This is a genomic window from Sorangium sp. So ce590 (genome assembly GCF_051521365.1).
Lineage (GTDB): Bacteria > Myxococcota_A > Polyangia > Polyangiales > Polyangiaceae > Sorangium.
Window position 1 is genome coordinate 7,097,099 of sequence record NZ_CP150346.1, and the last position, 230,686, is coordinate 7,327,784.

A 230,686-nucleotide genomic window follows, 5' to 3' on the forward strand; every position below is an offset into this window, starting at 1 on the left:
GGCCCAGCCGTGTGCCCGAGAGATTGGCGTCTTGCAGATCGGCGCCGTCGAGAGAGGCGCCTTCGAGGTCGGCGCCCGAGAGATCGGCGCCACGGAGGTTCGCCCCGGGCAGCGAGGCGCCGCGCAGGCTCGCGCCCCGCAGATCGGCCGCCTCGAGCGTGGAGCGCGCGAGCGCGAGGCCTTCGAGCTTGGCCCCCGCGAGGCGCGCATGGGTGAGATCGACCAGGATCCCCTTCGCGTCCTGGAGACAGGCACCTTCCAGCCGGGCGCCGTGGAGGACGACGCCCATGAGCTGCGCGCCGCGCAGGTCCGCCCGCTCCAGGCTCGCGCCGCGGAGCGTGGCGCGCACGAGCCTCGCGCCGGCGAGGCGCGCCGCGGGGAGATCGCGGCCCGCGAGATCCACGTTCGCGACGAGCGCCCCCTCCAGGGAGCGCCCCGCCCGGACCGCGGCCTCGATCTCGTCGGCGCGTGTCATGCGTGCTCGAACCTCGCGCGCTCCAGGTTGGCGCCGCTCCAGTCACACCCGCGGACGGTGGCGCCGAGGAGCTTGGCGTCGTAGAGGTTGGCGCCCGGCAGGCGCGCGCCGTCGAGCCGGGCCTTGTTGAGCTCCGCGCCGAAGAGGTTGGCGCGCGCGAACCCGGCGCGGAGGAGGCTCGTCCGGTAGAAGCGCGCCTCGGCCAGGTCGGCGCCGTAGAAGCGCGCCTCGTCGGCGATGGCCTCGGTGAAATGAGCGGCCCGGAGGTGGGCGAGGCGGAAATCGGCGCGGCGCAGGAGGGCGCCGGTCCAGATCGAGCCCTCGGCCCGTATGCCGATGAGGTTAGCGTCCTCCAGCGACGAGCCCATGAAGCTCGAGCCGCCGAGGCGCGCGCGGGCCCAGATCGAGCGCGCGGCGCGGCAATCGCGGAAGGCCGACCGGGTGATCTCGGCCTCGGTGAGGTCCGCGGCCTCGAGGACGGCGCCCTCGAAGTCGGCCCGGGCGATGCGCGCGCCGCCGAGCCTGGCCCTCGTGAGATCGGCGTCTGGGAGAGAGACGAACTGCCCGTGTGCGCGCCGCAGGTCCGCTTCCCGCAGGATGGCCCCCTTGAAGCACGCCTGCTCGAGCGACGCGCCCTTGAGAATGGCACCTTCGAGCAGGGCATGGGTCCCGTTGCAGAGCTCGAGATTGCACTGCGCGAGATCCGCGCCGAGCAGGTTGGCCTCGAAGAGCACGGCTCCCTTGAGGCTCGCGCCGCTCAGCCGGGCGCCTTGCAGGCTCGCGCCGGTGAGGATGGCGCCGTCGAGCTTCGCGCCGCGGAGGTCGCGGTCGCGGAGGTCGCGGCCCGTCAGATCCTGCCCGGAGAGGTCGCGACCCGGGCCGGGCTCCTCCGGCGACGGCTCCCGGAGGGTGGGATCGAGCTCTCGAAGGCGCGCGTCGCCCCACAGGGCCTCGGCCTGGGCGAGGAGGCTCAGATCTTCGGGCGTGGCCTGGTTCTGCTGGGCGCGCGCCCGGGCCTTGGTCACCGCTTCGAGCGCGCTCTTCAGCACCTCGCGCAGCGAGACGCGCGGCTTTGCGCCCGGGATGGTCGGCGACACCGGGGGCGGCGTCGTGGCAGCGGGCGCGCCGGACAGGAGCTCGAGGATCCTGGCGCGCATGTCGGTGCCCGGGGGCGCGTTCGCGATCGCGTCGTCGATTCGCTTGCGGACCTGCGCCCGGACGTCGGGCGCGAGAGGGGCGAGCTTCTGCGCGAGGAGGGCGTCCAGCGGGTCGGCTCCGGGCTCGGCCGCCCTCTTCTGCGCGGCCTCGATGTCGCGGCCGCGCGCGACGGCCTCGGCGAGCTGGGGAGACATGTCCTTGAATCCCAGCGGGTCGGCCTCGAAGGCCTCGAGCTGGGCGCGGTAATGGTCCTCGGGGAGGGGGCGCTCGGCCAGAGGCTCCGCGGCGACGAGCGCGAAGGTGATGTCGCTCAGATCGTCCTCGCGCACCTCGGTGAGTCCGCGCCACGAGAGGACGACGCGCTCCGCCTCCAGGTCGGCAAAGAGGGTGTCGAGCACCATCCTCACCTCGCGGAGAGCTCCGTCCCTGTCCTTGACGAAGGCGCGCACGCGCAGCCCTGGCAAGCGAGACGTGTACACGGCGTGGACCGGGTGCAGGCCCTGGAACGAGACCTCCTCGTCGCCGCGCAGGTACGGGAGCTGCTGGTCCGCGGGGGCGGCATTGAAGAAGGACCAGTCGAAGTCCTCGGCGAAGTACGGGGCGCGGGTCCTGCGGTAGGAGGCGCCGTATTCCTTCCCCATCTTGCCGGCGCGCTGAGGCCAGGCGGGGTTGATGGGGCCGAAGCCCGCGGGCTCCGGCCGGTCGTCTCTCGACCGAACGAGAAAGCGCGGGTCCTCGACCGTGGGCAGCTCCCCGGGTCCGAGCCCTTTCCCGGCCGGATTCTTCACGTATCCAGGACCGCCGAAGGCGCCTGTCCAGTCGATCGGCATCTCGCCGAAGGGCGCGGGCTCGCCCATGGCGGGGCCGAGGACATGCTCGGTCCAGACGCGCCTGCCGGTGATGCGGAGCGTCTTCGACCACGAGCCCACGGAGAAGCGCACGTCCATCTCGCGGACCGGCCTGCCCCCGGGAGCGTGGCACTTCCCGGCGAGGAGCACGTCGGCACGCAGCTTGAAATCGGCGAAGTCGCCCGGATACAGGCAGTCACCGAGACGCTCGTCGTCTCCGTCGCGGAAGGTCTCGGCCTGGAGAGGGCCCTGGACGATCTGCGGAATGCCCTCGAGCGGCGCCGCCACGGCGCCGTGCCGGAGCGCGAACGTGCCGCGCACGACGAGCGTCATCTCCGGCCGGGGCGGCCTGCGCGAGGTGACCTTCGCCCCGAAGAGCAGGTCCGTCGTGTTCTTCGTGCGCATCGCCGGGGCCCGCGATCAGCCGAGGAAAATGGCCATGGCGAGGCGCTTCATGACGAGGCTCGCGGACATGTCCTGGCCGATGACGGCCGAGTCCGAGTCCCCCATGGTGACCTCGAACTTGTAGCCGATGCGGATGTCGTTGATGGCCTTGGCGACGTTGAGGTCGAGGATGAGCGGCGCGATGCGCATGCCGGTGATGCCGATCGCCGAGATGTCGATCCCGAGCTTCTTGAGGCCGAGGAACAGGTCGAGCGCGGCGCCGATCTGGATGCTCTCGCTGGGGCCGAGGAGGAAGCTGAAGTCGTTTCCGATCAGCATGGACGACGACGTGCCGATCTGCTGGCTGACCGTGTTGCCGATGGTGCTCTCGTTGATGATACCCGCGATGGTCTCGCTGGAGATCGCGCCCGCGACCGTCGATTCGTGGATCGTGGAGACGGGCTTTCCGGTCGAGCCCGTCTGCGAGTCGATGCTGTCCGCCCATGTCTTCTCGGTGATCGTGGGGATGGGTACCTGCTCGGAGCCGGTCTGCGAGTCGATGCTCTGGGCCCACGTCTTCTCGATCAACACCGGGTTTTCACGGGTGACCGTGAAGTCGTTGAGCGGGTTGGGGTTCGTCTCCGGGACGAGGCTGCCCGGGCTCTCGGTGCCGGTGATGCTCTCCTTGAGAGGACCGTAGAACTCCTCCTTGACCTCCCCGTTGTAGATCGCGTGCACATCCCCCTTCTCGGTCTTCTCGTGGACCTTCCACGTGCCGCGGCTCTCGACCCAGGTGATCTCGGTCACGGCGCCGGGGGTGACGCGCCAGTCCTGGACGTGACCGCCCCCCGACTCGTACGAGGTCGTGCCGCCCGTGGCGCCGTCGACGGTGGTCGGATCACCGGTCACCGGGTATCGACCGAGCACGACCATCTTGTAGTTGCCGCGGATCACCTCGATCTTGTCGCCGCGGGTGGTGGAGATGCGGTTGCCGTCCGAGTGGTCGAGCCATCCGCCGCGGGTGTGCAGCTTGGCGCTCTCGGCCTGGCGGTCCGCGACGGGGTGGGCGGAAGGGTCGCGCGGGCGCGTGTCGTCGACGAAACCGTGGACGAGCTTGGCGAGATCGTCGCCGGGCTCGTCGACGATCTGCGGCGGGTCGGAGCCCGGAGCGGTGGGCACGGCCCCGAGGCGGATGTAGCTCGACATCTGGCGGGACGCGATGGTGTCCCCGAGCAGGCTGTCGGTGCCGAAATTCGGAACCACGACGCGAAAGTACTTGCCATTCGACTGGATGTCGTCTCCGCTCATCTCTGGCTCCGTTCGCGTGCCGGTGGACCGGGTGGAAGGCCCGATGATGCGGGTGCGGCGCACGCAACGTCAAGGGTACATTCGCTCGCGCGCCGAGTATGGAAGGGGACGGCGCGGCAAAGGCCTCCGTCGCGATCTTCCCCGTCGGGCCCACCGCCGCGGCGACGGTGTGATTGCGGAGATCCCGCCGGGCTTCGATTTCCGCTGCTTTCACGCGGCGCCGCCCGATGCGCTCGGGTTACTGGTTCTTGGTCAGGTAGATCAGGGCGGCGATGCACATCTCGTCGAGCGTGCTCTCGCCGAGGCGCACGTCGACCGGGGCCGGGAGGTGCTGCTCCTTGAGCGCCTTCGCGAGGAACGGGTTGCCTGTCGAGTTGTCGTAGGTGCAGCGCATCGTGAGCAGATCCCCGCCGCGGAGGCGCGGGAGCTCCGCGATGGGGACGTCGTAGTAGAACGCGCGCTGCCACGAGAAATCCCACCGCGGCGTCTGCACCAGGCACTGCTCCCCTGCCCCGCTGGCAGCCCCCTGCTCGTGCTCCAGGCTGACCTTCATGTCCGTGCCGACATAATGCATGTGCGTGCCAGCGCCGTAGAGGTACGTCTCCGAGGCAGACACCGACTCGGGTAGCCTCAATTGCATTGTCTCGACATGATCCTTCGCGCCGGCAGGGATCAGGAACTCGACGCCGTTCGCGTCGTTCGGCCCGGGCAAGAGGCCGCCCCCCTCGGCCAGCGGCGACCCGAAGTTGCCGATCAGCGCGACCCCCATGGCGTACTCCGGCGCGCCCTGCGTGAAGCGCATCTGGAGGCGCGCCGTGTCCGGGTCGGCGGTCGCCCCCGCCGGGTGATAATGCACCTGCATCACCAGCCGCGCGCCGACCGGGAGCTCGGCGCCGATGTTCGGCGCGAACTCCAGAGGAACAGCCCCCGGCGCCCACGCGGCCACGAGCTCGCCCGAGAAGCCAGGGCCGCCGAAGCAGTCGTAGCCCCCCTCCTCGTCCGCGAGCTCGTCGGCCACGCCCTCCTTGTCGAGATACACGAGCGCGTGGTGCACCACCTTGCTGTTGCCAGGAAGGACGTGCACGCCGTTGATGTAACGCGTCTCCGCGAGCCCAGGATCCATCACGAAACACCGGAACTGGTCGGCATCGCCGCTCGCGACGAACGGCGCCTCCGGCGAGACCTCCAGCTCGACACCGGCAAGCCCGCCGGCGCCGGCGACGAACGGGGGCGGCGCGGCGGCCGGATCCCCCTCGGGGCCGCCCGCAGCAGCCCACGCCTCGAAGACGGCTATCTCTTCCTCGGTCAGCCGGAGATCATCCCTCCAGCCGTGAGGAGGCTGGCACTCGTCGGTCTCCTCCGCTCCCCACGGCGGCATCGTGCGATCCCGCGTCGAGGCCGCGAGCAGGTTGGCCACCGTGCGCGCGGCATCGTACGTCGTCAGGCTGAATGGGGCGATGTTCCCGGGGGAATGACAGCTCATGCAGTGCTCCTGCAACAGCGGCTCGACGTCGCGATGGAATGTCGGCGACGTCGCCGTGGAGCCCGGCCCCTCCTCACCAGAACAACCGAGGAGCAACGCCGGCAGGAACACGAGCGACGTGAGCACACCCGATGTCGACTTTCGCATGGAACTCCCTTTCAACAGCCTCCGCCGCGCAGACGTGTCGACGGGATCATGAAGGCCTCATCGCGAGGCAGCCCGGCTTGCATCAGCTCGGATGTCGTGGCGTCGCGACAAGGGGGTCCGTCAGGGGAACCAGAGCAGCTTCTCGGAGGAGGGTTTGTAACAGCTCTCCCTCGCTGCCTCCTCGTCGTCCGTGCAGCTGGACGACGAGAGGCAGTCCGCGATGGCGTGCAGCGCGCCTGCGTTGTACGTGGTCGTGAGCAGCACCCGCTGGGCCGTCTCCAGCTTGTCGACGGCCGTCTTGCAGTCGGCCGCCGACACCTCCTCCTCGCAGCGCGCCGCCCGCTGGCACCGCGCCGCGATCACCTCCTCGCTGCCCGGCCCGTCCGCGCCCATCTCGACCGTGACCCCGTCGTTGCACTCGGTGATGAGCTGGCTGTTGTCCGGGGCATCCGCGCCAGCCGCCTCGTGCCGCGCCGTGAAGCACTTGGTCATCCCGCGCAGGTAGGCCGCCGACGCCGTCGGGTATGCGCCTTTGCACGCCCCGAGGTGCTCCCATGCATCACCCGAGCCGTTCAGCTTGGCGAGCCCCTGGCACCACGCTGCCTGGGCGCTTGTGACATCCGAGCTATCGGGGTAGCTGGCCCCGCCGCCACCGCAGGCGACGACCAGCAGCGCAGCGATCCCGAGGGCAGGGATCGCGGCAAGGGTCGGAGGTCGGAAGGCGCTCATGCCCGAATGTTTGCCAGGAATGCGCGCGGACCGTCAAGGTTTGTGATGCGCCTGGAGCTCCGCCATCCCTCGACCATCAGCACCGTGTGGGCTCACCGAGCGCGGTGAGGAGGCGGGCGATGCGGCTCGGCTCAGTGAGCAGGGCGACGAGCTTCATCCTGCCCTTGCAGGCCGGGCACTCAAGCACATCGATCCTGCGAACGTCCGGCGCAGCAGCTCGGCCCACGGCCGATAGCCGCCTCGCTTGCGTTCGGGAGCGGGCTCGTCGTCCGCCTTCGCGGGCTGTTGCGGCTTCGCAGGGCGCGGTCCGATGCGCCGGCGCGCCAACGTGGGCGGCTCGCAGGCGCGAGCCCCCCGCGCACTTCACGGTGTGGAAGCGCGAGGGACGCGGGCAGGGGCGGCGCCGTCGGCACGGGCGGGACGCCCGGTGGCAGCGGGGGCGCGGCGGGGGGGGCCCCAAAGCCGCGCTCGAACACGGGCCGACCGCGATGCGTCTCACCGCGCTCGTCGACCTCGATGTCCAACTCGCCATACATGGCGATGTCCGCGGCGAGGCGACTCAATATCTGGCGGTCCCGCTCGACCGTTCCCTGATGAACGCCCTGACCTTCAGGTGGCCATCGGGTACTGATGAAACGTGCCTCCCGCAGGGCGATGAAGTGAAAGGCGGCCCCTCGATGCGTGGATGGGCGATTCTTGTCGTGTCGCATCTTTCCGGGGGCCCTCGACGGGATCGTGCGGCGCTGATGAATGCGGTGCCCACGCCGAGCAACGAAGCGGTCATGACCAGAGACGCCGAGCGAATCGATTCAGCATCCAGGACCAGCATGGACGCATCGGCCGCCTTGACCATCGCAGCGGTCCTCGCCGCGACGGCGTGTGAGCCGGCAGCGCGCGGGGGCGAAGCAGGCGATGGCCGCAGCGACAACGCTACAGCCGACAGCGGCCATACCGCCAGCGCGCGTGGCGCGCTCGGCGCCGGCGGCGCGGACGGCTGCGAGGCGGCGAGCGGCAGCGGCGGCGAGGGCGGCAGCAGCTCGACCGGCGCCGGCGGCGAGGGCGGCAGCAGCTCGACCGGCGCCGGCGGCGAGGGCGGCAGCAGCTCGACCGGCAGCAGCATGCCAGGCACGTGCACGCCGGGCTCGGTCGTCGCCTGCTACACCGGCCCCGCCGGGACCGCGGGCGTCGGGCGCTGCGCTCCCGGGACGCAGGCCTGTCGCGCGGACGGTCTTGGCCACGGCCCCTGTACGGGTGAGGTGACGCCCGCCGCAGAGCTCTGCGCCACGCCGGTGGACGAGAGCTGCGACGGCGTCCCCAGCTGCCCTCAGCAGCTACCGTGGGCGCGCGGGTACGGCAGCACTGGCTGGGACAGTGGCATGTCCATCGTGAGCGACGCCTGGGGCAACTACTACGTCTCGGGTGAGTTCGAGGGGACGGTCGACTTCGGCGCCGGCCCCCTCACCAGCGCAGGGCAGTCCGACGTCTTCTTTCTCAAGCTCGATCCTTCGGGCTCGGTGATCTGGAGCAGGCGCTACGGGACCGAGTTCGACGACTGGGGCGGCGTCATGACCGTCGACGGGAATGGCAACATCTTCCTCGCCGGTAGTTACGGCGGCGGCGCGATGGGGCAATTCCCGGGCCCGGATTTCGGCGGGGGCCCGATCTCGGCCGCCGAGGACAGGGGAGCCTTCGTGGCCAAGTTTGACCCCGGCGGCGATCATGTCTGGAGCGCCGGATACACGGTCGTGATCCCCACGTCCATGCAGAGAGTAGCGGAGATCGCCGTCGATGCCCTCGGCGACGTGTACATGATCTACGACATCAGCGACTGGGCGCACCTCACGAAGCTGGGCGCCGGAGGCAGCGGCGTTCTCTGGACACAGCTCGTGCCGGCGTCCGCCGTCAGCAACGGCGCGGTAAGCCTCGCGGTCGACAGCGCCGGCAACGTGATCGTGGCGAACGAGGACCCAGCAGCTTTCTTCCATCTATATCCGCTCTATTTCATTGTCTCCAAGTTCGACCCGACGGGCGCGCTGCTCTGGCAGCGCCTGTTCGAGTCCGACGGATCGGCGATGGCGTCTTCGGTGGCGGTCAATGCGGCGGACGAGGTCCTCGTGGCGGGCTTCACGGACGGTCTCATCGACTTCGGCGGCGGCGTGCTCCCCGCCGGGCCCGTGCTCGTCAAGCTGGATGCTGCAGGCCAGCATCTCTTCAGCCGCTCGGTGCGCTTTGGCGACAAGATCGCCCTCGATTCCGCCGGGGGAATGGTCGTCGCCGGGGGCGGGCTCGCCGGGCTCGACGCGAGCGGGAACGAGCTCTGGTGGGCGGGCTTCGATCCTCTCGTGGACGATATCGCGTTCTCTCCGAATGGCACCGTTGCCATCACCGGAAGCATGACCGATCCGGTGGACTTCGGGACCGGCCCGATCCCCTATGCAGATAGTCGCGATATCTTCGTGGCCACGTTCAATCCCTGAGAGCCGCCGTGCCGGTGCACCGCCGGGGCCCCGGCTTCCGACGCCACGCCGCCTGTTCATCCTCGAGCGCGTGCTCAGCCGCCTCGTCGACCTGAGCAGCCACAGGCGAGCGGCGCGGCGGCCCGGGCGAGCCGCCGCGCGCGGATCTCCGTCACGGGTCGATCCGGGTCAGTCGACCTCCTCGTGGCACGTGACGCTGCAACCGTCGCCGCTCGCGGTGTTGTCGTCGTCGGGTCAGCCGCAACCTGGGTCGGATCGGTGCAACCTCGGATCGGTCCAACCTGGGTCGGGTCGGTGGGTCGGGTCGGTGCAACCTCGGATCGGTCCAACCTGGGTTGGGTCGGCGCAACCTGGGTCGGGTCGGGGCGCCACTCAGCTGATCGTGCCCGTGTTGACGTTGATGTTCCAAGGCGAGGCAGGGATGCCTGCCAGAACGGGCCCAGCCGCAGCCGCGACCGCGCCTCCCATGGGATAGCCGACGCGTGTGGATGCCAAGCGGAGCGGCCCGTAGATGTAGACGTGCCCGTCGCAGCTCAGAACGATGCCTTGCAGGTTGCGCACATAGGCATTTTGTATGTCAGCCTGGCTCGGCGTAGCGTTCCCATGCGTCAATGGGTGGGAGTGAAAATTTGCGATCATCGCATATCCATCGGGGGCGACCTCACCGGAGTAGCTCCCTGGATCCGCGAGATCGATCGCTGCGCCGGTGGCTCGGTCATTGTCTTTCAATGCATTGGAGCGCTTCGTCGAGGCGAGCACGACCTTGTATTCATGGCTGGCCCCGCCCACCTTGAAGAAGATCCAGCCACCGCGCTCTTGGACGGTCTTCCCTTTCAGGTTGATGCTGAGCATCCAGGCTTCCTTCAAGGCATCGCGCACCTTGGAGTCACCGAGGGCATCATTCGCCGTCTTGGCCGCCGCGCCGCCGTACGCGGCGGCGAGTACCGCGTTGTTGAAGCCATGCTGGAGCACCAGCGCTGCGGCCCTCTGAGCCACACGGACAGCTTCTGGAATCCGGGCCTGGGCGGCAGACCGGGCGAGACGCTGCTGCACGACGATCGCCGGATGCGTCAGCCGCTGCACGCCCCCCTTGGACGGGGACTGCGGCTGAATCACCGTCGCCCGGTGCGGCGGCAGGCCCTTCCCTTGCACGACTGTCGCCGGATGCGGCGCCTTCGGCTGCACCGCCGTCGACGGATGAGGAGGCCGCGTGGTGGCACCGCTCGGCGCCGGCTTCGGCTGCGCCACCGTGGCCGGATGCGGCGGCCGCTCGCGCGGCCCGATGGGACGGGAAGGCTCCGATGACATCCTGACCTCTTCATCCGATCGTCGCGGAGCCGGTTCTCGTCGGCCAACTTCTCGGGCACTTCATCAAGCCCGGGCGCGCATCAAGGCAGTCGCAGATAGGACAAGCAAACGCGTTCTGCAAAATCAAGATTCTCGGAGCCGTTCCTGACTCGTGCAGTCCGACTGTACGAGCTCATTGACAGAACGGGCGGCACGGGCGGGGGTTACGGGCTCGGGACGATCGTCATCGGGCGCGAGGTCATGGGTGTTCCCGCCCTCGGGCACGACGGCGCCATTCCCGGCTACGCCACGGAGATGCTGTATTACCCCGAGCAGCAGGCCGCCGTGGTCGCCATCGTGAACTGCGACACAGCGGATCCCGCCCTCATCGCGCTCTCGGCGAGCGGGCTCCTTCTCGACTCCGAGTGAGCCAGGAGGCGCCCCGCCAGGATTCCGAGAGATTCCGCGAGAACGACGGGCGCTGCGACGCTCGCCGTCCGCGCGCGGCGATCGCGCGTGATCCGATGGGCCCGTGCGCACGTTGCTGCCCCTCGCGCTCCTCACCGCGGCGACCCTCGCGGCCTGCGCTCCTGGAACGCCGCCCCGGGGGAAGCCATGGAGAGCGCGATCGGGGGCCCGGGGGAGCAGGGCGGCGCCGATCGCTACCGGAAGAGGTAGCAGTAGCTCGCGTCGAGCGTCGCGTTGGCGCTGGCGCAGCCTGGGGGCACGCAGTGGCCCTTTTCATAACCGGCGCTGAAGTCGCACTTATACCAGTCCGGGAAGCCCTTGCCCGAGCAGTCCGCGTCCTCGATGCACTCGCTCACGCACTGATCTTCCGCGTCGCAGTACCCGCCGGCCTCCTCGCAGACACCTGGCAGGTTGACGCCTTCCACCTCACACGAGCCGAGGAAGTTGACGCACGTCCCGTGGGAGAAGCTGAACCCGCCCAGCTGGTTGTAGACGCAGGCGGTCAGCCCATTCGCATACGTATCGATGGCGTCGCAGTTGTCGACGCAGAACCACGGCATCTCGCTCACCGCCTCACGACCCGCCGAGTTACCCGGGTCGGGCAGGCACTTGCCACCGACCGACGGGCCCCACCCGCTCTGCTCGCTGCCCCAGCAGGAGAGGCTCTCCCCGAGGCCCACGCAGTCGCTGTCGAGCTGACAGGGGCAGCCCAGGTTGGTGTCCTCGCCGCACTCCTGGCAGACAGGGTAGTCCTTGCCCTGCCGGGTGACCTTGCCGCATACCACCTGGTTGCCCGGTGTGGCGGCGGTGCCGTCATCGCAGTACTGACCCAGGCCGTACAGGCCGTTCTTGACGTGGCTGCCGGCTCCGTCGGCGTAGCCGCCGTCGAACGCGGCGTCCTCGGCCTGGACGACGTCGACGTCGGCGCAGGGGCAGCCCACGGTGCCAAAGTACGCAGGGTTCTCCGGGTCGGGGCAGCCGCCGTACTCATAGGGGTTCGGGATCAGCGCCTCCTGGGGGCGATGGCGGCAGGCGTACTCGTCGCGGACGCCGGCCGCGACGTTCTCGGCGTGCTGGAGGTCGACGAACGCAAACCCGTCGGTCGTGCTCAGCCGGCCGTTCGTGAGCTCGAGCCCGATGTACGGGAGCGCGATGTAGGTCTCGATCGGCTTCAGCTTCTCCTCGCACGCCGGCAGATCGGTCGCGACGTCCTGGAGCCACAGCACGACGCGGAGGTCGTCGTCGACGTTCGGGGTGCGGGGTACGACACACTTGGAGAAGATCTCCTCCTGCGTGATGAAGGCGAGCAACGCCGCCTTGACCTGGCAAGCCTCCGAGCTCGGATCGACGCCCTCGTCACAGGCGAGGAGGATCGACGGGTCGTCGACGATCGGCGGTGGAACCGTGAGCGCCGCGAAATCGAGATCGGCGTCGCACTGGCTCATCATGGCGCAGAGCATCGGCATCACCTCGTCGAGCTGAGCCATGGGGATCTTCTGATCGGGGTCGAGCGCGCCGAGCGCCTGGCTCAGGTCGAGCGGGGCGGACCAGTCGATCTCGGACAGCTGAAGCCCGGCGGCCGTCTTCACCGCGTCGATGACATCGATGCTCGGCGCGCTCAGGGGCTGGCCGAAGCTCAGGCGGGCGAGCAGCGCGGCGGGCGCGCTCCGGAAGGGGGCGGCGCCAAGGTCGAAGCCGCCGGGGGCGATCACGCGGTGCCCCAGGCACTCGGCGCCCTCGTCGCATGCCGCCGTGCCCGCCAGGTTGATCGCCACCGCGCCATCGGGGGCGACGTCGACCAGCGCGTCCCCGGCCGGGCAGGCGTCCAGATCCTGGGTGAGCTGCTGGCCTGAGATCGCCTTGTTGATGTCGTGCGCGAGCCGCGACTTGAAGAGCTCCTCGACGCTGCAATCCTTCCCCACGAAGCTGCAGCCGAAGGCGTACACCCAGTCGACGACGTTCAACAGGCCACCCTCGATGCCGACGTCGACCGACGTCGGCGAGACGACGATGGCGTACTTCTCCTTGCCGTTCTTCTTGCCGACCTCCTCGCAGGCGAAGGCCAGCTCGATCTGGAGGCTGAAGTCGCCGAGCGAGGTGTAGAGGGTGCCGCAGTGGTCCGGGCCGTTGCCGAGACCTACGCCGTCGCAGTCGCCGGGGTCGAAGGTCCCGTTGGCGACCTGAAGATCGGCGTCGATGAGGAGCCGCTTGCGATCGCTGCTGCCCTTGATCTCGAGCCAGGGGGAGGGGCTTCGCTCGCTGAGCGGGGCACAGCCGCCGAAGTCGCAGTCGACCTGCCCGCCGTTGCCATGGGTGTCGGCCCAGAAGCCTTGGAGTCCGCGATCGTTGTCGCAGTAAAGGCCGTTCGCACAGCCCTTGGCCTGCGCCGCCAGGACCCGGCCGAACATCCCCTCGATCAGGTGGCTCAGATCCCGGGCGCTGAACTCGAGCACCTCGGGGTTGAAGGCGAGGCGCTTGTTCTCGTCGATGACGACGTGCTTGAAGAGGGCGCTGAGCTCGTTGAAGCTCAAGCCCCAGAGCGGGTTCTTGCGCAGCTCGTCGCCGCCGAAGCCGACGATCCCCGTGTCGCCGGCGCCGCCAGTGGCGCGCAGGAGCGTCGGCTGGGACGTCGCCTTCTTCGCCTCGAAGAGCGGGATGCCGTGCGCCGAGAGGCGGACCTCGTCGATCCACCACTCCCGGGTGTACGACGCGTCGGCGCACGGCACGCCGTGCGGGTTGTCCTTGCAGCGCGTGGCCGGCAGATCGAGCCCGAACTCGAGCTTGTCGATGTCAGCGAGGGTGCGCACGCCCGGCGCATAGACGTTGTAGGTGTCGCTCGTGAACGAGCGGTGATCGCGGAGCCCACGATCGAGGTAGTTGCAGATCGGGGTGGTGTCGTAGTACGGCGGGATGCAGTCGTTGTCGAGCTTGCAGTCCCGGATGCACGTCTTGCACTCGGTGCTCCCCGGGGAGGCGGCGCACGCGCGGCAGGAGCGCTCGCACGTGGCGTTGGCGCAGCGATCGAGGCAGGCCTTGCACGTGGAGCTCTCCGGAGCGGCGACGCAGACGGAGCAGGAGATCTGGCACACGTCGCAGCTCTCCGTCGCCCGCGTGCTCGCGGAGCCCGTCGCGCTCGCCAGATCCGGGGGAGCCTGGGCGCGGAGCGCATCAGCGGCCTGGGGCGAGTCGATCTCTCGCGAGCTCGCGTCGGCGCAGCCGACCAGGAGGGCGGCGAGCGAGATGCTCGCGAGAGCACCTGAATGAAGGGGAGGGGGTCTCGAGGGGGACATGGTATCTAACTCCTTTGCGCCCTGGAGCGCACGCAAGCGGGGCCGCTGGCCGGCGAGGACATCGACCCCTGTCGTGGTCTACGGAAGCAAGTCGCTCACGCATCGGGCTCGATCCTCATCGGGTAGCAGGGGAGATACCCAGAGGCGCTGCGCGTGGTTCGAGGCGATGGTGTTCAGCCGTCGAAGATCGAATCGTCGCAGCCGCCATCCTCGCCCGAGCATCCGCGACGTCGCGCTGCGCTCGCCACCATGCACCATGTGCTCGCAAGCCGCGTACCAGCGTGCTCCGGCTCGGCCGCCTTGCCGGGGAACAGCGTGTCCCGATCTGTGCTCTGCCCGGATCCCTTCGCGTCGAGCGCCCCGCGATGGTACGCGCGAGTGACGTGCCAGGTGACACGCGCGCATTACATGTCATCCGCGCATGACACCCGATCCTGGCGCTCGCAGCACGCGAACGTCCGCCGTGCTGTGGCGCGTATCGCCGAGCGCGGACAACCCGCATCGGTACCATGGCCACCGGCTCCCGGCGGACCCGCCCGCGAGACGGTCGCCGCCGCACGTGGCCGCTTCCCGCGCCGGTCCCCGGCGTGCGACCATTGCGCGCCATGGGCAAGGTCACCGCGCTCCACATGGACACCATTACCGACAAATCCGGTCACCAGATGACCGGAATGGCCGTGAGCGTGTGTCTCACCCCTGCCGCGCCGAGCCCCCTGCCTATCCCCTATCCCACGATGGGCACCGTGGCCGAGGGGATCATCGATCCGTGCATGCGCACGAAGATCGAGGGCGCGAAGATCCTCACGGTGGGCGGCTGCATGAAGGCGTGCCACGGCAACGAGCCCGGCACGCTCAAGGAGCTCGTCAGCCTCAACACCGGCGGCCCCTGCTTCCCCTGGCTCGGCGCGCCCAACGTGCTCATCGAGCTCGGCATGGCCGGCATCACCGGCAGCATGGGGCAGATGAACAAGTCAATCACCGTCGGCGCCGGCGCGAGCGCGAGCGGCGCCGGCGGCGGGGGCGGGGGCGGGGGCGGAGGAGGAGGCGGCGCCGGCGGGCCGGGCGGGGGCGGGCCGCAGGGCGGGAGCAACGCCGGCGGGGGCGGGGGCGGGAGCAACCAGGGCGCAGGGCCGCCCGGCCCGCCCGCGGCGCCAGGGGCCGACGGTCAAGCCGATGCGGGGCACCCCGTCGACATCGTCACCGGCACGATGTTCACGCCGCCGGAAACGGATTTCCTCCTCCCGGGGCCCCTGCCGGTCGCCTGGATCCGCACGTACCGCACCTCCTCGGTCCTGCGGGAGTGCGGCGTCGGCCGCGGCTGGTCCCACGCCCTGTGCTGGCAGGCCGAGATCCGCGGGGATCGGCTCACCCTGATCGACGAGACCTTCCGCGAGACGACCCTCGCCGTTCCAGCCGGCGACGTCGAGGTGCTGCTCCCCTTCGCGCGGCGCGTGTACTGGGAGGAAGACGCGCTCGTCGTCGACCTCGACGACGGCATCCTCCGCGTCCTCCGGCGCGGGCACGCGCCCGGCACCTTCCGGCTCGCGCAGCTGCGCGATCGGGCCGGCAATCTCGCGGAGATCACCTGGGATGAGCGCGAGGTCGTCCAGGTCGTGGATTCGGTCGGGCGCCGCGCATGGCTCGTCCAGGAGGGCCAGTACAGGAGCTGGTGGGTCGCCGCGGCCGGCGCGGACGGCGTGGAGCACACGACGCGCCTCGTGACGTACGAGCTCGACACGAAGGGAGACCTCGTCCGCGTCATCAACGCCGGCGGCGCGGAGACGCGGTACGCGTACGACGACGAGCACTACCTCGTCCAGGAGCAGCAGCCTGGCGGCCTGCGGTATCATTTCGTGTACGCCGACGTCTCGGGGGAGCGGCGCTGCGTGGAGACCTGGGGCGACCTCGAGGGCGCCGACGTCCTCCAGGAGGTCGGCGCGCCGGAAGCCTCGATGGCGACGCGGCCCAGGGGCCTCTTCCACATGCGCTTCCAGTACGGCCCTGGGCCTCACGAGACCACGGTCATCGACGGCCTCGGCCACAGGTTCCGCTACAAGGGGAACGCGCTCGGCCTCGTGGAGCGATACCAGGATCCGGCGGGCCAGCAGAAGAACCTGTCGTACAACGTCGTCGGCCAGGTCGTCTGCTCCACCACGTCGGACGGGACCGAGCGGCGCACCTACGACGCGAGGGGCCGACTCGCCTCCTTCACGGACGCGATGGGCCGCTCGTTCAGCCTGAAGCGCCGCGAGGACGGCGCCATCGTCGTTCAGCCTGAAGCGCCGCGAGGACGGCGCCATCGTCGAGGTGCGCGATCCCGCGGGCGCGCTGTATGCCTTCGCCGTCGGCGCTCACGGGCAGATGCTCGAGCGCACCGACCCGCTCGGGGCGAAGACGCGGTACGACCACGACAAGTACGGGCGGGAGATCGCCATCGTCGCGCCCGACGGCTCCGTCGAGTCCTTCGACTACGACGCTCATGGAAACCTCGCCGCGCGGACGCTGCCGGGCGGGGGGACGACGCGGTACACCCACGATCTCTTCGGCCAGCTCGTTCGCGTCGAGATGCCGGAAGGCGCGGTGTACGAGCTCGAGCACGACAGCCGAGGCCTCCCCGTGCGGGTCCGGGCGCCCGGGGGCGTCGTCGTCGAGAAGGCGTACAACGACGCGCGTCGCCCCGTGTCGGCGCGCCATCCGGGCGGCGGCGTCTCGTTCGCGCGCTACGTCGGGCACCTCGTCGTAGAGGAGGTGCAATCGGACGGCGCCCGGTACAGGTTCGGTTACGACGCCCGAGGGCGGCTGTCCTGGGTCAAGAACCCGGCCGGCGAGTCGCTCACCATCGAGCGGGACGGGTGCGGCCGCGTGATCCGGACGAGGACGTTCTCGGGCGTGGAGACGGCCTACGAGCACGACGTGCGCGGCCGTGTCGTGCGCGCCGAGGTGGCCGGAGCGACCGTCCGGAAGATCGCCTACAACGCCAGCGGCGACATGATCCGGCGGGAGGACGGCGATGTCGTGACCACCCTCGATCACGATGACCGCGGCTTCGTCCGCCGCGGCACGCGCGGCGCGACGGAGGTGCTCCTCGAGCGCGACGCCGCGGGGCGCATCGTGAGCGAGGAGCAGCGGGTCGGGGGCTGGCGGTACCGGGTGGATCGGGCGTTCGACGAGAAGGGCTGGGCCACCGCGAAGCGCTACTCGACGGGCTGGCAGGTCCAGATGGCGCGCGGGCCGAGCAGCGCCGTCGAGTCCATCACGCTCGAGTCTGCCGCCGGCGTCGAGCGGATCCTGCGCGAGGTCGACGCCCGCGGGCAGGAGACGACGCGCGTCCGCGAGGGCGGGTATGCCATCCGCACGGAGCGCGACTCCATGGGGCGGCCGATCGTCGTGTCGCTGGAGGACGCCGAGGGGAAGCCCGTCCGCGCGCGCCGCTATGTCTGGAGCAAGCTCGGCCCGCTCGAGCAGATCATCGACAGCGCCGCGGGCAGGCGCACGTACGAGCTCGACGCCTTCGGACGGCCGCTCGCGGTGAGCGGGCTCGGGGCCCGGGAGCAATTTCGTTACGATCCGAGCGGGACGCCGCTGCGCTCCGGCGAGGATCGCGTGGGGCCGGGCGGGCGCGTGCTCCGCAACGCGGCCGCGGCGTACACGTGGGATGCGCAGGGGCGGCTCGCGTCGCGAGCGCCCGAGGGCGGCTCCCCGGGCTGGACCTACGATTACGACGGGCTCGACGCGCTCGTGCGCGCGACGCGGAGCGACGGGCTCGTCGTCCAGTACCACGTCGACGCGTTCAACCGGCGGCTCGGCGAGGTGAGGAGCGACGGGGCGAGCACCTGGTTCGGCTGGGACGATCAGACCCAGGTCGAGGAGGTGAGCAGCGCGGGCGCCTCGGCGCGGCGGGTGTTCGCCGACGACGAGCTCACCCCGCGGCTCGAGGGCAGCGCCGCGGGCGCGTGGCGGAGCATCGTCACCGACGCGACAGCGACGCCCTGGCTGATGGTCGACCCGACAGGCGCCGCGACGGGCCAGGATCTGGGCGCGCTCGGCGCCGTCACCCGGCGGGAGGGGCCGTTCACCGCGCTGCGGTTCGCGGGGCAGCGCCACGATGAGCTCACCGGGCTCACCTACCACCGCGCCAGGTACTACTCCCCGGAGCTCGGGACCTTCACCACGCCCGACCCGCTCTGGATCGACGCCTCGATGTTCGAGCTGGCGTTCGTTCCCAACGTCACGCTCTGGGTGGATCCGCTCGGCCTCGCCATCCTGCTCATGAGCGACGACCCGACCTGCGTGAACGGCGCGAACGCGCGGTCGCGGGCCACGGGGCAGCAGATCGTGCACTATAGCCAGCTCGGGAATCCGAGGGCGCTCGCCGGCGAGAGCGATCTTTACGTCTACGGGCACGGGTCGCCCGGCACGCTCCACTACGCCACGATCCCGGGCGTCACGATCGCCGGCCCCGCCGGCTCGATGCAGCCCTTCACCCGCCGACCCTGACTTCGAGGTCCCATGCCGTCCGTCTGCGCGAGCCTGTCCACGCCGCTCCCGTCGCCCCGGGAAGATCTCGTCTTCTGCGCCGCGTTCGCGCTCGCCTGGGAGCAGCTTCGGGCGCGGTTCGGCCCGATCCGCATGGAGCCTCAGCCGGCCCTGGCCGACGCGCTCAACGCGATGCGGCTCGGCGCCGACGTGGTGGACCCGGCGTGGAGCGTGTCGGGGGCCGGGTTCGGCGGCGAGGGCATCGTGGAGTCGCTGCGCGCCGAGCTCTCCTCGAAGTTCCCCGACGCGAGGCCGGAGTACCTGCCGCAGGCCGTGCCGGCCGATGCCCTGCTGGCGTACGGCTACCTGAGCAAGGTCCTGAAGTTCGGGACGACGTTCGCCGTGCGGGAAGGAACATTCAAGACCTCGCGGGTCCGCGCCTTCGGCCTGGACAACAGTCCGTTTGGCGCGGACCCGGCGCGCAGGACGCAGGTCGTCGTGCACGACAGGGCCACGCCGGAGGACTTCGTGCTCGAGCTCGTCGCCGACGATCCGGACAGCCGCGTCCTCGTCGCGCAGGTCGCGCCGGCGGAGACGCTGGCGGCGACGGTGTCCAGCGCGGCCGCCCGGCTCGATCGGCTCCAGGGAGCGGCGCGGCGGCTCGCGCCGGACGAGGCGCTCGCGATCCCGCGGCTGAGGCTCGATCTGGAGGCGATCTTCGGTGACCTCATCGGCCGGCCCCTGCTCGGCGAGGCGCTGCGAGGGAAGCGCTTCGACGAGGCGAAGCAGCGGGTGCAGTTCCACCTGAACGAGGGCGGCGCCGGCGCGACGGCGGAGGCGGTCGTGGGCTCGTACGGGCCGCCGCCTCCGAGGTCGTTCCTGGTGACACGGCCGTTCCTGGTGCTGCTCCAGCGGCGCGGGGCGAGCGTGCCCTACCTGGCGGCGTGGGTGGAGAGCACGGCCTGGATGGAGGTGCTCGGCCAGGCGGCGCCGCCTGCCGCGCCGCCGCCCGGGTGGGGGGCGCCGCCTGGGTGGGGGCCGCCGTCCTCCGGCAGCGCGACCTAGCGCTGGCCGGCCGCGACGTCATCGAGATCGGGTGCGGCACCGGGCGCAACACGCCGTGGCTCGCCGAGCGCGCCGCGAGCGTGCTCGAGCCGTCGCGCGTGTCGGGCCGGTGCGCGGCGAGGACCGAGCTGCTCCACAGCTCGATCGCGCCCAGATAGGGCGCCGCTCCCTTCCAACGGCTGTACCAGGATGGTACGCGGCATGACCGTCGAGCCCACCACGTTCACCACCATCGAGGACAATGCCCCCGCGGGATGCCGCCCCGAGACGACTTTGCAGCCGTACCTGTTCGTCGTGCTGCACTGCGATCAGCCGCTCGCCGGTGGCGCTCGGCATGGCCTCTCCGACGTCGACCTGGTCACGATCGGCCGCGGGGCAGCGCACGCGGCTGCCCGCACGCGCGATGTTCGGCCATGTCAAGGGCTCCTTCACGGGCGCCGCCCGCGACGAGCCCGGCACCATCCGCCTGCAAATTGGCGCCGATCGAGCCGAACCGGCTAAAGCTCGCCTGCACGCTCTAGCGGGGGACCGGCCGTGTCGCCGGCACGCTGGTTGGCGTCGCGCAGGTCGGGTGGCAGGAGCGAAGCCGTGTCAGCGGCGGAACACGGGGGAGAAGCGCCCTGCGGACGTGACGATGACGTGATCGTGGCCACCGTCGGCCTTGGGAGCGGGAGCGCTGCGGGGAGCTCCGGAGCGAGTGGAGCTCCGGGCCCCCCGCCCTCGTACAGCCGCTCATTCAGGCGCTTGTCTTCTGGCCTCCGCTTGCTCCGAATAGGACAGGGACGGGTTATGGGCTGCCTGCTCGGAGGGCGGCCGGAACTGAAGGCTGTCGATGTACTCGGGGTTTCTATTCCCGACGATGGCGTCGTATATGAATTTGTTGGCCCCGATCTTCCGCTCCACGCACCCAAGCCCGCGTGGTGCTCGTCATGAGCGTCTGTTGGACACCTAAGACGTGGCATCGCAGGTCACAAGCCGGGCGACGATCGAGCGACTTGCCGACGACAACGTGGAGCGCGCGCCCTCCCTGTCCCCTGGCGGAAGATGCCGAACTGACGGCACCCTGACGGATTCCCTCACTTGTGCGGCGTTCTCTTGACGGTTCGGCGCGGCCAATTCGTCCCTGGGCGACGCGGTGCTGGATCGGTCCGGCCCGGCGAGGCGGCCCGCTCAGACGCACACTGGACAAGGACCCTTCGGGGCCCGCCGGGCCCGGCCAGGGCTCAGCGGCCGATGCAGGAAGCGGCGTAAACTACTGGAACCAGACGATTTTCAGCATGCTCGGCGGTCTGGGAGCCGAGCGGCGCGGCGGCCCGGGCGAGCCGCCGCGCGCGGATCTCCGTCACGGGTCGATCCGGGTCAGTCGACCTCCTGGTGGCACGTGGCGCTGCACCCGTCGCCGCTCGCGGTGTTGTCGTCGTCGCACTGCTCGTACGGCAGCTGCCGCACGCCGTCGCCGCAGTGCGGGCCGAACACGCAACCAGGAGCGCACTCGCCGTAACCGCCGTCGTTCTCCACGTCGTCGCACTGCTCCTGCGGCGCCTGGGTCACGCCGTCGCCGCAGCGCGGACCGTAGACGCAACCGGGAGCGCACTCGCCGTAACCGCCGTCGTTCACGCCGTCGTCGCACTCCTCGCCGAGCTCCGTCTGGGGGAACCCGTCGCCGCAGACGGCCCCGAGCCGGCAGCCGAGGCAGCCCATGCTGCCGTCGTTCACGCCGTCGTCGCACTCCTCGCCCCACTCCTCCTGGGGGATCCCGTCGCCGCACTTCGCCGCGTCGCCGCACTCCGGCGTGCACCCGCCATAGCGGCCGTCGTTCACGCCGTCGTCGCACGTCTCGTCCGGCCTGTGGACCATCGCATCGCCGCACCGCGGCCCGACGAGGCACTCCGGCGTGCACCCGCCATAGCGGCCGTCGTTCACGCCGTCGTCGCACGTCTCGCCGAACTGGCTGTTGATCTCCTCGTCGCCGCACCGGGGCGCCGCCACGCAACCCGGGGCGCAGGCCCCCGAGCCGTAGCCGCCCAGGTTGGTGCCGTCGTCGCAGATCTCGTAGGGCGTCGTCCGGACCCCGTCGCCGCAGTAGAGCCCGAGCGTGCAGGTCGTCGAGCATTTCCCGTAACCAGGGCCGTTCGCCGCCCCGTCGTCGCACTGCTCGTCCGGCGTGACGATCCCGTCGCCGCACACGGGCTCGCAGCGCGAGGGGGCCGCGTTGAAGCCGCCGAGCGTCAGCTTGTAGCTGGACCCGGTGGTGTGCCGCTCCGCCTGGAACACGGCCACCTCGTAGACCCTCCCCTCCGTCAGGCCGAGGTCATCCATGAGCACCGTCCCGCGATCGTCCTCCACGCCGTCGATCTCGCCGGTCCCCATGGGGGCGTGGATGCCGCCGAGGTCGACGCGGAGCCGGTTGTTGACGAACACCCAGACGTCGTCGTCCCCGTAGAAATCGAGCCGCTCCCCGCCGTGGTACTCGAACCAGTAGCGGACCTCGCTCGTGAAGTAGAAGTTGTGGCTGCCCGCAGGAGCCCAGCCGTCGAACGGATCGTTCGCCGGGCGGCTCGCCTCGCGCTGCGCCACCGGCACGGACGTGTGCTGCCAGCCCCTGCCGTCGAGCGGGAAGAACGTGTGATCCTCGTAGACGAACAAGTCCGACGTCCCGACGCGCCCGAGGACGAGCCAGTCCACGACCGGCTTCGAGAGGGTCGAGTCGCTGTACCAGCGGTTGAAATCCGTGGCGTTCGTGAGGAAGCCGTTCGGCCGCGCCGCGGCGAACTGGGGCTTGTTGTTGGCGCCGAGGACGTTCTGCACGATGCCCGTCACGATCGCGTTCGGCCGATTGTCGTTGTCAGGCTCGAAGTTCGGCGCGTCCTCCTTGAAGTCGCGGTACACGATCGGCACGCGGAGCTCGTCGCCCAGGACCACGTCGTTCGTGCAGCTGTACCCCGGCTCGATGGTGCACGTGGACGAGCAGCCGTCGCCGTCCGTCGTGTTGCCGTCGTCGCACGCCTCACCGCCCAGGCGCAGCCCGTCGCCGCACGCCGAGGTGCAGCCGCTGTCGCCGCAGTCCGGCTCGACCTGGCAGAACGGCGTGCAGCCGTCGCCCATCGTGGTGTTGCCGTCGTCGCACGGCTCGGAGCCCTCCTTCTCCCCGTCGTTGCAGACGGTGGCGCGGCAGATGTAACCGCCGGGCGCGGGCTCGCACACGAGGCCCGGCTCCCACTTGCACGTGGCGTCGCACCCGTCGCCGTCCTCCGCGCCGCCGTCGTCGCACTCCTCCCGGGCGACGACCCTCCCGTCGCCGCAGACCGCCGTGCAGCGGCTCCCGGCGCGCGCGCATTCGAACCCAGGCTCGATCTGGCACGTGGCCGAGCACCCGTCGCCCGCGACCCTGTTGCGGTCGTCGCACCCCTCGCCCACGCCGATCTGACCGTCGCCGCAGACGACCGTGAAGACGCAGTTCACGCCGTCGGGGCACACCCAGCCGGCCTCGACCTGGCAGCTCGGCGAGCAGCCGTCCTCCGGCTCCAGGTTGCCGTCGTCGCACCCCTCGCTCGGCCGCAGCAGGCCGTCGCCGCACCGCTCGACCGGCTTGCAAGGCCGCCCCGGGATCGGGCAGGTGATGTTGCCAGGGTCCTCCAGGGCGCAGACCTCGGAGCACCCGTCTCCGGCCACCGCGTTGCCGTCGTCGCAGGTCTCGCCGCCCGAGACCCGCTCGTCGCCGCACGAGTGCAGCCGGTAGCACGGCTGCCCGGCCCCCGGGCACACCCAGTCGCCCGGCTCCCGCTGGCAGCGATCGTCACAGCCGTCGCCCGAGGCGGTGTTCCCGTCCTCGCAGCTCTCGCCGGGCTCGATCGCGCCGTTGCCGCACGCGATCGTCGTGCGGCAGGGCTCCCCCGGCTCGCACGCGCAGTACGGCTCTATCTTGCAGGCGCCCGAGCAACAGTCCCCGGGCAGGCTGTTGCCGTCGTCGCACGCCTCGGTCTCCTGGTTGATCTCGCCGTCGCCGCACGCCGGCACCACCGCGTCGCACTCCGGCGGAGGATCCGGCGACTTGCACGGATCGCCGCCGCTGCCGGTGGCCCCCCCGGATCCGATGGTGATGAACCCGCCGCCGAGGGCCCCGGAGCTGTCGTCGGTTCCGCCGGTGCCCGTGGCGCCGCCGCCCGCCCCGCCCGCGCCGCTCCCGGCGCCGCCGCTGCCGCCGCCGCCGCCGCCGTCATCCCCGCAGGCGGCGAGCGGACCGGCAAACAGGACGAGGAGCACGGAAGTAAGTCTTTTTCCCAAGCCCATTGATACCACCATCCCAACTCGATGAAGTTCGTCGTGTTGTCCAGGCCGCGCCGCGAGGCGCCCCGGTCGACGAGGTGCGCCGCTGGAGGCGGCGTGGGCTCGCGCGCGCATGCGCGCGGTTCGTCGCCCTCGTCAACGGCCCATCGCAACGCAACACCCCCCGTGGAGCAAGCAGATTTGACGCCGTGGCGGCGTTGCGACGACGCCGTGGCGGCGTTGCGACGCGCCGCCCGCCGGGACGCGGGGGAATCCGCGGGCGGCGCGCCGGCCGACAGGGGGCCAGCCCGGGCTTGACATCCCGGCGCGCCTGGCGGCCGGCGCGCGCCGCGGCCCCCTCGCGGCCCGCGCGCGCCGTGACCCCCCTCACGGCCCACGCGCGCAGCGGCCTGTCTCGCGCCGCCGCGCGGCGCGGTCGCCATCTCGCCCCCCGGACGCGGCGAACGGCTGTAACCTGGCCGCGGACAGGCCGAGGCCCGCGCGGATTCGACGCGGGGGCGGGCATCGAGCCTGACCACACGGAGCATGCATGGTGGCGACAGGGGCCTTGGACGGCGCGGCCCGGACGGCGGGGGCGCCCCCCCCGCAGGCGGCGGAGACGCTGGATGGGGGCAATTACGAGGTCATCCGCCGGCGGCTCGTCGAGCGCGCCGAGGAGCTCGGCCGCCGCGCCGAGGCGCTCAACGCGCGGCGAAAGCAGGTGTTCGGCGGCACCGACCTCGCGCTCCTCGAGAACGCGCGCGTCAGGACCGAAAACAACTGCCTGCCGCGCGACATCGTGAGCATCCGGGGCAAGCTGCTCGTCGGCTACCTCGTGTTCATGGGGCTGAAGGAGGTGAACGTCGACGACGTCTTCAGCCTCCACCGCTTCGCGAGCGAGGGCGGCGCCTTCGACCTGTCGCACGCGCCGCTCGAGGAGAGCGACGCGTTCCTCGGCGACGCCACCTTCGTCAAGGAGTTCAAGGACCTCCACCGCTACGTCAAGGAGCCCCGGCTGCTCCAGCTCCGGCGCAGCGACACGCGGATGCTCGCCGTCTTCCAGGTCGGCGCGACCGAGCGCGACGTCAAGGTGTTCCGCTGGAGCATCGACGCGACAGGGCGCGTCCGCTACCTCGACGCGCGCGGCGACGAGGACAACGTCCGCCCGCGGGCGCACGACTTCGCCTGGACGCAGACCACGCGCGACGACCACGTGCAGGGCAAGCACCCGCACGTCACCATCCTCGGCGAGATCTTCGTCGAGACGGTCGGCGGCGATCTCACCATCAAGGTCGAGAACAACACGGCCACGGGGCTCGGCATCTACCGCGAGCCGGTCGACGACGCGGGCCAGGCGCTCGACGACGCCGACATCCAGTACGCCCGGCTCGGGCCGCTCATCCTGCTCAAGATCAAGCCGTTCCGGGAGCCGTCGTACCGCTACCTCGTCTACAACGGCCGCACCCGGAAGGTCGTGCGCATCGACGCGATCGGCCTCGCCTGCCTGAGCCTCCCGGAGGACCAGGGCATCGTCTTCCCGAACGGCTACTACCTCATCACCGGGGAGACGAAGCGCTTCGAGGGCAGCACCGACAGCCTCGTCTTCGAGCGGGTCATCCGCTCGCCGAACGGGGAAGACGTGCTCTACGTGTTCCACCAGGTCGTGGACGGGCGCTACGTGCTCTTCCCGTACAACCTGATCCGCAAGGAGATCGCGACCCCGATCCAGTGCCACGGGTACAGCCTCTTCGACGACGGCAAGATGGTGATCTTCCGGGCGCTGGGCGAGGAGCCGACCCGCGTCCACCCGATGCAGATCTGGCAGACGCCGTTCATGACCGCGGAGTTCGCGGCGTCGGCGCCGACCGACGGCTCGTACCTCGCGAAGGTGGGCAACGCCGACCTCGTGCGGGGGATCTCGGACGCGCTCGGCATGCGGCGCGCGGCGATGGACGGGTCGCCGACCCGCCAGACGTTCGAGGACCTCATCCGGACCGCCGAGCGGATGACCGACGCCTACTACTGGCTCGGCCACGCCGAGGCGGGCGACCTCCTGTCGACCGTGAACGAGCTCCGGACCGTCTCGGAGAGCATCGTCGACGAGTTCGAGAAGGTCGAGGCCATCAAGGCGCGCGCGGCGAGCGCGCTCGCCGAGACCGAGGCGGCGCAGCGACAGCTGCTCGGCGGGGTGCGGCCCGAGGACGCGGCGAGCGTCGACGGGTTCCTGAAGGCCCTGACCGCGCTGCGGCGGCAGCGGGGGCACCTCATCACGCTCCGCGAGCTCAAGTACATGGACCTCGGCCGCATCGACGCGCTCGAGGCCGAGATCCTGGCGCGCACCGACGAGGTGAGCGGCGCGTGCGTGACGTTCCTCCTCGGCGACCAGGCGTTCCGGCCGCTGGCCGACCGGCTCGCGGGCCTCATCGCGAAGATCGAGGCGGTCGCGAGGTCGTCCGAGCTCGCCCCGTTCGCCGCGGACCTCGACGGCGTGAACGAGGGGCTCTCGGTGCTCGCCGAGATCGTGGCGGGCCTGAAGGTCGACGACCCCACGGCGCGGACCCGGATCCTGGAGGGGATCAGCGAGGTCTACGCGCAGCTCAACCGCGCGCGCGCGACGCTGAGCGCCCGCGGCAAGGACCTCCGGGGCGCCGAGGGGCGCGCCGAGTTCGGCGCGCAGTTCAAGGTGTTCGGCCAGAGCGTCTCGAGCGCGCTGGCCGTCTGCGACTCGCCCGAGCGCTGCGACGCCGAGCTCTCGAAGCTCCTCGTCCAGCTCGAGGACCTCGAGGGGAAGTTCGGCGAGTTCGACGAGTTCCTCGGCGAGCTCGCCGCGAAGCGCGAGGAGGTGAACGACGCGATCGCCGCGCGGCGGCAGACGCTGCTCGACGAGCGGCAGCGGCGCGTCTCGAACCTCGTCGCCGCGGCGGACCGGATCGTCCAGGGGGTGACGCGCCGGGCGCGCTCGTTCGCGACCGTGGACGAGCTCAACACGTACTTCGCGTCCGACGCCATGGTCGCGAAGATCCGCGATCTCGCGGCGAGCCTGCACGCGCTCGGCGACAGCGTGAAGGGGGACGAGGTCGAGGCGCGGCTCAAGTCGGCGCGGCAGGACGCGCTCCGGGCGCTGCGCGACCGGGAGGACCTGTTCGAGGGCGGCGGCGGCGACGTCATCAAGCTCGGCCGCCACCGCTTCAACGTGAGCACCCAGGCCCTGGAGCTCACGCTGGTCCCGCACGGCGAGGGGCTCGCGCTGCACCTCACCGGGACGGACTTCTTCGAGCCGATCGAGGACCCGGCGCTCGAGAGCGCGCGCGACCTCTGGGGCCAGGAGCTCGTGAGCGAGACCCCGGAGGTCTACCGGGGCGAGCTCCTCGCGGGCTCGATGCTCGCGGACGCGGAGGCGGGGCGCGGCGGGCTCTCGATCGATCGGCTGCGCGAGGCGTCGCTCGGCCCCGGCGGGCTGCTCGCCGCGGTGCGCGCGTACGCGGCGGACCGGCACGACGAGGGCTACGAGCGCGGCGTCCACGACGCGGACGCGGCGCACCTCCTGGAGAAGCTGCTCGCGCTGCGGGCCACGGCGGGGCTGCTCCGCTTCGGCAGCGCGCCGCGGGCGCTCGCCTGCCTGACCTGGGCGGGGCTCGACCCGCGCGCCCGGGATCTCGCGCACCGGCGGGCGCGGAGCCTCGGCCGGCTCGCGGCGCAGCTCGGCGCGGGCGAGGCGCGGGCGGCGCTCGCGGCCGAGCTCGCGGCGGGCGTGGCGGCGGCGGCGGCGGCGCACCGGCTCGCGGCGGACGTGAGCAGCGCGGCGGACGTGCGCGTCGCGGCGCGGTACCTCGTCGAGGAGCTCGCGGCGGAGCACCCGAGGTTCGTGACCAGCGACGCGGCGCTCGATCTGCGCGCCGCGCTGCTCGCGCGCCTCGACCTTGAGGGCGGCCGCGGGGCGCTCGAGGAGGACCTCCGGCAGCTCGAGAAGCACCCGGCCGAGCGGCTGGAGCTCGCGCTGGCGTGGCTGCGGGGGCTCGCCGCGAGAGACGCGGTCAACGATGGGGGCTCGCCCGGCAAGCCGGGCTCTGCCCCCAAACCCCCGTCGGCCCCGCTCGGCCACCTCGCGCTCGAGGCGGCGGTCGTCATGGTGACGGAGCGGCACATCGAGCGCGAGCCGAGCGGGGCCGTGACCGAGGCGCGCGTGGAGGGGCTGCTCGGCCAGCACCCGCGCATCAAGGAGCGCGCGCTCGCGCTGCGGCTCGACGAATTCCTGAGCAGGATCGAGGACTTCCTGCACGAGAGGGCGCCGCGCTACCGCGCCTACAGGAAGGTGCGGAGCGAGATCGCGGAGCGGGAGCGGAGGCGGCTGCGCCTCCAGGAGTTCGCGCCGCGGGTGCTCACGTCGTTCGTGCGCAACCGGCTCATCGACGAGGTGTACCTGCCGCTCGTCGGCGCGAACCTGGCGAAGCAGCTCGGGGCCGCGGGCGACGCGAAGCGCACCGACCTGATGGGCATGCTGCTGCTCATCTCGCCGCCGGGCTACGGCAAGACGACGCTGATGGAGTACGTCGCGAGCAAGCTCGGCCTCGTGTTCATGAAGGTGAACGGGCCGTCGCTCGGCCACGAGGTGACGTCGCTCGACCCGACCGAGGCCCCGAACGCGACCGCGCGCCAGGAGGTCGAGAAGATCAACCTGGCGTTCGAGATGGGCAACAACGTGATGCTCTACCTCGACGACATCCAGCACACGAACACGGAGCTGCTCCAGAAGTTCATCTCGCTCTGCGACGGGCAGCGCCGGATCGAGGGCGTGTGGCGGGGCCGGACGAGGACGTACGACCTGCGCGGCAAGAAGTTCTGCGTGGTGATGGCGGGCAACCCGTACACGGAGTCGGGCGCGCGGTTCCAGATCCCGGACATGCTGTCGAACCGGGCCGACACCTACAACCTGGGCGACATCCTCGACGGCAAGGAGCAGCTGTTCGCGCTGAGCTACCTGGAGAACGCGCTCACGTCGAACCCGACGCTCGCGCCGCTCTCGGGGCGGCCGCCGGGGGACACGCACAAGCTGATCCGGATGGCGCAGGGCGAGCCCGTCGCCACGACGGAGCTCGAGCACGCCTACTCCGCGGCGGAGGTCTCGGAGATCGTCGCCGTGTTCGAGCGGCTCTTCCAGGTGCAGAAGGTGCTCCTGTCGGTGAACCTAGAGTACATCCGGAGCGCGTCGCAGGACGACGCCTTCCGGACCGAGCCGCCGTTCAAGCTGCAGGGCAGCTACCGCAACATGAACAAGCTGGCCGAGAAGGTCGTCGCGGCGCACACGCCCGAGGAGATCGACCGGCTCATCGACGATCACTACGTGAGCGAGTCGCAGACGCTGACGACGGGCGCCGAGCAGAACCTGCTCAAGCTCGGCGAGCTGCGCGGCCGGATGACGCCCGAGCAGAAGGCGCGGTGGGAGGAGATCAGGAAGGGGTACCAGCGCATCAAGCGGATGGGCGGCAAGGAGGACGATCCGGTCGTGCGCGTGACCGGCACGCTCTCGATGCTGGGCGAGCAGCTCGAGGGCATCCGCGGGGCGATCGGCAAGGCGGCCGTGGCGGCGCAGGCGGGGGACGCGCGGGCGCGGGAGATGAAGCAGTGGCTCGCGCCGGAGATCGAGCGGCTCTCCGCGGCGCTCAAGGGGGTCGCGCAGCCGAAGGTCGAGGTGAAGGTCGAGACGGATCGCTCGGTGTCCGAGTTCGTGGGCCACCACCTGTCGCTCGTGGAGCGGATCGTCTCGCCGCTCTCGAAGGCGACGACGCAGAGCGCGTTCGGCATCCGGGCGATCGAGGCGCAGATCGCGGAGCTCGGCCAGGCGCTCCGGTCGCTCGACGAGCGGGTCCGCGCCGCGGCGCGCCCGCAGACCCAGCCGCCGCCGCCGGAGCGGCCTGGTGAAGCAGACCCCACGCGCGGGCGCGGAGGTGCGTGAGCGGATCACAGCACCCGCGCTCCGCAGGCGAGCGGCCGCGGGGCGCTCACCAGGCGGGCGACCGCACGGAGCAGAAGCCTACAAGAGGGGTAGAGAGGGGTCCGTCGTGCGTGTTATCACCATGCCGCGACGCGTATGGTCAGCGGATGGCCTGGACTCGAAGCCTCGCGCTCCGGCGCCGGGCACGTAGGAGCTTCGGCGCATGAAGATGATGACCCTCGGCCCCTTTGATGGGAACGCGTGGCTGCTCGGCCGGAAGGTCGAGCGAACGGTCGCGGAGTGGAAGGAGCCCGCGCGGCTCGCGATCCTGGCCTTGCCGAGCGGGGGGAAGCACGAGGAGTACCTCGCCGCGGTCGAGGACGCGACGGGCGTCCCGGTGATCGGGGCCACCACGGGCGGGGCGTCGTTCACGGAGCGGGGCTTCACCAGGAGCGGTGTGTCGTGCGCGTTCCTCGGGGGCGCGCACGTCGAGGTGACGTGCGCTGCGGCGCGCGAGCTGCGGGCGGATCACGGCAAGAGCATCCGGGCGGCGCTGAGCGACATGGACGAGGCGGTCTCGAGCAACGGCCCGCGCAGCGGCGCGCCGAGCTCGATCCTGGTGCTGGCGGACGCGTTCGCGTGCGACGGGGACGAGCTCGTGGCGGCGCTCCGGCAGGGGGTGCCGCCGCACACGCGGGTCTTCGGTGGGACGGCGGGCGACGGGTGGACGTTCGAGGGGGCGCGGGTGTTCCTGGGCCGCAAGGCGCTGACGGACGCGGCGGTGCTCGTGCGGCTGACGCACCGGCACCGGGTGAACATCGACGTCGTGCACGGGTTCCGGGCGGCCGAGGGGGGGCGGGATTTCACGATCACGGACATCGAGCGGAACGTGCTCAGGACGCTGGACGGGCAGCCGGCGGCGCGGGTGATCGAGGAGGAGCTGTCGCGGCTCGGGCTGCGCTCGAGCGGCGAGGGGCTGCTCCAGACGATGGCGAAGCACGCGCTCGGGGCGAAGACGCCGTTCGGGGAGGCGCTGAAGATCCGGGGGCCGATCGCGATCCGGGGGGACGGGGCGGTCGTGCTGACCGGCGGGCTGGCCCGGGGGCAGGTGGTGCGGGTGGTGAACGCGACCGCCGACGGGCTGCTCCAGGCGGCGAAGGGGCTATCGACGAAGGTGCTCGGGTCGCTGCCCGCGGTGTCGGGGGCGTTTGTGTTCGACTGTGCGTCGCGGTTCCGGGTGCTGGGGGAGCGGTACCGGGACGAGGTGCGGGCGTTCCTGTCGCCGAGCGGGGCGGCTCATCCGATGTTCGGGATGGCGTGTTACGGGCAGATCGCGAAGTTCGGGGGGAGCGTCGAGGGGTTCCACAACACGAGCGCGGTCATGGTGGCGTGGGGGGAGTCGGACCAGGGGACGGGGCCGGCCAGCGGCTGAGGGGGGCCTTGCCGAGCGGCTCGTGCCCCATCAACGAGCGACGGGATCCTTCATCCGTCGGCTGGGTGTGAGGGGCATGCCGGCGCGCTCGTTCGTGGCCATCTCTCCGGGCGCATACGAGAAACGCGCGACGACGGAGGCTCGAGATGCACGACGAACCCGGACGCGGTGTGGCCATGACGAAGCATGCGGTGGTGATCGCGGGAGGAGGCCCGACGGGGCTCATGCTGGCGGCCGAGCTCGCGCTCGCACGGGTCGACGTCGCGATCGTCGAGCGGCGCAAGAACCAGGACCTCGTGGGATCGCGGGCAGGCGGTCTGCATTCCCGCACGATCGAGGTGCTCGATCAGCGCGGAGTCGCGGAGCGCTTCCTCTCGCAAGGGAACGTCATGCAGGTGACGGGCTTCGCGATGAACCGCCTCGATCTCAGCGACTTTCCGACTCGCCACAACTACGGGCTCGCGCTGACACAGAATCACATCGAGCGCATCCTCGCCGGCTGGGTCGAGGAGCTGGCGGTACCGACCTATCGCGGCCGCGAGGTGACGGGCTTCGTGCAAGACGACGCCGGCGTCGATGTCGAGCTGAGCGACGGCGGCCGGTTGCGAGCGCAGTACCTCGTCGGATGCGACGGCGGTCGCAGCGTGATCCGCAAGAAATCCGGCATCGATTTTCCGGGATGGGACCCGTCGATCAGTTACCTGATTGCCGAGGTCGACATGACCGAAGAGCCGGCGTGGGGCATGCGCCCCAACGAGAGGGGCATCAATGCCATCGGCAAGCTGGAGGACGGCAAGCGCGCGCGCGTGGTCTTGAACGAGCCGCACGTCAAAAAGGGCGGCGAGGCGACGCTGGACGACCTCCGGCAAGCGCTCGTCGCCGTCTATGGGACCGACTTCGGTGTTCACGGCGTCACCTACGTCTCGAGGTTCACCGACATGGCCCGGCAGGCGGCGTCGTACCGGGAGCGACGCGTGCTCCTGGCCGGCGATTCCGCGCACGTGCATGCGCCGACCGGCGGACAAGGACTCAACATCGGTGTCCAGGACGCGGTGAACCTGGGGTGGAAGCTGGCCCAGGTGCTACGCGGCAGCTCGCCGGAGGCGCTGCTCGACACCTACCAGGCCGAGCGGCATCCGATCGGTGCGCGCGTGCTGGAAAACAGCCTGGCGCAAGTCGCGCTCATGCGGGGCGACGAACGGACGAAGGTCTTGCAGACGAGGATGTCCGAGCTCTTGAAGATGGCCGAGCCTCGCAAGCACTACGCCGGCATGATGTCCGGCCTGGACATCCACTACGATCTCGGTCCGGGCCACCCGTTGCTCGGGCGTCGCATGCCCGATCTCGATCTGGTGACCGAGCGCGGCTCGACGCGGGTGTTCACGCTTCTGCACGAAGCGCGACCGGTACTGCTCGACCTCGGCGCGCCCGGCGCATTCGACATCGGGCCGTGGGCGGATCGGGTTCGACGGCTCGAAGCTCGAACCACCGGGCCGTGGGAGCTGCCCGTGATCGGCCCGGTCGCCGCGCCCACCGCGCTGTTGATCCGACCCGACGGCCATGTCGCCTGGGTCGGAGCCGGCACGGATCAGGGCCTTCGGGAGGCCTTGACCTGTTGGTTCGGCGCTGGCATCGAGCAAGCCCGCTAGAGATCGGCCTCGGCGTCGCGACCGATCCGGATCGCGATCTTCAGAATCCGAGCGACCGGATCGCCTTGCGGATCGTGTCCGCGCTGGCACGGAGGCCGGCGTCCTCCTCGGGGCTCATCGGTATGGGCAGCTGCGACTCGAGGCCAGACCGGTTCACGATGCACGGCACGCTCAGGCACACGTCGTCGATCCCGCGGTAGCCGCTCAGCAGGCTGCTGACGGGCAGCACGCGGTTCTCGTCGCGGAGCAGGGCCTCCAGGATCTTGGCTGTCGCCAGGCCGATCGCGTAGTTCGTCGCGCCCTTGCCGGAGATCACCTGGGCAGCGGCGTTCTTCACGCCGTGGAAGATCGCCGTCCGGTCGCTCGCGCCGATCTTGCCGTGGCCCGGCACCGACCACGCGTCGAGCGGGATGTTCGCGACGCTCGCGCTGCTCCACAGCGGCACCTCGCTGTCGCCGTGCTCGCCGGCGATGTACGCGTGGACGTTCTGCACGGCCACGTTCAGCTGCCGGGCGATCAGGAAGCGGAACCGGCTGCTGTCGAGCACCGTGCCGCTGCCGATCACGCGGGCAGGCGGGAGGCCCGTCAGCTTGAGCGTGACATACGTGATCACGTCGACCGGGTTGGTCACCAGCAGATAGAGCGCGTCCGGCGCGACGGCCAGGAGCTTCGGCAGGAGCTCGCGGCATATCGCGACGTTCGCGGTGGCGAGGTCCATCCGGCTCTGTCCGGGCTTCTGCTTCGCGCCGGCGGTGATGACGACCACGTGCGCCCCGCGGCAGACCTCGACGTCATCGCTGCCCTCGAGCGTCGCCACCGGGACGAACTGCAGGCCGTGGTTCAGGTCGAGCACCTCGGCATCGACCTTGATCCGGTTCACGTCGAAGAGGGCGACCTCCTTCGCCGCGCCGCGGAGCAGGCAGGCGTAAGCGATCGTCGCGCCGACGCTGCCAGCGCCCACGATCGCGACCTTGCTGGGGGAGACAGACGGGTGGTCGGGCATACCGATCGGCTACCGCGGCGGCAGGGCCGGACCAAGCCAAATCAGGGGCCCGACAGGCCGCGACAGGCCGCGTTCGCCCGGGCGGCCGGAGCGAGCGATCTCCGGCGCCCGCGGTGTCCGGTCGCGGGGCTCAGCGCTCCGGGAGCGGCTCGGCGGAGCGCCCCTGGCGCGGCGCTCCCGCGTCGGCCTTGCCGCTCGCGGCGGCGGGCGCCGGGGCGGCCGGCACCGCGACGATCGCCGGCAGGACCAGCGGGGCCATCCTCGGATCGACGGCGGCGCGCGGGTCGATGACGCGCGGATCGAGGGCGAGGCCGGGCTGCGCCGCGGCGGGGCCGAGCGCGACGCCCTCCTCGCGACACGCGCGAAAGAACGCCTTCATCACCTCGGACTCCAGCAGATCGTGGCGCTCGAAGTCGGCGATCCAGAACTTGATGACGTACCGCTGGAAGAGGGGTGTGACGGCGGCGAGCCAGAGCCTGGGCGCCGGCTCGCGGAGGATGTCCGCCACCTGCGCGCAGGCGCGCTGCGCCGCGCGCTCGACGGCCTCCGGGGCGGCGTCGAGCGAGACGAGCATCTCGATGTTGCGCGCGCACGTCCGGTCCGGGGCGCAGAAGTTCTGCACGCGCGCCTTGGCGATGATCGAGTTCGGCAGGATCACGATGTCTCCGGAGAACGTCCTGAGGCGGGTCGAGCGCCAGCCCTCGTAGACGACCTGCCCCTCGATCCCGTCGACGAGGATCCAGTCGCCCGCACCGAACGAGCGCTCGGAGTGCAAGGCGAGCCCGGCGAAGAGGTTGCCCAGGGTGTCCTGGAGCGCGAAGCCGAGGACCACCGTGATCACGGTCGAGGTCGCGAGCAGCGGCACGAGGTCGACCCCGGTGGCCGCGCCGACGATCGAGAGGCCGGCGACCAGGTAGAGGATCGCGAGCAGGAGGTGCCGTACGAGCGCCGGAATCTGCACCTTCTGGCGCTCGGCGAGCCAGTAGTCGATGACCAGGGTCTCGGCGAACTCGATGACCAGGTACGACGCGAGCGCGAGCTCCAGGAGGAGCACGCCCTTGTGGATCCTGGGCAGCTCGCCCCCGCGCAGGGCAATGTACGTGTGGAGCGCGAGCAGCGCGACGAGCCCGCGCGCCGGCAGCCGCATGCGCCGGAGCAGGAGCTCGTCGAGCGACGTCTGCGTGGCGCGCGCGACGCGCGAGAGCAAGCCGAAGAGCAGGCGGTAGGCGACGAACCCGAGCGCGAGGACGGCGAGCGACAGGCCGAGCGCGACGGGCAGCGAGGCGGGGGAGCGGAAGAGGTCGGCCCAGAGCGCCGGGAGCCGGTCGAGGTTCACGGGGCGGAGTCTGCCACAAGCGGCGGGCGGGGGGCTTGCGCTGCGCCAGGTCCGTCGCGACGGTCGCGATGCAGCCGCCGGCCCCGACCCAGAAGGACCGGACCGTCGGGGAGGTCCTCGCCGAGGAGGAGGCGAGCGCGGCGGACCTCTTGATTCGCATCCTCAGCAAGAGGCACGAGAGCCGCTCCGTCGTGATCACGACAGATCTCTCCTTCAAGCGGTGGGGCACGGTGTTTGGAGATGCGCCGTGCCTCGGGGCGCTGGTCGACCGCTTCGCCCAGCAGAGCTGGGGACTCCGAGAGGCTCGCAAATTTCGCGACGCAGCGCGGTTGCCTCGTGATGGCTCCCCTGCGTTGCCCGCGCGACGCGTCCGTTTCAAATTTCCGCGGTCCCGGACCGAGAAACCGCTTCGCTTCGAGAGGATCGGTCGACGATCGAGGCGCAGCGAGGAGCGAACGCCGCCGACAATGGAAGAATTCAGCATCAACGGTCTTCTCCCTGTGCTGTCCTGAAGCCGAATCCTGGATGCCAAGCTCCCAAGATGGGATAGGCTAGGTCCCGGCGCTGAGCTCTTTGCGGGCGAGGTTCGCCGCACCGGCGTCGCGACGCCGGCCTACCAATTCCGCCATTCTCTTCAGATCGCGCCCCGGCGCGACGAGGTAACGACCATGACCGAGATGAGCCGCACAGGCCGAGGCACACGCAGACTCCTGCTCCTCCCATTTCTCTTCATCATCGCGGCGTCCGGTTGTGGCGAGTCCGGCGCGACCGGTGAGAACGACAACACCGGAGGGGCCAGTCCGGGGACCGGAGGCGCCTCGACGAGCGGCACGAGCGCGGGGACCGGAGGCGCCGCGGCGGGCAGCACGAGCGCGGGGACCGGAGGCGACGCGGCGGGCAGCACGAGCGCTGGAACTGGAGGTGGCGCCACGGGAGGGACCGCATCGGCTAGCAGCGGGGCAGGCACCGGCGGCGCACCGAGCTCAAGTCCGACGTTTCACGTCTTCATGCTCATGGGCCAGTCGAACATGGCCGGTGTCGCAGACAAACAGGCCAGTGACCAGAATTCTGACGCGCGGCTCAAGGTCCTCGGCGGATGCAATCAGCCGGCCGGACAGTGGAACGTGGCCAATCCGCCGCTCAACGATTGCCCTGGTGAAAAAGGATGGAACCTGTCGACCGCCGTCGACCCGGGCATCTGGTTCGGCAAGACCCTGCTCGGAAAGCTGGCTGAGGGGGATACGATCGGGCTGGTCGGCACCGCTGAGAGCGGTGAGTCGATCAACACGTTCATCTCTGGTGGCTCACATCACCAGATGATCTTGAACAAGATCGCCAAAGCGAAGACGGCTGAGAATGCGCGCTTCGCGGGCATCATCTTCCACCAGGGTGAGTCCGACAGCGGCCAGAGCTCATGGCCCGGCAAGGTCGTCCAGCTCTATAACGAGGTGAAAGCAGCCTGGGGGGCCGACTACGACGTTCCCTTCATTCTTGGAGAGCTCCCCGGGGGCGGATGCTGCAGCGGTCATAACAACCTCGTGCACCAGGCGGCCGACATGTTGCCTCAGGGATACTGGATCACTCAGCAGGGGACCAAGGTCATGGATGAGTACCACTTCGATCATGCGTCCGTTGTTCTCATGGGCACGCGTTATGGCGAGAAGATGATCGAAGCTTTGGGGTGGTAACAAAGCGGCTCGCGGCGGGTGCCCGCGCGACCGAGGCCGCTCGAATCCACTGGATTGGAGCGGCCTTTGATGATGTCGGCCGTGGGGATCGCGGGCTGAGAACGCCTCATTCGTTCGCGTCGTCAGCGCACAGGGACGCCCACGAGCGGGTGGCGATGCCTGCAGTTCTCGATGTCGCAGCCGATCTGCTACCAGTACCACGACACGAGCGGCTTGGCTCTCCTGGCCCCCCTCGTTGATTCTCCGCAAGCTCAACCTCTGAAAGCTGGCCGCCGGGCTCCCTCGCGCGGTGCACGCGAGTTGCCAGGCGGGCGCTGGATCTGACATGCTGAGCCGCATGGTGAGGCAGGTGTTGGGGTGCGCGCTGGGCGTGTTCGTCGTTCAAGGCTGCAGCAGCGTCCCTGACGGACGGCGCTCCGAGAAGACGGTTGACACCGGCACGCAGAAGGTTCGAGCCATCTCGGCCGACGACGCCGCGACGTGTGCGCTGCTGACGAGCGGCGAGGTGACGTGCTGGGGCGGGGGCAACCGCGACGGTCAGCTCGAGCCACCAGCGGGACCGTTCACGCAGATCGCCTTCAGGGGCGACCATGGCTGCGGGCTCCGTCCCGACGGCAGCCTCGGTTGTTGGGGTGACAACTACGGCGGAAAGCTTGACCCACCCGCCAGCCGATTCGCGCAGATCTGCGCCGGCACGTATCACAAGTGCGGGCTCACCAGCGCGGGCGCTATCGAGTGTTGGGGCCAGCTCAGCCGCGGGCTCGACGACTACCCGGCGGCGAGCGGCTTCACGCAAATCGTATGCGGGCAAACCTTGAGCTGTGTGCTCGACGCGGCGGGCTCCGCCACCTGCTGGGGCGACGCCCGGCTCGATCCGCTCATGGTCCCAGCTGGGGAAACGTTCTCTCAGCTCGCGGCCGGCAACTACCATGCGTGCGGGCTACGCGTCTCCGACGGCACGGCGGTGTGCTGGGGCAATGACGAGCACCAGCAGCTCACTGCGCCGACGGGCCCCTTCTCCGCGCTTACCGCCGGCTACGGCTTCTCTTGCGGGCTCGAAGCCGGCGGCGCGGCAACCTGCTGGGGAGAGCGGCCGACGGTCGTCGATGGCGAGCAGGTGTTCATCCCCATGGAGTCGCGACCCAACGACCGCTTTACCAGCATCGAGGGCGGCGCCTTTCACGCCTGCGGCATCAAGGCGGATCAGACGATCACTTGCTGGGGTGACAATTTTTACGGTCAGCTCGAGGCGCCGTAGCGCGCCGCTGCGGCGCCTCGAGCGATTCAATCGCGGCGCGCGCTCACTGGATGCAAGCCACCCCCGGAGCGAGCCCTCTCGGACGACTTCTCGCAAGTTTTCCGAGGGGGCTTGGTCTTCTGTTCCTCAGCAAACCTGATCGGAGCCGCTCAACTATCCATCCATCTTGAAGCTGAGCACCGCGATGAGCGAACCTGTCAGCTTGCTCGCTCCGACGTCCACGCCGCCACCCGACACTTCAGACGGCGATGGCTTCACCCATGTATGCCAACACCCCACCCGAGCGCTCGATCGTGCTCAGGTTGATCTGGGGGCGCAAGGACCTCCGTGGCCAGTACCGATGCTCTGCGGGATCCGCCGGACTGGATGGCTCGAGAGCGGACGTTAGGTTTCGCTCATGAAGAGCCTGTCCGCTGTCATCCTCGCTCTGTTTTCCTCGCTCTTCGGCATCTCGTGCATACTGGATGCCGAGCCAACGAACGCAGGCGATCCGACTGGCGAAGCTCAGCAGCAGTTCCCCATCGTCTCCTTCTCACGGAAGGATTTCCCCTTCGGCACCATTGTCAAAGATGACGGCAAGGACGAGGGCGGTGGATGGCAGGAGGCCAAGGCCAACCTGCCATTCTCGAAATTGCATAACCTGCGCCCGGTGCGCCGCTGGACGTGCTCTTTCAGGGTAGGGATGCCGCTACGGACTCAGCGTATGGGGCGAATCCGGCCAAACCGTGCGGCCATGCTCAGCATAGGGATCGCAGAGGACGTCGCACGCCGCATGAACTATAACCTCCCGGAAGGGATCTTCTGCAGTAGGTTCATCGACGAGATGCGGGCGACGTTCAAATCCAAGTACCCGCGGCTCGGCGCCACGGTGATGAGGCCATGATGATAACTCGCTCCGAGCTGCTCGACGTCGTCTACCGCTTCTACCCGCGGGGCGTGCGTAACTTCGAGCGCGTCCACGTGCCTCCCAGCGAGCCCTGCTACGACGACACGGAGGAGCGCCGCCGCCTGGTGGAAGCCGCAAACCGCGGGCGAGCGGAGTACTTGACGTGGAAAGCGATGATCCGCCGCGTGGGGGATCGATACAGCCTTCAGAACGAGTCGCTCAGCCTGTTGGCGGGGGGGGTCGAGCCGGCCTACTCGGCCCGCATCTATCGCCCCGAGGACTCGGGGCCCGTTCCATCGCTCAGCGACAGGGCTTCGCTCAGCTTCCACGTGAGCCTTCTCGGGCCCTATTACGGGATCCACGACAGGGGCGAGCCCGACGAGATCTCGGCGGCGGTCGCAGAAGAGATCGAGGCCACGTACCCCGGCTACCGACCGATCCCACCGGAGCTCGGGAACGAGGTGGTGCCGGATGTGGAGATGGACGGGGCGTTGATGGGCAACGCGACGATCTACGTGTGCCTGTTCTCGGACAAGTGGACTTGGGTGGATCCGGTGTAGCCTCGGCTGGCGCGCGAGCTGCCCGACGCCGAGCGCGCCGGAGGCGTTGGCGCTCGAGCTGCCGGCGGACGCGTGCTGGAGCGTGTGCGCGCTCGCGCCCCACGCGCCTGCCGACCTCGTGCCCGCGCTGGTCCAGGCGTGCGCGGCTGCGCCCTGCTTCCGGCGGCCGATGGTGACGGCGGTCGCGGCGCGCCTGGGCGATCTCGGCCGCGCGGACGACGCGCTCGCGCTCGTGGCGGCGCGGCCCGAGGCATCCGACCGGGTCAAGGCACAGGCTGCCGTGCCGGCGCATCTCCCCGCCGCGGCTCGCGACGCCGTCTGGAGACGGCTGGGACGAGGCGCTCTTCGCGCTGGTCCCGCTGGCCGCCTCGATGACCGAGCGGCACGCGCGCCACCTCTGCCAGCGCCTCCTGCAGCACCTCGACTGGAAGCGGCGCCCCGATCTCCTCGACGACTGGACGAAGGACGACCTCGGGCACCTGGCGCCCTTGTTCGCTCGCGTCGCTGGACCGCAGGGCGTCGCCGCGGTGGCCCGGGAGATTGTCGACGTCGTGGCTTCCCTGAGCGCCTGCGGGGCGCCCCTGCCCGGCCTCTGGGCGCTCCCGCTCCGCCCCCGTGGACGCGTCCTCGGGCCTCGCGTCGTCGTCCTGCAAGGGAGGTCCTCATGGCCCGGCCGACGCACCGGCGGAAGGCGGAGCGGGGGCTCCAGTGGCTGATGGGTCTGCGCAGGAACAAGGCTGATGCGGCGATGGAGCGCCATCGTCCAGCTGGCCATCGAGGACCGCAAGATCCTCCGCGAGCTCGGCTTCAGCCGCTGCAGCGGAGGCAAGGCGTCCGCCATGGGTGCCACGCCGGCTCGGCGGACGTACACTCCCTGCATGAACGACATTCGCGACATCAGCCAGGACGAGGCCCGGGTCGCCGAGCTGGTCCGCTCAGCGAGGCGCGTCGCCGTGCTCGGCATCAAGATCGAGGCGCAGGCGGATCAGCCCGCCTTCTACGTCCCGAGCTACCTGCAGAGCGCGGGCGTGGAGGTGATCCCGGTCCCCGTCTACTACCCCGACGTGAAGACCATCCTCGGCCAGCCGGTCTATCGCCGCGTGGCGGACGTCCCGGGACCGATCGACATCGTCGTCGTCTTCCGGCGCGGCCAGGACGTCACAGCGCACCTCGCCGACCTGCTCGCCGCCCGGCCGCGCGCCGTCTGGCTCCAGCTCGGCATCCGGAACGACAGGGTGGCCGAGCGGCTCGTCGAGGCCGGCATCCTCGTCGTGCAAAGCCGCTGCCTCATGGTCGACCACCGCCGCGTCGTCGGGCAGGGCTGAGGCTCGTTAGGGACATCAGGCACCGAGGGCACGGCGGACGACGAGCGTGAGCCGGTGTCGCCGCCGCGCAGCTACAGCGGCCGGTGCTGCGTCCCCTTGCCGTACGTGATCGACAGGAGGTCCCCCGGCTCGCGCACGATGAACCGGTGCCACGCGCCTTGCGGGACCTTGCACGTCGTCCCGGCGACCAGCGCGACGACCCGCTCGCTGCCCTGCTCCTCCAGCACGACGTCGCTCGCGCCCGACAGGAGACACAGGATCTCGTCCCCGGCTGGGTGCATCTCCCACTGCGGCGTGTCCTCGGTCAGGTGAAACCGCATCACCAGCCAGCCTCCATCGTCCGTGATCCGCCGGATGTCCGCGGCCTTCGAGTCGCCGGACATCAGCTCTTGCCAGAACGTCGGCCTCACCTCGATGGGCAGCGCGTCGCCCCCGTCGGCGAGGTGCAGGTACGTGCTGCGAAGATCGAACCCGGGCTGTCTCTGATTGGCCATGTCCCTCACGTCGCTCCTGAGCGCCCTCATGCCAGCAGGCCGCCCCTGCCCTGTCAATCCGCTCTCCCCGGCGCCGCCGCGCGCCTCCCCGGCGCGCCCGCCGCCGCTCAGCCCGCCGCGATGTGGAGCCCGCCGGTCTCCACTGAACAAATGCTCCCATCCCGGCCAGGACGCGCTACACTGCGCGCGCAGCGACCGCCTCCTCGCCCGGCGCTGACCACACCATGCCGCGCCCCGTGAACAACCCTCCGAACCCGTGGTCTTCGACGCAGGTCGAGTACCTCGAAGAGGCGCCCCCGGCGACGCTGCAGGTCTTCGAGGAGCAGGCCCGATCCATCGTGACCGCGAACGACAGCCCCGATCTTCCATTCCGGTACAGCGTCAACCCGTACCGGGGCTGCATCCACGCCTGCGCCTACTGCTATGCCCGGCCCTCGCACCAGTACCTCGGCTGGGGCGCCGGGACAGACTTCGACCGCAAGATCGTGGTCAAGGCGAACGCGCCCGAGCTGCTCGAGAAGGAGCTCAACAAGCCGGGCTGGCAGGGCGATACGATCGTGTTCTCCGGCAACGTCGATTGCTACCAGCCGCTCGAGGCGAGCTACGAGCTCACCCGCCGCTGCCTCGAGGTCTGCCTCGCGTTCCGGAACCCCGTCGGGCTCATCACCAAGGGCGCGCTCGTGCGGCGCGACGCCGCCCTGCTCGGCGAGCTCGCGCGGCGCGCGCGCGCCCGCGTCCACTTCAGCATCCCCTTCGCCGACGACGCGGTGGCGCGCAAGATGGAGCCGTACGCGAGCCGCTCATCGCTGCGCTTCGAAGCCATGCGCGCGCTCTCGGACGCGGGCGTGCCGACCGGGATCTCCCTGTCGCCCATGATCCCCGGCCTGAACGACAGCGACGTGCCGGAGCTCCTCGAGCGCGCCCGGGACGCCGGGGCGCAGAGCGCCTTCATGATGCCGCTGCGCCTGCCGCGCGAGGTGCTCCCAGTCTTCGACGAGCGCCTCGAGGAGGCCTTCCCGGACCGCGCCGGCAAGGTCCGCCGCGGCATCCAGGAGATGCGCGGCGGCAAGATGAACGAGGCCGCCTTCGGGGCGCGATTCCAGGGCGCAGGCGCGCGCTGGGCGGCGATCCAGCGGCTGTTCGAGGTGCACTGCCAGCGCCTCGAGCTGAACGCCGCGCGCGTTGGCGACGAGGCGGACGAGGCAAAAGAGCGCTCGACCTTCCGGCGGCCGAGCCGGCAGGGGACGCTGTTCGACCTCTGAATGACCCTTGCGACCGGCGCAAGGAATGGGGTACCAGTGAGAAGGCAGTGCATTTTCGGGGGGGTCGCACCGGCGCGACCCCGCTCGCGCCCTGTCCTGGGCAGGCGGTGATGCCGTCCGCCCGCTGACGAGACCTCATGACCTCTCCCGCCCAGGATCACGCCACAGCCCGCCCGGCCCCACGCCGCAAGCTGCTCCTGAATCCGCGATTCCAGCTCAAGTACACGGGGCTCCTGGTCTCGGTGGTGCTCGCGGTCATGGCGGTGCTCGGACTCGTCATCTGGCAGACCGCGAGCGTCGCGAACGAGCAGGCGCAGTACGCGGCGACCCAGGCGGAGCTCGCGCTCAAAGAGGCGGCCAACAGCGCCAAGATCCTGAAGATGAGCACCGCCGCGCTGGGCGGCGACAACGCCGAGCTCGACAGCACCCTCGACGAGGAGCTCGAGAAGACGAACCGCGAGCACGAGCGCAACCTGGCGGAGGTCGCGAAGCGGCGCGCCGAGGTCGAGGGGCTGCGACAGCGCCTCCTCAACATCCTCGTCGGCGGCGGCGTGTTCCTCCTCGTCGTCCTCGGCGTGCTCGGGATCTTCATCACCCAGCGCATCGTGGGGCCGGTCCACCAGCTGAAGCGCCTCTGCCGCCAGGTGGGCACGACGCGGCTCACCATCGGAGGGGGGCTGCGCAAGGGCGATGAGCTCGGGGACCTCTTCGACACGTTCGTGCAGATGACCTACTCGCTCAAGGCGCTCCAGACAGGCCGGCTCGCGACGCTCGACGCGGCCATCGAGCGGGCCGAGTCGGAGAAGGTCTCGGCCGAGGTGCTCGAGGGGCTGCGCGCGCTCCGGGCGCAGCTCTGCCTCGGGCTCAGCGAGGCCGAGACGGTGCGGCGCCGCGCTCCGAGAGGTGGTGAGTCATGAGCCGGATCGCCGGAGCGGAGACGACATGAAACCTCCCGCATTGATCCAGCAGGCAGCCGGCTTGCTCCGCGCCCGCTTCGATCTGAACGAGTACAACCCGACCCCGATCGTCGACCTCGGCGCGCTCGTGGCGAACGCCGACGGCAACGTGGACGCCGAGGAGATCGACGCCCTGCGGCAGCTGATCGAGCCGATGCTCGGCACCCAGCTCAACGCCGAGCTCGTCCGCTACCTCATCGAGGCGAGCCTGAAGGTGATCGCGGCGGCGGGCGTCGAGCCGCGGGTGCGATTGCTCGCGGAGATCCTCATGGACTGCGACGCGGTGGAGGAGGGCATCCTCGTCGCGCTGGCGGTGGCCCACGCGAGCGAGGGGATCTCCGACGCGGAGCGCGCGGTGATCGAGTCGCTCGCCCGCGCGGCGGAGCTGCCGGCGCGCCGGCTCGATCAGCTGAACGAGCAGGTCCGGGGGGCGTTCGCGGCCTGAGCCGGATCAGGGCGGCCGTCAGGCCTCTTCCTTTGTCGCGAGCAGCCGCGACAGGCGCTCTGCCTCGATGCGGACGGCGATGACCTTCTCCCGGTCGAAGACCACCGCGCCCGGAGCCGCGCCGCGCGGCTTGCGCACGTAGCGGCGCGGGAGATAGCTCACCTCGCACACCGCCTCGCCGCGCGCGTCGCTGAAGTGCGCCGCCAGGGTCGCGGCGTCCACGAGCACGTCGGCGGGGCAGCTCGCCCCTTTCTGGAGCGGCACGACGACGTGCGAGCCGACGACGCCCTTCGCGTGCAGCCAGAGGTCGTGCGGCCGCGCATGCTTCGTCGTGAGCGCGTCGTTGTCCTCGGCGCCCCGGCCGACGAGGATCGCCGCGCCGGACGCGCTCCGGTAAGCATGGAACGGCCGCCGCGGGGCGGCCCGGGCGGCCCGCCGGCCGCGGGCTCCGGGCATCCCCGGCTCACCCGCCCCCGCGGCGCCCACCCCGGCGAGCTCCGCGCGCGCGATGCCGAGGGAGCGCGCGCGCTGCGCGAGCGGCTCGAGCGCCTCCGGCCGCGCCTCCGCCGCCGCGACGTCCGCGGCGAGCGCGGCGAGCGCCTCGAGGGCGCGCTCGGTCTCGGCGAGGCGCGCGCGCATCACCGCCTCGCCGCGCTGGTAGCGCCGCGCCTTGGCGAAGAAGGCCTCGGCCTGCGCCTTCGCGGGGCGCGCCGGGTCGAGGGCGACCTCGAGCTTGCCGCCGGTCTCCCAGTCGTCGAGGAGCGCTCGCGCCGCCCCCCGCGGGACCCGCGCGCCCTGCGCGAGCAGGAGCTGCCCCGTCTTCTGGAGGCGCGCCACGCTCCCCAGCCGCCCGAGATCGCCGCGCACCGCCTCGGCCCTGCGCTCGATCGCCGCGCGCCGCGCCTTGACGGCGCGCGCGAGCGCCGCCTTCTCCTGCCCGGCGGCGGCGTCGTCGCTCGCCTCGACCAGCGCCGCGCCGGCGGCCAGGGGATCCGCCGGGTAGGCGCTCTCGGCCGGCGGGGCGCTCCCCTGCGGCGGCCAGCGAAGGATGAGGTTGCCGGCGCCGTCCAGCAGGCGCACCTCGCCGCGGCGGCCCGGCGCGAGCTCCAGCCGCGCCGCGGGGCTCAACCTGGGTGAGGCCGCCGCCGCCCCTGGGCTCAACCCGGGTGAGGCCGCCGCCCCCGCCGCCCCAGGGCACAACCCGGGTGAGGCCGCCGCCGCCCCAAGGCTCAACCCGGGTGAGGCCGCGGGCCCCGGGCTCAACCCGGGTGAGGCCACCACCGCCCCCGGGCTCAACCTGGGTGAGGCCACCACCGCCCCCGGGCTCAACCTGGGTGAGGCCACCGCCGCCCCCGGGCTCAACCTGGGTGAGGCCACCGCCGCCCCCGCTTCGCTCAACAGTTCGCTCTCCTGGTCTTTTTCCACCAGAAGCACATCGCCGGCGATGACGGCGATCCCGTCGCCCCGCACCTCGATGGCCAGCACGCGGCGGCCGACCAGGTGGGCCCGCATGGCCGCGAGCAGCGGGTGCGACGCGTCGGCGCGGAGCCGCGGCAGCCGCGGCAGGACCCCCGACCCCGCGACGCGCGGCCCGATGCCGACGCCAAGCACGCGCCGCGCTCCGGCGTACACGGCCAGCGCGACGAGCCCCGTCGCGGGGTTCGCGTGCGCCGCGTCGATCCGCGCCCCCACCCAGCTCGCCATCGCCTCGGCGAGCGCCCCGCCTCGCGCCGCGCTCCCTTGATCGTCCTCCATGGCGAACGCCGCTCGTACCCCTCAGCGGAACCGCTCGAAGATCGGCCCGCAGCAGCCAAGGGCGAGATCGCACGCCGCGCCGTTGTCCTGACAGAAGTCCACCTCCACGCCGTTGACGAGGCAAGAGCAGCGGATGCTGCCGGGCCCGTTCGGCCGGCACTCGGCGGCCAGGTCCACGCCCGGGCACGAGCCCTTGCAGGTGCAGGCCCTGCCGCCGCCGTCGAAGCACGCGATCGCCCCGCAGGCGGGGTCGGACGCACACGCATTGTACTCATCCAGGAGCGGCTGGCACCTGGGCGGGATGACGTTGCAATTGAACACCTCGTCCATCGCGCAATCGAAGAACGGTACGAGCTGGCCGTTGCACTCTGGCGCCGCGGACACCTGCTCATTACAGAAGTCGCCGCAGTCGCCCGGTCCCTGCCCGCACGTCGCCAGGAAGAGCTCGCAGTAGTCCACACACCTCGACCTCGCGTCGCCGCCGCCCACCCCGGTCGAGGTCCCCACCGTCGAGCTCGTCGTCGAGCTCGCGCTGGTGCTTGTCACGCCGACGCCGACCGCACTGGTGCTTGTCACGCCGACGCCGACCGCGCTGGCGCTTGTCGCGCCGGCGCCTCCTGACCCGCCGGGCATCCCGTCGACGACGACGTTTCCACCGCAGGCGCTCCCCCAGGCCAGGACTGCGAGCGCAGCGATACGCGTCCTAAGCAGCGTCATTCCCATGGCGCGAGACTAACCCGACGCGGGCGGGGGCGCGAGCGCCGCGCGAGCGCCGATGACGAGCCGCCGTGCGGCCTCTCGTGCGGCGCGCGCGGCTTTGCGATAGAGAGCCGCCCCGTGCTCCTCGACCTCCTGCTCGCCCCGCTGCTCGCCCAGGCCGACGCGCTGCCCCGACCCGGGCCAGCGGCGTCCTGCCCGCCCGACATGGTGCTCGTGGAGGGCACCCACACGGAGAACGTGCAGCGGATCTGCACGAGCTACCGCGGCGGCCACTGCTTCAGCTTCTTCCCCGGGCTGTTCGCCGCCGAGCCGCGCTTCACGCCGGTGCGCACGTGCATGGACCGCCACGAGTGGCCGAACCGGGCGGGCGCGCTGCCGGTCGTGATGCTCCGCTTCGTCGAGGCCGAGCGGGAGTGCGCCGCCGCCGGCAAGCGCCTCTGCACCGAGTTCGAGTGGGAGCTCGCGTGCGAGGGGCCGTCCGCGCTCCCCTTCCCTTACGGCCACGCGCAGGATCCGGCCGCCTGCAACGTGAGCAAGCCCTACCGGGGCATCAGCGAGCGGCGGCTCGCGTCGAATGACCCGGCGGTGCGGGCCGCCGAGACGCAGCGGCTCTGGCAGGGCGAGCCGTCCGGCTCGTATCCGGCGTGCGTGAGCCCGTACGGCGCGGTCGATCTCGTCGGCAACGTGGAAGAGTGGGTGTCGACGTCGCGACCCGAGTGGCCGCACCGCTCGTCGCTGAAGGGCGGCTACTGGTCCAAGCCGTGGGCGGGGTGCCGCGGGACCAACGACTCGCATGGACCGATGTTCCGGTTCTACGAGATCGGGTTTCGCTGCTGCAAGGCTCCAGGAGCGGGGACGTAGCGCCGCGACGTCAGGCCTGCTCGTCGCGCAGCACCTTCTGCACGGCCGGATCGGCGTTCATCCGCGCGAAGACACGCGCGAGATGGGGAAACTCGGCGAGGCCGCCCGCCAGCTTCTCGGCCCAGCCCAGGTAGACGAACAGGTAGGCATCCACGACCGTCCGGCGCGAGCCCACCGGAAAGTCGCGACCGGCGAGCTGGCGGTCGAGGTGCGCCAGCAACGCGCGGATCTTCTTCACGGCGTGCGCCTTGAGGTCGTCCCACTGGCCGCGATCGGAGATGAACCTCTCCGGCGCGAACAGCGGCACGAACGCCTTGTGCACGTCCGACGTCAGGTGCGCGAGCCAGCGCGTGACCTCGGCGCGGCCGCGCGGCGACCCGTCGCCGCCGAGCTTCGCCTCCGGATACGAATCGGCGATGTAGCTCAGGACCGCCGCGCCCTCGGTGAGGACCCAGCCGTCCTCCTCGACGATCGCCGGCACCGCGCCGAGCGGGTTCACGGCGAGATACTCGGCTTCCTTTGTCTGCGGCGCCGTGAGCTTGACGGTCTCATACGGCTTGCCGGTCCACTCCAGCGCGATGTGCGGCCCCAGCGAGCAGGCGCCGGGCATGAAATACAGTTTCATCTTCGGTCTCCTCAGGAATATCGTCTGTTGACTTGCTGTTGAGTTGCGCTGATTGACCCGCGCTCGGCTTGCGCGACCTGCGCAAGCTGCAGCATCTGTGCCATCGAGAGCAGTTCAAGGAAGCAGAGACGCCTGGCCGCGGGCCGCCTTCGAGAGCCCCGCGCCGTAACCGGCGTGCACGGCGCATTGGCCCGCGCTGCACAGCGCCTCGATCTCATCACGCCGCCTGTCTGTCCATCGCGGCGGCCCCTCGCGCCGCGTCCCCCGGAGCGCCTCCCTGGCTCCGGCCGTTCCGCGGGGAACCAGGGAGACGCTCCGGGGACAATCTACGAGCGTCCTGCCTTCAGGACCACCAGCGCCAGGACGCCAGCGACGAGCCCCCAGAACGCCGAGCCGATACCGAACGAGCTCACGCCGGAGGCCGTGACAAGAAACGTGATGAGCGCGGGCTCGCGCTCGCGCTCGTGGCCGAGCGCCGACACGAGCCCGTTCCCGATCGTCCCCAGGAGCGCGAACCCGGCGATCGCCAGCACGAGCTCGCGGGGGAGCGCCGCGAATACGGCGCCGATCGTCGCGCCGAACAGCCCGGTCATGATGTAGAACACCCCGGCCGCCACGGCGGCCACGTAGCGCCTGGCCGGGTCCTCGTGCGCTTCCCGGCCGACACAGATGGCGGCCGTGATCGTGGACAGGTTCAGGGCAAAGGCACCGAACGGCGCCAGCAGCAGGGTCGTCGCCCCGGTCCAGCCGACGAGCGGCGAGCTCGACACCTTGTAGCCCGACGTGCGGAGCGCGGCGACCCCAGGCACGTTCTGCGACGCCATCGTGACCACGAACAGCGGCAACGCGACGCCGATCACCGCGTGCAGGGAGAACCGGGGCACGACGAGCACCGGCTCGGCCAGCTCCAGGCGTATGCCGCCCGTGTGCAGCAGGCCCTGGGCGCCCGCGATGGCCACGCCCACGAGCAACGCCGAGATCACCGCGTAACGCGGCAGGAGGCGGCGCCCGAGCAGGTAGGTGCACAGCATGGCCATCGTCATCGCGAACTGGATCTTCATCGCCGCGAAGGCATCCAGGCCGAAGCGCAGCAACACGCCCGAGAGCATGCCAGAGGCGATCGACATCGGAATGCGGCTCAGCGCCCGCTCGAACCAGCCGGTGAACCCGCACAGCGTGATGAGGCCCCCCGAGACGACGAACGCGCCCACCGCCTCGCGCATCGAGACGCCGGCCGTCCCGGTGATCAGCATCGCCGCGCCCGAGGTCGACCACGCGGTCGCGATCGGCATCCGGTAGCGCAGCGACAGCCCGATGCAGGTCAGCCCCATGCCGAGGCCGAGCGCCCACATCCAGGAGCCGATCTCCCTCTCCGTCGCGCCGAGCGCAGCCGCCGCCTGGAAGATGATCGCCGCCGAGCTGGTGAAGCCCACCAGCACCGTCACGAGCCCCGCGTTCACCGCGGACACAGAGAAGTCTTTTACCAGGGCCATGTCGCTTCCGATCGTGGTTCCGGGGGATCAAACGCCTATCCGTCGCTGCTCTCGATCCTGGAAGAACGGGCTGTCCACGATCCGGTCGCCGTCGTTCTGGCAGACATCGAGGTGGAACCTCGTCGGGCCGGGGTACCTGAAATAGTTGCGCGGGATCTCGATCATGTGGGCCCGCGCGCGGTCGTACCTCGACGTCTCGCAGATGAACCGCAAGGAGAACGCGTCCCTCGACTCGAGAGGACCATCGCCCAGCAGGACGCTCCTGTGGATCACGTACTTGTCCATCAGCAAGATGTCCCCGAGCTCGTAATCGTCCTCGACGGCGAAGAACTCGAGCAGGCTGTTCATGCCGGAGGAGTTCAGGGGGCCGTCGCGCAGAGCGACGTAGTCCTCGAACGCGACCCCGCCGGCGTCGATCCGCTCCTGCATGCACCTGAAGACGGCGGGATCGACGTGAGAGTACATGTATTCACCGGAGATGATGTCCTTCGGGACGTACCTCATGCCGCCGCGCTGACCCTTCGTGTCGATGGGGTGGAGGGGCGCCCAGATGGTGCAGGCGTAATCCTCGGTCCTGTGGAAACCGAAGCTCTGCGACTCGATGTGCCACTCGAAGCCCTTGCTGAGATTCCTCTTCAGCTCGAAGCCAACGCCCTGCGTGAAGAACAGACGGTGCCCGGTGAGCGCCGACATCGCCGCGCGGAACCTCCGGTCGCGCAGCAGCTCGTAGATCACCGCGTCGCCGGAGCACAGGTCGTACCCCAGCCTGCTGAAGCCCTTCTGGTAGCTGTCCGTGGGCGTGGAGAGCTCCGCCCTCACCTTGTCCCTCAGGTAGAGGACCATGTCCTCGGAGAAGAATCTCTTCAGAAGAACGAAGCCGGTTTGCCGGTAACTCTCGATGTCTCTCTCCGTGATGCTGAACCTGTCGCTGATCGTTTCCATGAATCGCCCTGTCGTTGACTCGATCGATGTTCGCCCTGACGGCGGTGGTTGGCCCGTGGAGCTCCCGCCTCGTGACGTCGACGCGGCGCATGGACGAGCCGATGCGCCGCGCCGCGAGGCTATGAAGCCCGTTTCATGCTCCGCACGCGAATGCCCCTCATGACGGCCGGGCCGGTCCTCCGGCTCGGCGTGACGGCGCCGAAGACGCCCTCCCGAGCGAGCGACCTGGTGAACTTCGAGAGCCACTCCTCGCCGAGCTCGGAGAACGAGCATCCGAGCCGCCAGAGCAGCTGGTGCGTTCTATCGTGGTTGTAGCGGACGTTGCGCGGCTTCCTCGACGCCCAGAAATACCCCAGCGCGAGGTCCGAGTCCTCCTGCTCCCGGACGGCGCCGAAGACGCTCGAGAACGAGGCGTGCTCCGACCGCTCGAGCGCGATGCCGTTCCTCCGCAGCGCGTCGAAGACCTGCTCGAGGGCGACCTCGTAGGGGCTGTCGACGTGGAACACGCCGCCCCGCGTGTGGGGATCGAGCGAGATCGCGACGATGCCGGCGGCGACCTGGTCGATGGGGCTCAGCGCGATCGTGTCCTCGATCTGCCGCGGCACCTTCCCCACCTTGGCGCAGGCGGCCAGGAGCTGGACGAGGCGGTTCTCCCGAGCGTTGCGCTGGAAGCGCCCGGTCCGCGAGTGCCCCGAGACGTTCCCGGAGCGGTAGATGAAGCCGCGCCCGCCCGCCGCCTCGAAGCCCTTGATCAGGCGCTCCGCCATGTACTTGGTCGACTCGTAGTGGTTCTGGAACTCCTGCCCCACGTCCAGCGAGTCCTCCGAGAAGCTGACGGGCTCCGGGGCGGGATTGACGCCGCTGACCGCCAGCGTGGACATGTAGTGCAGGTCCTTGGGCCGCCGATGCATCGCCAGCTCGATGCAGGTTTGCACCGGAGTCAGGTTGGTCCTGCGAAACTCCTCGTCCGACCCGAACAGCCGGGTATCGGCGGCGAAGTGGTAGATCGCGTCGGTCTCCGCCGCGAGGTGCGCGTACAGCCCCGGAGACAGCCCGAAGCGCTCCAGCGCGACGTCGCCCTCGATCACGGTGCAGCGCCCGACGAGGCGGTCGAGCGACGCGCCGGGGAAATACCAGTCGAACGCCGCGCGCAGCCGCTGCGCCGCCGAGGAGCCCTCCTTCCCGCGGACCAGGCAGTAGACATGCGCCCTCGACCGCGACAGCAGCTCGTGCAGCACATGCACGCCGAGGTAGCCTGTAGCGCCGGTCAGGAGAACCGCGCCGTACGGCGGCCGGAGCCGCGCGGCGGTCTGCGCGACGAGGTCCGGCGGAACGTACGTGATGAGGCCGGTGCGCGTCCCCGGCTCCGCGACGATCCGGGGGGCCGGCGCGCTCCATCCGAGCAGCGCGGCGAGCTCACGCTTCATGTCCTGCATCACCGCTGTCATCTCCGCTCCGCCCCATGTCCCCGGAAAAGACAGGTCCAGCGCGAGCTGGCCGCCGACGATCCGGGCGGTGAGCTTCAGCTCGTGGCCGCGGTGGTTCCTCTTGGCTCGCGCGCGCCCGATGTCGTACCGGGCCGGGGTGACGGGGAAGCGGGGGTCGTGACCGAAATCGATGTCGCCAAGATAATTGTAGCAGACCGCCGCCGACGGCGTGGCCGGCAGCTCTTCCCGGGCGCCGTCCCTGCGCAGCACGCCGTAAGCGACGCCCAGATCACGGACCTCGCGCACCGCCGACGCCGCGGAGGCCACCGTGTGCCGGACGCTCACCTCGCTCACGTCGATGAGCACCGGGAACGTGGAGGTGTGCCACCCGACGACGCGGCTGACGTCGACCGAGTCGTCGAACGCGACCCGACCGTGGCTCTCGACGTCGACGCCGAGCTCCCTCAGGCCTCGGCGACGCGCCAGGCAGAACGCGAACGTGCCCAGCAAGACCACGTGAATGGGCGTCCCCAGGTCGGTGGTCACGTCCCGCAGCAAGAGTCGAGTCTCCTCCTCGGAGAAGCCGATCCACAGTGTGTGGGCCGCGCCATCGGTGTTCGACGCGTCGTACCTGGGCGCGGTGAGTCGAGCCGCCGCGGCCGTCGCGTCCAGCCATGCGCCGCCGTTGCTGTAGAGCGTGCTCTTGTGCTCCTCGATGTGGGCGACCCAGCCCCAGAAGGTCGTCCGGCTGGGCGCGACGGGCGAGCGCGTACCGGCGCGGTGGTCGCTGTACAGCCTCGCCAGCTCGGACACCAGGACCCGCCAGGAGATCATGTCGACCGCGACGTGGTGCGCGACCAGCAAGAGGTGGTCTGGCCCCGACGCGCGCTTGAACAGGTGGCACCGGAGCAGCCGCCCGTCTGCCAGAGAGAGCGACTGCTGCACTCGCTGCGAGACCTCCTCGATGTGATCCTCGAACGAGGCCTCGCTCGTGTTCGCCGCGATGAACGAGACATCCATCGCTCCCTCCGCGTCCTCTGCGGCCACGACGCGACCCAGGTCGCCGAGGGCGTCGCGGCCGTAGGCCGTACGCAGCGAAGCGTGGTTCGAGATGAGCTGCCCGAGGGCCCTGCGCATCACGTCGGCGTCGACCTCCACGCCGCACTCGAGGAGGACCGCCTGGTTGTAGTGGTCGGGAGCGGCCAGCTGTTGACGGAAGAAGAAGTCCTGGGCGGCCGAGAACGAGCGGCTCTCTCCGGCAGCCTGCTTGCCGCTCCGGGGCAGCAGCGCCCGGGCGCCGTCGCGGATGGCCTGGAGCAGGCCCGACACGGTCGGGCTCTTCAGGAACGAGTGCGCGGTCACCGCGTGGCCCTTGACCTGCAGCTCGGCGATGATCTGGATCGCGTCCAGCGAGTCGCCGCCCAGATCGAAGAAGTCGTCGTCGTCGCCGAAGGAATCCACCTGGAGAGCGCGCTGCCACAGCGCGCGCACCTCCTGCCCGAGCGGGGATCCGGCGGGAGGAGCGTCGGCCGGGCGCTCGGCGCCGCGCGGCGGCGCCTCGGCCAGCCGCGACAGCACCTGCTCTTTCAGCGCCTTCAGATCGGTCTTGCCATTCTCGTTGCGCGGGAGCTGCTCCATCGGCAGAAAGACGCTCGGGATCATGTGCTCTGGCACGAGGCGCTCGAGCCGCGTCTTCAGCCAGTCGAGAGGGTCGTCGGACTTCGGGCCCGTGAGCGCGGCGACGATCCGGTTCTTGCCCCTGACCTCCGGAAAGAAGACGGCCGCCTCGCTGACGCCCTCGACCGTGCGCAGCACGCTCTCGATGTGCTCGAGCTCCACCCGGTAGCCGTTGACCTTGACCTGGCGATCGACGCGCCCGAGGAACAGGGCCACGCCGTCGTCGTCGATCGACACGTAATCTCCGGTCTTGTAGAACCGCCCGGGCGCCTCCTCGCCTGAGCCGATCAGGACGAAGCTCCTCTCGGTGGCGGCGGGATCCCCGACGTAGCCGGCGGCGACGGAGGGGCCTCCGATGTACAGCTCTCCTCTCGCGCCGCTCTCGCGGAACACGCCGTCCTCGCAGCGGACCTTCAACACCGTGCTGCCGAGCGCGCGGCCGATCGGCACCGAGTCCGATCTCAGCTCGGCTATCTGCTGGACTCCCGCGATCGGATAGGCGGTGACGCCCACGGTCGTCTCCGTCGGGCCGTAGTGGTTCGCGAGCGTGCGGACGAGGCCGGAGTCCAGGATCCTCCGGGCGAGGCTGACAGGCAGCGCTTCCCCGCCGAGCACGAGGTAGAGCAGCCGCAGCGCCTCGTCGCGCCGCTCTGTCGCGAGGGAGAAGATCGCGTTCCAGTGGGAAGGCGTGATCTTCAAGAACTGGATCTGGTTGTCGCTCAGGTAGCCGCGCAGCGCGGCCGGGTCCTTTCTCGTCCGTGCGTCGATCAGGTGGAGGCAGCCGCCCGTGTACAGCGAGAGGAACAGCGATGTGTTGCCCAGGTCAGCCGCGAGGGTGCTGGCGTGGGCGTACCGGAGGCCCGGCTCGACGCTCAGGCGGGCGGCGATCGCCGAGGTGTAGTGCGCGATATTGCCGTGGGTGACGGCGACGCCCTTCGGCTTTCCGGTCGAACCGGAGGTGTACAGCACGTAGGCGACCTGCTCCGCGGTCACCGGCGGCAACGCGACCTCGGCGGAGGGGCGGCGCGCGTCGTCGACGCAGATCGCGGGCAAGCCGAGCGCCCGCAGCGAAGCGAGGCGCTCTCGCTCGCAGAGGATGACGCGCGCGTTGATCGACGCGAGGCGGTTCATGTTCTCTGCGGGGTTCCCGTCGTCCTCCACGACCGTGTACGCGGCGCCGGCCTTCATCACGCCGACCAGGGCCACCAGCGCGTCCGCCGTCCGCTGCATGTAGAGCGCGACCAGCGCGCCGTCCGAGTTGCCAGCCTCCGCCAGGAACGCGGCCAGCTCATTCGCCCGCCGCACCAGCTCGCCAAAGCTCAGGCGGCGCTCGCCGGCGACAACGGCGAGGCGGCCTGGCGTGCTGCTGGCGATTGAATCTATCTGATGAATCAACATACTGCGTGTCTTCCTCGAAGATCCCTGCGATGGGTCTCATGGTGTGTTTTGTTCGTGCGCGACAGCTGTAAGTCGAAGCCAGCCGTGTCGACCGCCGGCCGGAGCGCCTCGTCGGCTCGCTCGAGGGTCGGCGCGGTCGGGGGGGTGATCGCGGCCCGTGTCAGGCCGCGCGGATCGTCGACGTCAGCGCGGCGCTCGCGTCGTGGGCGAGGAACGCGGCCCTCGTGGCCGGGAAGTCCATGATTCCGACGCGTTGCAGCAGCTTGACCAGGTTGGCCTTGGTCTTCGTGATGGTTCCGTTCATGCTCGCGAGATAGGTCTCGTTGGTCTCGTCGATCACGCGGCTCACCTGGCTCTCGGCGAGGCCGTACGCGGACAGGACCTTCCGGTCGAAGCCCCGCGCGGGGTCGCCGGCGAGGTAGTCGTCGAGGTAGCTCGGCAGCAGCGTCGCGATGACGGTCTTCGTCGCGTCGGGGAGCCGCGCCCAGTGGGCCTTCGTCAGCCTCGCGAAGTAGTTCGCGTGCCGGCCCTCGTCCGAGACGTGGTCGGTCATGACCTGCGTGAACGTGCGCGTCGCGTCCTTCTCTCGACCGATGCTCAAGAGGTCCTTCGTCAAGGTGTGCTCCGCGAGGCACACGGAGACGAGCTGGAAGTCATGGTGCATGTGCTGCGGCAGGGCCTCGAAGGCGCGCCGTACGGCGTCCAGGTTGCCGTTGGTGTCGGGCACCTCGATGGGCTGGACGCCGCTCAGCGCCTTCATCTGGATGATGAAATCCAGCGCGACGTAGGCGTGGTAGCCCTCGTCGATCACGATGGCCAGCGCCTCTCGCTTCTCGACGTCGCTCGCGCCCTTGATCTCGTTGTTGACGATGTTGAGAGCGCAATCGATGACGTACCGCGTCTCGAGGAGGCCGATCTCGTACATGTACCTGTAGGCCGACTGGGTGAGGACGAACGAGATCGCGTCCTCGCCCAGGCCCGTTACGATGGGGTGCTCGCTCAACGGCTGGCGTGAGCGTGGAAAGATGTACTCGCCGTGGGCGGTGTCCGGCACGACGATCCGCGGGCTGTTGCGGACCGTGGCCGAGGCATACCACCTCTCGACCGATTCCGGATCTGCCGATGCGCTCCGCGCTGCGATGGGGCTCATGAGTGGATCTCCCTTGCGTTCGGGTGAAATGATGGCCTGTGACATGAAGTGCTCTTCGTGATGCGGGCGGCGCGCTCGGAGCGCGTCAGACGGCCGACGTCGGCTGGCCGTCCGCGGCCGCCCGCTCGGCCCTGGACAGCTGGATCGACTCGGCGAGCGCCTCGGCCAGCGAGGTGAGGTCGTCGAGGCTGTGGGCGGCCGATATGAAGATCGGCTCCTCGAGCGAAGGTGGCATCAGGAAGCCGCGCTCCAGCAGACGAGCGTGAACCTTCTTGAAGACGTCGTAGTCCTGGGTCTTGACGTCCCTGTACGACCTCATCGGCTCCCGGCTGTCGCGGAAGGCGACGCCGGCGAGCGCTCCATGGCGGGAGAAGTGAAACGGGATGTGCCGCGCCGCGAGCTGGCGCCGGATCGCGGCCTCGAGCCAGGAGCCTCTGGCGTCCAGCGCCTCGTAGAAGCCGGGGCGCGCCAGCACGTCGAGCGCGGCGTTGCCGGCCGCCATCGTGAGCGGGTTGGCCGCGAACGTCCCGGACTGGAACACCCTGTTGCCGACGGCGACGTGCCGCATGTAGCGCGCCTTTCCTGCGTAGGCGCCGATCGGCGCGCCGCCGCCAATGATCTTCCCGAAGGTCACGAGGTCGGGGTCGATGCCGAGCGAGTTGCAGACACCACCGAAGTTGAACCTGAAGCCGGTGACGACCTCGTCGAAGATGAGCAGCGCGCCGTGACGGTCGCACAGCGCCCTGATCCGCGCGTGAAACCCAGGCCGCGGCTCGACGAAGCCCATGTTGGTGGCGAAGGGCTCGACCAGGACGGCCGCGATCTGGGGGCCGTGCGCGGAGAACAGCGCTTCGAGCTGGTCCTCGTCGTTGTACTCGCACAGCAGCACCTCGCGGTTCAGCTGCTCGGCGACGCCCTGGGTCGCGCCCTTCATCTTCACCGCTGCCGGGCCGAGGTTCAGCGGCGTCGCCAGCAGAGCATCGGAGTGCCCGTGGTACGCGCCGCCGAACTTGACCAGGAGGCTCCTGCCGGTGTGGGCTCTCGCGATGCGCGCGGCGGTCATGACCGCCTCGGTCCCGCTGCACACGAAGCGGATCTTGTCGATCGACGGTGTGCTCGCGACGATCTTCTCCGCGAGCTCATACTCGAGCGCGGTGGAGAGGCCGTAGACGGTGCCCAGAGAGGCCTGTCTGGAGACGGCCTCGACCACCTCGTCTCGCGCATGACCGAGGAGGAGCGCGCCGAACGCGTTCAGGAAGTCGATGTAGACGTTGCCGTCCACATCCATGATCTTTGACCCTCTGGCCCAGGCGGCGCAGATCGGGTTGCCCCCGACCTGCGCGAACGCGCGCATCGGGGAGCTGACCCCATCCGGCATGACCGAGCGGCCGTGCATGAACAGATTGGCTGATTTGGTGGTGAATCTCATGGTAGATAGATGTCCACTGCGATGGTTGTTCGACGACTCTGCTCAGCGGGCCCCGGGGCGAGGAACCAGGGAGGAGCTCCGGGGAGAGCCGACTGGCAGGGCCAGTCCGGCACACCCGAGCAAGCTCATGCGCTGACGCGAACGCGTCGGCGATCTCCTGGTCGCTGAGGATCAGGGGCCCGGCTGGGCTGATGACGACGTTGCCTTCGGCGACGCTGCCTTGGCGACGCTGCCTGGCGACGTGGCGTTGCACCGCGCATGCCAGCGGCGATGTGGCCGGAAGTCTCGCCGATCGCCGCGACGGCCGGCGCCGCGCCGTCGCGGTTCGATCACGGCATTGCCCGATCGAGCAAGCGCGTTCCCGCGCTGACGTGCCCGCGATCTCGGGGTCGAGCCTACAGGGAGCCGACGAGCGGCGTCGTGTGGACGCGCGACCGCGTGAAGGGTCGCGGGCGACCCGTGGGGGTCACGTCATCCGCGCAGCCGGCGCAGGAGGGTCTCGACCTGAGCATTCAAGCTTGTGACGACCTCGCCGGCCGGGCGGCTCGAGCTCATGCCGGCCGCCTGTCCGGCCCACAGCGACATGAGCTCCGCGCGTCCTGCTGCCGCGGCAGCCCGCCGGATGTCCGTGGTGAGCTCGTGCTGGATCGGATAGGGCGGGATGGCGTCGTCGTGACGGCTCATCTCGGCGATGAATCGGTTCGCGATGCCGCGCGCTGGCTTGCCCGAGAAGACCCGGGTGAGCACCGTGCTCTCGTCCGTCGCAGAGAGGACCGCGTCCTTGTGCTTCGGGTGAGCGCCGCTCTCCGGGCACGGCAGGAACGCCGTCCCGAGCTGGACCCCTGCCGCCCCGAGCGCCAGGGCGGCCACGATACCCCGGCCATCCATGATCCCCCCGGCGGCGACGACCGGTACGCGGACCTGATCGACGATCTGCGGGAGCAGCGCCACGAGCCCGATCATCGAGCGGTCGACCGGCGCGAGGAACGTCCCTCGATGTCCGCCGGCCTCGGCGCCCTGGGCCACGACGAGATCGACGCCGGCGTCGGCCAGCGCGGCGGCTTCTCGAACGGTTGTCGCGGTCCCCATCACCGAGCAGCCCGCGCTGTGAAGCCGCTGCAACCACGCCGCGGAGAGCACCCCGAACGTGAAGCTGAGGATGGGCACGCGCTCTTCCAGGACGACGTGCAGCTGCTCATCGAGGAGCGGGACGCCCTTGAGCTGGGTCGGCGCTTCGAGCCCGAGCTCTCTCCGATAGACGTGCATCGCCTCGTTGACCTTGTCGACCCCGCTCGCCGCCTCGGCCCGAGGCTCGCCGACGAAGACGTTGACGGCGAAGGGGCGTCCGGTCAGCGCGCGAATCTCCCTGATGGCGCTCCGGATCGCTTCGGCATCCATGTACCCGGCGCCGAGCGAGCCCAGTCCTCCGGCGTTCGCGACCGCGGCGACCAGCTGAGGTGTCGTCACGCCGCCGGCCATCGGCCCCTGGACAATGGGCAACGCGACGCCGAGCGCCCTCGTCAATTGCGTGTCGGGCCACATCTTCAGGACCTCGCGGTGGGTGGCAGATAACAGCGCTTTCTGCGTGGAACCCTAGCGTGGATCTCGGCGCGGGCAACGGAGGATAACGCGCGACGTCGACGCTGAATCCGCCCGCCGGCACACGCCGCTGCCTTGAGCTCTCCCTCTCCCGCGACGAGAAATATTTCAACCAAGCGGCACAGCGAACGCCCCCGCCCCTCCGGCTTCTCTACGGGAACCGTCGCGTCGACGCGCGTCGAGGGCGACGATCTGCCCGGGGACATCGCGGTCGGCGAGCGCATCTACTGGATCGTCGGCGGCAACATCCACGCCGCGAACAAGGACGGCTCCGGCGCAGGGGTGCTCGCGTCGGCGGACTACCCCGCGCGCCTCCTGGTGGACTCCACCTTCGTCTACTGGTACAGCGGCGGCGATAACCAGCTCCAGCGGGTGCGCTCCTCCGGCGGCGCGCCGGAGCCGCTCGCCGACAGCGCCGCTTACGTCCGCAGCCTCGCGCAGGACTGCCGCGCCCTCTACTGGACGACATGGGCTACCGACGAGGCGCCTGCCTCGGTGATCAAGCTGGCCAAGTGAGCCTGCTGACCGGCCGGCGCGCGGCGACCGATAGAAATGGCGGGGGCCGCGAGGCGGAAAGCAACGCCCGGGCAGACCCGACAGCGCTCAGGTATGTGTAGAATGGATCGAACACCGGCCGCGCCGGCGCCCGAATCCCTTCTTGAGCAGAACGGAGGAACGGATCGATGCCCATGGACCTCGAAAAGCCCACCTGTGACGACTCTCTGATACGGCAGCTCTCGTTATCGATCTTTCAGCTGCCCATCCTCAGCGTTGCGGACGAGCTCGGCGTGTTCTCGCAGCTCGATCGGGAGCCCACGGGCATCGCGGAGCTGGCCAGACAGCTCTCTCTCAGCTTCCGCGCGACCGAGGCGCTCCTGGCCTCCCTGGCCGGAATGGGGCTCCTGGCCCGGTTTCAGGGCAAGTTCCACCTCACCGAGACGTCCCGCAACTTCTTGCTCCCGGGCAGGCCGTTCTACTGGGGCCACATGTTGCGGTTGATCGGTCAGGTCCCGGTCTCGCACAGCACCCTGCTGGAGACCCTGCGGCGGGACGGGGCCGTCGCGTGGGACGCCGGCAAGACCATCACGGAGGCGTGGGACCATGTCGACCTGTCGGAGGAGCGGGCGTTCGTCTTCACCCGGGCGATGCACAGCCACTCCTTCGCGACGGCGGTCGGGCTCGCGCAGCGGGTCGAGCTGACGGGCGTGGAGCGCCTGCTCGACGTCGCCGGCGGCTCTGGCTGCTTCAGCATCGCCCTGGCGCGGCAGAATCCGCGCGTGCGGTTCACGGTCGCCGAGCTGCCGCCCGTGTGCAAGACGACGAGGCAGTACGTCGCGGAGCACGGCCTCGAGGAGCGCATCGACGTGGCGGCGCTCGACATGTTCCGCGACGCGTGGCCTCCGGGTCACGACGTGATCTTCTTCGCCAACGTCCTCCACGACTGGGACAGCGCGCGCCGGCAGCGCTTGATCCAGCGCAGCTTCGATGTGTTGCCCCCGGGCGGCCGCGTCCTCATCTACGAGCTCCTGCTCGCGGACGGGCAGGACGGCCCGCTCACGGCGGCGCTGAGCTCCATGAACATGGTGTATCTGACCCCCGGCAAGCAGCTCACGGCCGGCGAGCTCGACGAGCTCGTCCGCGGGTGCGGGTTCACGGACGTGTCCGTCATGCCGGCGTACGCCGGATACTCGCTCATCAGCGCCAGAAAGCCCCTCGATCGCTGAGACCGGCCTTGTGCCGGCTCACGGACGCGTGACTCCGGCGAAACCCTACGGCGCGTTCAGCGGTTGCGCGTGGACGGCGCGCGGGGCGCGTTGCTACCCTCCCCGGCACCATGAACTACCGCAATCTCGGACGCACCGGCCTGAAGGTCAGCCCCCTCTGCCTCGGCACGATGAACTTCGGCCCGGAGACCAGCGAGCCCGACAGCTTCGCCATCATGGACCGGGCCCTGGAGCACGGGATCAATTTCTTCGACACGGCCAACGTGTACGGCCGGAAGCGCGGAGAGGGGATCACCGAGCAGATCGTCGGGCGCTGGCTCGCCCAGGGCGGCGAGCGGCGCGACCGCACCGTCCTCGCCACGAAGGTCTACGGCGCCATGGGCGAAGGGCCGAACGACAGGAGGCTCTCGGCCTATCACATCCGCCGCGCCTGCGAGGAGAGCCTGCGCCGCCTGCAGACCGACCATATCGACCTCTACCAGATGCACCACATCGATCGCGAGACGCCCTGGGACGAGATCTGGCAGGCGATGGAGCAGCTCGTCCGCGAGGGCAAGGTCCTCTACGTCGGCAGCAGCAACTTCGCCGGCTGGCACATCGCGCAGGCGAACGGCCTCGCCGCGCAGCGGCACTTCCTCGGCCTCGTCTCGGAGCAGTGCGTGTACAACCTGAGCGCGCGCACCGTCGAGCTGGAGGTCCTGCCCGCCTGCCGCGCGTTCGGCCTCGGCGTCCTGCCCTGGAGCCCGCTCGCCGGGGGGCTGCTCGGCGGCGCCCTCCAGAAGGCGCGCGAGGGCCGGCGCGCCTCGGCCGACGCGCAGGCGCGCATCGAGAAGAGCCGCGCCAAGCTGGAGGCCTACGAGGCGTTCTGCGCCGAGCTCGGCGAGAAGCCCGCCGACGTGGCCCTGGCCTGGCTGCTCCAGAACCCGGTCGTGACCTCGCCCATCATCGGCCCGCGCACCGCCGAGCAGCTCGACGGGAGCCTTCGCGCCCTCGAGATCCAGCTGACCCCGCAGCACCTGAAGCGCCTCGACGAGGTGTTCCCCGGCCCCGGCGGCGAGGCGCCGGAGGCCTTCGCCTGGTAGCGCCGCGCCGGGAAACGCTCGTGCACAAGGAGATGAACATGAGTCGATGGCGGTATGATCAAGGGCTGCAGGACGTCGGCAACGGCTGCTTTGCGTATCTCCAGCCGGCCGGCACCTGGGGGCTCAGCAACGCGGGGCTCGTCACCTCGGACGGCGAGGCCCTGCTCGTCGACACGCTCTTCGACCTGAAGCGCACGCGCGAGATGCTCGACGCCATGCGCGCGGCGACCCCCGCCGCGGCGCGGATAGGCACGGTCGTGAACACCCACGCGAACGGCGACCATTGCTACGGCAACGCGCTCGTCGAGGGCGCGACGATCATCGCCACGCGCGCCGGCGCCGCCGAGATGGATGAGATCCCCGCGCCGATGCTCGCCATGCTGATGCGACAGGCGCGCAGCGGCGCCGCCGGCGCGCTGGGCGAGTACCTCGTCCATTGCTTCGGCGCCTTCGATTTCGACGGGATCGTCCCCACGGCGCCGACCCGGGTCTTCGAGGGGGAGCTGACCGTCGCGGTCGGGGGCAAGGAGGTCCGCCTCATCGAGGTGGGCCCCTCCCACACGAAGGGCGATCTGCTCGTGCACGTGCCCGCGGACCGCGCGATCTACACGGGAGACATCCTCTTCATCGACGTGACGCCGATCCTGTGGGCAGGGCCCGTCGGCAACTGGATCAAGGCGTGCGACACCATCCTCGCGCTGGACGCCGACGTCATCGTCCCGGGGCACGGGCCCATCACGGATCGCGCCGGCGTGCGCGCGGTCCGCGATTACCTCGTGTACATCCGCGACGAGGCGCGGCGCCGCTACGACGCCGGCATGCCCCCGGCCGACGCCGCCCGCGACATCGCGCTCGCCGACTACGCGAGCTGGAGCGACGCGGAGCGCATCGCGGTGAACGTGCACACGCTCTACCGCGAGTTCAGCGGAGGGAAGCTCACCCCGCCCGGCCCGGTCGAGCTCTTCGGCCTCATGGGCGAGCTCGCGCGACGGCCGCGCTGAAGCAGCCAGAAAGGGTCATTCAATCACCATGGCAAGCGTGAAGGCGTGAAGAAAAGATAAGCCAAGCACACACCAGCCGTCGTCCCTGGCAGCCGGCACATCGCGGCGGCTCGGCCGCGCGCAAAAGGGGCGCCGCCAGCCGCCGAGGACAGAGAGCTTCCCCCGAGCGCGACTCCGGGTCAAGCAGAGGCGATGACGCGCGGACAGCCAATGTCCTTGCCGTCGCGCCGCCGTGGCGCGCCGCGGATCACCCCTTCAGGCCGGTGCGGGCGACGCCCTCGATCACGTACCGCTGCGCGGCGATGAAGACCGCGAGGACCGGGACGCTCGCCACCACCGCGCCCGCCGTGACGAGCGCGTAATCGGTGGCGTGGGCCGCCTGGAGCAGCGCGAGGCCAGGCGACAGCGTGAGCTTCTCCGGGTTGAACAGCACGTAGATGGGCCAGAGAAAGTCGTTCCAGTTGCTCAGCAGGCTGAGCACGGCCAGCGTGGCCAGGGCCGGCTTCGACAGAGGCAGTACAATTTTCCAGAAGACCTGGAGACGGCTGGCGCCGTCGAGCGCGGCGGCCTCCTCGAGCTCCCTCGGGAGCCCGAGGAAGAACTGGCGCAGGAAGAAGACGCCGAACGCCGAGGCGGCCGGCGGCACGACGAGGGCCGGGAGGCTGTCGAGCCAGCCGAGGGCCCGGACGATCAGGTAGTTCGCGGGCAGGAACAGGATCGGCGGGATGAACAGCGTCGCGAGGGCCGCGGCGAGCACGAGCCGCTTGCCGCGGAACTCCATGCGCGCGAGCGCATACGCCGCCGGGGCCGCCGTGGCCAGCACGAGCAGCGCATGGGCCACGGCGGCCAGGACGCTGTTCAGGAGCCAGCGGAGCACCGGCGCCCCGGAGCTCGAGCCCGCGAGCGCCTCGTAGCTCTCGAGCGTCGCCCGCGCGGGCAAGAGCGTGGGCGGCACCGCCGTCGCCTCCGGCGGCGACTTGAGCGAGGTGAGCGCCATCCAGATCACCGGAGCGAGGTAGACAACGGCGAGGAGGAGCAGCGCGGCATACGACAGGACACTCCCGATCTGCCGGCGGCGGACAGGATAGCTGTCGTCGGCCCGCCGGCGCCTCATCGAGCGTCCCCGCCGCCGCGCCGGCCGAAGAACAGGAGCAACATGCCGAGGTTCACGAGCGCGAGCAAGAACGCCTGGACGTAGCTCATGGCCGCCGCGGCGCCGAGGCGGAAGTTACGGAACCCCTCCTCGGCGATGTACATGATCGTCGTGCGCGTCTCGCTGCCAGGACCGCCCCCGGTCATCAGATAGGCCTGCCCAAACATGTTGGCCGACCCGAGGACGGTCATCGTCACGACGAACACGAACACCGGCCTGAGCCCCGGCACCGTGACGTGGCGGAGCTGCTGCCAGCGGGTCGCGCCGTCGATGCGGGCAGCGTCGTAGAGCTCCCGGTGGATGTTCTGCAGCCCGGCCAGGTAGATCACGGCGTTGTAGCCGAGCGTCCACCACACCGTCATGCCCACAAGCGAGACCCACACCCACGGCACCGCCGTGGTCCAGCCCGTGTCGGCGGGCAAACCCAGCTTCCCCAGCAGGTGGTTGATCACGCCGATGTGCGGGTCGAGCAGGAGCCGCCACATCAGGGCCACGACCGCCACGCCGAGCACGTAGGGGGCGAAGAACATCGCCCGGAAGAACGATCGGCCGGGAAATCGCCGGTTGAGCGCGAGGGCGAGCAGCAGCGGGAGCGTCACGAGGACAGGCACGCTCAGCGCCGTGAACAGCGCGGTGGCCCGCAGCGCGCGCCAGAAATTGCCGCGGGTCGGCGAGCCGGACCGGAACAGATCCGCGTAGTTGTCGAGGCCGACCCACGGCCGCGACGGCAGGTAGGGGTCCCAGTCGTGGAGGCTTATCCACGCGCCGAGGACGATCGGCGCCGCGACGAAGAGGCCGAACAGCGCGAGGTACGGCGCGAGGAACAGGTAGGGAGCCCACCGGCGCGGCCGCGCGAGGCCGCGCTCCCGGAGCCGACCGACGCCGGGGGCGCTCTGCGGGACGCCGTCCGCCTCGGCCCGGCCGGGCTCCACGAGGGGGACGTCGACCGCGGTCACAGGGCCCTCGCGAACTTCTTCAGGTTGGTCGCGAGCAGCGCGTCGGCCTCGCGGGCGGCGCGGTTCAGGGCCTCGCGCGGCGCGGCCCGCAGCAGCACGGCCTCGTTCACCGCGAGATCGAGGGTGGACGCGCGCACCGAGTCGACCCCGGGGAACGCCGGCGGGAAGCGGACCACCGGGAGCTGCTCGGCGAAGATCGCCTGCTCCGTCATCCGCCCGAACGCGGCGCTCTCGCGCGCCGCCCGCCGGGCCGGCACCATGCCGGCCCCCGCCCACTCGAGGGAGTGCTCGCTCAGCCAGGCGAGGAACACAACCGACGCCCTCAGGCGGCCGGCGCCGGTCGATGGCTGCCGCGGAAGCACGAGGTGGTGCGCGTTGCCCCAGACCGCCGGCTGCGCGCCGATGACAGGCACCGGGAGGACACCCCACCGGAGCCCGGGGATCGCCCGGTAGATGTTGATCATCCAGATGCCGTTCCAGAGAAAGGCGTTCCGGTTGTTGGTGAAGGCGATGCTGTCGGCGTCCTGGCCGACGTCGCGCGGGCTGTAGCCTCGCCGGACCAGCTCGAGCATGAAGCCGAGCGCCTCGACGCCGGCCTCGGAGTTGAACATCGCCCGGGCGCCGTCCTCCGAGAACAGCTCGCCGCCCGCCTGCCACAGGATCGACTGGAACATCAGCCCGCCGGTGAACAGGACAGGCGACACCCACGATCCCTGGATCCCCCTCTGCCGGAGGTGCTCGAGGACCGCCATGTAGTCGCGCCGGGAGCGAGGCAGCGCGGCGTCGTCGAGGCCGGCGTCGGCCAGCACGGCGCGGTTGTAGTAGAGGCCGAGCGGGTGGATATCGAGGGGGACGCCGTAACGACGGCCCCGGAAGACGCCGGCGTTCCAGAGCGTCTCGGAGAAGTCGGCGGCGCCGAGGCCGAGCGCCTCGGTCACCTCGTCGAGCGGGAGGAGGGTGCGGTGGACCGCGGCCGTGGCCAGCTGGTCGGCGTGCATGACGGCCACGTCGGGGCCGCTCTCGCTGTCGACCGCGGCCGGCAGCTTCTGGTAGAAGTCGCCCCAGCGGTTCACGCTCATCCGCACCGTGATGTTGTCGTGCTCGCGGTTGAACCGCTCGACGAGCCGCTGCATCGGCGGCCGGTCGCCCCCGGTGAAGCCCGTCCAGAACGAGAGCTCGACGGCCGGGCCCGCGTAACCCCGGCTGCCGCCGGCGGCGATGGCGGCCTGCTCCCGCACGTCGACCGGCTCACCGCGACAGCCGAGCAGCAGCAGACCCGCAGTCGCCCCGACGCCGGCGAGGAGCTCGCGACGGCCCGGCAGCCGCCCGGCGTCCCCTCGCGCAATCGGTGCTCGCCCCCTCTGCATCTGCCGTCTGCTCACGCAATCCCACCGCGGAGGGCTCGCTTCCGGCGTGTTGCCCGCGATCGAGCCGAGTCGCAGCTCACCCGGGTCCCCCGGCTGGCACGGCCATTTACACCTGTGTCACCCACCGTCCACAGGAATATTCCCGGAGCGCAGCGGGGACCACGCGACTGTCGGATGTTGCCGTGTTGTTCGTTCTTCGATCTTGAGATTTTCTCCGCCGAAGTCGTCGCTCACCAGGTCAATACCGACCGGGCGAGCTCATCGACGGCTGCGCGGCCGGCGGCGCGCGCTCGCGCCGGCCGCAGGGCGCGCCCACCTCTGCCAGCAGATGAGCCGCGGGGCCGCGGAGGGCCTCCGCGCCCCGCTCACATCGAGAAGCCGTCGCCCTGCCCGTCCGCAGGACCGTCGCCCTGCCCCTTCGCAGGCGGGGTCTTCCCCTCCGCGGAAGGGGTCTCCCCCTCGAGGAGCTCCTCCACCGCCTTCGCGTGCTCGGAGAGCTCGGGCAGCGTGGAACGGTCGTAGTCGGGCGCGACCCAGAAGACCTCGGGCGCGGGCCTGTACTCGCTCGTATAGCGGCGCTCGGCGGCCCTGCCGTCCTTGTAACGGAGCGTGACGTGGGATCGCACGTCGTATCCGCACGAGCCCTTCTGGTGGCGTTTCACCTTGCCCTCGGAGAGCTCGGACTTCACGTAGATGCGGCGGATGAAGTCGTCGGTGTGCTCGGCCGAGATGCGGTGATCGACCTCCGCCACCGGGTCGCCGCCCAGGATCTCGACGCGGAGCACCGTCGGTTCCGGCAGATAGGCGTGGATCATGACCGGGAACGGGAGCGTGTTCCTGATCTTCAGGTCCGACTCGGGGTAGGTCACCATGGCGTCGAGCCCCATCGGGATGTAGGCGCTCGGGCGGGAGTGGCTCTGTCGGTCCGGCGTGTCGAGCGCGCCGAAGAGCGACGCGGCGTAGAGCGTGCTGGAGACCTGGCAGGTCCCCCCGCCGTAACCGGGGACGGTCTCGTCGCCCAGGATCTCCGGCGCGATGGTGAAGCCGTTCTTGTGCGTCCGCGGGCCGACATGGGCGTTGAACGAGAAGGTCTCGCCGGGTGCCAGGATGGTGCCGTCGATCTTGGACGCCGCGTTCTTGATGTTGACGGCGCGCCCGGCCTCCTTCCCGTGCCGCTTGAACTTCGTCTCGTACGCCGCGACGACCCGGCTGACGTCGACGCTCACCAGATCGTCGACGCCGACCGCGGGCGCGATGTACCGGACCGGCAGCTCGATGAGCTCCTCGTCGTCGTGGTCGCCGGCCCGGAGCGCCGCGAGGGAGGCGTCGATGTCGAGCTCGCGGCCGGCCTGCTCCGGGATCTTGCGCCGGTTCGCGAGGTCGACCCGCGCGTCCACGGGCATCCGGTAGACCTGCGGGGCGAGCCGCTCGAGGAGCGCGCGGGCCCTCGCCTCGTCGACGGCCCACACGAGCGGCACGTCGATCCCGCCGCGCCGCGCCCGCCGGGCCTCCCGGAGCCGCCGCGCCCAGGGGCCCTCGTGGCCGACGCGCTGCGCCGCCGCGAGCGTCTCGCCGACGTCGATCGCGACGCCCACCTCACCGAGCGTCGAGGTCAGCTCCACGTCGTCGTGGCGGAGCCGGACGACGCGCGCGCGCAGGGCGTCGCGCCTCGCCTCGAGCCAGACCGCCGGCGAGGCGCCGTCCGGAAGGAAGCGCTCGCCGATCGAGAGGCCGCGGACCACCGGCGAGACCGGCAGCGCGTCGCGCACCGTCAGGGCGGCGCCCACGCCCGCCGAACCGCCGAGCGCCAAGACAAAGACGAGGGCCCTCGTATCCACGGCAGCTCGCCATGGTAGCCGGATCGCGGACGAACTGGAAGATCGCTAGGCCGTCGAGGGCCCTGCCGAGCTCTGGAGCTGCCAGCCGGGCAGCCTCAGCCGCCGCCGACGAAGTGCACGATCTCGATCACGTCGCCCTCGGCGACCTCGGCGGCCGTGTGCTCGGCCCGCGGCACCACCTCGCCATTGCGCTCCACCGCCACGGGCCCCTCGGTCAGCCCGAGCAGCTCGACGAGCCTCCGCACCGTGACCGCCGCCGGCACCTCGCGCGCTTCTCCGTTCACCGTGATCTTCATGGCCTCTTCACCTCGTCCATCGCGCCACCATCGCGCCTCGCCGCCGCCGCCCCCGGCGCGCCGGCCGCGGTCGCCGCGGCGAGCGCCGCCCGGAAGCGCCTCGCGTTCTCCACGTAGCTCGCGGCGCCCAGCCTGCCGAGCTCGGCCTGGTCCGGCCGCACCTCGCCCATCACCTGGGCCGGGTTGCCGCGCACAAGCGACCGCGGCGGGATCACCTTCCCCGGCGGCACCACCGCGCCCGCGGCGATCACCGAGCCCTCGCCGATCACGACGTTGTCGAGCAGGATGCTCCCCATCCCGATCAGGCACCCGTCGCCGACGCGGCAGCCGTGCAGGATCGCGCCGTGCCCGATGGTGACGTCGGCGCCGACGATCGTCTCCGAGACGCCGCTCGTCAGGTGCAGGCACGCGAGGTCCTGCACGTTGGTCCGCGGGCCGATGCGGATCGCGCCGATGTCCCCGCGCAGCACCGCGCCGAACCACACGCTCGCCTCGTCGCCGAGCGTCACGTCGCCGATCACCGTCGCGTTCGGCGCGAGGAACACGTCGCGCCCGAGCCGCGGCGACGCCCCGCCAAGGTCGAGGACGAGCGCCACGTCAGCCCCCCTCGGCGGCGACCACCGGCAGCGAGCGCCGCGTCGGCTCCGCGCCGCCCCGCTGCCGCGGCCGGGCCGCGGCGCGCGCCGCCTCCGTGAGCTCGGCCTGCAGCGAGTGCTTGTTCGCCCGCGCGATCGAGACCTCGACGACCTCGCCGAGCAGATCGAGCTCCCCCGCGCCCTCGATGTGCGCGATCTCGTGGCGCCCCGTCCGGCCCGACCAGAGCGCGCCGCCCTGGCCGCGCGCGCCGCCCGCGCCGCGCTCCTTGTCGCGCCCCTCGACGAGCACCGCCTGCGTCGTCCCCACGAGGCCCGACAGGTGGGCGGCGAGCAGCGCCTCGCTCGCCTCGAACAGGCGCGAAAGCCGCTCGCCCTTCACGCCCTCGGGCACGTCGTCCGGCAGCTTCAGCGCGGGCGTGTGCGGGCGGCGCGAGTACTTGAAGCCGAACAGCCCCTTGAACCCGACCTCGCGCACGAGCGACAGCGTCGCCGCGAAGTCGTCCTCCGTCTCGCCCGAGAAGCCGACGATGATGTCGGTCGAGAGCGTCAGCCCCGGGACCGCCTCCACGAGCGCCCGCGTCCTCGCGACGTACTCGGCGCGCGTGTAGCGGCGGATCATCCGCCGGAGGACCCGATCGCTGCCCGACTGCACCGGCATGTGCACGTGGCGCGGCAGCACGGCGAGCTCGGCGTGGGCGAGGACGAGCGAGGGCGTCAGGTGCCGCGGGTGCGGGCTCGTGTAGCGCAGGCGCGCGAGGCCGGGGACGTCGGCCGCGACGCGCCGGAGCAGCGCCGCGAACTCGCTCTCGTCCGGGTCGTCCGCGCTCGCGCCGGGGGCCCGCGGCAGCGCGCCGAGCGGATCGCGGTAGCTGTTCACCGTCTGGCCGAGGAGGGTGACCTCGCGCGTCCCCGCGGCCACGAGCGCCGCGATCTCGGCGACGATCTCGTCGCTCGACCTGTAGCGCTCCGGCCCGCGGGTGTGCGGGACGATGCAGAACGAGCAGCGCTCGTCGCAGCCCTTCATGATGGTCACGAACGCCGTCGGCGCGGCGCGCGACGAGGGCGACGGCGACGCAAGGAGGAACCGGGGCGCGTCGAGGTCGAACACCGTGCGCGCGACAGGCAGCCCGCCGAGCGCGAGGTCGCCGAGCAGGCCCGGCAGCTCCGGGATGTTGTCGGGCCCCACCACGACGTCGATCGTCCGCATCTGCTTGAGCAGGCGCTCCCCCTCCTGCTGCGCGACGCATCCGGCCACGACGACCACCCGGTCGGTGCGCTCCCGCTTCCAGCGCGCGAGCCGGCCCACCTCGCTCCGCAGCTTCTGCTCGGCCTTCTCGCGCACGCTGCACGTGTTGAGCACGAGCACGTCCGCCTCCTCGGGGCCGCCGGCCTCGGTGTAGCCGGCGCGGCGGAGCACGTCGTGCATCCGCTCGGAGTCGTGCACGTTCATCTGACAGCCGAACGTCGTGATCGAATACCGGGGCATTGAAGCGATGCACCCTCTAACAGAAGGGGCCCGAGGCCGCCACCTCGCGCGGGAGGCGCCCGCAGCCGGCGCGCGGCGCGCCGCCTCCCGCGCGGCGCGCCGCGCCCGGGCGGGACAGATGCGGCGCCGGCCCGGTGACCCCAAGCGTCGCGCGCCGCCGAAAGGACGCAGAGCCGGCGCGTTACCATGGTAAAAATCGGGCCGGGAGGAGACCCGATGGCGAAACTGGAAAACCTGGTAGAACTGCTGGATCGCTCGCTGAAGCTTCATGGCCCCCAGCCGATCTTCGGTACGAAGACCGAGGGCCGCTGGGACTGGATCACCTATGCCGAGTTCGGGCAGCTCGTCGCCAGGTTTCGCGGCGGCCTGGCGTCGCTCGGCGTCCAGCGGGGCGATCGGGTGGCCCTCATCTCCAACAACCGTGTGGAGTGGGCGGTCTCGGCCTATGCCTGCTTCAGCATGGGCGTCGCCGTCGTGCCGATGTACGAGGCGCAGCTCCCGGGAGAGTGGGCGTTCATCATCAACGACTGCGAGGCCGTGGCCGCGATCGTCGCCACGCCGCAGATCCACGGCAAGTGCAAGGATCTCCCCGAGAAGGCGCCCTCGCTGAAGCACCTCGTCTGTCTGTTCGAGCCCGGCGGGGCGGGCGACGGCGTCCCCGGCGCGCGGACCACCTCGTACAAGGAGCTCCTCGCCGCGGGCGAGGAGAGCCCGGCGCCGGCCATCCAGCCGACGTCGAAGGACACGGCGTGCCTCATCTACACGTCGGGCACGACCGGCAATCCCAAGGGGGTGATCCTCTCGCACGGCAACATCGCCTCCAACGTCTGCGCCGTGCTGGATCTCATCCCGTTCGGCAACGGCGACCGGAGCCTGTCGTTCCTCCCGTGGGCCCACTCGTTCGGCCACACCGGCGAGCTCCACGTGATGATCACGGTCGGCGCGTCGATGGCGCTGAGCGAGTCCGTCGACAAGATCGTCGCGAACCTCGCCGAGGTGCACCCCTCCGTGCTGATGAGCGTCCCGCGGATCTTCAACCGCATCTACGAGGGCGTGCAGAAGCAGATGACGGAGAAGCCCGCGCTCATCCAGGGCCTGTTCCGCGCCGGGCTGCGCGCCGCGACGAGGCAGAACAAGGGCGAGGCCCTCGGCCTCGTCGAGCGGCTCACCCTGGCCGCGGCCGACCGGGTCATCTTCTCGAAGATCCGCGCGAAGTTCGGCGGCAAGCTGAAGTACGCGATCAGCGGCGGGGCGGCGCTCTCCTACCAGGTGGCCGAGTTCGTCGACGCGCTCGGCATCACCGTCTACGAGGGCTACGGCCTCACCGAGACGTCGCCCGTCGCCACGGTGAACTACCCGGGGGCCCGCCGCCTCGGCAGCGTCGGCAAGGCGATCCCGGGGGTGCGGGTCGTCATCGACAAGTCGGAGACGCACGATCCGAAGCAGGGGGAGATCGTCATCTACGGCCCGAACGTCATGGTGGGCTATTACAAGCGCGACGAGGAGAACAAGGCCGTCTTCACCGAGGACGGCGGCTTCCGCACAGGCGATCTGGGCTACCTCGACGACGACGGCTATCTCTACATCACGGGCCGCATCAAGGAGCAGTACAAGCTGGAGAACGGCAAGTACGTCGCGCCGGCCCCGCTCGAGGAGAAGATCAAGCTGTCTCCGCTGATCAACGGCGCGATGATCTACGGCGACAACCGCCCCTTCAACGTGGCGCTGATCGTGCCCGAGATGACGGCGCTCGCCGAGTGGACGCGGGCCCAGGGGCTCTCGTTCGAGTCGCCCGACGCGATGCTGAAGCACCCGCGGGTGGTCGCGCACCTCCAGGCGGAGGTCGACCAGTACGCCACGGATTTCAAGTCCTTCGAGAAGATCAAGAAGATCGCCCTCTCGGCCGAGGACTTCACCGCGGACAACGGGATGCTCACGCCGACCCTGAAGCTGAAGCGGCGCGTGGCGCTCCAGAAGTACGCGCCCGCGCTCGACGCGCTGTACAGCGGCGCGGCGAGGCCCGAGGCGCGCGAGGCCGCGCCGGCCGGCTGATCCGCGGGCGCCCCCCGGCCGGCGCCTCCCGGCCGGTGGCCACCGCCGCCCCCCGCGGTTCCCCTCCCTTTCCCCTCCACGCCCTCTCCCCTCCCGGCGCGCCTTGGCGTAGGCTGGCGCGCGCTGACGCGGGCTTCACGCCGGGTCGACGGACGGGAGCGGCATGACGACGACAGGCACCCAGAGGCGAACGCTGTATCCCGAGATCGAGCCGTACCGCGCCGGGAGGCTCCGCGTCTCCGATCTTCACGAGATCTATTTCGAGGAGTCGGGCAATCCGCGCGGCAAGCCGGTGGTCTTCGTGCATGGCGGCCCCGGGGGCGGCACCGAGCCGAAGCAGCGGCGCTTCTTCGACCCGGCCGTCTACCGGATCGTGCTCTTCGACCAGCGGGGCAGCGGAAGGAGCACGCCGTACGCGAGCCTGGAGGAGAACACCACCTGGCACCTCGTCGCGGACATGGAGGCGCTCCGCGAGCACCTCGGGATCGAGCGCTGGCAGGTGTTCGGCGGCTCGTGGGGGAGCACGCTCTCGCTGGCCTATGCCGAGAAGCACCCGGAGCGGGTGACGGAGCTCGTGCTGCGCGGCATCTTCCTCCTGCGGAAGCAGGAGCTCGACTGGTTCTACCAGCGAGGCGCGAGCGCCATCTTCCCCGACGCATGGGAGGAGTACCTCGGGTTCATCCCCGAGGCCGAGCGGGGCAATCTGCTCACGGCCTACCACCGGCGGCTCACGAGCCCCGATCCCAAGGTGCAGCAGCAGGCGGCGCGGGCGTGGAGCGTCTGGGAGGGGCGGACGAGCTGCCTGTTCACGAACCAGGAGCTGGTCGCGAAGACGTCAGGACAGCAGTTCGCCCTCGCGTTCGCCCGGATCGAGTGCCACTATTTCATGAACAAGGGGTTCTTCACGTCGGAGACGCAGCTGCTCGACGACGCGCACCGGATCCGCCATCTCCCGACGGTCATCGTGCAGGGCCGCTACGATGTCGTCTGTCCGGCGGAGAGCGCGTGGGCGCTCCACCGCGCGCTCCCCCAGTCCGATCTGCGCATCGTGGCGGACGCGGGGCACTCGGCGATGGAGCCCGGCATCCTGCACGAGCTCGTCGAGGCGACCGACCGGTTCCGCTGAGGCGCGCGCGGGCGGAGGGGCGCCGGCCCGAGCGCGCGCCGAGCAGAGCGCGCGCAGGCGACCGAGGGCGACGCCGAGGAGCGGCCCCCTCTCGTACACCGACGACCGTATTTGTCCCTCAACAACTTCCTGAGGGGCTCTCGCCGTCTCCCGCTCTCCTCGAATTCGCGCTGCACGAGGTGGATGAGCCTGCTCGATCCGGTGTCGCGGCGTGCAATCCGGTCGAATCCCGCCGGTCTGGGCTCTCCGGCCGCTTGCGATGTGCGGGGTCGGTCTTTAACGTAGACAAAGCGAAGGGTTGATTCCCTGTGGAGGCTTATGGCAAACAAGGCAGCACGGAAGACGTGGATCCTGGTCTCCGACGCAAGCCGTGCCCAGCTCTACCGTGAAGAGCCTGCGGGCAAGGGCTTTACCCTGCTCGAGTCCTACAATCATGACGAGAGCCGGGCGCGCGTGCGGGATCTGATGGCCGATGCGCACGGCCGGAAGCCGAACGGCACCCCCGGCGGGAACGGCAACCTCGGCGGCGGCGCGGGCGGCCAGTACCTCGGCCGGTCCGGCGCGGCGCCCGAGACCGATCCCAAGGAGGTCGAGAAGCAGAAGTTCGCCCAGGAGCTCGCGGAGGTGCTGGAGAAGGGTCTCAACGAGCACGCCTACGATTCGCTGGTGCTCATCGCGCCGCCGCACTTCCTCGGCCTGCTCCGCAGCACGGTGAGCAAGCAAGTCAGCCATCACATCGAGACGAGCGTCGACAAGGACCTGAGCTGGCTCGACGGCCCCCGGCTCACGGAGCGGCTGCGCGAGCTGCGGGCGGTGTAGCGCCGCTCGCGCGCTCGTCGAAGGTGTAGGCGACGCCGAGCCCCACGACGTTCGCGCGGGCGCCGTACGCGCCGCCGTTGATGGTGTTCGGGTTCTCGGGCGGATTGCCCTGCACCGGGCTCACCTGCGGGAGGCGCGCTTCCCTCGGGTCGACCCTCACGTCCGCGGCGAAGACGTGCGCATAGCTCGCGTCGAGGCGCCACCTCCCGAGGTGCACGCCGAGGCCGGCCGCCGTCGTCAGCTTCGTCGCGTCGATCGTGAGGACCGAGAGGTACTCGGGCGGGACGGCGCTCTGCTCGAGGCTCACGCCGGCGCGCAGCGCCCACCGCTTGCCCGCGAGTTCGAAGGAATACTCGCCGCCGAGCCGCGCGGAGAGCGAGCTCTCGAACCGCCGGGGGACCACGACCGGGGGCACGCGGAACGCCTCGGGGAAGCCGGCGACGTTCCGGAGCACCACCCCGTCGGGCTCGACGCGGATGTCGTCGTGCATGCCCCAGCCCTCGACGCCGAGCCCGAGCTCCACGCGCAGGTCGTCCACGAGCCGCGCCTCCACGCCGGCGCGGAGGATCCAGGGCAGATCGAAGGAGATGTCGGCGTCCTCGCCCTCCTGGACCGCGCGCTCGAAGACGGGCGCCGCGGGGAGCCGCGCCCTGAAGGTGGCCGGCGCGCGCACCCAGACGGGCAGCTGGAAGGCCAGGCCGATGCGCCATCGCGGGGTCGGGATGAAGAGCGCCCCGAGCTGGCCCGTCGGCGCCACGATGGGCCCGACGGTGAGCTCGGAGTGGATGTCCCAGTCCGGATCCTCGGGCGCGCAGAACATCCGCTCCGGGACGCACCCGGAGACCACCATCCGGCTGTTGAGCGTGCCGACCAGCGCGCCGAGCGCGGCGCCGAGGCGCCACTCGGGCGACGGCGCGTACGCCGCGCCGGCCCCGAGGAACGCGAGCGCCGAGCCCTCGAGGGTGAACAGCGCATACCGCTGCGGCGCCGGCATGCCCTTCACCTGCTCCGGGTAGCTGGAGAGGGCCGCGTACGGCGCCCACATCCCGCCCCAGACGACCCATCGCGGGTCGACCCGGAACGACGCCGCGAGCGTGGGGATCGGCAGCACCGGCGCGCTGCCTGTCACGGGATCCATCGTCTGCACGAAGCTCGCGCCCGTCGGCTCGCCGGTGTTCGGATCGACCTGCCGCACGATCGCCTGGCGCGTGTGCTCGCTGCGCCACTCGAACAGCCCGACGTCGAGCAGGACCTGGGTGCCCGCCTCGTAGACGCCCGCGGGGTTGTAGGCGATCGCCCCGAGATCGTCGCCGCCGGCGATGTACGCCCCGCCGCGCGACGACGGCCGGACGCCGCGCTCGGTGAAGTACAGCCCGGCCGCGCCGGCGTCGCCCGCGAGCAGCGCGAGCGCGCCGGCGGCGGAGGCCGCGAGGAGCGTGGCGCGGAGCGTGGATGGACGCGCGCGGGTCACTCGCGAGGCCGCTTCCTGATGATGGTGTAGAGCTGCTCGAGCCCGCGGGTCTCGTCGGTCAGGAAGTCCCTTGCCGTGAGAAACACCTGCCGGTAGTCCTCCGCCATCAGCGGCTCGCCGCTCGCGGCCTCGACGCGGTGCACGTCCGCGAACGCGTCGAGGAACACCTCGAGCGGCGCGCGGCCGTCGTCCATCGGCGTCACGAGCGCCGGGAGGACGTGATCCATCGCGTGATACCGGTCGTACCGATCGTCGTTGAGCGCCCTGAGCGCCTCGAGCCCCGCGTCGGCCGCGCCCGGGCCGCCGGGGTCGCCCGCCGGGGTCAGCGCGGTCGACGCGGCCTTCAGGGCCGGGAGCAGGGTGTCCTCGTCGCCGAGCAGCTGGAGCGCGTCGGCCAGCGTCGCCAGCAGCGCGCGGAGCGGGGCGCCGCCGGCGCCTTCGTCGAGCAGGTAGGTGAGGAACCGCTCGAGCTCCCGCCGCGCCGGCTCGTGGGCGCGGATCGCCTCCGAGACGTCGGCCGCGGCCGCGAACAGCGGGTGGCTCACCATGTCGCTCACCTTCCTGCCGAGCTCCTCCTGCGCCCAGACGCACCGCCCGGTCGTCTCGCGATCGGGGCAGCGCGCGTTCAGCTGCTCGCGGAGGACGCGCAGCACGAGGGCGCCCATCCTCGGCAGCGCGCGGTTCTTGAACCGGGTCTCCGGCCCTGATCCCTCGACCGCGAGGAGCGCGTCGACGAGCTCGTCCGTGGCGCGCTTCCACTGGCCCTTTCGCGCCATCGCGTCGGGCGCTGCGCTCTGCTCGAAGCGCGCGTCGATCCCGTTCAGCGCGTCGGCGAGGAGGGTGAACGCGGTGAGCTGGTCCTGGGTCCGGCCGTCGGCCCACGTCGCGCTTTTCTTTCCCCAGCGGTCGACCATGCCCACGCTGGCCGCGTGACGGGTGCTGAAGAAGATCCGCGCGAGCTTCTCGATCGCCTGCGCCTTCGTCCAGGTCTGCTCGGCCCTGGGGCCGCGCTGCACCGTCACCGGGGCCGACGGGTCGATCAGCATCCCGGCGAACGCCACCGAGGACGCCATGACGTCCTCGGCCTGGAGCGCGTCGGCCAGGAGCGGCTCGTAGCTGTTCACCCCCGCCTCCGAGCAGTACGCGGTGTTCGTCGCCGGCGAGCCGGCCTTGATGCACTCCGGCCCGTGCTCCTTGCCGGGCCAGTGCCGGTACGCCGTGCTGAAGAGATCGATCAGGATCTCCTCGCCGGTGGTGTCCGGGGCGACGTCGGCGAACGCCTTCACGATGGGGCTCAGGTACGCGCCGAGCCCGAGCCGCTCGATGAGGAAGGTCGTCCCCGGGTGGCGGATCCGGATCAGGTTCTCCGGGGAGCTGCACGCGTTCACGCCCAGCGCGTTCTTCGGGCAGTGGATCGTGCCGGCCGGCTCGAGCGTCCCCGAGATGAACAGGTTCGTCGTCGAGTTCGTCAGGTCCCGCAGCGGGTCGAGATCGACGAGCCCCGGGAACCTGCCCGAGTCGGCCCCGAAGTAGATGAGCCGGCTGAGCGCGGCCGGCGTGGGGTGGCCCGTCAGGCCGTCGATGCCGCTCGAGGACTCGAGCACCGAATCGGTCACCGCGAGCGCGAGGGCGGTGGGCTTGACCTTGAGCTCTGCCTTCTTGCCGTCCCCTTCCGGGAGCAGGGAGTCGAGGTAGAAGGCCGCCAGGTTGTCGATCTGGAACAGCTCGCACTCCTCGAACTCGAGGAAGGGCACCGTGACCTCGAAGGCGCTCACCGTCGCGCCCTCCTTGTTGCACTGCCGGACGCCGGCGGTGTCGTGCATGAGGTGCATCAGCCGCTCCATGGCCGAGCGGTTGTCGCCGATCCTGGGCTTCGTCGGGTCCACAGGCGTCCGCGGGTCGGCCGTCGACGGCGCCCCGACCGTGAGGTTGATCGCCGGGCCGTTCAGGACCGCCGGGTCGTAGGCGTACATGTCGCGGCTCCTGAGCATCGTCGCGATCGCGTCGCCCGCGTGCTGCGCGCTGCCGTGCGGGGCGAGGAGCGCGTCGCTCGCGAGCGCCTCCATCAGGCGCGCCACGAGCCCCGGCTGCTCGACGGCCCGGTCGAGCACCACCGCCAGCTCGTCCCAGAGCGGCGCCTCGCCGTCGATCTGCGCGGCCGCCTCCGCGCCCTCGGCGGCCAGCCGGTCGTGCTTGCGGGCGAGATCGCGGATGCGCAGCGCCGCGCCGGTCATGCGGGCGAGCTCCGCCTCGTGGTCCTCGAGCAGCTCGATCAGCGTGAGGAGGAGGACGTCCGAGTCCTTGTCGGCGAGCACCTGGCCGAGCGCGTGCGCGAGGTCGGCCAGCGGCGAGTCCTCGCCGCGGAAGCGGCGGTAGACGAGGCAGCCGTCGCACGCCTCGCCCGCCGGCACGATGCGGTCGCTGCGGGGGTCGTGGCGGGCCTCCTCGCGGTCGCCGTAGAGCAGGTACGCGCCGGCGAGGGCGTACATGAGGCCTTCGTGCTCGGTCTTCCACGGCTCGGGGTCGGCCTTGCCCGCGTACCGGGTCCCGTCGACGAGCGGCACGATCGCCCGCAGCGCCGCGCCGAGGAGCGTCTCGGAGGTGTCGACGTAGGCGTAGAGCTCCGGCGACAGGCGCCCGAAGTCGTCCCGCGGCGGCGAGGTGACCCCGGGGATGGCGAACGGCGGGTCGATCGCGAGCGGCGCGCGGCGCTCGTCCACGAACCTGCCGGACGCGTCGACGTCGGCGAGCCCATCGCGGTCGGCGTCGGCGAACGGCGCGGGGACCCCGTCGCCCCGGGGGAGGACCCACCCGCGCCCGTCGCGGCGGGCGATGAAGCTCGACGGCGGCGAGGCGAACGCGTCGTGCTCGGCGAGCAGCGCCGCCTGCGCGAGCTCCAGGAGCGTGCGCGGGCGGTTCGGCTGCGCGGTGGGCGCGTCGACCGAGAGCGGCGCCCGCTCCTCCGGCGAGAGCGCGGCCAGCTCCTGCTTGCCGGCCGCGAAGAGCGCCTGGAGCGCGGGCGCCCCCGGCCCGCCGGGGCCGATCGTGTCGAGCGCCGCCACGGTCATCGGGCGCAGGCCGGGGTACGCGAGCGCCGCGCGCACCGCGCCGAGCCCCACCTCCACCGACCGGTAGCCCTGGCGCCCCCAGATCCTGGCGAGGGCGCAGACGAGCTCCGCCCCCTCCTCGGCCCGGTCGCAGTCGATCGGCGCCCGCTCTCGCCGTGTCTTCTTCTCCCCCTCGTCCCGGGCCGCGTTCTCCGCGCTGCCGTGGATGAACGCGTCAAGGAGCCGCCCGAGCCCCCGCGTCGATGCCGGCAGGACCGCCTCGGCCCCGGGGCTCGGGTCGAACGGGTTCGTCTCGTAGAGCGGCGCGATCGTGTGCGACAGGCTCAGGAAGGCGTCGTGCAGCCGGATCTCGCCGCCCCCTTCGCCGGGCGCGACGTTGTCGATCTCGACGTCCGGCACCGCGGCGTTGACGGCGCGCACGAGGTCGCCGCGCCACCGCGCCATGGCCTCCACCTTGGCCACGCCGCGCCTGCGCGCCCGCTCCGCCCGCTCGCCGGAGACGGGCGGCAGCAGGGAGACGTCGACCTCGTCCTCGTACCGGCCCTCGCGGTCATAGTGACAGACACGCTGGTACGAGGCGCCCGTGGGGTCCTCGACGAGGCTCGACGCGCCCACGCGGTCGCAGAGCATGCCGAAGACGTCGTCGCCCAGCCCGTGGCCCACCGCCGCCGTGGGCGGCGCCCTCCGCGTCGTGTCGAGCGGCTCATGACATGAAGCGGCCGCAGCGCCGGACGCGACGAGCGCAGCCAGCCGAAGCACACAAGCGGCCGAGGAACGCAGCGTTCGTCTGCGCATGGACGACAACCTCCCCGAGACACCGCCAGGGTAGACTATTCCGCTCCAGCTGCGTAGGACTTCGTGCCTGTAGGTGAGGGCGGCGATGACGCGGCGCGCATTCTCCAGGCTCACTGCGCGGCGACAGGGACGGCGGCGGGGCGGAGGGTGATAGGCTGCGGGGCGATGGCGACCGCCCAACCCACCCCGCTCACCGCTGTCGTTCTCGCTGCCGGACAAGGGACTCGGATGAAGAGCGCCCGACCGAAGGTGCTCCACGAGCTCTGCGGCCGGCCGATGATCCACCACGTCGTCGACGCGGCCCTGGCCGCCGGCGCCTCGGACGTCGTGGTCGTCGTCGGCCACGGCCGCGACGAGGTCTCCGGCTACCTCGACAGGGCGTTCGGCGCCCAGGGCAAGAACGTCCGCACCGCGCTCCAGGCCGAGCAGCGCGGCACGGGCGACGCGGTGCGCTGCGCCATGCCGCACCTCGAGGCGACCGCCGAGGCGGTGCTGATCCTGTGCGGCGACACGCCGCTGCTCGATCCGGAGCAGCTCACGCAGCTCCGCGGGGCGCTCGACGGCGCGCGCGACGCGCCCATGGCGATGCTCACCGCGCGGGTCGCCGATCCGACGGGCTACGGCCGGATCCTGCGCGACGGCGCGGGCCGCGTGATCGGCATCCGCGAGCACAAGGACGCGAGCCCCGAGGAGCGCGCGATCACCGAGATCAACCCCGGCGTGTACCTCGCCCGCGGCGCCTTCCTGGAGCGCGCGCTGGCCGGGCTGACGACGGACAACGCGCAGGGCGAGCTCTACCTGACCGACATCGTCGCGCAGGCCGCGAAGGCCGGCGGCGCCGCGGTGGTCGTGGCGCGGGACGCCGGCTCGCTCGTGGGCATCAACGACCGCGCGCAGCTCGCCGCCGCCGAGGAGGCGCTCTACGGCCGCATCGCCGACCGGCTGCGCCGGAGCGGCGTCACGATCCGGACGAGCGCCCGCGTCGACGCCGGCGTGGCGGTCGAGCCGGACGCGGTGATCGAGCACGCGGCGGTGCTGCGGGGGCAGACGCGGATCGGCGCGGGGGCGCGCATCGACGTGGGCTCGGTCCTCACGGACGTGGTCGTCGAGGCGGGCGCCACGGTGAAGCCGTACACCGTGGCCTCGCAGTCGTCGATCGGCGCCGGCGCGCAGATCGGGCCGTTCTCGCACCTCCGCCCGGACAGCCAGATCGAGGCCGACGCGCACATCGGCAACTTCGTCGAGACGAAGAAGACGGTGGTCCGCAAGGGCGCGAAGGCGAACCACCTCGCCTACCTCGGCGACGGCGACATCGGCGAGGGCGCGAACGTCGGCGCCGGGACGATCTTCTGCAACTACGACGGCTTCCGGAAGCACCGGACCGAGATCGGCCCCGGCGCCTTCATCGGCAGCGACTCGCAGATCGTGGCGCCGGTGAAGATCGGCGCGGGCGCCTACGTGGCGACGGGCACGACCGTGACCCGCGACGTGCCGGAGGACGCGCTGGCGATCGGCCGGGTGAAGCAGGAGAACAAGGAAGGCTACGCCGCGAAGCTCAAGGCGAGGCTGAAGGGCGCGGCGAAGACGTAGCGGGCGTGGGTGCTCGACCTCCGGCCCCCGGCCGACGAGGTCGCACGGCATGTCGAGAACCGCGGGATATCCTGTTCGAGCTCACGGCGTCTTCCGCTTGAGAGCTTTTGTCGCCGGTGTCGCGAGCGCTGCGACCCCTCCCACCTTTTGGCTGAAACCGGTGCGGCCAGCAAGTACACTCGCGCGCCATGCCTGTGGCGGCCCTGCTCCTCTTGCCATTTCTCGGAAGCGTACTCACCGCGGTCCTGCCGACGCGGGCACGGTCCGAGCTCGCGGCTTGCGCAGGGCTCGTGTCGGCCGGCGCGGCGATCTGGGTCATCAGCCTGTTCCCGCAGGTGCGTGACGGGGGCGTGATCCGCGAGACGATCTCGTGGGTGCCTTCGCTCGGTCTCGATCTGGTCCTTCGGATCGACGGGTTCGCGTGGATGTTCGCGGTGCTCATCACCGTCATCGGCGCCCTCGTCTGTCTGTACGCGCGCTACTACATGTCCCCCGAGGATCCGGTGGCGCGCCTGTACGCGTTCCTCCTCGCGTTCATGGGCGCAATGCTCGGCGTCGTGCTCTCGGGCAACCTCATTCAGCTCGTCGTCTTCTGGGAGCTCACGAGCCTCGTTTCGTTCCTGCTCATCGGCTACTGGCATCACCGGGTGGACGCGCAGCGGGGGGCGCGGATGGCGCTCACCGTGACCGGCGCGGGCGGGCTCGCGCTCCTCGGAGGCGTGATCCTCCTCGGCCACATCGTCGGCAGCTACGATCTCGATGTGGCCCTCGCCTCGGGCGACCACGTGCGGGCACACCCGCTCTACCCAGCCGCGCTCGTCCTCATCTTACTTGGCGCGCTCACCAAGAGCGCTCAATTCCCGTTTCACTTCTGGCTGCCGCGGGCGATGGCCGCGCCGACGCCGGTGTCCGCCTACCTGCACTCGGCGACCATGGTGAAGGCGGGCGTATTCCTGCTCGCGCGGCTCTGGCCGGTGCTGTCGGGGACCGAGCTGTGGTTCTGGATCGTCAGCGGCGCGGGCATGACGACGCTCCTGCTCGGCGCGTACATCGCGATGTTCCAGAACGATCTGAAGCGCGTGCTCGCCTACTCGACCATCAGCCACCTCGGCCTCATCACGCTCCTCTTCGGGCTCAACAGCTCGCTCGCCGCCGTCGCCGGCGTGTTCCACATCATGAACCATGCGACGTTCAAGGCCTCGCTGTTCATGGCCGCGGGCGTCGTCGACCACGAGACCGGGACGCGCGACATCCGTCGCTTGAATGGCCTGATTCGTTCCATGCCTCGCACCGGCGCGCTGGCGCTCGTGGCGAGCGGCGCGATGGCCGGCGTGCCGCTGCTCAACGGCTTCCTGTCGAAGGAGATGTTCTTCGCCGAGACGATGTTCTTGTCCGCGCACCCCTCGGTGGAGGTGGTGCTCCCGGTGGCGGCGACGATCGCGGCGATCTTCGCGGTCGTGTACTCGCTGCGCTTTGGCTACGACATCTTCTTCGGCCCGCCGTCGACCGATCTCCCTCGCCAGCCGGAGGAGGCCCCGCGGTGGATGCGGACACCGATGGAGCTCCTGGTGCTCAGTTGCCTCATCGTCGGCATCGCGCCGACGATCTCCATCGGGCCATCGCTCGCAGCGGCAGCCCGCCCCGTGGTCGGTGGGACGCTCCCCGAGTACAGCCTCGCCGTATGGCACGGCTTCAACCTGCCTTTCGTCATGAGCCTCGTCGCCATCTCGGGCGGCGTCGTTGGGTACCTCTGGTTGCGCAAGCATCAGGAGCAGGGGCGGCTCCAGGACGCGCCCTTCGTCGGACGGCTCAACGCAAGGCGGCTGTTCGAGAGCGCGCTGATCGGGCTCACGCGCCTCTCGCGAAGGGTGCTTCGGCTCGTCGGGACTCGACGACTTCAGACGCAGATGTTCGTGATCATCGCGGTTGCGCTCCTCCTCGCGCTCCTCGCGGCGCGTGGCGTCCCGCTGGAGTGGGGCGACCGGGACCGGCTCCCCGCGTCGCCCGCGTTCGTGCTCTTGTGGGTCATCGGCGCGGTCTGCGCGGTCGGCGCTGCCGTGATGGCAAAGTTCCACAGGCTGATCGCGATCACCTTGATGGGCGGCGCGGGCCTCGTCACCTGCCTGACGTTCATGTGGTTCTCGGCGCCCGACCTTGCCCTCACACAGATCGTCGTGGAGGTCATCACCACCATCCTGCTCCTGCTCGGGCTGCGCTGGTTGCCGATGCGCATCGAAGGAATTTCGAGGCCTGTCACGGCCCGCGACAGGATGCGGCGCGGGCGCGATCTGCTGCTCGCGATCGGCGCCGGCAGCGGTCTCGCCGCGCTCTCCTATGCCATGCTGACCCGGCCGGCGCCGCACAGCATCTCACCGTTCTTCCTCAGCCGCGCGCTGCCGGAGGGAGGAGGCGCCAACGTCGTCAACGTCATGCTCGTCGACTTTCGTGCCTTCGACACGCTCGGCGAGATCACGGTCCTCGGCGCGGTCGCGCTCACGGTCTACGCCCTCCTGCGCCGCTTTCGACCGCCCCCGGAGAGCATCGAGCAGCCCCAGCAACAGAGAACTCTTCCGGCCGACGTCGTCACCGACCTCGTGAAGCCGCGCACGGCCGAGGACGCCACGCGCGGATACATGATGGTGCCGGCGGTCATCGCGCGCCTGCTCCTGCCGGTCTCCTTCCTCGTCGCAGCGCACTTCCTTCTTCGTGGGCACAACGAGCCAGGCGGCGGCTTCGTGGCCGGCCTCGTCGTCGCGATCGCGATGCTCATGCAGTACATGGTCTCGGGGGCGCTCTGGCTGGAGGCGCGCGCGCGCCTCCGTCCGGTGCGGTGGATCGCCGTTGGACTGCTGCTCGGGACGACCACGGGCCTTGGGGCGCTCGCCGTCGGCTATCCCTTCCTCACGACGCACACCGCGCATGTCAGGCTGCCGCTGGTCGGCGAAGTACACCTGCCGAGCGCCACCTTCTTCGACCTCGGCGTGTTCGCGGTCGTCGTGGGAGCGACGCTCCTCACCCTCACGGCGCTCGCTCACCAGTCGCTGCGTGCACACCGGCGACCAGCACAGAGCCCGGCGTCGTCGACGAGCAAGGGCACGAGCTAGATGGAAGCCCTGCTCGCGCTCGTCATCGGTGTGCTCGGCGGATCCGGGATCTGGCTCGTGCTGCGTCCGCGGACCTTCCAGGTGATCATGGGGCTCACGTTGCTCTCTTACGCGGTGAACCTCTTCATCTTCAGCATGGGGAGCATCTTCATCGACAAGCCACCGCTCGTGCGACCTGGCGTGCCCGCCGATCTTCAGCACTACACGGATCCGATGCCGCAGTCCCTCGTGCTCACGGCCATCGTGATCGGCTTCGCGACCACGGCGCTCTTCCTCGTCGTGCTCCTCGCTTCGCGCGGCTTCAGCGGCACCGACCACGTGGATGGAACGAGGGAGGAGCCATGACCGAGCGCTTCCCGCACATCATCGTCGCGCCCGTCGTGCTGCCGCTGATGACGGCGGCCCTGTTGCTCCTGCTGGGTCAGAAGCGCAAGCGCGCCAAGTCGATCGCCAACATCGGCGCGGCCTTGGCGGGCCTGCTCGTGGCGCTGGAGATCCTGCGCGGCGCCGACGCTGGCGGCTCGTCCGGCGCCGCTGGCGTGTATCTCATGTCGAACTGGGAGGCGCCTTTCGGGATCGTGCTCGTCGCGGACCGGCTCTCTGCGCTCATGCTGGTGCTGGTCGGCGTGGTGAGCCTCTGCGCTGCCCTCTACGCGGAAGCCGCGTGGGGTCGCGCGGGCGCGTACTTCCATGCGCTCTTCCAGATTCAATTGATGGGGCTCAACGGCGCCTTTCTCACGGGGGACCTCTTCAACCTCTTCGTGTTCTTCGAGGTGATGCTCGCGGCGTCGTATGGCCTGCATCTTCATGGATCCGGGTGGCCGCGGGTGCGCTCGGGGCTCCACTACATCGCGGTGAACCTGCTCGCGTCGTCGCTCTTCCTCGTTGGCCTCGCGGTGCTCTACGGCGTCATGGGCACGCTCTCCATGGCCGACATCGCCGAGAAGCTCGCGCTCGTCCCGGCGCGCGATCGCGGGCTCTTGCATGCAGGCGCGGCGGTCCTCGCCGTGGCGTTCCTCATCAAGGCGGCGATCTGGCCCCTCAACGCCTGGCTGGTGCCGGCCTACTCGGCCACGAGCGCGCCTGTCGCGGCGCTCTTCGCGCTGATGACCAAGGTGGGCATCTACGTGCTCTTGCGCTTGTGGACGCTGTTCTTCTCCGCGGGCGCTTCGGCGCAGTTCGGGGGGACAGTCCTGCTCTACGCGGGGCTCGCGACCATCGCCTTCGGCGCGATCGGCCTCATGGCCTCCATGTCCCTCGGGCGCATCGCGGGCTTCTCGGTGATCGTGTCGTCGGGGACGCTCCTCGCGTCGCTCGGGACGGGGACCCCCGCGGTGACGTCGGCGGCGCTGTTCTACATGCTGAGCGCCACGCTGGCGGTGAGCGCTCTCTTCCTCCTCGTCGAGCTGGTGGAGCGCATCGGCTCCGATGGACAGCGGCGGGTGCCGGACCTCGACGTGGAGCCGGGCGAGGACACGAACCTCGACGACGAGGAGGCGCCGCTCGTCGCCCGCGCGTTTCCGGTGTCCATTGCGTTGCTCGGCCTGGCGTTCATGGTCTGCGCCATGCTCGTCGCAGGGCTGCCGCCGCTCTCGGGTTTCGTCGCGAAGGCCTCGTTGCTGACCGCCCTCCTGTCGCCCCGAGGGGGCGGCCACGCGAGCGCCGGCGCCCCCATCCCGCCCGCTGCGTGGATGCTCTTCGGGCTGCTGCTCCTCTCGGGGCTCGCGGCCACCATCTCCCTCGCGAGGGCGGGCATTCGATACTTCTGGTCGTCGGGTGGGCGGCTTCCGCCCCGCTTGAAGGCCGTCGAGGCCGCCTCCGTCCTCGGCCTCATCCTCTGCTGCATCTTGCTCACGCTGTGCGCTGAGCCGGTCCTGCGCACCACGAGCGCGACAGCCGCGGGGCTGCACTCGCCGAAGGCGTACATCGAGGCCGTCTTGTCGATGAGGCCTCGTCCGGGACCGACGCGTTCCGTGATCGAAGAGGAGGAGGCGCCGTGATCTTCGTCGAGAAGCTCGTGCCCGCGCCGCTGTTGTCCGCCGCTCTGTTCGCGCTGTGGCTCGCGCTCGCGCGCTCCACGAGCGCGGGCCAGATCGTCCTGGGGCTGGGGCTCGCGCTGGCGGTGCCGCTCCTTACCTCGGCCCTGCGACTGACGAATGTCCGGGTGCGGCGACCGCTGGTCGTCGTGCGCTTCATCCTGAGGGTCGGCTACGACGTTTTGCTTTCGAATTTCGAGATCGCCTGGGACGTGGTCACATGGCGATGGCGGCGACCGCAGTCGAGGTTCGTGATCGTTCCCCTCGATCTGCGTGACCCCCTCGGGCTGGCCGCGTTATCCATGGTGACGACCGTGGTTCCGGGCACCGTGTGGTCGGAGCTCGCGCTCGATCGCAGCGCGCTCTTGCTGCACGTGTGGGATGTCGGTGATGAAGGCGCCTTCGTCGCCCGCTTCAAGGCTCGCTACGAGGAGCCGCTCAGGGAGATCTTCGAATGAGCGCACTTCTGTCTGGCGCAATCGCCTTCGCGCTCGGCTGCTACGCCGTCGCGTCGGTCCTGGTGGTCATCAGGTTGATCCGGGGGCCGCGGGCACAGGATCGCGTGTTCGCGCTCGACTTGCTCTACTTCCACGCGATGCTGGTCATGCTGGTGCTCGGTATTCGTCACCGGAGCGACACGTACTTCGAAGCCGCGTTGTTGATCGCGCTCTTCAGCTTCGTGAGCTCATCCGCGATGGCGAAGTTCATCCTGCGCGGGGAGGTGATTGAATGAACGAGCTCCCCCTCTGGGTCGAGGCGGCGGTCGCTGCGTTGCTCGTGTTGAGCGGCCTGTTCGTGGTCATCTCCGCGCTCGGGTTCCTGCGCCTGCAAGACTTCTTCCTGCGCATGCATCCCCCTGCGCTGGCGTACACCTTCGGCAGCTGGTGCGTGACGCTGGCGAGCATCCTCTACTTCTCGATGATCGAGTCCCGGCTCGTGCTGCACACGTGGCTCATCATCATCATGCTCTCCATCACGGTCCCTGTGACCACGCTGCTCCTGGCACGTGTGGCGCTGTTCCGCCGCCGCGCTGCGCGAGCAGCCGACACTCCGCCTCCGCTCACTCTACCCCGCGACTCCTGAGGGCGGTTCGAGGCTGGGGAGCGGCTCGCGCGCAGCGTCAGCGTCGCGGCGGCGCGCCGCCCCGCGGAGCTCAACCGGAGCATCAGGGCGAGCACCTCCGTGGATCCTTGCTCGAGATCGAGGGCGACCGCGGGCCGGCTGTACGTCGCGCGAGGAGCCAGCCGGACCGCCAGAACCGGGAGCTGCCCGCGGCGGATGACGCGCTCCGCGGTCGAGCCGAGGAAGGTGTCCCGGAGCGCGCGGCTGCCGCCACGACCCCGTGAAGCAGCGTGACGCGAGCTCCATCGGCCAGAGGCAGAAGTGCGACCCGGCCGAGGACGCGGTCCGAAATGGGCGTCAGATCGACGGGGACGAGCAACGAATGGAAGCGCTCGGCCTCGCCCGTCTCGGGCTGCCCATCGCCTGCCCCGGGCTTCCTCAGACTCTCGGTCATCGCGTGGTCTCCTCTCCAGCTGTCTCCGTCAAGAACGCCTTCCGGCCTCGAACGTGACGGTCCCGACGCCCCTCGGGGCGGCGGGGCGCGTCGTGGGTGCGCAGGCGACGATGAGCAAGAGCGGCGATCGGATGCGGCAAGATCTGGCGCTGGCGGGCTAGGCGCCCGGCACGCAGGAGCACGACCTCGCCGGCGGCCAGGGCTCAGCGCACGTCACGACGGATCGCGCCCACCCCGGGCTACTCGGCGTCGCCGGCCGCGGCGCTCTCCGCGACCGCGCCGTCGCGCAACGACGGGATGGCGTGGCCCATCCGGAGGCGCTTCGCCTCGAGGTAGGGCGCGGAGAACGGGTTGGCCGGGACGATGGCCGGGGCGCGCGAGGAGATCCGCACGCCGAGCGCGCGGAGCGCCTCCACCTTGTCCGGGTTGTTCGTGAGCAGCCGGATCGACTCGATGCCGAGGTGGTCGATCATCGCCGCGGCGGGCTCGTAGCCGCGGGCGTCGTCGGGCAGGCCGAGGATGCGGTTGGCGTCGACCGTGTCGTGGCCGAACGCCTGGAGCTGGTACGCGCGGATCTTGTTGGCGAGCCCGATGCCGCGCCCCTCCTGCCGCAGGTAGAGGACGACGCCGAGCCCGCGGCGGCCGATCTCCGCCTGGGACGACTCGAGCTGCTCGCGGCAGTCGCACTTCAGCGAGCCGAACACCTCGCTCGTGAGGCACTCGGAGTGGACGCGGAGGGTGACGTCCGACTTGCCGCGCACGTCGCCCATGATCAGGGCGACGTGATCGGGGGAGAGCCCCTGGTCGGAGCTCGCGGCCCCACCCCAGTGGAACACCAACATCTGGAAGACGCCGTGCTTCGTCGGCACGGGCGCCTGGGCGCGAATATCGAGCTGAGGCCGGATCGCCGTCGTCGGGACGTACATCTCGCTCTCCTGGTGGAGGAATCCTGGGTCTCGTGTCAAGCAAGGAACGGCGCATCGTGTATGCCCGCTTACCCTGCCGATGTCCGGCCACCCCTGAAGGTGACGTCAATCAAGTAGCGTAAGCCCTGAACAGGGACAAGGTAAGCTCTCCAAGTTGTTGCTCTGGGGGCATACGGGACGCACCTCAGCGGGCTCAGCGCGGCGCGGGCGCCGGTCTGGCCGAGGTCCCGCGCGAGCTGCGCGGCGAGCGGGCGCGCCACCTCCGGGAGGTCGAAGGGCCAGGCGCAGCGGAGGGTGGCCGACGGGTGCTCGGCGCGGAGCCGCGCGATGGCCTCGGGGCCGAGGCGCCTCGGCGCCCGCGCCGCGCGCTCCTCAGAACCACTCCGGTCGCATCCTGGCGTACGAGTCGTCGCCCGAGCGGCAGAGCGCCGCGAGCGCCTCGACCCGCGGCAGCTCCGTCGAGAACCAGTACTGCGCCGCGCACAGCTTGCCCTCGTAGAAGCCGGCCGGCGAGGCGCCCCGGGCCAGCCCCTCCCGGGCCGCCGCGGCCATCGCGAGCCACTGCCAGGCGACCACGAGGACCGAGGCGAGCTCCAGGTAATCTGCGCTGTGCCGCAGCATCCGCTCGACGTCGCCGCGGACCCCCGCCTCCGCGAGGTGGGCCGTCAGCTCGCCGAGCAGCGACATCGACGCGCCGAGCCGCTCGCCCCACGCGGGCTCGACCCCGGCCTGCTGCGCGCGGCCGATCGCCTGCTCGACCTCGCCGCCGAGCGCCAGGAGCGCCGCGCCGCCCCCGGCCACGACCTTGCGGCCGAGGAGGTCGAGGCCCTGGATCCCCGTCGTCCCCTCGTGGATCGAGTTGAGCTTCTGGTCCCGGAGCCACGCCTCCGGGAGGTACTCGCTCGAGTAGCCGTAGCCGCCGTGGACCTGGAGCGCGAGGGCGTTCGACTCGAAGCCCTTCTCGGCGGGGAAGGTCTTGGCGATGGGCGTGAGCAGGTCGAGGAGCCGCTGCGCGCGCTCCCGCTCCGCCGCGTCGGCGGCGTGCGCCGCGAGATCGGCGTACCGCGCCGTCGTGGCGAGCAGCGCGAGGCTGCCCTCCACGATGGCCTTCTGCCGGAGCAGCATCCGGCGCACGTCGGCGTGCTCGAGGATCGGCACCTGCGGCGCCGCCGGGTCCTTCGAGCCGAGCCGCCGGCCCTGCGGCCGGACGAGCGCATAGCCGAGCGCCTCGTGGTAGGCCGCCGAGGCGGTCGCCGCGCCGTTCACGCCCACCATGATCCGGGCCTCGTTCATCATCTGGAACATGTAGGCGATGCCCTGGTGGGGGCTGCCCACGAGGTAGCCGTGGCAGTCGTCCCGCTCGCCGAAGCTCATCGCCAGGCTCGGGAGCCCGCGCCAGCCGATCTTGTGGATCACGCCGGCGACCTCCACGTCGTTCGGGACGAGCTGTCCGCCCTCGGTCCCTCGCTCGGGCCGCCGCTTGGGCACGGCGAACAGGCTCACCCCCTTGATGCCCTGCGGCGCGCCCTCGATGCGCGCCAGCACGAGGTGGACGATGTTCTCGGTGAGGTCGTGATCGCCGCCCGAGATGAAGATCTTCGACCCGCGGACGAGGTAGTGCCCGGCCTGGGTCGGCGCCGCGCGCGTCTGCACGTCGGCCAGGCTCGATCCGGCCTGGGGCTCGGTGAGCGCCATCGTCCCGGTCCACTCGCCGGCGTACATCCGGGTCATGAAGGCGGACCTCAGGGCGTCGTCGCCGAACGCCTCGATCAGGTGCGCCGCCCCGGTCGTCAGCCCGAGGTAGCCGCACGCGCTCAGGTTGGCCGCCTGCAGGTAGGCGCCGGCGAGCGTGGCGACGACGAGCGGCAGCTGCTGGCCTCCCACCGCGGCCGGCCGCGTCGCGGTGAGCATCCCGAGCTCGACCATCGGCCGGAAGACCTGCTTGAGGGCGGGGTGCACCGTGACGGCGCCGCCCTCGAAGCGCGGCGGAGACGCGTCCACCGGCCGATAGGTCGGGAACAGCACCTCCCGCGCGAACCGCCGGCAGCTCTGGAGGTAGAGGTCGAACGTCTCCCGCGCGTGATCGGCGAAATAGGGGAGCTCGCAGAGGCGCGGCGCGTCGAGCACCTCGTAGAGGAGGAACTCGACGTCGCGGTCGTTGAGCAGCGGGTTCTGAGGGGCGGTCATGAGGTCTCTCGCCGGATCCCGTCCGGTCTTCTCGGGTGAGGCGCTCGCCCGAGGATAGCGCGGTCCACGCGAGGTGGATCCCTCAAGCTCCAGCGCTCCTGGACGCCGCCCCCCGTTTCCTGGACGCCGCCCCCCGCTTCCTGGACGCCGCCCCCCGTTTCCTGGACGCCGCCCCCCGTTTCCTGGACGCCGCCCCCCGTTTCCTGGACGCCGCCCCCCATTTCCTGGACGCCGCCCCACGCTTCCTGGACGCCGCCCCCCGTTTCCTGGACGCCGCTCCGTACCCTTCATCGACAGCATCCCAAGGACCGCGACCCCGAGCGAGAGCGGCAATGGGTGCGTTCAGGAGGAGGAGGAGGAGGAGCAGGCGTATTCCGATCAGAGCCCAGCCGGGCTCGAGGTCAACACGCCGCCGAGCGAGGTCCAGCTCGACCAGCCGCCATCGTAGTACCTGTGCCAGATGGCGTTGTCGGCGCCGCGCGCGAACACCGTCAGTCGCCCTTCGGGCGTGACCGCGGAGCCGGGCTGGTCGACCATCGCGCCGCCGAGCGAGAACCAGCCGGACCAGCCGCCGTCATAGTACCGGTGCCAGATCGCGTCGTCGGGGCGGCGCGCGAACACCGTCAGTCGCCCCTCGGCCGTGACGACCGCGGAGGGGCCCGACGCGACGGCGCCGCCGAGCGAGATCCAGCTGGACCAGCCGCCGTCGTAGTACCGGTGGACGAGCTCGCCGCTCGTGCTCCTCGCGAAGACGACAAGGCGCCCATCGGCCGTGACGACCGCCGCCGGATCATGCGTGGTCGCGCCGCCGAGCGAGATCCAGCTGGACCAGCCGCCGTCATAGTACTTGTGCCAGATGGCGTTGTCGGTGCCGCGCGCGAACACCGTCAGTCGCCCCTCGCGCGTCACGGTCGCGGCGGGGGCCGAGGCGAGGGTGCCGCCGAGCGAGATCCAGCCGGACCAGCCGCCGTCATAGTACTTGTGCCAGATGGCTTTGTCGGTGCCCTTCGCGAACACCGTCAGGCGGCCCTCCCGCGTGAGCGTGGCGGACGGCGCCGAGGCGAGGGTGCCGCCGAGCGAGGTCCAGCCGGACCAGCCGCCGTCGTAGAACTTGTGCCAGATGGCGCCGTCCGAGCCCTTCGAGAACACGACGAGCCGCTGCGTCACGTCGCGGAGGATCGGGGACTCCTCGATGATCGACGTGATCCTGACGCCGGCGTTGGCGCCTCCGACCGAGGTGCACCCGCCGTTCGTGTGGACGCCGACGAGCTTGCCAGACGGGCCACGCAGCACGCCTGAGCCGGAGTTGCCGCCGAGCGTGTCGAGGGAGCCATACTGGAGATAATCGCCGCTGAAGCTGCTGGCGGGGCCCGCGTCGATCTGCTTGGGCTCGCCGCTCGGGTGGCCGATGACGGCGAGCATGTCGTTGACCGCGGCGTCCGTCGTGGAGACCACCGTGAAGCCGTAGCTCGCGGCGGCGCTCTGCGCGAGCTGCACGACGGCGTAATCCAGGCCGCCTCGCCGGTGCTCGCGCAGGGACACGATGTCGAACGACACCGCGGTCCTGAGGCCGCCGCTCGGGTCCTCCTGGTAACCGAAGTTGACGCGCATCTCGGCGGCCCCCTGGCTCGCCGAGATCGGCGTGTTCGCGGCGGTCCGGGGCCAGGTCCAGCCACCGCCGTCAGGATCGAAGCAATGGCCGGCGGTCAAGAAGAGGTTGTGCGCGATCAGCGTCCCGGAGCAGGTGCGGGTGCCGCTCACGTTGCCCGGGTTCGCGTAGCGGGACGCGAGATCGCTCTTCCATTGGATCTGCCCGACCGGCGCCTGGTGCGCTCCGACGAACCCCGCCGTCACGCCGAGCGTGCCGTCGTACTGCTCGACGTGCTGGAAATCGCTCGTGCTGCCGCAGATGCTGGGCTGGGATACCTCGCCCACGAGCTGCTCGTCGAGATCAGGCGCCGCAACGCAGCCCATCATCATCGCCGATGCCGCCGTCAACGCGCTCGAGACCATTGCGGAATATCGCATGTCGATTCACCTCGGGTGGTGTTCTGCAGGTCGACGGGGAGCCCTCCCGGCGATCGCCGGAGACGGCGGCGGAAGGGGGACGTCCCTGCGTGTCCGGATGAATAGCAACCTTGATGCCACCGGCGCGCGCGCGCCTATCGGGGCGATTCGCTCGCGAAAACGACCGTTGCGCGGGCCTCGAGGCGCCCGGTCAGCGGCTGGAGTCTTCAGGGGTGGCGGCTCGGGCCATCACCTGGAGCAGCGGTCTGCTCCACCCGCATGCCGGGGCCGCGCGACGGCGGCAGCGCGTCGAGCGCCGGCGACGCGGCCAAGTACGACGGCAGGCGGCGGGAGGCAGCGCCCTCGAAGGGCGCCGCCGTTCGGTGGGACGGGTGAAGGGGGGGCGCTGCGCCTACTGCGCTGTGGATCGAGGATCGCGCTCGCAATCGAACGTCAGGTTGGCCTGGTAGGCCGCCGCCCGGTCCTCGGGCTCCGGCAGCAGGATGGTGCGCGTGCAGGGCATGTCGTAGCGCGCATGCACGAGCTCCTGGTACGACGTCACGGCCTGGTCGTACGAGGACCACCGCACGGTGGCGAGGCACGATTTGCTCCGGCAATCCACGTCCGCCACCTGGAAGCTCCCCTGCGCGGCGAGCGCGGAGAGGCTGGCGTTCAACCTGGCGCTCGCCTGGCCGTTCCACGCAGGGTCAGTCGCGTCGGCGGCGTGCATGGCCAGCCAGTCGTGCTCCCGCTGCCGGAGGATGGCGCGTTCCTCCTCGGGATCCATGTCGATAGCACCCGGCTCGACCGCAGGCTCGACCACGACCGCCTGACCGTCCGCCGACGATTCCGGAGACGCCGCGCGGCCGTCACGCGCCGCGGGCGCTCGATCCTGCGAGGAGCTCTCCGCCGGAGGCGATGGAGCCGCCGCGCCCGCGACGCGCTCCGGCTGCACGAGGCTCGAAGCGCCGACGGATGAAATGACGCCCGCGAGCCCCCCGGCGACGATCGGCAGAATGCGCGTCCACGAGGACAATCTTCCCTGATGCTTGGACATGGTTTATCCCTCGGCCTTGAGGCGATCCGTAGATCTCAGTCTGCGTGGGTCGGAGCTCCGCGTCCGCGGGTTCCTAGCCGCGTGGCTCGGAGCTCCGCGTTCGCTTGTCCCTCACAGGTCGTCGACGTGGTAGCCCATGAGCTTGGCGTACCGGCCGCCGTCGGTGCCCGGCAAGATCACCCTGACCTCGGGGAAATAGCCGACGGCTGCGCTCGTCCATGCAGTGGTGGGGGGAGAGAGGGTCACGAAATCCACCTGGGAGATGCCGGAGCTGACCCACGCCCCGCAGGTGGCGCCCACGCTGTTGTGGAAGGTGGCGCAGGCCGTCGCGTCGACGCTATCGACCGTGCTGTTGTCATAGGCGTAGACCCTCAAGTGGGTGACCTGCCCCTTGCTGAACGTGCTGTCGTCGATGATGGGGCACCCGAGGAAGGTCGAGTCCGCTTCGCCGTTGTTGAGCCGCCCCCCGGAGAAAATCGCGTCACCGTAGCAGAACGTCGAGGAGTAGTGCCGGTAAGCCGCGTCGGCGTCGTTGGCGAGGGTCGCGCCGAAGCCGACGAGCGCGGAGAGCACGAAGGGGGCGATCGTCTTGCTTGTCGTGTTCATGTTGTGGGATTCCTTTTGCTGATGGGTGGCTCCTCGGAGCCAGCGGATCTCGAGCACTGCATCCGCATCCCGGGCGCTGCGTCCCGCGATGCTCGCCCGAGGGAATGAGCAGAAAGCGAGCCACGCACGATCGGGCTCTATTTCGAGGGAATGGCGGGGGCGGGTGCGACGCGCCGGGGGCAGTCGACGGAGCCGCAGGCGCGGGGAGCGCCACGCGCCTGTCGCAGCGGCTGGAACAAGGGGCCAGTCAAGCCATGTCGACGGAGGTGACGCGCCATGCGCCGGAGGGCGATCTCCAGGACCTCGCCGACCTCGCGCGCCAGCAGAGGACCGAGCCTACCCGTCCGCGCCCCCGTCTCCACGCAGGCCGTAACGCTTCATCGCGCGCTGGATGAACTTCCGGTTCACCCGCGCGAGCTCCGCCGCGCGCGACACGTTGCCGCCCGTCTGCCGGAGCGCGGCGTCCAGGTAGGCCCTCTCGTACGCCTCGGCCACGCGCTCCCGGCCGGCGAGCAGCGGCTCGGTCAGGTCCACCGCGGGCGGGCCCTGCGCGCCCTCGCTGGGCACGGCCGGCGCCGGGGGGCCGCCCGCGCCGCCGGCCATGCCCAGCGCGAGCGCGCGGGCCAGCGCGTTGCGCAGCTCGCGGACGTTGCCGGGCCACGAGCGCGCCGCGAGCGCCGCCACCTCGTCCACGGAGAGCGACGGCCGCGACCCGGATCGGGGCTTGTGCCCCTCCTCGAAGTGACGGACGAGCAGCGGGATGTCGCCGTGCCGCTCGCGCAGCGGCGGCACGGCGACCTGGAGGACAGCGAGCCGGTAGTAGAGATCCTCGCGAAACCTGCCGCGCTCCACCTCGCGGGCGAGGTTTCTGTTCGTGGCGGCGACGATGCGCACGTCCACCCGCCGCGTCACGTTGGAGCCCACCCGCCGCACCTCGCGCCGCTCGAGAGCCCGCAGGAGCTTGGGCTGCAGATCGAGCGGCAGCTCGCCGACCTCGTCGAGGAACAGGGTGCCGCCGTCCGCCGCCTCGAACGCCCCCGGGCGCTCGGACACGGCGCTGGTGAAGGCGCCCTTCACATGGCCGAACAGCTCGCTCTCGATGAGCGCGGCGCTCACCGCCGAGCAGTCGAAGACCACGAAGGGCCCGCCGTGGCGTGGGCTCTCCTCGTGCACCGCCTCGGCCACGAGCTCCTTGCCGGTGCCGGTCTCGCCCTCGACGAGCACGGTGGCGTCGGTGAGCACGATCCGCTCCAGCACGGCGAAGAGCCGGCGCATGGCCACGCTGCGCCCGAGCATGCCGCCGAAGCGCTCGCGGTGGGAGAGCGGCAGCTCGATGACGTCGCTGAGCATCCGCAGGCGCAGCGTGGTGCCGCCGACGACGATGGCCGCGTCGGGGCGGGCATAGGCGTCCCGCACCTCCACGCCGTCGACCGATGTGCCGTTGCTGCTGCAGTCGTCGATCACGCGGATGCGCTCGCCCTCGACGCGGACGACGAGGTGGCGGCGGCTGACCGTGGGATCCTTGAGGACGAGGTCGCACTCGCGGCCGAGCCCGACGCGCGCCTCCGGCCCGGGCAGATCGGCGACGAGCCCTCGATCCGGGCCGTCCACGACCTCGACGCGGATCTTGCGTGAGGCGAGCCTGTAGGCGCCGTCGCGCTCGATCGGCTTCGTCAGCTCCTCTGCCACGCATCGAAGTATACGCGGGCGGCGCCTCGCCGGGGGAGCCGGCGGCGTGCGCGCCCGGTGCCATGCCGGGGAGCTGCGCTCGCGGCTCCTCGGCGCGCGCTCGGCACGGTGGGCGCAACGATGGCTCGCAGGAGGAAGGGCGATGCGCGGTAGGATGCGGGCCGCAGGCAGCGGCCGTGGAGGCGCGGGACACATGACCCGAGGGAGTGGATGGATCGGAGGCCTGACGTCGCTCCTCGTGGCCTGGCTCGCGCTGGCGGCGAGCGCCCACGCCGCCGAGCCGCGCGGCGCCGTGCTCGGGCCGGGAGATACGACGGCCGCGCTCTGGTACATGAGCGAGGACTACACGGCCGAGGCACGCTGGGCAGAGTCCCGCATCGCGTCCCTCGAGAAGCGGCCATCGAACCGCGGTGGCCTCCCGGGGGATGCGGTCCAACGTGACGCGACGATCTTCCCTGATCTGATGGTTCTCGGGGCCGCGCGGATGGGGGCCGGAGATCACTCCAGCGCCGTGCCGCTGCTCGCCCGCGCCCTCGCCGTGGCGGCGCGCGATCACGCAGCGCAGCCGGAGGACGACGATCGGCGCGGTCGGCTCGCGATGGCCCTCGCGCTGCTCGGCGAGCTGCGCATGAAGCAAGGCGATTACGCCGCTGCGGAGCCGCTCCTCACGCGCGCGACGTCGCTGTGGGGAGAGGCTCATGGCCGGTGGGCTTACCAGGGATTCGTTGGAGCCCTGGACAGCCTCGCTCGCCTGCTCCTGGCAAAGGCGGAGTACGGCCGGGCCGACGCGCTCCTGAGCGCGCTCCCGAAGGGCACGGCCCGCCAGAATCACTTCGTCCTGACCCTGGCGGAGCTCGAGATTGCACGCGCGCAGCACGGGCGCGCCGAGGACCGCCTCCGGAGACAATCGAGCGGGAGATGCGAAGAGGGCGACCGCCCCAGCGCCGCGCGCTGCCTCCAGGACCTCGCCGACATCCACACCGAAGCGGGCGATCCGGCGCTGGCCCGGCCGCTCCTCGAGCGCGCGATCGGCCTCCTCGAGAGGGTGCTCGGCCCGGAGCACCCGAGCCTCGCCGCCGCGCTGGACCGGCTCGCGGCGGTCCAGCTGCTGCAGGGGGCCGAGCCCTCGGAGGTCGAGCCGCTCGTCGAGCGGGCGCTCTCGCTGCGCGACAGGACGCTCGGCAAGGGTCACGTGGGACGGAGCACCTCCCTGATGCTCCGCGGCGATCTCGCGCTGAGGCGCGGCGATCCTGCGGCCGCGGAGCGCGCCTACCGCGACGCGCTCGCGCTCCGCGAGCAGCGCCTCGGCGACAGGCACCCGGGCGTCGCGGAGGCGCTCGCCGCGCTCGGCCAGCTCCGGGAAGAGTGCGGGGAGCCTCGGGCCGCCGAGCCGCTCCATCGGCGCGCGCTCGCCATCGAGGAGGCCGCCTTCGGCCCGGACCATCCGCGCGTCGTCCGCGCCCTGCTGCGGCTCGGCCGGCACCGGCTCGACCAGGGGGCGATCGGCGAGGCCATGGGCCTGCTCGCGCGCGGCGCGGACATCCAGGACCGGCGCGCGCTCGCGCTGCTCCCCGCGGCGAGCGAGGAGCAGAGGACCGCCCTCGCCGGCGCGCTCCGCGACGAGACAGATCTCCTCCTCTCGCTGCACGCGGACAGCGCTCCTTCCGACGCGGAGGCGGCGCGCCTCGCCTTCACCGCGGTGCTCCGGCGCAAGGGCGTGGTCCTCGACGCCGCCGCGGACCGGATCGCCGCGCTCAGGGACCGGAGCCGCCCCGACGACGCGATGCTCCTCCGGCAGCTCGTCTCCGTCGAGGCGCGGCTCGCCGATCTCATCATCCGCCTCCCCTCCTCGGGGCAGCCTGGCGAGCTCCGCGCGTCGATCGACGAGCTCGAGCGAAAGAAGGAGGCGCTTGAAGAAGAGATCGGCCGGCGCGGCGCCCCGCTGCGGATCGACGACGCGCCGGTCACCCTGGACCGCGTGGTCGCCGCCCTGCCGCAGGGAGCGGCGCTCGTCGAGCTCGTCGTGCGCCGCCCGCGCGTGCGCGAGCGCGGCGGCGCCGCGCCGCTCGCCTGGGGCGCGCCGCGGTATGCGGCGTACGTGCTCCACGCGGACGGCCGCGTCGCCTGGGTCGACCTCCGCGACGCGGCGCCGATCGACGCGGCCGCCGGCGACCTGCGGCGCGCCTTCGCCCAGCTGCTCCGTGACCCGCAGCGCGCCGCGCGCGCCGTCGACGAGCGCGTCATGCAGCCGGTGCGGGCGCTGCTCGGCGGCGTCCGCTGGATCTTCCTCAGCCCCGACGGCGAGCTCAACCTGGTCCCCTTCGGCGCGCTCGTCGACGAGCAGGGCAGCTACCTGCTGGAGCACAGCTCGTTCACCTACCTGACGAGCGGCCGCGATCTGCTCCGCGCCCGGCATCACGACCCGCGGCGCGCCGAACCCGGGTTGTCTGCGCTGGTCATCGGGGCGCCGGAGTTCGGCGACGCGACCCGGCACGCGCGCTTCCGCCGCGAGGCCCCGGCCGGCGCGGCGCCGGCGAGGCGGTCGATCGACATGCGCGCGCTGTCCTTCCCGGCCCTCCCCGGCACGCTGCCCGAGGCGACGGCGATCGCGCGGCGGTTCCCGGGGGCGAAGGTGCTCACCGGGCTCGGCGCGACCGAGGAAGCGCTCAAGAGCGCGGCGCACCCGCGGATCCTCCACCTCGCGACGCACGGGTTCTTCCTCCCCGACAGCGAGCACGCGGGCGGGGCCGCCGGCGAGAACCCGCTGCTGCGCGCCGGCGTGGCGCTCGCCTCGGCCAACCGGCCCTACGACGGCCCCGAGGACGGTGTCCTGACCGCGCTGGAGGCCTCGGGCCTGGACCTGTACGGCACGCAGCTTGTCGTGCTGTCCGCCTGCGAGACGGGCCTCGGCGAGGTGAAGCGGGCGGACGGGGTCCACGGCCTGCGGCGAGCGCTGGTGCTCGCCGGGGCGGAGACCCAGGTGATGAGCCTCTGGAAGGTCCAGGACCGCGAGACCCGCAACCTGATGGAGGCCTACTACGAGAAGCTCGCCGCCGGGGGGGGCCGGGTCGAGGCCATGCGGCAGGCGCAGATCGAGATGCGGTCCCGACCCGGAACGGCACACCCCTTCTACTGGGCTGCGTTCATCGTCTCCGGCGACGGCGCGGCCCTCGACGGCCGCGAGGTGGCGCCGCGGCCGGCCGCGCCGCGCGCCGTGCCCTCCGTGCCGCCCGGGCCCCGCGGCTGCGCGTGCGACGCGGCGGGTACGGGCGCTTTCTCCGGGAGCGCCGGGAGCGGCGCGCTCCTCGCGGCGGGCGTCCTCGTCGGGAGCCTCCGGCGACGGGGCGCCGCCCTGCGGCCACGGGCCGCTCGATCCGCCGTCCGGGAGGCCTGTCCGGGCGGATCACGCCCGCTTCGTCGTGGCGACCCACGCCCGCGCCTCGTCCATCAGCCCGAGCGTGAGCGGGCGCAACGTCACGCCCGACCCGGCGGCCTCGGCGACCGCCTCCTCCAGGGCCGCGACCACGAGCTCGCCGCGCCGCGCGAGGTGCAGGAGCTCCCACAGCCGCGCGCCCAGCGCGAGATCGCGGTCGGCCCGGGCCTCCGCGACGCTCCTGGCCGCGCGCGCGTCGGCGAGCGCGTCGTCGTAGCGGCCGGCCAGGGCCAGGATCTCCGCGCGCCGCAGGAGGGTGAGCGCCTGGCGGCGGTCGCGGTGGGCGCGCTGCAGCGCCTCGGCCTCGTCGGCCGCGGCGAGCGCGCCAGGGAGATCTCCGACGCGCCGGAGCGCGTCCGCGCGCAGCGACAGCGCGCTCGCGCGCAGCCCCGGATCGCCGGCCTCCGCCGCGAGCTCGGCGGTGCGCCTGGCCGTCTCCGCGGCCTCGATCGCGCGGCCGTCGCGTAGCAGGAACGCGGCCAGGTTGGTCAGCACGAGGCGAAGCTGGCCGCGCATGCCGTCCGCCTCGGCCTGACCGGCGATCCTCTCGAGCCGCCCGATCGCCTCGCCGAGCCGGCCGCGCTCGGCGTCGAGCACCGCGAGATCCGCCTCGATGTGCAGCCTGTGCCAGCGCGATCCGAGCGCCGAGGCGATCGCGAGCGCGCGCGTGAGGTCCTCCTCGGCCACCGCGAGCTCGCGGCGGTTCGAGGCGTAGTTCAGCTCGAAGCGCAGCACGCGCGCCCCGAACTCCAGCGCCGGCCCGGCGCGCGCCCCGAGCGCCACCGCCTCCCCCGCGAGCTCCATGGCCCGCTCGGGGACGGCGACGCCGGCGAGCGCCATGCGCGCCTCGCAGCGGAGGGCCTCGTCGGGCTGGGCGTCGGCGGCCGCGAGCAGGCCGGGATCGTCGTAGCCCTCCTCGCGCAGGCCCCGCGCCACCTCCAGCCGGCAGAGCCGGCGCCGCAGCGCCACCTCGGCGCGGCGCGCGGGGAACACCGCCGCGCGCGCGTCGAGCGCGTCGAGCCGCCGCCGCGCCTCCTCGGGCTTCCTGCCGCGCAGCAGGGCGCGCACCACGTCGATCTCGGCGGCGGCGCGCTCGTCCGGATCCTCGATGAGCGCGGCGAGGCGCTCGCCGAGCTCCACCGCCTCGGTGAACAGGCCGGCCGACATCGCCGCGGCCATCGCCGGGCCCAGCCAGCGCCGCGCCTCCGGGGCCGCGCCCAGGCGCTCGTAGCCGGAGGCCAGGAACGCGGCGTCGGCGGCCGCCGTGGGGCGGCGGGCGATGGCGTCGAGCAGCGCGCGGTGCAGGCGGCGCAGCCAGGGGCGCGGCCGGACCAGGTTGAGCACGGAGAGGCGCACCATCTCCTGGACGAAGCTGTACTCCGGCCCGTGCTGGCCGGCCCCGGAGGCGGTGAGCAGGCCGGCATCCACGAGGGGGAGCAGCGCGGCCTCCAGCGCCTCGTCGTCGCGGCCCGCGGCCTCGGTGAGCACGTCCACGCCGAGGCCGCCGCCGTGGAGCGCCACGGCGGCCAGCGCGCGCAGGGCGAGGCGGCCTTCGTCGCTCGCGGGGTCGAGGTAGCTGGCGAGGCGCGCGACCACGAGGTCGGCGACGCCCGGGACGCCGCGGCTCGCGAGGTCGGGCTCGGCGGCATCCCAGGCGCCCGCGCGATAGACGAGCGCGCCGGTCTCGCGCCACGCGACGAGCGCGTGCACGATGAAGAACGGCACGCCGCCCGAGTCGCGCACGACCGCGCGCTCGAGCGCGGGCGCGACGGGGAGCGTGGCCTGGGCGAGGCGCGCGGCGTCCTCGTCGCCGAGCGGGCTGAGGGCGAGGTGCCGTGCGCCGGGGCGGGCGCGCCCGCGCGCCTCGGCGAGCAGCGCGCGCAGGGGTGGCGAAGGGCTCGGCTCGTCGCGCGCGGCCGCGAGGACCAGGAGGCGCGCCGGAGCGCCCCTGCGCGCCACCGTCGCGCCCACGCGCTCGACCAGGAGCCGCAGCAGCGCGAGAGTGTGCGCGTCGGCCCACTGGAGGTCGTCGAGGGCGAGGACCAGCGGCGCCTCGGTGCTCGCCGAGAGCAGCGCGTCCTCCACGCCCTCCAGCGCCGCGGTCGCGTCCGGCGCGCCGGGGAGCACGCTCGGCGAGAGGGCCCGCTCGATCGCGTCCACCACCAGGCCGAGCGCGCTCGCGGCCTCCGGCGGGAGCGCCTCCAGGGCGCGGAGCAGCGGCCGGAGGGGGCCCTTCCGCTCCGGGGAGCAGGCGGCACGCAGGACGCGGTCCGCGCCGAAGCTCTCGCGCTCGAGCGCCGCGGCGAGCAGGTGGGTGCGGCCGACGCCGAGCGGCCCGGTGATCAACGCGGCGCGGACCCCGCCTCCGCGCACCTCCGCGGCGAGGCGCGCGAGCGCCGCGAGGGCGTCGTCGCAGCCGAAGAGCGGGGTGTGCAGGCAGGGCGCGGGCGGCGCGAGGGTCTCGGTCGGCGCCCTCGAGCCCTCGACCTGCGAGGCCGGACGCGAGACCGGCGCGATCGGGCTCCCGACGTGCGCGGCCGGACGCGCCACAAGCACGGTCGGGCCCTCGACCTGCGGGGCCCGCCCCGCGATCCCGCGCGGGGCGGTGGGCATCGCAGGCTGGGAGTCGAACGCGTCCAGGTCGTGCGGGGCGGCTCTCTCGCCCGGAGGACCGTGCTCCGCGCGCCGGAGGTGCGGCAGAACCTCGCCGGTCGAGAGCGCGAGCACGCGCTCGAGCTCGCGCGCGACCCACTCGGCGTGGCGCGGGCGCGCGCGGGGATCGGGATCCAGGAGGAGCGCGGTGAGATCCGCGAGCGGCGCGAGCGCGGGCGTGTCCAGCGGCAGGATCGCGTCGAGCCGGGGCGCACGCCGCCGGGGATGGACGGCCACGGGCCCGCCCGCGGGGTCGAGCGGGACCTGGCCGGTGCACAGGCGCAAGACGGTGGCGCCGAGGGCGTAGAGGTCGGCGGCAGGGGTGGCCGCGCCGCCGAGCAGGATCTCCGGCGCGATGAAGCCGGGGGTGCCGACGAGGAGCGGCGCGGCGGCGCCTCGCGGCCGGAGCGCGGGGTCATCGACGACGATGCCGAAGTCGATCAGCTTGTGGACCGGATGGGCGGCGAGGCCCTGGCCCTCGCCGCGCGCCCCTCTCGGTGCGGCGCGCTCGATGATGTTGGCCGGCTTGACGTCGCGGTGCACGAGGCCGGCGCCGTGCACGGCCGCCAGCGCCCAGGCGACGCCGAGGGCGGCCCTCGCGACCCCATCGGGGCTCAGCGGGCCGGCCTCCGCGAGACGGACATCGAGGCTCACGCCCGCGATGTGCTCCATGGCGAGGCCCACCACGCCCCAGGCGTCGTCGCGGTGCAGGGCATAGAAGCGGACGACGTTCGGGTGCTCGACGCGGCAGAGGGCGCGCGCCTCGTCGAGGATCGCATCGCGCCAGCGCGTGGCGTCCGCCGAGCCCGGGGAGAGGCCCATCGGGAGGAAAAAGAGCTTGATCGCAGCGTCGCGGAGCTTGCGTCCCTCGTAGACCTCGTCTGCCAGCCAGACGGGGGCGAAGCCGCCGCGGCCGATCTGACGGATCAGCCGGAACGGACCGAGCCAGCGATCCGCAGCGGGGCGCTGCAGGAAAGCGGGCGCTACGGAGGAGGTGGGAGACGGCATCCAGCCGGCGACGATGCTACCGCGGCCGGGCCTGCGCCGGATCACGGTTCGTGGGGGACATGTAGGGTCACCCGGCGGGTCTCGAAGGCGGCCGGGGCATGACCGGACCCGGAGTCCGAGCGCGGGTGCGACACGGCAGGGGCGGCGGCGGCGCGGGACGCGCGGCGCCGGGGACGGCGTGGATTGCTGGTTGCCAGGAGGGTGCTCCTTGAGACCCAATCGCCGCACCGCGCGCGCCGGATCGCCGGACGCAAGCGGATGCTGCCCACGTGCAAGCACGGAGAGTTGTCATGTCCCGAAGCCTGATCCTGATGCTTCTCGCGTCGCTCGCCCTCGCGACGACCGCCTGCCAGAGCAGCCTGCCGCAGCCTGCCGACACCCCTGCCGCCGCCACGCCCGCCGGGGCGCGCGAAGGCGCGACCCCGGACACCGCACCTGCAAGCCGCGCGCAGACGACGGCCGCCGGTGAAGCCGAAGAGGACGTCTGCGCGGACCAGCAGCCGACCGGCGATCCGCCGGTATGCCCTTCAGGCTGCGTCTGGGACGAGGGCAAACAGCGGTGTGCGCAGCTCCGCGGCGTGATCGTCGACCAGCGCCCCGAAACGCTGCGGCCCCCGCTCATCCCGGACGTCCGCCCCGTGAAGATCCCGACGCCGTGATCCTTGCGCGCGTTCGGCCGGCACGCTCGTGCTGGCCGCCCGTCGTTGGGCCGAGGTGGGACTCGGTGGCGGCGCCATGGCGGAGGGCGGGGACCCGACCTCCCCACCCAACGACCGGCCCTAGCTCTCCGGCGCGGCGGGGTGCGCCGGACCGGCGGGCGCCCGGCGCCCTGCGCGCCGCGCCCGGAGCCGCGCGACGCGCCCCTGCACGTCGTCGGCGACCACGTAGAACGCCGGCACCACGAGCAGGCTCAGCGCCGTCGAGACGAGGAGGCCGCCGATGACCGCGGCGGCCATCGGGGCCCGTATCTCGGCGCCGGGGCCGAGCGCCAGCGCCGACGGGACCGCGGCCATCAGCGTCGCCGTCGAGGTCATCAGGATCGGGCGCAGCCGCACCGGGCCGGCGCGGAGCATCGCCGTGCGGGCGTCCATGGCCTCCCCTGCCTCGCGCTCGCGCCCCGGTTCATCGTGGGCCGCGCGCCCGCCCTCGCGCCTCACCTCGATCGCGTGATCCACGAGGAGGATCGAGTTCTTCTTCACGATCCCCATGAGCAGGAGGATGCCGATCATGCTGAAGATGTTGAGCGTGTGCCCCGAGAGGTGCAGCGCGAAGGCGGCGCCCGCGATCGACAGCGGCAGGATCGTCAGCACCGTGACCGGGTGCAGGAACGAGTTGAACTGGGACGCCAGCACCATGTAGGCGACAAGGATCCCGAGCCCGAGCGCGAAGAGGAGGCCGCCCATCGACTCGCGGAACGTCACGCTCGCGCCGCCCAGCACGAGGCGGTAGCCGGCCGGCAGGTCCCGGCCGAGCTCCTCGACCCGGGCGACCGCCTCGCCCTGGGAGTGCCCGGGCGCGATGTTGCCGAAGATCGAGATCGCGCGCTCCCGGTCGCGGCGCGTGATCGCCTGCAGCGCCGGGAGCTCCTCGTAGGTGACGACCGACGTCAGCGGGACCAGCGCGCCCGACGCGCTCCTCACCTGGATGCGCGCGAGGTCCTCCGGCCGGCTCCGCTGCTCTGCGAGCAGGCGCGCGCGGACGTCGATGCGGCGCCCGTTGTCGTTGAACTTGGCGACGCGCCCGCCGCCGACCAGCGTGTTCAGCGTCGTCGCGATCGCCTCGACGCTCACGCCGAGATCCGCGGCGCGCGCCCGATCCGGCAGGATGCGGAGCTCGGGCATGCCGAGCTGGTAGTCGGTGTCGAGATCCACGACGAGGCCGCTCTGCGCGAGCTCGCCCCGCATGCGCTCGCTGTGCTTCGTGAGCTCTTCAAACGAGGGGCCGCGGATCGAGAACTCGACAGGGAAGCCGCGCTGGGCCGTGAACCCCGACTGCGAGAGGTCCTGGACCACGGCGCGCAGGCCGGGGTAGCCGTTCAGCTCCTTGCGGAGGACGCCCTGGAGGTCGGCCTGCGAGGACGACCGCTCGTCGGCCGGCTTCATCGTGACGAACAGGATGCCCGTGTTCACGGCGCCCCCGCCGAAGCCGCCGACCACGGCGAAGACGCGCGACACCGCCGGGTGCTCGCCCACGAACGCCTCGGCGCGCTGGAAGAGCCGGTCGGTCTCCTCGATGTCCGAGCCGACCGCGGTCTGCAGGCGGACCATGAGCCGCCCCTGGTCCTGCGACGGGACGAACTCCGTCGGGAGCCGCTGCATCGTGACGATCGCGCCGGCGAAGAGGAGCCCGCCGAGGAGGACCACCACGAGCGGGAACCGGAGCGCCCGGGCGAGCAGCCAGCCGTAGCCGCGGGCGAGGGAGTCGAAGCCGCGGTCGACGAGCCGCCCGAAGCGGCTCCGGCCCTCGCGCGAGACGTCGAGGATCTGCGCGCAGCGGGCCGGCGCGAGGGTGATCGCCTCCAGGTACGAGAGGAGCACGGCGATGCAGAGGGTCACGCCGAACTGGAGGAAGAAGCGGCCGACCACCCCCTCCATGAAGATGATCGGGATGAAGATCGCGACGACCGCGAGCGTCGCGGCGAGCGCCGCGAAGGTGATCTCGGCCGTGCCCTCGCGGGCGGCGCGGACGCGGTCCTTCCCCGCCTCGGCGTGCCGGTGGATGTTCTCGAGCACCATGATCGCGTCGTCGACGACGATGCCGACCGCGAGCGAGAGCCCGAGCAGCGTGAAGGTGTTCAGCGTGAAGCCGAGGAAGTAGATCGCGGCGACCGTGCCGAGCAGCGACATCGGGATCGCGAGGACGACGTTGAGCGTGCTGGAGAGCGAGCCGAGGAACATCCAGCAGACGAGGGCCGTGAGCGCGATGGCCATGCCGAGCTCGAGCTCGATCTCGTGGACCGACTCCTCGATGAACTTGGTCGAGTCGAAGTTCACCCCGACCTCCATCCCCTCGGGCAAGGTCTTCTCGACCTCGGCGAGCGCGGCCCGGACCCCCTGCGCGACCTCGACCGCGTTCGAGCCCCGCTGCTTCCTCACGCCGAGGCCCTGCGCGGGCTGGCCGTTCACCCGGGCGAGCCGGCGGACGTCCTCGAAGCCGTCCTCGACGAGCGCGACGTCCTCCAGGTACACCGTGCCGCGCGCCGACGACGGCGGGCCCGCCGGCTGGACGGCCGCGTCCGCCGGCCGGGCGGCGGGGCCGAGATCGCCCTGGCGGAGGACGATCTTCCTGAAGGTCGCGAGGTCGAGCGCCTCCCCCATCACCCGCACGTTCACCTCCCGGCCCTCGGTCTCGATGCGGCCGGCGGGGAGCTCGATGTGCTGGCGGCGCAGGGCCTCGGTGACCTCGGCGACGGTGAGCCCCCTGGCGGCGAGGCGCTCGGCGTCGAGCCAGATGCGGACGTTGCGCTCGAGGTAGCCGCCCAGGGTCAGCTCGCCGACGCCGGGCACCGTCTGGAGCTTCTCCTTCAGCCGGTAGCGCGCGATGTCGGCGACGAGCTGGGGGGAGAAGGGGCCGGAGAGCCCGACCCACATGATCGGCTGGTCCTCCGGGTTGCTCTTGGAGACGACGGGCGGGTCGAGGTCGAGCGGCAGCCGCCGCTGCGCCTGCGAGATCTTCGTCTGCACGTCCTGGAGCGCGACGTCGACGTCGCGCGACAGGTCGAGCTCGATGGTGACCGAGGCGCTGCCCTGACGCGACGTCGACGTGATCGACCGGATCCCCTCGACCTGGACGGCCGCCTCCTCGAGCGGCTCGACAACGTCGTGCTCCATGATCTCGGGGGCGGCGCCCTCCAGCGTGGCGGAGATGGTGATGGTGGGGAAGTCGACGTCGGGGAACTGGCTGATGCCGATGCGCGACACGGCCACGAGGCCGAAGACGATGGTCGCCGCCATCAGCATCCAGGCGAAGACCGGCTTCCGGAGGCACGCTTCGGTGAGGCTCACGGCGCGCTCCGCGTCGAGCTGGCGGGAGAGATCGCCGGCGCCGAGCCGGCCGGCGCCGGCGATGAGCTCGCGGGGAAGGTCGGCGGCGGTGAGCCGGCCGTTGACCCAGGTGGCGCCGCGCCGGCGCCTTCGCCTTGCCTGGCGTGCCCCGCGGCCTGGCCTTCGGGCATGCTGCCGGGCTGCGCGGCGCGGACCTGGGAGCCGTCGCGCAGCGCCTCTGCGCCGCGCACCACAAGGCGCTCCCCCACGGAGAGCCCCGACTTGACCTCGACGCGGCCGTCCGCCGTGCGCAGCCCCAGCGAGAGCACGCGCTCGCGCGCGGTGGTGCCGTCGACCACGTAGGCGAGGAACCCGCGCTCGCTCGGGCGCACGGCGGTCTGCGGGATCACCGGCGCCTCGCCGCTCGCGCCCACGGGCACGGTCACCTCGGCGAAGGTGCCGGGGCGGAGCAGGTCCTTGCCCTCGCCCTGCACCTCGCCGGTCAAGGCGACCATGCGCGTCGCGGGATCCGCCGCGTCGGCGACGTGCGTGAGCTTCGCGGTGTAGGCCCGCGCGTCGCCCTTCACCGTGAAGCGCGCCTCCATGCCGGGCCGGACGCGCGCGGCGTCGGCGCCCGGGATCTGGAAGCGGAGCAGGAGCGGGTCGCGGCGGAGGAGCGTCGCGAGCACCGTGCCGACGGCGACGTGCTGGCCGGTCTGCACGGTGCGCGTCTGGATCTTCCCCTGGATGGGCGCGCGCACGTACGCGTCGCGCAGGTTGAGGAGCGCCTGGTCGACGGCGACCTTCGCCTCGGCGACCTGCGCGGCGGTCGTCGCCGACCTGGAGCGCCACGACGCGACGTCTTCCTTGCTGAAGACGCCCTCGGCGCCCTCGGCCTCGCGCCGCTCGAGGCCCGAGGCGGCCTCGGCCTGCGTGGCGGTCATGCGGTCGAGCGTCGCGCGCGCGGCGCGGACGGCGAGGTTGTACCGGGCCGGATCGATCTCGACGAGCACCTGCCCCGCCTTGACCTCGTCGCCCTCCATGAACCGCACCGCCTCGACGACGCCGGCGACGCGCGCGGTGAGCTGCACCTGCTCGAACGCATCGACCGAGCCGACGGCGGGCACGGCGTACTCGACCCGCTCCGCCGCGACCTGCGCGATCTCGACCGGGAAGCTCATCCCCTGCTTCCCTGGCCTGCGCCCCTGCTCGGGCGAGGCCTCCTCTCCCTTCTTGCAGGCCGGAGAGCCGATGAAGACAAGGCCCGCCACGAGGGCGAGCGCAGCGACGCGAAAAGGTTGGAGCGCCATCGAGCTGGAGGAGTAGCGCAACTCGCGGCCGTGCGCGCGTGCTTAGGCGGGGCGCGTCACGCCGCCCACGAGGCGCCTCGGAGGGGCGCGGCGCTCCCTACAACTTGCTCTCCGGCTTTCCCGCGCTCGGCGGTGGAACCCCGCGCTTCGCGCTCCCGCCTCGCGGCGCCGGGAGAGCGTTTCCGGCGGAGGTCGCCACCGGGATCGAGCTCACGGCAGCCGGTGGCGCCGCCGGCGGCCAGCGCGTGCACCGGTAGTCCCCGAGGACGATGTGCTCGCGCCGGCACCGGACCGAGATGTCCTTGCCCCGCACGATGAGCTGGAAGCTCCGGCCGAGCGAGCTGCGCACGTAGCCAATCAAGAGCTCATCACACGGAGCCTGCACGCCCTCGCACGCCTGGGCCCGCGCCATCGCGTCCACCTCCGGCTCTTCCGCCGCGTAATTGTTGACCAGCGCCAGCATCAGCCCGAGGCCAACGAGCCAGAGAAGAAAGCCGAACGATTGTCCCAGCACACGTCCCATGGAGACGACGTTAAACCTCCTCTCCCATAGAGAAAATCGATTTCATCTCCATGCTCTCGCGAAATGCACCGCGCCGGGCGACCCTGCCGCAGAGCATTTGCAATGATCCACGAATTTTCATTAACGATTTTTTACCGCTGCTCGTAAGCAGTCACGCCGCGACGCCTCGCGTCGCATCCACAGCGCCACCCATGTCGAATTTTTGATGGATCTGATGTGCTGCTCGTAAGTGTGTGAAGGGCGGTCGGTGCACGCCGAGCCACTCTGGTCGATTTGCTGACGGATCTGACGGGCTGCGCGTAAGGGTGTGAACGGTGTGTCGGCCCGCGACGCACATCGCGCTCAGCAGCGCCTGGGCCGGGGTTCCGTCGGGCGCGCGGGGGCGCCGCAGCGCACGGCGCGACGCGGGCGCCTCGCTCGCGCGATCGGGTTCCGCGCCGATGAGGCCGCCCGGGGACCGCTCGCCGCGCCTCCGCGCTCGCGCTCGCGTCGCGACGCATCTACCCTGGGGAGATGCGCCCCACCGTCCTCCTCTGGGACATCGACGGCACCCTGCTCTCCATCGGCGGCGCGGGCCGGCGCGCCATGGAGCGTGCGTTCGCGCGGTATGCCGGCCGGCCCGACGCGTGCGCGTCGTTCTCGTTCGCCGGCATGACCGACAGGGCCATCCTCCGGGCAGGGCTCGAGGCGCTCGGGCGCGAGGTCACCGAGCGCGCGATCGACGCGCTCCTCGCGATCTACGTCGAGATCCTCGCGGAGGAGATGTCGCTCGCCGAGGAGACCCGGATCCACCACGGCGTCGTCGAGGCGCTCGACGCCGCCGCCCGGCGGGCGAGGTGCGCCGTCGGCCTCGGCACGGGGAACGTCCGCGCGGGGGCGCAGGCGAAGCTCACGCGCGTCGGCATCTACGAGCGGTTCGCGTTCGGCGGCTTCGGCTGCGATCACGAGCGCCGCGACGAGCTCCTGCGCATCGGCGCGACGCGCGGAGCGGCGAGGCTCGCGGCGCCGCTCGAGGCGTGCCGCGTCGTGGTCATCGGCGACACGCCGAAGGACATCGCCGCGGCCCGGGCGATCGGCGCCGAGTCGATCGCCGTGGCCACCGGGACCTACGCCCTCGCGGAGCTCGCCGCCTGCGCCCCGACCCACAGCTTCGGCGACCTCGGGGAAAAGGGCGTGTTCGAGGCGCTGCTCGGCTAGCACCCAGCGCGTCGGTGCCCCTCTGAGCGTTCGCGGTCGACTTCCGCCCCGATAGACCGGGCTACCGCAGAGATCCGCTGCATCGCGGACCTGCACACCGCCGCGCCGGTGGGGCGCTCGCGCGCCGGGATAAGGACGATGGCCATCCAGAGCATCAGCGCACAGCAGAGCGAGCGGCCATCATCGAGCGCGAGCTATGGATTCACGGGCTACCAATAGCTTCAAGACATACCGGAGATGCGCTCTGATTGGGTGAGGCGCCGCCGACGCGTCGGGTGCCAGCTCGACAACCTGGCCACCTATCGAAGGGGCCGCGTTCACTCCACAGCTCAATGCACAGCGCTGCGAGGCGTCCCGATCTTGACCAGTCGTCCGGGACGGAACGATTCGCGCGAGGGCGGCGCCGACACGCGCGTCGGTATCCTGCGAATTCGACGCCGCGCAGCTTTCCCATTGCGCGAAATCGTTCTGAAATGCGACATTTCATGGGCGTCGAGGCGGCGGAGCGTCAGGACTGAAGCACGCGCGGGGAGCTCGAAGGCTCACCACCGAAATGGCTTGACATGCGCGAACGCTCTACGGTCTCCTAACCACTTCGAGGATGCACCTGTACGCTTCGGCAAGGTGCAACCCGGCACGACAACCTTTCGTGGGACGGCGACTCGCCTGTTCTACATTGAAGGGCGACGCGATCGGCTGCGGGGGCAGGGCGAGCACGGGGGGCGGCGCTGGAACCACTGAGTCCTGTTGCGATTGACACGGAGGCCCTCCCGCACGCGCCAAGAGCGCTGTGACGTCAGAGCGACGTTCAATTGAACCACCCAATTCACAACTGCCTGAGACGGAGAAGCGAGCACGAGTATGATGGAGCCCAGCTCGACACCCAACTGGCGCAAATTCGGGTCCAACCTGCCGGCTGGTAGCGATCTCGTACCGCCGGGGGAAGGCTTTCCCGTCGCGAAGATCTTGGCGCTCAACCTCGGCAAGTGGAAGGACACGGCCGGGCTGCAAATCGCGCAGGCGCTTCACCTGTTCGCGTACGGGTACAAGCGCTACCGCGAGGGGAAATTCGTCATCAAGGCCACGTCCGATCTCGGGCTGGGCGCCATCTTCGAGTCCGTCGATGACTGGGAGACCTTCGACCAGTTCGACGAGTTCTTCAAGCCCTGGACCTTCATGCGCAGGCCCCTGGTAGCGACGCGCTGGATGGAGGACGCCGAGTTCGGGCGGCAGCGCCTGGTGGGGATCAATCCGGCGCACATCCGCCGCGCGACGCCGCGCGATCTCTGCGAGTTCCTGAGCGGCGCCGAGCCCCAGCCGGTCACCCTCGCCGACGGTCGCACGCTGGAGATGCTGTGCGAGAGCGGGAAGCTCTACTCCATCGACTATCGCATCTTCAAGGGCATCGTCGACACCGACGTGCAGCAGGAGCTGGGGAAGTATCCGCTGGCTCCGACGTGCATGCTGCACCAGAACGCGGCCGGCGAGCTCCTGCCCGTGGCCATAAGACTGGCGCACTCGCACGGCGGGGACGGGACGCCGCCCGACAAGATCTTCACCCCTCTGGGCCCGGCGGATGACTGGCTCACGGCCAAGATCGCCGTCGCGAGCACCGACGCCATCTACCAGGGCGAAGTGACCCATTTACTCTTCTCGCACCTGATCATGGAGCCGTTCGCGGTGAGCACCTACCGCAACCTGCCCGCGACGCATCCGCTCCATCAGCTGCTCAGGCCGCATTTCTTCAACACCCTGGCCATCAACGAGCTGGCGCGCCGGCGGTTCCTCGGGCGAGGGCGCTTCTTCGGCGTCACCAGCGCCGTGGCCAGCGAGGGCTCTTTCGAGCTCCTGAGGCGCGCCTATGCCGGCTCGGGCGTCGGAGGATACCGTGGCAAGCCCTGGCGGTTCTTCGAGAGCGCGCTCCCCTACGATCTGTCAGCGCGCGACGTGGGCGACTTGAAGAACTATCACTACCGCGACGATGCGCTGCTGCACTGGACCGCGATCCAGGAGTACGTCGAACAGGTCTTGAAGATCGCCTTTCCGACGCCGCGATGTCTGGCGAGCGACGCCAGCCTGCAGAGGTGGGTTCAAGAGCTGGCGTCTCCTGACCTCGGCGACGTGAACGGCCTGCTCCCGCCGGAGAGCTCCGATCAGCTCAAGACGCTCACGAACCTCGACGACCTGGTCGCCATCGTCACCAACATCATCTTCACGGCGACCGCGTACCACGCCGCCGTCAACTTCGGCCAGGCCGATTATTATACCTGGATCCCCAATGCTCAGTTCTCCACCTATCGCCCCTACAGCGATATCCTGAACGGAGACGACAAGCGACAGTTCAAGCCGCTGGAGCGTCTCCCGGGGCGGACACAGAGCATTCGCCAGATGGTGCTCAGCCGCTCGCTCAGCATCGGCCCCCCGCTGACCAGCGCGAGCCTCACGACGATGAAGTGCATGCTGCAAGATCCGGCGGCAAAGCAGGCGTTCGCTCGCTACCGCGAGCGCCTGGCCCACATCGAGCGGGAGATCACCGAGCGCAATCGCACCCGCGAGCAACCGTATCTGTACCTGCTCCCTTCGATGGTCCCCCAGAGCGTCGCGATCTGATCGACCTGCGAGAAAGGAATTCGCCCCATGAGCATCTGCAACGAAGAAGATGAACAAGACGAGAAGGCGGACTCTTCCAAGGCGCCTTTTGACTACCTCGAGGCCCTCCACAGCGCGCTCTTGCACGAAAATGATCCGGTCAAACGGCAGCAGATCGAGGCCGGCATGGTCTTCAAGTGGCTGAAAGAGGAGCCGCTCCCGTTCCTCCGCCAGCTGCGACGCGAGAGGCCCATCTTCGCCAACCCGGCCCTCACGCTCGTGACTCGATACAACGATGTCATCGAGGTGCTCAACACCAACGACGTCTTCACGGTCGACAACATCGCGCCCAAGCTGATCGAGGACGTGGGCCAGAACATCCTGGCGATGAACGACTCGCCCAAGTACGAGAAGGAGAAGTCGCTGCTCCGCCTGGCGTTCCCTCGCGCCGATCTGCCCCGCTACCGTCAATTCGTCATAGAGGAGGCGAACCGGCTGCTGACCCACGTCGGCATCGACAGGCCGTTCGACCTCGCCGGGGAATATGCGCTCAAGGTGCCAGCCGCCGCGATGGCGCGATATCTCGGCGTCGGCGAGATACCGACCGAGAAGGTGGTGGCGTGGACCCACGCGCTGTTCCACGACATCTTCCTCAATCCGACCAACGACCCGGCAGCCGTGGGGGCGGCGAAGGCCGCTCGTCAAGAGGCGCTGCCCATGATCGACGCGATGATCGCCGCGCGCAAGAAGCAGCTCGCGCAATCGCCTCCGCCAGAGCAGCCCTCGGTGATGGACCGCTACCTGCTCATGCAGGCGGTCCCCGAAACCTACGAGAGCGACGAGGGGATCCGCGACGTGATCCTGGGGCTGCTCATGGGCTGCGTGGATCTCAGCGGCGGCGCGATCGTCAACGTCCTGGTCGAGCTGATGAAGCGCCCGCGCGTGCTGCGCGAGGCGCTCAACGTGGCGAACGTCGCGGACGACGCCGCCATCACCGGCTATGTGCTGGAGGCGCTACGCTTCCGGCCCCCGTCGGTCGGCGTCACCAGCCGCTGCGTGCGCGAATACACGGTCGGGCTTGGCACGCATCACCAGGCGAAGATCCCCGCCGGCGCGCTGGTGATGGCGTGCAGCGCCTCGGCGATGCACGACCCAGAGCACATCGCGGCCCCGGACGAGTTCAAGCCCGGGCGCCTCGCGAGCAAGAACTACCTGTTCTGGGAGTCAGGGATCCATACGTGCCACGGCAAGTACGTAGCCATTCTGCATATCTCGATCGCCGTCAAACAGCTGCTGCGGGCCGGCGTTCCCTACCGGATCGATCCCGCGCCGCGCCACCACGGGTACCCTTCGGCGTTCCGCGTGCGCCTGGCCCCGGTCGAGGGCTGACCACGCGTTCCCGAGGCGGATCTCGTCCACGGGTGCGCTTGCCCTGGCGGGGGGGCGTACCCTCCCACCATCGTGAACCTGTATGGCAATTGGTTCAATTGACCTCTGTCGAAAATTCAGCCGCTCCCGAGGGCGGCAAGGGAGGAGTCGAAATGGCAACACCGCGAGCGCTTTCGGTCGTGGAGTCGTACTATGACGCTTTTCGCGCCGGCGAATCGGCCGCCGTGGCCCTGGCGCTGGCCGCGGTCTTCCATGAGGAGTTCGTCGTCGAGAGCCCCATGGTGCATGCCAAATATGGGGGCCCGCTGCGCGGTCAGGACGCGGTGAAGGCCGCGACCGCCTTTGCGCCCTACCTGAAGCACCTGACGGTCGAGGCCACTTACCTGAGCCCCGACGGTCACTGCGTGGCGACGCTGATCCGCTTCCCGTCGCCCGTCGGCGAGGTCGTTCAGTCGGAGCACTTCGAGATCGATCCGGACACGCCGAAGATCAAGCGCCTGCGCTCCTACTACGACCCGCGCAAGCTCCTGGCGCCCGGCCCGTAGAAGAAATTGCTCGGAATGAGGCCCCGCTCCGGGGTCCCTCCGCTCCCCGCTTCTCCGCTCCCCGCCCCTCTTCTCCCCTCCCGGATCGAAAGATCCGCCAATCCGGCAACAAACGGGGCCCTGCAGCGGTGGTGCCGCTCGCGCTACGACTCGAGCATGGCGAACGAGGCGAAGGACAGTGGACCGATGACAGACGTGGTTGGCGACATGACGAACCGCCTGCTGGCCGATGCAGGCATCGGCGCCGGCATGCGCGTCCTCGACGTGGGCTGCGGTCCCGGGGATGTCTCGTTCCGGATCGCGCAGCTCGTCGGGGAGCAAGGGCAGGTCGTGGGCATCGACCGCGACGCGCGTCCGCTCGCGGCGGCTCGAGACCGGGCGCGCTCGCTCGGCCTCTCGAACATGACCTTCGCCGAGGGCGACCTGGGCGCGCTGGCGCCCGAGCACGGCCTCTTCGACGCGATCGTGGGCAGACGCGTCCTGATGTACCAGCCCGACGCGGTGGCGGCGGTGAAGAGCCTCTCCCGTGCCCTGCGCCCCGGCGGCCTGGTCGTCTTTCAGGAGCACGACACAACGATGGTGCCGGCATCCGTGAAGCCCCTGCCGCTCCACGAGCGCACGCATCGATGGACGTGGGGAACGGTGGAGCGAGAGGGCGCCGACATCCGCATGGGCTTTCATCTCGCGTCCGTGCTCGAGCAGGCGGGCCTCACCGTCGTGAGCGTGCGCGCGGAGGCGGTCGTGCAAACGCCGCAGACGCGCTACCGCACCGCGGCCATCGTCCGCGCGATGCTGCCTCGCATCGTGCAGCAGGGGGTCGCGACCGAAGCCGAGATCGACATCGACACGCTCGAGGAGCGCCTCGTGGAAGAGCGAGCCAAGGCGAACGCCACGTACATCAGCGACATGGTCTTCGGCGCCTGGGCCCGAAAGCCCGCCTGAGAAGGGCCCGCGCTCTCCCGCTCAGCGCGAGCACATCTCGATCAGCATCGTCTCCAGCACCGCCTGCGCCGGGCGGCGGCTGCTCTTCAGCGCGAGATCGGTCTCGGCGAGCATGCGCATCCAGCCGGCGAGCGCGCCCTTCGGGAGCTGGCGGATCGACTGCGCCACGTCGTTCGCCTTGAAGGGGGCCACGCCCGCGCGCTGCGCGGCCTCGGCCTGGCTCGCGCCCGTGGCGAGCGCCGACTCGAACTTCACCATCTGGCGGACCGACCACGAGACCGCCCCGAGCAGGCGCAGCCCTCCGTCGCGCGGATCGTACGCGTCGGCGAGCGCCGCGAGCGCGCGGTCGAGCCGCCGCCGCCCGAGCGCGTCGATGAGCTCCCAGACCGTGCTCTGCCGGACCCGGATGACCACCTGCGCGATCGCGTCCTCGGTGATCGGCTGCTTCGGCCCGACGTACAGCGAGAGCCGCTCGATCGCGTCGACCACGTAGCCGAGCTCGGGCCCGGCGAGCTCGGCGAGCTGGTCGGCCACGTCGCTCGAGATCGGGTTGCCCTTCTCGCGGGCCATCGACGTGATGAAGCCGGGCAGGGCGCGGCGGTTCAGGGGCTCGCACGCGACGAGGAAGTCGCCCTTCTTGGCGGACGTGACGAGGCGGCGCTGGCCATGGAGCTTCGCCGCGACGAGGACGACGACCGCGCTCGGCGAGGGCGCCTTGGCGTACTCGGCCAGCGCGTCGAGCGGGCTCACCTGCTTCGACGCGCCCCGCTTGCCGCCCGCGCCGCCGCGCTCGTCGTCCCCGTCGTCCCCGTCGTCCTTCTTTTCCCAGCGCTCGACGCTGCGGACGAGCACGAAGCGGCGCGGGCCCATCATCGGGAGCATCCGCGCGGCGCCGAGGACCGACTCGATCGGCGCGTCGCCCGCGGTGAACTTGTCCTCGTTGAAGCCGGCGATGCCCCCCTTGGCCGCCGCTTCCCGGATCGCGCTCACCACGCGATCGACAAGCCAGCGCTCCTCCCCCATCACGAGGTAGACCGGGCGAAGGGCGCCGGTCGTCGCTTCCTTCAAGGCTTGGTCGGGCGTCACCGCTCCGGCATCGGGCGTTCAGGCAGGTGCGTCAAGGGCGACGCGCGGGGTCACGGCCCCGGCGGGCCCGGCGCCCGTCACGGCAGCGAGAACGGGACGTCCACGCGCACGCTCGCTCCGGGCGGCGCGACGGCGACCGGCGGGAGCGCGGTGACCAGGCAGGCCGTGATCTCGGGGCGCGAGGTCTCGCGATCCTCGAGGATGCCGCGCGCGATCTGCCGGCCCTGCGCGTCGAACGTCAGGTCGAAGACGTACTTCACCCCGCGCGGCGCCGGTTGCGCCGCGATCGCCGGCCTGTAGCAGCGCTCGACCAGGGCCGGGCGGTGCGCGTCGAGCGCCCGCGCGGCCTGCCTCGCCACCTCCTCGCGCGGCACGCTCGGCGCGCGCCGAGGCGCCGGCGCGCCCTCTCCGGACGCGCCGGCGCGCTCCGCCGGCCCGGCGGAGGACCCCGACCCGGCGCGGTCCGCGGCCGTGCCCCCGGCGGAGCGCGCGTCCGGGGCGACGGCGGCCGGGCCGTGGCGCAGGCCGAGGTAGACCGCGGCGGCGATCAGGGCGCTGCCGAGGAGGATCGCGGTGGGGGTCGAGAGCTGCCTGCCCATGCCTTGGCGTCCCCGCTGAGCCCGGTCGAGCGCCCTCGCTGAGCCCGGGAGAGCGCCCCGCCCGCGCCTGTGCGAGGCCGTCGCTGCTTACCCGGAATGCGCGCCGGCGGCGAGACCGCCGCGTCGCCTTCGTTTGACAGCCGCGTGCCCGGCCACTCAGATGCCGCGCCGTGTGGTCCGTCCTGCTCGTATTCGCCGCCACGTACGTCCTCATCGCGGCGCGCCGCCTGTCGATCCTGCCCATCGGGCGCCCGGCCGGCGCGCTCGCGGGCGCGTGCGCCATGGTCCTCCTGAGCGCGATCGAGCCCGGCGCCGGCCTGACGCCGCACGAAGCGTTCGCGGCGATCGAGCCGAACACCATCGGCCTCCTGCTCGGCATGATGCTGCTCTCGGCGTCGCTCGACGGGGCCGGGGTGTTCGAGCGCGCCGCCGCGTGGGTCGCGCGGCGGGATCTCTCGCCGGTCCGCCTGCTCTACCTCGTCACGGTGGGCGCCGGGCTCGCCTCCGCGGTGCTGCTGAACGACTCGGTCTGCGTGATGCTGGCGCCGCTCGTCGACCGGACCGCCCGGCGGGCAGGGCTCGATCGGGTGCCGTACCTCCTCGCGCTCGCGATGGGCGCCAACGCCGGCAGCGCGCTCACGCTCGCCGGCAACCCGCAGAACATGCTCGTGGGCCACCTCTCCGGCATCTCGTACCGCACGTACCTGCTGGAGGCCGGCCCCGCCGCGCTTGTCGGGCTCGCCGTCACGGCCGTGATGCTGCACCTCTTGCTCCGGCGCCGCATCGCGGTCCAGGCGTCCGTGCCCCTGCCCGAGCCCGCGCCGGCGCCGGCGCCGGCGCCGGATGTTCGGCCGAGCGCCCTCGTGCCGCTCGCGTGCATCGCGGTCGTGTCGGTGCTGTTCGTGCTCGGCGCGAACCTGGCTTGGACGGCGCTCGGCGGGGCGACCGCGGCGATCCTGCTGCACCGGCGCGACGCGAACGGGCTGTTCGACAGGGTCTCGTGGACCGTGCTCGTGTTCTTCGGCGCCCTCTTCATCGTCGTGGCGGCCCTCCAGAAGACCGGCATGCCCGAGCAGGCGCTGCGCGCGGCGAGCCCCTACCTCCCCGCGGGGCCGACGCTCGGCCTCCTCGGGCTCGGCATCGCGATGCTCGTCGGGTGCCAGATCGTGTCGAACGTCCCCTTCATCCTGCTCGCGGAGTCCTACATCCAGAGCCAGCCCGATCCGCACATCGCCTGGATCGCGACCGCCCTGGTGTCGACCCTCGCGGGCAACTTCACGCTCCTCGGCTCGGTGGCGAACATCATCGTCGTGGAGACCGTGGGCGCCGAGCGCGAGATCGGCTTTCGCGCCTACGCCAGGGTCGGTGTCCCGGTGACGCTGGCCTCGACCGCCGCGGCGCTCCTCTGGCTCCTCTTCGTGCGCTGAGCCGTACCGCCACAACGCCCTGGAAGCACCGTGTCAATCACAGCCGAGCCTGCTCGCGGGGCCGCTGGAGCCGATGCCGCACTGCAGCGCGGGCGAGGCCGCGCCGCTCCGGCGGCCTTCGCCGCACGTCGAGCCACGCGTGGATCAGCGAGATCCCCACGGCCGCACAGAACACGGGTCCCATGGCGAGCATCACGAGAGGGCGCAGGGCCTGTCGCAACGTGCGTGTATTCATGTGGCCCAGCATACGACGCCCAGGGGTCGATCAGTAGCGCGTTGCGTTGAAAACCTTCAATTCTGCTGGTGAAAAGTCGGAGCATCGGCGCAGCAGCACGGCATAACGACGTAAAAATCCCGTATTGCTGGATCCAGATCGATACCGCAACCGTTGACCGACCTCGGCCCTGTGCGCGCGCGGCGAGCGGCTCCGTGCGCGGCAGGGAGGCTCCCGGAGGCGCGCTTGCGCGGCCGATCTCCTTTACAGTGCCGGGCGAACCGCGATCCCCCATCTCCTGGAGAGGCCTGAATGGCGCACGATCTGTCGAAACGAGTTGTCCTTGTCACCGGCGCCTCGCGCGGCCTTGGAGCCGCCATTGCCCGCAGGCTCGGGGCCTCCGGCGCGCGGGTGGCGGTGAACTACTTCGCCGGCCGCGAGGATGCGGGGCGCGTGGTCGAGGAGATCCGCCGGGGCGGCGGCGAGGCCGAGGCGTTCCAGGCCGACGTGCGCGACGAGCAGGAGGTCGTTCGCCTCGTGGACGGGGTGCGGGCGCGCCTCGGTCCGATCGAGGTGCTCGTGATCAACGCGACGGGCCCGCAGCCGCACGTCAAGCTGGAGGATCTGACGTGGCGTCACTGCCTCGACCAGCTCGAGTTCTTCGTGAAGAGCCCGCTCCTCCTCGCGAAGGCGGTGCTCCCCGGGATGAAGGAGCGCCGCGCGGGCCGGATCATCCAGATCGGGTCCGAGGTCTTCGAGCAGGGTGTCCCCGAGTTCTCCAGCTACGTCTCGGCCAAGGGCGCCCAGCTCGGCCTCACGCGCTCCTGGGCGATGGAGCTCGGCCCGCACGGGATCACCGTCAACCTTGTGGCGCCCGGCTGGGTCCCGGTCGAGCGCCACCTCGGCGAGGGCGCGAACCCTGCGGCCATGCAGTCGTATGCCGCGAGCAACCCGCTCCGGCGCATGGGCACGCCGGACGAGATCGGCGATGCCGTCGCCTTCCTCGCGTCCGACGCCGCCAGGTTCATCACGGGCCAGAAGCTGTCCGTGAACGGCGGCAGGACCCTGGCCTGACCCGGCCCCCGGAAGGACCCGCGGCCGAGGATTTCCGGGCGGCGGGCCCGCTCCGCTCCGGGCCGACGGCGTCGCTCTGCGACCACAGGCCGCCGCAGGGCCGGGGGGCCTGTGTCCGCGCAAGGTGGCCTGCCCATTGCTACGCCTGCGCAGCCATCCCCGGCGGCTTCGCCGGAGAGAGGACGACCCCATGAATCGATCTCCTTCTTCCCTCGTTCGCCTCGACTCCTGCCCGCGCAAGACCGCCGCGCTCTTCGCCGGGCTCACCCTGATCGCCGCGTCCGGCTGCGTCACAAAGCAATGCACCGAGATGGGCTGCACCGACGGCCTCTCGATCACCGCCGCGACGGCGAACAAGAGCTGGGCAGCGGGAGAGTACACGCTGGATCTCGTGGTGGATGGCAGCGAGGTGTCGTGCGCCTACAGCTGGACGAACACGCCGCAGCCCGGCGGCGGCGTGTTCGTCCAGTGCAGCCCGACCGTGTCCGTCTCGATCCAGCCCGTGACACGATGCACCGAGAGGTCGGACCGCGACTCCGTATCGCAGTCCTGCGTCCCGATCCCCGGGCAGTTCACGCAGCTGCTCGCGATCCAGGGCACGCCGGCGCGCGTCGACGTCGTGGCGCGGCGGGACGGCGCCGCCCTCGGAGAGCGGAGCTTCACACCCGGGTACCAGACCTCGCACCCGAACGGCGAAGACTGCGGGCCTGCGTGCCGACAGGCCACGCAGGACTGGGTGCTCCCGTAGCCGTCTCCTCCGCCGAGCCGCCGCGCCGGCCCTTCCGCGAGGGCCGCGGCGCTCGGCGGCGCCCGAGATGCCGAACCGCGCCCGCGGAGCGCGCCTCAGCGGCGGCAGCCGATGCGCTCGGTCGCGATGACGACATCGTCGTACAGGATCGTGTGCGCGTCGGAGACGGTGAGGCCGCGCTCCTCCATCTCCGCCCGCCGGCGCGCGTCGGAGTCACGCTCGTAATACGCGTCGAGCATGAAGCTCTTGAAGCGCACGTCCTCGCTCGATCGGAAGTCGAAGCCCTCGAACGGTTCGGGCGGCGTGCACGCGCTGAACTCGCATCCTGCCGTGTGGAACTGGGCGCGGAGCCAGGTGCCGTCGGGGTAGCCGGGGCGGTAATCGCCGATCGGCGCGCCGTCGATCCAGAACGCGAGCGCGCCGTCGCGCTCGCCCACCGTGTTCGCGCGCGCATGCATCTCGATGCAGAACCAGCGGTCGCGCGGGAACGGCGCTTGTCCCGGCGGCTCGAAGACGTTCCCGTAGTAATACGTGGTCCCCTGATCGCCGGCGCATCCGGGCGTGGCGGTCCCGTCGTTACAGCGGCCGGAGCGCATCTTGTACCAGTAGGCGTAGAAGTTGAAGACGTCGTCGGTGTTCGTGTCGAAGTCGAACCAGAAGCCTTCGTCTCCGGCCGGCACCGTGTTCGCGAGGCCGCTCCAGTCCCATTCCTCGGTGCCCGCCGCCATGCGCACCCAGTGGTGCGGGTTCGGCGCGAGCTCGGGGAAGCGCGCGTGAAAGCGCCAGTAGATCGCGTCGACGCGCTCGTGGGTGACCCACGTGGACGACGAGATGTACATGTCCTCCGCGAGGTCGGCCGTTGTCACGGTCGAGCGGAGGTAGCCCTGTCCCCCGTGGGCGGCGGCCGGATCGGCCTCGATGTGCAGGGTGCGCGTGTCGGCGGTGGGCCCGTCCCAGCGCCCCCACCCTGCCTCGAAGTCGTCGTGGAAGAGCACGGCCGGGTCGTCGCGGATCCCCTCGTCGCCCGGGTAGCGCGCGCTCAGCGTGCCCGGCGGCGGCACCGAAGCGTCCTCGTCGCCCCCGCCGCCGTCGCCCGCCCCGCCGCCGTCCGGGGGCGGCGACACACCGCCGTCCATGGACGACGAGGACCCGCCCGCCGGTGCGCCCCCGTCGCCGGTGGCGCTCGACGGGTCGCCGCAGCCCGCGACGATCACCGCGAGCGCCGCCAGGGTCGATTGAAAATGGTTGCTCATCGTTCCACGCACAAGACGGTTCTTCATCCTTCCACGCTACCTGCTCCAGCACATGAGCGCCCGAGCGAGCGCCCCTGTCCGTGACGCGCGCCTTGCCCGGCCGGCGAGCGCCTCCTGAGAGCGCCAGTCCTCCCCCTCCCGTCCCGCGATCCCCTCAGCGCCGCGCCGGCACCACCGCCTCGGCGTCGCACCCGGCCTGCCGCAGCAGGTCGGCTGCGCGCCGCGCGTGCTCCTCGGTCACGTCCACGAGGATCTCCCGCGGCAGCCCCTCGAGGGCGGCCTTCACCTCGTCGAGGTCGCAGCCGACGGCCTGTCGCACCGCCTTCATTGCCGCGATCCGGTCCGGGCCGATCTGCCAGAGGATCACGTGGAACGGGCCCCAGGGGTTCGGCCGTGCCCGCAGCCGGGCGAACGGATCGGCCACGCCGTGCGGGCACTCCGTCACGCGCACGGTGAGGCGCATTCCGTGCTCGCGCGCCAGACGCCGCACGCCCTGCACGCCCTCGACGAGGTCGGAGAAGACGGCGGACAGGTGCCGCGAGCGCCATTCGCCGCTGTGCCACGCGGGCGCGATGGGGGGCCGGCTGTCGTGCTCGCTCCGGGCCGTCCAGGCGGGGAGCTCGGCGGTGACGCGCTGCTCGAACGCGTCGAGCCGCTCGGCCGCCCCGGGGTCGTCCCAGCGCACGTCCTCGGGCCAGTAGCTGAACTCGACGGCCAGCTCCTCGTGGGCATGCTCGAGCTCCGCCTCGACGCGGCCGCCCTTCGCGTAGAACAGCGCTCCGAAGACGGGCGGCATCGTCACCGTGTACGGCGCGTGGACGATGACCTGATGGCCCGCCGCGATCGCCGCGGGCGAGGGCCCGTACTGGGGCCAGTCGTCGCCGTCGCCTCCGTGGTCGTCCGCGCGCAGGCCCTCGCGCTGCGCAAAGGCCTCGAGCGGCGACTCTCCCTCGGGCGCAGCGGCCTCCGGCGCCGCGTCGCGCGCGCCGAGCCAGGCAGAGTGAGCGTCACAGACCTCCTGCACGAGCCGCGCGACCTCCTCGGCCGTGGCGGCGTCACGGAAGGAGCCGACGATCGTGTAGCTGCCGCTGTTGTTGCTGGCGAAGGCGTTGAAGAGGCGGATTCTCATGGTTCAACCTGCGAGAGGAAGGCTCCGCGGCCCGGCATCGAGGCCGAACCCGGCGGCCCGGGCGCAGCCGGGGTCGCGCGCCGGGGCGGCGAGGGAGGCGCGCTCCTGCTCCCAGACGCGGAGCACCTCGGCGGCCGTCGCGACGGGGAACGAGGCGTGATGAAAGCTGCACGGCGCGAGCCGCCCGTCGCTCGTCAGGACGATGAACTCGCGTCCTGCCGGGCACGGGCCCGGCGCGAAGAGGCGCGGGACGGCCTCCATCCGCTCGCCCCAGCAGACATCGAGCTTGAGCGTCATGCGCCCTTCCAGCGCGCGGCCGAGCGCCCGGACGCGCCGCGCGAGGTCCGCGGCCTGGGCGGGAGAGAGGTGGAGCGCGCGATCGCGGCCGTTGTACGAGAGGAGCAGCGCGTCGCGGCAGCCGCGCTCGAGCAGATCGAAGACGACCTCTTCCATCCGCGCGAGGCGCGCCGGCGTCACGAGCCAGTTGACGCCGAAGCGGGCGCGGCGCGCGGCGAGGCGGGCGATGACCGGGCGGTTGTCGACGTCGTCGTACACGGAGAGGCGGATCTGCCCGACGTGCGGGACGAGCGCGGCGAGGAGCCGATCGGTGAGCCCGGTGCCGTTCGTGGTGAGGCTGACGGCGAGCGCGGTCTCCTCGTCGAGGCGCCGGACCAGATCGGCGAAGCCCTTGAAGACGAGCGGCTCGCCGCCCCCGAAGGCCACCTCGAGCGCGCCCGCGCGGCAGAGGTCGCGGAGCATGGCGAAGGCGCCGCCCGCGGTCCAGACGCTGTCGGCCCCGGCGTCGCGCGAGCAGAAGGAACAGGCAAGATTGCAGGCGTTCGTGATCGCGAACTGGACGACCCGCGGAGCGCGCATGCGCAGGTGAGCCGTCTCGGGGCCATCGCATAGCGCCGTGAGGCCGGAGCGCCGCTCGAACAGCAGGAGAGCGCCGTCGAGCGGGAACCGGCGGAGGTGGGCGAGCGCCGGCGGGACGGCGATGGCGTCTTCGGGACGCTGGTCCATGCGAAGCAGCATACCGAATGAGGGTCTACAGGAGGGGAGCTCCCGCCCGTGCAGCTCGGCCGGCTCGGGCAACGCGGGGTCGATGCCGCCGAGAGCTATCCACTGGGAGCGGACTTTGCTCTGATGAGCGTCTTCATGTTCCGCCTCCGCACCGTTCGCGCGAAGCTCATCGTCCTCGTCGCGCTCTCGTCGCTCGCGACGCTCGCGGCCCTCCCCGTGCTGTCGTGGGTGATGCACCGGCAGCTCATCGCGCAGATCAGCGAGCGCGTCCCGCAGGCGATCCGCAACTTCCGGCTGGAGCTCAGGCAGCAGCAGCGCGCCGTCTCGACGAGCTCGCGCCAGGCGTCTCGTACGCGCGAGCTCGTCGAGGGGCTCCGGCTGTGGAACGAGGCGGCCGTGGGAACGGCGCTCGAGGCCGTCATCGACGCTCATCCGAACGTCGCCATCGCCGCCTTCGACGAGCTCGGCGATCTCGTCGCGGCGAGGGGGTTCGACGCGCCACCGCCGAGCACGGACGAGGTCCCCGGGCTCGCGGAGGGCCTCTCGGGCATCGACGAGATGGAAGACCTGCGGGACGTGCTCGTCCACGGGTGCGATGGACAGCCCGGCTCGCCGCCTGCATACCTGGTCGCCCAGCGCGCGAGGAGCGACGCCGGATCGCTGCTCGCCTGCATCCCCATCGATCCCACGTACTTCAGCGAGGTGGCGACGAAGCTCGGCGTGGAGATCGCGCTCGTCGAGCCGTCCGGTAAGAGGATCACGGGCACGGCACGTTTCCCGACCGAGCTGCTCCAGGGCGCCGTCATCGGCGACGAGGCCCACCCCACGATCGTCGAGGACGCGAGCTCGCTGTGGGCCCTCTCCCGCTTCGCCCCCCGATCGCTGCGCGGCAAGGTCGGTGATTTCTCGATCGTCATGGCGCTCGACGTGAGCGATGTCCGGAAGATCGTGCGCCAGAACCTGACCTTCGCGGCCGGCGTGCTCACCTTCACGGCGATCGTCGCGCTGCTCCTCGGCGCGCGCCTCGCGACAACGATGTCGCGCGCGCTCTCCCGCGTGAACGTGGCGCTCAAGCAGCTCGAGCACCAGCAGTACGTCCACGTGGAGGCGTTGAAGACCGGAGACGAGCTGGAGGATCTCGCGACCGGCTTCAACTCGATGGTCGACGGCCTCAAGGAGCGCGACAAGCTCCGCAGCACCTTCGGCAAGTACATGACCGAAGCCGTGCTCGATCACCTGCTCGCCGGCAAAGTGCAGCTCGGCGGCGAGACGCTCACCGTCTCGATCCTCTTCTGCGATATCCGGAGCTTCACGACGATCAGCGAGAAGATGAACGCCCAGGAGCTCGTGGGGCTCCTGAACGAGTACTTCACCGAGATGGTGGCCATCATCCTCGACGAGGGCGGGGTCGTCGACAAGTACATCGGCGACGCGATCATGGCGGTCTTCGGCGCGCCCGTCCCCAAGCCGAACGACGCCGTGCGCGCCGTGCGCGCGGCCATCCGCATGCGCGCGGCGCTCGAGCGCTTCAACGGGCGCCTCGCCGCGCGGGGCATCCCGGATCTCAAGACCGGTGTCGGGATCCACACCGGCGAGGTCGTCGCGGGCAACATCGGGTCTGAAGCGCGCATGGAGTACACCGTCATCGGCGACGCCGTGAACCTCGCCTCGCGCCTGGAGACCGCGACAAAGGAGCTCGGCGTGAGCGTGCTCCTCAGCGAGGAGACTCACCTCCTCGTGAAGGAGGTCTTCAACACGCGTCCCGTCAGCGAGATCACGGTCAAAGGCCGCGTGCAGCCGGTGATGACCTACGCGGTGGTGGACCTCTGAAGGCCATCGTGCTCCCTCAGCGGCGCCGGCGGCCACGGGGCGTCGCTATAGACGCCCCTGGTGCCACAGGGAGAGGAGGTCCATCGATGTCGCGACGGCGATATGGATCGCGCAGCCGCCCCAGATCGAGCCGCTCTTCAGGCTCACGGTGCCGAGGATGAACCCGGCGATCACCGAGCCGAGCGCCTCGGGCAACGGCTTGCCGAAGTGGATCATCGCGTAAGGCACCATCATGGCGAAGATCGAGGCGTAGCCGAGCGCACGGCGGATGCCGTGGATGAAGAAGCCGCGGTAGAAGAACTCGAGCGCGACGAACTGCGCGGCGTAGAGGGCCTCCCATGCCCAGAACCACGGCCACAGGTCCTCGCCCCGCCCGAGCTTGTAATAGGGGTACTTCGCCTGGAAGGCCGGCGAGAGCGACGCGGCGTAGAGGATCGGCGCCATGACGGCGAAGAAGAAGGCATAGACGTAGATGTGCCGGGCCGTCCCGCGGACGCGCAGGCCGAGGCTCGTTATCGGCACCCGCAGCACGAAGCGCGCGACGAGGAGGGTCGGGACCAGGTAGCCGATGATGCGGCCCACCGCCCAGACGGTCCGCTGGTGAAAGCGACGGTCCGGGGAGGTGTTCAGCGCGTCGTGGAGCCCCGCCGCGGCGTCATCGAGGCCCACGGCGCGCAGGCCCTGGACCATCCAGCGCGTGTCGTTCTCGTTGCAGGCGAACCGGACGAAGAGGAGCACGCCGATCACGGTGAGAAAGACGCTCACCATGCGGCGGGTGACCTCTCCCGCCGGCGTGGTGGCCCGGTGGAGCGCCGCCTCGGCGTCGAGCCGGTCGCGCAGGTCGATTACGTACTCCTGCCAGATCCCGCGGAAAAAGCCTGCGATCACGCGCCGTGCTTATCACCGCCGGTACCCCTGGCACAATCCGGCGCGGGGACGATCGCGCCGGGCTTGGGCATCACGCACGGGACATCCAGGCCCCCGGGAAACAGCGCCGTGGCGCCGAAGGGGGCGGGCGGAGGCGGCGGATCCGGGATCCGCGGCGCTCTCCCCTCGGCGGCTTCACTGCACGGAGGTGGGATTGACGATGATCTCGACGCGCCGGTTGTTGGCGCGGCCCTCGGCGCTCGAGTTGTCCGCCACGGCGCGATCCGGCCCGTGGCCGACGGTCGAGATCTTGTCCGCGGGCAGACCCACGCTGACCAGGTGGGCCTTCACGGAGTCGGCGCGATCGAGCGAGAGCTTGCGGTTCGCCTGGGCGGAGCCGGTCGAGTCGGTGTGCCCCTCGATCCGCAGGGGCGGCGACCCCTGATCCTTCAGGGTGGTCGCGACCTGGTTGAGCTTCTCCTTGGCGATCGGCAGGAGCTCGGACTTGCCCGAGGCGAAGAGCACAGCGCCGGAGAGCGTGATGACCACGCCGCGCTTCTCCTCCTTCACCGCGGCGATCTCCTTGAGGCTCGCGAGCGCCGCGTTCGCGACGCGCTCGGCCTCGCGCCGCGCCGCCTCGGCCTCCTGGCGCCCCTTCTCGGCCACGGTGCGCGCGCTCTCCGCCTGGACCCGCGCGCTCTCCGCCTGGAGCCGCGCGCTCTCCGCCTGGGCGCGCGCCTGGCGCTCCCGCTCGATCTGCTGCTGGCCGCTCTGCAGCGCGTCCTTCGCGCTGGCGAGCTGCTGCTGCGAGAGCTCCTTGTAGGCGTCCTCGGCCGCGGCCTTGTCGCGCTGCGCCTGCTGCAACGCCGCCGCCGCCTCGGCCTCCCGCGCCTTGCGATCGGCGATGTAGGCGAGGTCGCGCGCCTGCTGGGACTCGGCGTCCTCGTTGAACGCCCCCTCGGCGCGGGAGAGCGCCTGCTTCGCCGTGTCGAGCTGGGCGGGCGCGAGGGTCGCCGCGGAGCCCTGGGCCGCGCGCGTGTAGCTGGCGCGGGCGTCGACGAGCTCCTTCGGCGGGATCGCCGCGCTGCACCCCGAGGCCGCAACGAGCGCGGCGCAGAGCGCGAACGACCGGCCCCGCAACGGTAGGTTCTTCACTCCAGAAGCCATCACCTTCACCTCGCGCTTCACTGGACCCCCGCCTGCTTCAGCTTCTCGACCTGCTTCAGCGCCTCCTGCGCCTGGGCCTGCGTGGAGCGCGCCTTGGCGATCGCGAGCGCGAGCTCGGCGTCGGCCTCGGCGCGCTCGAGGAGCCGCAGGGCGGACTCGTTGTCCTCGGCCGCCATCTGCTGCCTGGCCTTGTCGAGCTGCTCGCGGGCGAGCTTGAGGTGGAGGGTGGCCTGGGGATCGGTCTCGGCGCCCACCTCGTCGGCCGCGCGGATGGCGGCCTGGGACGCGGCGAGCTGGTCGTTCGGCGGAGGCACGGAACCGCCGCAACCGACGAGGGCGAGGCCGAGCAATGCAGCGAGCACCGCGGCCGGGCTCGCGAGACGGCGTATGGCTGGCTTGATGTTCGGGCTTCGGTTCACCCGGCGTTTGTACAACACCTGAGGTCCCCGATAAATCAGGAAACCCATGCACTTGCTGGCGATCGTCGTCGTCGCGCGAGCTCGCTCGGTCGCCGCCGCCGCGCGCGTCACGGCGCGCCGCGCCGGATCCACGCTCGATCTGCGCTGGATCCGCGCGGGATCGAGCCACGTGCGTCCGTGTGCGCTCCGGCGCCGGCGCGCGCGGCCGAGCTCGCCTAGTCGACGTGCATCGAGCTCGCGCGGACGATCCGGATCCGCGCGTCACGCGCGTCGGGCTGGTTGACCGCGCGCGCGAAATCGGGCGCGGCGGGGGAGGCCACCTCGACGACGGACGCGGTGGAGCCGATCCGGATCGCGCCGATCTGACGGCTCGATACGCCGCCACGGCGGCAAACGAGGGCGAGCAGGCGCCGGGGATCCGCGCCGTGGCGCTCCCCCCAGTTGACCTGGAAGGGCACGAAGGGCAGCCGCGGGGATTGCTCGCCGTCGGCGCGATGCGCGGCGGGGCGGCCGCGCGGCGGGGCCTCGGACCACGGCGGCCCGGCGGGGCGACCGCGCGGCGGGGCCCCGGACCACGGCGGCCCGGCGGGGCGGCCGCGCGGCGGGGCCCCGGACCACGGCGGCCCGGCGGGGCGGCCGCGCGGCGCAAGCCCCTCGGAGCGCGGCGCGACGGCGGTGACGGGCTGCGGAGCGCAGGGGCCGGTGTGCTTCGCCCGCGCGAGGAGGGCCGCAACGAGCTCGGTCGCGTCCATGTCCGCGAGCAGCCGCGCGGCGAGCTGCTTGAGCCGCGCGTCGGGCACGGGGCCCGACGGCGCGCGGGGCTCGCGCGCCTCGCGTCCGCCCGACGCGTCCGCGTTGCTCACGCCCTCCGCGCCCGCGTCGCCCGCGTCGCCCGCGACAGCGTTGCTCACGACCGCGTCGTCCGCGCCCGCGTTGCTCACGCCCTCCGCTGCCGCGGCGTCCGCGCCGCCCCAGCGCGCGGCGGCGAGCTCGGCGACGAGCCGCTCGTCGGCGGCGCGCAGCACGTCCTCCGGCGACGGGGCGGGCCGGAACGTGGCCTCGACGCGCGCGCGACGGAACAGCCTCAGCGCGTGCTCGCGCGCGAACGGCGCGACCAGCAGCACGCTCATCCCCTTGCGGCCCGCCCGCCCGGTGCGGCCGCTCCGGTGCGTGAAGATCTCGGGGTCGCCCGGGGGATCGGCGTGGATGACGCGCCCGACCTCGGGCACGTCGATGCCGCGCGCGGCCACGTCGGTGGCGACGAGGGTGGTGACCGCGCCCGAGCGGAACGCGTCGAGGGTGCGCGTGCGCTCGCGCTGCTCGAGGTCGCCGCTCAGGGCGCGCGCGGGCAGGCCGAGCCCGGTGAGCTTGTCGGCGAGCTCGGCGGCGCCCTCGCGCGTGCGCACGAAGACGAGGGTGCGCTCGCCGGGCGCGAGGAGCAGCAGGTTCACGAGGGCCGCGTCGCGCTCCGACGGCAAGACGAGGTGGGCGACGTGCGCGATGTCGACGTTGGCCGCGCCGGGGCGCGTGCCCTGCACGCTCGCCGGGTCCCGCTGGAAGCGGTCGGCGAGCGCGCGGACCTCGCGCGAGAAGGTGGCCGAGACGAGGTGGGTCTGGCGGTCCTCGGGCATCTTGCCGGCGATCGCCTCGAGCTCGTCGCGGAAGCCGAGGTCGAGCATCTGGTCCGCCTCGTCGAGCACGAGGGTGAGGACGCCGCGCGGATCGATGGTCCCGCGCTCCAGGTGGTCGACCATGCGGCCGGGCGTGCCGGCGATGACGAGCGGGTCGCGGCGCAGCGAGCGCGCCTCGGCGCCGAAGCTCGTGCCGCCGGTGACGCACGCGACGCGCACGCCGATGGCCGCGAGGAGCCAGCTGAGCTCGCCGGCGATCTGCGCGGCCAGCTCGCGCGTCGGCGCGATGATCACCGCGGCCGGGGCCGCGGCGGTCCGGGGCGCGGCGTCGGGCGCCGCCGCGGCGGCGCGCTCGGCGAGGACGCGCTCGAGGCGGGGGGCGAGCGCGAGGCCGATGGCCACGGTCTTTCCTGAGCCGGTCTGCGACGAGACGCGGAGGTCGCGTCCGGCGAGCTCAGGGGCGAGGACGGCCTGTTGAACGGGGGTGAGGGAGGTGAAACCGCGGCGGGCGAGCGCGCCCGCGAGCGGCGCGGGCAAGGCGTCGAGCATTGAGTCTGGATTCATGAAAGCCGCGCAATCTAGCAGAAGCTGGACGGTTGTCGCGGCCAATCGCTCGGCGAGCGCGGAAGGGGCCGCGTGTGCGACGGGCGCGTCGTCCGTGCGTCGTCCGTGCGTCGTCCGTGCCACGTTTCCGTGCGTCGTCCGCGCGCGGCTTGCGGGGCGGGAATGCGTGTGCTGGCGGTGCGGCGGGGATGCGCCGCGCGGTCACGCGACCGCACGGCGCCTCCAGATCACTCGGCGCTCGCCTTGGCCTTCTCGTCGAGCCAGGCCACCGTCCACGCGAACGGGCTGTTCCAGTTGATGGTGATCTCGTTGACCGACCACGCCTCGATGTCGTCGATGTAGCACTTCTGCGGGACGCACTTCGCGCGCTCCTCCGTCTCGCCGAGCGCCGCTCTCGCCACGTCATCCTCCAGCCCGGAGTTCGGCCCGCCGGACACCGCGCCGGGCGGAGGGGACGGGTACTCGGGGTCGATCTGGGCAGCCCAGAAGCGATGATGCGGGTTCTCGAGCGGGCTCTCGCCGTAGCCGGAGACATAGGACTTGTCCATCGGGTTGCGCCCGAGGAGGTAATCCGCGCCCGACGCCACGCCGTCGAAGTACCTCTGCTCGCCGGTGAAGTCGTGCGCCAGGGCGAGGACCAGCATGTTGTTGAGCACGAACGAGTTCGAGCCCCAGGGATACCCCCTCTGGTCCGCCTTGAAGGGCACCCGGTACCCCTCCGACCCGATGTTCTCGAGGTACTTGTCGGCGAGGGCGACAAGCTTGGTCCGGACCGCCTCGCGCTCCGCCGCGGCGTGCTGGGCCTCGACCACGGCGAGCGAGATGGCGCCCAGCCCGTCGACCTGGCCCCACGTCATGGCGCTGAACGTGCCGTCCACGCCGATGAGCTCCTCGGTGTACGGCGACGCCGCGAGCTCGGTCTTGTACGCGGCGTCGCCCGTGGTGAGGAAGAGCTCGGCGGCCGCCCAGTAGAACTCGTCGCTCAGCTCGCCATCGCCGTAGGCGCCGCCGCCCACGACCATGCCCTCGTTCGGGATGACCGCCGGGTTCGCCTTCGCCGCGGTCCACGCCCGCTTCGCGGCCTCCAGGCACTTCGCCGAGTACGCGGCGTCGAGCTCGCTCCAGATGCGCGCGGCCTGGGCCGCGGTGGCGGCCAGGTTGAGCGTCGCCGCGGTGCTGACCGGCCGCAGGCGCCGCGGCTGCTGATCCTCGTGCGGCGCCAGCGGCAGGCCGGTCCACTCCACGTCGTGGATCTTGTGGTGCACCATGCCCGCGTTGGCCTCGCCTGCGGGCACCTGCATCTTGAGCATGAAGTCGAGCTCCCACCGGGCCTCGTCGAGGATGTCGGGGATCTGGTTCGCGCTCTCGGGGATCTTCAGCTTGCCGTCGCCGAAGTCGCCGGCCGTGGACCCGAGCGCGACGAACCGCTCGTACTGGTTCAGCAGCGTCCAGGCCGAGATACCGCCGTTGACCACGTACTTGCCGTGATCGCCGGCGTCGTACCACCCGCCGGTGACGTCGAGCGAGTACGCGCAGCCGATGCCGTCGGCGCACGGCGCCTCGTCCGGCAGGTGCCCCGCCGGGCGGGCATGGCTCGGGCCGACGTACTGCCCCAGGATCTCGATGCCAGAGCGGTTGTGATAAAAGTACGCGAGCGCGTCGTACTTCATCTGAGAATAGAGGGTCGGGCTCACGTCGAACGGATGGCTCGACACCTCCCCGACCCGGAGCTCGTAGCCCTCGCCGGCGGTCGTGAAATCGCTGAAGTCGATGGTGTGCACGTGCTCGCCGGAGGCGGCGTCGTCGCCCACGACCCGGGTCGCCCCGCTGTCGACCACCGCGCCGCCGGCGTCGACGAGCTCCCACGCATGGGGCTTGTCCGCCGCGGCGACGACCGTGGCCACCTTGGCGGCGTTCGGCAGGTATCCGACCTGATTGACGCGGATCAGCTCGGTGCCAGAAGGCGGCACCGTCTCGACCGGCGCCTCGCCACCGGCGCCGCCCGCGCCGCCCGAGGCCCCCGCACCCCCCGCGCCGCCCGAGGCCCCCGCGCCGCCCGCGCCCCCCGCGCCCCCCGCGCCCCCCGCGCCGCCCGCGCCCCCCGAACCGTTCGAGGCGTTGTCGTCGCCGCAGCCAACTGCGGTGAGGCCGCCCACGAGCGCCAGAAGGAGCGACCCTCCCAAGGACAGCCATGAGCGCCTCCAACCAGCCGACCTAGAAGCAAAAAGCATAATGAGCATCTCCGGATGAAGTTGACAGCCGTGCAGCAGAGGACGATGCGCACGGAACGTTACGACGGCGCAACCTTCAATGGAGCCGGTGTGATTGTCAAGCGCAGACATGCACTCCGGGCGCGGTACGATCACCCGACTTCGTCAACTCGAGATCACGCATCGCGGCGTCATCGAGATCGCGCGTTGCGGCGTCGCTGGACGCGCCGCAACCGTGGACAGGTCGCGCTCGCACACCAAAGACACAAATTTACAGAAAAATTCAAACGCTCGGGTCGCAGGATCCGCGCCCCGCGCCCGCGGATCCACCCCCATTTACTGTCTGTTTTCGAAGCTTTATGCGCGTTCGCCGACCCGTCCTGGGGGGTCGGCCGCGACCCCACGGAGCGGCGCTGTCAGTAGTGCCAGGGAAAGCGCTTGAAATCCGGACGGCGCTTGTCTAGAAAAGCATCCCTGCCTTCCTGAGCCTCGTCCGTACCGTAAGCGAGCCGCGTCGCCTCGCCGGCGAAGAGCTGCTGTCCGACGAGCCCCTCGTCAGGCAGGTTGAAACCATATTTCAACATCCGCATCGCGGTCGGGCTCTTCGAGTTGATGAGCGCCCCCCAGCGCAGCGCCTCGTCCTCGAGCTCGGCGTGAGGGACGACGGCGTTGACCATCCCCATCGCCGCCGCCTGCTCCGCCGTGTAATCGAGCCCCAGGAAGAAGATCTCCCGCGCCTTCTTCTGCCCGACCTGCCGCGCGAGCAGCGCCGAGCCATAACCGCTGTCGAAGCTCGCCACGTCCGGGTCCGTCTGCTTGAACATCGCGTGCTCGCGGCTCGCCAGCGTCATGTCGCAGACCACGTGGAGGCTGTGGCCGCCGCCGGCCGCCCAGCCGGGCACGACGGCGATGACGACCTTCGGCGTGAACCGGATGAGCCGCTGCACCTCCAGGATGTGGAGTCGACCGAGCCGCGCCGGATCCGCCTGCCCCGCGCTCTCGCCCTCGTACTTGTAACCGTCTTTCCCGCGGATGCGCTGATCGCCGCCGGAGCAGAACGCCCAGCCGCCGTCCTTCGGAGAGGGCCCGTTGCCGGTGATCAGCACACAGCCCACGTCGGCGGTCGTGCGCGCGTGCTCGAGCGCGGTGTACAGCTCATCGACCGTGCGGGGACGAAAGGCATTGCGCACCTCGGGCCGGTTGAACGCAATGCGCACGGTGCCCTGATCCACGGCGCGGTGATAGGTGAGATCCTCGAACGAGAACCCGTCGACCTCGCGCCAGCGCGCCGGGTTGAAAATCGCAGAGACGGTCATGGTCCACTCCTTTGGGCGCGGACCGTACCCGCCTCACCAGGGCCTGGCAACCGCGGCGACACCGACAGTGGGCGCGAGCCAGCGGCGCACACGCACCCCCGACCCCGGCCGCCCCTCGTGGCTCTCTGGGCGCCTGCGACGACGCCCTTGACATGGAAATCGATCTCGTGGACAAGCAAGCTTCGACGTACTGGTGGGATCGACTCTGCCTGGACGCGGGCGCCTGCGCGCTCCGACCAGACGGCGTGGGCAACGTTCACGAGCATCTGGGCAGGGACATCGCAGGAAGCGGGCGAGCGCGACGAGGAGCGCGCGCCGCCCACGCAGGGGAGGACACGGGCTTGAGCCACGAAAAGATGTTCCAGGTGTCGGCTGGGCTCCTGGCTACCGCGGACGCGCGCGGCCACTTCCACGATCTGAGCCCTGCTTGGGAGCGGGCCCTCGGCTGGTCGCTCGACGAGCTCAGGGCCAGGCCGTTCATCGAGTTCGTCCACCCAGGCGACCGGGAGGCCACGCTCGCGGAGACCGCCGCCCTGTTCGAGGGTCGCACGACATCCCGGTTCGACAATCGCTATGTGTGCAAGGACGGGTCGTACCGGTGGCTCGGCTGGGCCGCCCGTGTCGACATGGATGCTCCCCCCGCCGAGCGCCTCATCCATGCCATGGCGCTCGACCTGACGAGCGACCGCGAGCGGACAGAGCAGCTCGCGCAGGTGGCGGAGCTCGCAAGAGTGTACGAGCGGCTGTTCCGGGTCTCGGTGGGCCTGCTCGTGACCCTGGACTCGAACGGGTACTTCCGCCACGCAAACCCGGCCTGGGAGCGCACCCTCGGCTGGTCCCCCGAGGAGATGACCGCAAAGCCGTTCATCGACTTCGTCCATGTCGACGATCGCGAGTCCACGGTCGCCGAGGCCGCCGCCCTCTTCGAGGGCCGCACGACCATCCGCTTCGACAACCGCTACGCGTGCAAGGACGGCTCCTACAAGTGGCTCGCGTGGACCGCGCACCTGGACGGGGCCGAGGATCCGGCGAGCCGCCTCGTCTATGCCACCGCCCACGACGTCACGCCCTACCGGGAGCTGCTCGGAGAGTTCGAACGGACGCTCGCGCGGCTCCGCGACTCGATGCAGGCGATGTCGACGCCGCTCATCCCGATCACCGATCGCATCGTGGTCATGCCGCTCATCGGTCAGATGGACTCGGAGCGGGTCGGCCAGGTGATGTCGGTCGCGCTCGACGGAGTCCAGTCGACCCAGACGCAGATCGTCATCCTCGATGTGACAGGGCTCAAGGAGATCGACACGCGGGTCGCCTCCGCGCTCGTCGACACCGCGAGGGCGCTGCAGCTGCTCGGCGCAAGGACCATCCTGACCGGCATCCGGCCGGCGGTGGCGCAGACGCTCGTCGGGCTCGGGCTCGACCTGGCCGGCGTCATCACGAAAAGCACCCTCCAGAGCGCCATCTCCTTCGCGCTGCAAAGCGGCCAGGCCCCGGCCCTCGCCCTGTAACGGTCGCGCGCCGGCGCCGCGGCCGTGCCGCGCCGGCTCCGCCCCCCTGCCCCGCCGCGATCCGCGCGCGGCCGATGCGCGCGGCGCGGCGGCTGGTGTATAAGGCCGCGTGGTGTGCGCGCGTGTTCCCGGAGGTCGCATGGTGCTCGGCAGAGGTCCGGTCGCAGGGGCCTGCTGCGCAGCCATCGTGTTGTTCGCCGCCGCACCGGCCTGCTCGACGAAGGTGCGGAGGTTCGAGGCGGAGGGCGCCGGAGGCGACGGGGGCGGCGCCTCGGCGAGCGGCGGCGGCAGCGCCTCGGCGAGCGGCGGCGGGGGCGGCTCGACGGCGAGCGGGGGCGGCGGGCGGCCGTGCGAGCCCGGGAGCCAAAATGGCTGTTACGGCGGGCCGCCCGACACGCTGAACCGCGGCGCCTGCCGCGGCGGCGTGAGGACCTGCGGCGAGGAGGGAGACGGATTCGGCCCGTGCGCCGGAGAGGTGTTGCCGGCGCCCGAGCGCTGCAACACCGCCGAGGACGAGGACTGCGACGGCGTGGTCAACCAGGGGTGCGTCTACCCGAGCTGCGCCGACGTTCCCCCCGGCCTGCCGAGCGGCGTTGTTCTCCTCGATCTGGACGGGCCCGGCCCAGAGCCGGAGTTCCCCGCCTACTGCGATCTGGCGACGGACGGCGGCGGCTGGGCGCTCGTCTACAACAGCGTCGGCTCCGAGGCGGGAGCGACGCTTCCGTTCTGGAACATCCCTTACGCCGAGCGGCTCGGGACCCGGGGAGCGCCGGACATCTCGCAGAACTTCTACCGCGGCTCGCTCTATTTCATCGGTCGAGAGTACCGCGACGAGATCGAGGACATCGAGGGAACCGTCAAGGAGGCCATGCGCGCGACCGCCGAAGGCATCGACTCGGCGACCATGAAGCTCCTCCGCCCCGCGCACGTCTCGGGGAACGCCGACATCTACGTCGCGCATTTCCTCTCGGGGTGGTCGTCTCACGACCACGACGGCGACCCTGACCCGGGGAACTGTGCGCTCGAGTTCCTGAACGTCACCCAGCACTACGCGCAGTGCTGGGAATACAACCTCGGCGCGGACGCGGACGAGCCGCTCGACGACGGCGGCTGGGGTCCTCACCTCGGGGCGCACATCGCGGAGCGGCTCGGGCTCGCCGGCGACGACACACGCTTCACGCGGGTGCGGCGAATCTCTCGCTGGACGCGGTGGTGAGCTGGGCAGCAGGCGCACATCCGCGGATTTGGTGACAATTTTCGGGCGGCTCGGTATGCTGGCCCGGCCATGCGCTTCTATGCACTATGTTTGCTCATGCTCTTCGCGGGCCTCTGCCTGGCGAGCTGCTGGAACAGCGGCGCCTGCGTGGAGGGAGACGCGTGCGAGTGCTCCAACGGAGACGAGTGTTACCTCGGCTGCGACGGTGATTTTTGCGACCAGCGCTGCTTCCAGATGGATCGCTGCGGCGCGGTCTGCGAGCACGGGTGCTCGTTCGAGTGCTTCGACGTCAACGAGTGCTCGTCCTCCTGCGGCGACGACTGCGATCTCGACTGCCACAACACCGCGTCGTGCGGGGCCATCTGCGACCGCGGCTGCCGGTACGAGTGCCACGACACGAGCCGGTGCGGCGTCAGCGTCGGGTCGAGCAGCGTCGTGACCTGCCGGAACGTGGGGACCTGCGAGATCGAGTGCCGGGGCTCGTGCCGTGTGTTCTGCGAGAACGTGAGCGGCGAGTGCCGCGTCACCTGCCCCGACGGCGAGGCTCCGGTCCTGTGCACGGACCGCTCGCTCGCGTGCGGCGGATGCTGAGGAGACCGAGACCATGCAGACAGCGATGACATCGCAGCTCCGCGCGCCGCGCCTGCTGGCCGCCGCGCTCTCGTTCGTGGCGCTGACCGTCGGATGGGCCGAGGTCGGGGAAGCGCAGATGACGATCAAGCGCCCGGGCGACCGCCCCGACTACAAGGTCGAGCTCGAGCCGCACCTGCTCATCGCGCCGTTCGAGCCGCTCGGCCCCGGCGTCGGGACGGGCGTCGGCGCCGGCTTCCGCGCCACCATCGAGCTCGCGCCCGACGGCTTCATCAAGCGCATCAACGACTCGGTCGGGATCGGCTTCGGCATCGACGGCATCCATTACGGGGGCAACGGGAACTACCGCGGCGACTGCAGGCGCTTCGAGAACGGGCCCGCGGGCACGCGCGTCTGCACCGAGGTCGACACGTACGGGGACGCGTCGAACTACGTGTTCGGCTCGGTCGTGATGCAGTGGAACTTCTGGCTCCACCGGCGATGGTCGGTGTTCGGCGAGCCGGGGCTGTCGTTCTATCTCGGCGATCTGGGGCGCGATCCGTATCCCGGGGTCTCTCCGGTGGTGTTCGTCGGAGGTCGCTTTCACTTCACGGAGAACCTCACGCTCACGATGCGGCTCGGGTATCCCGCGTTCTCGCTCGGCGTGTCGTTCCTCCTGTGAGGTGCGCCGCCGGAGGGCGCGCGCTCCCGTCCACCCCCCGGCCGGAGCGCCGCGCCCGTTCCCCGCAGCGCCGGCCGACCTGATATCCTGCGCCGCATGCCGGAGACGCCGCGATCCGAAGAGCCGCTCGGCTCGGCCTACATCGAGGACCTCACGGTGCCGAGGGTCGGAGCGCCGGCCACAGGGCCCGTGGAGGAGCTCTCGAGCTCGGCCCTCGCCGAGGACGTCGAGGCGGCGGTCCTCGCCGAGGGCGTCGAGGCGGCGGTCCTCGCCGAGGGCGTCGAGGCGGCGGACGCCGCCGGCGGCGCGGGCGGCGACGCGCTGATCGGGAGCCTGATCTCGGGGCGCTACCGCGTGGAAGCGCTCATCGGGGAGGGCGGGATGGGCGCCGTCTACCGCGGCGAGCAGGTGCACCTCCGCAAGCACGTCGCGATCAAGCTGCTCAGGCCGCTCGCCCGGCGGATGCCGGAGCTCGTGGCGCGGTTCGAGCGCGAGGCCGTGGCGGGCGCCCACATCCGGCACCCGAACGTCGTCGCGGCCATCGACTTCGGCCAGCTGGACGACGCGTCGTTCTTCCTCATCCTCGAGTACGTCGAGGGCACGCCGCTCAAGGACGTGATCGCGGCGGGGCGGCTCCAGCCCGCGCGGGCGCTCCGCATCGCGCGCCAGCTCGCGTCTGCGCTCTCGGCGACGCACGAGAAGGGCATCGTCCACCGCGACGTGAAGCCGCTGAACATCCTGCTCGACGCGCACGACCAGGTCAGGCTCATCGATTTCGGGCTCGCGAAGGTGGATGTCGATCTCCTGTCCAGCCAGCGCCGCGAGACGACGAGCCCGAGGCCCGCGCTCACGAGCGCCGGCGAGGTGTTCGGCACGCTCGCGTACCTGGCGCCGGAGGCGCTGCGCGGGATGGATGCGGTCGATGCGCGCGCGGACCTGTATGCGCTCGGGCTCGTGCTCTACGAGATGCTCACCGGACGGCACCCCTTCGACACGAAGAACATCGTGGAGCGGCTCAAGCAGCAGGGCCCGGATGGCCCGCCGCCCCTCCGCCTGCGCGCTCCGGATCTTGTGGTGCCCTACGAGGTCGAGCAGGTCGTGGCGCGGCTCATGGAACACGACGCGTCGTTCCGCTACCAGACGGCGGCCGACGCGATCGCGGCGCTCGACGATGGGCTCGCGGCGCTCGCGCGGGCGACGGCGCCGGCGGCGGTCGGGAGCGGGGCGCACGCGGGGGCGGCGGCGGGGGCGCACGCAGCCCAGGGGGCGCAGGCGGCGGCGGGGGCGCAGGCCCTCCAGGGGACGCAGGCAGCGCAAGGGACGCACGCAGCCCAAGGGACGCAGGCCGCGCAAAGGGCGCACGCAGCCCAGGGGGCGCACGCAGCCCAGGAGGCCCCCAGGGCGGCCCAGGGGGCTCCCAGGGCCCTGGCGCCGCCTGCCTGGTCAGGGCCCCGGAAGACCCTGCTCGCGCACGCGCACCGCCGCTCCGCGCCCTCGGCGGGCTGGGTGCCCCTCGCGGCGGCGCTGACGGCCGTGACGGTGCTCGCGATCGGCGGCGCGATCTGGCTCGTCCTCCGGCAGCCCAGCGCGACCACGGCGGCGCCGGCCCCCGCCTCCGTGGTGGAGCCCCCGCCCGCGCCGGCAGCGCCGCCTCCGGCAACGACGGCGAGCGCGCCGCCCGAGGAGGACGACGACCGAGGCGCCGCGGGGCTGCGCGCTCAGCTCAGCCGGGCGGTGGCGATCAGGAACTGGGTGCTCGGGGCGCAGTCGATGCTGGCCCTGGCGGAGGCCGACCCGGAGCTGATCCTGAGCCGGGGCCTGCGCGAAGAGGTCCTGTCCACGGTGGCGGGCATCGCGTTCGAGGAGGGCAATCCGGCGGCGGACGAGGTCTTCGACCTGCTCACGAACCGGCTCGGCAGCGGCGGCCTGGACGTGCTGCTCGACATCACGCGCGCGCGCGGGGGTACGAAGTCGGCCCGGCGCGCCAGCGAGATCCTGACGCGTCCCGCGGTGATGGCGCGCGCGACCCCCGCGCTCCGCGTCACGTTCGCGTTCCGCAAGGCCACGTGCAACGGCAAGCGAGCGCTGTTCGGCCGCGCCGCGGCCGAGGGCGACGAGCGCACGCTCTTCGAGCTCCAGGTGCTGCACGGCGCGCGGTGCAGGCGCACCGACCCGTGCTGCTTCCGCGAGGACAAGGCGATCGCCGAGGCCATCCAGCAGCTGAAGGCGCGCCTCGGGACGTAGCGAGCGCGCGCGGCGAGCCGCGCCACCAGCGACCCGGCGCGGCGAGGGCCCCGCGCAGCTCGCCGGAGCTCTCGCCGCACCGCGGGGAAGCACCCCTCTTCATGCCGGCTTCGGGCCGTTGCGGACCGCTGACTCGAAGCGAGCAAAGCTCGGGCTGCGCCGCAGCTCTTGCACCGAGAGCCGCTGCGCGATCTCCTCGGAGACACGGGCCGTGTAGATCTCTCCCGGCCCCTCCTTGAGCAGGTGGATCAGGTGTCTCTTCGGGTTCACGATCTCGTCAGGCTGGCTGGTGTCGACGTTCCCGAGGTCCCGCCCTAGGTAGTCACGGAGCGATGCCGCACAGGCGAAGAACCAGGCTTCGAGGTGCCACTTCGCCGCAACGGTAAGGATGGGGACCGGAACGCGATGCCCTACCGCGCTCGCCTTCAAGTCCTCCTCGAACCGAGCCACGACATCCTGCGGGTCCTTCGCGTCGGCGTCGAGCAGGATGACGAACTTGTCAGGTCGGTCCGTCGGCGGCTTCTCGTACCACGCGCTGAGGAGGAGCCTGCATGCATTCTCGCCGGTGATGGCCCGGTTGCGCGAGGGCGTTCGGATCGGCTCGTCGACGAGCGTGCCGTGCTCGCCGAGGTGTCGCAGAAGGTGAGGCAAGGCGAGCCGCTCGGTCTCTCCTGAAGCGATGACGACGACCCGCTTGGCCATGGCTCAGGCCCCGAACCCCTTGGTCTCGTAAAACTCCCCCAGTCCGAAGCCGGACGCATCCAGCGCTGCGTCCACCGCCTCCGGGTGCTGCTCGCGCTCGATGGTGGTGCCGTCCGGCGTACGCCGGACGACGGCGACCTCCTCGGGCTTGGGCAAGCAGTCGAGCAACAGCGGAGAGTGGGTGGTGACCAGGATCTGCGCGCGCTCGCTCGCGTCTCGGAGGTACTCGGCGAAGGCCCTGAGCGCCGAGGGATGGACATGGTTCTCCGGCTCCTCGACCCCCACGAGGCTCGCGTCCGCCTCGCCAAAGAGCTTGAACGAGCCGCCGGCCTCCCCTGTAAACTGTCCCTTCGGGGGAGGGGGAAGGGAAAAGAGGACACATGGCCAGATACGGGTATAGCTTCGTCCCCGACCGGGGATTCAGCGCCTTCTCGCGCGATCTGGACGAGGGCGCGTGGAAAGACGTCTCCATCAAGAAGTACGACACGCTCGATCGCATGCCGCCGCAGCTCGTGGAGGCGCCGCGGCCCGTCGCGTGGAAGCTCCGCGCCACCTGGTGCATCGCCGTGGTCGACGAGGCGCTCGGCATCGGCTCGGCCAGCGAGCTCGCCGCGCTCGACGCCGAGTGGGACGCGGCGCAGCGCGCGCTGCACCACTTCGTCGCCTCGGCGGAAGAGGGCGAGGACCCGGCGGTCCGCGAGGCAGCGACCCGGATCCGCTCGGTCATGCTCAAGGGCAACGGCACCGAGCAGACCCGCCTCGGGTACGACGCCGAGGTCGACTTCGGGCGCTTCCAGGCGGCGGCCGCGAGAAAATCGATGGAGGCCGACATCAAGAAGATCGGCGCCGGTGCGCACCTGAAGCGCATCGAGAAGGCCACCGAAGCGCTCGCCAAAGGCATCGGCCGAGGCGGCGGGGAGAAGCGGCCGGGGACGCGGGCGAAGCGCCTGCGCGCGGCCACCAGCGGGTGTGTGACGGCGTTCAATGCCATCCATGACGAGATCACGTGGCTCCTCGCTCACTCCGCGCCCGGCAAGCAGCGGCAGCAGCTCGAAGCGCTCCATGCTCCCTTTCTCGCGCTGCTCGAGCGCTACCCGCCCTCCGCGCGCTCGGCCGCGATGGACGACGGCGAGGGCGAAGAGGAAGTCGTCACGGAGGAGCCAGCGGACGACGAGGAGGAGCCGGCGAGCGCCCCGCCCTGAGCGCAGCCTCGATCTGAAGGGACATCCTCACGGCGTGCACCGCCGCCCGGCATCCGCTCTCCGGCCCGATCAGGACGCCTCACGGCCGCCGCCCGGCCCAGCTTGGAGCTCGCTGACTGCTCCCGTTCCCAGCCCGGACGCGACCCGTCCGCTGCCCTTCCCAGCCCGGACGTGACCCGTCCGCTGCCCTTCCCAGCCCGGACGTGACCCGTCCGCCGCCCTTCCCAGCCCGGACGTGACCCGTCCGCCGCCCTTCCCAGCCCGGACGTGACCCGTCCGCCGTCGTTCCCAGCCCCGACGCGATCCGTCCGCTGTCGTTCCCAGCCCGGACGTGATCTGTCCGCAATCGTTCCTAGCCCGGACGCGACCCGTCCGCTGTCGTTCCTAGCCCGGACGCGACCTGTCCGCTGTCGTTCCTAGAGCACCGATCAGCTTGGAATGCCCGGGAATGAAGAGATTTGAACCACAGAGGCACAGAGGCACAGAGGGACAACAAAAAAAACTCTGTGCCCTCTGTGCCTCTGTGGTTCATTTTCTCGGGGTTTCAACCTGTTCGGTGTCCTAGTACTACAGCCGCACGTCATGGAATCCCCGCGGATTTCGATGAGCAGGCGGACGATCGTGACGTCTTGCTTGCTCGCGCGGGTGCAGCCCAGCTCGTTGGGTGCTCGCAGACGTGCGGCTGTAGTACTAGAGCGCCGAATAGGTTGAAATTCAGCTAAATTCAACAGATTGTGGCACCCGTCGGAGCCGCCGAGGAGCACGCTGGAAGGGCACGGCACCCAGTCGGACGAGAGACCGCAAGGGCGCGAGAGGCGCAAGGGAACAGAGATAGAATTATATTCTTCTCCCCCCTTGCGCCCCTTGCGCCCCTTGCGGTCCTCTTCCCATGAGTCGATTTTAGCGGAATTTCAATGTGATCGGCGTTCTAGTACTACAGCCGCACGTCACGGAATCCCCGCGGATTTCGATGAGCAGGCGGACGATCGTGACGTCTTGCTTGCTCGCGCGGGTGCAGCCCAGCTCGTTGGGTGCTCGCAGACGTGCGGCTGTAGTACTAGCCCGGACGCGATGTTTCCCTCGCGGTGCCCAGCGGGGCTCGTCGCGCCCGACCACACCCTCCACATCAACACGCCATTGTCGCCCCTCGGTGGCATGCGGAGCAGAGGAGCAGACGCCGCGGCTCCGCACGCACGGCGGCATGGCCCCCCGCGTCAGGCCCCCCGCGCGCCGGCGTCCGTCAGCGCCGGTCAGAGCAGGCCGCAACCTGGGTAGAGCGGGAGGAGATCGACGTCGCGTAGTTCGGTCCGGATCGTCTCCGAGAAGCTCGGCCCGAGCAGCGGCCCGAGCAGCGGCCCGAGCAGCGGGAGCGTGTGGCACGTCTGGTCGCCGGCAGCGTTCTCCGTGCACGCCAGGTCGCAGAGCCCGAGGAAGGCGATCCCGCACGTCGGCACATGGCCGCAGAGCCTCTCCAGCGCGAGGAGGCTGAGATCGAGCGGGCAGCTCAGCGAGACCCTCGAGAGCTCCCCCGCCAGATCGGGATCGATGCAGGCAAACCCGGCAATGGGCCCAGGAACAAAGGCGTTGCCGTACATCGTGGCGTCCCGCACGATGAAATCCACGAAGGGCTCCTCGTCCAGGGGACACTCGAGGACCGGGTGGCCGCCCTTCAGCAAGATATCGACGTGCTCGCCGGAACCGTTCAGGTGCTGGAAGATGCACGCCGAGACCCAGCGCTGCTCCGAGGTGTTGAGAGCACGACCGGTCCACCCCGGCGCGAAGCCAAAGGCACCGGAGAACACATCGCCGTCCGGCCCATAGACGACCTGATCCGAGGACAGCGCGCAGCGCACCGTGTAGTCGAGCACGCTCTTCCCGCCGTCGGTGCCGAGCAGCGGCGTCGCGACCAGGACGGCGCCGGCGCCGACGAGCGCAGCGCCGCCGAGCGCCCGGAACGCCGCACGGTTCGGCGTCGCCCAGAAGTGGGCGGGATCCAGGCCGTTCGCGCCGATGGGCACCACCGTGCGAGGGAGGAGCGGCATCTCCGCCGTCTCGACCGGCTCGACGTCCGATGGCCCGACACATCCAGCCGTGAGCACACAGGCACCAAGAAGACACACTGCGACGAAGCGAACCGAGGACATTCCGCGCTCCTTCGAGATGATTACAGCGGTAGATACACGCCGACAATCTCGCTTTTCCCAAACGCGCAGTATTTCATTTTCCAGGAAGACGCGCAATGCTGAAAAGCGTTACACACTGTTTGCCCGGATATCGGGTCTCGGGTCTCAGATCTCGGGTCTCAGGTTTCGGGTCTCGGGTCTCACAGGTTTCGGGTCCCGCCTATCGCGTATCGGGTCTCGCCCGAACGCGGCGCGGGAACAACCGTTGTCGAGTCAGGCCGGCAGGGTTGGACGAACGTCCGGAGCCCGGGACCCCTCCTCCAGCCTGCGCTCCAGCTCGCCGAAGCGAGACAGCCACATGGGGCTCTCGCCGCGGCGCTCCCGCGCGCTCGCGAGCGCTTCCTCGGCCTCCGCGGTGTGTCCCCGACGAAGCGCCATTCGAGCACGCCAGTAGAGGAGCAGCAGCGTGTTCTCGACAAAGGGCTGGTCCTTCGCGAGCTGGATCGCCTCGCTCCACGAGACAGAGGATGAGTTGGCCGGCCGGAGCCCGACCTCGGAGAGCACGAGCTTGAGCAACGTGTAGTCCGGGACGTCGCCCGGCCCGAGGACGCAGGAGCGCTCGATCCACAGGACGAGCTGGCTCGCCTGCTCGTACTCGTCGAGGACGAGGTGGATCTGCCCGAGCAGGATCGCCGTGTGAGGCATCGGGCGCTCCGAGGCCTGCTCCTCCAGCCACCGGGCGCGCCGCGCGAGCGCGAGCGCCTCGCGCTGCCTGTCGCTCCAGTGAAGCAGCACCGCGACGTTGTACGAGGCCATCTTCTCGAGCCACGGATTGCCGATCTCGCGCGCGAGATCGACGGCCCGGCGGAGATCGTCGACCGCGCCCGGCAGAGACCACCTCCAGGCCCACAGCGCGATGCGGTTGATGTACGCCGCGCAGAGGTGAAATCGATCGCCGGCCGCCGAGAGCAGGGTGATGAGATCCCCGAACGCCCGCTCGGCCTCCTCGCGGCGGCCCGCCGACGCGAGCAGGAACGACAGCATGAGCAGGGCGAGGACGCGCGCGTCGTAGTGCCCCGACGCCGCGGCGCGCCCGGCGCAGCCGGTGAGCTCCGCGATCGACGCGTCGAGCCGCCCCCGCCGCCACAAGGTCCGGCCCTCGGCGACCCGGAGGAGCAACGCGAGCTCGGGCGAGCGCTCCGCGTCGACGAGCGGCCGCGCCTCCTCCACCCGGCGCGCCGACTCGTCGAAGTCGAAGGCCCAGTCGAGCGCGATCGCGTCCTCGAGCAGGAGGGTCGCCGTGAGGTGCGCGTCGCCGAGCGCCTCGGCCAGCGCGAGCGCCTCGCCGAAATCGCCGCGCGCCTCCTGGACGCGGCACATGCGGTACCGGCTCCTGCCGCGCCCGGCGAGGCCGCGCGCGCGCCGGCGCGCGTCGCCCCGCTCGGCGACGTGGAGCGCGGCGTCGTAGCGCTGGTCCGCCTCGACGGCGTCGTGGCGCGCGGACGCGAGATCGCCGAGCGCGAGGTAGGCGTCGGCGGCCTCGGCGCGCTCGCCGCAGACGGCCGCGTGGCGCGCGAGCGCGCGGAGCCCGTCGGTCGAGCCGGCCGCCACCTGCGCCCGCCAGTACTCGAGGGCGCTCCGGTGGATCTCGGCGCGGTGCGCCGGGTCGAACATCTCGTAGACAGCCTCCTGGAAGACCGCGTTATGGAACGCGTGCCGGTCGCCGCCCGCGCCGCCGCCGCCCTGGCCGTCGCGCTGCAGGATCCGCCGCTCGACGAGCGCCCCCAGGCCGAAGCCCGCGTCGACCATCGAGCCGGCGCCGCCCGCGCGCTCGAGGCCGTCCAGCACCGCCTCGAGCTCGGCGCGATCGAACGACATGCCGAGCGCCGAGCAGACCCGGGCGCACGCCGCGAGCTCCGCCGGCAGCTCGTCGAGCTGCCGCGCCGCGAGCCACTGCCACGCCGGCGCGGGCGGCAGCGCCGCGACCTCCGCGGTCGCGACGTAAAAGCCGCCGCCGGCGCGCCGGCGCACGATCCCCGCGTACTTGAGCGAGCGGACGATCCGGCGCAGGCAGTCCGGGTTGCCGCCCGCCCAGTCGGCCAGCCGGCGGAGCGTCTCCGCGGGCGGGTACTCGGCCGGCAGGAGCAGGCGCGAGGCGAGATCCATCGCCGCCTCCTCCGCGAGCGGCGCGAGCGTCACGCGGGTGTGGCGCTGGTTGCGCTGGCCCCAGCTGGGGCGGGCCTGCTCGAAGCGAGGGCGCGCGGTCACGACCACCCAGAGCGGGGTGCCCTCGCCGTCGAGCGTGGCGTACTCGAGGGCGTCGAGGAGCACGTCGTCCGCCTGGTCGGCGTCGTCGAGGATCACGGCGAGCGGGCCGCGGCGCGCCCGCTGGCGGAGCGCGTCGGCGAGCGCCAGCATCAGGCCGTGGCGGGCCGCCCCGGACAGCAGCCCGCCCCCCGGGCCGGCCCAGCCGAGCGCCGCCGCGACCGCCTCCCAGGTGGCGCCCCCGTTCGTCTCGCCGAGCCGCTCCACGCAGAACCCCCGCGGATCGTCGGGGATCTCGTCCGGCGCATCGAGCGCGACGCGCAGGAGCGCGCGCACCGCCTGCGCGGCGCCGCCATGGATGGGGTGGAGCGCGCGCACCACAACCACGCGCACGTCCGGGACCGGCACGCCGGCGATGCAGGCGGCCTCGGCCGTGAGGCGCGTCTTGCCCAGGCCGGCGTCGCCGATCAGCGTGAACAGGCCGGGACACGTCCCGTCGAAGGCGTCTGTCGCGCTGCCGGCGAGCGCCGAGAGCACGTCGTCTCGGCCGAGCAGCGGCGGCTCGCTCAGGCTCTCCGGGGCGTCCGGCGGCGTGGGGGCGAGCTCGTCTTCGGGCAGCGCGCGCTGGAACTCCTCGGTCATGACGAGGCCGCGCCAGGGCTCGGCGGGGAGCCACGTCTCGGGGCGCTCGACCGGGGCGCCATAGGCGGCGTGCAGGCCGCCGGCGACCCGGCGCAGGCGCACGCTGGCGAGGTGCAGCGCCACGCGCGCGCCGTCGCCCTCCGTGAGCTCGCGCGCCGCGGCGAGGGCGGCGCGGGCCGGGTCGTCGACGTCCCTCGCGGAGAACACGGCGAGGCAGCGCCGCCCCCGCTGCCGCGCGATGAACCCCCGGCGGCTGCCGACCGCCGCGATCACCGGCCCCGCGCCGGCCTCGACGAAGAGCAGCGCGACCGGCTGCCGCCCCTCGGCGGCGGCCGTCGCGACGTCATCGCCCGGCATCGACGACCGCGGCGAGGAGCGCGGCGCCGACGGCGGCGGGAGGGTGTCGCCGGACCGGCGCGCGCGCAGGGCGTGCAAGGTGCGGCGAAGCGCGGCGGCGCTGTCCGGGCGGCGGCTCGGGTCCTTGGCGAGGCAGGCGAGCGTGAGCTCCTCGAGCCCCTCGGGGACGTCCGCGAGGTCGCTCGGGCGCGGCGGGCGCAGCGCCAGGTGGCCGTGCTCGACGGCGTTCTCGTCCCCGACGAACGGCGGGCGCAGGGTGAGCAGCTCGAACAGGATGACGCCGAACGCATAGATGTCCGCGCGCGCGTCGATCCTCGCTGCGTCGCCCCGGAGCTGCTCCGGGGCCATGTACTCCGGCGTCCCCACGATGGCGCCGGCGCGCGTCGCGTGGACCGACGAGGCGGGCTGGCCGTCGGCAAGGGCGAGCTTCGCCAGGCCGAGATCGAGCAGCACGGCGCGGCCGCTCGAGCCGAGCAGGAAGACGTTCTCCGGCTTGAGATCGCGGTGGACGACCCCGGCCGCGTGCGCCGCCTCGAGCACCGCGAGGATCGCGTCCGCGCGCCCGGCGGCGCGGTCCGGGTCGAGCGGGGCGCGCAGCGCCGCGAGCTCCTCGGCCAGGGTCCGGCCGAAGAGCCGCTCCATCGCGAGGTAAGACCGGCCGTCGGCGAGCTCGCCGTGGGCGTACAGCTGCGCGACGTGCGGCCCCCCAACGCGCTCGAGGAGCCAGGCCTCGCACCGGAACCGCTCGCGGAAGCTCGACGCCGACTGCCGCGCCACCTTGATGGCGGCCGGCGCGCCGTCGTGGTCCCGCTCCGCGGCCCAGACGTCCGAGAAGCCGCCGCGACCGAGCGGGCCGAGCACCGCGAAGCCCTCGAGCACGGGCGCCGCGGCCTCCACGGCCTCGCGCTCGCCGGGCGGCGGCGTGAAGCCGTCTCTGGCGCAGGGCGCGCCATCGGCGAGCCGCCCGTGACATACGGCGCATCGATGCATGATTCGGCTCGATCTCGGGGCAGCCGACGGTCACGTTGGACGCCGGCTTACGGCTACAGTAACGCGCGAAGTCAACCGCTGTCATGTATGAAGACCTCCCGCCAAGACAATGAGTCGCCGCCCGCCGCGCCGGCGGCGGACGCGCCCGCCACGGGCGAGGCGCCGGCCGGCACGGTGCCGACATGGAACCTCGACACGCACGATCTGGCGGGCGAGGGTCCGGGCATCCCTATCGCCGTGGCGCCGCGGGCGGGCGAGTACCTCCTCGACGGGGTCATCGCCGAAGGCGGGTTCGGCGTCGTCTACCGCGCGGCGCACCGGACGAGCGGGGCGCCGGCGGCGGTCAAGATCATGCACGCCGAGCTGATCTCGCGCATCGACGTGGTGCTCCGCTTCCAGCGCGAGGTGGACGCGATCAAGCAGATCCGGCACCCGAACGTCGTCGAGATCCTCGACGTCGGGCGGCTCGACGACGGGCGGCCCTACTACGCGATGGAGCTGCTGCAGGGCAGGAGCCTCGAGCAGCACCTGCTCTCGCGCGGCCGGGTCCCGGCGGACGAGGCGCTCGCGATCCTCGACCCGCTCTGCAGCGCGCTCGCCGCGGTCCACGCGCTCGGGATCATCCACCGGGACGTGAAGCCCTCGAACGTGATCCTGTGCGAGGAGGGCGGGGGGCTCAGGGTCGTGCTGCTCGACTTCGGCATCGCGAAGCTGCTCGGCGCGACGGATCTCTCGCTCACCTCGTCGCGGCACGTCGTGGGGACCCCGGCGTTCATGTCGCCCGAGCAGCTGCTCAACCGGCCGGTCGACATGCGGACCGACGTCTACGCGCTCGGCGCGCTGCTCTACACGATGGTCGCGGGCTCCATGCCGTTCTCGGCGAGCGCGTACCCCGTGCTGCGCCACCTGCACCTCCACCAGGCGCCGCCCCGCCCGAGCCTGCACGCGCCGGTCGATCCGGCGTTCGACGACATCGTGGTGCGGGCCATGAGCAAGGACCCCGCGGGCCGCCATCCGGACGTCACCGCGTTCCTGGAGGACGTGCGGGCCGCCACGGCGCGGGTCCTGCGCGCCGGCGCGAAGGAGGCGGGGCGCATCCGGCGCCTCGCGATCGGGATGCTCGTCGAGGTCCTCGCCGACACCCGGGCGCTCGAGGCCCCCACCGACTCTTTCCTGACCGATTTCGAGGCGGTGCTCCCGCAGGCGATCGCCCACCTCGCGACCGCGGGGTTCTCGCCGCTCGCGGTCACGAGCACCAGCGTGCTGCTGTCGGCGGACTGGCCGCGCGACGAGCGCGGCGCCGAGGAGGCGCGCCGCAGCGCGATCGCGGCCGCGCTCGCGCTGTACGAGCGGCTCGCCGGGCCCGACGGGCGCGACCGGAGGGTCGGCGTGCGCTTCTGCCTCCACGCCGGCGACGTGGTGGTCACCGAGGACGGCTCCGTGGTGGGCGGGAACGTCCTCGAGCTCTCGTCGTGCCTCCCGGAGGCGGCGGATCCGGGCGTCTACGCGTCGCCGGCCACGCTGGACGGCCTCGCCTTCGCGTCGAACCGGGCCTCGGCGGCCCCGGGCGCGGCGATCCCGATGCGCCGCGTTGTCGCTCCGCCGCCGGCGGGACGCGCCGCCGCGCCCGCGTAGCGGCGGGCGCCGACGCGGCGCCGCCTGGCAGCGGGCGCCGCGGCGCGCGGAGGTGAGGTGCGGGTGGGACCGGGGCGGGCGGGGGTCAGCGGGCGGGCTTGACGAACTTGAGGGTCATCCGGTCGCTCTCGCCGATGGCCGCGTAGCGCGCGCGGTCCTTGTCGCCGAGCCGGAAATTCGGCGCCAGCGCCCAGACCCCTTCCGGGTAGTCCTTCGTGTCCTTCGGATTGGCGTTCACCTCGGACTTGCCGCCGAGCTTGAAGCCGGCCGACTCGACCTTCTGGATCACCCACGCTTCCGGGAGGTACCCCTGCTTCGCGCTCTCGTCGGGGTTCGCGTCGGCCTGGGCGCGGTGCTGCACGATGCCGAAGACGCCGCCCGGCTTGAGCGCCTTGAACGCCTCGGCGACGTAGGTGTCGAATTTGCCGACCCGGTGCCAGCCGTGCGCCTCGCGAATGGCGAGGATGATGTCGGCCTTGCCCTCGATCCCGAGCTTCGGGTCCTCGCGGTCGATCACGACGACATCGACCTTGCCGAACAGGTCGGGCGACTTGTCGAGCAGGCGCCTCACCCGCTTTCCATAGAGGGTGTTGCGCGACTCCGCGGGGCCGTTCGGATCCAGCGACGTGACGATGAGCTTGCCCTTCTTCGCGAGCACCGGCGCGAGCAGCTCGGTGTACCAGCCCTCGCCTGCCCCGAGCTCGACGACGGTGCTCGCCGGCTTGAGGCCGAAGAACTCCAGGGTCTCGACGGGGTGCCGGGCCGCGTCCCGCTCGGCGTTGCCCGGGACGCGGTGCTTCCCCTTGAGCGCCGCGCGCAGCGCCGCGCCCGCGCTCGGGTGATTGGCCGCGACGAGCGCCTTGACCTGGGCCTTGAGCGCGTCGTCGAAGCGCGCGGCCTCCTGGTCGGCTTTGGCCTCCATGGCCTTCATGTCCTCGGCGAGCTTGGCGAGCTCTGCCTTCTTCTTCTCCTCTGCCGGGTCCACCTGGGGCGGGGTCGCCGCCTCGGGCTGCGCGGCCGGAACGGCCGGCGTGGGCTGCGTGGGGGCCGGCGGCGCGGGCGGCGGGGCGCTCTCGACGGGCGGCGGATTGGACGCGCAGGCGGCGAGCGCGCCGGCGAGGACGAACGGCAAGGTCCTTGAAGTGATGTGCATGCACGGCTGCGTAGACCGAAGGAAGGACGGCCGCAAGCGTCCACGGCGGCCGGGGCGGCGCGAGCAGCCGTGTCCATCCCGGGGCGCGGTGCGGGCTCACCGCAGCGCGGGGTGGTCATCCAGAGTTTTGCGAGTCAGTCGCCAGTCGCGGAGCGGGCCCGCCGGGCGCACTCATTCCTGGCCGGGCGCCCTCATTCCTGAGGAAAAACAAGGGGAACGACGGCGATGTTCCGCGTTGACCGGGCGACAGGGCCGGGGTAGCGTACGCGGTCCGGGGGGGCAGCTCGCACATTCACGCAGGTGGTTGATGCCGCTCAAGGTCCATAACACGCTCACGAGGAAGAAGGAGCCATTCGTCTCCGCCCAGCCGAAGATCGTGCGCATTTACACATGCGGTCTCACGGTCTACGCGCCGATGCACATCGGTCATGCGCGTACCTACTGTTTCTGGGACGTCTTCCGCCGCTACCTCGAGTACCGCGGCTATCACGTGTTGAGCATCATCAACTACACGGACATCGACGACCGCATCATGCAGCGCGCGAGCGAGCGCGAGGGCGCCGTCGACGTCGCCGAGCGGAACATCGCGGCGTTCCGGCGCGACTGCCGCAAGCTCCACATCAAGGACTACGCCGTCTACACGCGCGCCACCGACTTCGTCGACGAGCAGGTCGACATGGTGAAGCGCCTGATCGACAAGGGCCACGCGTACACGGTGAACGGCGAGGTCTTCTACGAAGTCTCGACGTGCGCGTCCTACGGTGAGCTCTCGGGGCGCAAGGTCGACGAGCAGGAGGTCGGGGCGAGCGGCCGTGTCGAGGAGGACTTCGCGCGAAAGCGGCACCCGGCGGACTTCAGCCTCTGGAAGCCGACCGCCGCCGGCCAGCCGAGCTGGCAGACCGGGGCGGACGCGTGGCCGACCGGGCGCCCCGGCTGGCACATCGAGTGCTCGGCGATGAGCACGGCGCTGCTCGGCGACCACTTCGACGTCCACGGGGGCGGCATCGACAACATGTTCCCGCACCACGAGAACGAGATCGCGCAGAGCGAGCCGCTCTGCGGGAGGCCCTGGGTGCGCTACTGGCTGCACCCCGAGCACCTCGATCTCAAGGAGGTGAAGATGTCGAAGAGCCTCGGGAATGTCGTCTCCATCGAGGAGCTCCTGTCGAGGCACGAGCACGACGAGGCGCGGTGGTTCTTCGTGACGCACCATTACCGGTGCAAGCTCCCGTTCGGCTGGGATCTGCTCCAGCAGAGCGCTCAGGGCTACGCGCGCATCAAGAAGCTCGCGGCGGTCCTCGCCGAGAAGCTGCGCGGCGCGGCGGAGGAGCCCCTCGCCCCCGGCGCCTATGCGTCGCAGCGGCCCGAGGAGGAGCGGTTCCCGAGGATGCGCCACCAGTATGTCCACGGCCGGTTCAAGGAGCACACCGAGCGGTTCATCGGGCGCTTCATCGAGGCGATGGACGACGACCTGAACACGCCGAACGCTGTGGCGGCCTTCTTCGACTACGTGAGCGCGCTCTATTCGGCGGGGATCGAGCAGTGCGACGACCGCGCCTCGCTGCTCGCGGTCTACCGCGCGATCGCGCGTCACCTCTGGGTCTTCGGGGTGGAGATCGCCGAGCCGGCGCTCTATCCGGTGCTCGTGGCCGACTACGCGCTCGTCCCTTCCGAGGGCGAAGCGGGGCGCGGGGGCGACGCCGCCATCGACCGGCTGCTCGCGATGCGCCAGGCCGCGCGGAAGGCGAAGGACTTCGCCAAGGCCGACGCCATCCGCACCCTGCTCGCCGAGGCCGGCGTCGTCCTGGAAGATACCCCCTCCGGACCCCGCTGGACATCGTCATGAGGAGCGCTCCCGCTTCGGATACGGGCCCATCTCGACGTTTTCGGTGCTCGGCGTACAGGAGTACGCCTCCGCGCCGAAAACGCCGATCTGGGCCCGTCTCCTGTGCGGGAGCGCTCCGCTAACGGGTTTATCAGAGTTTGGGGGGGGTGTAGACGGGGGCGCGGCTGGGGGGACGGCGGGAGACCGCAAACTACGCTTCTTGGGGCTTGGGGAGTCGATCGACGGGGAGCGCCGGATACCCTTCGATGCGCGGCCGCTTCAGCCGTCGAGGCCCGCGCAGGAGAGCCGCGCTCCGGGCGGGAGCTCCAGCCCGAAGCGGCTCTTCAAGACGTCGAGGAGCTCGGCGTCGCCGAGCTCGAAGCGCTCGAAGTGGCCGCCCCGGAGCACCCCCAGCTGGCGGTTGCGCAGCGTCAGACGAGCCTCCGGCGAGGGGAGCGCCGCGACCACATTGCTCACGAACAGCGAGCTCGGGTGGCTCGACGTGTAATGGTTCGCCAGCTCGTAGTCGATCGGGAAGTGCTCCTCGAGCGTGAACGCGTAGAGGTCCTGCCACGGCTCGCGCGCCCTCGACTCGAGCACCCACAACGGGCCCTCCCGGCGCAGGCCGACCACGTCGTGCGCCTGCACCTGGCTCTCCCCCTCGACGAGCCGGATGGGCTGCGTCAGGCCCGCACCGCCGAAGCCGACGTCCGCGACGAACGGCCCTTCGGGCAGCTCGACCAGGGACAGCATATGAGTCCGCGGGCCGATGTCGCTCCGCTGGAACCGCACCCGCGCGATGAGCGTCGTGGCCTTGAATCCGATCCGGCGCAGCGCCGCGACGAACAGGGTGTTCTGCTCGAAGCAGTAGCCGCCGCGGCGCGCCCCGACGAGCTTGGCCTGCACGCTGGCCAGGTCGATGCGGATCGGGCGGCCGAGCAGGATATCGAGGTTCTCGAAAGGGATGGAGTGGGCGTGCGCTGTGTGCAGCGCATCGAGCGCCTCCCGCGTGGCGGCGAGCGCCCCGCGGTAGCCGATGCGGGCGAGATAGGCGTCGAGGTCGAGCGAGGCGATGTCCTGTGCGGGCTGATGCATCGGGTCCGTCCAGCAAGGATACGCCCGTCACCAACGGCGGGCCAGACGGAAGTTCCGCCGCCCGGGCGGACGGGGCGGCCAGCGCGATGCCGTCCTCCCCTCCCGCACGCGCGAGCCCGCGTCGCCGCACAGCTATACTTGCAGTCCGCCCTCTTGGCGTCCTGGCGGCTCAATTCCGCTCCTTCATCAAGCCTTCTGGCGTCCTCCCGGCTCAGCGCGCCGTCACGACCCCTGCGCGTCGGGAAAGAGCCTCTGGAAGGTGTCCTTGTCGATCGCCTTCTCGAGCGCCGCCTGGACCGAGATGGTGTCCTTCTTGACGAGCCGCTCGAGCGCCATGTCCATCGTCTGCATGCCGGCGGAGCGGCCGGCCTGCATCAGGTTCGCTATCTGGAACGTCTTCCCCTCGCGGATCATCGCGGACAGCGCGCTGGATCCGACGAGGATCTCGTGCGCGGCGACGCGGGCCGCGCCGTCCTTCGTGCGGAGGAGCTGCTGGGCGATGATCGCGGCGAGGCTCTCGGACAGCATGCCGCGGACCTGGAGCTGCTCGTCGGCGGGGAACGCGTTGATGATGCGGTCGATCGTCGCGGCGGCGCTGTTCGTGTGGACGGTGCCGAAGACGAGGACGCCGAAGCTCGCGAGCTGCAAGGCGAGCTTCATCGTCTCGTTCGTCCTGAGCTCGCCGATCAGGATCACGTCGGCGTCCTCCCGCCCGGCGCTGCGGATCGCGCTCGCGAAGCTGCCCGCGTCGGGGCCGACCTCGCGGTGCGTGATCTGGGCACGGATGGGGCTGTGCACGAACTCGACCGGATCCTCGATCGTGAGGATATGGCAGGCGCGCGAGCGGTTGATGTGGTCGATCATCGCCGCCAGCGTCGTCGACTTGCCGGAGCCGGTCGGCCCCGTGATCAGGACGAGCCCGCTCGGCCGCTCCGACAGCCGGCGGATGGTCTCGGGGCAGCCGAGGTCGTCCAGGGAGAGGATCTTGCTCGGGATGGTGCGGAAGACGGCCGCGAGCCCGGTGGTCTTGTAGAAGTAGTTGGCGCGAAAACGGGCCTTGTCCGCGTACGAATAGGCGAAGTCGAGGTCGAGCTCGTCGACGATCCGCCGCCGCTCCTCGGAGGTCGTGATCTCGAAGAGGAGCGCCTCCATCTCGGCCGCGTCGAGGGGCGTGTCGCGCAGGGCGAGGAGCTCGCCGCGGGCGCGGACGAGCGGCGGATAGCCGATGCCGAGGTGCAGGTCGCTGCCCTTCCTGGACAGGAGCTCGTCGAACAGGCGATCGATCCTGGCCACGCTAGCCTCCCTTCTTCCCGAAGAGCGCGCCCGCGCGCTCGAACAGCCCCTTGCCCGCCTCGGTGACGGCGGGCCTCGACGCCTCGGAAGGCGAGGCGGGAGGCCTCCTGTCCGGCGCGAGCACGGGCTGCCTCCTGCCGGCGAGGACCGCCTCGAGCTCGTCCGGCGCCTCGGCCACCGCGAGCGCGGCCTCCAGCGTGGTCTTGCCGGCGCGGACGAGCTCGGCCAGCGAGTCGTCGAGGCGGATGATCCCGAGGCCCTTCCCCCGCTGCTGGAGGCTCGGGATCTGGAACGTCTTGGAGTCACGGATGAGGTTCCAGAGCGCGACCGAGCCGGGCAGGAGCTCGGCGGCGGCGATCATGCGCTTGCCGTCCGTGCTCGGCAGCAGCCGCTGGCTGACGATGAGCCGGAGGCCGCCCGCGAGGGTGACGCGGACCTGCTGCTGATCGCCGGGCGGGAAGAGATCGATCAGCCGATCGATGGTCTTCGCCGCGCTCGGGGTGTTCATCGTGCCGAGGACGAGGTGGCCCGTCTCGCTCGCCGCCAGCGCCATGCGCACCGTCGCCGTGTCCCTGAGCTCGCCGACGACGATGACGTCGGGGTCCTCGCGCAGCGAGGCCTTGAGCGCGTTCTCGAAGGAGCGGGTGTGCGTGCCGACCTCGCGCTGGCTGATCATCGCCTGGCCGCGCGCGTGAACGAACTCGACGGGATCCTCGACCGTGATGATGTGGTGGCTGGTCTCGCGGTTCAGGATGTCGACGATCGCGGTCAGCGTCGTGGTCTTGCCGTGGCCCGTCGGCCCGGTGATCACGATGAGGCCCTGATGGTGGCGGGTGGCGAGCCCGATGGCGTCGGGCATGCCGAGCGACGCGAGGGTCGGGATGCTGCGCGCGATCAGGCGGAAGCAGCCCTTGTAGCCCTGGCGGTGGCGCGCGATGTTGACCCGGAAGCGGCCGAGCGCGCCGAGCTCCAGCGCGAAGTCGCAGGAGCCCTCGCTCGCGAGGACCGGAGAGAGACGCGCGGGGACGCGCGGGAGCAGGAGGGACTCGACGGCCGCCGGGTCGAGCGGCTCCCCGTGCGGCACGAGCTCGCCCCCCGCCCGCAGGAGCGGCGGGCGGCCGGCGACGAGGTGGAGATCGCTCGCCCCCTGATCGCGCGCCATGGCGAGCAACCCGTCGAGGGCGCCCGCCCGGACGTCGGTGGACGAGGGCCGCGCGCGCGGGCCCGCCGCGGCCGCCCGCGCGGCGGCGCGGGGCTCGGCCGGCGGCGGCGGGGCGCCGCGGAGGTCGAGCGCGATCTCGGAGGAGCTCGTGCTCTTCGCGTCCGGATCGCGCGGCGGCGGGCGCTGCACCTCCTCGATCGGGAGGTGCTCCCGCATGGAGAGCTGCTGCGAAGGGCGGGCCGGCGGCGCGGCGGCCGCGGTCCCGGGCGCGGCGGACGACGGCTGCATCCGCGTCATGCGGGCGTGCACGAGGTCGCCCTGGCGCGCGGCGACGACCGAGATGGCGCCGATGCCCTCGATGCGGATGTGCCACTGCGATGGCTTCGCGCCGAGCGCCTCGATGAAGCGGCCGCCGCCGAGGGCGCTGAGGAGCGAGAGGATGTCCTCGGTGGAGAGGGCGCCGGGATCGACCGCCTGGAAGGCGCCCGAGATCTTCACGCTGGGCATGCGCCCCGTGGCCACGGCGAACTCGGTCACCTCGGGGCGATTCAGTTGCGAGAGCCAGGATCGAAGGGCGTTCATCGTAGTCGCTCGTCTCCGCAAGGCGACTCTATCAACGATGAGGCGCGGCGTTCCAAAATGTCGTCCGGCGACGGCGAGATCCGGAGGGCGGCCTCACCCGCGCCGCGCGCGGCCCGCGCAGGCCGCGCCGACGGCGCGCCGCCCCCCCCCGGGCGACGACGACCGCGCCGGCCGCGGCGCGGCGCGACCGAGCGCGAGCGCACGCCCGCGTGCGCGCTCAGCCGAGAGGCGATGTCGGGGCTACTGGATCGCGAGCTTGAGCCGCGCGCCCTTCACGAAGTGGCCCGGCGCCTTGCCCTTCTCCCCGGCCGGCGCCTGCTCCTCCGAGTCGATGGTGAGCTGCATGTTGCCGGTCACCTCGATCTTCTTCATGGTCACCCTGGCGATCTCGACCCACTTCGTGGGACTCGCGCCCTTGGGGTCCCCGATCCTGCGGAAGAGCACCGCCTTCGTCCCTGCGGCGACCGGCGTCGCGGTGGTGGCGACGAGCGGCAGCAGCGTCGCGACCTTCCCCGCTCGGGAGACCAGCGTGCCATAGACCTCCACGGAGTAGCTGTCCCACTCGCCCGCACCGGACGAACGGGCGAGCTCTGCCGGAGCCGCGCTCTCCGCGGCCCCGACCGCCGCCGGCGCGCCTCCGGGCGCGGGCTGCCGCGGCCCGACCGGGCGCTCTGCCGAGGCCGCGATCGGCATGGCAGAGAGGAGCGCGGCCGCACCGGCCGCGACGAGGGATCGAGAGCACCTGGAGAGCCAACCAACAACCGTCTTCATGCACTCCGCTCCTTCGTTCCAATGAGACCCCACGGCCCTCGTCCACCCGGCGAGGCCGCAAACTCCCCGGTCATGAAACTTCTCATCCTGCACGAGACTGACACTCTCCGCAACTCATTTCTCTGTCTCACGGAGCGCGTCACCGCCGCCACGGCATCACCAGCATCACCAGCATCACCACCGGCATCAAAGATCCCGGACTCCGGTGCTGGCCGCCCCGGCGAGGCGGATCAACCTCCGGGGGGGGGAGCGGCGCACGCAGGAGCGCACCGCGCGCTCGCCCGAGCTCGCTCGGTCATCCGGCTTGCCTGTTGTTCTGGCTCGCCCGCCGTTCTCGCGTCCTCGTTCCGGCTGCCTGGTTACCCGGCTCGACCGCTCGCCTGGGCTCTCCGGCTCGCCTGGCTGGCTCCGCCCACGGGTAGGTCAGCGCGCTTCGCGCGAGGCGCGCTCTCGATGAGCGAGAGGCCCGCGCGAGCGACCGGCGCGCTCGGTCCAAGCTCGCCGTATCTCATTCTGACCCGTCCGACGAAACCAGCTGCGCACAGCACCGCGACCTCTCCCTCTTCAACATCGCTCCGGGATCATCCCCGTTGCCTTCCAACATCGCCGACGCGAAAATCGATGTCGGAGTAAAAGTCGCGTTTCAATCAAGATATCATGGCTCCGTCAAAGCAGAACAGAAATTTTCGAACGCAGGCGATTCTGGTGCGCCCCCGTGCGTCCATGTACGCTTGACGCCTGGTAACGCGCGCGCGCGCCTGGTAACGCGCGCCGCGCGCCGCGCGGCTGTAGGATGACCGCGGAGGAGGAGAGCCATGCCCACGGTCGCCGATCACGACGACAGCCTCCTCGCCGAGCACTACTCCAGGATGTTCGGGGACTACGACGCCAAGGTCGCCGAGCAGCGGGCGCTGTTCGAGCGCCTCGGCGTGCGCCCCGAGGGCCCCTCGGAGGCCATCGACCTCGGGGGCGGCTCGGGCCTTCAGTCCCTCGCGCTGGCGCAGCTCGGCTTCCGGGTGACGGCGGTGGACACCTAGGACAGGCCCCTCGCCGAGCTCGCCTCGCGCCGCGGGCAGCTCGCCGTCGACGTCGTGCGAGGGGATCCCCTCGATGCGCTGGAGCGCTCGGGGCGTCCCTGCGAGCTCGCCGTGTGCATGGGCGACACGCTCCCTCACCTGGACAGCAACGCCGACGTGGAGCGGATGTTCGCCGGCTGCCGCCGCTGTTCCACCGCTCGTTCCACCGCTCGTTCCACCTCTCATCGCTCTTCCAGCGGTATCCATTCTCCCGGCCCCCCCGGGCCGGACCGACGACACGATCCCGGTAAATCTCGTAATCCACGCGGGGCGACCGAGCCGGGCCAGACGCGACCAATTCTATTTGACGGCGATCTCACAAAGTCACAAAGTCGCTCACCCGGATTGCTATCCGGATTGCGCGGCCAGTCCACGGCGGACGGCCGCGATCCGGCGCAGCGGAGGCGCACGGACGCGCTCGGCGTCCAGGGCGAGGCGCGCGGACACGCGCATACCGAGGAGAGAACAACCTTGATCAGTCGGAGACTGCTCGGAGCTATCGGCTGGGCTGCGGTGGCGCTTGGCGTCGCTGGTTGCGGAGACCCGGGCGCCGAGGCGCTCGAAGAAGAAAGTCATGAATCTGCAGGTTCGGAGCTGAACGACCATCCGACGAGCGGCAGGACCGTATACGCCGATGTCGTCGCGCTCGATCAGGTCTACGTGTACAACCGATTCGGGTCCTTCAACCCCGCGGGGATGATCTACGCGCTCAAGCGGGACGTCGCGCCGATCCGGCCGCACGAGCCGCTCGGCCCGGGCAACGCGAGGTTGCGCCCGGGCAAGCGACCCAGGCCGCTCGTGCTGCGCGTGAACGTCGGCGACAGCCTGAAGATCAGGTTCACCAACCTGCTCAGGCCGGCGGACAGACGTCCTGACGACTCGACAAGGACAAGGAGCGCGTCGGTGCACGTCGCCGGGCTCGAGATCAAGGACATCGAGTCGCTCGGCGGCAACGTCGGGCAAGGGCCCGACTCCCTCGCCGAGCCCGGCGAGACGCGCGTCTACGAGCTGTTCGCCGATCGCGAGGGGACGTTCCTGATGCACAGCGCCGGCGCGATGGCCGGCGGCGAGGGGGACGGCGGACAGACCGTCCTCGGGCTGTTCGGCGCGGTCAACGTGGAGCCTGAAGGCGCGGTCCCGTACCGGTCGCAGGTCACGGCCGAGGAGCTCGCGGCCGCCTCGCTGCCCGCGCCGAACCCCGACGGGACACCCAGGATCGACTACGACGCGCTGGACGAGGACGGCGAGCCGATCCTCAGGATGATCAACGACCATGACGAGATCGTTCACGGCGATCTCAACGCGATCATCGCCGGCTACGAAGACAGCCAGCTCGACGGCCGATCCCCGGTGGCGAGAGGCCGGTTCCGCGAGCTCACGGTGCTGTTCCACGACGAGCTGAAGGCCGTCCAGGCGTTCGCGGAGCTCGATCGAGACGAGACCTTCCACGGCGTGCGCGACGGATTCGGGGTCAACTACGGCTCCTCCGGGCTCGGTTCCATCCTCCTCGCCAACCGGGCGAGGCTCGGCCCCAGCAAGGAGTGTGTCGAGTGCAAGTTCGAGGAGTTCTTCCTGAGCTCCTGGCCCAACGGCGACCCGGCGATGCTCGTCGAGCGCGACAGGCGCGGCAAGGCGAAGCGGGCGCTGTTCCCGGAGGACCCCTCGAACGTCCATCACGCGTACCTCGGCGACCCCGTCTGGTTCAGGAACCTCCACGCAGGGCCGAAGGAGACGCACGTCTTCCACCTCCACGCGCACCAGTGGCAGAAGGCCCCGAACAACGAAAACGGCATCACCCTGGACTCGCAGAGCATCGGCCCGGGCGCGGCCTTCACCTACAACATCAACAGGGGCGGCAACCGCGTCCTGACGCCCGGCGACGCGATCTTCCACTGCCACCTGTACCCCCACTTCGCGCAGGGCATGTGGGGGCTCCTCCGCAACCACGATGTCTTCGAGGCCGGCACGCGCGACCGGTTCCTGCCGGACGGCGAGATCGAGGACGGGACGCCCACGCCCGCCGTCGTGCCGATCCCCGAGCTCGCGATGCCGCCCATGCCGACCTACAAGCCCACCGTCGTAAAGCTCCCCGGCGGCGGCAAGGAGGTGCGGAAGGCGATGCCGGGGTATCCGTTCTACATCGCTGCCCTGGAGGGCCACAGGGCCTCTCAGCCGCCGCTCGACATCGCCGTCGACGGCGGGCTCCCGCGCCACGTCATCACCAGCGTGCCGCCGGACGGCGCGGTGTTCGGCAGAGACGGCAGGTTCGATGTGGACCTCGAGGAGGCCAACCTCAAGCTGCTGCCGAACGAGGGGACGCCCGAGGAGCGAGCGGCTCAGGACTTCCATTCCGGCAGGTTCCCGGGGGCCACGTCCGTCACGACGACGGACGGGTTCCCCGCGAAGGCCTATCCGGCGTTCACGCCGGAGGGCGAGCCGTCGCAGTTCGCCGTCAACGGCCAGCCGCCGGCGCCGGGCGCGCCCTACGCGAACCCCTGCCCCCCGAACACGCCGGAGCGCTTGTACCGGAGCGCCTTCATCCAGCTCGACGGCGTGGTCAACCGGCGCGGGTGGCACGACCCGCAGATGCGCTTGATGGTCCTCGAGGACGACATCGAGGCCACCCTGTCGGGCGCCCGGCCGCCGGAGCCGCTGTTCATCCGCGCCAACTCGGGGGAGTGCGTCGTCTCCGAGGCGACGAACCTCATGCCCGACGCGGTGGCACAGGACGCGTTCCAGATCTTCTCGCCGACCGATACCGCCGGCCAGCACATTCACCTCGTGAAGTTCGACGTCACCTCCTCGGACGGCTCGGCCAACGGGTTCAACTACGAGGACGGGACGTTCGCGCCGCAGGAGGTGGTCCAGCGCATCGCGGCGGCCAACAACCGCGGCGGCGCCCTGGCCGCGGACGGCTCGGTCGAGGAGCGCGGCGCCCGCGTCGCGCTGACCGCGCGGCCGCACCCGCGCATCCACAGCAAGGTGCTCGGCCTGCAGACCACGACGCAGCGCTGGTGGGCCAATCCGGTGGTGAACCAGCAGGACCAGGATCGCACCCTCAACACCTCCTTCTCGCACGACCATTTCGGCCCCTCGTCGCACCAGCAGCACGGCCTCTACCTGGCCCTCGTCATCGAGCCGACCGGCTCGGTCTGGCGCGACCCCGAGACCGGGACCGTGTTCGGCTCGCGCGCCGACGGCGGTCCCACGAGCTTCCGCGCCGACATCCTCCCGCCGGCCGGCTCGACGCAGCGGCCCTTCCGCGAGTACAACCTCGCGCTCGCCGACTTCGCCCTGCTCTACGACGAGTGCGACGATCCGGTGAACCCGCCGACCACGCAGGAGGCCCCGCTCCCGCTGGCGGTCGACCACCGCGACGTCCTCGCGCCGGAGGTGATCTCCGCGGCCGATCCCGGCGGCGGGCTCATGAACTACCGCAACGAGCCGATCCCGCTGCGCATCGCCGAGCGCGACTGCCGGACGGGCCTCGTGAAACAGAAGCGGGGCGAAGAGGGCGAGATGCACAACGTGTTCAGCTCCCACGTCCACGGCGATCCGTACACGCCCGTGCTCGCGGCGCACGAGGGCGACGACATCCGGGTGCGCCTCGTCCAGGGCGCGCAGGAGGAACAGCACGTCTTCACGGTCCACGGACAGAGGTGGTTCAAGGAGTTCAGCGATCCGGACAGCGGCTACTCGAACGGTCAGCCCATCGGCCTCTCCGAGCACTTCGAGTTCGGGCTCACGCCCCCGGTGTCCGCGCGGGGCGACAGCGGCCCCGGCGACTACCTCTACCAGAGCGCGCCCACCGACGACCTGTGGGACGGGATCTGGGGGATCATGAGGGTGCGGCCGCGGAGCGACCCGGCCCTGCTGCCCTTGCCCGAATCGCCGGGCGCGCCGCGCGGGATGCGGCGCTTCCGGACCTGCCCGGAGGGCGCGCCCGTGACGAGCTATGTCGTCCACGCGATCACCGCGAAGGGCAACCTGCCCGGCGATCGCCTCACCTACAACGAGAGGTTCGATCTCTACGACCCCGACGCCATCCTGTTCGTCCGCGCCGAGGATCTGCCCGACCTCCGCGCCGGGCGCCTCGCCCCGGAGCCGCTCATCCTGCGCGCCGCGGCCGGCGACTGCATCCAGGTCACGCTCGTCAACGAGCTGCCGATCCAGCTGCCCAAGACGCCGCACTGGAACTACAGCCCGCCGATCGTCGACGGCTTCAACACGAACCAGGTCAGGCCATCCAACCACGTCTCGCTCCACCCGCAGCTCGTCGCCTACGACGTCAGGACCGACGACGGCGCCAACGTCGGGTTCAACGAGGAGCAGACCGTCGCCCCCGGCGACTCCCGCGAGTACACGTGGTATGCTGGAGAGTTCTCCCAGAAGGACGGCAGGTGGGGCCCCGTCGAGCCCCGGGCCGTCGAGTACGGCGCCATCAACCTCAGGGACATGGCCGACGTCGTGAACCACGGCATGCACGGCGCCGTCGGCGCCCTCATCATCGAGCCCCAGGGCGCCACCTGGCGCGCCGATCCGGGCACCCACGCGCAGGCGGAGGTCACCTTCAAGGATTACTACGGGTACACGCGCTCGTTCCGGGAGCACGTGCTCGTCTTTCAGGACGAGGTCGCCTTGCACTCGGGCGACCCGCGGTTCCAGTGCCTCGATGCGGGTCTCAACTGCGGTACCGCCATCCGGAACTACGACGGCGAGGACGACTCGGAGGACACGGGCCACGAGGCCTTCAACTACCGCACCGAGCCGTTCTGGGGGCGGCTCGGGATCAGGCCCGAGCTCGCGAGGGTGCTGCTCAACGAGAAGGACCTGAGCGACATCTTCAGCTCCCGCGTCCACGGCGACCCGGCGACGCCGATCTTCACGGCCCGCGCCACGCAGAAGGTGCGCGTGCGCGTCGTGCAGCCGTCCGGCCACCGGCGCCAGCACGCCTTCAGCCTCTGGGGCGCGCAGTGGCCGCACAACCCCTTCGCCAAGGGGGAGCGCTCCCGCCGCATCGGAGAGAACCCGGAGGTGCTGAACATCGGAGTCGAGGCCCCCATCAGCGCCATGACGCACCACAACCTGGTTCCGTTCTCCGGAGCCGGCGGGAGGTTCGCCGTCCCCGGCGACCGGCTCTACCTCGATCAGCCGAGCTTCAAGGTCTCGGACGGGCTCTGGGGCATCTTCCGGGTGGTGCCGTGAGGCCCTCGAGCGCTTCGCGCCGCCTCTCGCTGGCCGCAGGGCTCCTCGGCGCCGTCGTGGCGCTGGCCTGCGGCCGGCGGGAGCCGCCTCCCCCACCCCCCGAGCCGGCCCCGGCCCCCGTGGAGGCCCGCGGGGAGGGCGAACCAGGTCCGGACGCGAGCCGGGTCGAGCGAGATGGGCTGTCGATCGCCTTCGAGCTCCGGCCGCTCCACGGCGCCGGAGGGCGCCCGGAGGCGCGCTCCGACGCGACGGCCGTCTTCACGATCACCGACGCTGCCACGGGCGCGCCCGCGCGCGACCTGTCGCCGCTCGCGTGGATGACGAGGCGCGCGGGCGCGCCGCCCGACGAGGCGGGGTGCCAGGAGAAGATCAAGAGCTTCATGGGCGGGCTCATGGCCGTCCGCCCTGACGTGGACATGAACGCTTACCTGCTGTGGACCCAGAACGAGGACAACACGCTGTCGGTCATCAACCCGCAGCTCGCGTTCAATCGGAGCAAGCTGCGCAGCCTCGTCACGCTCGCGGCCGGCTCCACGTCGGTCGCGCTCCACCCGGACGGGAGCCGCCTCTACGTGACGCTCCAGAACGGGCGAGGCCTCGCCGTCGTCGACACGAGGCGCAGCCTGGTGGCGGCCAACGTGCCTGTCGGCGCGGCGCCGATGCGCATCGCGGTGGCGCCGGACGGGCGCACCGTGTGGGTCGGAAACGACGGCGACGGGACGGTCAGCGTCGTCGACGCGCGCGTGGCGGAGGTGCTGAAGACGCTGCAGGTCGGCGCCGGACATCACGAGATCGCCTTCTCGCACGGCGGGCGCACCGCCTGGATCACGAGCCGCGACGCCGACGCCGTCACGGCCGTGGACACCGGCACGCTCGAGCCCGTCGCCGAGATCGAGATCGGCGAGGGGGCCGCCGCCGTCGCGGCGAGCGACGCCGCCGGCGCCGTCTACGTGGCGAACGAGGCCAAGGGCGAGGTCGTGATCCTCGACGCCGAGCGCCGCGCCGTCGCCGGCCGTATCGCGGTGAAGGCCGGCGTCAGCGCGATCCAGTTCGCGCCGGGCGGCCGCTTCGCCTTCGCGCTGAACCCCGCGAAGGGCGAGGTGTCGATCCTCGACGCCTCCGTGGGAGCGCTCGCGCACACGCTCACCGGCTTCGCGAGCCCCGACGCGATCACCTTCACGAAGACGTTCGCCTACGTGAGGAACCTCGGCGAGAGCAGGGTCTCGCTCGTCGAGCTGCCCTCCCTGGAGCGGCCCGGCAAGCCGGCGGTCGTCGAGGTCCAGGTCGGCCAGGGGGCACCCCGGACGGCGAACGGCGTCGGGAGCGCCGCGCCGTTCGCCGTCGTGCCCGACGGCAACGGCGCCATCGTCGCGAGCCCGGCCGACAAGGCCCTTTACTACTACGTCGAGGGCATGATGGCGCCGATGGGCACGCTCTCGAACTACGGGCGAGAGCCCCGCGCGGCGCTCATCGAGGATCGCTCGCTCAAGGAGGTGCAGCCCGGCGTGTACGCCACCACGGTCCGGCTCGGCGACGAGGGCGCGTACGATGTCGAGCTCCTGCTCGGCGGCCGCCGCCTCGCCGCGTGCCTCGAGGGGACCGTCGCGCCGTCGGCCGTCCCGGCCGAGGACCGCTCGCCCGGGCTCACCGTCGAGCCGCTCTTCGACGGCAGCGTCGATATCGAGGTCTCGAAGCCGGCGACGCTGCGCTTCCACGCGAGGCCGAAGGCCTCGGCGCCGCCCCTCGAAGCCAAGGAGATGAACGTCATGATCTTCCAGTTCCCGGTCGGCTTCCGAGACATCGTGCGGCCCCGCGCCGAGCCGGACGGCGCCTTCTCGGTGACGTTCACGCCCCCCGAGCCCGGCCAGTACCGCTTCCTGGTGGAGGCCGAGTCGCGCAACGCCCCGCTCGGCGCGCTGCCGTTCGTCGATCTCCACGCCGGCTCGCCCGGCGCCGCGCCGGCGGCGGGAGGCGGGCGATGAGGCGCGCCGCGCCCCTGCTCGCGGCGGCGCTCGCGCTCGCGCTGCCGTGCGCGAGCCCGGCCGCGGAGCCTGTGCCGGACCGGACCCGCGCCCGGATCGGCGCCTCGCCCGCCGGCGACGCCGCGGCCGCGGCGTACTTCACCGACACGGAGCTCGTCGATCAGGACGGGCGCGCGCGGCGGTTCTACACCGACCTCCTGCGCGGCCGGAAGGTCCTCATCCACTTCGCCTTCACCTCGTGCAAGGGCGCGTGCCCGACGATGGCGGCGAACCTCGCGCGCGTGCAGGCCCTGCTCGGCAAGCGCGCCGGCAAGGAGGTCGCGATCCTCACGATCACCGTCGACCCCGTGAACGACACGCCGAAGGTGCTCAAGCGGTTCGCCGCAAAGTTCAGCGCGGGCGACGGCTGGCGCTTCCTGACCGGGACCCCGGACAACGTGGAGAAGGTCCTCGGGCGCCTCGGCGGGCTCACGAAGAAGCCGGACGAGCACACCTCGACGCTGCTCATCGGCGACGTGACGACCGGCATGTGGCTGAAGACGGTCGCCACCGAGCGCCCCGAGACGATCGTGCAGCTCGTGGATCACATCAACGACAAGCCGTGAGGTGCATGTGGGTCATCTCGTGACGAAGCGGCGGCGCCGCGCCCTCGCCGCCGCGCTCTCGGCGCTCGGCCTCGCCGCCGCGCTGAAGGGCGCCGCGGCCGTCCGCGACGCGCCCGCGCCCGCCCCCGACGACGCGGCCTCGTGCGCCGAGCTCAGCCCGGCGGCGCTCCGCGGCAGGCGCATCTTCCACCACGGGGCCCTCGCCTCGGGGGAGCCGGTCGAGGGGCGCCTCGGCGCGAGCGGCGCCGCGCTGCACGGCAAGGCGGCGGCGTGCGCCGGCTGCCACGGCCGGAGCGGCGACGGCACGTCGGAGGGCGGCGTCGCGGCGCCGCCGCTCACCCCCGAGCAGCTCTTCGCGGCCGATCGCGCGGGGGGCGCCTACACCGCAGAGACGCTCGCGTCCGCCGTTCGCGACGGGAGGGCGCCGGCGGCGCGGGACCTTTACCTCGTCATGCCGCGCTACCGGCTCGACCGCGCGCAGCTCGACGATCTCTTCGCTTACCTGCGCTGCGTCGGCCGCGACGCCGATCCGGGCGTCTCGCTGGAGGCGCTCCGGCTCGGCGCCGCGCTCCCGCTCACCGGGCGCTTCGCGGCGGCGGGCGCCGCGGCCCGCGACGTGCTCGCCGCGGCGTTCGCGGAGGTGAACGCGCAGGGCGGCGTGTTCCGGCGGCGGCTCGAGCTCGTTGTGGCCGACAGCGAGGACACCCTCGACGGCGCGGCCGCGACCTCGCGCCTCCTCGACCAGCGGGTCTTCGCGCTGGTCGGCAGCGTGTGGAGCGGCGACGGCGACGCGGCGGCGCGCCTCGCCGCCGACGAGGTGCCGCTCGTCGGACCGCTCGGGTCCGGGCTCCCTGCCTCGGACCCGGGCGATGGCGTCGTGTTCCATCTCCAGCCCGGCCTCGACACGCTCGCGCGCGTCGCCGTCGCGCACCTCGCCGGCGCCCCTGCGCCCTCCGGCGCCGGGGCCCTGCTCGTCGTCCATCCGGCGGGCCCGCGCGGGGACGCCTTCCTCCGCGGGGCGCGCTCCGAGGCGCTGCGGCGCGGCCTCGCTGCCCCTGTCTCGCTCCCCTTCGAGCCCGGCCGCTTCGACGCCGCCGCGGCGACCGACGCCGCGGCGCGGCTGCGGCCGCGGGCCGTCCTGCTCGTCGGCGAGGGAGACGAGCTCTCCCGGTGGCTCGCGGCGCCGTCGCCCTCGGCGAGCCCGCGCCCCGCCCTCTACGCGCCCGCTTTCCTGATGCCGCGCGATCCCGGGTCGCTCCGGCTCGCCGCCGCCGCGCGGCTCCTGCTCGTCCATGCGAGCCCCGCCGACGACGCCGAGCGGCTCGATCTGCTCTCGCTCGCCTCGTTCCTCGAGCGCCACCGCATCCCGCCGCGGCACACCGCCTTCCAGGCGAGCGCGTACGCCGCCGCCCGCGTCCTCGTCGAGGCGCTCAAGCGCGCCGGCGCCCACCTCACCCGGCCCGGCCTCGTCGCGGCGCTCGAGGGGCTCCGGGGCTTCGATCCCGGCCCCGGTCCGGCGATCACCTTCGGGAGGAACCGGCGCGTCGGCGCGTACGGGGCGAGCCTCACCGGCGTCGATCCGGCGTCGAACGACGTCTCGCCCGTGTCCGCGTGGGTCGAGGTGGTCCCCTGACGCCGACACCGCCTGTCGGCTAGGCGCGAAGGCTGGAACGGAGTAGGTTCCGGGCATGGCCGGATACCGCAGTCGTACATCCACCCAGGGACGCAACATGGCAGGGGCGCGCGCGCTATGGCGCGCCACCGGCATGAAGGACGCGGACTTCGAGAAGCCGATCGTCGCCATTGCCAACAGCTTCACGCAGTTCGTTCCGGGGCACGTCCACCTCCACGACGTGGGGCAGCGGGCGAAGAAGGTCATCGACGCCTCGGGCGGGTGGGGCGTCGAGTTCAACACGATCGCGATCGACGACGGCATCGCGATGGGCCACGCCGGCATGCTGTACTCGCTGCCGAGCCGGGAGCTCATCGCCGACAGCGTCGAGTACATGGTCAATGCGCACTGCGCCGACGCGCTGCTCTGCATCTCGAACTGCGACAAGATCACGCCCGGCATGCTGCTCGCGGCCATGCGGCTCAACGTCCCGACCGTCTTCGTCTCCGGCGGTCCGATGGAGGCGGGCAAGCTCGTCGGGACGCACGACCGCGACGGCAAGCCGCTCGTCCGCAAGCTCGACCTCATCGATCCGATGATCGCCGCGAGCGACGAGAAGGTGAGCGACGCGGATCTCGCCGCGATGGAGCGGTCCGCGTGCCCGACCTGCGGCTCGTGCTCCGGCATGTTCACGGCGAACAGCATGAACTGCCTCAACGAGGCGCTCGGGCTGGCGCTGCCCGGCAACGGCACGCTGCTCGCGACGCACGCGGCGCGCTGGGGGCTCTTCGAGGCGGCGTCGAAGCGCGTCGTCGAGCTCGCGCAGAGGTACTATGTCGACGGGGACGCCTCGGTGCTGCCGCGGAGCATCGCGACGTTCGAGGCGTTCGAGAACGCGATGGCGCTCGACATCGCGATGGGCGGCTCGACGAACACGGTGCTCCACCTCCTGGCGATCGCCCGCGAGGCGCAGGTGGACTTCAAGATGGCGGACATCGACCGGATGTCGCGCAAGGTGCCCAACATCTGCAAGGTGGCGCCGTCGTCGCACTACCACGTCGAGGACGTGCACCGCGCGGGCGGCGTGCTGACGATCGTCGGGGAGCTCGACCGCGCGGGGCTCATCCACCGGCAGGTCGGCACGGTGCACGCGCGCACGCTGGGCGAGGCGATCGACGAGAACGACCTCCGTCGCCCCACGGCGGCGGCGGCCGCGAAGAAGCGCTCGCTCGCCGCGCCGGGCGGCGTCCCGACCACGGTCGCGTTCTCGCAGGACAAGTACTTCGCCGACACCGACGACGACGCCCAGAAGGGGTGCATCCGCGACGTCGATCACGCGTACAGCCGCGAGGGCGGCCTCGCCGTGCTCTACGGCAACATCGCGGCGGACGGCTGCATCGTGAAGACCGCGGGCGTCGATCCCGAGATCTGGAAGTTCGAGGGGCCTGCGCGGGTGTTCCAGTCGCAGGAGGCGGCGTGCGACGCGATCTGGGACAACCAGGTCGGCTCGGGCGACGTGGTCGTCATCGTCTACGAGGGCCCGAAGGGCGGCCCCGGCATGCAGGAGATGCTCTATCCGACGTCGTTCCTGAAGGGGAAGGGCCTCGGCAAGGCGTGCGCCCTCATCACGGACGGCCGGTTCAGCGGCGGGACCTCGGGCCTGAGCATCGGGCACGTCTCGCCCGAGGCGGCCGAAGGCGGGACCATCGGGCTCATCGAGGAGGGCGATCGCATCCGGATCGACATCCCCGCCCGGACCATCGATGTCCTCGTCAGCGACGCGGAGCTCGAGCGCCGCCGCCGCGCCGTCGAGGCGCGGGGCGCCGATGCGTTCAAGCCGAACCGTGACCGGAAGGTCTCCCCTGCCCTGCGGGCCTACGCGCTCATGGCCACGAGCGCCGCCAACGGCGCTGTCCGCGACGTCAGCCAGATCGAGCCCGGCCGGCGCGCAGGCGACGCCGCCGCCCAGCGCAAGTAGCCGAGCCCGGTGCTGTCGAGTCGCCGCGTCCGCGTCGATCCACCACCGACGCGACGACGCGGCCCGCCGGGTGACGTATCATGGCGTACATGAGACAATTGGTGCTCCTCGTGTCCGTCTCTCTCGTGTCGGGTTGCAGCCCGATCATCCGTGATTTCTCCGGTGACCACGGGGCCGGGAGCGGCGGAAGTGGGTCCGAGGGCAGCGGCGGCGACGGCGGCGTCAGCAGCACCAGCACCAGCAGCAGCACCAGCGGCGGCGGCGGTGACGGCGGCGGCGCGACGGGCACCTGCGTCGACCCGGTGGAGGACTGCCCGCCGGCGCAGAGCGCCTGCATCGAGGTGGCGTGCGGCGAGGGCATGTGCGCGGAGCTGCCGCGGCCGGCGCGGACGCCCTGTGGATCGGACGGCGGCGCCGCGTGCGATGGCGCCGGGGCCTGCGTCCTGTGCGAGGGCGGCACGGCGTGCGGCGAGTGCGGGGAGCCGGGTTGCCCGAACACGTGCGGCTCGCCGGACGTGCTGGCGATGCCTCGGAGCTGCGCCGGCGGCGGGCCGGGCGCCGGGGACAGCTGCGGTCCCGGCGAGGCGAGCTGCTGCGGCAACAGACTGGTCCCCTGCGGCACGTACCTGATGAGCTACGACGGTGAATCGAGCACGGATGACTCGTTCCCTGCGGCCGTCAGCGATTTCCGCCTCGACAGGTTCGAGATCACGGTGGGGCGATTCCGGGCGTTCGTGGAAGCCGGGCGGGGCGTGCAGGAGAGCCCGCCCGCGATCGGGGCTGGCCGTCACCCTCACGTCGACGGCAGCGGGTGGATCGCCGGATGGAACCAGCGGCTCGCGCCGAACACCGCGATGCTGAGATCGGCGCTGCAATGCAATGGTGATCGCCTGTGGACATGGACCGACGAGCCGGGAGCGAACGAGGAGCTCCCGATCAATTGCATCACCTGGTTCGAGGCCTTCGCGTTCTGCTCGTGGGACGGCGGCCGCCTGCCCTCCGAGGCGGAGTGGAACTACGCGGCCGCTGGGGGCGACGAGCAAAGGCCGTATCCCTGGGGCTCCGGGATCGACGGCGCGCGCGCCGCCTATGGGTGCACCGGCGACGGGAGCGCCGCGGGAGATTGCGCGCTGAGCGACATCCTGCCGGTGGGGTCGAAGCCGACCGGAGACGGGCGATGGGGGCACTCGGACCTGGCCGGCAACCTGTGGGAGTGGACGATGGACTGGTGGCGCGACGCGCTCCCCACGTCGTGCATCGACTGCGTGCATCGCGTGGACGGCGAGCGCGACGCGACGCGGGTCACGCGCGGCGGGAGCTACCGTGCGCCGGCGTCGGACCTGCGCGCGGGCAACCGCGATTACAGCTACCCCTTCGACCGGGTCAACAACATCGGCGCCCGCTGCGCGCGGGACCTGTAGCTCCGCGGAGCGCCGCGCTCGCCTCGCTGCCTGCGCGCCCGCCGCGCTCGCCTCGCCCACCGGCGCGAGCGCGCCGCGATCACGGGCCCCTTTCGCCGGCCGCGGCGGCCTCCTCGGGCCAGGCGTTCTCGGAGACGAGCTCCGGGAGCGGGCGCCGCGCTGCCCAGCCGCACGCCTCGAGCATGGGGCGATCGTAGAACGCCCCCACGTGACCGACGCACAGGATGGCGAGCGGCCTGCTGCCCGGCGGCATGCCGAGCAGCGCGGCCAGCCCTTCCGGCTCGAAGAGCGATACCCATCCCACGCCGAGCCCCTCCGCGCGCGCCGCGAGCCACAGGTTCTGGATGGCCGCGGCCACCGAGGCGACATCCATCTCGGGCAGCGTGCGGCGGCCGAACACGTGCGCCTCGCGCCCCGCCATGAGGCCGGCGACGAGCAGCTCGCCGCACTCCAGGATGCCCTCGACCTTGAGGCGCATGAACTCGTCCTCGCGCTCCCCGAGCGCGCGCGCCGTGGCGAGGCGCTCCGCCTCGACGAGCGCGTGAATGTCGCGCCGGAGCTCCGGCGCCGTGATCCGCACGAACCGCCAGGGCTGCATCATGCCCACGCTCGGCGCGGCGTGCGCGGCCGCGAGCAGCCTGGCGAGCGCGTCGGGGTCCACCGGCTCGGGCAGGAAGTGGCGCATGTCGCGCCGCTCGTGGATGGCGCGATACACGGCGGCGATCTCCGGATCGTTGAAGCGGTGGCTCGACATGGTCCCTCGCGCCGCGCGCCGAGCCGCGGGACCGCGGGACCGCGGCGAGCCCGGCGCTGCGGACCGGGACTGCGTAGCACCGTCCGTGCGCGGCCGCGTCAGCGCGCGCGAGGCGCAGACCACCGCGGCCGCGCGGCGCCGTCCGGGGCGCGGCGCGCGGCGGCGCGGGACGGCTGACCGCTCGGCTTCGATCGCCGGGCGCGGCGTGCGATCTCGACGCAGGGAAGCAGCGTGCTAGAGCGCGCGGCCGTGGAGTCATCGATGAGACAGGCACCGGCGCGGCACATCACCGTCGTGGGCGCAGGGGTGATCGGGTTGACCACGGCGGTCGTCCTCCAGCGCGACGGGCACCGCGTGCAGGTGATCGCGGCGGAGCGCGGCGAGCGCACGACGTCCGCTGTCGCGGCCGCGCTGTGGCACCCGTTCGCGGCGGACCCGCCCGAGCGCGTCAACGCCTGGTCGCGGGCGAGCCTCGATGAGCTCACGCGCATCGCAGGGGAGCACCCCGAGGCGGGCGTGGATCTCCTGACCACGCGCGAGGCGTCGGACCGCACGCAGCTGCCCTGGTGGGCCCCGAGCGCCCCGGACCTCGCGCTCGAGCCTGGGCCGCACCCGCTGGGCGCGCCGTACAGCTTCCGGTTCACGGCGCCGCGCATCGAGCCGTCGCTGCACCTGCCCTGGCTGGAGTCGCAGCTCCACAGCCCGGTGCGCATCGAGCGCGTGCAATCGCTCGCCGAGGTCGAGGGCGACTGCGTCGTGAATTGCACCGGGCTCGGGGCGCGCGCCCTCACCGGCGACGGCGAGCTCCTCGCCCTTTACGGCCAGGTAGCCCTCGTCGAGCCAGGCGAGATCCCCCTAGATGTCGCACTGGGTGACGAAAGGAACGAATCCGCGCTCGTCTATGTCGTCCCGCGGCGTCGCGAGATCGTGATTGGCGGCTGTGTCATTCCGTCCCCCGACGACCGCCCGCTGACGCCCGACCCCGAGCGTACTGACGCAATGCTCCAGCGGGTGCGCGCGGCCGGTCTTCGACCAGGCCGCTTGCTCGGAGCGCGCGCCGGCCTGCGCCCGTATCGGAGCGCCGTGCGGCTCGAGCGCGAAGGCCGCGTGATCCACAATTACGGCCACGGTGGCGCGGGGTACACGCTGGCGTGGGGTTGTGCCAGCGAGGTGAGCGCGATGCTGCGGCACGTCTAGAAGGAAAAGCGAAACAAACGGCTCCCCTGCACGTTTTCGACGGTGTCGGCATGCTCAGCGCCACGCCTCCGGGCCGGCTCCGCACAGGCAGCCAAGCCGCGCGCTCCGCTCACGTGGCCAGCCACAACGGCGGCGAGAACCACGGCCACCGCGACCTCTGTGAAAGCCGCCCAGCAGAAGAGTCCGCTTCTGGAATCCAGCCAACCAGAAGCCCAACGCATTGCTCCGAAAGTCTCGTTGTGCTCCTGTTGCGAGGCTGCTAGATTGGATTCGTGCTCGTCTGCGAGCAACTCCCGCCTTCTCTCGCAGCGGAAACGCCCATGGCGCTCCCTGTTCATTCGAGAGAATGGCCGTGGAGGACCTCGCTCTGGAGATCGCCGGCCGCTGACGACCTCTCGGTGCGATCCCTGGAGCGCGGTCCCGAGTGGTCGAACGTTCGCTTGCGCTCGCTCCGGCGTCCATCGTCCGCTGTCACAAGAGTGAAGATCCGAAGCTTCCCCCGGGAGTGTTGAACGCCATGAACAACGACGAGAATCGACTCAGTCGTCCATCGGGGCGGCCAGCGGCCTGCAGTTTCACGATGAACAACGACGAGCCTCGTTCCAGCCGGCCCTCGGGACGGCCTTCGGGGCGATCGTCAGGGCGGCCTTCAGGGAGGCCGTCCGGGCGGCCCGCGATCTGGAGCGTGCTGCCGCTGGCGAGCGGCCTGCTGCAGACCCGGCCGATCGAGTGGCCGACGCTCGCGCTCTTCGCGGGGTCGTGTGCCCTCTGGGCGGCGGCGGTCTACGCCGGCGTCACGGGCTGGGTGTCGGCGGCGCCGGCGGTGCTCGGGGCGGCGGTGGCCGCGTATGCCGCGTTCACGCCGATGCACGAGGCCGCGCACCGGTCGCTGGCGCGCTCCGCGCTGCTGAACGGCGTGGTCGGACGGCTGTCGGGGCTGCTGCTCATGGCGCCGTTCCTGGCGGTGCGTCACTTCCACATCGAGCATCACAAGCACACGAACGAGGAGGACCGGGATCCCGACCACTGGAGCGGGCGCGGCCCGTGGTATCTCCTCCCGCTCCGCTGGGCGACGCAGGACCTCCACTACTACTACCTGTTCCTGCGCTCGTACCGCGCGCAGAAGCGCAGCGAGCGGATCGAGACGATCGCGACGCTCGCGGCGATGCTCGCGCTCGTGGCGCTGGCCTTCGGGCTCGGCTACGGCGAGCTCGCGCTCCTCTACTGGATCGTGCCGGCGCGGATGGCGATCTTCTTCCTCGCGTTCGCCTTCGACTACCTGCCTCACTACCCTCACGGCGTCACGGCAGCGCAGAACCGGTATCGCGCGACGCGCGCGATCGACAGCGCGCTCTTCAACGTGCTGCTCTTCGGGCAGACGTATCACCTGATCCATCACCTCTACCCGGCGGTGCCGTTCTTCCGCTACCGGACCGTGTGGAAGTACCAGCGCGAGGAGCTCATGAAGCTCCAGTCGGAGAGCCTCGCCCCGCCCCGCGCGCCCTTGCCCCTGATCGCGGCAGGCAGCCTCGCCGCGCCGCGGGCGCCCACGATCCACACCGTCCACTCGGTGCAGGGGGCGGCCGAGCTCGACGCCCTCTGATCCGCGCGGCGCGGCAAGCGTGACCGCGGACCGCCAAGACACAAAGAGAGAAAAATTCCGCCTCTCTCATCTATCTTCTCCCAGGCGTCCTCCGCGTACCGGCGTCTCGACTCTTTCCCGTCCGAGGACGACCTGGCAGCTCGACTCATTCTCTTCCGAGCGCGGCCTATATGCCTCTTCCGAGCGCGGCCTATATGCGCGCCCGGCGGCGCGCACGCAGCGCTCTCGGTGGCAGCAATGCCTCCCGGAAGAGCAGCGCCTCTGTCACGGCGCGGCGGTCGAGCGCGACCCTGAACGCGCCGGGGGCCGGCGCGAACGCGTCGGGACGCCGCTCACTCGTGCCGAGCGCCGGGATCGCGGCGCGCGCCCGGGTCAAGATCAGCAGCGCCCTCTCGGGCGCCTGGTGCGCCGCCTGCACCGCGCCCGCGAGGAGCGCCCGCGCGTCGCGGACCGCGGGGACCCGGCCGGCGAGCAGCGCGTCGCGCGCGCGCAGGCCCTCCTGGTGCGCGTGCGGGCCGTAGTCGAGCCCGCTGATGTCCTGCAGACCGAAGCCCGACAGGGCCACGAGCGGTCCGGCATAGAGGCGCTCCACGAGCCGCTCGGCCATCTCGGTGAAGGGCGACAGCGGAAACGCGTGCCACGCGCTCCCCGCGGGCAAGAGCAGCTCGTCGAGGTCCACCTCGGCGTGGCGGCGCGCCCACGCCTCCCTCAGCGCGCCCGCGGCATCGCCGAGGCCGGCCCGATCGAGGACCATGCACCCGATGAGCACCCGCAGGTGCGGCGGAGGGTGCTCGTCATAGCGCGCGCCGCCCGCGTTGGTCTGGATCGCGAGCGACGCGTACGGATAGTCCTCCTCGAAGAACAGCTCGCTCATCGTGAGCACGTAGGCGGGGCCGAACATGAGCGTTCCGAAGACGTCGCAGAAGATCTCCTCGAACCACGCGCCGAACACCCGCCCGAGCTCGGAAGGCCCGGCGCGATCGTCGTCCAGGGCGAGCGGGCGCGCTCGCTCGCTCCGGTCGGGCAGGCCGAGCTCGCGGCGCAGGGCCGGCTCCAGGCCGTCGATCGACGCCAGGAAATCATGGCCTATCTCGTGCGCGAGCGCCGGCCAGCGCAGCGGCGTCGAGAAGAAGTCGGCGGGGAGGAAGATGGGCGCGATCGACGTCGGGATGAAGCCCGTCCAGATGGAGAGCTCGAAGCGCGTGAGCTGCGTGGCCGGCAATCCGCTCCGGAGCGGCAACCCCTCCGCCCGCGCGAACGCGATCACCGGGGCGTAGCAGGCGTCGGCGAGGGCGTCCGCGTCGCCGAGCTCGGGCAGGAGCGAGGGGTCGCGGCGCTGCCGCGCGAGCACCGCGATCTCGCTCACCACGAGCTCGATGTCATCCGCCGCGGCCTCCACCTCGCGCGCTCCTAGGCCCGCGTCGACGGCCGCGCGCAGCCGCGCGATCTCGCGCGGGACGAACGTGGTGAGCACGTCCGCGAAGCGCCGGTTCGCGCGCTCGTGGCGCACCGCCTCGCCGAGCGCGGCGGCGCTCCGATCGAGCTCGGCGAGCCGCGACAGCGCCGCGCGCAGCCGGGCTGCATCGGGCGCCAGCGGGGCACCGAACGGCACCGCCGCCCGCGGCGCCGCGCTCCGCCGCGCGGCCCCGGCGAGCGGCGCGTCGCCCTGCGGCTCGTCCGCGCTCGCTGGCAGCGTACCGCGCCGCGCCTCGACCGCGGCCGCGGCCGCGGCCTCGCGGAGCGCTTCGGCGCGCGCGGCGCGCTCCGCGCGCCGGCTGCCGATCTTGATCGCGGCCTGGATGATCAGCCACGCCGCCGCGATGAGGTAGCCGACGTACCGCTCGAGGTCATCCATGGCGCCCGTCCAGCGTCCTCGGGATGTTGCCAGCCGACCGGCCGCCCGAGCGCGGTCGCATGCGGCGACAGCGCGCGCGGCGGGCCGAGCACCTCGGCCAGCACGAAGCGCCGCACGAGCCCCTCGCGGCGGCCGAGCCACGCGAGGAGCGGGCTCGCAGCGTCCCGCGGCGGCATCTCACGACTCCCCGACGGGGTCGGGCTTGCCCCCCGCGGTGCCGGCGATGCCCTGGCGCATCTCGGTGTCCGCGATGACGTTGCGCATGTTGTAGTAATCCATGACGCCGAGCTTGCCCGTGCGGAGCGCCTCCGCGACGGCGAGCGGGATCATCGACTCCGCCTCGACGAGCTTCGCCCGCATCTCCTGCGTCCTGGCCTTCATCTCCTGCTCCTGCGCCACCGCCAGCGCGCGGCGCGACTCCGCCCGGGCCTGCGCGACCTGCTTGTCCGCCTCGGCCTGCTCCGTCTGGAGCTTCGCGCCGATGTTGGAGCCCACGTCCACGTCAGCGATGTCGATCGAGAGGATCTCGAACGCCGTCCCCGCGTCGAGCCCCTTCTTGAGCACGTTCTTCGAGATGGTGTCGGGGTTCTCGAGGACGTGCTTGTAGTCGTTGGCCGAGCCGATGGTCGAGACCACGCCCTCGCCGACGCGGGCGAGCACCGTCTGCTCGCCCGCGCCGCCGACGAGGCGATCGATGTTGGCGCGCACCGTCACGCGCGCGATCGCGAGGAGCTGGATGCCGTCCTTGGCCACCGCCGAGACCTTCGGGGTCTCGATGACCCGCGGGTTCACCGACATCGCCACCGCCTCGAGCACGTTGCGGCCGGCGAGGTCGATCGCCGCCGCGCGCGAGAAATCGAGCGCTATCCCCGCCTTGCCCGCCGAGATGAGCGCGTAGACGACCGCCTCCACCCGCCCGCGGGCCAGGTAGTGCGCCTCGAGCATGTCGATCGACACCCCCTCGAGGCCGGCCTTCACGGCGCTGATCCGCGCGTTGACGATCTGATCGGGCGGCACCCGGCGCAGGCGCATCGCGATGAGCGTCAGCATCGAGACCGCGGCGCCCGACGCCTGCGCGGCGATCCACAGCCGGAGCGGTATCATGTACAGCGTCGCGACGATGGCGACGAGCACGAGCCCGCCGATCACGATGACCGAGATGATCTCCATATCCACTCTTCAACCCGTCCTGTCCGTGAAGGGCCGCCTCTCGCGCGCGCCCTAGGGCTCCTGCGGCTCGACGACGACCCGATTCCCCTCCACGCTCGCGACACGCACCGGCGTGCCGGCCTCCACGTAGAGGCCGTCGGTCATGACATCGACCGCGCGATCCTCGATCTCGACCGTACCGGCGGGGCGCAGCGGCGTGAGCGCCCTGCCCTCCTTGCCGATCAGCGCGGCGAGCCGCGCGTCCGGGCCGCGCCCGCCCTGGTGGGTCTCGAGCAGCACCATCCTGCGGCCCACCCGGGTCCTCGGGACGGCCCAGAACAGGAGCCCCGTCGCGCAGACGCCCGCGCCGAGCGCGAGCAGGCCGTAGCCAGTCCCGAGGGCCGCCCACGCGAGCGCGACCGCCCCGAGCACCGCGGCGCCGCCGAGGACCCCGACGAGGCCGATGCCGGGCAGGACGAGCACCTCGATGGCGAGCAGCACGAGGCCCGCCACGAGCAAGGCGACGACGAGCAGCGCCGGCGTCACGCGCCGGCCTCCTCGCCCGAGCCGCCCGCGATCGCCCGCACGACGAGCCGGCCCGCGTCCGCCCGGATCACGCGGACGCGGGCGCCCGCCTCGACGTAACCGAGCTCCGAGAGCGCCTCCACGCGCCGACCGTCGAGCGAGACCTTGCCCGAGGGGCGCAGATCGGTGTCGGCCGTGACGACCCTGCCCACAGCCGACGCGAGCGACGCGGGCGCCGCCGCGCTCCCGGAAGGTCCCTCGGTGGCGACGGCGCGGATCGCCGTGTCCAGGACGAGGCGCCGCCCGAGCCGCGTCCTCGGCGCGACGCGGGCGGCGACCACGGCGAGCACCGCCGTCGCGGCGAGGGAGACGCTCGCCGTGGCGAGCGCGCGCGGCAGCCAGCCGGCGTGCCACGCGACGTCGATCGGCGCGCGCTCGAGATCGAGGAGCGCGAGGAGGAGGGCGAGCGCCACGCACCCTGCGCCCACGACGCCGGGCACGACGTGCCCCGGGGCGAGGATCTCCACCGCGATGAGGATCGCGCCGGCGACGAAGAGCGCGATCTCCTCCCAGCCGGCGAGCTTCACGACGTGGTGCCCGAAGAAGAACAGCGCGAGGCACGAGAGCCCGACGACGAGCGAGACGCCGTGCCCCGGCGCGTAGAGCTCGAGGAGGATGCCGAGCATCCCGAGGGTCATGAGGATCCCGGAGAGCGTCGGATCGGAGAGGAAGCGCGCGAGCTCTTCGGCGAAGCTGGGGCGCGGGCGCGCGATCTCGCCGGGCGACGGGCGGCCCAGGGCGCCGAAGAGCTCCGCCTCGCTGCCGGCCTGCACCTCGGCGACGCCCCACGCGAGCGCCTGCGCGCCGTCGAGCGTGAGCAGCTTCCCCTTCTCGTCGAGCCCGGGGACCTCCGCGTCGGCGTCGACCATGGCCTCGGCGATGTCGCCGCGCCGCCCCTTCGCCTCCGCGGTCGCGCGCATCTCCTTGCGCATGTACGACACGACCTTCTCGGCGACGGGCTTCATCTCCCCGCCCTCGCCGAGCTGCACCGGCGTCGCCGCCCCGAGCGTCGCGCCTGGGGCCACCGCGATGACGTCGCAGGCGAACGAGATGAGCGCGCCGGCCGAGATCGCGCGCGGGTTGACCCAGCACACGGTGCGGGCGCGGGCCCGGAGCAGCGCGTCCCGGATGGCGAGCGCGGCGTCGATGCGCCCGCCGAGCGTGCTGATGTCGAGCACGAGGAGATCGCCCTCCCCCTGGGCGGCGACCACGCGCTCCAGGAACGGCGAGAGGCCGAGGTCGATCGCGCCGGCGATCGCGACCACGGTGACCTTCCCCTCGCCGGGGATCGGCGGCAACGGCCGCGGCCCCGGCGGCGCGGGGGCGCCGGTCGCTCCCGCCCCACCGGCGGCCCCCGCGGCGGGCGCGGGCGCCGCATCGCCGCGCGCGGGGCGACACAGGGCCATCGTCGCGAGCAACGCGAGGAGCGGGATCGCGAGCCGCCCCCGCCGCGCGGCCTGTTCCAGCAGGCGCCACAAACCAGTCAAGCCCACCCCCTTCGACGGCGGCGCGGCGCTCGCCGCGCACCCGAGGTTCACGCCAAAGAACGTCGGGACGATGGTAGCGCACGCCGGCGCGCCACGATACCCCCATGCTCAGCCGCCGCGCGCCATGAACCTCGCGACCACGTCCGCGAACTCCGCTGGTCGCCCCACGATCCAGTCGTGGCTCCCCTTCGCGGAGACAACAAGGGTCGAGTCCGGGATCAGGCGCTGGATGGCGAGCGCCGAGCGGAGCGGCACCGTGAGGTCGCGCGCGCCCCAGGCCAGCAGCGTCCTCACGCGCACGCGCGCGGCGTAGCCGCTCAGGTCCGCCGTCGCGGCGATCCGCAGGAGGCTCAGCGCGCTCCGCGTGTGGCAGAGCAGGTTGTGGAGGAGAGCGGGCGCCGCCGGCACGGAGAAGCGCGGCACGAACAGCGTGTCGGTCGCGCGCCAGAGGGCGAGCGCCAGGATCGAGCCAGGCGGGTTGACTCCGACGGAATCGGCAAGCACGAGCCCCGATAGCCGCTCGGGGTACAGGGCGCCGGTGACCAGCGCCGCCGCGCCCGAGAGCGAGTGGCCGATCAGCGTGACGCGCTCGAGCTGCAAAGCCCGCAGCGTGTCGGCGACGCAGCGCGCGTACCGTTCCATCGTCCACGGCGCGCGCAGCCGCGAGCCGCGGCCCGAGCCGGGCAGCTCCACGACGATCACCCGGGCGCGCCGCGCGATCGCGTCCACCGTGGACCGGTAGGTCATGCCGCTGACCAGCATGCTGGGCAGAAGCACCACCGGCGTCCCGGCGCCCGTCTCGGTCACATAGACGATCTCGTCCCCGACCCGGATCTCCCGCCCGCGGGTCTCCTCCCGCGCCGCTCGCTTCGCCGCAGGATCCGCGGAGATGCGTGGGCTCTTCTCTCTTCGATCCCGCCGCGGGACAGACAACCCGGTGGCGCCGAGCGAGCGTCCAGCGCACGGTTCCACCTTTCCATGTCGTCGAACACGCTGGCCCATGGAGGGGCAAGCCGATGCCGGGCGTGTGCCAGCGCGGGCGCGGCGCCGGTGCGAAGTCGCGACACGGAGCGCGCGGCGCGAGCCACCACGCGCGAAAACCTGGAAGGTCGTTGAGCCCGTCCCGCGCCGCGCTAAGCTCTTCGCAACAGCAGCAATCTCCAGGCTCATGGGAGCCAGCAGGCGTGTCGTCACGGGCCGAGAGCCCGCCGGCGCCTGCTCGGACAACCAGCTCTTCTGGAATGATAGAGGCGAAATGTTGAGGTTCCGCTCCACGTCCGGAGATCGGAAGACAGCTGAGCTCAGGGTCTCGGTGCTCTCGGTCTCCGCTGCGATGTCCGCCCTCTCTCAGGGTGCATGGGGGACGGAAGCGCCGCCCGCGGCAGAGGTCCAGTGGGCGTATGCGCTCGTCGCTGCGCTCGGGTATCTGCCCGCCGCGGTCGAGATCGCCGCCGCCACGCTGCGACGAACGGGGATGTCGACCGAGGCGTACCTGCGGAAAAATGCGACGTATCTGGATCCAGAAGGGCCCGGGGACGAGATCCTGGCTGTGGTCTTCGGTGACGCGCTGGAGTCCCTCGGCCAGGAGGCGCGCGGCGTTGTGCAAGCGCTCGCCGCGCTGCCCGCGGCGGGGGTTCCGCTCGAGGTGGTCGCCGCCGCGGCGGGGAAGCCCGCGCCTTCCGCCGCGCGGCCGCTCCAGCTGCTCGTGCATGGCCGGCTCGTGTCGCTCGATCAGGCCACGCAGACCTACCGGGTGACGCCGCTCGTGCGCGCCGTGGCCCGAAAGGAGGTGGTCGGCGACGCCGAGCGCTGGGACGCGCTGCACCGCGGGGTGGCGGACGCGATGCAGGCGCTCCTCTTCTGGACGGCCGCGGCCGAGGGGCGACCCGAGGCGGCGATGCGCCGGCGCATCGCCGGCGAGCTCTTCGCGGCCCTCGACATCGCCGCGTTCCGGGACGGCGCGCGCGGCGCCGACGTGCTGGCGCGGGCGCTCGTCGACGCCTGCACGGTGCTCGATCTCGGGCTCACGTCCGAGGTCCAGCAGCGGTTGCTCGACGAGGCGGCGCGCCTCTGCGGCGACGCGCTCCCCGAGCTGCGCGAGCGCGCGCTCGCGGCGATCGAGGGCGCGCGGCGCGCGGAGCTCGCGAGCAAGCGGCGGGGCACCTTCGGGACGCTCCGGGCCACGCCGGCCGCCCGCGAGCGCGGCCGCCCGGGCCACCGCGACGTCCTTCGCAGGGCGGTGCGCGCGAACGCGCAGCGCGCCGCGGCGCGGAGCGCGCCGGTCGAGGACGACGCCCTCCGCGGCGCGAAGGAGCTCCTCGCGCGCGGCGCCCTGCGCCTCCGCGAGGGCGCGCTCGAGGACGCCGCGGCGGACTGCGGCGAGGCGCTCGCCGCGTTCGAGGCGGCCGGGGACGGGCGCGGGCAGGCGACGGCGCTCCTGCTCCGCGGCGACCTGTACCGGCGGCAGGGGGATCTCGCGGCCTCCTTGCGCGACGAGGAGCGGGCGCTCTCGCTCTTCAAGACGGCGGCCGACCGGACCGGAGAGGCGATGGGGCTGCTCGCGCGCGGCAACCTCCGGCTCGACCAGGACGACGCGCAGGGCGCCGCGAGCGACTACGGCTGCGCGCTCATGCTCCTCAGGACCTGCCGCGATCGCCCGGGCGAGGCCAACGTGCTGAAGGCGCGCGGCGATCTGTGCCTCCGGCAGGGGGATCTCGCGGGCGCGGCGCGCGACTACGACCGGGCGCTCTACATCCTCGAGGGCGTGGAGGAGCGCGTCCTCAGCCAGCTCCGCGCGCCCCCGAGCGGCGTCGATGAGCGCCGCGGGGCGAGCGGCCGCGCCGCGCGCGAGATCCTCCCGCAGGCCGAGCTCCTCCGTGCGCTCGGGTGCGAGCAGGCCCACGCGCGCACGTGGCAGGCCCGCGGCGACCTGCGCCTGCGAGAGCACCAGACGGCGCTCGCGGCGCGCGACTACGGCAATGCGATCCTGCTGTACCGAGACAGCGGCGATCGCCCGGGCGAGGCCGCCGCGCTCAAGGTCCGCGGCGACCTGCGCCGCCAGCGGGGCGCGCTCCCGGGCGCGCAGCGCGACTACGAGGATGCGCTCCGGCTCTTCGAAGCGCTCGGGGACGGCGCTGGCCAGGCGGCCGTGCTCAAGGCGCGCGCCGACCTGCGCTGCGAGCAGGGCGACACCGCCGGAGCGGCGCTCGACTACACGAGGGCGCTCGCGCTCGTCGACGCGACGGGCGACCGCGCCGATCAGATGAGCGTAACGAGCGTCCTCACGGGCACCTCGCATCGCGAGGACTCGCCTCGCCCCGCCACAGCGGCTGTCCCGCGGTGAGAACGCGCCGCCCGGGCCCTCGGAGCGACCCGCGCGCCTGAGCCGCGACATCGAGGCACCTTTACGCAGCCCGAGGCGGTCGAGGTCGGGATTCAGCGCTCATCGATGGTTGGCGCGACGCGTGACGCCGTCTCACGAGCGCTGGACTGTTCCTGCTTTGTGACTTCGTTGTTCGTCCGTCCTGCGCTAGGGTTCCGCGTGTCCGGATATTTCGCCCCGGCACCGAGGTGGCCCCGTGCGACGTCGTCGCTCCTTCGTCGGCATCAGCTTCGCTTTGCTCTCGCTCCTGCCCAGGGCGGCGCTCGCCGTGCCGACGGTGACCGGCTCCACGCCGGAGCTCGGAGCGTGGGACGCGCCCCGCGGCGCCCCCCTGCGCGACGACGGGATCGCCCCGGACGCGACGCCCGGGGACGGCGTCTTCACGGCGGCCGTGTCGTTCGCGGCGCGGGGCGACGTCGAGTACAGGATCTCGCGGAACGGCGTCGATCTCGACGATGGCGGCGCGGGCGCGGCCAGCGGTGAGCGCCTGCGCTTCACGCTGGCCGGCGGGACACCGCCCTACGATGTCACCTTCTACTACGACACGCGCGACCTGACCGCACAAGGGTTCTTACCGGCGAGGGAATCGGCCTCGGACTCGCGCAACGCCTCGATCGATGCCGACGGCGCGCCGCAGGTGTGGGTCGCCGTCGGAGACTGGCAGGGTTCAGTGGGCGACACCGACTGGAACCCTCACTCATCGCTCACGGTCGCGCGCGACGATGGCCGCCTCGGGGATCGTCGCGCGGGCGATGAGGTCTATACGTACCGCTTCGTGGCCCGGACGGCGCTCTCCGGTGCGTCCTTCAAGTTCGCGGCACAGGGCCCGTGGAGCACGAGGCTCGGCGCGAACGGCTGGAGCTACGCCCCGCGAGACTCCTCGAACGGCGTTTTCAGCGCGGCGCCCGGGCAGGTCGTCACGCTGGAGCTCGACGCGCTCCACGGCCGGATGCGCGCGCAGGTGTCGAGCCCCGCGAAGCTCCTCCTGACGGAGCTCCTCGTCCACCCGGCGGCCGCGGAGTTCGTCGAGATCTACAACCCGGGCAGAGGCGCGGTCGACCTCTCGGACTACTACCTCGCTGATTACCGCTTCTACTACCAGCTCGTCACGCCGAGCCCCACGCTCCCGAACACGAACGATTTCCTTGTGCGCTTCCCGGACGGCGCCGTGATCGGCCCCGGTGAGATCCAGACCGTGTCGCTCGGAGGCGCCGAGTGCTACCGCATGGGGTGCAACGAGACCAGGGCGTTCGAGGGCTGGGGCTCGCACCCGACTTACGAGATCCACAGCACGGCCACCTATGGCGAGGGGGGGAGCAAGTCGGCCGCCGCCGTGCCCGACATGCGGCTGCCGCTCCAGGAATCGGTGGGAGAGACGCGCGGGCTGACGAACGATCATGAGTGCCTGATCCTCTTTTATTGGGACGGCGTGAGCGACCTCGTGAGGGACGTCGATTACGTCTTCTATGGCGGGACGGGGCCGAACGCGCCTGTCGACAAGACGGGTGTGTCGATCGACGGACCGGACCCCGGGAGCGCGCCGAGCGCCTACCTGGACGACGCGGCGGACGACGTCGCGCTGCACGCGCCGCTCTCGACCGCGGGCGGGAGCTGCCGGCAGGACTTCACCGAAGGCGCCCAGACCGCGAGCGGGGGAAATGGAGTGACCGGCGCTGTCGAGACCGGCGAGCCCTTGTCGTCGACCTGGACCGCATGCGCCGTCCCGACGCCCGGCGCCATCGATTTCGACGGCGACGGCGTGCTCCTGGGCGACAACTGCCCCCTGACGGAGAACCCGCGTCAGGAGGATTCGGACGGCAATGGCATCGGCGACGCCTGCGATATCGACGATGATCAGGATGGCCTGTACAACGACGCGGACAACTGCCCCAAGGTGGCCAATCCCGGCCAGGAGGACTCGGACGGCGACGGGACCGGCGACGCCTGCGACGACGATGGCCTCGACTCGGACGGCGACGGCGTGCTCGACAGCGCGGACAGCTGCCCTGCCGTCCCGAACCCGGACCAGGCCGACACCGACGCTGACGGCGTGGGCGACGCGTGCGACAACTGCAAGGCCAGGGAGAACCCCGCCCAGACCGACACGGACGGCGACGGCATAGGCGACGACTGCGACACGGACGACGACAACGACTTCGTGAGCGACATCGATGACGCCTGCCCGACCGAGGCCGGGCCGGCCGCGACCCGGGGTTGCCCAGGGGCGGAGGGCGGCGGCGGGGCGGCCTCGAGCGCGGCGAGCTCATCGAGCGGGGCGTCGTCCTCGTCGGGCAGCGGCGGCGGGCTCGACGGCGGCGACGGCTGCGACTGCCGCGCCGCGGGCGGCTCGCCGGCGGGCGGCTCGCCGGCGCCGTGGCTCGCGCTGCTCGGCGGCATGCTGCGGATCGCGCGCGGCCGGCGGCGCGCGTGAGCGCGGCGCTGCGTCAGCTGGCGAGCCACTGCCGCGCGAGATCGAGCGTGCGGGCGTTGTCGGGGACATCGCGGAGGAAGCGCTCGCGCCAGGTCGGATCGCTGAGCTTCTCGGCGCGCGCGAGCAGCGTGGCCCGGGCCGACGCGATGGCGGCGAGCGCTTGGGCGTGCCTGCCGCTCGCGGCGAGCACCTCGGCATACGTCAGCCGGACGAGCGACTCGCCCTCTTCCAGCGTGCCGAACTCCGCGAGCTGCGCGCTCGCCTCGGCGGCAGCCCGCATCGCCTCGTCGGTACGACCGAGGCCGAGCAGCGCCCGGGCGAGGACGGCAGAGGCCTGCACTGCGAACGTCGGCGCGCTCGGCGCGAGCGCCACCGCGGCGCGCGCTTCGCGCTCGGCGACCCCGAGATCGCCGCTGGCGAGAGCGATCTTCGCGAGGTAGCAACGAGCAATCAGCTCAGTGCGCACCACCCCCGCTTGACCGCTCAGCGTCGCAGCGGACTCGGCGAGCGCCCGCGCCTCGGCCAGATGACCGCGAGATGCGAGGACCTGCGCGAGGTTCATCTCCACCACGAAGCTCATGTCATGCAGATGCGACCGGTCAGCCTCCGCCAGCGCCGCGCGCATCATCGACTCCGCCCGCTCGAAGTCGCCGAGCTCCGCATAGCCACTCCCGAGGTTCGCGCGCATGGTACAGGCGTTGCGATGATCGCCGGCTTGCTCGAACGCAAGCGCCGCAGCCTCCATGCCGCTCACGCCGGCGCCCAGATCACCCGCACACATCGCGAGGTAGGACCGCGCCTGGTGGAGATGCGCATCCACCTCGATATCCTGGTTCTCTGCGCGTGCAAGAGCGCGCTCGACGGCCTCGATCAGGGCATTCCCTTCGGCATAACGCCCACCCAGGATCAGCACGGCAGCACCGTCGGCGAGACAGATGAGCTTGACACGCTGAGCGTTGTCCACGGCCGGGGCATCCGCCGCCGCGGTCGCCCATCGCTCGACGTCATCGAGCCCTCCCAGCTTGGATGAGGCGATGACCACCTGGCTGAGGATCGAAAACCATGCGGTCGTGCCGCGCTCGATCCGCTCGATCGCCTCGGTGCCGCGCTCCACCGCGAGGGCGGCATCGCCGCGCCACACGTGGGCTTCGGCCTGGACTCGGCGGAGCCTGCCTGCTGTGTCCCCGGCTGCCCCGCAGCCGATACCGCGGTCGGCTCGCGCCAGCGCCATGGCCAGGTCGTTGCCGCGAAGCGCCTCCTCGGCCGCGCGCAGGAACGCATCCGCCGCCCGCGCCGGCGCGCCGCCGATCTCGAAGTGCTCGGCCTGCGCCATGGCATCCGCGCCGCCAGCCCGATCCAGCCAGTCGCCCGCAAGGCCGTGCCCGACGCGCCGGTCGCGCTCGGTGAGCATGCCGTAGGCGGCTTCCCGCACCAGCGCGTGGCGGAACCCGTACTCCACCTCGCCCGCGATGCGCGCCTCGTGGCGCCGCTGCACGAGCTCCCGCCGCGCGAGCTCGGCGAGCCGCGGCGCCACCGGCACGCCGCCCACGAGCGCCGCGACCCCGCCTTCCCAGAACGTCTCGCCGAAGACGCTCGCCGCGCGCAGCGCGCGGCGCTCCTCGACGCCCAGCGCCTCGAGCCGCGCCTGCACCATCGCCAGCGCCGTCTCGGGCATGCCCTCGCTCCGGCCCTCGGCGACCGCGCGGATCTGCTCCTCCAGCACGAACGCATTGCCGTCGGCGCGCGCGAGCAGCTCTTCCACCCGCTCGTCTCCCACGCCGTCGCCGAGCACCTCGCGCACCAGCCGCTCGCTCGCGCGACGGGGCAGCGGCGCAAGGCGGAGCCGGAGGCCGTTGCGCTCACGCCACAGCGCCGGGAAGAGCGCGTCGACCTCCGGGCGGGCGAGCGCCAGCACGAAGAACGGCAGGTCCCTGGCGTGCCTCAACGCGGCGTCGACCAGGGTCACCGTGGGCAGGTCGCCCCAGTGCAGGTCCTCCAGCACCAGCAGCACCGGCTGCCGCTGGCACTCGGCCCGAACGAAGTCCTCGAACACCTGGCGGAGGCGGTCGCTCATCAGCATCGGGTTCTGGCGCGCCGCGCGGAGCTGCGCATCGCTCTCGTCCGCGAACGCCGCCCCCACGAGCTCGCCGAGGAACGCCGCGACCTGCGGGCCCTTGCTCCGGAACGCGTCGAGCCGCTCGACCCGGGCGAGCACCTTGCACCGCCGCGCCTCGAGCGGCTCGCCGTCGAGGAGGCCCATGGCGCGGCGGAGCGCCCGGGCGAGCAGGCCGAACGCCGAGCCGGCGGCCATGGGATCGGCCCTGCCGATCCAGACCTCGGCGGTCTCGCTCCGCGCCTCGAGGGAGTGAAGGAACTCCCACGCCAGGCGCGACTTGCCGAGCCCCGGGGCGCCCACGACGACCACGGCGCCCGCGGCGGGCTCGTCCACGCAATGGCGCCACTCTGTCGCGAGCTGCAACAGCTCGCGCTCGCGCCCCACGCACGGCGTCGGCTTGCCGAGGAGCCGAGGCACGGTGTCCGGCTCCTCCTTCGGGCCGCGAAGCCAGCACCCTCCGGGCCCCCGTACCGTCTCGAAGCGGCTCGCGAGCAGGCCCGCCGTCGCGTCGTCGAGCCGGATCTCCCGGGGCAGCGGGCTGTCGCGCCCGGCGATGAGCTGCGCGACCCGATCGACCAGCTCGCCGACCGGCAGCTTCCCCTCCATCTCCGTCAGCCCCGTCGCGATGGATAGGGGCACACCGCCGAGCACCGTCCGGAGCGCGAGCGCGCAATGGGCCGCCCGCGTGGCGAGATCCGTCGGGGACTCGGCGCCGGACAGCGCGATGAGCAGCCAGCGCGACTGCAGCCGATCGACGCTCCCACCGTGGCGCGCCGCGATGTCGCGCAGCGCCTCGACCCGCGCGGCGCCATCGGCCTCCGAGAGCGTGGCGTCCGTCTCGGCGCTGCCGTCTTCGGCCAGGAGGACGCACATGACCCGGCGCTCCGCCGTCGTGATCTCCTCGCTCGGCGCGGGCGGCGCCGCGACCGCGCTCGCTCCGGCGGAGAGCCCATCACCGGCCGCGGCCGCGAGCTCCGCCGCGACGGCGGCGCCGTCGCGCGGCCGGTCCCCCGCCTCTTTCGACAGCATCCGCGTCACCAGGCGCTCGAACGGCTCCGGGATGTCGCCGCGGAGCTCCCCGAGCCGCGGCGGCTCTTCCAGGACGACCTTGATGAGCAGCGCGAGCGCGCTGTTGCCGAGGAACGGCGGGCGCCCCGCGATGCACTCGAACAGGACGCACCCGAGCGCGAACACGTCCGCCCGGGCGTCGATCGACGACTCGCCGCGCGCCTGCTCGGGGGCCATGTACCCGGGCGTGCCGAGCACCGCGCCGGGCGACGTGAGGCTCTGCGTGAGCCGGAGGTCGCGGGCGATACCGAAGTCGAGCAGCGTGGCGCGCTCGGCGGCGCCGCCCACGAGCATCACGTTGCTCGGCTTGAGGTCGCGGTGAACGATGCCGAGCTTGTGCACGGCGCCGAGCGTCGTGGCCACGCGCGCCGCCAGCGTCGCGCTCTCGGCGAGCGTGAGCGGCGCATCGGTGAGCCGCTCCTCGAGGGTGACGCCGTCGAGCCACTCCATCGCCAGGTAGGGCTGGCCCTCGCCGGTCATTCCGTGTGCCGCGTACTGCACGACCCCCGGCAGCCGCAGCGTGACGAGCGCCTCCGCCTCCCGCGCGAACCGGCGCAGATCGTGCGCGCTCGCGCCGTGCAGCACCTTGAGCGCGACCGCCTCGCCCGACAGCCGGTCGCGCGCGCGGTACACGTCCCCCATCCCGCCGGCGCCGGCGAGCCGCTCGATCTCGAACCGATCCTCGACCACGTCCCCGGCGCGCATCGCGCTTCCTATGTACTTCGTGTGGAGGACGCGACAAACCCCGGCGCGAGGCTCCGTCACGGGGTCTATCCGCCGGTCACGAGCCGACGCGGACCGGCGATGAGCCTTCGGGCGAGCCCCCTCGCTGCCGCTCGATTCGCTCTCGCATCACGTTGGGGATCCTCCCGGCTGCCTCCATCGCCCTCTCGAGCACCGCGCGCGCCTCGGCGTGTCGTCCGCGACGGGAGAGGGCGCGCGCCCGCGCCTCGATGACCTCGATCTGCTCCTGCCCCGCGGAAAATAGGGCGGACCGCCCCTCGAGCTCGTCCCACGCCGCGTCGCTCGCGTGCCGCGTCGCCAGGTCGATCATCGACCACTGCACCTCCTCCGCGGGGGCCATCTCCATGCCCGTGCGCCCCTCCGCGGTGGCCTTCGCCTGCTGAGCCCGGATCTCTTCGATGATCTCCCGCGCCTTGCCCTCTTCACCTCGGTAGAGGAGCAGCCGCGCCAGGAGGAGCTGCACCACCGGCCGAGCCTCGTCCCCCCGCTGCTGGCGCTCCAGCGACACGGCCCGCTCCACGTGCGGTGTCGCCATCTCCAGGTTGCCCATCAGGTAAAGGTACTCGCCCAGGTTGAACTCCCCCACGAGCTCCATCGTACCGAGACCCAGCTCGCGCGAGATGGCCAGGACACGGCACAGGTCCAGGATCATCCCCTCGTTGTCCCCGAGGCACGCGCGCACGAGCGCGCGGTTGCCGATCGCAGGCCCGAGGTGCAGGAGGTCGCCGCGCGACTCGCACATCCGGATCGTCCGATCCAGCACCGCGCCTGCATCGTCCAGCCTCCCCAGCCCCGGATAGATGAAGCCCAGGAGGAGCAACGACACAACCAGCGTCTCGTAGCACTCGTCCCCCACAGCCTCGGCCTGCGCCGCCGCGATCTCGAACTGCGGCGCCGCCTCCTCCGCGCGGCTCTCGCGGAGCAGCGAGCGCGCCACCCCCATCGAGAGGTGCGCGGCGAGCGCCGGGGGCAGATCGCCCGGCGCGAGCGCCCTCGCCTGCTCCATCCGCTCCGTCGAGCGCCCGTAGTCGTCCATCCAGTCGAGCGCCGTGGCCTCGTCGAGCAGGATCTCGACCTGCTCGATGACGTCGCCCTCCTCGACCGCCATCGCGCGCGCGCGGTCCAGATCGCCCAGCGCGTCGTGGTAGCGCCCCAGCCGGTAGCGCATCAGCCCCCGGCCCCGGTACGCCGCCCTCCTCCGCGCGCCGCGCTCCTCGACCGGCTGCGCGAGCGCGCGGCTGAAGTGGATCTCCGCCTCGACATAGGCGTGCCGCGCCCGCGCCCGCTCGGCCAGCTCCAGGTAGGCCTCCTCCGCGATCGCGGCGAGCCCCGCCTCGGCCGCGTGGAACGCGATCTTGAACCGACCCTGCTCCGGGCTCTCGTGGGCCGCCTCGCGGTGGTGCTGGTACGCGGACAGGTGGATCCGCCGCCGCTCGGCCTGGTCGACCCCGTGCGCGATCGCCTCCCGCACGAGCGCGTGACGGAAGGCGAACCGCCCCTTCCGGCCCGCCACCAGCACGCCCGCCTGGACCAGCCGCTCGGTCCCGACGCGCGCGTCGAGCGGGAAGAGCGCGCCCTCGCCGCGCTCGTCCAGGTGGCGCAGCACGCCCGCGATCTCGTCGAGCGACACCTCGGCGCCGAGCAGCGACACGAGCCGCGCGTGCGCCCCGAGCGCCGGCCCGAGCGCCGCGACCTCCGCCTGCGCCAGCGGATCGATGAGCGGCAGCACCGGCAGGCGATCGAGCTCGTCGGTCGCCAGGTACCACGCGTCGCCCCGCGGGTGCCGCCGCAGGATCCCCTCGCGCTTGAGCCCATGCACGAGCTCCACCAGCAGCAGCGGCACCCGCTGCGAGCGCTCGAGCAGGTGATCGATGGCCGGCTCCGGCACGTCCCGCGCCGGCAAGAGCAGCCGCCGGCACAGCGCGCGCGCGCTCTCGGCGTCCATGGGCCCGAGCCGCACCGCCTCTCGCCGCGCGGCCCGCTCGCCCCAGGACGGGTGCGCCTCGGCGAACGCGGGGCGCCCCATCGCGCAGATCCACAGCGGCGCGGCGCCGTCCGCGAGCGCCGCGTACTCGAGCGCCGCGAGCGTCACATCCTGGGCGAACTGCGCGTCGTCGAGGATGACGAGGACCGGGGCAGCCGCCGTGCGCCGGCGCAGGCACTCGCCCGCCGCGCGCACGCGCGCCGAGCGCAGCGCGCCGGGCGCGGCCTTGAGCGCCTCGATCTCGGGGAACACCTCGCCGCCCGACCGCTCGTCCACCCACCCGAGCGCCATCGCGAGCCCCGAGCCGAGCTCGTCGCCGAGCGCGGGGCCGAGCCGCTCCGCGAGCACCGCGCGGACGCCGCTCTGCGGGGGCGCCTCCGGCACGTCGAGCGCCTCGCGCACGAGCTCCTGGAGCGTCGCGTCCGAGGCGCCGCTGGTCGGCTCCTGCCCGCGCAGGTCGATGAGCTGGGCGTGCGGCAGGCGCGCCCGGAGCTGCTTGCCGAGCTCGACGAAGAGGCGGCTCTTCCCGTAACCAGGCTCCCCGATCACGGACACGATCGTTGGCTGCCGGAGGCGAAGCGCCTCCTCGGCGCTGCGCAGCAGCGGATCGAGGACGTCGCTGCGACCGATGAACGCGCCGGGCTCCGTCGGCTCGCGCGCCACGCCGACGGAGCCGAGCGTCCGCTCGCGCGCGAGCGCTTCCTCCCCCGCGACGGGCGCCTCGGGGAGCGCGGCCGCGGCCGCCGGCGTGAGGAACGGCCCCGGCGGCCCGGACGCCGCCGGCCACCGCTCGACGCGCGAGAAGAGCGGGCTCAGGAAGCGCATCGCCCCGCCCGGCCGGACCTGGACCGAGACGGGCGCCAGATCGATGAGGACGCGCTCGCACAGCCCTCCTCGCAGCAGCTCGTCGGCCGCGCGCTGCGCGTGCCGCGCCGGGCTCGCCGCGCCCTCGTGGCCGAAGACCGCCGCGTAGCGCGAGCCGGAGGCGTGCGCGAGCTCGCCCCCCAGCGCCCGGATCCGGCGCTGCACGGCCCCCCGGTCGGCCGCGCCCTCGAAGAACAGGAGCCCCACCGCGCGGCGCGGGGCCCCGCCTCCTGCCCGCGGCCCGTCGTGCTCGCGCGCCGCGAGGTCTTCCCCGAGCGCGCGCTCCAGCGCGGAGCGGAGCTCGGTCGCGCTGGCGAACCGCTCGCTCCGGTCCTTGGCGAGACAGCGGTGCACCACCTCCTCGATCGCCCGCGGCACGACCGCCCGCGACGACAGGCGCGGGGGCCTGCGGCTCCTGTGATCTTCGAGCACCGTCGCCCGGGGCCCCCAGAAGGGCGGCCGGCCCGCGAAGAGCTCGTACAGGATGACGCCCATCGCGTAGATGTCGGCGCGCGCGTCGAGATCCGCGCGCCCGGCGGACTGCTCCGGGGCCATGTACTCCGCCGTCCCGAGCGCCAGGTCGTCGTCCTGCGCGCCGCCGCGCCGCCCCACGACGCGGGCGGTGCCGAGGTCGATGAGGGTCGCCTTCCCCGCGTCGTCGACGAAGAGGTTCTCGGGCTTGAGATCGCAGTGGACGTAGCCGCGCGCGTGGACGGCCTCGAGGGACGCGAGCGTCGCGAGGCCGAGCCGGGCCGCCTCCTCCATGCGCGGCGCCGGGCGCAGGGCGAGGCGGGCGGCGAGCGTCGGTGCGGCGACGAGCCCGATCACGGCGTAGGGGACGCCGTCGTCCAGCGTGCCCCACGCGTGCACGGCCGGCACGTGGGGCGCGCCCACGGCGAGCAGCGCCTCGATCTCGCGCCGCAGGTGCGCGCCTGCCCCGTGGCGCTCGGCGCGCGCGAGCTTGATGGCCACCCTCGCCCCGCCGCCCTCGCGCTCGGCCTCGAACACGGTGCCGAACCCGCCCTGCCCCAGGATCCGGACGGTCCGGTGGCCGTCGAAGCGGGGCAGGGCGACCGGGACGACCTCGGTGATGTCGAGCACGGTCGCGTCATCCGGCAGCGACGACTGGCCCTGCACCACGCACTCGGGGCATGCGCCCTGGTTCCGCCGCCCGCAGGACGGGCAGCGCCGGGCTTCGAGGGGCGCGCGGTCCGGCCCCTCGCCTCGCAACGCCTCCGGGCGCACGCCCGCTCCTACGGCGGCAGGAACGACGTGACCACCTGGTCCGTACGCACTGTGGACGAGATCGCGGGGTTTTCGAGACATTGAAAGTAGAACCCACCGTTGGTGCTCACACCGTTGCACACGGTATCGCAGGAGCCCACGATCGCGATAGGACCGCACGCCTGGGTGGTCGTCGCCCCGGTCGCGGGGTCCACGTCCACGTGACCGGCCGCGCAGTCACGCTGCAGGGCCCGCGCGCGGGCGACGCCCGCGGGCGAGTAGCAGGCGCGGAGATACGGCGTCGAGCTGAACAGGTTCCCCCAGAACGCGCCCTCTCTGACCGTGTAGCTGTCGCGCTCCGCCGCGCCCGAGGACATGAACGGCTGACTGGAGCGCAGGGAGATCAGCACCGAGACGCCGTACCAGTTGGTCCGCGAGGCGAGGCACCCCGACATCCAGCGCTGGTAGAAGGGATCGGCCAGCGGGCCGTACACCCACCAGTCCGCGATGCCGAGGTCGCCCCGGTAGGTCTCTGAACGGACGGCCCCTCTATCGTTCCACGAGAACGAGAACGACTGGTCCGGCCGGAGCGCGCAGCTGACGATGTACCGCAAGAGCTCCCTTGACAGGGCGCCGTTCGATCCAGGATTCTGGAGGGCTGCGCGCGCGTTCGAGCTGAGCCCGGCCCAGGTGAGCGGGTTCGGGCTGAGCGCAGCGGGGTTGAGCGCGATCGCGCTGAGGGCGTTCTTGGTCAGCGCATTGGGGAGCATGCTGTTGCGGCTGACGACGGCGTCCTCGGCCTCCCCGATTGGCTCCGCCGCCTCTTCGTCGAGCTCGGCGTCGAGCTCGGCCCCGATGCAGGCGGTAGTAACCAGAGGTATTGCGAGGAGCGCAACAGCTCGTGGACAGTAAAGAAACATCTCGTTCCCCCTTTCGATGATGGGTCCAGGCGTTTCAGGTCGAGTGACGGCCAAGTTTAAGTTACCATTTGGAAACGCTCCTGAGTGTGCCGGTTCATCAAATATCTTCCTCGAAGGGGACAGCAGCGCGCTGGCGTCCCCCGGTCGTCCCGATGGCCCGCATGGCCGCGCGGCTCCGGTGGCCCCGTGACGCGCCGCGCGGTGAGGCGAGATGGCGAAAGAGGACGAGACGAGGCCGTTTTCGGAGTTCGAGCGGACCAGCGCGCGCGGCGAGCTCCCGGCGGGGACGCTGGCCGGCGAATACATCCTCGAAGGATTCATCGCGCGCGGCGGCTGCGGCGTCGTCTATGCGGCGAGGCACGCTCGTTCAGGGAAGCCCGCCGCGGTCAAGGTGCTGAGCGAGGCGGTAGCTCATTCGCGCCGTGTGGTCGAGCGATTCGCACGTGAGATCGAGGCCTTGCAGCTGATCTCCCACCCCAATATCGTAGAAATATACGAAGTGGGTGAGCTGAACGACCACCAGCCGTTCTACGTGATGGAGCGTCTGGAGGGGATGACGCTCGACGCGCTGATCAGGGCCGAAACGCGGCTCGTGCCCCGGGAGGCGCTCGAGCTGTTCGAGCCCATCTGCGCGGCGCTCGGGGCCGCGCACGCCGCTGGAATCGTTCACCGCGACGTGAAGGCCAGCAACATCTTCATCTCCTCCGGCAAACCACGAAGCGTGAAGCTGCTCGACTTCGGGATCGCGAAATTGATGGGACCCGAGGAGGGCTCGACCTGGCTGACCACCGCCGGAAGAATGCCCGGGACGCCATCCATCATGGCGCCCGAGCAGATCCTGGGCGGTCCCATTGATGCGCGGGTGGATGTCTATGCGCTCGGCGTGCTTCTCCATCGCATGCTGGTCGGAAGATTACCCTTCCACACCCATGACATGGACGAGATGGTGCGGAAGCACCTCGAGGAGCCGCCGATGCCCCCGAGCCTGCGGGTGCCGCTTCCTCTCGAGCTCGACGCGGTGGTGCTGCGTTGCATGGAGAAGCGTCGGGAGCGGCGGTTCGGCTCGGTCGAGGAGCTGGTGCGGGCGCTCCGGGAGGCGATCGGCGAGCCCGCGTCGGGGGCGAGGGGCGGGCCCGATCCGGCGCAGCCGGCGGTGGGCGTGTACCTGGAGGTGCGGACGCGCGGCGACTCCGACGACCTCGACGAGGCGCTCGCGGCCGATATCGGGCAGGTGCTCGACGCGGCCGAGTCGCAGCTCGAGCGCGCGGGGTTCATCCTGGCCTCGACGACCGGCAACGAGGTGCTCGGCGTGCGTCTCCTGCCCGCCGGGACGGACGAGGAGCGCAGCGCGCGGCGCGCGGCGCTCCAGGTCGCGACGGCGCTGCACGAGGCGGTGGTCCATCGCGCGGGGGCGGACGCGCGCGTGCACGTCAACGTGAGCGTTCACGCGGACGACGTGCAGGTGCGCCCGGCAGCGCAGCCCGAGATCCTCGGGGGCGCGCTGATGTGCGCGGGGCGATGGGCGTCGGCCGACGAGGAGCAGGAGGTCTTCGCGACGCCGAGCGCGACAGCGGGCCTCCTCGGCGACGAGCTGCCGTAGCTTCGCGCCGCCCGGCGGCACCTCGGCGCAAGCTCACTGCCGGCGCGCGCCGCCGGGCGGCACTTCGACGTAAGCCATCTTCCTTCAAACCGCCGCCGGGCGGCACTTCGACGTAAGCCATCTTCCTTCAAACCGCCGCCGGGCGGCACTTCGATGTGAGCCATCTTCCTCCAGACCGCCGCCGGGCGGCACTTCGATGTAATCGACATCACTCCACATCGCCGTTCGGTGGCACATTGACGTAAAGCACCTCACTTCAATCGCCGCTTCCCACCCGTTCTGCGCAAGCAGACAGCCGCGCACCTGCCGGCAGGCGGCGCTCAAGGGTAGATGGCTTACGTTTACAAGCCGGCATGCGGCGATCGAGAGAAGCTCGCTTCGCTTCGCAAGCTGGAGCGCGTCCGATCAACGCAGAGGCGCAAAGCGACGGAGGGGAAATGCACGAGAAGGCGGCCGCGCGCGCGCCGGTGTCCACCTCCAGCCCGCGGCAGCGCCGGAGCGAGCGAGGGACGCTGTCTCGCTCTTCAGGCGGCGCTGGCGGTCGATCGCGCGGTCGCCACGAGGCCGCCGGCGGTCACGAGGGCGCAGGCGGCGAGCAGCTGGGGGCTCGCCTCGGCGTGGCCGGCGAGGCAGAGGAGCAGCGTCGAGAGGACCGGCGCGCCGTAGGACAGCACGCCGAGCTGCGGGACGTCGCCGTGCTTCGTCGCGTGGTCCCAGGCGAAGAACGCGACGCCCACGGGGCCGAGCCCGAGCGCGAGCAGGCCGAGCGCCTGACCGGCCGTGGGCGCGACCGTGCGCTCGAGGGCGAGGTGCCCGGCGAGGCCGAGGACGGCGGTCGCGGCGCAGGGGCCCGCGAGGGCGTCGGCGGGGACGTCGGCGAAGCGGCGCTGGAGCACCGAGTACGTCGACCAGATGAGCGCGCAGCCGAGCGCGGCCAGGTAGCCGGGCGCGTGCGCGGCGCTCGGGCGGACGGCGCCTCCGGCGGCGAGGACCGTCCAGACGCCCGCGAGCCCGAGCAGCGCCCCGGCCACATGCCTGAAGCGCAGGCGGCCACCGGGGAGCGCCGCCGAGAGCAGGACGATGAGCAGCGGCCACAGGTACGAGATGACGCTGACCTGCACGGGCGGCGCGGCGGTGAGCGCGTAGAAGTAGAGCGCGTGGTAGCCGAACAGGCCGCCCACGCCGACGAGCCACCCGCCGAGCGGCTGGCGGAGCGCGCCCAGGCCGCCCCGGCCGCGCCGGGCGAGCCGCGCCGCGCCGAGGAGCGCCGCGATCGCGAAGGTCGACGCGAGCACCTGGAGCGGCGGCAGGCGGCTCACCGAGGTCGCGAGCAGCGTGAAGCTGCCCCAGAGGCCGATGGCCGCGACGCCCGCCAGGGTGGCGGCTCGCCGCGAGGGTCGCGTCGACGAAGTCGCCTCCGGCAGGACGGGGGGAGCCGCGTCCGGCAGGACGGGGGGAGCCGCGTCCGGCAGGACGGGGGGAGCCGCGTCCGGCAGGACGGGGGAGGTCGTGTCCGGCATGGCGCGGAGAATGGCGCGCCTGCCGGCCGCCGTGTACTGGATGAACACGCTGGACCCAGGCCGCGCGATGAAGCGCGCCACGTGAGCCCGCCCCCGCGGCCGAGCGCGTTTCGCTGGACGTTCGGCCGCGACTCGCGAATCTTTGGCGGCATGAAACTCACGAGCGTCGCCGCAGAAACCGTGCAGTTCGCGAGCCGAGGCGAGTACGCCGCGCCCTCGGGCGCGACGATCCGCATCCGCGATCGCGTGCTCGCCGCGGTGAAGGGCAGCGTGCTTTACCGGCCCGGTTCACTCGACACCTGGGAGCCGAAGGAGCGCCTCGAGCGCCCGGCGACGATCGAGGTCACCGGCGAGACCACGGCGGCGGCCGGGCGGCGGCTCGTCGAGCAGGAGGGTGAGGGCCGCGTGGCGATCCTCAACTTCGCGTCCGGCAAGAACCCCGGGGGCGGCTTCCTGCGCGGGGCCAAGGCCCAGGAAGAGGACCTCGCCAGGTGCTCCGCGCTCTACGCCTGCCTGGTCGAGCAGCGCGACTACTACGACCAGAACCGCGCCTCGGGGAGCCTCCTGTACACCGACCACCTCATCTACTCGCCGGATGTGCCGTTCTTCCGCGACGAGCAGCACGCCCTGCTGGAGCGGCCCTTCGCGCTGTCGATCATCACCGTGCCGGCGCCGAACGCCGGGGAGGCGCTCCAGCGCGACGAGGGGTCGGAGCAGGACATCCGCGCGGCCCTGGAGCGCCGCGCGGCCATGGTGCTCGCGGCGGCAGGCGCGCACGGGCACCGGTGCCTCGTGCTCGGCGCCTGGGGGTGCGGCGTCTTCCGCAACGACCCGGTCGAGGTCGCCGACGTCTTCGCCCTGTGGCTCGGGCACCCGCGCTTCCGCGGCGCGTTCTCGCGCGTGGTGTTCGCGGTGTACGACCGGGCCGCCGACCAGCCGAACTACCGGGCGTTCCGGGACCGGTTCGCGGGGGCGTAGGCGTGCACCGTCGCGGGCACGAGCGAGCCCGCGACCCCCGCGACCCCCGCGACCCCTCAAATCACCCGCGCGCCGGCCACACCACACGGTGGGAGAGCTACGCCGGGCTGCGTCGAGGTCGCCATTCCCATCCACCTTCAATGGAATAGTCGAGGACAGAAACCGCGCGCCTGCTGCTTTCGAATTGTCGGGTCGTGATTGAGGAGCGACAATCACGGTTCCGCCTTGAGGACGATTGACAGCAAGCTCGCCGTCCGCTTCGCGGCGGCCGCCTTCTCCGCGTCGCTCCCGCTCCTCGGCGCGTGCGCGTCGACCGCGCCCGCGCCGCGGGCCGTCCGGCCTGCGGCCCCCGCGCCGCTCCTCCAGCGCTTTGCCAGCGAGCCCGCGCCGGCGCCCCGCTTCGTCGATCCGGAGCGCGGGCGGAAGCTCCGCGCGGCGACGTCCGACGTGCAGGCGCTGGCGCAGCGCACCGCCGAGAGGGAGCGCCTGCCCGCCCTGGCGCTCGGCGTCGTCATCGACGAGGAGCTCGCGATCCAGAAGGTGATCGGCGTGCGCGACGTCACGCTGGGCGGAGCGGTCGACGAGCACACGCGCTTCCGCATCGGCTCCATCACGAAGGCGCTCACCGCGGCGGCGATCCTGCGGCTCCGCGACGAAGGGCGGCTGTCGATCGACGCCCCGGCCGCGCGCTACCTGCCCGCGCTCGCCGGCGTCGTCTACCCGACGCGCGACTCGCGGCCGATGACGGTGCGCGACCTGCTCACGCACAGCTCCGGCCTGCCCCGGCTCGGCGTGTTCTCCCCCGCGTCGACGGCGCGCGACGTCACCGAGCGCGAGATCCTGGCCACCCTCGACGGCTTCGGGCTCGAGAGCGCGCCCGGCACCGAGACGTCCTACTCGAACCTCGGCTACTCGCTCCTCGGGCTGCTCGTCGGGCGCGCCGCGGGCGTGCCGTACCGGCGCTACATGAGCGACGCGCTGCTCGCGCCGCTCGGCATGCGCGACGCCGCGTGGGACGCCTCGCAGGTGCCGGCCGGCGCGCTCGCGTCGCCGCACGCGCGCGGCGTCGGCGGCGCGGTGACGCCGATCCAGCCGTGGCGGCTCGGCGCCTCCGAGTCGACCGCGGGCCTCTACGCGAGCCTCTCCGACATGGGTCGATTCATCGGGCTCCAGCTCGCCGCCTGGCCCGCCCGCGACGCGCCCGAGGCCGGGGTCCTGCGGCGGAGCACCGTGCGCGAGTCGCACATGATGGCGCGCAACGGCTCGGCGTTCCCGGCGGCCGGCGGCGCCGACGGCCCGGGGCTCGGCTGGCACGTGCGCGAGGACTGCGACCTCGGCCACGTGGTCTTCCACAACGGCCTCATCGATGGCTTCTCCGCCTCGGTGATGGTCCTCCCGCAGCGCGGCGTCGGCGTCGTCGCGCTCGCCAACGTGGCCGGCGCCGATCTCGAGTCGCTCAACACGAAGGTGCTCGGCAGGCTCGTGGCGACCGGCGCGATGGTCGCGCGCGTCGTCCCGCCCTCCCCGTCGGTGCGGCGCGCGGCGCAGGCGGTCGCCTCGGTCATCGGCCGAGCGCGGACGGACCTGCTCGATCGCAGGCTCCGGCCCGGCTGGTTCCCCGAGGATCACCTCGCGTCGCTGCGGCAGGAGCTGCGCGACGTCGGCGCGAGGGTGGGCCCGTGCGCGCTCGACGGCTCCGCGATGGTGGAGAGCGCCACGTCGGCGCGCTTCGGCCTGCGCTGCGAGCGCGGCGCGCTCTCGGTGGCCGTGCGCGTCGACACCTCGCCGGACCCGCGGATCACCGCGTTCAGCGTCGAGGAGCAGACGGGGGCTATCGCCTTGGAAGGCGAGCGCTCACGCGCCCGCCCGTCGCGCTGCCGCTGAGCTCGCCGGCGGCCCCGGCCATCGCGCCACGCCCGTGGCAGAGCGCCGCCGCGCGAAGGCTCGGCAGAGCTCGCGATGGCGCCGTGACGACGCCGCAATGGAGCAGCCTGTTTTCCGCGGCTGTCGTGCGGCTGGCTCGCCTCGTGCAGTCCGCCGCCGGCGCTCACACCCACGGATTGCCGTTGTCCACGAGACTCGGGACAACGGAGCTCGCTTCAGCCCGCTACCACGCCCATCTCGGGCGGTAGCGAGGAGACAGATCACCATGCGAACTCTCGTTCACACTCTTGCGCTCTCGCCCCTGCTCGCCCCAACGGAGATGGGTCCCGGCGGCGCCGGCACCGGCGACATGATGGGCACCGGGGCCCCGGGTACCGGGACGACGGGCACCGGCAGCAGCGCGACGGGCACCGGGACCCCGGGCACGGGTACGGGCGCCGGCGTCCCCGGCGGCTTCCGCGGCGACACGAGCAGCGGCACGCAGTCGCCCACGACGGGCTCGCAGCAGGGCAATCCGCCGAACAAGAAGGGTGGAACGCCCGGCACCGGCACCGGCACCCAGAGCCCGGGCGCGGGCCCCGGCGCCACGGGCAGCGCCCCGGGCTCCGGCGGCACGCGCTGATCCGGCGGAGCTGCCGCCGTCCTCTCGCCCGGCGGCTCGCGTGGCCCGCGCGCGCGGCCGCAGGAATGACGCGACGCCCCGATAGCGTGCGCGCCGAGCGAGACACGCCATGAAGGAAGAGATCGCCAAGGCGCGAGGAGGCCCCGAGACTTCCTTTTCTCGGCGTCCTTGCCGCCTTGGCAGTTTGTCGCGCTCTCGTCCGATCACCGCCCTGACGCGGCGGAGGCAGCGCCGGAGCCCGCCGCGCCACCTGCCCTGAGATCACCCGGTGATCGCGAGGGTTGCAACCACGTCGCGCAGCATGGTATTCGCTCGACCGATCCCGAGGATCGGCTAGTCTAGTCGCGCCCATCGCTCCGGACGTCGAACCGTCCCCCTCACCTGCGGAGGTCCGCTTGAAGCACAACGACGTGGTGGTCTTGATCCTCGGCGGCGGCGTCGGTAGCCGCCTCTACCCGCTCACCAAGCTGCGCTCGAAGCCGGCCGTCCCGACCGGCGGCAAGTACCGACTGGTCGACATCCCGATCAGCAACTGCCTCAACTCGGGCTTCAATCGCATTCACATCCTCACGCAGTACAACTCGGTCTCGCTCCACAACCACATCACGCAGACGTATCGATTCGACGTCTTCTCCGCGGGCGCGGTGCAGATCCTCGCCGCCGAGCAGACGCCGGACCACAGCGATTGGTACCTGGGCACCGCCGACGCGGTCCGCAAGCAGCTGGGCGAGGTCAAGTCGCCGAACCCGCGCGACGTCATGATCCTCTCGGGCGACCACCTCTACCGCATGGACTACGAGCCTTTCCTCGAGCACCACCGCGAGACCCGGGCCGACGTCACGCTCGCCGTGCGGCCCGTCCCGACCGCCGAGGTGTCGCGCCTCGGCATCGTGGACACCGACGACAGCGGGCGGGTGATCAAGTTCGTCGAGAAGCCGAAGGAGATGAAGCTGCTCGACGGCGTGCGGCGGTTGCCCGATCCGAAGTACCCGTGGCTCGCCTCGATGGGCGTCTACATCTTCAGCGCGAAGGCGCTCTACGAGATGCTCGAGCGCGACAACGCCTCCGATTTCGGCAACCACATCCTGCCCCGCGCGCTCGACAGCCACCGGATGGTGACCTACACGTTCGACGGGTACTGGGAGGATATCGGCACGATCCGGAGCTATTACGAGGCCAGCCTCGCCCTCACCGACACGAATCCTCCGTTCTCCTTCTACGATCCGCAGCGGCCGATCTACACCCGCCCGCAGTTCTTCCCCCCGGCCCACGTCAGCGCCGGCTCGGTCCTCGACCAGGTGCTCCTCGCCGAGGGGAGCCGGATCATCGAGTCGAAGATCTCCCGGTCGATCGTGGGGCAGCTCTCCTCGATCGGGCCTCACGTCACGATGTCGAACACGGTCATGATGGGCGCGGACTACGAGTTCCTGTTCCAGGCCCAGGGCCCCGAGAGCAGCAGGGGTCTCCCGCCCATCGGCATCGGCCGGGGGTGCAGGATCGACGGCGCGATCATCGACAAGAACGCGCGCATCGGCGAGGGGGTGGTGATCCGCAACATCCCCGATCGAGAGGACTCCGACACCGAGTACTACGCGGCCCGGGAGGGCATCGTCGTCGTCCCGAAGAACGCCGTCGTGCCCCCGGGCACGATCATCTGAGAGGCCGCCCCATCCGCCCCGCGAAGCCGGCGGCGCGCTCGCCCGCGCAGGTCGGCGCCGCCGCGCCCGCGCGTCCGTAACAACCCGCCACGATGCCGCCCGGCATGGCGCTCTGCGCCGTCCGGGGCGCCATCGCCTCGCCGTCCGTCGATCCCGGGCGATCCCGGGCGATCCCGGGCGATCCCGGGCGATGCGCGCCCCTCCGGGGGCCTGGGCGGCGGCGCGCTGGTGGGGCCCCCGCGCGGGCGCCCTGCCGCGCCCGCCCACTGGCCCCTCGTCGGCTGGGCCCCGGTCTGGTAAAGAGCGCCTTCATGCGAATCTGCATCCTCGGCGCTACGGGCCTCGTCGGTCGCGAGACCATCACCCTCATCGCGCGGGCCTGGCCCGGCGCAACGCTCGCCCTCTTCGCGAGCCGCGACCAGGAGCTCACCCTGGACGGCAAGTCGTACGAGGTGCTCAGCGCGTCGCGGCTCGAGGCGCAGGACGCGCCCCGCGGGGACCTCGCGTTCGTGGCCCTGGATGACGAGCACAGCAAGCGGTACGTGCCGCGGCTGCTCGACCTCGGGTACCGCGTGATCGACAAGAGCAACACGTTCCGCGCCGACCCGAAGGTGCCGCTCGTCGCCGCGGGGGTGAACTCGAGCATCGTCGACGACTCGGTCCGGCTCGTGGCCAATCCGAACTGCACGACCATCCCGCTCACGCTCGCGCTCTCGCCCCTGCGCCGGGAGTTCGGGCTGAGCGCGGTCACGGTGAGCACCTACCAGGCGGTGAGCGGCGCCGGCATCGCCGCCCTCGACGCGTTCATCGCGGACGCGCGCGACGGCTACCAGGCCCTCGACCGGCTGGGCCTCCCGTTCAAGCTCTCGGGCTACGCCGCCAACACCGTCCCGCACAACGGCGGCACCGACGAGAGCGGCTTCTCCTCGGAGGAGCGGAAGCTCATCTTCGAGAGCCGCAAGATCCTGGGCATGCCCGAGCTCGGCATCTCCGCGCAGTGCTGCCGCGTCGCCGTCGCCGTGGGCCACTACGAGAACGCGTGGGTGACGTTCGAGCGCCCGGTGGACCTCGAGCGCGTCGCGAGCCTCCTGAGCGATCCGGCGCAGTCGCCCTATGTGAAGCACCTCGCCGGCGCCGCGGGCGAGGGCCTGAGCGCGCTCCACTGCGTGCAGGACCGCGACCGCGCGCTGGTCGGGCGGATCCGCCCGGATGCACGGGACCGCGACCGGAAGAGCGTGTGCCTCACGGTGGTCGGGGACAACCTGCGGCTCGGCGCGGCCACGAACGCGGTCCGCGTCGCGACGCGCTGGTTCAAGAGCGCCGATCAGGACCTCCAGGCCCCGTGACCCGCACGCCCGGAAAGGCTCGAACGGCATAATGGCGTCATGGTGGAATGGCGTAGACGACCGCCGCGGCCATCGGCGGCGCGGCCTCTTCATGGCGCCACCGCCGGCCAGCCGGCGCCGACGGGGAGCGCCTGCACGTCGGGGAACAGCAGGTAACCGCGCTTCCCGTCCCGCGTCTGCCTGTGCGGCGGCGACGGCGCGGCCGCGGCGGCGCTCGCGCGCACGGCGCGCCCGAGCGCGGTCGCGCCGTCGAGCGCCAGGCTGAGCGCGGCCAGCGCCTGCGCCAGCTCGGAGAGCGGCGTATCGCCCGACGTGCCCCGCGCGACGAGCGCGTCGATCTCGCGGCTCCGCACCCCGAAGTCCGACGGCAGCGGGTGCGCGCGCGGCGCCCTGAGCGCGGCGTCGAGGAGCTGGCGCTTCGCCGCGGCGCCCGCCTCGCCGAAGCCCACGACGAGCTCGAAGAGCGCCGACGCGACGCCGAAGCCGGGCTCGAGGCCCTCGCGGCCCTGGATCAGGAAGGCGCCGATCCCCAGATCATCGAGGTACTCGAGCCCCGTATAGCTCGGCGTCGCCGAGCGCTCCGTCTCGGGCAGGGGCGGCGCGACGCGCACCTCGCCGCTCTCGAACACGACGACGCGCGCGTACGTGAAGCCGGCGTGCGGCACCGCGAGCCGCACGCGCGCGAGCTGCGCGGCGACCTCGGCCGCCGCGCCGATCTCGAAGCGCGCGCCCGGCAGGTAGCGCGCGATGCCCGCCAGCGTCATGCCCGCCGCGTCGGGCCAGGGGCAGACCGCGACGTGGCGCGGCGCGGCCTCCGCCTCGCCCGGCGCGCACACGCGCTCCAGGCCGAACGAGGTGGGCGCGACGAGCGGCGGCCGCTGGCCCTCCACCCGCCGCAGGTCGCCGAACAGCCAGGCGCGGTTCTCCCCGTGGTGCTCGGGCGCGAGCATCCGCGCGCCGACGAGCAGCGCGACCGTGCCCCCGGCGCGCGCGAGCCAGGCCTCGGGCACCGAGAGGTGCTCGTACAGGTAGGCCTCGACGATGAGCTGCCATTCGCGGGGCGGCTCGGGCGGGAGGGACGCAGCGGTTCGGTACATGGCGGGTGCGAGGCCTCGAAGAACAGCATGCTCGGCCCCGGATCCACGCGCAAAGCGGGCGAGCGCGAGAGATAGCGTATCCAAGCCGGGAGCGCCGCGAAACACGGCCATGCGCCGCTGCCGCCGATGGGCCCGCGCTCCGCCAGAGGCATCATCATTATCCATCTCCGGCGTGCCCGACGCGCGATCTCGCGCGTCGCGGCGCCCGCGCGAGATCGCCGATCCCCTGCCCCATCGCAGCGCCGCGCCAGCGCTCGGCGCCCGTCGGCGCGCGGGCGCCCCGGTCACGCGAGCCGCTTCACCCAGGCCAGGACGAAGTCGCGGAACACGGCCACGTTCCGCGCCACGTGCCGCGCGCTCGGATAGACGAGGTACACGGCCCCCGCGCGCTGCGACCACTCGGGCAGCACATGGACGAGGCGCCCGCTCGCCAGGTCGGCCGCGGCGAAGGCGCGCGGGAGCGGACCGATGCCGCCCCCCGCGCGGAGCACCGCGCGGATGAGCTGGACGTTGTCGGTGACGATGCGCCCGGTCGACATCGCGTCGCGCACCGAGCTCGCGTCATCGACCGGCCACTGGCCGCGCCGGGCGCTCGGGACGAACACCACCCGCTCGTGGTCGACCAGCTCGTCGAACGCGCGGGGCAGGCCGCGGCGCCCGAGGTACGAAGGGGCGGCGAAGAGCTGCAGGTGCGAGTCGAGCAGCTTGCGCGCGACAAGCGAGGAGTCCGGTAGATCGAGCGTCGCCCGGATGGCGACGTCGAAGCCCTCGCGCAGCAGGTCGACCCGGCGCGAGGACAGGTCCACCTCCACGGAGAGCAGCGGATACCGCGCGCAGAACTCGACAAGCAGGTCGCCCACGAAGGACTCGCCGCCGTCGGGCGGCGCGCTGAGCCGGATCAGGCCCTGCGGCTGGCCCTGGTAGGCGTCGAGCGCCTGCGCCGCGTCGCGGAGGCCGGCGATGTGGGGCGCCACGTCGCCGAAGAAGCGGCGGCCCGCCTCGGTCAGCGCGACGGCGCGCGGCGACCGGTGGAGGAGCCGCACCGTGAGGCCCTCCTCCAGGCGCGTCACCGCGCGGCTCACCGTCGACTTCGGGACCCCGAGCTGCGCGGCCGCGGCCGTGAACGAGCCGAGCTCCGCCACCTTGACGAACGCGGCGATCTCGTCGAGCTGGGGCGATCGGGGCGACTGCGCTCGGGCGGCCGTGCGGGGGCCGGGCATGCGGGGACCTCACGAGGGTTGGGCGGCTTCGGTCGGGCGCGCGATCAGGTGGCGCAGGTCGCGAAGGCAGGCAGGTGGCGAGGGCAGGTTGCTAAAACGCAACGCTGAGTTGAACCGTTGCACAATAGCACCTGGCTCGGCGCGCGCCCATAGAGAGGAGGCGGGCGCTCCGAGCCGGAGAGCCCGCCTCACCTCAGCGAGGCTCATCATGAACATCGTCAAGCGTTTCGCTCCCGCCGCTGCCCGCACCCTCCTCGGGCTCGTGTTCTTCGTCTTCGGGCTCAACGGCTTCCTGCAGTTCCTGCCGCAACCCCCGGCGCCCGAGGCCGCCGCCAGCTTCGGGGCCGCGCTGGCCGCGACCGGTTACATGTTCCCGCTGATCAAGGGGACCGAGGTCGTCGCGGGCGCCCTGCTGCTCTCGAACCGCTACGTCCCGCTCGCGCTGGCGCTCCTCGCGCCCATCGTCGTGAACATCGTCGCTTTCCACACCTTCCTCACGCCGCCCAGCCCGGCCGCCTGGCTCATCCTCGCCCTCGAGCTCTACCTCGCCTTCGCCTACCGCGCGGCGTTCCGCCCGATGCTCGCCGCGCGCGTCGACGCCGGTGTCGCGGCGAGCTCCGGCGTGGAGCGCGGCAAGCTCAGCCCCGTCGAGAGCGCCGCCTGAGCCAGGGCGCGCCCGCCGTCCGCCTGCGCCGTCTCCAGCGCGCCTTCGTGACGTTACCCGCAGGGCAGGATGCGCAGCACCCGGATCCTGGTGCTCGTGCTGCCCGGCGCCGCGAAGGCCACGCTTCCGTCGGGGAATGCCGCGAAGTCCTGGTATCGATTGCCGAGCACGTCGACCTGCAGCGGCGCGCCTTCGGCCTCCCCGGTGGCGCGATCGCGCGTCTGCACGTACAGCGTGCGCTCCGGGTCGTTGCGGGCGATATCGCCGGCGCGCGGGGTGCTCTCCCAGGCCGCGAGCAGGCGCGAGCCGCCGTAGGCGGCCAGGTGCGGAGCGCGGTGGTTCAGGCCCGCGTCGTCGGCGATCGTGATGTCCTTGTCCGCAGCGCCGTCGGTGAAGTGGAGCAGCCGCACGTCCGCGAGCCCGTTCGAGCCCGCCGGCTGGCCCGGGCGGATATCGCTCGTCGTGAGCCAGTAGCCGCCGCCTTTCGCCGTCACGAGGTTACCCAGGTTCGAGTAGGCGAGATCGACCGGAGCGATGGTCGTGTAATCGGGCGCGAGCGCGATACGATTGTTGTTGTCGGTCTTGCACACCGTCACGAACTTGCCGGCGCTGGGGTCCCAGATAATGCGCTCGTAGCCGCTGTGGCTGCAGCCCCAGTCGAAGCCGTCCCGCTGCAGCTCCCCGCCGGCGTCGACGACCTTCATGCGATCGCCCTGGTGGATGTTGATGCACCCCCCTTGCGAGACGCTGATCGCGGCGCCGAAATAGGCCGCATAGCGCGCGCCGTCGAAGGCGATGCGGCCGTGGTGGGCGTACCACCAGATCATGAACACGCTGGGACCGGTGGGGCCGGTCGAGTAGGGCGGCAGCGCGGCGCTCGAGCTGGTGAGCTTGGTCGCCCAGGTCTCGCGCGCGCCGTCGAAGCGGACCATGTACATGTCGTGGCAGGGGACCGGAGGGGACGGCGGCGTGCCGCACAGGTTCGCCGGTACGCCGCAATTCAACGTTCCGCCGCCCTCGGCGTCGCGGGTGAGCAGCAGCACGCCGCCCGCGTCATCGGCGACCAGATCGGCGAGATCGTTCGCCGGCAGGCCGAGCGAGGGGCCCACGGCCCGATCACCTGCGTCGAGCTGGACGACGTGGACCTGATCGTCGTCGCTCATCCATGCGAGGCGCGACCCGCCGGACGGCATCGGCGAGATGACGAGCGGCATCAGCGCGGCCTCGTCCTCGCTGTTGATCACGCGGATTCCGACGTCGATCTCGGTGATGCGGATACGGTCCTGGGTGACGCCGCACGCGCCTGGCCCAGGATCGCCGCCCGCGCCGCCGCCGCTCGCGCTCGACGCCCCCGCGCCGCCGCCGCTCGCGCTCGACGCCCCCGCGCCGCCGCCGCTCGCGCTCGACGCCCCCGCGCCGCCGCCGCTCGCGCTCGACGCCCCCGCGCCGCCGCCGCTCGCGCTCGACGCCCCCGCGCCGCCGCCGCTCGCGCTCGACGCCCCCGCGCCGCCGCCGCTCGCGCTCGACGCCCCCGCGCCGCCGCCGCTCGCGCTCGACGCCCCCGCGCCGCCGCCGCTCGCCGTCGAGCCCGACTCTCCAGTGCAGCCCGCGGGCAAGGCGACGAGAATCAGCGACCAGGCGACTCGCATGCATCGTATCGACATGGCATCAAGCTACGTCTCGCATGCATTGCAACGCAAGCATTCCACGAAGAGCAGAAATGTTCCGGCGACTCTCCCCTTCGCTGTCGCTTCCAGACACTCCGAGGTGAATTCCTCCGGAACGCCATGACACGACGGCGGCCACCGGCTCCCCGCCGAACGGCGCCGTCAAAGGCGCCAGACGCACAGGTTCACCCACGTCGTATCCCCTCTCCTGCACAGTCGGGAGGTGCGGGCAGCGTGCTCCTCCCTTTGCGACTCGTCACCGCAGGTGCGCAGGCACTCATCTCCATGCGGCTCGTCGCCCCATCGGCCTGTCCAGAGACCTCACCTGCCTGGATACCGCGGCAGCACCTCGGACCAGAACAGGCATCAAGGACAGACATCCACGCACCCCGCCACGGCGAGATTCGCCCTGCCGCAACGTGTCCTCGTGGTATCATCCGGGACACAACCACCGCCGGCCACGCCGTGCCGCCAGGGCACGTCCACGTCAGTCAAGGGGAATGATGCTGACGATCTCCGGTTATCAAGCGGTCGCCAAGATCTACGAGAGCGGCAATTCGCTCGTCTACCGAGGCCGGTGCGCCGGCGACGAGCGCCCCGTCATCCTCAAGCTCTTGCGCACAGACTATCCCAGCCAGACGGAGCTCACGCGCTACAGGCATGAATACGCGGTGCTCCGCAACCTGCATGTGCCGGGCGTCGTCGGGGCGCTCGACCTGTGCCGGAACGAGAGAGGGCTCCTCCTCGTCCTCGAGGATTTCGGAGGCCACTCGCTGGCGCACCACCTGCAAAACGTGCAAAACGGCCGATTCGACGCCGCGAACTTCCTCCCCCTCGCGATCGGGATCACGCGCGCCCTCCACGACGTCCATGAGGACGGAATTATACACAAGGATATCAATCCTTCCAACATCGTATTCAACCGCGAGGCGGGTACGGTCAAGATCATCGACTTCGGCATCTCGACGCGGCTCTCGCGGGAGGAGCTGTCGAGCAAGAGCCCCACCGTGATCGAGGGGACCCTCGCCTACATCTCTCCCGAGCAGACCGGCCGCATGAACCGGGCGCTCGACCATCGCACCGATCTCTACTCGCTCGGGGCCACATTCTACGAGCTCCTCACGGGCGCCCCGCCCTTCGGCGCGGCGGACGCCATGGAGCTCGTGCACTGCCATATCGCCCTCGATCCCACCCCGCCGCGCGCGCGATGCCCGAGCGTACCGGAGGCCCTGTCGGACGTTGTAATGAAGCTCATGGCGAAGACGGCCGAGGGCCGTTACCAGAGCACGGCGGGCCTCCTCCACGACCTGGAGGCGTGCCAGCGGCGCCTCGACGCCGCGGGCGAGATCGCCCCGTTCCCGCTGGGCCGCGCCGACGCCTCCGGCGACCTCCGCATCCCGCAGCAGCTCTACGGGCGCCAGCTCGAGGTAGAGGCGCTGCTCGAGGCGTTCGATCGCGTCGCGCGCGGCGGCACCGAACTGATGCTCATCGCCGGGTACTCGGGGGTCGGCAAGTCGGCGCTGGCGCACGAGCTGTACAAGCCGATCACCGGGGCGCGCGGGTACTTCGTCGCCGGCAAGTACGACCAGCTGAAGCGGAGCACCCCGTACACCGCGATCACCAGCGCGTTCCGCGACCTCGTGCGGCAGATCGTGGCCGAGCCCGAGGCGCAGTTCGCGCTGTGGCGCTCGAAGATCAAGGCGGCGCTCGGGGTGAACGGGCAAGTCCTCGTCGACGTGATCCCGGAGATCGAGCTCATCGTGGGCGAGCAGCCGCCCGTCCAGGCGCTCGGGCCCGCCGAGTCCCAGAACCGCTTCGTCCGCGTCCTCCAGAACTTCGTCCGCGTGTTCTGCGACGCCGAGCGCCCGCTGGCCGTCTTCCTCGACGACCTGCAGTGGGCCGACGCGGCGTCGCTCCGGGTCATCGAGCTCCTGATGACGGACGCCGAGCTGCGCGGGCTGCTCGTGATCGGCGCCTACCGCGACAACGAGGTCGGGGCCGCTCACCCGCTCTCGGCCGCGCTCGCCGCCCTGCGACGCGAGGGGGCCGTCGTGCGCGAGATCTCCCCGGGGCCGCTCGGCACCGAGATGGTCTGCCGGATGCTCGCGGACGCGCTGCGCGCCGAGGCCGCGGCGGTCACGCCGCTCGGCGCGCTGGTCGCGCGGAAGACCGGCGGCAACCCGTTCTTCGTCAACGAGTTCCTCCGCACGCTGCACCAGACCGGATGCCTGCGGTACGACGCCGGCCGCGCGGCGTGGACATGGGACGTCGCCTACATCGAGTCCAGGAACATCACGGACAACGTCGTCGACCTGATGATCGGCAAGCTCCGCGGGCTCCCGGCGGACACGCAGCGAGCGCTCATGTCGGCGTCATGCCTCGGCAACCGCTTCGATCTGGACAGGCTCGCTGTCATCCTCGAGGCGACGCGCGGCGAGGTCCACCGGCACCTCCTGCCCGCGCTGCACGAGGGCCTCATCGTCCCGCTGTCGCCGATGGAGCCCGCGGCCCCGGACGATCTCGGCGCGCCGCTCGTCTTCCCGGACCACAGGTTCCTCCACGATCGCGTCCAGCAGGCGGCGTACGCCATGATCGAGGAGGACGAGCGCAGCGGCCTCCACGCCGACATCGGCCGGCTCCTCTTGCGGAGCCTGGGCGGGCGCGACCCCGTGGAGGAGGTCTTCGACATCGTCTACCACCTGAACCGCGGCGCCGACCTCCTGAGCGACGCCGCCGAGCGGAGGCGCCTCGCGGAGCTGAACCTCCTCGCGGGCCGGCGCGCGCTGCTCTCCGCCGCCTTCGACGCCGCGCGCGGCTACTTCGCCGAGGGCCTCGCGCTGCTGCCCGCGGGCGCCTGGCAGCGCGATCACGCGCTGACGAGCGCGCTGCACCTCGGCGCCGCCGAGGCCGCGTGCATGAACGCCGACTGGCGCGCCATGAAGGAGCTCGTGGACGCGGCCCTGGGCGAGATCCGCGACGTGATGAGCAGGAGCAAGCTCTACGAGCTCCTGATCCTCTATCACCACACCCAGGCGGAGTTCCGCGAGGCCGTGGACACCGCCGTGGAGGCGCTCGCGCAGCTCGGCGAGGCGTTCCCCGCGAGCCCCGGCATGCAGGACTTCCTCGACGCCTACACGAAGACGACGAAGCAGGTCGCCGCGCTCGGCCAGGGGCGCCTCGCCGAGCTCCCCCCGATGACGGAGGCCCCGAAGCAGGCGGCGCTCGTGATCCTCCGGCGCGCGATCCACGCGTCGTACTTCGCCGCGCCGGAGATGCTCGGGCTCTTCATCTGCCGCGCGCTCGACCTGACGATGGAGCACGGCGAGTCGCCGCTCTCGTCCTATGCGCTCGCGGCGTTCAGCGTCCTCGTCAACGCCGGCGTGGGCGACATCAGGACGGGAGCCCAGTTCGGCGAGCTCTCGATCGAGGTGCACCGGCGCCGGGACGAGCCGCTCTACAAGGCGAGCGTCTACAACTTCTATTACGGCCTCTCGCGGCACTTCTACCGTCCGGCGCGCGAGAGCCAGGCGCCGCTCATCGAGGGATACCTGAGCTACGCCGAGAACGGCGACGCCGAGAGCGCCGCGTACTGCCTGATCAACGCCTTCGTCTGCGGCGCCGTCTCCGGGCAGAACCTCCTCGAGCTCGAGTCGATGTTCGAGAGGTACATCGAGGAGGTCTTCAAGTTCAAGCAAGAGCAGGTCATCAACCAGCTCAGCGTGTGGCGGCAGGTCATCCGGAACCTCACCGGCAGGTCCGAGCTCGGGGCGAAGATCAAGGGAGAGTTCTTCGACGCCGAGCAGGCGCTCCCCGGCCTGTACGCGACGAGGAACTTCAACACGGTCAACTACATCCATACGGCGCAGGCCATGCTCTATTTCGTCTTCGGCGAATACGAGCTCGCTTACAAGCACGCTGCCGAGACGGAGCCGACCCTCGGCGCGAGCACGGGCAAGGTGTTCACGCCGCTGCACACCTTCTATTACTCCCTCGCCATGACGGCGCTCTACCCGGCGGCCTCGCCCGAAGACAAGAAGCGCTATCGCGCCAAGGTGTCGGAGAACCAGGCGAAGCTCAGGTCGCTGTCCGAGACGTGCGCCGAGAACTTCCTGCACCGGCACCTGCTCGTCGAGGCCGAGCTCGCGCGGCTCGACGGCCGCGTGGCGGAGGCCCTGGACCTGTACGATCGCGCCATCGCGTCGGCGTCGGAGCACGACTACGTGAACGAGGCCGCGGTGGCCTGCGAGCTGGCGGGCCGGTTCTGGCTCGCGCAGGGCAAGGAGAAGCTCGCGCGCGTGTACCTCGCGGACGCGAGCTACAATTACAACCTCTGGGGCGCCGTCCGCAAGGCGCAGGACCTGGCGGAGCGGTATCCAGAGCTCGCCCCGCGCGAGGCGGTCTCGCAGCGATCACCGGGGGTCGCGCCCTCGCGGACGTTCGTCACGACGACCTCGCTCGGCGCGTCCCGCCTCGACCTGCGGACGGTGCTGAAGGCCGCGCAGGCGATCTCCGGGGAGATCGTGCTCGACCGGCTCCTCGTCAAGCTCATGTCGGTCGCCATGGAGAACGCCGGCGCCCAGCGCGGCTGCCTCGTGCTCCACGACAGCGACGGATTGCGGGTCGAGGCCGAGGTCGACTGGACCGACGGCCGCGACGACGCGCGCTTCCCGGGGCTGCTCCTCGACCAGGCCGCGGCGCGCGATCGCCCGCTCGTCTCGGCCGGGATCGTGCAGTACGTCGCGCGGACGGGCGAGAGCGTCGTCCTCGCCGACGCCTCGACAGACAGGCAATTCCAGCGCGACGACTACGTCGCGCTGCGCCGCCCCAGGTCGGTGCTGTGCGCGCCCCTCATCCACCACAGCGGCCTTTACGGGGCCATCTACCTCGAGAACAACACCGCGACCGGCACGTTCACCCAGGATCGGCTGGAGCTCCTCACGATGCTGTCCTCGCAGATGGCGATATCCATCGAGAACGCGAAGCTCTACACCGGCGTGGAGCAGAAGGTCCGCGAGCGCACGGCGGAGCTCGAGGAGGCCCACGCGACGATCGTCCGGCTGGAGCGCGAGGCGGTCGAGAACCAGATGGCGGGGGGCTTCGCGCACGAGATGCGCAACGCCCTCTCGGGGGCCGCGATGGTGCTCGGGTCGGTGACCCAGGGCGGCCAGACGCTGTGCGCGAAGAACGCGGCCCGGCTCGGTGAGCTCTTCGACCTGCTCAAGGACGACATCCCCGAGGGCAAGCTCAAGCCGGTCCTCGCCCGGCTGGGCGACATCGAGGAGGCCGAGGAGACGCTGGACAGCGTGCTCTGCATGGTGGGCGACTGCACGGCGCGCGCGCTGAGCGTCACGAACAGCATCCTGGAGTACTCGAAGCTCGGCGTCGCGCTCGTCGGCAACGAGGTCGTGAGCCTCCGCCGCATCGTCGAGTCGGTCGCGGCGCGGCACCGCGACGAGTTCGCGCGTCAGAGCGTGTCGGTCGAGCTCGACATCCGCGGCGGCTCGGCGGTCCTCGGGTACGAGTCGCACTTCGACTCCATCGTGAACAACATCGTCCTGAACGCGCGCGACGCGCTGCTCCTTGTCGACGACGGCCGCGGCCGGCGGGTGCGGATCGAGACGGTCGATGAGGGGGAGTTCCAGGTCCTCACCGTCAGCGACAACGCGGACGGGATCTCCGCCGACAACCTGTCGAAGATCTTCCAGCCGTTCTTCTCGACGAAGCCGACGACCGGCGTGGGCCTGGGGCTCAGCTTCGTCTCTCGCACCGTGGCGATGTACGGCGGGACGATCGACGTCGACAGCGACGCGGAGCGCGGCACGACGTTCGTCGTCCGGCTCCCGCGCGCGGTGCCCCGTGGACAGTCGCAGCCGGCCGGCGCCAGCGCCAGCCGTATCGAGCTCAACCTCGCCGGGAACTGAAAAAGGGGCGCCAAGATGACATCGGCGAAATTTACCAGGCGCTTTCGCGGGACCTCGGACGAGGCGCCGGAGGCGCCCCAGCGGGAGCGGCCGATCGTGGTCGTGATCGACGACGACCCGCGGATGCGGTCCGCGCTCGCGTTCACGCTGCGGCACGACTACGACGTGCGCCTGTACGCGAGCGCTCAGGAGGGCATCGCCGCCGTGACGGAGATGACCAGCCTGGTCATCCTGGACATCCGCATGCCGGGGATCGATGGGCTCACTGCGTACCTGAAGATCAAGGCGCTATACCCGAAGGTGCCTATCATCTTCTACACCGCGTTCCAGGACATCCTGGAGAAGCAAGACCTGCTCTCGACCCACAAGGCGTTCGGCTATTTCGACAAGAACGGCGACGTGTCGGGGCTCAAGGCGGCGGTGGAGAAGGCCGTGCAGCACCACAGCGTTGTCTCGAGCATGGCGAGCGCGCAGAAGCTCGTGCGCGGGCTCATGCCCCCGGACGACCACTGACCGGCGCGTCCGGCGCGCGGCCGCGGGATGGCAGGCATCGCGAGGGGCTGCGATCCGTCGTGACGGCCCCCAGCATCCCGGGTGTTCCGACGGATCGCCGCGGTTCGCCACCGCAAATTCCTCCTTGGGGGAGGAGGGATCAGGGCAGGGTGTCCTCGCGGGCGATCGAGGACGCCCGGAAGCCGGCCACCTGCGCGTCCACCTCGGCCTGCGACAGGAGGATGTCTTTCGCGAAATAAACCCAGTCGACGTCCTCGGCGTACGTCCGCGGGCCGGACTCTCCGGCAGCGAGCTCGTCAAACCATAGATTGAAGTCGAGGTGCTGGTTCGTTTCGGGGACGTAGGCGGCGTCGTGCGTGAAAAGCAGCGTGCCTTCGATGTAGTACTGGATGCCTGACTCGGCGATCTGGATGAGGAGCCTCTTCCAGCCCGACTGGTCCCCCGCTACGTGGTTCGATTGCGTGCTCTCCAGCGAGGCCGTCTCCCACGAGGTGAGCCACAACGTGCTCGTGTTGCCCTGTCCCCACCCGCCGTTGGGCATGTACTCGAAATCCTGCTCCGAATAGTTGGGATCGGTCTCGGGGTCGTTGATCCACGGGCTGATCGTGAAGAACGTCTCGACCAGCTTGTCGCCGAGGTGCCGGGTCCCGGTCAGGGGAGTGTTGCTGAATTTCACCCTGGCGGAGTAGGTCCCGAGGCGGAACTTGTCGTCGTTGGACTGGAGCTCCGCGTGCGAGGTGCTCGCGCCGGATCCGCTCGTTGTCGCCTTGAGCCGCAGCAGCCTGTTCGAGGCGAGATCGGGATCGTCGATGAACGACACATTGGACGCCGGCCATTGCGCGCCGGCGACCCCGGGCGCTCCGTCGGTCGTCCGCACCCACCACCGGCTCGTGAGATTGCGATCGGCGTTGCCGGTGTACGTGAAGTCGTCGAAGAACGCGGCCGACACCGTGACGCCGCCGCCGCCGCTGCCGCCATCTCCGCCGCTGCCGTCTCCGCCGCTGCCGCCTGCGCCGCCGTCTCCGCCGCTGCCGCCTGCGCCGCCGTCTCCGCCGCTGCCGCCTGCGCCGCCGTCTCCGCCTGCGCCGCCATCTCCGCCGCTGCCGCCGCCTGCGCCGCTGCCGCCTGCGCCGCCGTCTCCGCCGCTGCCGCCTGCGTCGCCGCCGTTGCCGCCATCTCCGCCGCTGCCGCCGCTGCCGCCGCTACCCCCGCCACCGACGCCGGTGTCGCTCGTGCAAGCCAACAGCACCTGCGCCGCAAGAAGCGCCGCCCCCGCAACATGGGCGAAATGCCCACCGCGGGGCGCCCGCGCCGTCGCAGCAACGGTCCTCCGGGATTCGTGATCCATTTCCATCGAGCTTGTTCCCTTCCAGGCCGAGCGTCCCATCCACCGGGATCGAGCGCTGTACCTCAGCGCTCCCGCAGGCATTTGCGGATGTCGACGGAGACGGCCGCCACGATGATGACGCCCTCGATGATCTGCTGCCAGTAGGCCGACACCCCGAGGACGACGATGCCGTCGTCGAGGACCTCGAAGAGGAGCACCTCGGGGCGCTGGGTGATCGCCTTGGCGCCCTGGCCGGCCCAGCGCCGGAGATGGTTGCGCAGCGCAACTTTTCTATCCGGAGATGGTTGCGTATCGCAACGATCCATGTTTCCCTCGGAGGGTGACAACGAGAGAGCTCCGCTCCGAGGTCCGCGCCTTCGTGCGGGGCTTCGGTCTCCTGGACGAGGAGCGCACGCCCTGCGGCGTCCGGGTGGCGCCGCGCGAGGCCCACGCCCTGACGATCCTCGCGGACGCCGAGCGGGCGGGCGTGCAGCTCTCCCAGAGCGACCTGCGGGGGGCGCTCGGCATCGACAAGAGCAACGTCACCCGGCTGATCCAGCGCCTCCGCGAGGACGGCCGGGTGGAGCAGGACGTCAGCGAGGAGGACGGGCGGGTCCGTCGCCTGCGGCTCACCTCGGCCGGGCGCCGGACGGCGGGGCGCCTGGAGGAGCAGAGCCTGCGGAGGTTCCAGTCGATCCTGGACGCCATTCCCTGCGAGGAGCGCGCCGCCGTGGTGAGCGCGTTGCACGTCTTGAACAGCGCGCTCTCGCGCGTGACCGAGGAGCAGCCCCATGCAAGCGATACGAGCGATTCTCTCTAGCGCTCTTCTCGGAGCTCTCCTGATGTCCCCGATCGCCGCCTGCACACCCTCGAGCGAGGCCGCCGCGGAGCCCGCGCCGGGCGCGCCGGCGGCGGTGCCGGTCCGCTCGTTCGGCGCGCTCCGCGCGATCATGCACGAGGGGCAGACGGGGCCCGCCGTGCGCATCGGCGATGTCGTGCCGGGCCCGCACGCGTTCGGGATCGGGGCGCTCAGCGAGTTGCGCGGGGAGGTGACCGTCGTCGACGACGCGATCTGGACCTCCTATGCGCGCGACGACGGGACCCTCGACGTGCGCCCCGCCGGGGCGGAGGAGCGGGCGACGCTCTTCGTGGTGGCGAATGTCGCGCGGTGGCAGGAGGCGACGCTCGACGCCGACGTGCCGGACGGGCAGATCGACGCGCGCATCGAGGCGCTCCTGCGGGAGCGCGGCCTCGACACGGAGGGCGCTGTCCCGGTCCAGGTGCGCGGGGGCTTCCGCGATCTCAGCTGGCATGTCATCGACGGGAGAAAGCTCGCCCCCGGCGGCGGCCACGCGGACCATGTCCGGGCGTCGGTGAGCGGGACGCTCCCCGCCGCCGAGGGGACGCTGGTGGGCTTCTTCTCGAAGCGCCACCACGGTGTCTTCACGCACATGGGGTCGAACACGCATTTCCACGTCGTCCTGCCGGAGCGATCGCTGATGGGCCACGTGGACGGCGTGACGCTCGCTCGCGGCGCGCGCGTCCTCCTGCCGGCGCCTTGAAGCTTGACCTCGCGCGCCCGCGCGCCCTCTGGCACGGAGGTTGATAAGGCATCTCCCCATGAATGCCAGACACCGCTGCCGGCCATGTCCCATCACCCGGGCGCACGTCGCGGCCGATCGCCGCTCCCCGCCGGGGCGCGATGGCCTGTCCGGTCGAGGCAGGCCGCGCGCCGTTGGCGCCCGGCTCCGGGGCACCGGCGGGGGGCGGCGTGCGCGCACGTGATCTCGGCGTCGCGCCCGGGATCTTCGACCCGGGCCCGCTGAACGCGATCACCGACGTGGGCGGCGTGCGCGTCGGGCACGCCACGGTCGTCGAAGGCGACGCGATCCGCACAGGCGTCACCGCCGTCCTCCCGCACGGGGCGAACCTCTACCTCGATCGCGTCCCCGCGGCGATCCACGTGGGCAACGGGTTCGGCAAGCTCGTCGGCTCGACGCAGGTCCGCGAGCTGGGCGAGCTGGAGACTCCCCTCCTCCTCACGAGCACGCTTTGCGTGTTCCGGGCGGCGGACGCGCTCGTCGAGTGGATGCTGGCGCAGCCCGGCATGGAGGAGGTCCGCTCGCTCAACCCGGTCGTCGGCGAGACAAACGACGGCGTGCTCAACGCGATCCGGCTCCGGCCGATCACCGCCGAGCACGTGCGCGCGGCGCTCACCTCGGCGCGCGAAGGGCCCGTGCCGGAGGGGTGCGTCGGCGCGGGCACGGGGACGATCGCGTTCGGGTGGAAGGGCGGGATCGGCACCGCCTCGCGGGCGCTGCCGGCGTCGCTCGGCGGCGCCTCTGTCGGCGTGCTCGTTCAGTCGAACTTCGGCGGCGTGCTGCAGGTGATGGGGGCGCCTGTCGGCGAGGAGCTCGGCCGGTACGCATTTCGGTCGGAGATCGAGCCGAACCAGGAATCGAACCAGGAAGTCGAACCGGATCAGGGCGGCGGATCCATCCTCATCGTGGTCGCGACAGACGCGCCGCTGTCGGACCGCAACCTCGGACGCCTCGCGGCCCGCGCGATCCTGGGCCTGTCGCGCACGGGCTCCTCCGCCGCAAACGGATCGGGAGACTACGCTGTCGCCTTTTCGACGAGCACCTCGGTCCGGCGCCCCTCCGGCGCGAAGCAGCTCGTGACGACGGAGCTCGCCAACGAGGAGATGTCTGCGCTGTTCCAGGCCGTGATCGAGGCCAGCGAAGAGGCCATTTACAACTCGCTCTTCACGGCTCAGACCACCGCCGGAAACGGCCGTACGGTGGAAGCCATTCCTCTGGATCGGGTCCGTGAGGTGCTGTCCAGGTACGGCGTCCCGCGGCGCGACGGCCGCTCTCGTCGGGAGTGACGCGAGGGCGTCGCAGGCGAGCCGGCGCGACAGGGCGCCGCAATTTGCCCGTGGCGAAGCGCGGCGCTTTGGGCAACATCTCGATCCACGCCTGCGCCTCGGAGGCCGCTCCGGCCTTCCGAAGATCTCTTTATGCCTCAGAGTCCACGTTACCTCGTGCTGGAGGTCCTGCACACCGGGGCAGACACGATCCTGTACCGAGCGCGACGCAACGAAGACGGACTACCGGTCGTGCTCAAGGTCCTGCGGCGCGACCACGCCAGCCCTCAGGCCCTCGGGCGGCTGCGCCACGAGCACGAGGTGGCCAGCCGGCTCGACGTGCCCGTCATCGTCAAGGCGTACGCGATCGAGGCGTTCGGCGACCAGGTGGCCCTGGTCCTGGAGGACTTCGGCGGCCGCTCGCTCGACCAGCTCCTCGACGGGCCGATGCCGCTCGAGCGCTTCCTCCCCCTCGCCCTGCGCCTCTCCGGCGCGCTCGCCGAGCTGCATCGGCACCATATCATCCACAAGGATATCAAGCCCCAGAACCTGCTCTACAACCCCGACACCGGGGAGGTGAAGATCACCGATCTCGGGATCGCCCGCCTCTCGCCCCGCGCGCCGGAGGACCTCGCCCACGACGCGTTCGTCGCGGGGACGCTGGCGTACATGGCGCCGGAGCAGACGGGCCGTATGAACCGCTCCATCGACGAGCGGACCGACCTGTACTCCCTCGGTGTCACCTTCTACGAGGTGCTGACTGGCTCCCTGCCCTTCCAGGCGAGCGACCCCGTGGAGTGGGTGCATTGCCACATCGCCCTGACGCCGCCCTCGCCTCACGCGATCGTCCCCTCGATTCCCCCGCAGCTGTCGGCGGTCGTGCTCAAGCTGCTGGCCAAGGCCGCCGAGGAGCGTTATCAGAGCGCGCTCGGCCTCCGGCACGACCTCGACCTCTGCTTCGCCCAGCTCCGGTCGCGCGGCGCCATCGAGGCCTTTCCGCTCGGGCAGCGCGACGTCTCGGACCGGTTCCAGATCCCGCAGCGGCTCTACGGCCGCGAGCGCGAGGTCGAGGCGCTGCTCGCCGTCTTCGAGCGCGTCGTGGCCCAGGGCCTGCCGGAGCTCGTGCTCGTGTCGGGCTACTCCGGCGTCGGCAAGTCGTCGCTCGTGGCCGAGCTGCACGGGCCGGTCGTGCGCGAGCGCGGCTTCTTCCTCTCCGGAAAGTTCGAGCAGCTCAAGCGGGACGTCCCCTACCACGCCTTCCTCCAGGCGTTCCGCGGGCTCGTGCAGGAGATCCTGTGCGTGAGCGAGCAGGAGCTCGAGCGCTGGCGCCTGCGCCTGCGGGAGGCCCTCGGCGCGAGCGGCGGGCTCCTCACCGGCGTGCTCCCCGAGCTCGAGCTGCTCCTCGGCCCGCAGCAGCCCGTGCCCGAGCTCCCTGCGGTCGAGGCCCGGCACCGGTTGCACGCAACGCTCCAGCGCTTCGTCGCCGCGTGCGTCCAGAAGGAGCACCCGATGGTGCTCTTCATCGACGACCTCCAGTGGGCCGACGCCGGGAGCCTCCAGCTGCTCGAGCAGCTCGTCACGTATGCCGAGGCCGAGCACCTCCTGCTGATCGGCGCCTACCGGGACAACGAGATCGGCCCGGCGCACCCGCTCGCGCTCATGCTGGCCGACGCGCGGAAGCGCGGCGCCCGCGTCACCGACATCGTCCTCGCGCCGCTCTCTCCGTCCGACGTCGGCGCGCTCGTCGCCGGCGCGGTGCACGCCCCGGCCGAGCAGGTCGAGCCGCTCTCGCAACTGGTCTACGAGAAGACCGGCGGCAACCCCTTCTTCGCGATCCAGTTCCTGATGGAGCTGCACCAGGAGGGGCTCGTCGCCTTCGACGCGGAGGCGGGGACCTTTCGCTGGGACATCGCCGCGATCCGCGACAAGGGCTTCAGCGACAACGTCGTCGACCTGATGGTGGGCAAGCTGAAGCGGCTCTCCGCCCCGGCGCAGGAGGCGCTCAAGCTCGCCGCGTGCCTCGGCAGCAGCCTGATCCTCGACACCCTCGCGGTGGTCGCGAAGCGCCCGGCGACGGAGCTCGGCGAGGCGCTCGCGGAGGCCGTGCGGGAGGGGCTGCTCCTCCGCCGCAACGGCGCGTACCGGTTTCTCCACGACCGGGTGCAGCAGGCCGCCCAGGCGCTCATCCCTGCGACGCAGCTCGCCGAGGTGCACCTCTGCATCGGCCGGCTGCTGTTGAAGGGGCGGAGCGCGGCGGAGCGCGAAGATGCGCTCTTCGACATCGTGGGCCACCTCAACCGCGGCGCCGCGCTCATCCGATCTCCGGCGGAGCGGGACGAGCTCGCCGCGCTGAACCTCCGCGCCGGCAGGAGGGCCAAGGCCGCGGCGGCCCACGAGACCGCCGCCGCCCTCTTCGCCGCGGGCATGGCCCTCCTCCCCGAGGAGCGCTGGGAGACGCAGTACGAGCTCGCCCACGACCTGAGCCTGGAGCGCGCGCACGCCGCGTACGTCATCGGCAGCTTCGAAGAAGCCGAGCGGCTGCTCGGAGAGCTCATGGCTCGCACGAGGACCAAGGTCGAGAGGGCCGCTGTCGTCGAGCTCGCCGTCGCGCTGAACGTCACCCGCGGACAAGTCGCGCGCGCCGTGGAGATCGGGCTCTCGTGCCTCCGCGCCTGGGACATCGAGGTATCGCCCTCTGTCACCGACGCGCAGGTCGAAGAGGAGACCGAGAGCGTCTGGCAGATCCTGGGCGATCGGTCCATCGAGGGCCTGATCCATCTGCCCGCCATGACGCACCCGGAGATCAAGATCGCGATGGCCGTCCTCCGGGGCGTGGCCATCCCGGCGTGGTTCGTGGACCAGAACCTGCATTATCTGCTCGTCATGCGCATGGTCAAGCTCAGCCTCCGCCACGGCAACGCCGAGAGCTCCGCCCACGCGTACGCCGCCTTCGCGCGGGTGCTCGCCCCGCGGTTCGGGCGATACAAGGAGGCTTATCTGTTCGGCAAGCTCGCCTGCGACCTGGCGGACAGGAGCCCCGTCCTCGCCATAAAGTCCCCGGTGTTCACGCTGTTCGGACAGCAGATCGTCTTCTGGACGCGCCACTACAGAGAGACCTATTCCTATACTCGACTCGGCTTCAACGCCGCGATGGAGTGCGGCGACTGGAACAATGCCTGTTACAACTGCATCTGGGCGCCGACGTTCCCGCTGCTCTGCGGTGAGCCGCTGGAGGACGTCCTCCACCAGACCGAGGACCGCCTCGGCTTCGTGCGCAAGGCCGGTTACGCATTCGTCCATGACATCCTCCTCGGCGTCCGGTACCTCATCCAGACGCTGCGCGGGCGGCCGGTCCATTTCTCGATGCTGGATGGGTCCGAGCTGGACCGGGCGGCCTTCGAGGCGCGGCTCCCGGCGGGGGACTCGCGCAGCGCTCACAGCCAGTACTACAGCCTGAAGGCGCAGGCGCTGTTCGTCCTCGGCTCTCCGGGCGAGGCGCTCACGGCGTCGTCCCGTGTGATCGTCGATTACGATTGGAGGAACGACGCGCACGCGCTCGTCGTCGAGAGCTTCTATTACCACGCGCTCGCGCTCGCCGCGGTCTGCGGCGAGGCACAGCCGCCCGAGGAGCTCCCCCGGGCGCTGCTCGACTGCGAGCGGCAGCTCGGCGCGTGGGCGGAGAGCTGCCCGCCGAACTTCCGCCACAAGCACGCCCTGGTCCGCGCCGAGATCGCCCGTCTCCTGGGGCAAGAAGGGGAGGCCATCCGGCTCTACGAGCAGGCGGCCTCGTCGGCGCGGGAGCACGGCTTCGTCCAGCACGAGGCCATCGCCTGCGAGCTCGCCGCGGGCTTCTACCGCGCGCGCGGCCTGTCCACGCCCGAAGGCGCCTACCTGCGAAAGGCCCGCGCCGGCTATTTCCGCTGGGGCGCCCACGCCAAGGTGGAGCAGCTCGACCAGCGCTACCCCGACCTCGTCGAGCGCAAGCCGATCGCCCCCACGGTCACCTTCGCCGTGCGGGCCGAGCAGTTCGACGTCCTGTCGGTGGTCAAGGCCGCGCAGAGCATCTCCGGCGAGCTCAAGCTCCCGCGCCTGCTCGAGATGCTGCTGCGCATCGTGGTCGAGCACGCGGGCGCCGAGGAGGGCTATGTGCTCCTGGTCCGGGATGATCGCCTGTCGACCGCGGCGGCGATCGCGGCGTCCGGAGGCGAGGCGCGGCTGCTCGACGCGGGCGAGGAGGCGGCGGCGGCGCTGCCGCGGTCCATCCTCAACTACGTTCGCCGGAGCCACGAGCGCGTGCTGCTCGACGACGCCGCCGTCAGGCACCCGTTCTCGGAGGACGAGTATTTCACCCGGAAGAGGCCGAGGTCGGTGCTATGTCTCCCGATCGTGCGGCAGGCCCGGCTGCTCGGCCTGCTCTACCTGGAGAACAGGCTCGTCGCCGGGGTGTTCACCCCTGCGCGGCTCAGCGTGCTCGAGCTGCTCGCCTCGCAATCGGCCATCTCGCTGGAGAACGCCATGCTCTATTCCCAGGTCGAGCAGGAGAACGCCGAGCGCCGGCGGGCGGAGCACGCGCTCAAGGCCAACCAGGCGACCCTCCAGGCGATCGTCGACAACTCGGCCGCGGCAGTCTACCTCAAGAACCATGAGGGCCGGTATGTGCTCGCCAACCGGCAGACGGGCAAGGCCGTGGGGCTGTCGAGCCATGAGGTCCTCGGAAAGACCGACGTCGAGCTCTTTCCTGGGCCGACCGTCGAGACCCTCCAGAGCAACGACCGGCGCGTGCTCGAGGCGGGCAAACCGCTGGAGTTCGAGGAGGAGATATGGCTGGAGGACGGGCCGCACACCTTCCTGTCGGTCAAGTTCCCGCTCGGCGAGGAGCTCATGCCGGGCGTGCTGTGCGGCATCTCCACCGACATCACCGAGCTCAAGCGGGCCGAGCGGGCGGAGCGCTTCCTGGCCGAGGCGGGCCGCAGGCTGATGGCCCTCGGCTACAGCGCGACCCTCGACAGCGTGGCGCAGCTCGCGGTGCCCGAGCTGGCCGACCAGTGCGTCGTCGACGTGCGCCTCGATCACGACGCCCCGGGACACACGGCCACCGCGGGCGTGCCGGACGAGCAGGTCGACGCCGTGAAGGACGCGCTGCGGCCCCTGCTCGCGGCGTCGCCGGTCCGGCCCGAGGTGGGCGACGTCGGCGCCGCGCCGCTCCTGCGGCAGCTCGGGGTTCACGCGTTCCTCCGGGTTCCGCTCCTCGCGCGCGACCGGTGCTTCGGCGTCATGACCTTGCTGGCGACCGCGCCCTGGCGCCGTTGCGGCCCTGCCGACCTGTGGCTGGCCGAGGAGCTGGGGAGTCGCGCGGCGCTCGCGCTCGACAACGCCCGTCTGTTCGCCGAGGCGCAGAAGGCCATCGAGCGGCGGGACGAGTTCCTCCTCGTCGCCTCGCACGAGCTCAAGACCCCGCTGACCTCGCTGAAGATGCAGTCGCACCTCATCGAGCGGCTGCTGCGTCGCTACCAGCGGGCCGAGATCGCCCCCGAGCGCATCGACGCGGCGCTCCAGGTCCTCAATCGCCAGATCGCGCGGCTCGCGCACCTGGTCAACGAGCTGCTCGACGTGACCCGGCTCAGCGCCGGGCGGCTGACGCTCGTGCGCGCGCCGGTCGATCTGGCGGCCCTGACGCGCGAGGTCGTCGAGCGGATGAGCCAGCAGCTCGCCGACGCCCGCTGCGGTGTCCAGCTCGATCTGGACGAGCCCGTGGTCGGGCGCTGGGATCCGTCTCGCGTGGAGCAGGTCCTCATCAACCTCCTGTCGAACGCGATGAAGTACGGCGCCGGCGGCCCCATTCATGTCGTCGTGCGCGGGCAGCCGGATCGAGCGACGCTCGTGGTCCGGGATCACGGGATGGGCATCGCGGAGGCGGATCAGGCCAGGATCTTCGAGCGCTTCGAGCGCGCGGTGTCGGTCCGCAACTTCGGCGGCCTCGGCCTCGGGCTCTACATCGTCCGCTGGATCGTGACCTCGCACGGCGGCACCATCCGCGTGGAGAGCACGCCGGGCGCCGGCGCCACGTTCATCGTGGAGCTCCCTCTGGATGTGGCCGAGACCGGGACGGAGACGGACAGCCGGAGTGCCGTGCTCCCGTCGGCGTAGGGCGTCCGGCGGGGATCGCGCAGAGCGATTGACCAGCACCGGACGTCTGGCCGTCCGTGGTCGGACGTCTGACCACCGCATCGCGCCTCACGCCGGCGGCGCGGAGAGCGCCTCGGCCAGCGCGTCGCCGAGGTGAGCGGCGTCGTTCCAGACGACGACGCGGTAGCCGCTGCTCGGGTCGTGCTCGATCAGGGAGACGCCCGTGTTCGCCAGCACCTGCAGCGCCTTCAGCCCGCCGGCGTCCATCTGGAGTATCCGCCCGACAGCGGTCTTGATGGCCGCGCCGTGGGATACCAGCCCGACCGCCTCGCCCGCGTGTCGCTCCGCGATCCGGTCGAGCGCGCGCATCATGCGATCGCCGAGCTCCGCGTACGTCTCGCCGCCCCCGCGCCGGACATCGACGCCGCGCCGCCATGCAGCCCACTCCTCGGGGAAGCGCGCCTGCACGTCGGCGCGGCTGAGCCCCTGCCAGGCGCCGAGGTTCACCTCCCGCAGCGCTGGGTCCGCGACGGCCTCGAGGCCCAGCGCCGAGGCCAGGCGCTCCGCCGTCTCCTCGGCGCGCTCGAGGTCGGAGCAGTAGACCGCCGAGAGCCGGATCCGCGCGCCGACGAGCCGCTCCGCGAGCCGCGCGGCCTGTTCGCGCCCGCGCGCGCTGAGCCCGCGCCCCGCCTGTCCCTGGAAGACCTGCGCGCGGTTGTCGTCGGTCTCCCCGTGCCGGATGAGCATCAGCTTCGTGGTGGCGTGCACGATGGCCGCACTGTAGCAGGGCGCGACGGCGCTGACAGGCGCTCTGCTCCTCTGATAGGGTAGCCCCCTCCAGGAGACCGCCATGCCTCGCTTGAACCAGATCATCGCCATCGAGAAGGGCGTCAAGGCCCGCTCCCACCAGCGCCTCACCGAGGCGCACCACGCGCTGCAGAAGCCGGCGCTGCTCTCCGGGATCACGCGCACCTACAGGCCGAAGGACGAGGAGGGGGAGCAGCTCCCGCCCGAGGCGACGAGGGTGCAGGCGAAGGCCGAGGAGATCATCCGGAGCACGGTCGACATCCTGGGCGAGCTCTTCGACGTCACGGCCACAAAGGACTACGCCAACTGCAAGGCGCGCGCGGACGTGGTGGTCGACGGCAAGGTGCTGCTCACGGGGGCGCCGGTGACCTACCTGCTCTTCCTGGAGAAGCAGCTCGTCGACCTGCAGACCTTCATCAAGAAGCTGCCGGTGCTCGACGCGTCCGAGAGCTGGACGTTCGATCCCTCGGCGGACTCCTGGGCGACCGAGCCGGTGCAGACCGCGCGGACCAAGAAGATCCCGCGCAACCACGTCAAGGCCGAGGCGACGGACAAGCACCCCGCGCAGGTGGAGGTCTATCACGAGGATGTCGTGGTCGGTTACTGGAAGACGGTGAAGTTCTCGGGCGCGCTGCCGGCGCGGCGCATCAACGAGCTGCTCGATCGGGTGGAGAAGCTGCAGAAGGCGGTCAAGTTCGCCCGCGAGGAGGCGAACAACCAGGCGGCCGAGGAGCAGAAGGTCGGGGCCGCCGTCCTCGGGTTCATCTTCGGCGCCTGACGCGCGCCCGCTCCCCTGCACCGGCGGCGCTTGCGCCGTGGCCGCCGGGGCGATATCGTGGCGGCGGAGTGCAAGTTGAAGCTCAAGCTCAGCTTGATGGGCACAGCGCCCCAGTGCAGGTTCGAGCCCTGCCCCCGCCATCTCATCGTCGTCTTCACGGCGGGGTAGCCCAACTCGGTAGAGGCAGCGCTGGCCCGTTCAATGGTCTCAAGCTCTCACTCCAGGCTCGAGCATTCGCCGCCGATCATCCAATCGAACGGGAAGAGGCTAAAATCGTCGGATGCTGGTTCAATTCCAGCCTGGCCAGCCCGCGCCGCGGTGAGGCGATGCCTCTCCTCGCGCGGCGCCGGGGCGTCCCCGCCCCGGCGCGCAGATCACAATGGCCGGTAGTTCAATGGCAGAGCACGACGGTGTGAGGACTGACCTCTGACCTTAAACGTGTGGGTGTGCGCAGATGGCGGCAAACCGAGGCCCGGGGCTAGGCCACAGTCCCGGGCCTCACCTATTTCAGGCGCCACCGGCTCGCGGGCGCTGTCCCCGCGGAGGTCAAACGCCGGTTGACGGCTCTGCCGGCTGCCGGTCCGGTGAGCGCCCGGACGACGAGGCCTCCTCCAGCGCGAGCTTCGCAGGGAGGCGCGCGCTCGGAAACAGCAGATGCGCGAGGACCGGCGAGAGCGCCGCAAGCGCAGCCGCCAGGCTGAAGTGCAACGGATAGCCGAGGCGCCCCGCCGAGAACCCGCTCGCGGCCGAGGCGACCCCCGTGGCGATCACCACCGCGCTGGCCTGAACTGTGTAGTCCGTGGCGGCGCTCTCCCGATCGGTCCAGTCCATCATGCACGTGAAGAGCGCCGCCGTGGCCATCCCCCCGGCGAAGTGCTCGAACGCGCAGAGCGCCGTCAGCAGCGGCACCCCTGCCTCTGCGCGGGCGACGTACGCGTACCCGAGCACGCTCGCCGCCTGGAGGACCGCGAAGCCGACGAGCGACGATCGCCGCCCGAGCCGCAGCACAAGCGCCCCACCGGTCAGCGCGCCGAGCAGCCCCGCCACGAAGCCCACCGTCCCGAGCAGCCAGCCGATATCCGCGAGGGAGAGGCCGAGATCGGACAGGAACGGCCGGAGCATGCCGACCGCAAAGGCGTCGCCGAGCTTGTACACGACGATGAGCGCGAGCACCCGCCGGGCATGAGGGCGCTTCCAGAACGAGGCGGCAATGGCGGCAGCGGACGAGGGGGGTCGCGCCCCCTCGCGCCCGCCCCCCGCCTCGCGGGCGAGCAGCGTGGGGACGCTCAGGAGCGCGATGAACAGCGCCATGATGGCGAAGGTGAGCCGCCAGCCCAGCCGCTCGAAGAAGACGAGCAGCCCCCCTCCGCCCACGATCATCCCGGCCCGATAGCCGGCCACCTGGATGCCGTTGGCCCAGCCCCGCTCGCCCGGCTCCAGCATGTCCACCGCCAGGCCGTCGGTGGCGATGTCCTGGGTCGCCGAGAGCAGATTGACGATCAGCGCCGCCACGAGGACAGAGGAGAGCCCCTCTCCCGGCTCCCGCAGCGAGACGAGCCCGAGCACGACGATCGTGAGCCCTTGCAGGGGGAGGATCCACGAGCGGCGGCGCCCGAGCCGGGGAAAGAAGAAGCGATCGACGAGCGGCGCCCAGAGGAACTTGAGCGCCCACGGGAGCGCGAGCAGCGAGGCGAGGCCGATGCCCTCCAGCGAGATCCCCTGCTTGCGCAGGAGGACGGGGAGCGCCTGGGTGAAGAACCCGAACGGGAGGCCCTGGCACATGTAGAGCGACGTCAAGAGCCCGAGCCGTCGCAAGGACAGGTGGGGAAAGCGCATCAGCGGCTCGCCTTCCTGGTGGCCGACGAGAGGCCGAAGAGCCCCGACGCCATCGCCCACGTCGCGTCGGCGGCCGAGCCTGGGGGGATGAGATCGCGCGCCGTGGCCGCGAGCACGAAATACCCCTGGATGGTGGCCACGATGGCCGCCGCCGCGGC

155 protein-coding genes and 3 pseudogenes (2 of these 158 cut by a window edge) are annotated in these 230,686 nt (G+C 71.6%); 78 read left to right on the forward strand and 80 right to left on the reverse strand.

The window, feature by feature from the left end; translation table 11 throughout:
- The 5 genes from WMF28_RS26495 to WMF28_RS26515 form a co-directional block, all read right to left on the reverse strand.
- Positions 1-475, reverse strand: partial view of a pentapeptide repeat-containing protein gene (locus WMF28_RS26495; RefSeq protein WP_437596103.1) — the 5' portion only. The gene continues 1,271 nt to the left of window position 1, outside the view; the window shows 475 of its 1,746 coding nt (coding positions 1-475); its start codon is at positions 473-475; its stop codon lies off the left edge, out of view.
- Complete coding sequence (locus WMF28_RS26500) at positions 472-2,886, reverse strand: DUF2169 family type VI secretion system accessory protein (protein ID WP_437596104.1); 2,415 nt, start codon at positions 2,884-2,886, stop codon at positions 472-474. Before WMF28_RS26500 ends, WMF28_RS26495 begins: the two co-directional genes overlap by 4 nt.
- Before the next feature lie 15 nt (positions 2,887-2,901).
- Positions 2,902-4,173 (reverse strand): hypothetical protein, encoded by a 1,272-nt coding sequence (locus WMF28_RS26505; RefSeq protein ID WP_437596105.1) that lies wholly within the window; start codon positions 4,171-4,173, stop codon positions 2,902-2,904.
- A gap of 238 nt (positions 4,174-4,411) precedes the next feature.
- Positions 4,412-5,803 (reverse strand): hypothetical protein, encoded by a 1,392-nt coding sequence (locus WMF28_RS26510; RefSeq protein WP_437596106.1) that lies wholly within the window; start codon positions 5,801-5,803, stop codon positions 4,412-4,414.
- Between the two features lie 120 nt (positions 5,804-5,923).
- Positions 5,924-6,532, reverse strand: coding sequence for a hypothetical protein (locus tag WMF28_RS26515; protein ID WP_437596107.1), 609 nt, complete (start codon positions 6,530-6,532; stop codon positions 5,924-5,926).
- A gap of 488 nt (positions 6,533-7,020) precedes the next feature.
- On the opposite strand from WMF28_RS26515, the gene WMF28_RS26520 reads away from it, so the two are divergent.
- On the forward strand, positions 7,021-9,009 hold the full coding sequence (locus tag WMF28_RS26520) for a hypothetical protein (RefSeq protein ID WP_437596108.1): 1,989 nt from the start codon (positions 7,021-7,023) through the stop codon (positions 9,007-9,009).
- A gap of 168 nt (positions 9,010-9,177) precedes the next feature.
- Here WMF28_RS26520 and WMF28_RS26525 read toward each other — a convergent pair.
- Positions 9,178-9,240: pseudogene (locus WMF28_RS26525) on the reverse strand (hypothetical protein); the annotation flags it as partial.
- A 141-nt stretch (positions 9,241-9,381) separates the two neighbouring features.
- Positions 9,382-10,317: a Mov34/MPN/PAD-1 family protein gene (locus WMF28_RS26530; protein ID WP_437596109.1), complete on the reverse strand. Its 936-nt coding sequence runs from the start codon at positions 10,315-10,317 to the stop codon at positions 9,382-9,384.
- A 240-nt stretch (positions 10,318-10,557) separates the two neighbouring features.
- Between WMF28_RS26530 and WMF28_RS26535 the strand changes: the two genes are divergently transcribed.
- Entirely contained in the window at positions 10,558-10,725 is a 168-nt protein-coding gene (locus WMF28_RS26535; protein WP_437596110.1) for a hypothetical protein, read from the forward strand.
- A gap of 233 nt (positions 10,726-10,958) precedes the next feature.
- Here WMF28_RS26535 and WMF28_RS26540 read toward each other — a convergent pair whose 3' ends face one another.
- A complete protein-coding gene (locus WMF28_RS26540; RefSeq protein ID WP_437596111.1) occupies positions 10,959-14,054 on the reverse strand; it encodes a hypothetical protein in 3,096 nt (1,031 codons plus the stop codon).
- A gap of 671 nt (positions 14,055-14,725) precedes the next feature.
- On the opposite strand from WMF28_RS26540, the pseudogene WMF28_RS26545 reads away from it, so the two are divergent.
- From WMF28_RS26545 to WMF28_RS26560, 4 genes and pseudogenes are all read left to right on the forward strand, one after another.
- Positions 14,726-15,394 (forward strand): annotated as a pseudogene (locus WMF28_RS26545) (PAAR-like domain-containing protein); the annotation flags it as partial.
- Positions 15,395-16,361: 967 nt separating this feature from the next.
- Positions 16,362-18,551, forward strand: a complete 2,190-nt coding sequence (locus tag WMF28_RS26550; protein ID WP_437596112.1) for an RHS repeat-associated core domain-containing protein — start codon at positions 16,362-16,364, stop codon at positions 18,549-18,551.
- Between the two features lie 12 nt (positions 18,552-18,563).
- Positions 18,564-19,595: a hypothetical protein gene (locus tag WMF28_RS26555; RefSeq protein ID WP_437596113.1), complete on the forward strand. Its 1,032-nt coding sequence runs from the start codon at positions 18,564-18,566 to the stop codon at positions 19,593-19,595.
- Positions 19,562-19,753 carry a hypothetical protein gene (locus WMF28_RS26560; RefSeq protein ID WP_437596114.1) on the forward strand — a complete coding sequence of 64 codons (192 nt, stop codon included), beginning with the start codon at positions 19,562-19,564 and terminating at the stop codon, positions 19,751-19,753. Before WMF28_RS26555 ends, WMF28_RS26560 begins: the two co-directional genes overlap by 34 nt.
- A gap of 1,065 nt (positions 19,754-20,818) precedes the next feature.
- Here WMF28_RS26560 and WMF28_RS26565 read toward each other — a convergent pair.
- Entirely contained in the window at positions 20,819-20,941 is a 123-nt protein-coding gene (locus WMF28_RS26565) for a hypothetical protein (protein WP_437596115.1), read from the reverse strand.
- Positions 20,942-20,954: 13 nt separating this feature from the next.
- Entirely contained in the window at positions 20,955-23,897 is a 2,943-nt protein-coding gene (locus tag WMF28_RS26570) for a DUF4215 domain-containing protein (protein ID WP_437596116.1), read from the reverse strand.
- A 514-nt stretch (positions 23,898-24,411) separates the two neighbouring features.
- On the opposite strand from WMF28_RS26570, the gene WMF28_RS26575 reads away from it, so the two are divergent.
- The 3 genes from WMF28_RS26575 to WMF28_RS26585 all read left to right on the forward strand — a co-directional run bounded on the left by WMF28_RS26575 (position 24,412) and on the right by WMF28_RS26585 (position 32,874).
- A complete protein-coding gene (locus WMF28_RS26575) occupies positions 24,412-29,814 on the forward strand; it encodes a DNA repair ATPase (protein ID WP_437596117.1) in 5,403 nt (1,800 codons plus the stop codon).
- Between the two features lie 202 nt (positions 29,815-30,016).
- Positions 30,017-31,225: an FIST signal transduction protein gene (locus WMF28_RS26580; RefSeq protein ID WP_437596119.1), complete on the forward strand. Its 1,209-nt coding sequence runs from the start codon at positions 30,017-30,019 to the stop codon at positions 31,223-31,225.
- A 146-nt stretch (positions 31,226-31,371) separates the two neighbouring features.
- Positions 31,372-32,874 (forward strand): FAD-dependent monooxygenase, encoded by a 1,503-nt coding sequence (locus WMF28_RS26585; protein WP_437596120.1) that lies wholly within the window; start codon positions 31,372-31,374, stop codon positions 32,872-32,874.
- Positions 32,875-32,914: 40 nt separating this feature from the next.
- On the opposite strand, the gene WMF28_RS26590 is transcribed toward WMF28_RS26585, so the two are convergent.
- Entirely contained in the window at positions 32,915-33,877 is a 963-nt protein-coding gene (locus WMF28_RS26590; protein ID WP_437596121.1) for an L-lactate dehydrogenase, read from the reverse strand.
- 130 nt (positions 33,878-34,007) lie between these two features.
- Complete coding sequence (locus WMF28_RS26595) at positions 34,008-35,213, reverse strand: mechanosensitive ion channel family protein (RefSeq protein WP_437596122.1); 1,206 nt, start codon at positions 35,211-35,213, stop codon at positions 34,008-34,010.
- Positions 35,214-35,281: 68 nt separating this feature from the next.
- Between WMF28_RS26595 and WMF28_RS26600 the strand changes: the two genes are divergently transcribed.
- The 7 genes from WMF28_RS26600 (at position 35,282) to WMF28_RS26630 (ending at position 40,930) form a co-directional block, all read left to right on the forward strand.
- Positions 35,282-35,725 carry an ATP-binding protein gene (locus WMF28_RS26600; RefSeq protein WP_437596123.1) on the forward strand — a complete coding sequence of 148 codons (444 nt, stop codon included), beginning with the start codon at positions 35,282-35,284 and terminating at the stop codon, positions 35,723-35,725.
- A 495-nt stretch (positions 35,726-36,220) separates the two neighbouring features.
- Positions 36,221-36,901, forward strand: coding sequence for a sialate O-acetylesterase (locus WMF28_RS26605; protein ID WP_437596125.1), 681 nt, complete (start codon positions 36,221-36,223; stop codon positions 36,899-36,901).
- Positions 36,902-37,226: 325 nt separating this feature from the next.
- Positions 37,227-38,159, forward strand: coding sequence for an RCC1 domain-containing protein (locus WMF28_RS26610; protein WP_437596126.1), 933 nt, complete (start codon positions 37,227-37,229; stop codon positions 38,157-38,159).
- A 397-nt stretch (positions 38,160-38,556) separates the two neighbouring features.
- A complete protein-coding gene (locus tag WMF28_RS26615) occupies positions 38,557-39,042 on the forward strand; it encodes a hypothetical protein (protein ID WP_437596127.1) in 486 nt (161 codons plus the stop codon).
- A complete protein-coding gene (locus WMF28_RS26620) occupies positions 39,039-39,605 on the forward strand; it encodes a hypothetical protein (RefSeq protein WP_437596128.1) in 567 nt (188 codons plus the stop codon). Before WMF28_RS26615 ends, WMF28_RS26620 begins: the two co-directional genes overlap by 4 nt.
- A 371-nt stretch (positions 39,606-39,976) precedes the next feature.
- Positions 39,977-40,321, forward strand: a complete 345-nt coding sequence (locus WMF28_RS26625; RefSeq protein ID WP_437596129.1) for a hypothetical protein — start codon at positions 39,977-39,979, stop codon at positions 40,319-40,321.
- Positions 40,322-40,483: 162 nt separating this feature from the next.
- A complete protein-coding gene (locus WMF28_RS26630; RefSeq protein ID WP_437604316.1) occupies positions 40,484-40,930 on the forward strand; it encodes a CoA-binding protein in 447 nt (148 codons plus the stop codon).
- 71 nt (positions 40,931-41,001) lie between these two features.
- Here WMF28_RS26630 and WMF28_RS26635 read toward each other — a convergent pair whose 3' ends face one another.
- Positions 41,002-41,424, reverse strand: coding sequence for a cupin domain-containing protein (locus tag WMF28_RS26635; protein WP_437596130.1), 423 nt, complete (start codon positions 41,422-41,424; stop codon positions 41,002-41,004).
- Between the two features lie 224 nt (positions 41,425-41,648).
- On the opposite strand from WMF28_RS26635, the gene WMF28_RS26640 reads away from it, so the two are divergent.
- The 3 genes from WMF28_RS26640 (at position 41,649) to WMF28_RS26650 (ending at position 44,087) form a co-directional block, all read left to right on the forward strand.
- Entirely contained in the window at positions 41,649-42,686 is a 1,038-nt protein-coding gene (locus WMF28_RS26640; RefSeq protein WP_437596132.1) for a PA0069 family radical SAM protein, read from the forward strand.
- Positions 42,687-42,823: 137 nt separating this feature from the next.
- Complete coding sequence (locus WMF28_RS26645; protein WP_437596133.1) at positions 42,824-43,603, forward strand: HAMP domain-containing protein; 780 nt, start codon at positions 42,824-42,826, stop codon at positions 43,601-43,603.
- A gap of 25 nt (positions 43,604-43,628) precedes the next feature.
- A complete protein-coding gene (locus tag WMF28_RS26650; protein WP_437596134.1) occupies positions 43,629-44,087 on the forward strand; it encodes a tellurite resistance TerB family protein in 459 nt (152 codons plus the stop codon).
- A gap of 18 nt (positions 44,088-44,105) precedes the next feature.
- On the opposite strand, the gene WMF28_RS26655 is transcribed toward WMF28_RS26650, so the two are convergent.
- Together WMF28_RS26655 and WMF28_RS26660 are read right to left on the reverse strand one after the other, a co-directional pair.
- Positions 44,106-45,842, reverse strand: a complete 1,737-nt coding sequence (locus WMF28_RS26655) for an NFACT RNA binding domain-containing protein (RefSeq protein WP_437596135.1) — start codon at positions 45,840-45,842, stop codon at positions 44,106-44,108.
- Between the two features lie 21 nt (positions 45,843-45,863).
- Entirely contained in the window at positions 45,864-46,418 is a 555-nt protein-coding gene (locus WMF28_RS26660) for a hypothetical protein (RefSeq protein ID WP_437596136.1), read from the reverse strand.
- Positions 46,419-46,679: 261 nt separating this feature from the next.
- Here WMF28_RS26660 and WMF28_RS26665 point away from each other — a divergent pair, with 261 nt between their 5' ends.
- Positions 46,680-47,423: a formylglycine-generating enzyme family protein gene (locus WMF28_RS26665; RefSeq protein WP_437596137.1), complete on the forward strand. Its 744-nt coding sequence runs from the start codon at positions 46,680-46,682 to the stop codon at positions 47,421-47,423.
- Positions 47,424-47,433: 10 nt separating this feature from the next.
- On the opposite strand, the gene WMF28_RS26670 is transcribed toward WMF28_RS26665, so the two are convergent.
- From WMF28_RS26670 to WMF28_RS26700, 7 genes are all read right to left on the reverse strand, one after another.
- On the reverse strand, positions 47,434-48,048 hold the full coding sequence (locus WMF28_RS26670; protein ID WP_437596138.1) for a glutathione S-transferase family protein: 615 nt from the start codon (positions 48,046-48,048) through the stop codon (positions 47,434-47,436).
- Positions 48,049-48,374: 326 nt separating this feature from the next.
- Complete coding sequence (locus WMF28_RS26675; protein ID WP_437604317.1) at positions 48,375-49,553, reverse strand: benzoate/H(+) symporter BenE family transporter; 1,179 nt, start codon at positions 49,551-49,553, stop codon at positions 48,375-48,377.
- Positions 49,554-49,568: 15 nt separating this feature from the next.
- Complete coding sequence (locus WMF28_RS26680; protein ID WP_437596140.1) at positions 49,569-50,483, reverse strand: hypothetical protein; 915 nt, start codon at positions 50,481-50,483, stop codon at positions 49,569-49,571.
- Between the two features lie 119 nt (positions 50,484-50,602).
- Positions 50,603-54,985, reverse strand: a complete 4,383-nt coding sequence (locus WMF28_RS26685) for an amino acid adenylation domain-containing protein (protein WP_437596141.1) — start codon at positions 54,983-54,985, stop codon at positions 50,603-50,605.
- 160 nt (positions 54,986-55,145) lie between these two features.
- Complete coding sequence (locus WMF28_RS26690; RefSeq protein WP_437596142.1) at positions 55,146-56,135, reverse strand: diiron oxygenase; 990 nt, start codon at positions 56,133-56,135, stop codon at positions 55,146-55,148.
- Between the two features lie 85 nt (positions 56,136-56,220).
- Positions 56,221-57,564 carry an aspartate aminotransferase family protein gene (locus tag WMF28_RS26695; RefSeq protein ID WP_437596143.1) on the reverse strand — a complete coding sequence of 448 codons (1,344 nt, stop codon included), beginning with the start codon at positions 57,562-57,564 and terminating at the stop codon, positions 56,221-56,223.
- Positions 57,565-58,035: 471 nt separating this feature from the next.
- Positions 58,036-59,106 (reverse strand): NAD(P)H-dependent flavin oxidoreductase, encoded by a 1,071-nt coding sequence (locus WMF28_RS26700; RefSeq protein WP_437596144.1) that lies wholly within the window; start codon positions 59,104-59,106, stop codon positions 58,036-58,038.
- A gap of 132 nt (positions 59,107-59,238) precedes the next feature.
- On the opposite strand from WMF28_RS26700, the gene WMF28_RS26705 reads away from it, so the two are divergent.
- The 4 genes from WMF28_RS26705 (at position 59,239) to WMF28_RS26720 (ending at position 62,970) form a co-directional block, all read left to right on the forward strand.
- Complete coding sequence (locus WMF28_RS26705; protein ID WP_437596145.1) at positions 59,239-59,679, forward strand: hypothetical protein; 441 nt, start codon at positions 59,239-59,241, stop codon at positions 59,677-59,679.
- Positions 59,680-59,846: 167 nt separating this feature from the next.
- Positions 59,847-60,887: a methyltransferase gene (locus tag WMF28_RS26710; protein ID WP_437596146.1), complete on the forward strand. Its 1,041-nt coding sequence runs from the start codon at positions 59,847-59,849 to the stop codon at positions 60,885-60,887.
- Positions 60,888-60,997: 110 nt separating this feature from the next.
- Entirely contained in the window at positions 60,998-61,969 is a 972-nt protein-coding gene (locus WMF28_RS26715) for an aldo/keto reductase (RefSeq protein WP_437596147.1), read from the forward strand.
- A 38-nt stretch (positions 61,970-62,007) separates the two neighbouring features.
- Entirely contained in the window at positions 62,008-62,970 is a 963-nt protein-coding gene (locus tag WMF28_RS26720; RefSeq protein ID WP_437596148.1) for an MBL fold metallo-hydrolase, read from the forward strand.
- A 247-nt stretch (positions 62,971-63,217) separates the two neighbouring features.
- Here WMF28_RS26720 and WMF28_RS26725 read toward each other — a convergent pair whose 3' ends face one another.
- The 7 genes from WMF28_RS26725 to miaB form a co-directional block, all read right to left on the reverse strand.
- Entirely contained in the window at positions 63,218-64,084 is an 867-nt protein-coding gene (locus WMF28_RS26725; protein ID WP_437596149.1) for a carbohydrate ABC transporter permease, read from the reverse strand.
- Entirely contained in the window at positions 64,081-65,079 is a 999-nt protein-coding gene (locus tag WMF28_RS26730; RefSeq protein ID WP_437596150.1) for a carbohydrate ABC transporter permease, read from the reverse strand. The genes WMF28_RS26725 and WMF28_RS26730 overlap by 4 nt, the downstream gene beginning before the upstream one ends.
- Complete coding sequence (locus WMF28_RS26735) at positions 65,076-66,446, reverse strand: ABC transporter substrate-binding protein (protein ID WP_437596151.1); 1,371 nt, start codon at positions 66,444-66,446, stop codon at positions 65,076-65,078. Before WMF28_RS26735 ends, WMF28_RS26730 begins: the two co-directional genes overlap by 4 nt.
- A 365-nt stretch (positions 66,447-66,811) precedes the next feature.
- The gene (locus WMF28_RS26740; protein ID WP_437596152.1) at positions 66,812-68,284 is read right to left on the reverse strand and encodes a VanW family protein; all 1,473 of its coding nucleotides are present in this window, start codon (positions 68,282-68,284) and stop codon (positions 66,812-66,814) included.
- Positions 68,285-68,379: 95 nt separating this feature from the next.
- Positions 68,380-68,580: a sulfur carrier protein ThiS gene (thiS, locus tag WMF28_RS26745; RefSeq protein ID WP_437596153.1), complete on the reverse strand. Its 201-nt coding sequence runs from the start codon at positions 68,578-68,580 to the stop codon at positions 68,380-68,382.
- The gene (locus WMF28_RS26750; protein ID WP_437596154.1) at positions 68,577-69,176 is read right to left on the reverse strand and encodes a gamma carbonic anhydrase family protein; all 600 of its coding nucleotides are present in this window, start codon (positions 69,174-69,176) and stop codon (positions 68,577-68,579) included. The genes thiS and WMF28_RS26750 overlap by 4 nt, the downstream gene beginning before the upstream one ends.
- A gap of 1 nt (position 69,177) precedes the next feature.
- A complete protein-coding gene (gene miaB, locus WMF28_RS26755; RefSeq protein WP_437596155.1) occupies positions 69,178-70,662 on the reverse strand; it encodes a tRNA (N6-isopentenyl adenosine(37)-C2)-methylthiotransferase MiaB in 1,485 nt (494 codons plus the stop codon).
- Between the two features lie 216 nt (positions 70,663-70,878).
- On the opposite strand from miaB, the gene WMF28_RS26760 reads away from it, so the two are divergent.
- The 3 genes from WMF28_RS26760 to WMF28_RS26770 all read left to right on the forward strand — a co-directional run bounded on the left by WMF28_RS26760 (position 70,879) and on the right by WMF28_RS26770 (position 74,659).
- Complete coding sequence (locus WMF28_RS26760; RefSeq protein ID WP_437596156.1) at positions 70,879-72,714, forward strand: AMP-dependent synthetase/ligase; 1,836 nt, start codon at positions 70,879-70,881, stop codon at positions 72,712-72,714.
- A 163-nt stretch (positions 72,715-72,877) separates the two neighbouring features.
- Positions 72,878-73,840 (forward strand): prolyl aminopeptidase, encoded by a 963-nt coding sequence (pip, locus tag WMF28_RS26765; RefSeq protein ID WP_437596157.1) that lies wholly within the window; start codon positions 72,878-72,880, stop codon positions 73,838-73,840.
- Between the two features lie 318 nt (positions 73,841-74,158).
- Positions 74,159-74,659 (forward strand): host attachment protein, encoded by a 501-nt coding sequence (locus WMF28_RS26770; RefSeq protein ID WP_437596158.1) that lies wholly within the window; start codon positions 74,159-74,161, stop codon positions 74,657-74,659.
- On the opposite strand, the gene WMF28_RS26775 is transcribed toward WMF28_RS26770, so the two are convergent.
- Complete coding sequence (locus tag WMF28_RS26775) at positions 74,625-76,130, reverse strand: OmpP1/FadL family transporter (protein WP_437596159.1); 1,506 nt, start codon at positions 76,128-76,130, stop codon at positions 74,625-74,627. The two genes, WMF28_RS26770 and WMF28_RS26775, sit on opposite strands and share 35 nt — an antisense overlap.
- Entirely contained in the window at positions 76,127-79,957 is a 3,831-nt protein-coding gene (locus tag WMF28_RS26780) for a hypothetical protein (RefSeq protein ID WP_437596160.1), read from the reverse strand. Before WMF28_RS26780 ends, WMF28_RS26775 begins: the two co-directional genes overlap by 4 nt.
- A gap of 201 nt (positions 79,958-80,158) precedes the next feature.
- Between WMF28_RS26780 and glmU the strand changes: the two genes are divergently transcribed.
- The 7 genes from glmU (at position 80,159) to WMF28_RS26815 (ending at position 87,806) form a co-directional block, all read left to right on the forward strand.
- A complete protein-coding gene (glmU, locus tag WMF28_RS26785; RefSeq protein WP_437596161.1) occupies positions 80,159-81,583 on the forward strand; it encodes a bifunctional UDP-N-acetylglucosamine diphosphorylase/glucosamine-1-phosphate N-acetyltransferase GlmU in 1,425 nt (474 codons plus the stop codon).
- A gap of 188 nt (positions 81,584-81,771) precedes the next feature.
- Positions 81,772-84,687: a monovalent cation/H+ antiporter subunit A gene (locus WMF28_RS26790; RefSeq protein ID WP_437596162.1), complete on the forward strand. Its 2,916-nt coding sequence runs from the start codon at positions 81,772-81,774 to the stop codon at positions 84,685-84,687.
- Complete coding sequence (locus tag WMF28_RS26795; RefSeq protein ID WP_433927340.1) at positions 84,688-85,032, forward strand: Na+/H+ antiporter subunit C; 345 nt, start codon at positions 84,688-84,690, stop codon at positions 85,030-85,032.
- Positions 85,029-86,687 carry a monovalent cation/H+ antiporter subunit D gene (locus WMF28_RS26800; RefSeq protein ID WP_437596163.1) on the forward strand — a complete coding sequence of 553 codons (1,659 nt, stop codon included), beginning with the start codon at positions 85,029-85,031 and terminating at the stop codon, positions 86,685-86,687. The genes WMF28_RS26795 and WMF28_RS26800 overlap by 4 nt, the downstream gene beginning before the upstream one ends.
- Complete coding sequence (locus tag WMF28_RS26805) at positions 86,687-87,181, forward strand: Na+/H+ antiporter subunit E (RefSeq protein WP_437604318.1); 495 nt, start codon at positions 86,687-86,689, stop codon at positions 87,179-87,181. Before WMF28_RS26800 ends, WMF28_RS26805 begins: the two co-directional genes overlap by 1 nt.
- Entirely contained in the window at positions 87,178-87,456 is a 279-nt protein-coding gene (locus WMF28_RS26810) for a K+/H+ antiporter subunit F (RefSeq protein ID WP_433927343.1), read from the forward strand. The genes WMF28_RS26805 and WMF28_RS26810 overlap by 4 nt, the downstream gene beginning before the upstream one ends.
- Positions 87,453-87,806 (forward strand): Na+/H+ antiporter subunit G, encoded by a 354-nt coding sequence (locus WMF28_RS26815; protein WP_437596164.1) that lies wholly within the window; start codon positions 87,453-87,455, stop codon positions 87,804-87,806. Before WMF28_RS26810 ends, WMF28_RS26815 begins: the two co-directional genes overlap by 4 nt.
- Before the next feature lie 672 nt (positions 87,807-88,478).
- Here the strand turns inward: WMF28_RS26815 and ribA are convergent.
- The 6 genes from ribA to WMF28_RS26845 form a co-directional block, all read right to left on the reverse strand.
- Complete coding sequence (ribA, locus tag WMF28_RS26820; protein ID WP_437596165.1) at positions 88,479-89,165, reverse strand: GTP cyclohydrolase II; 687 nt, start codon at positions 89,163-89,165, stop codon at positions 88,479-88,481.
- 372 nt (positions 89,166-89,537) lie between these two features.
- Positions 89,538-91,352 (reverse strand): acyl-CoA dehydrogenase, encoded by a 1,815-nt coding sequence (locus WMF28_RS26825; protein ID WP_437596166.1) that lies wholly within the window; start codon positions 91,350-91,352, stop codon positions 89,538-89,540.
- A 378-nt stretch (positions 91,353-91,730) separates the two neighbouring features.
- The gene (locus WMF28_RS26830) at positions 91,731-93,380 is read right to left on the reverse strand and encodes a trypsin-like peptidase domain-containing protein (protein WP_437596167.1); all 1,650 of its coding nucleotides are present in this window, start codon (positions 93,378-93,380) and stop codon (positions 91,731-91,733) included.
- Positions 93,381-93,771: 391 nt separating this feature from the next.
- On the reverse strand, positions 93,772-94,416 hold the full coding sequence (locus tag WMF28_RS26835) for a hypothetical protein (RefSeq protein WP_437596168.1): 645 nt from the start codon (positions 94,414-94,416) through the stop codon (positions 93,772-93,774).
- Positions 94,417-94,527: 111 nt separating this feature from the next.
- Complete coding sequence (locus tag WMF28_RS26840) at positions 94,528-95,022, reverse strand: hypothetical protein (RefSeq protein WP_437596169.1); 495 nt, start codon at positions 95,020-95,022, stop codon at positions 94,528-94,530.
- Between the two features lie 336 nt (positions 95,023-95,358).
- Positions 95,359-96,711, reverse strand: coding sequence for a sigma 54-interacting transcriptional regulator (locus tag WMF28_RS26845; RefSeq protein WP_437596170.1), 1,353 nt, complete (start codon positions 96,709-96,711; stop codon positions 95,359-95,361).
- A gap of 193 nt (positions 96,712-96,904) precedes the next feature.
- Between WMF28_RS26845 and WMF28_RS26850 the strand changes: the two genes are divergently transcribed.
- Positions 96,905-100,612 carry a CHAT domain-containing protein gene (locus WMF28_RS26850; protein WP_437596171.1) on the forward strand — a complete coding sequence of 1,236 codons (3,708 nt, stop codon included), beginning with the start codon at positions 96,905-96,907 and terminating at the stop codon, positions 100,610-100,612.
- 1,512 nt (positions 100,613-102,124) lie between these two features.
- Here WMF28_RS26850 and WMF28_RS26855 read toward each other — a convergent pair.
- Positions 102,125-103,804: pseudogene (locus WMF28_RS26855) on the reverse strand (protein kinase domain-containing protein); the annotation flags it as partial.
- A 290-nt stretch (positions 103,805-104,094) separates the two neighbouring features.
- On the opposite strand from WMF28_RS26855, the gene WMF28_RS26860 reads away from it, so the two are divergent.
- Entirely contained in the window at positions 104,095-104,463 is a 369-nt protein-coding gene (locus WMF28_RS26860) for a hypothetical protein (protein WP_437596172.1), read from the forward strand.
- A 120-nt stretch (positions 104,464-104,583) separates the two neighbouring features.
- On the opposite strand, the gene WMF28_RS26865 is transcribed toward WMF28_RS26860, so the two are convergent.
- The 3 genes from WMF28_RS26865 to WMF28_RS26875 all read right to left on the reverse strand — a co-directional run bounded on the left by WMF28_RS26865 (position 104,584) and on the right by WMF28_RS26875 (position 109,620).
- Positions 104,584-107,808, reverse strand: a complete 3,225-nt coding sequence (locus WMF28_RS26865) for an efflux RND transporter permease subunit (RefSeq protein WP_437596173.1) — start codon at positions 107,806-107,808, stop codon at positions 104,584-104,586.
- Entirely contained in the window at positions 107,805-109,097 is a 1,293-nt protein-coding gene (locus WMF28_RS26870) for an efflux RND transporter periplasmic adaptor subunit (protein WP_437596174.1), read from the reverse strand. Before WMF28_RS26870 ends, WMF28_RS26865 begins: the two co-directional genes overlap by 4 nt.
- Positions 109,098-109,194: 97 nt before the next feature.
- The gene (locus WMF28_RS26875) at positions 109,195-109,620 is read right to left on the reverse strand and encodes a hypothetical protein (protein ID WP_437596175.1); all 426 of its coding nucleotides are present in this window, start codon (positions 109,618-109,620) and stop codon (positions 109,195-109,197) included.
- 513 nt (positions 109,621-110,133) lie between these two features.
- Between WMF28_RS26875 and WMF28_RS26880 the strand changes: the two genes are divergently transcribed.
- The 5 genes from WMF28_RS26880 (at position 110,134) to WMF28_RS26900 (ending at position 116,282) form a co-directional block, all read left to right on the forward strand.
- Complete coding sequence (locus tag WMF28_RS26880) at positions 110,134-110,817, forward strand: HAD family hydrolase (protein WP_437596176.1); 684 nt, start codon at positions 110,134-110,136, stop codon at positions 110,815-110,817.
- 861 nt (positions 110,818-111,678) lie between these two features.
- Complete coding sequence (locus WMF28_RS26885; protein ID WP_437596177.1) at positions 111,679-113,427, forward strand: lipoxygenase family protein; 1,749 nt, start codon at positions 111,679-111,681, stop codon at positions 113,425-113,427.
- 27 nt (positions 113,428-113,454) lie between these two features.
- On the forward strand, positions 113,455-114,795 hold the full coding sequence (locus tag WMF28_RS26890) for a cytochrome P450 (protein ID WP_437596178.1): 1,341 nt from the start codon (positions 113,455-113,457) through the stop codon (positions 114,793-114,795).
- A gap of 152 nt (positions 114,796-114,947) precedes the next feature.
- The gene (locus WMF28_RS26895; RefSeq protein WP_437573951.1) at positions 114,948-115,340 is read left to right on the forward strand and encodes a nuclear transport factor 2 family protein; all 393 of its coding nucleotides are present in this window, start codon (positions 114,948-114,950) and stop codon (positions 115,338-115,340) included.
- 186 nt (positions 115,341-115,526) lie between these two features.
- A complete protein-coding gene (locus WMF28_RS26900) occupies positions 115,527-116,282 on the forward strand; it encodes a class I SAM-dependent methyltransferase (protein ID WP_437596179.1) in 756 nt (251 codons plus the stop codon).
- A 21-nt stretch (positions 116,283-116,303) separates the two neighbouring features.
- On the opposite strand, the gene holA is transcribed toward WMF28_RS26900, so the two are convergent.
- Together holA and WMF28_RS26910 are read right to left on the reverse strand one after the other, a co-directional pair.
- Positions 116,304-117,350, reverse strand: coding sequence for a DNA polymerase III subunit delta (holA, locus tag WMF28_RS26905; RefSeq protein WP_437596180.1), 1,047 nt, complete (start codon positions 117,348-117,350; stop codon positions 116,304-116,306).
- A 95-nt stretch (positions 117,351-117,445) separates the two neighbouring features.
- Positions 117,446-117,967, reverse strand: a complete 522-nt coding sequence (locus WMF28_RS26910) for a hypothetical protein (protein WP_437596181.1) — start codon at positions 117,965-117,967, stop codon at positions 117,446-117,448.
- Positions 117,968-118,137: 170 nt separating this feature from the next.
- Here WMF28_RS26910 and WMF28_RS26915 point away from each other — a divergent pair, with 170 nt between their 5' ends.
- On the forward strand, positions 118,138-119,394 hold the full coding sequence (locus tag WMF28_RS26915; protein WP_437596182.1) for an SLC13 family permease: 1,257 nt from the start codon (positions 118,138-118,140) through the stop codon (positions 119,392-119,394).
- A 37-nt stretch (positions 119,395-119,431) separates the two neighbouring features.
- Here WMF28_RS26915 and WMF28_RS26920 read toward each other — a convergent pair whose 3' ends face one another.
- Entirely contained in the window at positions 119,432-119,629 is a 198-nt protein-coding gene (locus WMF28_RS26920) for a hypothetical protein (protein WP_437596183.1), read from the reverse strand.
- 291 nt (positions 119,630-119,920) lie between these two features.
- Between WMF28_RS26920 and WMF28_RS26925 the strand changes: the two genes are divergently transcribed.
- Both WMF28_RS26925 and WMF28_RS26930 read left to right on the forward strand, forming a co-directional pair.
- Positions 119,921-120,682, forward strand: a complete 762-nt coding sequence (locus WMF28_RS26925) for an SDR family oxidoreductase (RefSeq protein ID WP_437596184.1) — start codon at positions 119,921-119,923, stop codon at positions 120,680-120,682.
- A 190-nt stretch (positions 120,683-120,872) separates the two neighbouring features.
- Positions 120,873-121,430, forward strand: a complete 558-nt coding sequence (locus tag WMF28_RS26930) for a hypothetical protein (protein WP_437596185.1) — start codon at positions 120,873-120,875, stop codon at positions 121,428-121,430.
- 95 nt (positions 121,431-121,525) lie between these two features.
- On the opposite strand, the gene WMF28_RS26935 is transcribed toward WMF28_RS26930, so the two are convergent.
- From WMF28_RS26935 to WMF28_RS26945, 3 genes are all read right to left on the reverse strand, one after another.
- On the reverse strand, positions 121,526-122,710 hold the full coding sequence (locus tag WMF28_RS26935) for a hypothetical protein (RefSeq protein ID WP_437596186.1): 1,185 nt from the start codon (positions 122,708-122,710) through the stop codon (positions 121,526-121,528).
- A 127-nt stretch (positions 122,711-122,837) separates the two neighbouring features.
- On the reverse strand, positions 122,838-123,812 hold the full coding sequence (locus WMF28_RS26940) for a ribosomal protein L7/L12 (RefSeq protein ID WP_437596187.1): 975 nt from the start codon (positions 123,810-123,812) through the stop codon (positions 122,838-122,840).
- 3 nt (positions 123,813-123,815) lie between these two features.
- Positions 123,816-124,835: a radical SAM protein gene (locus WMF28_RS26945; RefSeq protein ID WP_437596188.1), complete on the reverse strand. Its 1,020-nt coding sequence runs from the start codon at positions 124,833-124,835 to the stop codon at positions 123,816-123,818.
- A 123-nt stretch (positions 124,836-124,958) separates the two neighbouring features.
- On the opposite strand from WMF28_RS26945, the gene WMF28_RS26950 reads away from it, so the two are divergent.
- Positions 124,959-126,665, forward strand: a complete 1,707-nt coding sequence (locus WMF28_RS26950) for an adenylate/guanylate cyclase domain-containing protein (protein ID WP_437596189.1) — start codon at positions 124,959-124,961, stop codon at positions 126,663-126,665.
- Positions 126,666-126,710: 45 nt separating this feature from the next.
- On the opposite strand, the gene WMF28_RS26955 is transcribed toward WMF28_RS26950, so the two are convergent.
- From WMF28_RS26955 to WMF28_RS26980, 6 genes are all read right to left on the reverse strand, one after another.
- Positions 126,711-127,553, reverse strand: a complete 843-nt coding sequence (locus WMF28_RS26955; RefSeq protein ID WP_437596190.1) for a CPBP family glutamic-type intramembrane protease — start codon at positions 127,551-127,553, stop codon at positions 126,711-126,713.
- A gap of 174 nt (positions 127,554-127,727) precedes the next feature.
- Positions 127,728-128,699 carry an OmpA family protein gene (locus WMF28_RS26960; protein ID WP_437596191.1) on the reverse strand — a complete coding sequence of 324 codons (972 nt, stop codon included), beginning with the start codon at positions 128,697-128,699 and terminating at the stop codon, positions 127,728-127,730.
- A 17-nt stretch (positions 128,700-128,716) separates the two neighbouring features.
- The gene (locus WMF28_RS26965) at positions 128,717-129,118 is read right to left on the reverse strand and encodes a DUF4398 domain-containing protein (protein ID WP_437596192.1); all 402 of its coding nucleotides are present in this window, start codon (positions 129,116-129,118) and stop codon (positions 128,717-128,719) included.
- A gap of 215 nt (positions 129,119-129,333) precedes the next feature.
- Entirely contained in the window at positions 129,334-131,313 is a 1,980-nt protein-coding gene (locus WMF28_RS26970; RefSeq protein WP_437596193.1) for a DEAD/DEAH box helicase, read from the reverse strand.
- Positions 131,314-131,540: 227 nt separating this feature from the next.
- On the reverse strand, positions 131,541-133,469 hold the full coding sequence (locus tag WMF28_RS26975; protein WP_437596194.1) for a glycoside hydrolase family 9 protein: 1,929 nt from the start codon (positions 133,467-133,469) through the stop codon (positions 131,541-131,543).
- A 470-nt stretch (positions 133,470-133,939) separates the two neighbouring features.
- Entirely contained in the window at positions 133,940-134,839 is a 900-nt protein-coding gene (locus WMF28_RS26980; RefSeq protein ID WP_437596195.1) for a 1,4-dihydroxy-2-naphthoyl-CoA synthase, read from the reverse strand.
- Between the two features lie 341 nt (positions 134,840-135,180).
- Between WMF28_RS26980 and WMF28_RS26985 the strand changes: the two genes are divergently transcribed.
- From WMF28_RS26985 to WMF28_RS27005, 5 genes are all read left to right on the forward strand, one after another.
- The gene (locus tag WMF28_RS26985) at positions 135,181-136,347 is read left to right on the forward strand and encodes a PAS domain-containing protein (protein ID WP_437596196.1); all 1,167 of its coding nucleotides are present in this window, start codon (positions 135,181-135,183) and stop codon (positions 136,345-136,347) included.
- A 139-nt stretch (positions 136,348-136,486) separates the two neighbouring features.
- Entirely contained in the window at positions 136,487-137,563 is a 1,077-nt protein-coding gene (locus WMF28_RS26990) for a fibrinogen-like YCDxxxxGGGW domain-containing protein (protein WP_437596197.1), read from the forward strand.
- A gap of 96 nt (positions 137,564-137,659) precedes the next feature.
- Positions 137,660-138,154 carry a hypothetical protein gene (locus WMF28_RS26995; RefSeq protein ID WP_437596198.1) on the forward strand — a complete coding sequence of 165 codons (495 nt, stop codon included), beginning with the start codon at positions 137,660-137,662 and terminating at the stop codon, positions 138,152-138,154.
- A 13-nt stretch (positions 138,155-138,167) separates the two neighbouring features.
- Positions 138,168-138,815, forward strand: a complete 648-nt coding sequence (locus tag WMF28_RS27000; RefSeq protein ID WP_437596199.1) for a hypothetical protein — start codon at positions 138,168-138,170, stop codon at positions 138,813-138,815.
- Between the two features lie 96 nt (positions 138,816-138,911).
- On the forward strand, positions 138,912-141,059 hold the full coding sequence (locus WMF28_RS27005; protein WP_437596200.1) for a protein kinase domain-containing protein: 2,148 nt from the start codon (positions 138,912-138,914) through the stop codon (positions 141,057-141,059).
- A gap of 99 nt (positions 141,060-141,158) precedes the next feature.
- Here WMF28_RS27005 and WMF28_RS27010 read toward each other — a convergent pair whose 3' ends face one another.
- Positions 141,159-141,761, reverse strand: a complete 603-nt coding sequence (locus WMF28_RS27010; protein WP_437596201.1) for a DUF4276 family protein — start codon at positions 141,759-141,761, stop codon at positions 141,159-141,161.
- A gap of 3 nt (positions 141,762-141,764) precedes the next feature.
- On the reverse strand, positions 141,765-142,181 hold the full coding sequence (locus WMF28_RS27015; RefSeq protein WP_437604319.1) for an AAA family ATPase: 417 nt from the start codon (positions 142,179-142,181) through the stop codon (positions 141,765-141,767).
- Here WMF28_RS27015 and WMF28_RS27020 point away from each other — a divergent pair.
- Positions 142,142-142,963, forward strand: coding sequence for a hypothetical protein (locus tag WMF28_RS27020; protein ID WP_437596202.1), 822 nt, complete (start codon positions 142,142-142,144; stop codon positions 142,961-142,963). The genes WMF28_RS27015 and WMF28_RS27020 overlap by 40 nt on opposite strands.
- Before the next feature lie 1,250 nt (positions 142,964-144,213).
- Here the strand turns inward: WMF28_RS27020 and WMF28_RS27025 are convergent.
- Both WMF28_RS27025 and WMF28_RS27030 read right to left on the reverse strand, forming a co-directional pair.
- A complete protein-coding gene (locus WMF28_RS27025) occupies positions 144,214-145,005 on the reverse strand; it encodes a hypothetical protein (RefSeq protein WP_437596203.1) in 792 nt (263 codons plus the stop codon).
- A gap of 354 nt (positions 145,006-145,359) precedes the next feature.
- Positions 145,360-149,340, reverse strand: a complete 3,981-nt coding sequence (locus tag WMF28_RS27030; RefSeq protein WP_437596204.1) for a protein kinase domain-containing protein — start codon at positions 149,338-149,340, stop codon at positions 145,360-145,362.
- 87 nt (positions 149,341-149,427) lie between these two features.
- Between WMF28_RS27030 and WMF28_RS27035 the strand changes: the two genes are divergently transcribed.
- Entirely contained in the window at positions 149,428-150,975 is a 1,548-nt protein-coding gene (locus tag WMF28_RS27035) for a serine/threonine-protein kinase (RefSeq protein ID WP_437596205.1), read from the forward strand.
- An 85-nt stretch (positions 150,976-151,060) separates the two neighbouring features.
- Here the strand turns inward: WMF28_RS27035 and WMF28_RS27040 are convergent, their stop codons facing one another.
- Positions 151,061-152,128 carry a class I SAM-dependent methyltransferase gene (locus WMF28_RS27040; protein ID WP_437596206.1) on the reverse strand — a complete coding sequence of 356 codons (1,068 nt, stop codon included), beginning with the start codon at positions 152,126-152,128 and terminating at the stop codon, positions 151,061-151,063.
- 307 nt (positions 152,129-152,435) lie between these two features.
- Here WMF28_RS27040 and cysS point away from each other — a divergent pair, with 307 nt between their 5' ends.
- Entirely contained in the window at positions 152,436-153,974 is a 1,539-nt protein-coding gene (cysS, locus tag WMF28_RS27045) for a cysteine--tRNA ligase (RefSeq protein ID WP_437596207.1), read from the forward strand.
- Positions 153,975-154,232: 258 nt separating this feature from the next.
- Here cysS and WMF28_RS27050 read toward each other — a convergent pair whose 3' ends face one another.
- From WMF28_RS27050 to WMF28_RS27065, 4 genes are all read right to left on the reverse strand, one after another.
- Positions 154,233-155,048 carry an arylamine N-acetyltransferase family protein gene (locus WMF28_RS27050; protein WP_437596208.1) on the reverse strand — a complete coding sequence of 272 codons (816 nt, stop codon included), beginning with the start codon at positions 155,046-155,048 and terminating at the stop codon, positions 154,233-154,235.
- Positions 155,049-155,270: 222 nt separating this feature from the next.
- Positions 155,271-156,341, reverse strand: a complete 1,071-nt coding sequence (locus WMF28_RS27055; RefSeq protein ID WP_437596209.1) for a type IV pilus twitching motility protein PilT — start codon at positions 156,339-156,341, stop codon at positions 155,271-155,273.
- 1 nt (position 156,342) lies between these two features.
- Complete coding sequence (locus WMF28_RS27060) at positions 156,343-158,085, reverse strand: type IV pilus twitching motility protein PilT (RefSeq protein ID WP_437596210.1); 1,743 nt, start codon at positions 158,083-158,085, stop codon at positions 156,343-156,345.
- A gap of 240 nt (positions 158,086-158,325) precedes the next feature.
- Positions 158,326-158,856, reverse strand: a complete 531-nt coding sequence (locus tag WMF28_RS27065) for a hypothetical protein (protein ID WP_437596211.1) — start codon at positions 158,854-158,856, stop codon at positions 158,326-158,328.
- A gap of 815 nt (positions 158,857-159,671) precedes the next feature.
- Between WMF28_RS27065 and WMF28_RS27070 the strand changes: the two genes are divergently transcribed.
- From WMF28_RS27070 to WMF28_RS27100, 7 genes are all read left to right on the forward strand, one after another.
- The gene (locus WMF28_RS27070; protein WP_437596212.1) at positions 159,672-159,893 is read left to right on the forward strand and encodes a hypothetical protein; all 222 of its coding nucleotides are present in this window, start codon (positions 159,672-159,674) and stop codon (positions 159,891-159,893) included.
- Positions 159,894-160,403: 510 nt separating this feature from the next.
- Positions 160,404-165,137, forward strand: a complete 4,734-nt coding sequence (locus tag WMF28_RS27075; RefSeq protein WP_437596213.1) for a multicopper oxidase domain-containing protein — start codon at positions 160,404-160,406, stop codon at positions 165,135-165,137.
- Positions 165,134-167,119, forward strand: a complete 1,986-nt coding sequence (locus WMF28_RS27080) for a YncE family protein (protein WP_437596214.1) — start codon at positions 165,134-165,136, stop codon at positions 167,117-167,119. Before WMF28_RS27075 ends, WMF28_RS27080 begins: the two co-directional genes overlap by 4 nt.
- On the forward strand, positions 167,116-167,724 hold the full coding sequence (locus tag WMF28_RS27085; protein WP_437596215.1) for an SCO family protein: 609 nt from the start codon (positions 167,116-167,118) through the stop codon (positions 167,722-167,724). Before WMF28_RS27080 ends, WMF28_RS27085 begins: the two co-directional genes overlap by 4 nt.
- Before the next feature lie 7 nt (positions 167,725-167,731).
- Positions 167,732-169,357 carry a cytochrome c/ABC transporter substrate-binding protein gene (locus WMF28_RS27090; protein WP_437596216.1) on the forward strand — a complete coding sequence of 542 codons (1,626 nt, stop codon included), beginning with the start codon at positions 167,732-167,734 and terminating at the stop codon, positions 169,355-169,357.
- 55 nt (positions 169,358-169,412) lie between these two features.
- On the forward strand, positions 169,413-171,314 hold the full coding sequence (ilvD, locus tag WMF28_RS27095; RefSeq protein WP_437596217.1) for a dihydroxy-acid dehydratase: 1,902 nt from the start codon (positions 169,413-169,415) through the stop codon (positions 171,312-171,314).
- Between the two features lie 89 nt (positions 171,315-171,403).
- The gene (locus WMF28_RS27100; protein WP_437596218.1) at positions 171,404-172,735 is read left to right on the forward strand and encodes a formylglycine-generating enzyme family protein; all 1,332 of its coding nucleotides are present in this window, start codon (positions 171,404-171,406) and stop codon (positions 172,733-172,735) included.
- A 79-nt stretch (positions 172,736-172,814) separates the two neighbouring features.
- Here WMF28_RS27100 and bluB read toward each other — a convergent pair whose 3' ends face one another.
- The gene (gene bluB / locus WMF28_RS27105) at positions 172,815-173,489 is read right to left on the reverse strand and encodes a 5,6-dimethylbenzimidazole synthase (protein WP_437596219.1); all 675 of its coding nucleotides are present in this window, start codon (positions 173,487-173,489) and stop codon (positions 172,815-172,817) included.
- Between the two features lie 261 nt (positions 173,490-173,750).
- Here bluB and WMF28_RS27110 point away from each other — a divergent pair, with 261 nt between their 5' ends.
- A complete protein-coding gene (locus tag WMF28_RS27110; RefSeq protein WP_437596220.1) occupies positions 173,751-174,686 on the forward strand; it encodes an FAD-dependent oxidoreductase in 936 nt (311 codons plus the stop codon).
- A gap of 685 nt (positions 174,687-175,371) precedes the next feature.
- Positions 175,372-176,289 (forward strand): fatty acid desaturase, encoded by a 918-nt coding sequence (locus tag WMF28_RS27115; RefSeq protein ID WP_437596221.1) that lies wholly within the window; start codon positions 175,372-175,374, stop codon positions 176,287-176,289.
- A 190-nt stretch (positions 176,290-176,479) separates the two neighbouring features.
- On the opposite strand, the gene WMF28_RS27120 is transcribed toward WMF28_RS27115, so the two are convergent.
- From WMF28_RS27120 to WMF28_RS27140, 5 genes are all read right to left on the reverse strand, one after another.
- Positions 176,480-178,144 carry a hypothetical protein gene (locus WMF28_RS27120; RefSeq protein ID WP_437596222.1) on the reverse strand — a complete coding sequence of 555 codons (1,665 nt, stop codon included), beginning with the start codon at positions 178,142-178,144 and terminating at the stop codon, positions 176,480-176,482.
- 177 nt (positions 178,145-178,321) lie between these two features.
- Positions 178,322-179,314 (reverse strand): flotillin-like protein FloA, encoded by a 993-nt coding sequence (floA, locus tag WMF28_RS27125; protein ID WP_437494947.1) that lies wholly within the window; start codon positions 179,312-179,314, stop codon positions 178,322-178,324.
- 51 nt (positions 179,315-179,365) lie between these two features.
- Positions 179,366-179,839, reverse strand: coding sequence for an NfeD family protein (locus WMF28_RS27130; RefSeq protein WP_437596223.1), 474 nt, complete (start codon positions 179,837-179,839; stop codon positions 179,366-179,368).
- On the reverse strand, positions 179,836-181,416 hold the full coding sequence (locus WMF28_RS27135) for an NfeD family protein (protein WP_437596224.1): 1,581 nt from the start codon (positions 181,414-181,416) through the stop codon (positions 179,836-179,838). The genes WMF28_RS27130 and WMF28_RS27135 overlap by 4 nt, the downstream gene beginning before the upstream one ends.
- A 57-nt stretch (positions 181,417-181,473) precedes the next feature.
- On the reverse strand, positions 181,474-182,337 hold the full coding sequence (locus WMF28_RS27140; RefSeq protein WP_437596225.1) for an alpha/beta fold hydrolase: 864 nt from the start codon (positions 182,335-182,337) through the stop codon (positions 181,474-181,476).
- A 361-nt stretch (positions 182,338-182,698) separates the two neighbouring features.
- Here WMF28_RS27140 and WMF28_RS27145 point away from each other — a divergent pair, with 361 nt between their 5' ends.
- Positions 182,699-184,708 carry a hypothetical protein gene (locus WMF28_RS27145; RefSeq protein WP_437596226.1) on the forward strand — a complete coding sequence of 670 codons (2,010 nt, stop codon included), beginning with the start codon at positions 182,699-182,701 and terminating at the stop codon, positions 184,706-184,708.
- Positions 184,709-184,943: 235 nt separating this feature from the next.
- Positions 184,944-187,178, forward strand: a complete 2,235-nt coding sequence (locus WMF28_RS27150) for a thrombospondin type 3 repeat-containing protein (RefSeq protein WP_437596227.1) — start codon at positions 184,944-184,946, stop codon at positions 187,176-187,178.
- 13 nt (positions 187,179-187,191) lie between these two features.
- Here the strand turns inward: WMF28_RS27150 and WMF28_RS27155 are convergent, their stop codons facing one another.
- The 3 genes from WMF28_RS27155 to WMF28_RS27165 all read right to left on the reverse strand — a co-directional run bounded on the left by WMF28_RS27155 (position 187,192) and on the right by WMF28_RS27165 (position 195,948).
- On the reverse strand, positions 187,192-191,067 hold the full coding sequence (locus WMF28_RS27155; RefSeq protein ID WP_437596228.1) for a protein kinase domain-containing protein: 3,876 nt from the start codon (positions 191,065-191,067) through the stop codon (positions 187,192-187,194).
- A gap of 76 nt (positions 191,068-191,143) precedes the next feature.
- The gene (locus WMF28_RS27160) at positions 191,144-195,199 is read right to left on the reverse strand and encodes a serine/threonine-protein kinase (RefSeq protein ID WP_437596229.1); all 4,056 of its coding nucleotides are present in this window, start codon (positions 195,197-195,199) and stop codon (positions 191,144-191,146) included.
- An 8-nt stretch (positions 195,200-195,207) separates the two neighbouring features.
- Positions 195,208-195,948 carry a hypothetical protein gene (locus WMF28_RS27165; RefSeq protein ID WP_437596230.1) on the reverse strand — a complete coding sequence of 247 codons (741 nt, stop codon included), beginning with the start codon at positions 195,946-195,948 and terminating at the stop codon, positions 195,208-195,210.
- Between the two features lie 361 nt (positions 195,949-196,309).
- Here WMF28_RS27165 and WMF28_RS27170 point away from each other — a divergent pair, with 361 nt between their 5' ends.
- Entirely contained in the window at positions 196,310-197,698 is a 1,389-nt protein-coding gene (locus WMF28_RS27170) for a serine/threonine protein kinase (RefSeq protein WP_437596231.1), read from the forward strand.
- 524 nt (positions 197,699-198,222) lie between these two features.
- On the opposite strand, the gene yddG is transcribed toward WMF28_RS27170, so the two are convergent.
- Positions 198,223-199,299, reverse strand: a complete 1,077-nt coding sequence (gene yddG / locus WMF28_RS27175) for an aromatic amino acid exporter YddG (protein ID WP_437596232.1) — start codon at positions 199,297-199,299, stop codon at positions 198,223-198,225.
- 69 nt (positions 199,300-199,368) lie between these two features.
- On the opposite strand from yddG, the gene WMF28_RS27180 reads away from it, so the two are divergent.
- The 5 genes from WMF28_RS27180 (at position 199,369) to WMF28_RS27200 (ending at position 205,706) form a co-directional block, all read left to right on the forward strand.
- Complete coding sequence (locus tag WMF28_RS27180) at positions 199,369-200,196, forward strand: TIGR02452 family protein (RefSeq protein WP_437596233.1); 828 nt, start codon at positions 199,369-199,371, stop codon at positions 200,194-200,196.
- 225 nt (positions 200,197-200,421) lie between these two features.
- Positions 200,422-202,080: a serine hydrolase domain-containing protein gene (locus tag WMF28_RS27185; protein WP_437596234.1), complete on the forward strand. Its 1,659-nt coding sequence runs from the start codon at positions 200,422-200,424 to the stop codon at positions 202,078-202,080.
- A gap of 265 nt (positions 202,081-202,345) precedes the next feature.
- Positions 202,346-202,702, forward strand: coding sequence for a hypothetical protein (locus WMF28_RS27190; RefSeq protein ID WP_437596235.1), 357 nt, complete (start codon positions 202,346-202,348; stop codon positions 202,700-202,702).
- Between the two features lie 395 nt (positions 202,703-203,097).
- Positions 203,098-204,360 carry a glucose-1-phosphate adenylyltransferase gene (gene glgC / locus WMF28_RS27195; protein ID WP_437596236.1) on the forward strand — a complete coding sequence of 421 codons (1,263 nt, stop codon included), beginning with the start codon at positions 203,098-203,100 and terminating at the stop codon, positions 204,358-204,360.
- Between the two features lie 311 nt (positions 204,361-204,671).
- Positions 204,672-205,706 carry an aspartate-semialdehyde dehydrogenase gene (locus WMF28_RS27200; protein ID WP_437596237.1) on the forward strand — a complete coding sequence of 345 codons (1,035 nt, stop codon included), beginning with the start codon at positions 204,672-204,674 and terminating at the stop codon, positions 205,704-205,706.
- An 89-nt stretch (positions 205,707-205,795) separates the two neighbouring features.
- On the opposite strand, the gene WMF28_RS27205 is transcribed toward WMF28_RS27200, so the two are convergent.
- Positions 205,796-206,803 (reverse strand): hypothetical protein, encoded by a 1,008-nt coding sequence (locus WMF28_RS27205; protein WP_437596238.1) that lies wholly within the window; start codon positions 206,801-206,803, stop codon positions 205,796-205,798.
- A gap of 284 nt (positions 206,804-207,087) precedes the next feature.
- A complete protein-coding gene (locus tag WMF28_RS27210; RefSeq protein WP_437596239.1) occupies positions 207,088-208,023 on the reverse strand; it encodes a LysR family transcriptional regulator in 936 nt (311 codons plus the stop codon).
- A gap of 208 nt (positions 208,024-208,231) precedes the next feature.
- On the opposite strand from WMF28_RS27210, the gene WMF28_RS27215 reads away from it, so the two are divergent.
- Entirely contained in the window at positions 208,232-208,687 is a 456-nt protein-coding gene (locus WMF28_RS27215; RefSeq protein WP_437596240.1) for a DoxX family protein, read from the forward strand.
- A 53-nt stretch (positions 208,688-208,740) separates the two neighbouring features.
- Here WMF28_RS27215 and WMF28_RS27220 read toward each other — a convergent pair whose 3' ends face one another.
- Positions 208,741-210,336: a hypothetical protein gene (locus WMF28_RS27220; RefSeq protein WP_437596241.1), complete on the reverse strand. Its 1,596-nt coding sequence runs from the start codon at positions 210,334-210,336 to the stop codon at positions 208,741-208,743.
- A 521-nt stretch (positions 210,337-210,857) separates the two neighbouring features.
- Between WMF28_RS27220 and WMF28_RS27225 the strand changes: the two genes are divergently transcribed.
- Positions 210,858-216,275, forward strand: coding sequence for a trifunctional serine/threonine-protein kinase/ATP-binding protein/sensor histidine kinase (locus tag WMF28_RS27225; protein WP_437604320.1), 5,418 nt, complete (start codon positions 210,858-210,860; stop codon positions 216,273-216,275).
- A 15-nt stretch (positions 216,276-216,290) separates the two neighbouring features.
- Entirely contained in the window at positions 216,291-216,788 is a 498-nt protein-coding gene (locus tag WMF28_RS27230) for a response regulator (RefSeq protein WP_437596242.1), read from the forward strand.
- A 139-nt stretch (positions 216,789-216,927) separates the two neighbouring features.
- Here the strand turns inward: WMF28_RS27230 and WMF28_RS27235 are convergent, their stop codons facing one another.
- Both WMF28_RS27235 and WMF28_RS27240 read right to left on the reverse strand, forming a co-directional pair.
- A complete protein-coding gene (locus WMF28_RS27235; protein WP_437596243.1) occupies positions 216,928-218,037 on the reverse strand; it encodes a glycoside hydrolase family 16 protein in 1,110 nt (369 codons plus the stop codon).
- A gap of 161 nt (positions 218,038-218,198) precedes the next feature.
- The gene (locus WMF28_RS27240; RefSeq protein ID WP_437596244.1) at positions 218,199-218,441 is read right to left on the reverse strand and encodes a hypothetical protein; all 243 of its coding nucleotides are present in this window, start codon (positions 218,439-218,441) and stop codon (positions 218,199-218,201) included.
- A gap of 14 nt (positions 218,442-218,455) precedes the next feature.
- Here WMF28_RS27240 and WMF28_RS27245 point away from each other — a divergent pair, with 14 nt between their 5' ends.
- The 4 genes from WMF28_RS27245 (at position 218,456) to WMF28_RS27260 (ending at position 227,128) form a co-directional block, all read left to right on the forward strand.
- Complete coding sequence (locus tag WMF28_RS27245; protein ID WP_437596245.1) at positions 218,456-218,935, forward strand: MarR family winged helix-turn-helix transcriptional regulator; 480 nt, start codon at positions 218,456-218,458, stop codon at positions 218,933-218,935.
- Between the two features lie 22 nt (positions 218,936-218,957).
- A complete protein-coding gene (locus WMF28_RS27250; RefSeq protein ID WP_437596246.1) occupies positions 218,958-219,677 on the forward strand; it encodes an acetolactate decarboxylase in 720 nt (239 codons plus the stop codon).
- Between the two features lie 209 nt (positions 219,678-219,886).
- Positions 219,887-221,002 carry a P1 family peptidase gene (locus tag WMF28_RS27255; protein WP_437596247.1) on the forward strand — a complete coding sequence of 372 codons (1,116 nt, stop codon included), beginning with the start codon at positions 219,887-219,889 and terminating at the stop codon, positions 221,000-221,002.
- Positions 221,003-221,134: 132 nt separating this feature from the next.
- Complete coding sequence (locus tag WMF28_RS27260) at positions 221,135-227,128, forward strand: AAA family ATPase (RefSeq protein WP_437596248.1); 5,994 nt, start codon at positions 221,135-221,137, stop codon at positions 227,126-227,128.
- A gap of 87 nt (positions 227,129-227,215) precedes the next feature.
- Here the strand turns inward: WMF28_RS27260 and WMF28_RS27265 are convergent, their stop codons facing one another.
- Positions 227,216-227,875, reverse strand: coding sequence for a histidine phosphatase family protein (locus WMF28_RS27265; RefSeq protein ID WP_437596249.1), 660 nt, complete (start codon positions 227,873-227,875; stop codon positions 227,216-227,218).
- Positions 227,876-227,957: 82 nt separating this feature from the next.
- Between WMF28_RS27265 and WMF28_RS27270 the strand changes: the two genes are divergently transcribed.
- Positions 227,958-228,692, forward strand: a complete 735-nt coding sequence (locus tag WMF28_RS27270; protein ID WP_437596250.1) for a DUF7873 family protein — start codon at positions 227,958-227,960, stop codon at positions 228,690-228,692.
- A 546-nt stretch (positions 228,693-229,238) separates the two neighbouring features.
- Here WMF28_RS27270 and WMF28_RS27275 read toward each other — a convergent pair.
- Positions 229,239-230,528, reverse strand: a complete 1,290-nt coding sequence (locus WMF28_RS27275) for an MFS transporter (RefSeq protein WP_437596251.1) — start codon at positions 230,526-230,528, stop codon at positions 229,239-229,241.
- Positions 230,528-230,686, reverse strand: partial view of a TetR family transcriptional regulator gene (locus WMF28_RS27280; RefSeq protein WP_437596252.1) — the final stretch only. It continues 474 nt past the right edge of the window; only the last 159 of its 633 coding nucleotides appear in the window; its start codon lies beyond the right edge, outside the window; the stop codon is at positions 230,528-230,530. The genes WMF28_RS27275 and WMF28_RS27280 overlap by 1 nt, the downstream gene beginning before the upstream one ends.

Coding starts and splice junctions, on each gene's coding strand:
- WMF28_RS26500 (WP_437596104.1), bottom strand. CDS start 2,886: ATGCGCACGAAGAACACGACGGACCTGCTCTTCGGGGCGAAGGTCACC.
- WMF28_RS26505 (WP_437596105.1), bottom strand. CDS start 4,173: ATGAGCGGAGACGACATCCAGTCGAATGGCAAGTACTTTCGCGTCGTG.
- WMF28_RS26510 (WP_437596106.1), bottom strand. CDS start 5,803: ATGCGAAAGTCGACATCGGGTGTGCTCACGTCGCTCGTGTTCCTGCCG.
- WMF28_RS26515 (WP_437596107.1), bottom strand. CDS start 6,532: ATGAGCGCCTTCCGACCTCCGACCCTTGCCGCGATCCCTGCCCTCGGG.
- WMF28_RS26520 (WP_437596108.1), top strand. CDS start 7,021: ATGCGTCTCACCGCGCTCGTCGACCTCGATGTCCAACTCGCCATACAT.
- WMF28_RS26530 (WP_437596109.1), bottom strand. CDS start 10,317: ATGTCATCGGAGCCTTCCCGTCCCATCGGGCCGCGCGAGCGGCCGCCG.
- WMF28_RS26535 (WP_437596110.1), top strand. CDS start 10,558: ATGGGTGTTCCCGCCCTCGGGCACGACGGCGCCATTCCCGGCTACGCC.
- WMF28_RS26540 (WP_437596111.1), bottom strand. CDS start 14,054: ATGTCCCCCTCGAGACCCCCTCCCCTTCATTCAGGTGCTCTCGCGAGC.
- WMF28_RS26555 (WP_437596113.1), top strand. CDS start 18,564: ATGCCGTCCGTCTGCGCGAGCCTGTCCACGCCGCTCCCGTCGCCCCGG.
- WMF28_RS26570 (WP_437596116.1), bottom strand. CDS start 23,897: ATGGTGGTATCAATGGGCTTGGGAAAAAGACTTACTTCCGTGCTCCTC.
- WMF28_RS26575 (WP_437596117.1), top strand. CDS start 24,412: ATGGTGGCGACAGGGGCCTTGGACGGCGCGGCCCGGACGGCGGGGGCG.
- WMF28_RS26580 (WP_437596119.1), top strand. CDS start 30,017: ATGAAGATGATGACCCTCGGCCCCTTTGATGGGAACGCGTGGCTGCTC.
- WMF28_RS26585 (WP_437596120.1), top strand. CDS start 31,372: ATGCACGACGAACCCGGACGCGGTGTGGCCATGACGAAGCATGCGGTG.
- WMF28_RS26590 (WP_437596121.1), bottom strand. CDS start 33,877: ATGCCCGACCACCCGTCTGTCTCCCCCAGCAAGGTCGCGATCGTGGGC.
- WMF28_RS26600 (WP_437596123.1), top strand. CDS start 35,282: ATGCAGCCGCCGGCCCCGACCCAGAAGGACCGGACCGTCGGGGAGGTC.
- WMF28_RS26605 (WP_437596125.1), top strand. CDS start 36,221: ATGCTCATGGGCCAGTCGAACATGGCCGGTGTCGCAGACAAACAGGCC.
- WMF28_RS26610 (WP_437596126.1), top strand. CDS start 37,227: ATGCTGAGCCGCATGGTGAGGCAGGTGTTGGGGTGCGCGCTGGGCGTG.
- WMF28_RS26615 (WP_437596127.1), top strand. CDS start 38,557: ATGAAGAGCCTGTCCGCTGTCATCCTCGCTCTGTTTTCCTCGCTCTTC.
- WMF28_RS26620 (WP_437596128.1), top strand. CDS start 39,039: ATGATGATAACTCGCTCCGAGCTGCTCGACGTCGTCTACCGCTTCTAC.
- WMF28_RS26625 (WP_437596129.1), top strand. CDS start 39,977: ATGACCGAGCGGCACGCGCGCCACCTCTGCCAGCGCCTCCTGCAGCAC.
- WMF28_RS26630 (WP_437604316.1), top strand. CDS start 40,484: ATGAACGACATTCGCGACATCAGCCAGGACGAGGCCCGGGTCGCCGAG.
- WMF28_RS26635 (WP_437596130.1), bottom strand. CDS start 41,424: ATGGCCAATCAGAGACAGCCCGGGTTCGATCTTCGCAGCACGTACCTG.
- WMF28_RS26640 (WP_437596132.1), top strand. CDS start 41,649: ATGCCGCGCCCCGTGAACAACCCTCCGAACCCGTGGTCTTCGACGCAG.
- WMF28_RS26645 (WP_437596133.1), top strand. CDS start 42,824: ATGACCTCTCCCGCCCAGGATCACGCCACAGCCCGCCCGGCCCCACGC.
- WMF28_RS26650 (WP_437596134.1), top strand. CDS start 43,629: ATGAAACCTCCCGCATTGATCCAGCAGGCAGCCGGCTTGCTCCGCGCC.
- WMF28_RS26655 (WP_437596135.1), bottom strand. CDS start 45,842: ATGGAGGACGATCAAGGGAGCGCGGCGCGAGGCGGGGCGCTCGCCGAG.
- WMF28_RS26670 (WP_437596138.1), bottom strand. CDS start 48,048: ATGAAACTGTATTTCATGCCCGGCGCCTGCTCGCTGGGGCCGCACATC.
- WMF28_RS26680 (WP_437596140.1), bottom strand. CDS start 50,483: ATGGAAACGATCAGCGACAGGTTCAGCATCACGGAGAGAGACATCGAG.
- WMF28_RS26685 (WP_437596141.1), bottom strand. CDS start 54,985: ATGTTGATTCATCAGATAGATTCAATCGCCAGCAGCACGCCAGGCCGC.
- WMF28_RS26690 (WP_437596142.1), bottom strand. CDS start 56,135: ATGAGCCCCATCGCAGCGCGGAGCGCATCGGCAGATCCGGAATCGGTC.
- WMF28_RS26695 (WP_437596143.1), bottom strand. CDS start 57,564: ATGAGATTCACCACCAAATCAGCCAATCTGTTCATGCACGGCCGCTCG.
- WMF28_RS26700 (WP_437596144.1), bottom strand. CDS start 59,106: ATGTGGCCCGACACGCAATTGACGAGGGCGCTCGGCGTCGCGTTGCCC.
- WMF28_RS26710 (WP_437596146.1), top strand. CDS start 59,847: ATGCCCATGGACCTCGAAAAGCCCACCTGTGACGACTCTCTGATACGG.
- WMF28_RS26715 (WP_437596147.1), top strand. CDS start 60,998: ATGAACTACCGCAATCTCGGACGCACCGGCCTGAAGGTCAGCCCCCTC.
- WMF28_RS26720 (WP_437596148.1), top strand. CDS start 62,008: ATGAGTCGATGGCGGTATGATCAAGGGCTGCAGGACGTCGGCAACGGC.
- WMF28_RS26725 (WP_437596149.1), bottom strand. CDS start 64,084: ATGAGGCGCCGGCGGGCCGACGACAGCTATCCTGTCCGCCGCCGGCAG.
- WMF28_RS26735 (WP_437596151.1), bottom strand. CDS start 66,446: ATGCAGAGGGGGCGAGCACCGATTGCGCGAGGGGACGCCGGGCGGCTG.
- thiS (WP_437596153.1), bottom strand. CDS start 68,580: ATGAAGATCACGGTGAACGGAGAAGCGCGCGAGGTGCCGGCGGCGGTC.
- miaB (WP_437596155.1), bottom strand. CDS start 70,662: ATGCCCCGGTATTCGATCACGACGTTCGGCTGTCAGATGAACGTGCAC.
- WMF28_RS26760 (WP_437596156.1), top strand. CDS start 70,879: ATGGCGAAACTGGAAAACCTGGTAGAACTGCTGGATCGCTCGCTGAAG.
- pip (WP_437596157.1), top strand. CDS start 72,878: ATGACGACGACAGGCACCCAGAGGCGAACGCTGTATCCCGAGATCGAG.
- WMF28_RS26770 (WP_437596158.1), top strand. CDS start 74,159: ATGGCAAACAAGGCAGCACGGAAGACGTGGATCCTGGTCTCCGACGCA.
- glmU (WP_437596161.1), top strand. CDS start 80,159: ATGGCGACCGCCCAACCCACCCCGCTCACCGCTGTCGTTCTCGCTGCC.
- WMF28_RS26790 (WP_437596162.1), top strand. CDS start 81,772: ATGCCTGTGGCGGCCCTGCTCCTCTTGCCATTTCTCGGAAGCGTACTC.
- WMF28_RS26795 (WP_433927340.1), top strand. CDS start 84,688: ATGGAAGCCCTGCTCGCGCTCGTCATCGGTGTGCTCGGCGGATCCGGG.
- WMF28_RS26800 (WP_437596163.1), top strand. CDS start 85,029: ATGACCGAGCGCTTCCCGCACATCATCGTCGCGCCCGTCGTGCTGCCG.
- WMF28_RS26810 (WP_433927343.1), top strand. CDS start 87,178: ATGAGCGCACTTCTGTCTGGCGCAATCGCCTTCGCGCTCGGCTGCTAC.
- WMF28_RS26815 (WP_437596164.1), top strand. CDS start 87,453: ATGAACGAGCTCCCCCTCTGGGTCGAGGCGGCGGTCGCTGCGTTGCTC.
- ribA (WP_437596165.1), bottom strand. CDS start 89,165: ATGTACGTCCCGACGACGGCGATCCGGCCTCAGCTCGATATTCGCGCC.
- WMF28_RS26825 (WP_437596166.1), bottom strand. CDS start 91,352: ATGACCGCCCCTCAGAACCCGCTGCTCAACGACCGCGACGTCGAGTTC.
- WMF28_RS26830 (WP_437596167.1), bottom strand. CDS start 93,380: ATGCGATATTCCGCAATGGTCTCGAGCGCGTTGACGGCGGCATCGGCG.
- WMF28_RS26835 (WP_437596168.1), bottom strand. CDS start 94,416: ATGTCCAAGCATCAGGGAAGATTGTCCTCGTGGACGCGCATTCTGCCG.
- WMF28_RS26840 (WP_437596169.1), bottom strand. CDS start 95,022: ATGAACACGACAAGCAAGACGATCGCCCCCTTCGTGCTCTCCGCGCTC.
- WMF28_RS26850 (WP_437596171.1), top strand. CDS start 96,905: ATGACCCGAGGGAGTGGATGGATCGGAGGCCTGACGTCGCTCCTCGTG.
- WMF28_RS26860 (WP_437596172.1), top strand. CDS start 104,095: ATGTCCCGAAGCCTGATCCTGATGCTTCTCGCGTCGCTCGCCCTCGCG.
- WMF28_RS26870 (WP_437596174.1), bottom strand. CDS start 109,097: ATGGCGCTCCAACCTTTTCGCGTCGCTGCGCTCGCCCTCGTGGCGGGC.
- WMF28_RS26875 (WP_437596175.1), bottom strand. CDS start 109,620: ATGGGACGTGTGCTGGGACAATCGTTCGGCTTTCTTCTCTGGCTCGTT.
- WMF28_RS26880 (WP_437596176.1), top strand. CDS start 110,134: ATGCGCCCCACCGTCCTCCTCTGGGACATCGACGGCACCCTGCTCTCC.
- WMF28_RS26885 (WP_437596177.1), top strand. CDS start 111,679: ATGATGGAGCCCAGCTCGACACCCAACTGGCGCAAATTCGGGTCCAAC.
- WMF28_RS26890 (WP_437596178.1), top strand. CDS start 113,455: ATGAGCATCTGCAACGAAGAAGATGAACAAGACGAGAAGGCGGACTCT.
- WMF28_RS26895 (WP_437573951.1), top strand. CDS start 114,948: ATGGCAACACCGCGAGCGCTTTCGGTCGTGGAGTCGTACTATGACGCT.
- WMF28_RS26900 (WP_437596179.1), top strand. CDS start 115,527: ATGACAGACGTGGTTGGCGACATGACGAACCGCCTGCTGGCCGATGCA.
- WMF28_RS26910 (WP_437596181.1), bottom strand. CDS start 117,967: ATGGGCAGGCAGCTCTCGACCCCCACCGCGATCCTCCTCGGCAGCGCC.
- WMF28_RS26920 (WP_437596183.1), bottom strand. CDS start 119,629: ATGAATACACGCACGTTGCGACAGGCCCTGCGCCCTCTCGTGATGCTC.
- WMF28_RS26925 (WP_437596184.1), top strand. CDS start 119,921: ATGGCGCACGATCTGTCGAAACGAGTTGTCCTTGTCACCGGCGCCTCG.
- WMF28_RS26930 (WP_437596185.1), top strand. CDS start 120,873: ATGAATCGATCTCCTTCTTCCCTCGTTCGCCTCGACTCCTGCCCGCGC.
- WMF28_RS26935 (WP_437596186.1), bottom strand. CDS start 122,710: ATGAAGAACCGTCTTGTGCGTGGAACGATGAGCAACCATTTTCAATCG.
- WMF28_RS26940 (WP_437596187.1), bottom strand. CDS start 123,812: ATGAGAATCCGCCTCTTCAACGCCTTCGCCAGCAACAACAGCGGCAGC.
- WMF28_RS26945 (WP_437596188.1), bottom strand. CDS start 124,835: ATGGACCAGCGTCCCGAAGACGCCATCGCCGTCCCGCCGGCGCTCGCC.
- WMF28_RS26950 (WP_437596189.1), top strand. CDS start 124,959: ATGAGCGTCTTCATGTTCCGCCTCCGCACCGTTCGCGCGAAGCTCATC.
- WMF28_RS26960 (WP_437596191.1), bottom strand. CDS start 128,699: ATGGCTTCTGGAGTGAAGAACCTACCGTTGCGGGGCCGGTCGTTCGCG.
- WMF28_RS26970 (WP_437596193.1), bottom strand. CDS start 131,313: ATGAATCCAGACTCAATGCTCGACGCCTTGCCCGCGCCGCTCGCGGGC.
- WMF28_RS26980 (WP_437596195.1), bottom strand. CDS start 134,839: ATGACCGTCTCTGCGATTTTCAACCCGGCGCGCTGGCGCGAGGTCGAC.
- WMF28_RS26990 (WP_437596197.1), top strand. CDS start 136,487: ATGGTGCTCGGCAGAGGTCCGGTCGCAGGGGCCTGCTGCGCAGCCATC.
- WMF28_RS26995 (WP_437596198.1), top strand. CDS start 137,660: ATGCTCTTCGCGGGCCTCTGCCTGGCGAGCTGCTGGAACAGCGGCGCC.
- WMF28_RS27000 (WP_437596199.1), top strand. CDS start 138,168: ATGCAGACAGCGATGACATCGCAGCTCCGCGCGCCGCGCCTGCTGGCC.
- WMF28_RS27005 (WP_437596200.1), top strand. CDS start 138,912: ATGCCGGAGACGCCGCGATCCGAAGAGCCGCTCGGCTCGGCCTACATC.
- WMF28_RS27010 (WP_437596201.1), bottom strand. CDS start 141,761: ATGGCCAAGCGGGTCGTCGTCATCGCTTCAGGAGAGACCGAGCGGCTC.
- WMF28_RS27020 (WP_437596202.1), top strand. CDS start 142,142: ATGGCCAGATACGGGTATAGCTTCGTCCCCGACCGGGGATTCAGCGCC.
- WMF28_RS27025 (WP_437596203.1), bottom strand. CDS start 145,005: ATGCCGCTCCTCCCTCGCACGGTGGTGCCCATCGGCGCGAACGGCCTG.
- WMF28_RS27030 (WP_437596204.1), bottom strand. CDS start 149,340: ATGCATCGATGCGCCGTATGTCACGGGCGGCTCGCCGATGGCGCGCCC.
- WMF28_RS27035 (WP_437596205.1), top strand. CDS start 149,428: ATGAAGACCTCCCGCCAAGACAATGAGTCGCCGCCCGCCGCGCCGGCG.
- WMF28_RS27040 (WP_437596206.1), bottom strand. CDS start 152,128: ATGCACATCACTTCAAGGACCTTGCCGTTCGTCCTCGCCGGCGCGCTC.
- cysS (WP_437596207.1), top strand. CDS start 152,436: ATGCCGCTCAAGGTCCATAACACGCTCACGAGGAAGAAGGAGCCATTC.
- WMF28_RS27050 (WP_437596208.1), bottom strand. CDS start 155,048: ATGCATCAGCCCGCACAGGACATCGCCTCGCTCGACCTCGACGCCTAT.
- WMF28_RS27060 (WP_437596210.1), bottom strand. CDS start 158,085: ATGAACGCCCTTCGATCCTGGCTCTCGCAACTGAATCGCCCCGAGGTG.
- WMF28_RS27065 (WP_437596211.1), bottom strand. CDS start 158,856: ATGAAGACGGTTGTTGGTTGGCTCTCCAGGTGCTCTCGATCCCTCGTC.
- WMF28_RS27070 (WP_437596212.1), top strand. CDS start 159,672: ATGCCCACGGTCGCCGATCACGACGACAGCCTCCTCGCCGAGCACTAC.
- WMF28_RS27085 (WP_437596215.1), top strand. CDS start 167,116: ATGAGGCGCGCCGCGCCCCTGCTCGCGGCGGCGCTCGCGCTCGCGCTG.
- ilvD (WP_437596217.1), top strand. CDS start 169,413: ATGGCCGGATACCGCAGTCGTACATCCACCCAGGGACGCAACATGGCA.
- WMF28_RS27100 (WP_437596218.1), top strand. CDS start 171,404: ATGAGACAATTGGTGCTCCTCGTGTCCGTCTCTCTCGTGTCGGGTTGC.
- bluB (WP_437596219.1), bottom strand. CDS start 173,489: ATGTCGAGCCACCGCTTCAACGATCCGGAGATCGCCGCCGTGTATCGC.
- WMF28_RS27110 (WP_437596220.1), top strand. CDS start 173,751: ATGAGACAGGCACCGGCGCGGCACATCACCGTCGTGGGCGCAGGGGTG.
- WMF28_RS27120 (WP_437596222.1), bottom strand. CDS start 178,144: ATGGATGACCTCGAGCGGTACGTCGGCTACCTCATCGCGGCGGCGTGG.
- floA (WP_437494947.1), bottom strand. CDS start 179,314: ATGGAGATCATCTCGGTCATCGTGATCGGCGGGCTCGTGCTCGTCGCC.
- WMF28_RS27145 (WP_437596226.1), top strand. CDS start 182,699: ATGTCCGCCCTCTCTCAGGGTGCATGGGGGACGGAAGCGCCGCCCGCG.
- WMF28_RS27155 (WP_437596228.1), bottom strand. CDS start 191,067: ATGCGCGCCGGGGACGTGGTCGAGGATCGGTTCGAGATCGAGCGGCTC.
- WMF28_RS27165 (WP_437596230.1), bottom strand. CDS start 195,948: ATGCTCCCCAATGCGCTGACCAAGAACGCCCTCAGCGCGATCGCGCTC.
- WMF28_RS27170 (WP_437596231.1), top strand. CDS start 196,310: ATGGCGAAAGAGGACGAGACGAGGCCGTTTTCGGAGTTCGAGCGGACC.
- WMF28_RS27180 (WP_437596233.1), top strand. CDS start 199,369: ATGAAACTCACGAGCGTCGCCGCAGAAACCGTGCAGTTCGCGAGCCGA.
- WMF28_RS27190 (WP_437596235.1), top strand. CDS start 202,346: ATGCGAACTCTCGTTCACACTCTTGCGCTCTCGCCCCTGCTCGCCCCA.
- WMF28_RS27200 (WP_437596237.1), top strand. CDS start 204,672: ATGCGAATCTGCATCCTCGGCGCTACGGGCCTCGTCGGTCGCGAGACC.
- WMF28_RS27205 (WP_437596238.1), bottom strand. CDS start 206,803: ATGTACCGAACCGCTGCGTCCCTCCCGCCCGAGCCGCCCCGCGAATGG.
- WMF28_RS27210 (WP_437596239.1), bottom strand. CDS start 208,023: ATGCCCGGCCCCCGCACGGCCGCCCGAGCGCAGTCGCCCCGATCGCCC.
- WMF28_RS27215 (WP_437596240.1), top strand. CDS start 208,232: ATGAACATCGTCAAGCGTTTCGCTCCCGCCGCTGCCCGCACCCTCCTC.
- WMF28_RS27220 (WP_437596241.1), bottom strand. CDS start 210,336: ATGCGAGTCGCCTGGTCGCTGATTCTCGTCGCCTTGCCCGCGGGCTGC.
- WMF28_RS27225 (WP_437604320.1), top strand. CDS start 210,858: ATGCTGACGATCTCCGGTTATCAAGCGGTCGCCAAGATCTACGAGAGC.
- WMF28_RS27230 (WP_437596242.1), top strand. CDS start 216,291: ATGACATCGGCGAAATTTACCAGGCGCTTTCGCGGGACCTCGGACGAG.
- WMF28_RS27240 (WP_437596244.1), bottom strand. CDS start 218,441: ATGGATCGTTGCGATACGCAACCATCTCCGGATAGAAAAGTTGCGCTG.
- WMF28_RS27250 (WP_437596246.1), top strand. CDS start 218,958: ATGTCCCCGATCGCCGCCTGCACACCCTCGAGCGAGGCCGCCGCGGAG.
- WMF28_RS27260 (WP_437596248.1), top strand. CDS start 221,135: ATGCCTCAGAGTCCACGTTACCTCGTGCTGGAGGTCCTGCACACCGGG.
- WMF28_RS27270 (WP_437596250.1), top strand. CDS start 227,958: ATGCCTCGCTTGAACCAGATCATCGCCATCGAGAAGGGCGTCAAGGCC.
- WMF28_RS27275 (WP_437596251.1), bottom strand. CDS start 230,528: ATGCGCTTTCCCCACCTGTCCTTGCGACGGCTCGGGCTCTTGACGTCG.